Source organism: Arthrobacter sp. Sr33 (assembly GCF_054511195.1).
In genome coordinates this window covers 1-184,677 of record NZ_JBTNDD010000009.1, presented here as the reverse complement: position 1 = coordinate 184,677, position 184,677 = coordinate 1, and the positions used below count along the sequence as shown (strand labels likewise).

163 protein-coding genes, 2 tRNA genes, 1 rRNA gene and 1 riboswitch are annotated in these 184,677 nt (G+C 64.0%); of the genes, 45 read left to right on the top strand and 121 right to left on the bottom strand.

Annotation, left to right across the window (positions count from 1 at the left end; genetic code table 11):
- Nucleotides 1–162 precede the first annotated feature (162 nt).
- Together ACX80T_RS13220 and ACX80T_RS13215 are read right to left on the bottom strand one after the other, a co-directional pair.
- Nucleotides 163–552 (bottom strand): SHOCT domain-containing protein, encoded by a 390-nt coding sequence (locus ACX80T_RS13220; RefSeq protein ID WP_024477429.1) that lies wholly within the window; start codon nucleotides 550–552, stop codon nucleotides 163–165.
- A 63-nt stretch (nucleotides 553–615) separates the two neighbouring features.
- Entirely contained in the window at nucleotides 616–1,005 is a 390-nt protein-coding gene (locus ACX80T_RS13215; RefSeq protein ID WP_024477430.1) for a membrane protein, read from the bottom strand.
- 210 nt (nucleotides 1,006–1,215) lie between these two features.
- Between ACX80T_RS13215 and ACX80T_RS13210 the strand changes: the two genes are divergently transcribed.
- Entirely contained in the window at nucleotides 1,216–2,256 is a 1,041-nt protein-coding gene (locus ACX80T_RS13210) for a GGDEF domain-containing protein (RefSeq protein ID WP_084442934.1), read from the top strand.
- A gap of 134 nt (nucleotides 2,257–2,390) precedes the next feature.
- Entirely contained in the window at nucleotides 2,391–3,413 is a 1,023-nt protein-coding gene (locus ACX80T_RS13205; protein WP_024477432.1) for a DUF808 domain-containing protein, read from the top strand.
- A 45-nt stretch (nucleotides 3,414–3,458) separates the two neighbouring features.
- Here ACX80T_RS13205 and ACX80T_RS13200 read toward each other — a convergent pair whose 3' ends face one another.
- From ACX80T_RS13200 to ACX80T_RS13120, 17 genes are all read right to left on the bottom strand, one after another.
- Complete coding sequence (locus ACX80T_RS13200) at nucleotides 3,459–3,701, bottom strand: hypothetical protein (RefSeq protein ID WP_133185422.1); 243 nt, start codon at nucleotides 3,699–3,701, stop codon at nucleotides 3,459–3,461.
- A gap of 190 nt (nucleotides 3,702–3,891) precedes the next feature.
- Nucleotides 3,892–3,967 (bottom strand) — tRNA-Ala (locus ACX80T_RS13195).
- 108 nt (nucleotides 3,968–4,075) lie between these two features.
- Nucleotides 4,076–4,756: a histidine phosphatase family protein gene (locus ACX80T_RS13190; protein ID WP_024477433.1), complete on the bottom strand. Its 681-nt coding sequence runs from the start codon at nucleotides 4,754–4,756 to the stop codon at nucleotides 4,076–4,078.
- The gene (gene rsfS, locus ACX80T_RS13185) at nucleotides 4,753–5,154 is read right to left on the bottom strand and encodes a ribosome silencing factor (protein ID WP_019482649.1); all 402 of its coding nucleotides are present in this window, start codon (nucleotides 5,152–5,154) and stop codon (nucleotides 4,753–4,755) included. The genes ACX80T_RS13190 and rsfS overlap by 4 nt, the downstream gene beginning before the upstream one ends.
- Nucleotides 5,155–5,185: 31 nt before the next feature.
- On the bottom strand, nucleotides 5,186–6,292 hold the full coding sequence (locus ACX80T_RS13180) for a hypothetical protein (protein ID WP_116778116.1): 1,107 nt from the start codon (nucleotides 6,290–6,292) through the stop codon (nucleotides 5,186–5,188).
- Nucleotides 6,293–6,299: 7 nt separating this feature from the next.
- Nucleotides 6,300–6,920 carry a nicotinate-nucleotide adenylyltransferase gene (nadD, locus tag ACX80T_RS13175; protein WP_019482651.1) on the bottom strand — a complete coding sequence of 207 codons (621 nt, stop codon included), beginning with the start codon at nucleotides 6,918–6,920 and terminating at the stop codon, nucleotides 6,300–6,302.
- Between the two features lie 88 nt (nucleotides 6,921–7,008).
- The gene (locus tag ACX80T_RS13170) at nucleotides 7,009–7,257 is read right to left on the bottom strand and encodes a hypothetical protein (protein WP_019482652.1); all 249 of its coding nucleotides are present in this window, start codon (nucleotides 7,255–7,257) and stop codon (nucleotides 7,009–7,011) included.
- Nucleotides 7,258–7,350: 93 nt separating this feature from the next.
- The gene (locus ACX80T_RS13165) at nucleotides 7,351–8,634 is read right to left on the bottom strand and encodes a glutamate-5-semialdehyde dehydrogenase (RefSeq protein ID WP_019482653.1); all 1,284 of its coding nucleotides are present in this window, start codon (nucleotides 8,632–8,634) and stop codon (nucleotides 7,351–7,353) included.
- A gap of 9 nt (nucleotides 8,635–8,643) precedes the next feature.
- Nucleotides 8,644–9,783, bottom strand: coding sequence for a glutamate 5-kinase (gene proB / locus ACX80T_RS13160; protein ID WP_024477332.1), 1,140 nt, complete (start codon nucleotides 9,781–9,783; stop codon nucleotides 8,644–8,646).
- A gap of 1 nt (nucleotide 9,784) precedes the next feature.
- A complete protein-coding gene (obgE, locus tag ACX80T_RS13155; protein WP_024477331.1) occupies nucleotides 9,785–11,440 on the bottom strand; it encodes a GTPase ObgE in 1,656 nt (551 codons plus the stop codon).
- A gap of 116 nt (nucleotides 11,441–11,556) precedes the next feature.
- Complete coding sequence (gene rpmA, locus ACX80T_RS13150; protein ID WP_081743419.1) at nucleotides 11,557–11,817, bottom strand: 50S ribosomal protein L27; 261 nt, start codon at nucleotides 11,815–11,817, stop codon at nucleotides 11,557–11,559.
- 35 nt (nucleotides 11,818–11,852) lie between these two features.
- A complete protein-coding gene (gene rplU, locus ACX80T_RS13145; RefSeq protein WP_019482657.1) occupies nucleotides 11,853–12,161 on the bottom strand; it encodes a 50S ribosomal protein L21 in 309 nt (102 codons plus the stop codon).
- 217 nt (nucleotides 12,162–12,378) lie between these two features.
- Nucleotides 12,379–15,525 (bottom strand): Rne/Rng family ribonuclease, encoded by a 3,147-nt coding sequence (locus ACX80T_RS13140; protein WP_116778117.1) that lies wholly within the window; start codon nucleotides 15,523–15,525, stop codon nucleotides 12,379–12,381.
- A 393-nt stretch (nucleotides 15,526–15,918) separates the two neighbouring features.
- Nucleotides 15,919–17,892 carry a 1-deoxy-D-xylulose-5-phosphate synthase gene (dxs, locus tag ACX80T_RS13135; protein WP_024477327.1) on the bottom strand — a complete coding sequence of 658 codons (1,974 nt, stop codon included), beginning with the start codon at nucleotides 17,890–17,892 and terminating at the stop codon, nucleotides 15,919–15,921.
- Between the two features lie 56 nt (nucleotides 17,893–17,948).
- Nucleotides 17,949–20,759: an aconitate hydratase AcnA gene (acnA, locus tag ACX80T_RS13130; RefSeq protein WP_116778118.1), complete on the bottom strand. Its 2,811-nt coding sequence runs from the start codon at nucleotides 20,757–20,759 to the stop codon at nucleotides 17,949–17,951.
- A 56-nt stretch (nucleotides 20,760–20,815) separates the two neighbouring features.
- Nucleotides 20,816–22,129, bottom strand: a complete 1,314-nt coding sequence (locus ACX80T_RS13125; RefSeq protein ID WP_024477334.1) for a class I SAM-dependent RNA methyltransferase — start codon at nucleotides 22,127–22,129, stop codon at nucleotides 20,816–20,818.
- On the bottom strand, nucleotides 22,126–24,102 hold the full coding sequence (locus ACX80T_RS13120) for an APC family permease (RefSeq protein ID WP_019483772.1): 1,977 nt from the start codon (nucleotides 24,100–24,102) through the stop codon (nucleotides 22,126–22,128). The genes ACX80T_RS13125 and ACX80T_RS13120 overlap by 4 nt, the downstream gene beginning before the upstream one ends.
- A 127-nt stretch (nucleotides 24,103–24,229) precedes the next feature.
- On the opposite strand from ACX80T_RS13120, the gene ACX80T_RS13115 reads away from it, so the two are divergent.
- Together ACX80T_RS13115 and ACX80T_RS13110 are read left to right on the top strand one after the other, a co-directional pair.
- The gene (locus ACX80T_RS13115; protein WP_024477335.1) at nucleotides 24,230–24,904 is read left to right on the top strand and encodes a potassium channel family protein; all 675 of its coding nucleotides are present in this window, start codon (nucleotides 24,230–24,232) and stop codon (nucleotides 24,902–24,904) included.
- Nucleotides 24,901–25,617: a potassium channel family protein gene (locus ACX80T_RS13110; protein WP_019483774.1), complete on the top strand. Its 717-nt coding sequence runs from the start codon at nucleotides 24,901–24,903 to the stop codon at nucleotides 25,615–25,617. Before ACX80T_RS13115 ends, ACX80T_RS13110 begins: the two co-directional genes overlap by 4 nt.
- On the opposite strand, the gene ACX80T_RS13105 is transcribed toward ACX80T_RS13110, so the two are convergent.
- From ACX80T_RS13105 to dut, 4 genes are all read right to left on the bottom strand, one after another.
- Nucleotides 25,614–26,354 carry a DUF3159 domain-containing protein gene (locus tag ACX80T_RS13105; protein ID WP_019483775.1) on the bottom strand — a complete coding sequence of 247 codons (741 nt, stop codon included), beginning with the start codon at nucleotides 26,352–26,354 and terminating at the stop codon, nucleotides 25,614–25,616. The genes ACX80T_RS13110 and ACX80T_RS13105 overlap by 4 nt on opposite strands.
- A complete protein-coding gene (locus tag ACX80T_RS13100; RefSeq protein WP_024477337.1) occupies nucleotides 26,351–26,731 on the bottom strand; it encodes a single stranded DNA-binding domain-containing protein in 381 nt (126 codons plus the stop codon). The genes ACX80T_RS13105 and ACX80T_RS13100 overlap by 4 nt, the downstream gene beginning before the upstream one ends.
- A complete protein-coding gene (locus ACX80T_RS13095; protein WP_116778119.1) occupies nucleotides 26,724–27,608 on the bottom strand; it encodes a DUF3710 domain-containing protein in 885 nt (294 codons plus the stop codon). Before ACX80T_RS13095 ends, ACX80T_RS13100 begins: the two co-directional genes overlap by 8 nt.
- A gap of 68 nt (nucleotides 27,609–27,676) precedes the next feature.
- Nucleotides 27,677–28,171 carry a dUTP diphosphatase gene (gene dut / locus ACX80T_RS13090; RefSeq protein ID WP_024477339.1) on the bottom strand — a complete coding sequence of 165 codons (495 nt, stop codon included), beginning with the start codon at nucleotides 28,169–28,171 and terminating at the stop codon, nucleotides 27,677–27,679.
- A gap of 128 nt (nucleotides 28,172–28,299) precedes the next feature.
- On the opposite strand from dut, the gene ACX80T_RS13085 reads away from it, so the two are divergent.
- A complete protein-coding gene (locus ACX80T_RS13085; protein WP_019481097.1) occupies nucleotides 28,300–28,764 on the top strand; it encodes a DUF3093 domain-containing protein in 465 nt (154 codons plus the stop codon).
- Between the two features lie 23 nt (nucleotides 28,765–28,787).
- Here ACX80T_RS13085 and ACX80T_RS13080 read toward each other — a convergent pair whose 3' ends face one another.
- Nucleotides 28,788–29,087, bottom strand: a complete 300-nt coding sequence (locus tag ACX80T_RS13080) for a DUF4193 domain-containing protein (RefSeq protein ID WP_459304629.1) — start codon at nucleotides 29,085–29,087, stop codon at nucleotides 28,788–28,790.
- Nucleotides 29,088–29,325: 238 nt separating this feature from the next.
- Here ACX80T_RS13080 and sepH point away from each other — a divergent pair, with 238 nt between their 5' ends.
- On the top strand, nucleotides 29,326–30,618 hold the full coding sequence (sepH, locus tag ACX80T_RS13075; protein WP_459304628.1) for a septation protein SepH: 1,293 nt from the start codon (nucleotides 29,326–29,328) through the stop codon (nucleotides 30,616–30,618).
- A gap of 48 nt (nucleotides 30,619–30,666) precedes the next feature.
- Here the strand turns inward: sepH and ACX80T_RS13070 are convergent, their stop codons facing one another.
- From ACX80T_RS13070 to ACX80T_RS13055, 4 genes are all read right to left on the bottom strand, one after another.
- Nucleotides 30,667–31,380 carry a thymidine kinase gene (locus ACX80T_RS13070; protein ID WP_459304627.1) on the bottom strand — a complete coding sequence of 238 codons (714 nt, stop codon included), beginning with the start codon at nucleotides 31,378–31,380 and terminating at the stop codon, nucleotides 30,667–30,669.
- Nucleotides 31,373–32,569, bottom strand: a complete 1,197-nt coding sequence (locus ACX80T_RS13065) for an alkaline phosphatase family protein (RefSeq protein ID WP_459304626.1) — start codon at nucleotides 32,567–32,569, stop codon at nucleotides 31,373–31,375. Before ACX80T_RS13065 ends, ACX80T_RS13070 begins: the two co-directional genes overlap by 8 nt.
- A 6-nt stretch (nucleotides 32,570–32,575) precedes the next feature.
- Complete coding sequence (locus ACX80T_RS13060) at nucleotides 32,576–33,250, bottom strand: DUF5998 family protein (protein WP_019481102.1); 675 nt, start codon at nucleotides 33,248–33,250, stop codon at nucleotides 32,576–32,578.
- Between the two features lie 90 nt (nucleotides 33,251–33,340).
- Entirely contained in the window at nucleotides 33,341–36,061 is a 2,721-nt protein-coding gene (locus ACX80T_RS13055) for a bifunctional acetate--CoA ligase family protein/GNAT family N-acetyltransferase (RefSeq protein WP_459304625.1), read from the bottom strand.
- An 85-nt stretch (nucleotides 36,062–36,146) separates the two neighbouring features.
- Between ACX80T_RS13055 and ACX80T_RS13050 the strand changes: the two genes are divergently transcribed.
- Nucleotides 36,147–38,627 carry a DNA gyrase/topoisomerase IV subunit A gene (locus ACX80T_RS13050; protein WP_459304624.1) on the top strand — a complete coding sequence of 827 codons (2,481 nt, stop codon included), beginning with the start codon at nucleotides 36,147–36,149 and terminating at the stop codon, nucleotides 38,625–38,627.
- 95 nt (nucleotides 38,628–38,722) lie between these two features.
- Here ACX80T_RS13050 and ACX80T_RS13045 read toward each other — a convergent pair whose 3' ends face one another.
- Nucleotides 38,723–39,709, bottom strand: a complete 987-nt coding sequence (locus ACX80T_RS13045) for a GNAT family N-acetyltransferase (protein ID WP_024477344.1) — start codon at nucleotides 39,707–39,709, stop codon at nucleotides 38,723–38,725.
- Nucleotides 39,710–39,842: 133 nt separating this feature from the next.
- Here ACX80T_RS13045 and ACX80T_RS13040 point away from each other — a divergent pair, with 133 nt between their 5' ends.
- Both ACX80T_RS13040 and ACX80T_RS13035 read left to right on the top strand, forming a co-directional pair.
- Nucleotides 39,843–40,208, top strand: a complete 366-nt coding sequence (locus ACX80T_RS13040; protein WP_019483227.1) for a BlaI/MecI/CopY family transcriptional regulator — start codon at nucleotides 39,843–39,845, stop codon at nucleotides 40,206–40,208.
- 4 nt (nucleotides 40,209–40,212) lie between these two features.
- Nucleotides 40,213–41,193 (top strand): M56 family metallopeptidase, encoded by a 981-nt coding sequence (locus ACX80T_RS13035; protein WP_459304622.1) that lies wholly within the window; start codon nucleotides 40,213–40,215, stop codon nucleotides 41,191–41,193.
- Between the two features lie 342 nt (nucleotides 41,194–41,535).
- Here ACX80T_RS13035 and ACX80T_RS13030 read toward each other — a convergent pair whose 3' ends face one another.
- Nucleotides 41,536–42,417 (bottom strand): C40 family peptidase, encoded by an 882-nt coding sequence (locus tag ACX80T_RS13030; RefSeq protein ID WP_459304621.1) that lies wholly within the window; start codon nucleotides 42,415–42,417, stop codon nucleotides 41,536–41,538.
- A gap of 3 nt (nucleotides 42,418–42,420) precedes the next feature.
- A riboswitch (cyclic di-AMP (ydaO/yuaA leader) is annotated at nucleotides 42,421–42,637 on the bottom strand.
- A gap of 302 nt (nucleotides 42,638–42,939) precedes the next feature.
- Here ACX80T_RS13030 and ACX80T_RS13025 point away from each other — a divergent pair.
- Nucleotides 42,940–43,347 (top strand): metal-sensitive transcriptional regulator, encoded by a 408-nt coding sequence (locus tag ACX80T_RS13025; RefSeq protein WP_019483230.1) that lies wholly within the window; start codon nucleotides 42,940–42,942, stop codon nucleotides 43,345–43,347.
- Nucleotides 43,348–43,580: 233 nt separating this feature from the next.
- Here the strand turns inward: ACX80T_RS13025 and ACX80T_RS13020 are convergent, their stop codons facing one another.
- Nucleotides 43,581–43,904, bottom strand: coding sequence for a heavy-metal-associated domain-containing protein (locus ACX80T_RS13020; RefSeq protein ID WP_459304620.1), 324 nt, complete (start codon nucleotides 43,902–43,904; stop codon nucleotides 43,581–43,583).
- A gap of 302 nt (nucleotides 43,905–44,206) precedes the next feature.
- Here ACX80T_RS13020 and ACX80T_RS13015 point away from each other — a divergent pair, with 302 nt between their 5' ends.
- Entirely contained in the window at nucleotides 44,207–44,476 is a 270-nt protein-coding gene (locus tag ACX80T_RS13015) for an SHOCT domain-containing protein (RefSeq protein ID WP_459304619.1), read from the top strand.
- A 10-nt stretch (nucleotides 44,477–44,486) separates the two neighbouring features.
- Nucleotides 44,487–45,950, top strand: a complete 1,464-nt coding sequence (locus ACX80T_RS13010) for a multicopper oxidase family protein (protein ID WP_459304631.1) — start codon at nucleotides 44,487–44,489, stop codon at nucleotides 45,948–45,950.
- A 65-nt stretch (nucleotides 45,951–46,015) separates the two neighbouring features.
- Here the strand turns inward: ACX80T_RS13010 and ACX80T_RS13005 are convergent, their stop codons facing one another.
- Nucleotides 46,016–48,124, bottom strand: coding sequence for a DNA gyrase/topoisomerase IV subunit B (locus ACX80T_RS13005; RefSeq protein WP_019483235.1), 2,109 nt, complete (start codon nucleotides 48,122–48,124; stop codon nucleotides 46,016–46,018).
- 258 nt (nucleotides 48,125–48,382) lie between these two features.
- Between ACX80T_RS13005 and ACX80T_RS13000 the strand changes: the two genes are divergently transcribed.
- The gene (locus tag ACX80T_RS13000; protein ID WP_019483236.1) at nucleotides 48,383–48,607 is read left to right on the top strand and encodes a DUF7455 domain-containing protein; all 225 of its coding nucleotides are present in this window, start codon (nucleotides 48,383–48,385) and stop codon (nucleotides 48,605–48,607) included.
- A 112-nt stretch (nucleotides 48,608–48,719) separates the two neighbouring features.
- On the opposite strand, the gene ACX80T_RS12995 is transcribed toward ACX80T_RS13000, so the two are convergent.
- The 3 genes from ACX80T_RS12995 to ACX80T_RS12985 all read right to left on the bottom strand — a co-directional run bounded on the left by ACX80T_RS12995 (nucleotide 48,720) and on the right by ACX80T_RS12985 (nucleotide 52,618).
- Nucleotides 48,720–49,970, bottom strand: a complete 1,251-nt coding sequence (locus tag ACX80T_RS12995) for an RNA polymerase sigma factor (RefSeq protein WP_019483237.1) — start codon at nucleotides 49,968–49,970, stop codon at nucleotides 48,720–48,722.
- Nucleotides 49,971–50,255: 285 nt separating this feature from the next.
- Entirely contained in the window at nucleotides 50,256–51,503 is a 1,248-nt protein-coding gene (locus ACX80T_RS12990; protein ID WP_459304618.1) for a DUF4192 domain-containing protein, read from the bottom strand.
- Between the two features lie 107 nt (nucleotides 51,504–51,610).
- Nucleotides 51,611–52,618: a proteasome assembly chaperone family protein gene (locus ACX80T_RS12985; protein ID WP_459304617.1), complete on the bottom strand. Its 1,008-nt coding sequence runs from the start codon at nucleotides 52,616–52,618 to the stop codon at nucleotides 51,611–51,613.
- 174 nt (nucleotides 52,619–52,792) lie between these two features.
- Between ACX80T_RS12985 and ACX80T_RS12980 the strand changes: the two genes are divergently transcribed.
- From ACX80T_RS12980 to ACX80T_RS12965, 4 genes are all read left to right on the top strand, one after another.
- A complete protein-coding gene (locus ACX80T_RS12980) occupies nucleotides 52,793–54,331 on the top strand; it encodes a leucyl aminopeptidase (RefSeq protein ID WP_019483240.1) in 1,539 nt (512 codons plus the stop codon).
- A gap of 189 nt (nucleotides 54,332–54,520) precedes the next feature.
- Entirely contained in the window at nucleotides 54,521–55,903 is a 1,383-nt protein-coding gene (gene lpdA, locus ACX80T_RS12975) for a dihydrolipoyl dehydrogenase (RefSeq protein WP_459304616.1), read from the top strand.
- 125 nt (nucleotides 55,904–56,028) lie between these two features.
- A complete protein-coding gene (sucB, locus tag ACX80T_RS12970) occupies nucleotides 56,029–57,837 on the top strand; it encodes a 2-oxoglutarate dehydrogenase, E2 component, dihydrolipoamide succinyltransferase (RefSeq protein WP_459304615.1) in 1,809 nt (602 codons plus the stop codon).
- Nucleotides 57,838–57,884: 47 nt separating this feature from the next.
- Nucleotides 57,885–58,316: an OsmC family peroxiredoxin gene (locus ACX80T_RS12965; RefSeq protein WP_019483243.1), complete on the top strand. Its 432-nt coding sequence runs from the start codon at nucleotides 57,885–57,887 to the stop codon at nucleotides 58,314–58,316.
- A gap of 65 nt (nucleotides 58,317–58,381) precedes the next feature.
- Here ACX80T_RS12965 and ACX80T_RS12960 read toward each other — a convergent pair whose 3' ends face one another.
- Entirely contained in the window at nucleotides 58,382–61,957 is a 3,576-nt protein-coding gene (locus ACX80T_RS12960) for a S41 family peptidase (protein ID WP_459304614.1), read from the bottom strand.
- 118 nt (nucleotides 61,958–62,075) lie between these two features.
- Here ACX80T_RS12960 and ACX80T_RS12955 point away from each other — a divergent pair, with 118 nt between their 5' ends.
- On the top strand, nucleotides 62,076–62,969 hold the full coding sequence (locus tag ACX80T_RS12955; RefSeq protein WP_459304613.1) for a TIGR01777 family oxidoreductase: 894 nt from the start codon (nucleotides 62,076–62,078) through the stop codon (nucleotides 62,967–62,969).
- Between the two features lie 45 nt (nucleotides 62,970–63,014).
- Here ACX80T_RS12955 and ACX80T_RS12950 read toward each other — a convergent pair whose 3' ends face one another.
- Nucleotides 63,015–64,691 carry a serine/threonine-protein kinase gene (locus ACX80T_RS12950; protein ID WP_024477351.1) on the bottom strand — a complete coding sequence of 559 codons (1,677 nt, stop codon included), beginning with the start codon at nucleotides 64,689–64,691 and terminating at the stop codon, nucleotides 63,015–63,017.
- A 107-nt stretch (nucleotides 64,692–64,798) separates the two neighbouring features.
- On the opposite strand from ACX80T_RS12950, the gene lipB reads away from it, so the two are divergent.
- From lipB to ACX80T_RS12935, 3 genes are all read left to right on the top strand, one after another.
- The gene (lipB, locus tag ACX80T_RS12945) at nucleotides 64,799–65,515 is read left to right on the top strand and encodes a lipoyl(octanoyl) transferase LipB (RefSeq protein ID WP_019483247.1); all 717 of its coding nucleotides are present in this window, start codon (nucleotides 64,799–64,801) and stop codon (nucleotides 65,513–65,515) included.
- A 3-nt stretch (nucleotides 65,516–65,518) separates the two neighbouring features.
- Complete coding sequence (lipA, locus tag ACX80T_RS12940; protein ID WP_019483248.1) at nucleotides 65,519–66,523, top strand: lipoyl synthase; 1,005 nt, start codon at nucleotides 65,519–65,521, stop codon at nucleotides 66,521–66,523.
- Nucleotides 66,524–66,612: 89 nt separating this feature from the next.
- The gene (locus ACX80T_RS12935) at nucleotides 66,613–67,365 is read left to right on the top strand and encodes a DUF4191 domain-containing protein (protein WP_019483249.1); all 753 of its coding nucleotides are present in this window, start codon (nucleotides 66,613–66,615) and stop codon (nucleotides 67,363–67,365) included.
- A 79-nt stretch (nucleotides 67,366–67,444) separates the two neighbouring features.
- Here the strand turns inward: ACX80T_RS12935 and map (ACX80T_RS12930) are convergent, their stop codons facing one another.
- On the bottom strand, nucleotides 67,445–68,215 hold the full coding sequence (map, locus tag ACX80T_RS12930; protein WP_024477352.1) for a type I methionyl aminopeptidase: 771 nt from the start codon (nucleotides 68,213–68,215) through the stop codon (nucleotides 67,445–67,447).
- A gap of 83 nt (nucleotides 68,216–68,298) precedes the next feature.
- Nucleotides 68,299–68,736, bottom strand: coding sequence for an RDD family protein (locus tag ACX80T_RS12925; protein WP_019483251.1), 438 nt, complete (start codon nucleotides 68,734–68,736; stop codon nucleotides 68,299–68,301).
- A 263-nt stretch (nucleotides 68,737–68,999) separates the two neighbouring features.
- Here ACX80T_RS12925 and glnA (ACX80T_RS12920) point away from each other — a divergent pair, with 263 nt between their 5' ends.
- Nucleotides 69,000–70,424 (top strand): type I glutamate--ammonia ligase, encoded by a 1,425-nt coding sequence (gene glnA, locus ACX80T_RS12920; protein ID WP_019483252.1) that lies wholly within the window; start codon nucleotides 69,000–69,002, stop codon nucleotides 70,422–70,424.
- 69 nt (nucleotides 70,425–70,493) lie between these two features.
- On the opposite strand, the gene ACX80T_RS12915 is transcribed toward glnA (ACX80T_RS12920), so the two are convergent.
- From ACX80T_RS12915 to glnA (ACX80T_RS12900), 4 genes are all read right to left on the bottom strand, one after another.
- Nucleotides 70,494–70,625 carry a hypothetical protein gene (locus tag ACX80T_RS12915; protein WP_279325259.1) on the bottom strand — a complete coding sequence of 44 codons (132 nt, stop codon included), beginning with the start codon at nucleotides 70,623–70,625 and terminating at the stop codon, nucleotides 70,494–70,496.
- A 131-nt stretch (nucleotides 70,626–70,756) separates the two neighbouring features.
- Nucleotides 70,757–70,957 (bottom strand): AsnC family protein, encoded by a 201-nt coding sequence (locus ACX80T_RS12910; RefSeq protein ID WP_237742172.1) that lies wholly within the window; start codon nucleotides 70,955–70,957, stop codon nucleotides 70,757–70,759.
- Nucleotides 70,958–71,075: 118 nt separating this feature from the next.
- The gene (locus ACX80T_RS12905) at nucleotides 71,076–74,087 is read right to left on the bottom strand and encodes a bifunctional [glutamine synthetase] adenylyltransferase/[glutamine synthetase]-adenylyl-L-tyrosine phosphorylase (protein ID WP_459304612.1); all 3,012 of its coding nucleotides are present in this window, start codon (nucleotides 74,085–74,087) and stop codon (nucleotides 71,076–71,078) included.
- A 13-nt stretch (nucleotides 74,088–74,100) separates the two neighbouring features.
- A complete protein-coding gene (gene glnA / locus ACX80T_RS12900) occupies nucleotides 74,101–75,441 on the bottom strand; it encodes a type I glutamate--ammonia ligase (protein WP_024477355.1) in 1,341 nt (446 codons plus the stop codon).
- A 132-nt stretch (nucleotides 75,442–75,573) separates the two neighbouring features.
- On the opposite strand from glnA (ACX80T_RS12900), the gene panB reads away from it, so the two are divergent.
- The gene (gene panB, locus ACX80T_RS12895) at nucleotides 75,574–76,458 is read left to right on the top strand and encodes a 3-methyl-2-oxobutanoate hydroxymethyltransferase (protein WP_116778124.1); all 885 of its coding nucleotides are present in this window, start codon (nucleotides 75,574–75,576) and stop codon (nucleotides 76,456–76,458) included.
- 3 nt (nucleotides 76,459–76,461) lie between these two features.
- Here panB and ACX80T_RS12890 read toward each other — a convergent pair whose 3' ends face one another.
- A complete protein-coding gene (locus ACX80T_RS12890; protein WP_019481305.1) occupies nucleotides 76,462–76,626 on the bottom strand; it encodes an SPOR domain-containing protein in 165 nt (54 codons plus the stop codon).
- A 60-nt stretch (nucleotides 76,627–76,686) separates the two neighbouring features.
- Here ACX80T_RS12890 and map (ACX80T_RS12885) point away from each other — a divergent pair, with 60 nt between their 5' ends.
- Complete coding sequence (gene map, locus ACX80T_RS12885; RefSeq protein WP_024477357.1) at nucleotides 76,687–77,565, top strand: type I methionyl aminopeptidase; 879 nt, start codon at nucleotides 76,687–76,689, stop codon at nucleotides 77,563–77,565.
- A gap of 60 nt (nucleotides 77,566–77,625) precedes the next feature.
- Complete coding sequence (gene ppgK, locus ACX80T_RS12880) at nucleotides 77,626–78,465, top strand: polyphosphate--glucose phosphotransferase (RefSeq protein ID WP_019481307.1); 840 nt, start codon at nucleotides 77,626–77,628, stop codon at nucleotides 78,463–78,465.
- A 111-nt stretch (nucleotides 78,466–78,576) separates the two neighbouring features.
- On the opposite strand, the gene nrdR is transcribed toward ppgK, so the two are convergent.
- The 4 genes from nrdR to ACX80T_RS12860 all read right to left on the bottom strand — a co-directional run bounded on the left by nrdR (nucleotide 78,577) and on the right by ACX80T_RS12860 (nucleotide 83,206).
- Nucleotides 78,577–79,074, bottom strand: coding sequence for a transcriptional regulator NrdR (gene nrdR, locus ACX80T_RS12875; protein ID WP_019481308.1), 498 nt, complete (start codon nucleotides 79,072–79,074; stop codon nucleotides 78,577–78,579).
- 112 nt (nucleotides 79,075–79,186) lie between these two features.
- Nucleotides 79,187–80,548: a histidinol dehydrogenase gene (gene hisD / locus ACX80T_RS12870; RefSeq protein WP_116778125.1), complete on the bottom strand. Its 1,362-nt coding sequence runs from the start codon at nucleotides 80,546–80,548 to the stop codon at nucleotides 79,187–79,189.
- Nucleotides 80,549–80,638: 90 nt separating this feature from the next.
- Nucleotides 80,639–81,943 carry a cation:proton antiporter gene (locus ACX80T_RS12865; RefSeq protein WP_026040871.1) on the bottom strand — a complete coding sequence of 435 codons (1,305 nt, stop codon included), beginning with the start codon at nucleotides 81,941–81,943 and terminating at the stop codon, nucleotides 80,639–80,641.
- 159 nt (nucleotides 81,944–82,102) lie between these two features.
- A complete protein-coding gene (locus tag ACX80T_RS12860) occupies nucleotides 82,103–83,206 on the bottom strand; it encodes a D-TA family PLP-dependent enzyme (protein WP_459304610.1) in 1,104 nt (367 codons plus the stop codon).
- A 224-nt stretch (nucleotides 83,207–83,430) separates the two neighbouring features.
- Here ACX80T_RS12860 and ACX80T_RS12855 point away from each other — a divergent pair, with 224 nt between their 5' ends.
- Complete coding sequence (locus tag ACX80T_RS12855) at nucleotides 83,431–84,102, top strand: dihydrofolate reductase family protein (protein WP_459304609.1); 672 nt, start codon at nucleotides 83,431–83,433, stop codon at nucleotides 84,100–84,102.
- A gap of 119 nt (nucleotides 84,103–84,221) precedes the next feature.
- Here ACX80T_RS12855 and ACX80T_RS12850 read toward each other — a convergent pair whose 3' ends face one another.
- Nucleotides 84,222–85,385 carry a calcium/sodium antiporter gene (locus tag ACX80T_RS12850; RefSeq protein ID WP_459304608.1) on the bottom strand — a complete coding sequence of 388 codons (1,164 nt, stop codon included), beginning with the start codon at nucleotides 85,383–85,385 and terminating at the stop codon, nucleotides 84,222–84,224.
- A gap of 83 nt (nucleotides 85,386–85,468) precedes the next feature.
- Complete coding sequence (locus tag ACX80T_RS12845) at nucleotides 85,469–86,305, bottom strand: DUF6671 family protein (RefSeq protein WP_459304607.1); 837 nt, start codon at nucleotides 86,303–86,305, stop codon at nucleotides 85,469–85,471.
- Nucleotides 86,306–86,559: 254 nt separating this feature from the next.
- On the opposite strand from ACX80T_RS12845, the gene ACX80T_RS12840 reads away from it, so the two are divergent.
- Nucleotides 86,560–87,507: a sodium-dependent bicarbonate transport family permease gene (locus ACX80T_RS12840; protein ID WP_459304606.1), complete on the top strand. Its 948-nt coding sequence runs from the start codon at nucleotides 86,560–86,562 to the stop codon at nucleotides 87,505–87,507.
- Between the two features lie 5 nt (nucleotides 87,508–87,512).
- Nucleotides 87,513–87,830, top strand: a complete 318-nt coding sequence (locus ACX80T_RS12835; RefSeq protein WP_019481316.1) for a P-II family nitrogen regulator — start codon at nucleotides 87,513–87,515, stop codon at nucleotides 87,828–87,830.
- A gap of 332 nt (nucleotides 87,831–88,162) precedes the next feature.
- Here ACX80T_RS12835 and ACX80T_RS12830 read toward each other — a convergent pair whose 3' ends face one another.
- The 4 genes from ACX80T_RS12830 to ACX80T_RS12815 form a co-directional block, all read right to left on the bottom strand.
- Nucleotides 88,163–88,531 (bottom strand): DUF1622 domain-containing protein, encoded by a 369-nt coding sequence (locus tag ACX80T_RS12830; RefSeq protein ID WP_019481317.1) that lies wholly within the window; start codon nucleotides 88,529–88,531, stop codon nucleotides 88,163–88,165.
- A 103-nt stretch (nucleotides 88,532–88,634) separates the two neighbouring features.
- Nucleotides 88,635–89,984, bottom strand: a complete 1,350-nt coding sequence (locus ACX80T_RS12825) for an APC family permease (protein WP_116778130.1) — start codon at nucleotides 89,982–89,984, stop codon at nucleotides 88,635–88,637.
- 420 nt (nucleotides 89,985–90,404) lie between these two features.
- On the bottom strand, nucleotides 90,405–90,737 hold the full coding sequence (locus tag ACX80T_RS12820) for a hypothetical protein (RefSeq protein ID WP_165802564.1): 333 nt from the start codon (nucleotides 90,735–90,737) through the stop codon (nucleotides 90,405–90,407).
- 390 nt (nucleotides 90,738–91,127) lie between these two features.
- Nucleotides 91,128–91,640 (bottom strand): hypothetical protein, encoded by a 513-nt coding sequence (locus tag ACX80T_RS12815; protein WP_019481325.1) that lies wholly within the window; start codon nucleotides 91,638–91,640, stop codon nucleotides 91,128–91,130.
- A 55-nt stretch (nucleotides 91,641–91,695) separates the two neighbouring features.
- Here ACX80T_RS12815 and ACX80T_RS12810 point away from each other — a divergent pair, with 55 nt between their 5' ends.
- Nucleotides 91,696–92,214 carry a flavin reductase family protein gene (locus tag ACX80T_RS12810; protein WP_024476039.1) on the top strand — a complete coding sequence of 173 codons (519 nt, stop codon included), beginning with the start codon at nucleotides 91,696–91,698 and terminating at the stop codon, nucleotides 92,212–92,214.
- A 12-nt stretch (nucleotides 92,215–92,226) separates the two neighbouring features.
- On the opposite strand, the gene dnaE is transcribed toward ACX80T_RS12810, so the two are convergent.
- The 23 genes from dnaE to dinB form a co-directional block, all read right to left on the bottom strand.
- Nucleotides 92,227–95,796, bottom strand: coding sequence for a DNA polymerase III subunit alpha (gene dnaE / locus ACX80T_RS12805; RefSeq protein ID WP_024476040.1), 3,570 nt, complete (start codon nucleotides 95,794–95,796; stop codon nucleotides 92,227–92,229).
- 66 nt (nucleotides 95,797–95,862) lie between these two features.
- On the bottom strand, nucleotides 95,863–96,798 hold the full coding sequence (locus ACX80T_RS12800; RefSeq protein WP_019481328.1) for an RluA family pseudouridine synthase: 936 nt from the start codon (nucleotides 96,796–96,798) through the stop codon (nucleotides 95,863–95,865).
- The gene (gene lspA / locus ACX80T_RS12795; RefSeq protein WP_019481329.1) at nucleotides 96,795–97,415 is read right to left on the bottom strand and encodes a signal peptidase II; all 621 of its coding nucleotides are present in this window, start codon (nucleotides 97,413–97,415) and stop codon (nucleotides 96,795–96,797) included. Before lspA ends, ACX80T_RS12800 begins: the two co-directional genes overlap by 4 nt.
- Before the next feature lie 181 nt (nucleotides 97,416–97,596).
- Complete coding sequence (locus ACX80T_RS12790) at nucleotides 97,597–98,295, bottom strand: DivIVA domain-containing protein (protein WP_019481330.1); 699 nt, start codon at nucleotides 98,293–98,295, stop codon at nucleotides 97,597–97,599.
- A 142-nt stretch (nucleotides 98,296–98,437) separates the two neighbouring features.
- Nucleotides 98,438–98,734, bottom strand: coding sequence for a YggT family protein (locus ACX80T_RS12785; protein ID WP_116778132.1), 297 nt, complete (start codon nucleotides 98,732–98,734; stop codon nucleotides 98,438–98,440).
- A gap of 60 nt (nucleotides 98,735–98,794) precedes the next feature.
- On the bottom strand, nucleotides 98,795–99,313 hold the full coding sequence (locus tag ACX80T_RS12780; protein ID WP_019481332.1) for a cell division protein SepF: 519 nt from the start codon (nucleotides 99,311–99,313) through the stop codon (nucleotides 98,795–98,797).
- Nucleotides 99,314–99,350: 37 nt separating this feature from the next.
- A complete protein-coding gene (locus ACX80T_RS12775) occupies nucleotides 99,351–100,115 on the bottom strand; it encodes a YggS family pyridoxal phosphate-dependent enzyme (protein WP_024476043.1) in 765 nt (254 codons plus the stop codon).
- On the bottom strand, nucleotides 100,112–100,825 hold the full coding sequence (locus ACX80T_RS12770) for a polyphenol oxidase family protein (protein ID WP_024476044.1): 714 nt from the start codon (nucleotides 100,823–100,825) through the stop codon (nucleotides 100,112–100,114). The genes ACX80T_RS12775 and ACX80T_RS12770 overlap by 4 nt, the downstream gene beginning before the upstream one ends.
- A gap of 11 nt (nucleotides 100,826–100,836) precedes the next feature.
- Nucleotides 100,837–102,033, bottom strand: a complete 1,197-nt coding sequence (gene ftsZ, locus ACX80T_RS12765) for a cell division protein FtsZ (RefSeq protein ID WP_024476045.1) — start codon at nucleotides 102,031–102,033, stop codon at nucleotides 100,837–100,839.
- A 186-nt stretch (nucleotides 102,034–102,219) separates the two neighbouring features.
- A complete protein-coding gene (locus tag ACX80T_RS12760; RefSeq protein WP_024476046.1) occupies nucleotides 102,220–103,137 on the bottom strand; it encodes a cell division protein FtsQ/DivIB in 918 nt (305 codons plus the stop codon).
- The gene (gene murC, locus ACX80T_RS12755; RefSeq protein WP_116778133.1) at nucleotides 103,134–104,555 is read right to left on the bottom strand and encodes a UDP-N-acetylmuramate--L-alanine ligase; all 1,422 of its coding nucleotides are present in this window, start codon (nucleotides 104,553–104,555) and stop codon (nucleotides 103,134–103,136) included. Before murC ends, ACX80T_RS12760 begins: the two co-directional genes overlap by 4 nt.
- On the bottom strand, nucleotides 104,552–105,661 hold the full coding sequence (gene murG / locus ACX80T_RS12750; protein WP_024476049.1) for an undecaprenyldiphospho-muramoylpentapeptide beta-N-acetylglucosaminyltransferase: 1,110 nt from the start codon (nucleotides 105,659–105,661) through the stop codon (nucleotides 104,552–104,554). The genes murC and murG overlap by 4 nt, the downstream gene beginning before the upstream one ends.
- The gene (ftsW, locus tag ACX80T_RS12745; protein WP_019481338.1) at nucleotides 105,658–107,013 is read right to left on the bottom strand and encodes a putative lipid II flippase FtsW; all 1,356 of its coding nucleotides are present in this window, start codon (nucleotides 107,011–107,013) and stop codon (nucleotides 105,658–105,660) included. The genes murG and ftsW overlap by 4 nt, the downstream gene beginning before the upstream one ends.
- Complete coding sequence (gene murD / locus ACX80T_RS12740; protein WP_035747221.1) at nucleotides 107,013–108,578, bottom strand: UDP-N-acetylmuramoyl-L-alanine--D-glutamate ligase; 1,566 nt, start codon at nucleotides 108,576–108,578, stop codon at nucleotides 107,013–107,015. The genes ftsW and murD overlap by 1 nt, the downstream gene beginning before the upstream one ends.
- Nucleotides 108,575–109,678 (bottom strand): phospho-N-acetylmuramoyl-pentapeptide-transferase, encoded by a 1,104-nt coding sequence (gene mraY / locus ACX80T_RS12735; RefSeq protein WP_116778135.1) that lies wholly within the window; start codon nucleotides 109,676–109,678, stop codon nucleotides 108,575–108,577. The genes murD and mraY overlap by 4 nt, the downstream gene beginning before the upstream one ends.
- Entirely contained in the window at nucleotides 109,675–111,201 is a 1,527-nt protein-coding gene (locus tag ACX80T_RS12730; RefSeq protein WP_459304605.1) for a UDP-N-acetylmuramoyl-tripeptide--D-alanyl-D-alanine ligase, read from the bottom strand. The genes mraY and ACX80T_RS12730 overlap by 4 nt, the downstream gene beginning before the upstream one ends.
- 6 nt (nucleotides 111,202–111,207) lie before the next feature.
- The gene (locus tag ACX80T_RS12725) at nucleotides 111,208–112,887 is read right to left on the bottom strand and encodes a UDP-N-acetylmuramoyl-L-alanyl-D-glutamate--2,6-diaminopimelate ligase (RefSeq protein ID WP_116778136.1); all 1,680 of its coding nucleotides are present in this window, start codon (nucleotides 112,885–112,887) and stop codon (nucleotides 111,208–111,210) included.
- A 57-nt stretch (nucleotides 112,888–112,944) separates the two neighbouring features.
- Nucleotides 112,945–114,714, bottom strand: coding sequence for a peptidoglycan D,D-transpeptidase FtsI family protein (locus ACX80T_RS12720; protein WP_019481343.1), 1,770 nt, complete (start codon nucleotides 114,712–114,714; stop codon nucleotides 112,945–112,947).
- 45 nt (nucleotides 114,715–114,759) lie between these two features.
- Nucleotides 114,760–115,395, bottom strand: a complete 636-nt coding sequence (locus tag ACX80T_RS12715; protein ID WP_459304604.1) for a hypothetical protein — start codon at nucleotides 115,393–115,395, stop codon at nucleotides 114,760–114,762.
- The gene (gene rsmH / locus ACX80T_RS12710) at nucleotides 115,392–116,399 is read right to left on the bottom strand and encodes a 16S rRNA (cytosine(1402)-N(4))-methyltransferase RsmH (protein ID WP_019481345.1); all 1,008 of its coding nucleotides are present in this window, start codon (nucleotides 116,397–116,399) and stop codon (nucleotides 115,392–115,394) included. The genes ACX80T_RS12715 and rsmH overlap by 4 nt, the downstream gene beginning before the upstream one ends.
- 198 nt (nucleotides 116,400–116,597) lie before the next feature.
- Nucleotides 116,598–117,029: a division/cell wall cluster transcriptional repressor MraZ gene (gene mraZ, locus ACX80T_RS12705; RefSeq protein WP_019481346.1), complete on the bottom strand. Its 432-nt coding sequence runs from the start codon at nucleotides 117,027–117,029 to the stop codon at nucleotides 116,598–116,600.
- A gap of 344 nt (nucleotides 117,030–117,373) precedes the next feature.
- Nucleotides 117,374–117,751, bottom strand: coding sequence for a DUF3040 domain-containing protein (locus ACX80T_RS12700; RefSeq protein WP_024476054.1), 378 nt, complete (start codon nucleotides 117,749–117,751; stop codon nucleotides 117,374–117,376).
- Nucleotides 117,752–117,976: 225 nt separating this feature from the next.
- Nucleotides 117,977–119,188, bottom strand: a complete 1,212-nt coding sequence (gene dinB, locus ACX80T_RS12695) for a DNA polymerase IV (protein WP_279325264.1) — start codon at nucleotides 119,186–119,188, stop codon at nucleotides 117,977–117,979.
- A 109-nt stretch (nucleotides 119,189–119,297) separates the two neighbouring features.
- Between dinB and ACX80T_RS12690 the strand changes: the two genes are divergently transcribed.
- Entirely contained in the window at nucleotides 119,298–120,422 is a 1,125-nt protein-coding gene (locus tag ACX80T_RS12690) for a polyprenyl synthetase family protein (RefSeq protein ID WP_459304603.1), read from the top strand.
- A gap of 31 nt (nucleotides 120,423–120,453) precedes the next feature.
- On the opposite strand, the gene ACX80T_RS12685 is transcribed toward ACX80T_RS12690, so the two are convergent.
- The gene (locus ACX80T_RS12685; RefSeq protein ID WP_019481350.1) at nucleotides 120,454–120,807 is read right to left on the bottom strand and encodes an Rv2175c family DNA-binding protein; all 354 of its coding nucleotides are present in this window, start codon (nucleotides 120,805–120,807) and stop codon (nucleotides 120,454–120,456) included.
- A 263-nt stretch (nucleotides 120,808–121,070) separates the two neighbouring features.
- Between ACX80T_RS12685 and ACX80T_RS12680 the strand changes: the two genes are divergently transcribed.
- Both ACX80T_RS12680 and ACX80T_RS12675 read left to right on the top strand, forming a co-directional pair.
- On the top strand, nucleotides 121,071–122,456 hold the full coding sequence (locus tag ACX80T_RS12680; protein WP_459304602.1) for a LysM peptidoglycan-binding domain-containing protein: 1,386 nt from the start codon (nucleotides 121,071–121,073) through the stop codon (nucleotides 122,454–122,456).
- Between the two features lie 166 nt (nucleotides 122,457–122,622).
- A complete protein-coding gene (locus ACX80T_RS12675; protein WP_459304601.1) occupies nucleotides 122,623–124,656 on the top strand; it encodes a protein kinase domain-containing protein in 2,034 nt (677 codons plus the stop codon).
- 131 nt (nucleotides 124,657–124,787) lie between these two features.
- On the opposite strand, the gene ACX80T_RS12670 is transcribed toward ACX80T_RS12675, so the two are convergent.
- Nucleotides 124,788–126,107 carry a class II 3-deoxy-7-phosphoheptulonate synthase gene (locus tag ACX80T_RS12670; RefSeq protein WP_116778148.1) on the bottom strand — a complete coding sequence of 440 codons (1,320 nt, stop codon included), beginning with the start codon at nucleotides 126,105–126,107 and terminating at the stop codon, nucleotides 124,788–124,790.
- A 179-nt stretch (nucleotides 126,108–126,286) separates the two neighbouring features.
- On the bottom strand, nucleotides 126,287–127,105 hold the full coding sequence (locus ACX80T_RS12665) for a lysophospholipid acyltransferase family protein (protein ID WP_083850796.1): 819 nt from the start codon (nucleotides 127,103–127,105) through the stop codon (nucleotides 126,287–126,289).
- Nucleotides 127,106–127,237: 132 nt separating this feature from the next.
- On the opposite strand from ACX80T_RS12665, the gene ACX80T_RS12660 reads away from it, so the two are divergent.
- Entirely contained in the window at nucleotides 127,238–128,002 is a 765-nt protein-coding gene (locus ACX80T_RS12660; protein WP_019481357.1) for an alpha/beta hydrolase, read from the top strand.
- Complete coding sequence (locus ACX80T_RS12655) at nucleotides 127,999–128,478, top strand: hypothetical protein (protein WP_019481358.1); 480 nt, start codon at nucleotides 127,999–128,001, stop codon at nucleotides 128,476–128,478. The genes ACX80T_RS12660 and ACX80T_RS12655 overlap by 4 nt, the downstream gene beginning before the upstream one ends.
- Before the next feature lie 36 nt (nucleotides 128,479–128,514).
- On the opposite strand, the gene ACX80T_RS12650 is transcribed toward ACX80T_RS12655, so the two are convergent.
- From ACX80T_RS12650 to ACX80T_RS12625, 6 genes are all read right to left on the bottom strand, one after another.
- Nucleotides 128,515–129,402, bottom strand: a complete 888-nt coding sequence (locus ACX80T_RS12650; RefSeq protein ID WP_050994819.1) for an EamA family transporter — start codon at nucleotides 129,400–129,402, stop codon at nucleotides 128,515–128,517.
- Nucleotides 129,399–130,130, bottom strand: a complete 732-nt coding sequence (locus tag ACX80T_RS12645) for a B3/B4 domain-containing protein (RefSeq protein WP_019481360.1) — start codon at nucleotides 130,128–130,130, stop codon at nucleotides 129,399–129,401. The genes ACX80T_RS12650 and ACX80T_RS12645 overlap by 4 nt, the downstream gene beginning before the upstream one ends.
- Nucleotides 130,123–130,767: a helix-turn-helix domain-containing protein gene (locus ACX80T_RS12640; RefSeq protein ID WP_459304599.1), complete on the bottom strand. Its 645-nt coding sequence runs from the start codon at nucleotides 130,765–130,767 to the stop codon at nucleotides 130,123–130,125. Before ACX80T_RS12640 ends, ACX80T_RS12645 begins: the two co-directional genes overlap by 8 nt.
- A gap of 116 nt (nucleotides 130,768–130,883) precedes the next feature.
- On the bottom strand, nucleotides 130,884–132,554 hold the full coding sequence (locus tag ACX80T_RS12635; RefSeq protein WP_459304598.1) for an HNH endonuclease signature motif containing protein: 1,671 nt from the start codon (nucleotides 132,552–132,554) through the stop codon (nucleotides 130,884–130,886).
- A gap of 265 nt (nucleotides 132,555–132,819) precedes the next feature.
- Complete coding sequence (locus tag ACX80T_RS12630) at nucleotides 132,820–132,969, bottom strand: hypothetical protein (protein ID WP_019481363.1); 150 nt, start codon at nucleotides 132,967–132,969, stop codon at nucleotides 132,820–132,822.
- 120 nt (nucleotides 132,970–133,089) lie between these two features.
- A complete protein-coding gene (locus ACX80T_RS12625) occupies nucleotides 133,090–134,205 on the bottom strand; it encodes an ROK family glucokinase (RefSeq protein WP_019481364.1) in 1,116 nt (371 codons plus the stop codon).
- A gap of 136 nt (nucleotides 134,206–134,341) precedes the next feature.
- On the opposite strand from ACX80T_RS12625, the gene ACX80T_RS12620 reads away from it, so the two are divergent.
- Entirely contained in the window at nucleotides 134,342–136,150 is a 1,809-nt protein-coding gene (locus tag ACX80T_RS12620; protein ID WP_024477546.1) for an AMP-dependent synthetase/ligase, read from the top strand.
- A 24-nt stretch (nucleotides 136,151–136,174) separates the two neighbouring features.
- Here the strand turns inward: ACX80T_RS12620 and ACX80T_RS12615 are convergent, their stop codons facing one another.
- The 3 genes from ACX80T_RS12615 to ACX80T_RS12605 all read right to left on the bottom strand — a co-directional run bounded on the left by ACX80T_RS12615 (nucleotide 136,175) and on the right by ACX80T_RS12605 (nucleotide 142,457).
- Nucleotides 136,175–137,575, bottom strand: a complete 1,401-nt coding sequence (locus ACX80T_RS12615; RefSeq protein ID WP_459304597.1) for a mycothione reductase — start codon at nucleotides 137,573–137,575, stop codon at nucleotides 136,175–136,177.
- Entirely contained in the window at nucleotides 137,572–138,960 is a 1,389-nt protein-coding gene (locus ACX80T_RS12610; RefSeq protein WP_459304596.1) for a MinD/ParA family ATP-binding protein, read from the bottom strand. Before ACX80T_RS12610 ends, ACX80T_RS12615 begins: the two co-directional genes overlap by 4 nt.
- Nucleotides 138,961–139,049: 89 nt before the next feature.
- The gene (locus ACX80T_RS12605; RefSeq protein ID WP_459304595.1) at nucleotides 139,050–142,457 is read right to left on the bottom strand and encodes a pyruvate carboxylase; all 3,408 of its coding nucleotides are present in this window, start codon (nucleotides 142,455–142,457) and stop codon (nucleotides 139,050–139,052) included.
- Between the two features lie 311 nt (nucleotides 142,458–142,768).
- Here ACX80T_RS12605 and ACX80T_RS12600 point away from each other — a divergent pair, with 311 nt between their 5' ends.
- Complete coding sequence (locus tag ACX80T_RS12600) at nucleotides 142,769–143,605, top strand: ParA family protein (protein ID WP_026040882.1); 837 nt, start codon at nucleotides 142,769–142,771, stop codon at nucleotides 143,603–143,605.
- A gap of 85 nt (nucleotides 143,606–143,690) precedes the next feature.
- Here ACX80T_RS12600 and ACX80T_RS12595 read toward each other — a convergent pair whose 3' ends face one another.
- The 5 genes from ACX80T_RS12595 to gcvH all read right to left on the bottom strand — a co-directional run bounded on the left by ACX80T_RS12595 (nucleotide 143,691) and on the right by gcvH (nucleotide 146,744).
- The gene (locus ACX80T_RS12595; protein WP_019481370.1) at nucleotides 143,691–144,284 is read right to left on the bottom strand and encodes a MerR family transcriptional regulator; all 594 of its coding nucleotides are present in this window, start codon (nucleotides 144,282–144,284) and stop codon (nucleotides 143,691–143,693) included.
- Nucleotides 144,285–144,479: 195 nt separating this feature from the next.
- A complete protein-coding gene (locus ACX80T_RS12590; protein WP_459304594.1) occupies nucleotides 144,480–144,989 on the bottom strand; it encodes a bifunctional nuclease family protein in 510 nt (169 codons plus the stop codon).
- Between the two features lie 9 nt (nucleotides 144,990–144,998).
- Entirely contained in the window at nucleotides 144,999–145,748 is a 750-nt protein-coding gene (gene ftsR, locus ACX80T_RS12585) for a transcriptional regulator FtsR (protein WP_019481372.1), read from the bottom strand.
- Nucleotides 145,749–145,758: 10 nt separating this feature from the next.
- The gene (locus tag ACX80T_RS12580) at nucleotides 145,759–146,253 is read right to left on the bottom strand and encodes an FHA domain-containing protein (RefSeq protein WP_024477542.1); all 495 of its coding nucleotides are present in this window, start codon (nucleotides 146,251–146,253) and stop codon (nucleotides 145,759–145,761) included.
- Nucleotides 146,254–146,357: 104 nt separating this feature from the next.
- Nucleotides 146,358–146,744 (bottom strand): glycine cleavage system protein GcvH, encoded by a 387-nt coding sequence (gcvH, locus tag ACX80T_RS12575; protein WP_019481374.1) that lies wholly within the window; start codon nucleotides 146,742–146,744, stop codon nucleotides 146,358–146,360.
- A 136-nt stretch (nucleotides 146,745–146,880) separates the two neighbouring features.
- On the opposite strand from gcvH, the gene ACX80T_RS12570 reads away from it, so the two are divergent.
- A complete protein-coding gene (locus ACX80T_RS12570; RefSeq protein WP_459304593.1) occupies nucleotides 146,881–147,927 on the top strand; it encodes an ATP-dependent DNA ligase in 1,047 nt (348 codons plus the stop codon).
- 18 nt (nucleotides 147,928–147,945) lie between these two features.
- On the opposite strand, the gene ligD is transcribed toward ACX80T_RS12570, so the two are convergent.
- From ligD to ACX80T_RS12550, 4 genes are all read right to left on the bottom strand, one after another.
- Nucleotides 147,946–148,968 carry a non-homologous end-joining DNA ligase gene (ligD, locus tag ACX80T_RS12565; RefSeq protein WP_459304592.1) on the bottom strand — a complete coding sequence of 341 codons (1,023 nt, stop codon included), beginning with the start codon at nucleotides 148,966–148,968 and terminating at the stop codon, nucleotides 147,946–147,948.
- Nucleotides 148,969–149,055: 87 nt separating this feature from the next.
- Nucleotides 149,056–149,586 (bottom strand): DUF4395 domain-containing protein, encoded by a 531-nt coding sequence (locus ACX80T_RS12560; protein WP_459304591.1) that lies wholly within the window; start codon nucleotides 149,584–149,586, stop codon nucleotides 149,056–149,058.
- Entirely contained in the window at nucleotides 149,567–150,010 is a 444-nt protein-coding gene (locus ACX80T_RS12555) for a thioredoxin family protein (RefSeq protein WP_459304590.1), read from the bottom strand. Before ACX80T_RS12555 ends, ACX80T_RS12560 begins: the two co-directional genes overlap by 20 nt.
- Before the next feature lie 122 nt (nucleotides 150,011–150,132).
- Nucleotides 150,133–151,755, bottom strand: a complete 1,623-nt coding sequence (locus ACX80T_RS12550) for a polysaccharide deacetylase family protein (RefSeq protein ID WP_459304588.1) — start codon at nucleotides 151,753–151,755, stop codon at nucleotides 150,133–150,135.
- A 638-nt stretch (nucleotides 151,756–152,393) separates the two neighbouring features.
- Here ACX80T_RS12550 and ACX80T_RS12545 point away from each other — a divergent pair.
- The gene (locus ACX80T_RS12545) at nucleotides 152,394–153,095 is read left to right on the top strand and encodes a type 1 glutamine amidotransferase domain-containing protein (protein ID WP_116779160.1); all 702 of its coding nucleotides are present in this window, start codon (nucleotides 152,394–152,396) and stop codon (nucleotides 153,093–153,095) included.
- Nucleotides 153,096–153,357: 262 nt separating this feature from the next.
- Nucleotides 153,358–153,648 carry a hypothetical protein gene (locus ACX80T_RS12540; protein ID WP_116779159.1) on the top strand — a complete coding sequence of 97 codons (291 nt, stop codon included), beginning with the start codon at nucleotides 153,358–153,360 and terminating at the stop codon, nucleotides 153,646–153,648.
- 79 nt (nucleotides 153,649–153,727) lie between these two features.
- Here ACX80T_RS12540 and ACX80T_RS12535 read toward each other — a convergent pair.
- The 9 genes from ACX80T_RS12535 to ACX80T_RS12495 all read right to left on the bottom strand — a co-directional run bounded on the left by ACX80T_RS12535 (nucleotide 153,728) and on the right by ACX80T_RS12495 (nucleotide 163,141).
- Nucleotides 153,728–153,801: transfer RNA gene (locus ACX80T_RS12535), tRNA-Pro, on the bottom strand.
- Nucleotides 153,802–153,964: 163 nt separating this feature from the next.
- The gene (gene der, locus ACX80T_RS12530; protein ID WP_019481386.1) at nucleotides 153,965–155,509 is read right to left on the bottom strand and encodes a ribosome biogenesis GTPase Der; all 1,545 of its coding nucleotides are present in this window, start codon (nucleotides 155,507–155,509) and stop codon (nucleotides 153,965–153,967) included.
- 18 nt (nucleotides 155,510–155,527) lie between these two features.
- Nucleotides 155,528–156,238 carry a (d)CMP kinase gene (gene cmk, locus ACX80T_RS12525; protein ID WP_024477537.1) on the bottom strand — a complete coding sequence of 237 codons (711 nt, stop codon included), beginning with the start codon at nucleotides 156,236–156,238 and terminating at the stop codon, nucleotides 155,528–155,530.
- Complete coding sequence (locus tag ACX80T_RS12520) at nucleotides 156,220–157,332, bottom strand: prephenate dehydrogenase (protein ID WP_116779158.1); 1,113 nt, start codon at nucleotides 157,330–157,332, stop codon at nucleotides 156,220–156,222. The genes cmk and ACX80T_RS12520 overlap by 19 nt, the downstream gene beginning before the upstream one ends.
- A 3-nt stretch (nucleotides 157,333–157,335) precedes the next feature.
- Nucleotides 157,336–158,766, bottom strand: coding sequence for a pseudouridine synthase (locus ACX80T_RS12515; protein WP_459304587.1), 1,431 nt, complete (start codon nucleotides 158,764–158,766; stop codon nucleotides 157,336–157,338).
- 24 nt (nucleotides 158,767–158,790) lie between these two features.
- Nucleotides 158,791–159,441 carry an SMC-Scp complex subunit ScpB gene (gene scpB, locus ACX80T_RS12510; protein ID WP_116779176.1) on the bottom strand — a complete coding sequence of 217 codons (651 nt, stop codon included), beginning with the start codon at nucleotides 159,439–159,441 and terminating at the stop codon, nucleotides 158,791–158,793.
- Nucleotides 159,438–160,343: a segregation and condensation protein A gene (locus tag ACX80T_RS12505; protein WP_051317655.1), complete on the bottom strand. Its 906-nt coding sequence runs from the start codon at nucleotides 160,341–160,343 to the stop codon at nucleotides 159,438–159,440. Before ACX80T_RS12505 ends, scpB begins: the two co-directional genes overlap by 4 nt.
- 144 nt (nucleotides 160,344–160,487) lie before the next feature.
- A complete protein-coding gene (locus ACX80T_RS12500; protein WP_019483380.1) occupies nucleotides 160,488–161,366 on the bottom strand; it encodes a ParA family protein in 879 nt (292 codons plus the stop codon).
- Nucleotides 161,367–161,707: 341 nt separating this feature from the next.
- Nucleotides 161,708–163,141: a C4-dicarboxylate transporter DctA gene (locus tag ACX80T_RS12495; protein ID WP_019483379.1), complete on the bottom strand. Its 1,434-nt coding sequence runs from the start codon at nucleotides 163,139–163,141 to the stop codon at nucleotides 161,708–161,710.
- A gap of 120 nt (nucleotides 163,142–163,261) precedes the next feature.
- Here ACX80T_RS12495 and ACX80T_RS12490 point away from each other — a divergent pair, with 120 nt between their 5' ends.
- Both ACX80T_RS12490 and ACX80T_RS12485 read left to right on the top strand, forming a co-directional pair.
- Nucleotides 163,262–164,902: a sensor histidine kinase gene (locus tag ACX80T_RS12490; protein WP_024476476.1), complete on the top strand. Its 1,641-nt coding sequence runs from the start codon at nucleotides 163,262–163,264 to the stop codon at nucleotides 164,900–164,902.
- Entirely contained in the window at nucleotides 164,895–165,584 is a 690-nt protein-coding gene (locus tag ACX80T_RS12485; protein WP_024476475.1) for a response regulator, read from the top strand. The genes ACX80T_RS12490 and ACX80T_RS12485 overlap by 8 nt, the downstream gene beginning before the upstream one ends.
- On the opposite strand, the gene ACX80T_RS12480 is transcribed toward ACX80T_RS12485, so the two are convergent.
- Complete coding sequence (locus tag ACX80T_RS12480) at nucleotides 165,577–167,568, bottom strand: AMP-binding protein (RefSeq protein ID WP_024476474.1); 1,992 nt, start codon at nucleotides 167,566–167,568, stop codon at nucleotides 165,577–165,579. The two genes, ACX80T_RS12485 and ACX80T_RS12480, sit on opposite strands and share 8 nt — an antisense overlap.
- A 185-nt stretch (nucleotides 167,569–167,753) precedes the next feature.
- Between ACX80T_RS12480 and ACX80T_RS12475 the strand changes: the two genes are divergently transcribed.
- The 4 genes from ACX80T_RS12475 to ACX80T_RS12460 are packed head-to-tail and all read left to right on the top strand — an operon-like array spanning nucleotide 167,754 to nucleotide 172,064.
- Complete coding sequence (locus ACX80T_RS12475) at nucleotides 167,754–168,437, top strand: GntR family transcriptional regulator (protein ID WP_024476473.1); 684 nt, start codon at nucleotides 167,754–167,756, stop codon at nucleotides 168,435–168,437.
- Nucleotides 168,430–169,965, top strand: coding sequence for an MmgE/PrpD family protein (locus ACX80T_RS12470; RefSeq protein ID WP_116779174.1), 1,536 nt, complete (start codon nucleotides 168,430–168,432; stop codon nucleotides 169,963–169,965). Before ACX80T_RS12475 ends, ACX80T_RS12470 begins: the two co-directional genes overlap by 8 nt.
- On the top strand, nucleotides 169,966–170,919 hold the full coding sequence (gene prpB / locus ACX80T_RS12465; protein WP_024476471.1) for a methylisocitrate lyase: 954 nt from the start codon (nucleotides 169,966–169,968) through the stop codon (nucleotides 170,917–170,919).
- A complete protein-coding gene (locus ACX80T_RS12460; RefSeq protein ID WP_024476470.1) occupies nucleotides 170,916–172,064 on the top strand; it encodes a bifunctional 2-methylcitrate synthase/citrate synthase in 1,149 nt (382 codons plus the stop codon). Before prpB ends, ACX80T_RS12460 begins: the two co-directional genes overlap by 4 nt.
- A gap of 127 nt (nucleotides 172,065–172,191) precedes the next feature.
- Here ACX80T_RS12460 and ACX80T_RS12455 read toward each other — a convergent pair whose 3' ends face one another.
- The 13 genes from ACX80T_RS12455 to rrf all read right to left on the bottom strand — a co-directional run bounded on the left by ACX80T_RS12455 (nucleotide 172,192) and on the right by rrf (nucleotide 184,467).
- On the bottom strand, nucleotides 172,192–172,668 hold the full coding sequence (locus tag ACX80T_RS12455) for an 8-oxo-dGTP diphosphatase (protein ID WP_459304586.1): 477 nt from the start codon (nucleotides 172,666–172,668) through the stop codon (nucleotides 172,192–172,194).
- Between the two features lie 101 nt (nucleotides 172,669–172,769).
- On the bottom strand, nucleotides 172,770–174,023 hold the full coding sequence (locus ACX80T_RS12450; RefSeq protein WP_459304585.1) for a hypothetical protein: 1,254 nt from the start codon (nucleotides 174,021–174,023) through the stop codon (nucleotides 172,770–172,772).
- Between the two features lies 1 nt (nucleotide 174,024).
- On the bottom strand, nucleotides 174,025–174,531 hold the full coding sequence (locus tag ACX80T_RS12445; RefSeq protein WP_024477076.1) for an RNA polymerase sigma factor: 507 nt from the start codon (nucleotides 174,529–174,531) through the stop codon (nucleotides 174,025–174,027).
- A 79-nt stretch (nucleotides 174,532–174,610) separates the two neighbouring features.
- A complete protein-coding gene (gene xerD, locus ACX80T_RS12440) occupies nucleotides 174,611–175,585 on the bottom strand; it encodes a site-specific tyrosine recombinase XerD (RefSeq protein ID WP_024477075.1) in 975 nt (324 codons plus the stop codon).
- A gap of 2 nt (nucleotides 175,586–175,587) precedes the next feature.
- Nucleotides 175,588–176,271, bottom strand: coding sequence for an NUDIX domain-containing protein (locus ACX80T_RS12435; protein ID WP_019483360.1), 684 nt, complete (start codon nucleotides 176,269–176,271; stop codon nucleotides 175,588–175,590).
- 19 nt (nucleotides 176,272–176,290) lie between these two features.
- The gene (locus tag ACX80T_RS12430) at nucleotides 176,291–177,994 is read right to left on the bottom strand and encodes a CTP synthase (RefSeq protein WP_019483359.1); all 1,704 of its coding nucleotides are present in this window, start codon (nucleotides 177,992–177,994) and stop codon (nucleotides 176,291–176,293) included.
- Entirely contained in the window at nucleotides 177,988–179,715 is a 1,728-nt protein-coding gene (gene recN / locus ACX80T_RS12425; protein ID WP_459304584.1) for a DNA repair protein RecN, read from the bottom strand. The genes ACX80T_RS12430 and recN overlap by 7 nt, the downstream gene beginning before the upstream one ends.
- Complete coding sequence (locus tag ACX80T_RS12420; protein ID WP_019483357.1) at nucleotides 179,712–180,638, bottom strand: NAD kinase; 927 nt, start codon at nucleotides 180,636–180,638, stop codon at nucleotides 179,712–179,714. The genes recN and ACX80T_RS12420 overlap by 4 nt, the downstream gene beginning before the upstream one ends.
- Nucleotides 180,635–181,507 carry a TlyA family RNA methyltransferase gene (locus tag ACX80T_RS12415; RefSeq protein WP_024477073.1) on the bottom strand — a complete coding sequence of 291 codons (873 nt, stop codon included), beginning with the start codon at nucleotides 181,505–181,507 and terminating at the stop codon, nucleotides 180,635–180,637. The genes ACX80T_RS12420 and ACX80T_RS12415 overlap by 4 nt, the downstream gene beginning before the upstream one ends.
- Nucleotides 181,494–181,790 (bottom strand): ubiquitin family protein, encoded by a 297-nt coding sequence (locus tag ACX80T_RS12410; RefSeq protein WP_156911324.1) that lies wholly within the window; start codon nucleotides 181,788–181,790, stop codon nucleotides 181,494–181,496. The genes ACX80T_RS12415 and ACX80T_RS12410 overlap by 14 nt, the downstream gene beginning before the upstream one ends.
- Nucleotides 181,790–182,806 carry an HAD-IIA family hydrolase gene (locus ACX80T_RS12405; RefSeq protein ID WP_024477071.1) on the bottom strand — a complete coding sequence of 339 codons (1,017 nt, stop codon included), beginning with the start codon at nucleotides 182,804–182,806 and terminating at the stop codon, nucleotides 181,790–181,792. The genes ACX80T_RS12410 and ACX80T_RS12405 overlap by 1 nt, the downstream gene beginning before the upstream one ends.
- Nucleotides 182,799–184,160 carry a hypothetical protein gene (locus ACX80T_RS12400; protein ID WP_459304583.1) on the bottom strand — a complete coding sequence of 454 codons (1,362 nt, stop codon included), beginning with the start codon at nucleotides 184,158–184,160 and terminating at the stop codon, nucleotides 182,799–182,801. Before ACX80T_RS12400 ends, ACX80T_RS12405 begins: the two co-directional genes overlap by 8 nt.
- A gap of 190 nt (nucleotides 184,161–184,350) precedes the next feature.
- Nucleotides 184,351–184,467: ribosomal RNA gene (rrf, locus tag ACX80T_RS12395) — 5S ribosomal RNA — on the bottom strand.
- Between the last annotated feature and the right edge of the window lie 210 nt (nucleotides 184,468–184,677).

The window sequence follows — 184,677 nt, the reverse complement described above, 5'->3', positions numbered from 1 at the left end:
CTGGCTGGCATCCACCGGCATCAGCACCGGCTGGGCTGGACCCAATGGCACGAAAACCTACCGTGCCCTCACCCCAGTGAACCGTGACGCGATGGCCGCGTTCATGTACCGGTTCTCCGAGGACTACTGAAGTGACTGACCCTGACAGGACCGGTTCCACGACTAGGCGCTCAGCGCCTTCTGCTTGATCAGGGTGTACTCCTCATCGGTGATGGTCCCCGCATCGAGGAGTGCCCTCGCCTTATTGATTTCGTCACTGAGACTGACACCGGACACCGACCGGATATACGCGGACTGGGCGTCATGCCGGGCGACTGCCTGCTGTTCGTTCCGAGCCGTCATGCCGTCGCCGCGGGCGATGAGATACACGAGGATCGACAGGAAAGGCAAGAAAATGAGGCCGACCAGCCAGGCTGCCTTATGCCATCCTTTGAGGGTCTTGTCCCGGAAAAGATCAGCGATGACTGAGAACAGAATTGTGACAAAAGCCAGCACCGCGTAGATCCAGAAAAGGAACCAGAAGATGCTCCAAAAACTGTTCCAGAAATCCATAACTACTCCCTAGAGAAGGTGACGCCCGTTGAGCGTCGCATGTTGACTGGCACCGCGAGTGCGTTACCGGGCTAGCGTCCGCTGTTTGATGAGCTCGTATTCCTCGGCGCTGATGGTTCCCGCATCGAGGAGAGCGTGGGCCTTGGAAATCTCGTCGCTGATGCTGGAACCGGCGGCCGACCGGATGTACTCGGCTTGCGCCTCCCTGCGTTCGGTGACCAGTCGCTGGCCCCGGTCCGCCATCCCGTCTCCCCGTGTGATCAGGTAGACGAGGATCGAAATGAACGGGACAAACACCAGGAAAACAAGCCATACCGCTTTGAGCCAACCGGACAGGGTCTCGTCGCGGAACAGATCTGCCACAACCGAGAACAACAGGGTCAGGAAGGCGATTACGGCATAGATCCAGATCAGTAGCCAAAAGAAGTCCCAGATTGTTGAAAGGATTTCCACTTTTACTCCTTCAGCGACGTGCGCGGGTTTTCAGGACCTGCGGTGGGGTCCCGATGCTTGTACCTCAGCACTGTGCCCCTGCGCAGAGGTAACCACATCACCCGCATTGGATGAACCAACGTTTTCTTCTGCTGTAGGTTGGCCATAAGCGCCCTTGCTGCTCTGAGCGGTTCGCCAGCAGATGGGCTACTGAACAGCAAGGTCTCAGCCATGTACACACCCCCACGCACCAACTCTCCTGCTGCTTTCGCGAGCCTCCTGAACTGGTTGCGCCGAACACGGCCCTTCCCCTACCCGAGGGAGGTGGCTGTCTCCGCCATGGCCCTGTTCTATCTGGTGGGTGGCGTGGCGATGCTCCTCGTCCTGGTTTTCCCCCACCCGAGCACGTTGAATGATCGCCTTCTGATCGGACTGGGAGTGTTCCTCATCGTGATCGGTCTACCCGTCTACAAGCTGCGGCACCGGACTCCGCTGGCGCTTCTGCCGTGGCTGTTGGCTGCTGGCACAGCGGTCATCACCGCGCTGACCGCTACCGGCGGCAGTACTTCGGTGACAGTGTCATTCAGCTTTTTTTACCTCTGGGTGATCATCTTTGCGCTGCTGTTCCTGAATCCGCTGGTGGCCGCCGTGGAGATCGGATTCGCCGCCGTCGCCTACCTCAGCGTCGCAGTGCTCCCCCAGGAGCAATCCACCCACCAGTTGACCGCCTTTGAACCGATCGCACTTTTCACCGTCGTTACCACCACCGGTGGTGTCATCATGTGGCTATCCCAGGCCCGTGAACACAGCGAGATTGACCCGCTGACCCTTGTTATGAACCGTCGAGGCCTGGACCGGATCCTTCAAGCGGCTCTGAGCGGGGACGATCCAACTGGCAAGAGGCTGGTCGCGGGACTGATCGACGTCGATCATTTCAAGAGCGTGAACGATCGTCAGGGTCACGCGGCAGGCGACCGGCTATTGGAGGAACTTGCGGGCGCCTGGCAGAGGGTACTGAGGTCCGGTGACACCCTGGGGAGGATCGGCGGCGACGAGTTTGTCGTTCTATTACCCGGTTGTTCCGCGAGCGAGGCAGACGACATCCTTGAACGTCTCCGGGCAGCAGCGCTTGATCTGCAGGTGACCCGCTCGGTGGGGGCGGCCCTGTCCGAGGATCAGGACAGCGCGTCGCTGCTCCTCGGCCGGGCCGATACCGCGCTGTATCAGGCGAAGAACCTTGGGCGCAACAGGGTTGCGTGGGCTGTCGCCTGAACCAGGAGCCGGGTGAGCGCCACCATCCCTGCCGAATCTCCATCCGGACCATATACTTGAAGCATGCTGATCACTCGCCTCAACCGAGGCCCACGCACCCGGTTCTCCGCTCTCAAACAGTTTGGACTTGAACTGTGAGCGGCGGTCTCGTCGCCCTGCTGGACGATGTCGCAGCCCTCGCCCGCATAGCGGCTGCCTCGGTGGATGATGTTGCTGCTGGCGCCGCCAAGGCTGGCGCCAAAGCGGCAGGCGTGGTGATCGACGACGCCGCCGTCACCCCGCAGTACATGTCCGGGGCGGACCCGTCCCGCGAACTGCCGATGATCAAGCGAATCTTCTGGGGCTCGCTCCGTAACAAGCTGCTGATCATTCTGCCGGCATTGCTGCTCATCAGTGCCTTCATCCCGTGGATCATCCCATTCATCCTCATGCTGGGCGGCACCTATCTGTGCTTTGAGGGTGCCGAGAAGGTCTGGCACAAGCTCCGCGGGCATCACGATGCGGAGAAGGCGCCGGCGGTGGACCGGGGACCCGAGGCGGAGGCTAAAGTCACCAAGGGTGCCATCACCACCGATTTCATCCTGTCCTGCGAGATTATGGTCATCTCGATGAACGAGGTGGCTGACGAGTCGATATGGGCCAGGGCGATTATCCTCGTCGTCGTGGCAATTGCGATCACTGTGATCGTCTACGGAGCCGTTGCTCTGATCGTCAAGATGGACGACATCGGCCTGCATCTGACCACCAAAGACTCCGCTAGCTCCAAGCGATTCGGCGAGGCGCTCGTGAAGGGGATGCCCGCCGTCCTCGCCGCCATCACCTTCATCGGCACAATCGCCATGCTGTGGGTCGGCGGGCACATCATGCTGCAGGGTGTGTATGACCTTGGCTGGCACCTACCGTACGACCTGGTCCATGCCCTTGAGGCCCCGTTCGTCGGGATCGCAGTGGTCGGCGGTTTCCTGGCCTGGCTCGTGAACACCCTATGCTCAACCGTCCTGGGACTCGCCTGGGGTCTAATTGTGATGGCAGTGCTGCACCCACTGCTCAAGGTATTGCCGTTCGGCAAAAAAGAGGGCGGACACGAAGAGGGAGACCTCCGCGCCGCAATCGCCGGACATCGGCCAGCCAAACGCGACTCCGAGCCTGCCTCCTAGCGACGACGACGGCCCTGCCGGCACGAGGGTGCCGGAGGCCTTCATTCAGCGCCCCCGCCGGGGACCAGCTAGCAGCCACCCGACGATGCCCCCGAGCACAGTAAGACCAGGAACGAGATTCCACGACAGGCCCTGCAACTCACGGATTAATCCGGGGCTGGCTTCCAGCACCGGTGTGATCAGCGTGTAGCCGACGTATGCCAAGACAAAACCCAGGCTGGCTCCGCCCAGCGCTCCCCAAAGCCGCCGACGGTATTCACCCCTGCCCGGTGCCGGTGGATCCTTCATGGCTCTCCTAGGGTCGCTTGTGTCTACGAGTATCGCAGGCTGCGCAACCAAACCGTTAGCATCTTCCGCAACAGGCGCTTCCCTGGGCTCATGCGGACTAATCAGACAGCTGACCCGGACTGAACAGATACTTGCGGGCAAAAAAAATCCGCTGGAACAACTGGTGCTTCCAGTTGTTCTAGCGGATCATTGGTGGAGCTAAGGGGATTCGAACCCCTGACCCCCTGCATGCCATGCAGGTGCGCTACCAGCTGCGCCATAGCCCCAATTCCTTGGTGTCACCCCCGCCGAACTGGCCGAAGCAACTTGTTTAGTTTAGTCAACAATCCGCCCCCTGCAAAATCGGCGGCATCCACGCCACTTTCAGCCCGCTATTAGCCTTCCAATGGGGTGGAAGGCATCGAGGACAGGCCCACATTGTGCTCGGTCAACTGCCACCGGCTGATGCCCGTGGGACCCTGATCGAGTTCCTCCAGCATCGACCAGTGGCAGTTCGAAACGCCCGAGAGCGAAGACCACAATTCGGGAGGCAGACCCATTAGCGCGGCGAGACCGGCCCGGATCGAACCCCCGTGGCTCGCAACCACCAGCGTCTGCCCGGCGGTGAGGCTGGAGACGGCGTCGAGCGTACCTGCGGCCATCCGCCGCCCGACGTCGACCCGGCTCTCTCCGCCACCGGCACGCACCGCAGGTTCACCGGATCGCCAAGCCGTCTGGTCGGCAGGAAACCGCGACGCGATCTCGGCAAACGCCAACCCCTGCCACTGACCGGCGAAGGTTTCGCGAACCCGCGGGTCCAGTTCAACTGACAGCCCGGTGAGGGAGGCCAGCTCAGCCGCGGTATCGGCGGCCCGACCCAGGTCTGAGGACACCAGACGCGTGGGCGCCAGATGAGCCAGCTCGGCGGCAGCCTCACGGGCCTGCTGCTTGCCCAACTCGTCGAGCGGAATGTCCTCCTGACCTTGAAACAGGCCCCTTGCATTCCAATCAGTCCGCCCGTGCCGCCAAAAAATGATCCTCCGAGCGCCAGCCGATTCAGTGGCGGCGAACCTCACTCGGCAGCGGAAGCGGCGTCAGCCGAAGCCGGCGGCGTGGTGTCGAGCTGCAGATCGATGACCGGGCAGTCTCCCCACAGGCGCTCGAGTGCGTAGAAGACACGGTCCTCCTCATGCTGGACGTGGATGACGACGTCGAGGTAATCCAGCAGTACCCATCGGCCCTCGCTGCGCCCTTCACGGCGAACAGGCTTCAGCCCCTGCTTGGACAGCTCTTCCTCGATACCATCGACGATCGAGTTGACCTGCCGTTCGCTGGATGCCGAGGCAACCAGAAAGACGTCGGTAATTGCCAGCCGTTCGCTGACATCAATAGCAACAATGTCCTGACCGATTTTCTCCGACGCTGCATGTGCAGCAGCCCGGGCAATCGCGATGGACGTTTCGTTAGCGCTCACTTATCTCCTTGGGTGTGGTCAGCCGTCTTGTTCAATTGAAGACACCTGAAATCATCATGATTCCGGTGACCAGCGCCAAAGCGCCCAGACTGACAATGGAATATTGCAATAGCTGCAGGCGCTTGACGCGCGCCAGCCCCGCCGTCATGGCATCGAGTGGTTCAAGCCCGTGAGCGGTGCGCGCCCCAATGGGAACGACCGCGTCCGAGGCGGGGGCCGTTGGCCCCGCTGCGGAAACCTCACGGGGCACCCCGGGAACCCGGATGAATTCCTTGGGCGACACGATCGAGAGGTTGTGCGCCGTGGTGGGGTCGTTGGCGCTCGGCTTCCGCTGCTCGTTCGCCTGCGCGAGTTGCTGCATCTTCTGGGCGCGGCTGTTGAGTACGGCGGCACGTTCGGCAAGGGCTTTCTGCTGCGCAAGGATTTCCAGGTCGACAGTGAACGGATCATCGTCGCGGGCAGCCACCATCTGCGCAACCTGCTCCTGGGCCTGCTGCACGATGGTTTCCCGCGCGGTCAGCGCCTGCTGAACACTCATCTGGTGAACTGGCACAGCGTTCGGCTTATCCACTGGCTTGGCTGTCTGCCCGGTCGGCTTGGCAGCAGTACCCTCGGGCTGGTCGGCCGGTCCATCCATCCGACGACGACGGTCCCGCCTGCCGCCCTCGCGCACCGGCCCCAGACCGGCCGCCGGGCGGTCCACCTCGGGCGCTGGCTCGGCAGCCGCTGGCGGCAGTGTTTGCGCGCCCGGGGTGGAGGTGCCAAGCTGCTGGACGCGGCGCTGGCGCCGTGACGGCTCGGGCGCAGCCTCAGCCTGGGGGCGCTGCTCCGCCAGGGCGCGATAGGCCCTCAGCGCTTCCCGGTCACGTGCGCGGGTCTGCGAAACCCGCTCACCCGGGTGGGTTGGCGTCGCATCGACGGGAGCGTCAGCGGCGCGACGACTGCGCCGCTCAGAAATGACCGGTTCGGAGTGGGGCAGTTCAGGAGTAGCCCGGTCAGGGGGGCGCTGTCCGGTGGCTTGCGGTTCGGTGGACGACTGCGAACCAGTTTCCAGTTCGGCTGTCTGCCCGTCGGCGTTAGTCCCGCGGGTATGCCGAAGTGACTTCCGGCTCTGTGCGGATTCGTTGCCGTTACTCATTGCTTTCTCACCCAGTAGTAGATCTTATGTCGTCGTGTGAAACGTGTGGTTCAAGTGGTTCAACAGGCCTTGAGGCGTCGCGGTACAGTCCGTGCTTGGCGATGTACTGCACCACGCCGTCCGGCACCAGGTACCAGACTGGATCGCCGGCGGCGACTCGCCGTCGACAATCGGTGGAGGAAATGGCCATCGCGGGCACCTCCAGTAGACTCACATCCCTGCCCTTGCCATCGAGTTCGTGGCCGGGCCGGGTGACACCGACGAAATGGGCCAACGACCACAGTTCATCAGCGTTCTTCCAGGACAGAATCTGCGCCATCGCGTCGGCCCCGGTGATGAAGAACAGCTCCGCCTCCGGCCGTTCGGCCTTCAGATCCCGGAGGGTGTCGATCGTGTAGGTGGGACCGGGGCGGTCGATATCCACCCTGCTCACCGTGAAGCTGGGATTGGAAGCTGTCGCGACCACGGTCATCAGGTACCGGTGCTCGGCGGCGCTGACCTCACGTTCGGCCTTCTGCCACGGCTGCCCGGTCGGTACAAACACCACCTCGTCGAGGTTGAAGACGGCTGCGACTTCACTCGCAGCCACCAGGTGTCCGTGGTGAATAGGGTCGAAGGTTCCGCCCATGACGCCTAGGCGCCACGGACTTCCGTCCGGGTGTGCTCTGTCAGCTGGATTCACTTGGCGCGACTTAGCTACCTTCCCCGCCCCGCTACTAGCGGTGTGAGGCTTCGCCGTGGTCGTGCTTGTTGGGGTGCTGCTTGTGGGGATCGGCGTGCTCTTCAACTGCCTCGTGGCGGTTGCCGAGGCTCGAGAAGGCGAGAGTGACAAACATCAAGGCAACCAGCGCGCCCATGATGATGACGCCGTACAACACCGGGTCCATCGGCAGTTCGACGTGTCCCCCGTGGCCCCCGCCAGTCTCGCTGGCGACGAGTGTGGCGTTGAGAAGCTGAGAAAGCATAAATTCTCCCCTAGAAATCAAAGTAATGGCGTACCGGTCAGCACCAACCGGTGGATAGGTTCCCTACCATGTTACGCGCTTCGCGACGTGGTCCTAGGACCGGACCTGACCATCACCCTGCAGGATCCACTTGGTGGTCGTCAGTTCCCGCAGCCCCATCGGACCACGCGCATGCATTTTCTGGGTGGAGATGCCCACCTCGGCACCCAAACCCAGTTCGGCGCCGTCGGTGAAACGGGTTGACGCATTGACGATCACTGCGGCCGAGTCGATGCCGGCGATGAACCGCTCTGAGTTGCCCAGGTCATTCGTGATGATGGCCTCGGTGTGTCCTGAAGTCCACTGGCGAATGTGTGCCATGGCCTCCTCCATCGAGTCCACTGTCGCGACCGCAAGATCAAGGTCCATGTATTCGCGGGCCCAGTCGTCGTCTGTGGCGAGGTCGGCGGTGACGCCGTCGGGCAGGCTGTCCAGGGTGCGCTGGTCTGCATGTAGCCGCACCCCGGCAGAGGCCAAGGCCTTCAGGACGTCCGTGGTTGCGCCCGCATCGCGGTGTACGAGGAGGGTCTCCACGGTATTGCAGACACTGGGTCGCTGGGTTTTGGCGTTCAACAGGATGTCCACGGCCATCGCGGGGTCGGCACTCCGGTCGACGTAAATGTGGACGTTGCCCTCGCCAGTCTCGATCACCGGCACAGCAGAGTTGGTGACGACCGTCTGGATCAGCTCGCGGCCGCCCCGCGGAATCAGAACATCCACCCGACCGCGTGCCTTCATCAGCACATTGGCGCCTTCGCGTCCGTAGTCATCAACACTTTGCACGGCATCGGCGGGCAGTCCCGAGCTGACCAGTGCGTCACGGATGATGCCGAGCAGCGCTGCGTTGGTGTGTGCCGCGGCGCTTCCGCCGCGCAGGATAACCGCGTTACCACTCTTGAGAGCAAGCCCGGCAATGTCGACGGTCACGTTGGGTCGGGCCTCGTAGATGGCGGCGACGACGCCGAGCGGCACGTGAATCTGGCGCATCCGCACCCCATTGGGGAGGGTCTGGCCCCGCTCCACCGACCCCACGGGGTCTGGGAGACCAGCCAGGTTCTGCAACGCCGTCGCAAGCCCCTCGATCCGCTCCCCGGTGAGGCTGAGCCGGTCCAGGAGCGCCGTGGAGGTGCCGTTGGCCTGTCCCGCTTCAACATCCAACGCGTTGGCTGCAAGGACCGCTGAACTGTTGGCGACGAGGGCAGCACCCACCGCGAGCAGGGCCCTGTCCTTGGTGGCCCTGTTTGCGGCCGCCACCTGACGGGCTGCTTCGCGCGCGCGATCAGCGATCGCGTGCACTGCGGCTGTCACATCTGTCTGCTGTTCGGTCACTGAAGTCATTGCCCCAGTCTAACGAAGGACCACCAGATCGTTGACGTGGACGACCGACCGCTCATACTCCCGCCCGAGTTCCTTGGACAGCTCCCGGGTGGTCCGGCCCAGCATCCTCGGAAGTTCGAACGAGCTGTAGTTGACCAGCCCGTGGGCCACCACCGCACCGCTGGTGTCCGTCATCGCCACCGGATCACCGGCTTCGAAGTCCCCGCCAACTGACACAATTCCCGCCGGTAGCAGCGAACGACGGCGCTCCCCGACGGCTTTCGCCGCACCATCATCGAGGGTGAGTGTGCCCCGAATGTCCGCCAGGTGGGCGAGCCACAACAGCCTGATGGGCTTCCGGCGGCCGTTGGTGCTGAACCAGGTACCGACGTCGTCCCCTGCCAACGCGGCGGCGGCATTCTCGGCCGAGGTGACGAGGGCAGGAATACCCGAGCTCGCCGCAATCGTTGCCGCTTCAACCTTGGTGACCATGCCGCCGGTTCCGACGCCGGCCTTGCCGGTGCGGCCGATTTCGACGCCCTCAAGGTCAACGGGTCCGCGCACCTCGGGAATCCGTTGCGCACCATCTTTCGGCGGACCGTCGTAGAGGGAGTCGACGTCGGACAGCAGCACCAGAGCGTCGGCTTTCACCAGGTGAGCCACCAGGGCGGCCAGCCGGTCATTGTCACCGAACCGGATTTCGTGACTTGCAACGGTGTCGTTCTCGTTCACGATCGGGACGACGCCGAAGTTCAGTAGCCGCTCCATCGCCCGGTGGGCGTTGGCGTAGTGGCCGCGTCGGATCAGATCCTCAGCGGTCAGCAGCACCTGACTGACTGTCACGCCGTGAGCCCCGAACGCCGCGGTGTATCGCGCCATCAGCAGGCCCTGCCCCACACTGGCCGCAGCCTGCTGGGAAGACAACTGGTTGGGGCGGCGGTTCAACCCGAGGGGCGCCAGACCCGCAGCGATGGCACCACTGGAGACCAGGATGACTTCGGTGCCCTCGTTCCTCCGGGCGGCCAGCACGTTGGAGAGCGACACGAGGGCTTCCTCCGACAGGCCGCCGGTGATGGAAGTCAGAGACGACGACCCCACCTTCACGACGATCCGCTTGGCCTTCGCCAGACCGGACCGGGTTTTCAGGGGCCGTTTTATACTCGTCGTCACCTTAGCGTCCGGCTTCTTCGCTATCTGAGGCTGGCGCAGGGTTAATCCCCGGTGCGTCGTCGTCTCCGGCCTTGTCCGGGACAGCCTGGGATGTCTCGATAGTGGTACCCGGGGAGGTTCGGGTCTTGTAGTTGACCGATTCCGTCCAGATCCCGGCTTTACGCTCAGTCTCAAGGTCGAGCCGTGCCGCCGCGCGGGCGTCCTTGCGGTCCTGGTAGTCCTCGCGCTTCTCGTCGCGGGTAGGCCGGACGAACTCCGCGAGACGGATGTCGGTGCCGCGTGGCGACGCCAGTAGCTCGGCCCCGCCCATCATGGTCGGCTCCCAGTCGAAGACGACGCCGTCATCCTCACCGATGACCACCGTGTCGCCGGGCTTGGCGCCGCTCTTGAAGAGCTGCTCTTCCACGCCGAGCTTCGCGAGCCGGTCGGCCAGGTAGCCAACCGCTTCGTCGTTGTTGAAGTCGGTCTGCTTGACCCAACGCTCCGGCTTCTCGCCGAGAATCCGGAACAACGGCAGCAGGTTCTTCTCCTCGTTGCGGATGATGAAGCCGCGCGAGTTGACGGCACGGGGGCGCAGTACTGGGGGCACAATTTTGGGTGGGGTGGCCTTCAGCTCGGCGCGGGCTGCGGACACAATCTCGCCCATCGCGAACCCGAGTTGCCGCAGGCCTTCGTGGCTGGACGCGGACACCTCAAACACGCGGTAGCCGCGGGCCTCCAGCTCGGGCCTGACGAAGGAGGCCATGTCCTTTCCGTCCGGCACATCGACCTTGTTCAGGGCAATCAGTTTGGGGCGCTGGTTCAGGGGCACGACGTCCCCATCCGGGCCGGCGAAGCTCATGTCCACCGCGTATTTCTCCAGCTCGCGCTCGATAATGTCGAGGTCGTTCAGGGGGTTGCGGTCCGATTCCAGGGTGGCGCAGTCGAGGACATGGACCAGGGCGGCGCAACGTTCGACGTGGCGCAGGAAGTTGTGGCCCAGGCCCTTGCCTTCGCTGGCCCCTTCGATGAGACCGGGCACGTCGGCGATGGTGTACCGGACGTCGCCCGATTCGACGACTCCGAGGTTCGGCACCAGCGTGGTGAATGGGTAGTCGGCAATCTTGGGGCGAGCCGCGGACATCGCTGCGACGAGGCTTGACTTGCCAGCGGAGGGGAACCCCACCAAAGCGATATCAGCAATGGATTTCAGCTCCAGCACGATGTCCCGGGCGTCGCCGGGGATGCCGAGCAGGGCGAAGCCTGGCGCCTTGCGCTTCTGGGAGGAGAGCGAGGAGTTCCCGAGCCCACCCTGGCCACCGGAGGCAGCGATGAACTCGGCGCCTTCGCCGACCAGGTCGGCGAGTACTTCGCCATCCTTGGTCTTGATGACTGTGCCGTCTGGCATCGGCAGGATCAGGGTTTCGCCCTGCTTACCGCCACGCCAGTCGCCCATGCCGTTGCCGCCGTTGGTGGCGTGCCGGTGTGGTGCGTGGTGGTAGTCCAGAAGGGTGGTGGTCTGTGAGTCGACGCGGAGAATCACGCTGCCGCCGTCGCCACCGTTACCGCCGTCGGGGCCACCCAATGGCTTGAACTTTTCCCGCTTGACGGAAACGCAGCCGTGACCGCCGGTACCGCCCGACACATGCAGAACCACTCGGTCAACGAAGCTTGCCACGTTGAACTCCTTAGTAAATTGTGAATTGATGCCGAGTCTATCCCGGCTTAAAAAGAAAGTGGGGCGAGCCGGATCGGCTCACCCCACCTCACTGCCTTATGCTTAGTGCGCAGGTACTACTCTGCGACTGCGCCGACGATGTTGACAACGCGGCGTCCACGACGGCTGCCGAACTCAACCGAGCCAGCCTCCAGCGCGAACAGCGTGTCGTCTCCGCCGCGGCCAACGCCAGCGCCGGGGTGGAAGTGGGTGCCACGCTGGCGGACGATGATTTCGCCGGCCTTGACAACCTGTCCACCGAACCGCTTGACGCCAAGGTACTGGGCGTTTGAATCGCGACCGTTGCGAGTGGAACTCGCACCCTTCTTATGTGCCATCTGCTTTGCCTACCTTTTGATAAAGAACGAAGAGGTTACTTGATGCCTGTGATCTTGACGCGGGTCAGCTCTGAACGGTGACCCTGGCGCTTCTTGTAGCCGGTCTTGTTCTTGAACTTCTGGATGACAATCTTCGGTCCACGAAGATTCTCAATGATCTCGGCAGTCACGGCGACCTTTGCCAGGTCGTCTGCTGCTGAGGTTACCTTGTCGCCGTCGACCAGAAGGAGGGCGGGCAGCTGAAAGCTGCTGCCGGCCTTACCGGTGACGCGGTCAAGGGTTACGAGGTCTCCCACGGAAACCTTTTCTTGGCGGCCGCCTGCGCGGACAATCGCGTACACCACTTGGGAACTCACTTCTCTCGACAACTATGCTTGGAAAACTACTGTGTGCGTACTTACACCGGCAAACCGAACTACTTTGGTCCTACCGCTGACGCTGTGCATCGACGCCCCGGATAACCGGTTAGAAGGCGAACGCACCGAAGATCAAGATTACGCCAGTTTGGCGGTTTCCTGCAAATCCCCCGGTGTGTGGGCGCGTCGCGTGCCCGGCTTGCGGCTACAACTCGGACGCTGGAACCCCTACACCGAGGATCATCGGCTCATCCTTGGCAGGCGTCGCCGTTGCGTCCCGGCGAGGTGCCGCCGGGACGCTGGCGACGAACTGCGCCGCCGGCTGCCCCGCTGACTCCTCCTGGCCCGGTTGCTGCCGCTCGATAGCCGACGTCGCAGCGGTCCCCTGGGGGCTGCTGGCAGCCCTCCGGCGGTTGCGCCGTGGACTTTGGGGAGCCGGCTCGGGGCTGACGGCCGGTTCCGCAGCGGACCCGGCAACTGGATCGCTTCCGGAGTCGGCTGACGCGGGCTTGCGGTCGAAGGCCTGGGTGAGGCTATCGAGCGTGAGCCGGCGGGCTTCCTGCACTTCGGCGTCGCTGGCCTCGGCGCGGGGCAGGCTCACCGTCTCACCGTTGATGGTCAGTACCACCTCGGCGGCATCGTTGGTCGCTGGATGACCCTCGGCCTCGTGTGCTGCGTGGGTGGCTGCGGCGATACTGGCGAGGGCCACCCGGGCCGCTTCAGCCCGGGCCTGACGCTCGGCGTCGTCCTGCGGCGCCTCGGGTGTCTGCTGGTCCTCGTCGGCGGGCGAGTTGGACCGGCTCCGGTTACGCTTGCGTTCGCTGCGGGACACCTTCTCCTGCCGCAGGTGCTGCTGGTGGTTCTCGGGGGCGACGGCGTGCCGCTTGTGCTCCACCGGCTCGTCATGGGTGACGACCCCGCGCCCGGCACAGTGCTCACAGTTCTCGCCGAAGACTTCCAGCAGTCCGGTGCCCATCCGCTTCCGCGTCATCTGGACCAGCCCCAGGGAGGTGACCTCCGCAACCTGATGCTTGGTGCGGTCGCGGCCCAGGCATTCCACCATCCGACGCAACACCAGGTCACGGTTGGCTTCCAGGACCATGTCGATGAAGTCGATGACGATGATGCCGCCGATATCGCGGAGACGCAGTTGACGGACAACTTCCTCTGCGGCCTCCAGGTTGTTCTTGGTGACTGTTTCTTCCAGGTTGCCACCGCTGCCGGTGAACTTGCCGGTGTTGACGTCCACCACGGTCATGGCTTCGGTGCGGTCGATCACCAGTGACCCGCCAGAGGGCAGGTAGACCTTCCGGTCGAGTGCCTTGTGGATCTGTTCATCGATCCGGCTCGCGAGGAAAATGTCCTCGTTGCCGGTCCACTTCTCGAGGCGTCCCACCAGGTCGGGGGCCACATACATCACGTAGGCCTCAATGGTGTCCCAGGCTTCCTCGCCGGACACGATCAGTTTGGAGAAGTCCTCGTTGAAGACATCCCGGACCACCTTGATGGTCAAATCCGGCTCGCCATACAGCAGTTCGGGGGCGAGCGACTTGGTGGAGCCCGACTTTGCCTCGATCGTTTCCCACTGTGACCGCAGCCGGTTGATGTCGTGGGTCAGCTCTTCCTCGCTGGCCCCCTCCGCGGCCGTGCGCACAATGACACCGGCGTTCTCGGGGAGGCGGTCCTTCAGGATGCGCTTGAGCCGGTTGCGTTCCACATCGGGGAGCTTGCGGGAAATTCCGGTCATTGAACCGCCCGGCACGTACACCAGGTAGCGGCCGGGGAGGGAAATCTGGCTGGTCAGGCGTGCGCCCTTGTGGCCGACCGGGTCCTTGGTGACCTGCACCAGGACGGTGTCACCGGACTTCAACGCCAGTTCGATACGGCGCGGCTGCCCGTCGAGACGTGACGCGTCCCAGTTGACTTCACCCGCATACAGGACGGCGTTGCGGCCGCGGCCAATGTCAACGAATGCTGCTTCCATGCTGGGCAGCACGTTCTGGACCTTGCCCAGGTACACGTTGCCGATCAGGGAATCCTGCTGGGTTTTGGACACGAAATGCTCGGCGAGCAATCCGTCCTCCAGCACAGCAATCTGGATCCTGTCATCGCGCTGGCGGACGATCATCTGACGGTCCACCGACTCTCGGCGGGCGAGGAATTCGGCTTCGGTGATGACCTGGCGGCGGCGGCCCGTGTCGCGGGATTCACGACGACGCTGCTTCTTGGCCTCGAGCCGGGTGGAACCCTTGACGCTGGTGACCTTGTTGGATGGGGCCGTTTCCTGGGCCTGCCGCGGCGCGCGCACCCGGGTCACGGTGTTGGGCGGATCGTCATCCTGGCCACCGGTCAGTTCGAGATCCTGGTCTCCACGACGGCGCCTGCGACGGCGGCGGGAGGTCACGCCGTCTTCGGCGTCCCCGTCCGGGCCGGCGTCGAGGTTTGAGCCGTTCTCGTCCGTGGTGGCATCCTGGTCGCCGCGGCCCTTGCCACGGCTGCGGCGGTTCCGACGACGCCGGCGCCCACCGGATTCGCTATCGCCGTCCTCGTCTTCATCCGCGTCAGCAGCGGCGGGAACCTCAGCCTTCCTTGCCGCAGCTACTGCAACACTCAGGTCTGGTGCATGGAACAGCGACGCGGGGATGCTGAAAGGATCGGACGCCGTTGACACGGAGATGGGTTCCTGGACGGGGGTGGTCTCCTCGGCCTGCGCGGCGGGAGTTTCCTGCTGAACCGGCGGGGTCCGGCCGGCATCACCCTCCTGCTCGGCAGGCGCAGTCGCTGCTGCCTCTTCGGCCGCGGGAGCTTTCTGCTGCGCGGCAGTCGAACGGCGCCGGGTGGTCTTTTTCACCGGCGTCAGCACGGCGTCGGCTGGTGGTACAGCAGCGGCATCAACCGTCTCGACGGCGGCGGCCTTCTCTGGCGCGGTGGCCGCGGGCTCGACGGCGGTTGGCGCCCCGCTGGGGCTACCTGCCTTGCGGGTGGTCCGGCGCCGGGCGGGTGCCTTCGCTGGCTCCGCTGCAGCAGCTTCTGCGTCAGATCCGGAATCGGCCCCGGTGGGGGGCGTGGTGGGCGCATCGGGGAGCACGATATCGCTGGTGGCGGCCTTACGGCTCCGAGTGGCACGACGCTTCGGCGCAGCGGCCGGTTCGGCCGGTTCTGCCGGTTCTGCGGTAGCCGAGGCGGCGTCGTCGGCTACTGGATCCGCTTTTTTGCGTCGGGTCCTCGTGGCCTTCTTCACTGGAACATCGGGGTGCTCCTGCGCAGCATCCTGGACCTGGCCGGTCGAATCCTGGCCGGTGGGATTCTGCTCTGTGGGATTCTGCTCTGTCGGGTTCTGCTGAGTATCCATATGGTGTTTTGCTCCAGCCCCTGCGGCGTCGGCCACATTCCGACGCCCCCGGGGGCAGTATGTCGGTTGTTCGCGGACCTTGGCGCCTCGCGTCTACCGGAAGTCGTCTAAGTGAGCTTCGAGGTCGCACCATCCGTGGGGTGCGGCATCACTCGAAGACCAGTGGCGCTTTTCCTTATCCGCTGCTTTCCCAACGGTTGGCCTGCACAGCGGATTCTCGGCATCCCATCCGTACGGATGTTTTCACGATGCGCTCAGAAGCGTCGCCGGCGAAGCCGGAAGCCTGTCACTGGACCGGCCGGGGAATGTGGTTCCCCTGCCAGCCACGTTCATTGTCTCACAGACTATTTCAGGCGCCCGGCTTTTGGTATCCGACTTTCTGGGCTGACTCGATCAGAGCTTGGGCAGCTGCCCGGTGACTGGTGCGTCCTGTCCCTGGAGGGGACGGGCGACCGGCACCCTGGTACCCAGTACCTGCTCGACGACATCCTGGGCCACCTTGCGCGCGGTCAGCCCAACCCGTTCCAGCACTTCGCTGCGTGTACCGTGGTCGAGGAACTCGACGGGCAACCCCACCTCGTTCAACGCAGTATCCACACCGACGGCGCGCATTTCCTGCCGGATCCGTGACCCAACCCCGCCAGCCCGCACGCCATCCTCAATCACAATGACGATCCGGTGTTCGGCGGCCATCCTGATCACTGATTGGCGCACCGGGAGCACCCAGCGTGGATCAATCACGGTCGAGCTGATCCCCTGGGCACCCAACCGGTTGGACACGTCGAGGGCCAGTTCGCTCATCGCGCCGACGCTGACAATCAGGACATCGTTGTTGTTGGACCCCGCTGGGCGGCGGGACAGCACCTCGACGCCGTCGTCGAGCCGTTCAATCGCGTGCACCTCGGCGCCCACAGCGCCCTTCGAGTAGCGCACCACGCTCGGCGCGTCACCAATAGCGACGGCCTCCCTGAGTTCCTCACGCAGCCTGGTGGCATCCCGTGGAGCGGCCAGGTGCAATCCGGGGATGATCTGCAGCATCGCCATATCCCACATCCCGTGATGGCTGGCGCCGTCGGGGCCGGTGACGCCCGAGCGGTCCAAAACTACTGTCACCCCGGCTTTGTGCAGGGCAACATCCATGAGCAATTGATCGAATCCGCGCCCCAGGAACGTCGCGTACAGCGCCACGACCGGATGCAACCCACCAAAAGCCATGCCCGCGGCGCTGGTGAGGGCGTGCTGCTCGGCGATCCCGACGTCGAACACGCGTTCGGGGTACTTCTCAGCGAACTTGTGGAGCCCAACGGGAATGAGCATGGCGCCGGTGATACCGACAATGTCCGTGCGCTCGTCGGCCAGGGCCGCGATTTCGTCGGCGAACACACTGGTCCAGGACTGTGGTCCAGCTGCCCCGACGGGCTGGCCGGTCTCTGGGTCAATGACGCCTACCGCATGGAACTGGTCAGCTTCGTGGGCCCGGGCCGGCGCGTAGCCATACCCTTTTTCGGTGATCGCGTGCACGATCACCGGACCCTCGTAGTTGCGTGCCTGATGGAGCGCATGCTCGACGGCTGACATATCGTGGCCGTCGATGGGCCCGATGTATTTCATTCCGAGGTCTTCAAACAACCCCTGGGGCGCCCACCAGTCCTTGATGCCCTTCTTGGTGGCGTGCAGGCTCTTGTAGGTGAACCGGCCGAGCGGCCCGCCGTTCTGGAGGCGACGCTTGGACCAGTCGAGAGTGCCCTCATAGACGCGGTGGGTACGGACCGTGTCCAGGGTGGGACGCAGGGACGCCAGATAGTCGGCCACTCCCCCGATGGTCGGTGCGTAGGACCTGCCGTTGTCGTTGACGACGATCACTACGCGGCGCCGCTTGTCGGCGGCGATGTTGTTGATGGCTTCCCAAGCCATACCGCCGGTCAGGGCGCCGTCACCGACCATGACCACCGTGTAGCGGTCGCCCTCGCCAGCGAGGACCCGGGCGCGGGAAATTCCGTCAGCCCAGGACAGGGAGGATGAGGCGTGGGAGCTTTCGACGACGTCGTGCTCGGATTCGGCCCGCGAGGGGTATCCGGAGAGTCCGCCCTGTTGGCGCAGCGTGCTGAAATCCTGGCGCCCGGTGAGCAGTTTATGCACATAGGACTGGTGACCGGTGTCGAAGATCATCGAGTCACGCGGGGAATCAAAGACCCGGTGCATGCCAAGGGTCAATTCAACGACCCCCAGGTTAGGGCCGAGGTGCCCTCCCGTCCGGGAGACGTTCGTGATGAGGAAGTCACGAATTTCACCTGCCAGTCGCTCCAACTGGTCGCTGGTGAGCCGGCTGAGATCCTGAGGGTGGCGGATGGTTTCCAAGAGTCCCATCGGTGCCTCCTTGTATTTGTCATTCCCGCTGGACCTACGCCTGCGGGTCATTAACTCTAACGCGGGTTGGCTGTGAGCTGTCGCAACACATAGTGAAGGATTCCACCGTTGCGGTAGTAGTCGGCTTCCCCCGGAGTGTCGATACGCAGCACCGCGTCGAACGTGATCGTGTCGCCATCCTCCTCCGGCACGGCACTGACTCGGACCGTTTCCGGGGTCCTGCCCTCGTTGAGCGCCGTCACCCCTGCGACGGCGAAGGTCTCGGTGCCGGTAAGGCCCAGGGTTGCTGCACTCTGCCCCGCCGGGAATTGCAGCGGGAGCACCCCCATGCCGATCAGGTTGGACCGGTGGATCCGCTCGAAGCTCTCGGCAATTACCGCACGGACGCCCAACAGTGCGGTGCCTTTCGCCGCCCAGTCACGGGATGAGCCGGAACCGTATTCTTTTCCGGCCAGAACCACCAGGGGGATATTGGCTGCCTGATAGTTCACGGCTGCGTCGTAGATGTAGGTCTGGGGGCCGCCGGTCTGGGTGAAGTCCCGCGTGAATCCCCCCTGGACCCCCTGCAACAGGGTGTTGCGCAGCCTGATGTTGGCGAAGGTGCCGCGAATCATCACCTCGTGGTTGCCTCGGCGGGACCCATAGGAATTGAAGTCCTTCCGGTTCACCCCGTGTTCGAGCAGGTAGCGTCCGGCGGGGCTATCCGCCCTGAAGGATCCGGCCGGGCTGATGTGGTCGGTGGTCACCGAATCACCGAGCGCGGCGAGCACTCGTGCGCCCGTAACGTCGGCGACCGGGTCCGGCGTCGCCTGCATCCCCTCGAAGTACGGGGGCTTCCGGACGTAGGTGGAGTCTGCATTCCAGGCGAAAGTGCTTCCGTGGGGGGTGTCGAGTGCTTTCCACCGGTGGTCGCCGTCGAACACTCCCTCGTAGCCTCTGTCGAACATTTCCCGGTCGATTGAGGAGTCAATGGTTTGCTGGATTTCCGCCGGGGCGGGCCAGATGTCCCGCAGGAAGATGTTGGTGCCCTCCCGGTCCTGTCCCAGGGGGTCGGACTCGAAGTCGAAGTCCATGGTGCCGGCGAGGGCGTAGGCAATCACCAGCGGCGGTGAAGCGAGGTAATTCATCACCACGTCAGGATTGATCCGGCCCTCAAAGTTGCGGTTCCCCGAGAGCACCGCTGTTACCGCCAGGCCATTGGCCTGAATCGCCGCAGCAATCTCTTCGTCAAGGGGACCCGAGTTTCCAATGCACGTGGCACAGCCGTATCCCACCACGTAGAATCCCAGCTTTTCGAGGTAGGGGGTCAACCCTGATTTGTCGTAGTAGTCGGTGACCACTCTGGAGCCGGGAGCAAGCGAGGTCTTCACCCAGGGTTTCGCGGTGAGTCCGCGGTCCACCGCGTTGCGTGCCAGCAGCGCAGCGGCCAGCATCACGGATGGGTTGGACGTGTTGGTGCAGGAGGTGATCGACGCTATAGTGACGGCGCCGTGGTCCAGCTCGAACGCCCGGCCATCCGGCATGGTGACCTGGACTGCGTTTGATGGCCGGCCCATTACGCGTGAGCGCCCTGCATGCCTCACCGTGGAGGTCATCGCGGGGACGTCCGAGGCGGGGAAGGATTCCTCGAGCGCCTCGTCGAGCGCTGCGTCGTCCACCGAGTTGACGTAATGGTGGATGTCCTTCCGGAACTGGTCTTTGGCGCGCGTCAGGTCGATCCGGTCCTGGGGGCGCTTCGGGCCGGCGAGTGAGGGCACCACGGTTGAGAGGTCGAGTTCCAGGTATTCGGAGAACCGGGTGACCCGCGATGGGTCGTGCCAGAGGCCCTGTTCCCTGGCGTAGGCCTCAACCAGTGCCAGGTTCTCCTCCGAGCGGCCGGTCAGCCGCAGGTAGTCCATGGTGACCTCGTCGATCGGGAACATGGCAGCGGTGGAGCCGAACTCCGGGCTCATGTTGCCGATGGTGGCGCGGTTGGCCAGGGGCACAGCGCTGACACCTTCGCCGTAGAACTCAACGAACTTGCCAACGACGCCGTGCTGACGCAGCTTCTCGGTGATGGTGAGCACGACGTCGGTCGCGGTGGCACCGGCGGGGATCTCACCGGTGAGCTTGAAGCCCACCACCCGGGGGATCAGCATGGAGACGGGCTGGCCCAGCATGGCAGCCTCGGCTTCGATGCCGCCGACCCCCCAGCCGAGCACGCCGAGCCCGTTGACCATGGTGGTGTGCGAGTCGGTGCCGACGCAGGTATCGGGGTAGGCCTGCAGGGCGGTGGTGCCGTCGGTGGTGACCTCACGGGTCATCACCGTGCGGGCCAGGTACTCGAGGTTGACCTGGTGGACAATGCCCATGCCGGGCGGGACCACCAGGAAGTCGTCGAACGCGGTCTGACCCCAGCGCAGGAACTGGTACCGCTCGCCATTGCGCTGGTACTCGATGTCCATGTTGCGCTCGAGTGCGTTGGCGTTCCCGAAAACGTCGATCTGCACCGAGTGGTCAATGACCAGTTCGGCCGGCGCCAGCGGGTTGACCCGCTTGGGGTCTCCACCGAGTTCGACAACTGCCTCGCGCATGGTCGCGAGATCCACGATGCAGGGCACACCGGTGAAGTCCTGCATGATCACGCGGGCCGGGGTGAACTGGATCTCGGTGTGCGGCTGGTCGTCGGCGTCCCAGTTGGCCAGGGCACGCACCTGCCCGGCGGTGATGTTCACTCCGTCCTCGGTGCGGAGCAGGTTCTCCAGGAGCACCTTGAGACTGAACGGAAGACTGTCGGCGCCTGCTACCGCGCTCAGTCGGTAGATCTCGTACTGGGCGCCAGCAACATCAAGCGTTCCCTTGGCACCAAAGCTGTCCATGCTGCTCATTGCTGGGCTCCTCTCGCCTGCACCCGGGAACATCATCCTAGTCCGTTTGCGGTCCGCTATCCCTGGCTGGGGCGGAGTACCGCGAAGGACTCCATGTGGTGGGTGTGGGGGTACAGATCAAACACCCGGAGGGTGTCCAGTTCCCAGCCTGCCTGCTGAAAGTAGCCGACGTCGCGCGCAAACGACGCCGGGTCGCAGGAAACGTACCCGACAGCGCGGGGGCCCGCCGCAATTACCTCGGTGATGGCCGCCTGCCCTGCACCGGCGCGGGGCGGATCGAGGACCACTACGTCAAGCGAGGGTTTGCGGTCACGGAGTACCCGGTCAACCTTGCCCTGCACAATGTCCACCTGACCCCGGCCATGGAGATTCCGTTTAGCGTCGCGGGACGCGCCCGGGGATCCCTCGACGGCGAGGACGCTGCCGGTTTCCCCGACCGCGTCGGCGATGGGGGCCGTGAAAAGCCCTGCCCCGGAGTAAAGGTCGGCGGCGCGTTCCCCTGGCTGGATGGCCAGCCCGCCGAGGACGGCGTCCATCAACAGTCCGGGCGCGCCCCGGTGAATCTGCCAGAAACCGTCCCCGGTGATCCGGTAGGTCTGGGATCCGACAGTTTCAGCCAGCCAGGTCTTGCCTTTCACCCGCTCGACGGTGCCCTTTTCCGGGTCCCAGAGGGCCACCGATGGTCCGTCGATCTGGTGGACGACGGCGGCGGTCTGTTTCCGCCGGGCGCCGGCGGCCGGCACCAGGAGCACCAGTGGCGGGTCTCCGGCGGAGCCCACAGCGACCTCGACCCGCTGGATTCCGCTGAAGTTGACGGTCCACAGCTGTAGTTCGTTGATGGCATCGATGGCCAGCGGCATCTCGGCGACGGGGATCAGTTCATTGGAACGGTGGGCGTGCATGGCCAGATGCCCGTCCGGTGCGACCGCGAAGCTGGCCCTGGTGCGCCACCGCAGGCCGTCAGGGGATTCGCCGGGGACCGGCTCCACCTCAATTTCCCGGTCCACTCCGGCGAGGCGGTGAAGCTGCTCGCTGAAAACCGTTGCCTTCAACTTTCGTTGGGCGGCGAGAGCGATATGCCCGAACTCGGCGCCGCCCACCGGGGAAGCTCCGCGCTGGGCTGACAACAGGGCGTCAGCGAGCGGCCACGGGTGGTTGACCCGATCCGGGGAGGCCTGGACCACCTCGACCACGTCCGCACGCCAGAAGCTGGCGCCGTCGTCGTGCTCGGTTAACCGGGCACGCACCGTCTCCCCCGGCAGGGCGTGCCGAACGAAAATGACCCTGCCCTCATGTCGGGCGACGCAGTGGCCGCCATGGGCTACCGGGCCGATAGTGAGTTCTAGGGTGCCTGCCGGGTCATCTGTCACTGAAGATCCTGAAACTTTCGTGCGGCGTCAGAAGACGCGAGCTGCCAAGGGACACTTGCCACCATAACCCCCGGCTCGAAGTGCAGCCGGGTTTTGATTCGGAGTGCTGTCTGGTTGTGGACCAGCCGCTCCCACCAGCGTCCCACCACGTACTCCGGGATGTAGACCACGATCAGGTCTCTCGGCGAGTCGCTGCGGATGCTTCGGATGTACTCCATGATGGGCGTGATCGTGTCACGGTAGGGCGACGCCAGGACGGTGATCGGCACGGGAATCTCGTATCGTTCCCAGTCCTGCAGCGTCCGTTCGGTTTCCTCCGGGTCAACGTCGACCACGATGGCATCCAGCTTGGACGGACGGGACGCGCGGGCGAAGGCCAGGGCCCGCAGCACTGGTTTACGAACGAGGGACACCAGAATTACCGCGTGCACCCGTGAAGGCAACGCCCGGGAAAAGGTGTTGTCGTCGAGCGCCAGTTCGCGGGCCACCTGGTCGTAGTGCCGTTTGATGCCGTGCATGACGGCGAACAGCACCACCATCGCCAGCACCGCCACCCACGCCCCGTACTCGAACTTGGTCACCAGCACCACCACCAGCACGGCTGCGGTCAGCACGAAGCCGACGGTATTGATGGCCCGCGACTTTTTCATCCGCCAGCGGCGTTTTTTGTCGGCGGTGCTCCGCAGCTCACGGGTCCAGTGCTTGATCAGTGCGGCCTGACTCGCGGTGAAGGAGACAAACACGCCGACAATGTAGAGCTGAACCAACTGGGTCACATCGGCACTGAACACCAGGATCAGCAGGATCGCTCCGGCGCCCAGCGCGAGGATGCCGTTGCTGAAGGTCAGCCTGTCGCCGCGGGTCCTGAGCTGGCGTGGCAGGTACCCGTCCTTGGCCAGGATCGAGGCCAGCACCGGAAAGCCGTTAAAAGCGGCGTGTCCTGCCAGCACGAGGATCAGGGCAGTGGCGCCGACGACCAGAACGAACGGCACAGCTGCTTCACTGAAAATGGTGCGGGCGAGCTGGCTCACCACCGGGTTCTGAATGTAATCCTCTGGCACCGGATTGCCGTCCAGCAGCAACTGTTCCTGCGGGTTCTGCACCACATGGACCTTCACCGCGTTCGCGAGGTAAATGACGCCCGCAGTCATCGCCCCTGCCGCCACCCCCAGCATCAACAGGGTGGAGGCGGCATTGCGGCTGCGCGGGGATTGGAAGCTTGGCACGTTGGCGCTGGGCACTTCCACCCCGGTCAGCGCGGCCGCGCCAGCGGAGAAGGCCCGCAGGATCAGGAGCGCCCCAGCCAGACCCACGAGACCGGCGTCGAGGGCTGGGTCGGGGATGATTTCGAACCGGGCGCTGGGGGCCTCGCCCAAAGTCCCGTTGAGCCGTTGGATGATACCGACGGCGCACATGCCCAGAATCGCAGCAAGGAAAACGTAGGTCGGGATGGCCAGGGCCAGCGCGTTACGCGTGACGCCGCGCAGGTTCAACAAGACCAGGACGACGACGCCTGCCACCGCCATGACCGTCTGTCCCCCGGCCAACCCGGGAGCCAGGGCTATGACATAGTGGGCGGCGGCCGACACCGATACGGCGACCGTCAGGACGTAGTCCACCATCAGCGCCGAAGCTACGGTGAGGCCAGCAGAGTTGCCCAGGTTGCGGCGGGCAATCCCATAGTCGCCGCCGCCCGTGGGATAGGCGTGGACGGCCTGCCGATAGGAAGCGATCACCACCAGCAACACCACGAGCACCGCAAGACCCACCCATGGGGAAACCGACACGGCGGCCAGCCCCGCCAGGGCAAGGGTCAACAGAATCTCATCGGGTGCGTATGCCACCGAGGAGAGGGCATTGGCGGAGAACACCGGCATCGCGATCCGCTTGGGCAGGGTCTGATGCCGTAGCCGGTCGTTGCGGAACGGCTTGCCCACCACGACCCGCTTGGCGGCTTCAAAGAAAGTCAGCACAGCCCACAGACTAGCGCGTTTCCGCCCGCGCAACTCCATTAGGCTGGGTGCAGCGGACGCAGTGCCCCATCAGGGGGGCGGCGCCGACAAGCAGGCTGGCAATCGGTTGGAACGGCAGGTAGTACGGGTGGCGCATTTTGTAATCATGGGGTGTGGCCGAGTAGGCGTCAGCCTCGCTCACACGTTGGATGAGTCGGGACACACCGTCGCAATCATCGACCAGGATGACCGCGCGTTCCGGAGGCTCAGGGGCTCCTTTGGCGGCCGCAAGGTTACCGGGGTTGGTTTTGACCGGGAGACTCTGAAGAACGCCGACATCGAGAACGCCTACGCCTTCGCCGCCGTGTCCAGCGGTGACAACTCCAATATCCTCGCCACCCGGGTGGCACGCGAGACATTCCATGTGCCCCACGTGGTGGCTCGAATCTATGATCCAGGACGCGCGGAAATCTACCAGCGGCTGGGAATCCCCACGGTGGCGGCCGTACGCTGGAGCGCCGATCAGGTGCTCCGCCGAATCCTGCCGGAACAAAGCATCAACGGTGACTTCAGGGAAACCTCGGGCCGCCTGATCCTGGGCGAGCTCTCGTTGCACGATGGCTGGCTAGGCCGATCCCTCGCCGATATCGAAGCGGCCTCGGGGATCCGAGTCGCCTACCTCACCCGTTTTGGGGAGGGCATGCTGCCCACCTCGGAGACCAGCTACCAGGAAGGTGACATTGTGCATGCAATGATGCAGACCGCCGCTACCGACGAAATAGGGCGCATTCTCGCCAAGAAACCAGTGGAGGAGTCCGAGTGAGGGTTGTCATCGCGGGCGCGGGAAGCGTGGGATCTTCGATCGCCAAGGAGCTGCTCTCCAACAACCACGAGATCTTGTTGATTGACGAGAAACCCGAGGTGATTGGCCGCAGCGGGCTCAAGGGCGCCAAATGGCTGATCGGCGATGCCTGCGAGTTGACCACCCTGAAGGATGCCCGACTGGATGAAGCCGACGTGGTGGTTTCTGCCACTGGCGACGACAAGGTGAACCTGGTGGTGTCGTTGCTCGCGAAAAGCGAGTTCGGGGTGGGCCGGACCGTGGGCCGGGTCAATAACCCGAAAAACGACTGGATGTTCGACGACTCCTGGGGCGTAGACGTCGCGGTCAATACTCCCCGCCTGATGACTGCGCTGGTTGAGGAAGCAGTCGAAATCGGCGACCTGGTCCGGCTACTGACCCTGCAGAGCGGTGTCACCTCGATCGTCGAGTTTACTGTCCCCCAGGAATCCCCGATCGTGGGTCGGACGCTGGGCTCGCTGATCCTGCCCGAGGACTGCACGGTGGTGGCAATTTTGCGCGACGATGCGTCGATTACACCGAGCCCGGACGACGTCGTCGAACCCGGAGATGAGCTGTTCCTGATTGCCGCGATCGCCGCGGAGGATGCGCTCCGGAGTGTCCTGTTGGCGGTTCCTGGGGAATCCGGGGATCCCGACGACGGCGGGCAGATCGACGCCCCCGGCCTGCCTTAGCTGCGTTCGCGGGGTTCGCTGGACTCCTGCGGTTGGGCCGTCGGGCGGGATACGAGCCAGGCGAGCCATAACCCCAGTGCGTAGAGCGGAAGCCCCATGATCAGCCGGGTAGTTCCGAGCGCCACGAAATTCTCCGCGAAGTAGAGGGGCATCTGCACGGCGAGCCGGAGGCCGAGGACGGTCACGATAATCCAGGTGGCGATGGTGTAGGCCCTGACCCGTTTGGGGTCTTTCCGCCATTCGACGCCTTCGCCGCGGATGAAGCCGAACAGGAGGCCGGCAATCGGCCAGCGGACCGCTATGGAGATGACCATTGCGATGATGTAGCCACCATTGGTGAAGAAACCGGGAACGAAGAAGTCCTCGGCATTCCCGGTGCGGCCGGCAACGAAGGCGCAGATCGCCACGCCGATCAGACCGGACAGCGCCTGCGTCAGGGGTGTCCGTGAAACCAACCGAATGATCGAGAAGATGGCTGCTACGCCGATGGCCGCGATCAGGGAGACCTGCAGGTCCTGGTTGATCGTGAACATGACGGTGAAGATCAGGCCCGGCAGGATGCTCTCAGCCAGCCCACGGACGCCGCCAATCGACTGCAGCACGTCGATCTGCCCGTCGTCGCTGCGCTGCACCCCGGATCGTGCGGCGTACTGACCGGCCAACTCGGCGGCGGTAGGACCCTGACGCGGGGCCGGGTTATCCCCAGACGGGGTGCTGGGGGGTGGGGTGGTACTCACTGCTGTGCCTCCGGACGGCCGATGATTTCATAGCGTGGGTTGTAGATCGTGGGCATCCCGTCCACCGGGCTGACCATTCCTTCGAAGGCAATCTGGGTTCCGGCTTCAATGCCCGGAACCCGGCGTTGCCCGATCCAGACCAGCCGCACCTGGGCGGACCGACGTCGTGAGGCGTGTACCCGACGCTCGAATCCGGCCGCCCCCGGCGGCGTGTCGTCGGAGACCACCGCAGCGAACTGGGGCGCCGCGCCCCGCGGAAGAATGGTGATCCGGGAAATGAAACCTCGTGCCCGGGCACGCCCCCGGCTGGGAAGCCCCGCCACCGTGGCCGAATGCGGGGTCCCGCCGATCCCATCGAAGCCCGGGCGGTCAGCCAATGTGAGTGATCTCGGGTCCGCGCTTCAGCGGATCGGTGAGATCGGGCTTCGGCGCCGCAGCGGCAGCCGGTGATGCGGTGGCAGTCTCCTTGGGAAGACGAAGCTGCAGCAACTCACGTGGCGGCAACGGGTGATCTCCCCGGACCACTACAACGTTGCGGAAAAGTTCTTCCATCGGTGCGGCAGCCTCGCGGTTGATCGCCGCCGGTCCACCAATCACTCCGCGCAGGAACCATCGGGGGCCGTCCACTCCAATGAACCGGGCAACCCGGTACCCAGGCTGGCCATCGGGGGTTTGAGCCGGAAGTTTGGCCACCAACTCGGTGCCGAAGGAACCGACCCGGTCCTGGACCGTTCCGCCCTGCGCGCCGACCGAGACGCCGATCTGGGACCGAATCTCGTCCCAGAGGCCGTCGGTGCGTGGTGCGGCGAACACCTGCAACTGCAGGTTGGAACCGTTGAGGTCCAGGGTGACAGCGATTACCCGTTTGGTCTTCTCTTCCACCTCGAGCCGAAGCTGGAGACCCTCGGCTGCGCCGATACGCAGCGCTCCCAGGTCAATATATCCGGCGTCGGAGTCCTTCTCCGACACGTCAAACGGGCCGTTGCTCCGCGAGACGACTACGCCGGCAGCCGGCTCCGCGTCGGCTGCCGCAGGCGTCCCGACAGGCTCAGTGTCCGTCGGCTCGGCCGTGTCCGTGGTGGCTGCGGGGCCCGTTGGCTCGGCGTCCGTCGGCTCGGCCGTGTCCGTGGTGGCTGCGGGGCCCGTTGGCTCAGCGGCCTCGGCAGTTTCGGTTAACTCGACCGGCGCGTCAGCGGGTGTCGTGTCTTCAGCCGGGAGATTCTGTTGCTTCTTCTTCAGGCGCCCAAAAACCATGATTGGGTTCCTTTCCTTGGGTGTGTGGATCCTCCGGGAGGGGGTTCCTGGTCTGGATATCCTTGAGGTTATGCGTGAGTCGGAGCGGCAGCAGCATCAACGCTGTAGCCTCCGGTGGAGCCGAAGCCCCCGCTGCCGCGCACTGATCCGGGGAGTTCTTCAACCACGGTAAATTCGGCGTGCTCGACCTGCTGGATGAGGAGTTGGGCAATCCGGTCCCCTCGTTGAAACGCCAGCGATTCGGTTTTGTCAGTGTTCAGCAGGGTGACAGCAATCTCGCCCCGGTAACCAGCGTCAATGGTGCCAGGTGCGTTCACCACCGTCACCCCGTGCTTCGTGGCCAGACCCGACCGGGGATGGACCAGCCCAACGTACCCGTCCGGTAGCGCGATGGCCAGACCGGTAGGTACCAGCAAACGCTCACCCGGCGCCAACCGGAAGTCGATGCGGCTCCGTAGATCAGCGCCGGCGTCACCCGGCTGCGCATATTCGGGTGGGGCCATCCCGGCGTCGAGCAGTTTGATTTGCACGGGAAGTCTCCGCTGTGGGTCCAGCACGTTCATACTCCAGCTGCCTTGAAAGTGATCGGGGTTAGGCCTTCACTCTAGCGCGAAAACCTGAACGATCACCGGCTACCGGCAGGCCAACGGGCGAGAATGAACTACCCAGGAAAATCTGGGAAGGTAGGGGTATGTCAACACCCGCGCCAGGATCATCAGTCAGCACTGTCCTCTACGAGGAGCGGCTGTGGCCCGCCCTCTGGATCTGGCTGGTCGCGGCGGGAGCGGCAGGTGCATCAGTGGTCACGTTTGCTCCGATCAATCTCACCACCGGGTTTATTGCTGCGACTGTGGTTGCAGTGGTCCTCGGCACCCTGTTGGTCCTGTCAACCCCCCGGATTGTGGTGACCACAACACATTTGACGGTGGGGCGGGCCACGATCGAGCGCCGCTTCCTGGGCGGCGCTGCCGCCTACACCGGTGAAGACGCCACCGCGCAGCGAGGGCCGCAGCTCAATGGGATTGCCTACCTGTGTATTCGCGGCTGGATCTCACCGGTTGTCCGGGTGGAGATCACCGACCCGGATGACCCCACTCCCTACTGGCTGACGTCCACCCGGCGACCGGACCGCCTGGTGGCAGCCCTCGCCGGCTGAGGCTTCCTCCCTCGCCGGGCCGATCAGCCTTCGCAGTCGCTGCAGTAGGCAAGCCCGTCTACGTGTTTGGCGATCTGGGAACGGTGCCGGACAAGGAAGCATGACGCACAGGTGAATTCGTCGGCCTGCGCGGGAAGAATCAGCACCTGGATCTCTTCGCTGGAAAGGTCAGCTCCCGGGAGTTCGAAGGAATCCGCTGCCTCGATCTCGTCTTCGTCAACCACAGGTGACTGGTGGCCAGCGCGGTGGGCCTTCAACTCTTCAATCGAGGCGTCCCCGGCGTCTTCGGGGGTGGTACGCGGCGTGTCGTAATCGGTCGCCATAATTGGGGGTTCACTCTCCGGTGTGCTGTGAGATTGGTTAGTCGGGACTGTCCAACGTCGAGTCCAACGCTGACAGCCGGTATTTTGTGCCCGTACGCCAAAGATTGTCGCTGAACAACCCTCTCTGATCCCAATCGGCGTCGAAACTTCCGCGCCACACCACGGGTGTAGTAGGCATGTCGGCCTTCAGGTGGCAGAGTTTCAGGGTAAGGAAGCATTGTCGGCTCGGAGGATTTTCATGCAGGAACTACGGCTGGTGGGTGTTCACGAGGACGGCGGATACCTGCACTTGAACGGTGAGGACGGCTCCAACTTCAGCCTGCCGATCAACGAAGCGCTGCGCATGGCGGTCACCCGCCCAATGGAACAGCACAAGATCAGCACTCCACCTCCCCCCGCAGGCAAACCAATTGTTCCGCTCTCACCCCGCGATATCCAGTCCCGCATCCGCAGCGGTGCCACTGCCCAGGATATCGTCGACGAGTCCGGCCAGGACCTTGCGCAGGTGCTCCGATATGAAGGGCCAGTGCGAGCCGAACGCGACTATATGGCCATTCTGGCCCAGCGGGTGGAGGTTTCCTCTGCCGTGCCTTCGAACGACGGCTACCGGTCAGCCTTCGGGGAAAGCCCCGCCCAACTCGGCGACATGGTCGCATACCGGTTGCAGGCGTATGGGGTCGATGCCAACGCTGTTGAGTGGGATGCCTGGCGACGCCAGGATGGACTCTGGAACGTGGTGGCACGTTTTGATCTGGCACCAGACACCCGGGTCACCGTCGGGGAGGAACCTCCCGCTCAGTGGACGTTCAACCCCAGCCGGAAAACCGTCCTGAACACCAACCGGTGGGCCCAGTTGCTCAGCGAACTGGAACCGCTCGACGGCCCCCTGCCCACACGGCGGCTCAGCGCCGTTGCTGATCATGTTTTCGACTTTGAAGCGCAGAAAACCCCTGAGGCTGCACCCGAAGAGGAAGAAGCCTCAGACAACCTGCTCGACGTTCTCCGGTCCCGCCGTGGCCAGCGTCTCGGCGTGGACGAGGACGGCGATGACGCCCTGGCTCATCTGCTGGCCAAGGGGGCGATCCCGGCAGCCCATCCCCGCCCCACGGAGGACGATGGGACGGAAACCCCCGCCTCAACTGATGACGACGACGTCGAGCCACGCAAGTTCGCGGGCCTGAGCCTGGCCCCGTCAGTTGCCGACGACGTCGAGTCCGGCATTGAGGGCAAAGCGACCTACAGCGACGGCACACCAAGACTCTTCGAATCGGTCAGCACCGAAACCCGGGAAATCAGCATTTTTGCCCGCCCCAATCGGCCAGCACAGCCCGGGCCGGAAGCCACCGAACCACGCGAGGATCGCGGTCCCGCTCCCGAGAACGCCTCAGCATCCGATCGATCAGCATCCGATCGATCGGCGGCAGACCGATCGGCGAAACCGGTTGAGGAAGCATCGGATCGCAAGATCCGGCCGAAGCGTTCGAGCGTCCCCAGCTGGGACGAAATCGTCTTCGGCACCAAAAGCGACTAGTCGCAGTGAACGAGTAGGTCGCCGGGATTTCCTGGTTGGCGCTTGCTCCTAGGCGAATGGCAGCAACATCTCGTTGCTTTTCATCGCCGTAGCGGTCCTCAGGGTGACCCTCCGCGTGTGATGGCGCCGGCAGAGTGTTTCATAGCCTGTCACTGGTGCGTGTGGGGACTCGGCAACCGAGCCGCCGGTGAGCGGTAGTTCCGGCTGGAGCGGATCCCGCGGCTCCGAGGCCAGCTCAACGTCGCCGACCACCATCTGGTCGCCCTCAACTACCATGACGCCGTCGACGGTCCTCGCGTTATGGGTTGCCCGGCGACCGCACCAGCAAAGTGCCTCCACCTGAAGGACCTGGATTCGGTCGGCGAGTTCGATGAGCCGCTGCGAACCGGGAAAGAGCCTGGTGCGGAAATCGGAGGTGATACCGAACGCGAACACGTCGACGTCCATCTCGTCGACGATACGGGCCAGCTGATCGATCTGCTCGCCCAGATAAAACTGGGCCTCGTCGCAGATGAGGTAATCCACCCGTTCAGCTGACGTCCGGCGCCTGACAATTTCGGCCCAGAAGTCGGTGGTGTCGGTGACTTCCACCGCTGCGGTCTGTAACCCGAGCCGGCTGGAAATCATTGCCTCCCCCGCCCGGTCATGGGAGCTGAAGAGCAGACCGGCCCGGCCGCGGGCGCGGTGGTTGTGGTCCATCTGCAGCGCCAGGGTGGACTTCCCGCAGTCCATGGTGCCGGAGAAAAAGATCAGCTCAGCCACGGGTGCCCTTCCCTCCCGGGCGGTTCAGGGTCAGGAGTGGGACTTCCCGCTCGGCCCGGGTGAGCGAGCCATGCTGGCCGACCACTTCCATGGCCGACGCGGAGGTCCGACGGCGATCGTATAACGCGATGGGCTCCCGCGCCGCGATCATGAGGTCTCCGATGCGGGGCAGCACTCGCTGATCGACCTCGCCAAACAGGCCCGCGTCAACGGCCTGGTCGCGGGTGAAGATCCATGCGAGCCGGCCGTAGGCGTCCCGCCACGCCGCCAGGAGTCGTTCCTGCCCTCGGGGGGACAGGCCCGGTTCAAAGTACAAGTGGAGCATCCGCGGCTCGCCAGCGGTGTGGGCCACCCCGTCGATGAGTTGCGGTTGGGTGGAGAAATCGTGGCGGTGGTCGACGTCGACGTCGACCATCCCGTGATCGGCGGTGAGCAGCAACAGCGTATCGGACGGTACGCGTGCCGCGAGGGTCCTGATCGCTGAGTCAACATCCTCCAACTGGTTACCCCATTCGGCCGAGCCGCAGCCGTAGCGGTGGCCGGCCTTATCCATCTCGTTGAGATACAGGTAGACCAGCGCCCGGTCGGAGGCAGCGAGTTGCTCATGGGCGCCGCGCACCCGGGCCTGGAGTGTTCCCGCCGCCACATAACTGCCGCCCCGCAACGCCGCCCTGGTCATTGCAGAGTCGGCGAATTTGGGGAGGGACACGCTGACCACCGGGAGCTGCCCGGCCGCCTGCTCAAAGACTGAGGGATACGGTTGCCACTGCAGCGGATCGACTCCCGGGTCCCACCCGCCCAACATGTTGACGACTTTCCCCTGCTCCGGGTCCAGCACGTCGTAGCCAACCAGCCCGTGCTTGCCCGGCGGCAAGCCGGTGCCCAGGCTCCCGAGGGATGCGGCTGTTGTTGAGGGGAAAGCCGAGTTGAGGGTTCGTGCGCCGTCCAGATGGCGGCGCAGGAACGGCGCGTGACCGCCGCGTTTCTTCAGCAATGAGGAGCCGAGCCCGTCGACCACCACCACACACACTCGTGAGGCCGTGGGCAAGCCCAGAGCGTTGAGGAAGGGGCCGGACGCTGAGTCCAGTCCCAGGGCCGCCGCCGCGCTGGTGAAGACCTCGGCGACGGTGCTGCGCCCATAGGGCGGCGCCGCCGGAAGAGGCTCCCGGTGTTCGGTCAGAGATTCCACCAGCGGCTAGCCCTGGTGGTGGGTTCGGCTGAAGCGGGCGCCGAGGCCGGGCTGCCTGCGCGGCGTCGGGCTGACGGTGCTGCCGGCACCCGGCATCACCGGGTTGGCTGTGTTGACCTTCCGCAGGGCCCTGGCGAATGATTTCGCGTTCTGGACCGCCTGCATACCGTCGGCCTCAGCGCTGACGCGCAGCACGATGTCTTCCTGGGAAATGGTGCCGGTGTACCCGTGGTCGGCGTCGCACTGGGGGTCGCTGCACCCGGCCGGACCCATGTCCAGGCGCTGCCCGCCGGACCAGGCAATGGCGAGGGTCAGCTCCCGAGCCTGGTCGGAAGGCTTGTAGTCCTGAGGCTGGGCGTAGAGGTAGCTGAGGACCACTGAGCGGATCTGGCTGACCGGGACGGACTCGGTGGAGACCTGGGCCATCATCTGCTGCCCGTCCTCGTCCAGCTGCTGGTCGTCGACGTGGGTGATCACCAGCATGTCCTCGGTGAGAACCAGCACGGTGATATGACGGTGAACCTCGTTGCGTTCGAAGTGGGTTTCGAGGTGCACCACATGGGAGAGCGGTTCCCGACCATCAAGGGCGTCGTGCACCGTGTCTGCCACCAGGCGCGGATAAAATCCTGCCCGTTCCAGGGAGGCGTCGAGGCTGCGGCGTTCAGCGGAAAGCGATGTCATACCTCCAGTTTCCCCCACCCGGGCACCCGCCACCTAACCCGGCGACCGGTAGGGCGCGCCGTTCACCCAGGACGGCGGCCGGCGGCGTCGTTAGTCCCGCATGGCCCGTCGTGCACTGTCGGTGCGACGCTGCGGGTTGCCGACCATAATGTCGGTGCTGAGGATGACCAGTCCAGTGGCCGAGACCAGCACCGGGTTGAACTCAAGCAAAGCGATCTCCGGGTGGTGGTCCTTGAGGACAGCCACCCGGCTGATCAGGTTTTCGATCGCGGCGATGTCGGTCGCCGGCAGGCCCTGGTAGCCAAACAGTTTGCGGGATGCGCGCGGGCCGCGGACCAGATCGGAAACGTCGACGGCGGATAGCGGCGGGATGCTGTGCGCCCAGTCATCGAGAAGGTCGACGGCGTCGCCTGCCAGTCCGAAGGAGAGCACCGGGCCCAGCAGGGGATCTTCAATTGCGCGGAGCGTACAGGCCTGTCCGGAGGGCGCCATGGACTGCACCTCCATTCCGCTGACTCCGAAGGGTGCTAGGACCTTCTCCATCTGCGAAATGTTCTGGCGGAGGGATTCTGCGTCCTCGATGTTCAACCGGACGCCCCCAAGGTCGAGGCGGTGCCGTAGATGTTCGTCGACGGTTTTGATGACCACCGGCCACCCGAGCCGGTCAGCGGCTTCGACAGCCTCATCGGCTGTCGCGAAGCGGACGGCGGGTAGCAGGGAGATGCCGTAGTGGCCGAGCAGGGTGGCCGACTCGGCGCCGTCCAGCCGGGTCAGGCCATCGCCGTCGACCCGGAGCAGCGCCTGCTGCAGCACCGCAGACGCGGCATCGGAGTCGATGTCAGCCGGTTCGTGGAAGCCGCCGCTGTCCCGGGAGCGCCATCGGGCGTAGGTTACCACTGCGCTGAGGGCGGCGACGGCGGCCCCCGGTCCCGCGTAGCAGGGCACCCCACGCTGGCTTGGCACCGCGGCGTCCCCGTCGGCTGACGCCAGCGGGTCTCGGGGTGAAGCCAATAGCCCATCTGATTGCACAGCCGGGTCCAGGATGCCCGCAAAGGAGGCGACAAGAGGCTTGTTGGCTGTCTCGGCGCAGTCCCGCAGGCAGTCGGCAATGGCCTCGACTGTCAGCCCGGGCGCCGGGAGCAGGGCGACAACGGCCGAGTGCACTTCGTCGTCGGACAGCGCGTCGAGAATTGCCGCGCGCAGGACTGGCAGCGCAATGGACTGCCCGGTGTCCAGATCAATGTCCGTCACCAGCCGCCGCACGTCGAGGGACTGGGCAGCGGCGGCATCGGCGACCACCTTGCCGAGAGCCAGCGAATTGCTGAAAACGGCGAGCGCTGGACCGGCCGGGAGGGGCTGGCTGACGAGAATCTGGGCAATGTCCACCAACTGGGCGGTCGTTTCCACCCGGATGACCCCCGATTGCCTCAGCATTGCGTCGAGCGCCCCCGAGGGGGCCTGGGTGGTGCGGACGGCGTGGCCGGGCGGTAGTTGCAGGCCCATCACATCGGACTTCGCGACGATGACTGGTTTGGTCTTCGCCAGCCGGCGGGCAATCCGGGAAAACTTGCGTGGGTTGCCCACCGACTCCAGGTAGAGCCCCACGGCGCGGGTGGACGGGTCATCCTCCCAGTACTGCATTGCGTCATTGCCCGAGATATCGGCCCGGTTGCCGGCAGACACGAAGGAGCTCAGGCCCAGTCCGCGGCGTCCTGCCGCCGCATACAACAGCACTCCGATCGCCGCTGACTGGCTGAACAAACCCAGTGCACCGGCGGCCGGCAGCGCGGGGGCCATCGAGGCATTGAGCCTGACCTCCGGGTGCGTGTTGACCAGGCCCAGAGATGCCGGGCCGACCACCCGCATGCCGTAGGCCCTCGCACGATGCACCAGGGCCCGCTGCCGGGCCAGCCCTTCGGCGCCGTCGTCGGCGAACCCGGCGGTCGCCACGAGGAGGCCCTTCACCCCGGCCACGCCGCACTGATCCACGACCGACGCCACCTGGTCATAGGGGACAGCGATCACGGCTAGTTCGACCGGCCCCGGGACTTCGCCGATGGAGGCGAACGAAATCATGCCCGCCAGTTCGAAAGCCTCGGGATTCACCGCATACACGTCACCGGTGTAGCCGCCATCGATGATGTGTTCCAGGAAGGAATACCCGACGGTCCCCCACTCGCGGCTGGCACCGATTACAGCGACCGACGACGGCGAGAGCAGTCCGGCGACGCTGCGTGCCTCGGCGCGGTGTTCCCGGGACTCCATCACGGCGCGTGACTTCTCGGTGGGGTCGATGTTGAACTCCAGCATCACCACGCCGTCGTCGAAGCGCCGTTGCACCTCGTAGCCGGCCTCAGCGAAGACGGTGATCATCTTGCGGTTTTCCGGCAGGACCTCTGCCGAGAACCGGCTGATGCCGTTCTCCCGGGCAGCCGCGGCGAGGTGTTCGAGCAGGATCGACCCCAACCCCCTGCCCTGGTGGGCATCAGAGACGTTGAAGGCGACCTCGGCTTCGGTGGGGTCATCGAGCCGGTCGTACCGCCCAATACCCAGAATGTCCGTACCGCGGGTGACGACGAACGCCACGCGGTCCCGGTGGTCCACCTCAGTGAATCGTTTGAGCTCTTTGTTGCTCAGCGAGGACTTGTAGGTGAAGAACCTCAGGTAGATCGAGTTCTCGGACTGTTGCATGTGGAAGTGCTGCATTGCTGGCGCATCATCGGGCGAAATCGGCCGCAAATGTGCAGTGGCGCCGTCCCGCAACACGACGTCGGCCTCCCAATATTCCGGGTAATGTCCGTCAGCCGCCATAGACTCACCCTAGTGGGCGTTCGGCGTTCACGTCATTACCCTTGGCAGCACCTACCCTTTTTCACAACCCGAGGACCATCCGATCATGGCCAGGCGCCAAAGCACAGCAGCCCCGGTGGATTACACCGAGAACATCATCGACATTGACGTCACTTCCGAAATGGAAGGCTCTTTCCTTGAGTATGCGTACTCGGTGATTTACTCCAGGGCCCTACCCGATGCCAGGGACGGGCTGAAACCCGTGCAGCGGCGCATCCTGTACATGATGACCGATATGGGGCTGCGCCCGGACCGTGGCCATGTGAAGTCCGCCCGGGTCGTGGGCGAAGTGATGGGTAAGCTCCACCCGCACGGCGACGCCGCGATTTACGACGCAATGGTCCGCATGGCACAGGACTTTTCGCTGCGCCTGCCCCTGATCGATGGGCACGGCAACTTCGGGTCACTCGATGACGGCCCAGCCGCCCCCCGCTACACCGAGGCCCGCCTCGCCGCGGCGGCCCTCACCATGACCGACCACCTCGACGAAGACGTGGTGGACTTCGTCCCGAACTACGACAACCAGCTCATGCAGCCGGAGGTGCTCCCCGCCGCCTTCCCCAACCTGCTGGTCAATGGGGCGACCGGCATCGCCGTCGGTATGGCGACGAACATGGCCCCCCACAACCTGGGCGAGGTAATCGCGGCAGCCCGGCACCTGATCGCCAACCCTGACGCCGGGCTCGATGACCTGATGCGTTTCATCCCCGGACCGGACCTTCCCAGTGGCGGTAAAATCGTGGGGCTTGAGGGTGTGCGGGACGCCTATGCGACCGGCCGTGGGTCCTTCAAAACCAGGGCCACCGTGGGAATCGAGCAGCTTTCCGCCCGGCGCACCGGCCTCGTGGTGACTGAGCTGCCCTACACGGTGGGCCCCGAAAAGATCATCGAGAAGATCAAAGACGCCGTCACATCGAAGAAGCTCCAGGGCATCTCCGACATTGTGGACCTGACCGACCGGCGTCACGGGCTGCGCCTGGTGATCGAGCTGAAGAACGGCTTCAACCCCAACGCCGTGCTGGCCCAGCTGTACCGGTACACGCCGATGGAGGATTCGTTCGGCATCAACAATGTGACCCTCGTTGACGGTCAGCCCCGGACACTCGGCCTGGTGGAGTTGCTGCAGGTCTACATCAAGCACCGACTGTCGGTGGTCCGCCGCCGCACCGCCTACCGGCTGGGACGCAAGAAGGACAGGCTTCACCTGGTCGAGGGTCTGCTGATCGCGATCGTCGATATTGACGAGGTCATCCAGATCATTCGCTCTTCGGATGAGTCGGCCCAGGCCCGGGAACGGCTGATGTCGATCTATGATCTGACCGAGCTGCAGGCGAACTACATTCTTGAGCTTCGGCTGCGTCAGCTGACCAAGTATTCACGCATCGAGTTGGAGAAGGAGCAGGACGAACTGCGCCGGGAGATTGCCCTGCTGGAGGAACTGCTCGGCTCGGAAGAGAAGCTGCGTGCCCTCCTGTCGGAGGAACTTGCAGAGGTGGCGGCGAAGTTCGCCACCCCCCGTCGCACGGTGTTGCTGGAGTCCGAGTCCAGTGCACCGCTGAAGGGCACGGTGATGCCCGCGGCTATATCGCCCGGCGGGAAAACGACGCCGTTACCCCTGGAAATTGCTGACGATCCCTGCTGGGTGATCCTGTCGACGTCGGGACAGCTGGCACGCACCGCCGACCAGGAACCGTTCGGTGAGGGCGGGCAACGGGTCAAGCACGACGTGTTCAGTTCGGTGATTCGTTCAACGGCGAGGGCGGAGGTTGGAGCGGTCACCTCGGCCGGGCGAATGCTGCGCCTTCAGGTGATGGATATGTCTGCTCTCGCACCAACCGCCGGGATTCCCAATCTGGCGGGCGGCGTACCGGCGCAGGAGTTCATGACCCTGCTGCCCGGGGAATCCCTGGTGGGGTTGGCACCGCTCGACGCGGTAATCGCCCTGGGCAGTGCGCAGGGCGTGGTGAAACGGGTTGCCCCCGAGTATCCATTGAACCGCGACGAATGGGAGATCATTTCCCTCAAGCCCAAAGACAAGGTGGTGGGCCTGGCCGCGGCCAGTGACCAGGACCTGCTGGTCTTCATCACGGCCCAGGCGCAGCTGCTGCGTTTCCCCGCATCGACCGTCCGTCCGCAGGGCCGCACCGCCGGTGGTATGGCAGGCATCAAACTGGGATCCGGTGACTCGGTCATCCACTTCGGCGCTGTGGGTGCCGAGGATTCGGCCGCCGTCGTCGTGACGATTGCCGCCGCGAGCGGAGCGCTGCCGGGCACCTCGGCTGGATCGGTCAAGGTGACCGATTTCGCGGAGTATCCGACCAAGGGTAGGGCTACAGCGGGGGTCCGGGCCCACCGGTTCCTCAAGGATGAGGACATCCTGCTGCTCGCCTGGGCCGGACACGGTCCGGCAAAAGCCGCGTCAGCTTCCGGTGTGTCCAGGGCCCTCCCCACCGAACACGGGCGCCGTGACGGTTCTGGTGTCACCCTGAGCCAGTCAGTCGACTCGATCGGACCCAGCCTCGTCTAGGGTTAGCCCCGGTCTAGGGTTGGCCCCGGCTATGGTTGGCCCCGGTCTAGGGTTGGCCCCGGCTATGGTTGGCCGGGGCCAATCGCGTCCATGGTTTAGATGCGCAGTTCGTACACCCTGACCCGGTGGGTGGCTTCGTAACCCAGACGTTCGTACAGGCCGAGGGCACCCGACGGGTTCTCGGTATCGACGCCCAGGCCAGCGTGCTCGATGCCGTCAGCTTTGAAGCGGCGCATCGCCTCGACCAGCAGGGCCGGGGCGAGCCGCAGGCCCCGCCATTTCCGCCGCACTCCCAGCAGGTCGGTGTAGCCCTCGGTGTGGCCCAGCAGTTCCCCGGACGCGGGATCGTAACTGGCCAGCTGGTAGGCAGCCACTTCGCCGGACGCCTCGTCCACCACCGCGAGGCTCCATTCGGGTTTAAACTCGGGGTGCGTCACGGTGAACCGCCAGGACTCCTCGTCACGTGGTTCACTCCCCCAGTGGTCCTGGAACGCCTCGTTGTGGGCGAGCCGCACCGCCTCGGACAGATCGTCCGAGAACGTGACAATCTGCAGTCCGGCTGCAATATCGACTTCGGGGATCTCCGTCTGCAGCGGACGGGTCATCTCCGTGAAATACCTGACGACGGCGTTGCCGGTAGCTTCCATCAGCGCGAGCTGGGATGGCACCCGTTCCTCCGCGTAGGTACGCAGCACTCCTGCCCCGGCGCCGTCGTCGTCCAACCGGCGACGCGCGCGCCCCGCCTGCCAGGAGTAGAGTGCGGTACCGATCCCCTGCCGGCGCCTGGCGGGGTCAACCCCACCCATACTGTAAACCACAGTGGACCCGGGATTCCGCTGGATTACCCCCACGGCGCGGGGCACACCCGCATCGTCGAGACCCAGGATGGTGTCCTTTGCCGGGTCGGTTTTCGATGAGCCCAGTATCTGCTCCAGGTCGGCCCGCTCCTCCACCCAGTCCGGCTGGTCTTCCTTGGCCATCCGGTGCAGCAGCTCATGCCAACTACCCAGATCATTAGGCGTGATGGCACGCCAATGCAGCGGCGTGCCGGAGGGAAAGAAGTCCGATTCTGGCTTTGTCATGGCAAAAGCCTAAATCACCGGGACGGTCAACCATCGGCTGAGCAACCGACATCTTGTTCTACCGCATGTAGAACCTTGGCGAAAAAGAGAGTAGATTTGAAGTACTCATCCACAATTTTAGCGAAGGACTTGCATGGCCACCCTCGGAGAACTCGAACGCACAGTGATGGATTTGCTGTGGGGCACCCCCGGGGCACTGACCGCGAACGCACTGCGCGACATGCTGGCGTTGGCGACGAAGGAAGCCGTGGGCAAGGAGCTCGCCGTCACGACAGTCCTGACTGTCCTCTCACGGCTGGAGAAGAAGGGGCTCGTGGAACGGGAGCGGGAAACCCGCCCGCACCGCTACCGTGCGATCACCAGCCGGGAGGAACACACCGCCGAGTTGATGCACGAAGTCCTCGTCACCGCCCCAGACCGGGAAGCAGTCCTGGCACGGTTCATCGGAAGCGTTTCCGACAGCGAGGCACAGGCTCTGCGCAAACTGCTCGGCAGCTGAACGGATGTTTTGGGCCGCCCATTTTTTGGCCGGGCTCGCCGTCGTCCTCGCCTGGCCTGCGCCGGTAGCCCTGTCTCGGGCAAAGTGGCCCACCCGTTCACCGTTTACGGCGATGATTCTGTGGCAGGCGATCGCCCTCGCGGGCGGACTGTCAATGATTGGCGCGATGCTGGTCTGGGGTCTCGACCCGCTCGGCGACAACCTGGTGGAAGCCCTTGGCCGCTTCGGCGACATGGCGTTTGCCAACCAGCCGGTCGACACGCTCGGCCTGGTCCACGTCTTCGCCCTGAGCGCCGCTGGGCTGCTCAGCGCCCACCTGATCTTTACCCTGCTGCTGACTTACGCCAAGATTCGTGGGCAGCGTAAGCGACACCGGGACATGCTGAACCTGCTCAGCTCCCCGGCAGCAAACCGGCCGGCAACGCTGGTGATCAACCATCCCACCCCTGTGGCCTATTGCCTTCCGGGTGGTGCCAGATCAGTGACCGTGCTCTCCGACGGGCTCCTCGACCTGCTGACCCCCGCCGAACTCGACGCCGTACTGGTGCACGAGCGGGCGCACCTCCACCAGCGACATCACCTACTCCTGTGGGCGTTTGCGGCCTGGCGCGCGGCCCTCCCGTGGCTGCCCACGTCACAACTGGCGCAGCGGGCTGTCAACGAGTTGATCGAGATGCTCGCCGACGACGAGGCTCTGAAGCAGGTTCGGGAGCCAGTCCTGGCCCGGGCGATCGCTATCGTCGCCTCCGGGTCGCTGCCCGACCAGCAGGGCGGTTTCGCCCACGGTGACTCGTTTGCGGTGACGGCGCTTGCTCCCGGCGCGACCCCTGACCAGGATGCTGGTGCCACCCTTAACCGGATTCACCGGCTACTCACTCCGCAGCCGCCCTTGTCGCTGCCCCAGCGGGCGGCCGCCCTCGGCGCCTCGGGACTGCTACTGGGGGCGCCGACGCTACTGCTGATTGCCCCCTGGGTGCTGGGTTAGCGCTGCCTGGCGCTGGTTTTATGAGCAATGCTCCCACTGATCGGGCACGGTCACTGGGATTGGCTAGATACTCTCAGTGACCGTCGGTGATCGTTGGGACACTTAGTCGCGGCATCCGGCGCGGCTGGTACAGGAACTGTGGAAATAATCCGCGCCCCAAAGTGGGGGGGTAGCTCGGCGAGCTAATGAGTTGGCTCGTGGCAGGTGCCATGACGAGTAGTCATGGGAGCGGATCGTGTGGCACTATCTGCTTTCCGGAGATACGAAAGTGGCAGGTGCCCTCCGTCCAGGACACCCGCCACTTTCAGTTCAGTTCACAAAGAAACTCCGTGAGTCAGGGTATTAGCCGTTGACTCGTACGAAGTATGAACCGCCGAGGTCGGATAGTGGGTGCTCGATGGTGAGGTTTGATCCGTTCATGCCGCTGCTGATGACCTTGCCGTTGCCGACGTAGATGGCAATGTGGCCGGGGCGGACGACGAGATCGCCGGGCGCGGGGCTGGAGACCCGGGTTCCGTACTGGTCGAACTGCAGGGGTCCAAGGTCGCCGACGTTCAGGCCGATGGAGCGCAGAGCGCGTTCGACGAGGATGGTGCAGTCCTGGATGGAACCGAGCTGCCCATAGGCCGAGGCGACCAGTGCTGCGCCAACTCCGCTGGCCGGAGCTGCCTTGGCTGCGGGTGCGATCGGGGTGATGGCACCGGAGGCCAGTGTCATCATTGCTGGTGCCGCATCGGCAGCGGGTGCGGCTGGTGCTGCAACTACTGCCGGTGCGGCGGGTGCTGGTGCAGGTGTTGAGTAGAACGCCTGGCTTGCAGTTGCTGCTGGAACGGCGGCTGCGCTGACGGCTGCGCCGCCGGTGAGCTGGATCTGCTGACCTGGGTAGATGATTGAAGCGTAGGACAGGCCGTTTTGCGCCAACAGGGTGTCGAGGTTAATACCGTGCAATGCGGCGATCGCTCCCAGCGTGTCTCCGGATGCGACAGTGTGGACTCCTGTTGCGGGTGCTGAGACTGCCGGAGCGGTGGTGGCTGCGCCCTGGGTGTAGGTTCCTGCGTGGGCGGTCGCTCCGACGGAGAAGACGAGGCTGCCGGTCGCGACGGCGATGATGGCTGGCTTGCCCAGTGCTACGGCCTTGGTCCTGGCCGACTGGGTCAGACCCTCGAGGGCGATGGAGTGGGTGGTGGCGGCGCGGTGGCGTGCCGAAATGGACTGACGTGACATGATTGTTTGCCTCTCCCATGCCTGCGGGGTGAGCTGTCGGGTTCGGATGGGAGTCACCCGGCCGTCCTCTACCTATGGGCTACGCCTGCCATCGCGAACGATGCTGCAGGTCTAGCACTGGATAGTCAGATCGACTTAACCCCGAGGGTCACCGCGTGCGGTGGCCCGGTGGAAACGTGGTTCCCCCGTCCCTGCCATCTGGATTGTGCGAACGGGTCCCGGTGCAGCGGCAGGGCTCGGCATTCTGCGCGGGAATGTGATCTCGGCGGGGTGCCGGGATCACTCGAATGAGAATACCCCACCGTGGTATCGAAGTCACGTTAGGGTAACGGGATTTTCAAGGATCACCGCACCCGCGGGCCGCCGACCCTCCAGGGAACCTATTTCATCTATCGAGCGTTCACGGCGGGGTGGATCGTCGATGATACTTATAAAGGCCGCGCAGAGCGCATGGTCGAGGACGTACCAACGGCCTCATCTGGGTCCGACCAGAACAGGTCGGAGCATTGAAAGGATAGCGCCGTGAACGCCGGAGCCGGACCTCGGAACAGTACCGATGACACCCCTGGGGCAGCTGCCACGGAAGTCCCCGCGCCGGAGTCCACCGTCGCGGATCAGCCGGTTACCGCCGGTGCGGTGCACGGTTATTCCCCGGACAAGGCGGCCTATTTGCGGCGTCTGAAGCGCATTGAAGGACAGGTCCGTGGGATAGCACGGATGGTCGACGAAGATCAGTACTGCATCGACATTCTCACCCAGGTCGCGGCGGTCAACAGTGCCATGCACGCCGTGAGTTTGGGCCTGCTGCAAAACCACTTGCAACACTGCGTCGTCACCGCAGCCCAAGAAGCCAAAACCACTGGGTCCTCCGAAGCCGTCGACGCGAAGGTCAAGGAAGCAACACAGGCAATCAGCAGACTACTGCGCTGAGCCTTCCGTCGGCGCATATGCGCTCCCAGGCTTCATCAGGTTGGCGTGAGTGGCTTCAATTGGTTAGCCCGGCCGGATGAGCTTCGGGAACGGCCACGAAGACGGTTTCAATTCCCGCGTCGGTGACTTTATCTGCCGCATCGGGCAGAAGCACACCCGAGGGTGTTCATCCGTACCCAGAATCGGTGAGATCCACCTCGCGCCCGGGAAATCCGGCCGGACCAGGGAAAAAGTCAGGCGCTCAAAAGCTGGTACCCGGCCTGCTCGACCGCCGAGCGTACTGCTGCTGAGGGAACCGCCTCGTTACTGTAAACGGTGACCGTGGAGGTCCCGCCGGACACGAGATCAATCTGGGCGTCGGTGACGTCATCAATCCCGCCGACTGCAGAGCTAACCCGGGACGCGCACGACCCACAGGTCAGGCCAGCGACACCGAAACTGGCGCTGATGCTGCCAGCCTGGGGAACCGTTTTGGCTTTGCTGTCCTGGGGGGCGCAGCAGGCACATCCGGAAGATGATGTGTCGGTCAGGGTCAGTTCGGAAGAAGTGCCGCACATGAGGGTCTCCAAAAAGTGAGGAATGGTTGTTCGAGAATCAGCGGGTGTAGCCATCCGGGTCATTCACGTTGGCTACAGCTGCTTGAGGGACCTTCTGGGAGTAAGCGGCCCCCTTAGGGCCGGACTTCCCACTTGGGTACTCATAAGGTATACCCCCTAGGGGTATATGTCAAGGGTTGATCCGGGTACCCGGATCCCGCAGCGACTGAAGTCACCCTGGGACCGATTGGGACCTAAGACTCTACTTTTGGGCCGACGCTAGGCGGAGACTGGAAATCATCTCGAGGTGAAAGGTATCCGGCATGATGTGGGGTTATGGGCAGGGATCAGCGTGGATGTGGCTTTGGGGCGTCCTCCTGATCATCGGGATTGTGCTGTTGGTACTGCTCGCAGTCAGGGTCCTTGGCAACGGAGGCCGTGTCGGATACGCGTCACGGGATGCCTCAGGGGTGGGCGGCCCGCCCCACGGCCGGAGCACCGCCCACCAGATCCTGGACGAGCGCTTCGCGAAGGGAGAACTCACCGCCGAAGAGTACCGCGAACAGCTCGAAGTTCTCGGTGAGGGCCCGTAGCAAACCCCCCATCAGCCGCCGCCAAGCGCTGCTACTGGGGGGACTCGGCATCGCGGGGACGGCGACTGGAGGTGCAGGCCTGATCTGGACTCTAACAACGCGGGAGCCACCCGTCACGGGAAGCGAACTAATCCAACCTCCAGTGTTACGAAGCAACAACGGTCAGCTACAGGTACGGCTGGAAGCCGCACCGGGACAAATATTGCTGGCCGGCCGACAGGCCGCAGCCCTCGGTTACAACGGGGGTATCCCCGGCCCGACACTCCGCGTACAAGCTGGCGATGTCCTCAAGATCAGACTCGTCAACAACCTGGACCAGCCCACCAACCTGCACGTTCACGGGCTTCACGTCTCTCCCGAAGACAATGGGGACAATGTCTTCATCTCAGTCGACCCCGGCAACACCTTCAACTACGAATACAAACTCCCAGAGGATCATCCACCTGGCGTGTACTGGTACCACCCACACCACCACGGCATGGTCGCCGATCAGATCTTCGCCGGGCTCTTTGGAGCAATCATCGTTGAGGATGTGGAACCCATCGAGGTGAGTACGGAACGGGTACTGGTCATTTCGGACACCACCCTGGACAGACTGGGAAACATCGTCGCAGTCCCGGCGATGGAACGGATGATGGGCCGGGAAGGTGAACTGGTCCTGGTCAACGGGCAAAGCAACCCGCAATTAAGTGCCCGCCCCAGGCAACGGGAACGGTGGCGCATCATCAACACGTGCGTGTCCCGTTACCTCCGCCTACAGGTCGACGAGGGGCAACTGCAGCTTCTCGGCATGGACTCCGGGCGCCTGCCAACACCCGAGAGCGTGGATCGACTTCTCCTGCTGCCCGGAAACCGGGCCGATCTTCTCATCTCCATCCCGGCCGGTGATTCCGTGCTCCGAGCGTTCTACCAGCGCCGGGGAAGGGCACCGGGAATGACGGGACGCGAATCCGGAGCACGCAACAACCCGGCCGGCCGCCCCGACGGCTTCGCGCTGGCCACCCTCCACGTGTCCGGCGAACCGGTCGCATCCCTGACAGCCCCGACCACGCAGAAGGGACTGGGAGACCTGAGGTTAGCCCCTATCGCGGCACGCCGGGAAATCGTCATGGCCGGCGGGGGCATGGGCGGGGGCATGGGCATGGGCATGATGCGTTTCACCATTAACGGCAACGAATTTAACCGGGACAGAACAGACACAACGGTAGCGGCCGGGAATGTGGAGGAATGGACGCTGACCAACACGGGCCCCATGGACCACCCGTTCCACCTGCACGTCTGGCCGATGCAAACTATTGAAGAAAACGGTCAGGTAGCGAACACAACGATATGGCGGGACGTGGTGAACGTGCCCGCCAACGGAAGTGTAAAAGTTCGGGTGGCTTTCAACGATTTCCGCGGACGCTCCGTCTACCACTGCCACATCCTGGATCACGAAGACCTCGGCATGATGGGGACCATCGAAGTCCGCTGACAAATCCGTAGCAAGACTTATCCGACTGACCTTGTGCCCTTGGCGGGACTTGACCCCACGAGGGGTCAGGCGTCAATCCGCTCCCGGTCCAGGGAGGCGGCGCCAGCCACGATGAAATCCTTGCGCGGGGCGACGTCGCTGCCCATCAACAGATCGAACACCCGCTCAGCCGATTCGGCTTCCTGGATCCGCACCCGCCGAAGAGTCCGGTGCCTCGGGTCCATGGTGGTTTCCGCCAGCTGCTCGGCGTCCATCTCACCGAGCCCCTTGTACCGCTGGATGGGTTCCTTGTAACGCTTGCCCTGCTTTTCCAACTCTGCCAGCAGCCGGGAGAGTTCCTGCTCGGAGTAGGTGTAGATGGTGTCATTCGTTTTTGACCCGTGGTTGACCACCTCGACCCGGTGCAACGGCGGGACCGCCGCATACACCCGGCCGGCGTCTACGAGCGGCCGCATGTACCGGAAGAAAAGGGTGAGGAGCAGCGTGCGGATGTGGGCGCCGTCAACGTCGGCGTCGGTCATCAGGATCACTTTCCCATACCGCGCTGCGTCCAGCTGGAAGCTGCGGCCCGACCCGGCGCCCACCACCTGGATCAGCGCCCCACACTCGGCGTTGGCGAGCATGTCCCCCACCGATGCCTTCTGTACGTTCAGGATCTTGCCCCGGATGGGTAGCAACGCCTGATAGTCGGAGGAGCGGGCGAGCTTGGCGGTGCCCAGCGCACTGTCACCCTCGACGATGAACAGTTCGGACCGTTCGACGTCGTCAATCCGACAGTCGGCCAGCTTCGATGGCATTGAGGACGTTTCCAGGGCGTTTTTTCGCCGCTGGGTTTCCTTGTGTACCCGCGCCGAGATCCGGGATTTCATCTCGGCAACAACTTTTTCCAGCAGGAGCGCGCTCTGGGCCTTGTCGCCCCGGGCCGTGGAGTTGAGCTTGGCCAGAATCTCCTTTTCGACCACTTTCGCGACGATTGCCCGCACCGCGGAAGTGCCCAGGATTTCCTTGGTCTGGCCCTCAAATTGGGGCTCTGCCAGACGCACGGTCAGGACCGCTGTCAGTCCGGCGAAGACGTCATCCTTCTCGATCTTGTCGTTGCCGGCCTTGAGCTTTCGAGAGTTGGCCTCGATCACTTTGCGGAAGGACTTCAGGAGGGACTGTTCGAAACCGCTCTGGTGGGTGCCGCCCTTGGGAGTGGCAATGATGTTCACGAAGCTCTTCACCGTGGTGTCGTAGCCGATCCCCCAGCGCAACGCGATGTCCACCTCGCAATCGCGTTCCACCTCGGCGATCTCGCTATGCCCGTTCTCGCCCAGCACCGGCACCGACTCCTTGAACCGGCCTGAGCCGTGCAGGCGCCACACATCGGTCACCGCGCTGTCCGCTGCGAGGAAGGTGGTGAACTCCGAGATTCCGCCGTCGTGCTGGAAGACTTCCTCCAACGCTCCCGCCTCGGCTGCGGTGCCAGGGAGGCGCCGCTCGTCACGGAGGGTGATCCTCAGCCCTGGGACCAGGAAGGAGGTTTGGCGGGCCCGTGCCTGGAGTTCCTCGTAGGAGAATTTTGCGTCCGGGGTGAAGATTTGCCGGTCAGCCCAGTACCGGATCCGGGTACCTGTCACACCCCGTTTGGTGGTGCCGACCACCTCGAGCCGGGAGCTTTCGAGGAACGGTTCGAACTTGGCGGTCGGTGACGGTGACTTCGCGTCCAAGAAACGGCCAGGTTCGCCACGCCTGAACGACATCTGGTAGGTCTTGCTGCCGCGGTCAACCTGGACATCCAGTCGGGCTGACAGGGCGTTGACCACGCTGGCGCCGACACCGTGGAGGCCGCCGGAGGCCGTGTACGAACCGCCACCGAATTTTCCGCCGGCATGCAGTTTTGTGAAGACCACCTCGACGCCGCTCAGACCGGTCTTGGGTTCCGCGTCCACCGGAATGCCCCGCCCGTCGTCGTGAATCTCGACCGAACCGTCCGGGTGGAGTATCACCTTGATGCTTTGGCCGTGTCCGGCGAGTGCCTCATCCACCGAGTTGTCGATGATCTCCCAGAGACAGTGCATCAATCCGCGGGAATCAGTTGACCCGATATACATGCCGGGCCGTTTACGGACGGCTTCAAGGCCTTCCAGGACGGATAGGTGCCGGGCGTTGTATTCGGTGCTTGGTGGCGCCACGTTGGGTGAGACTCCTTGGCAGGGGGTACAGGTGAGAGGCGACACCGGTCTTCGGGCGCCGCGCCGGGGGCCTCCGGACGCATGGCTTAAGCATATTCCCCCACCCGGGTTGTTCGGCTTAGGCGGGCCGCAGATCAAGCGGCAAAGGTGTGACGACGTCGGTCTATGCTACGCGCTCAGCGAAAGACCACCCAGCCTGCAATAGAACGGCAACGAATAGTGGTTATATGAACTACAGGAACCACTAAGGAGGCAATCATGACAACAGCAGTAGCAACCCGCGAGATGTCCGCGCTGGACCGCTGTGACCGCTGCGGAGCCCAAGCCTATGTGCGCGCAGTTCTTCAGTCCTCCGGTGGTGAGCTGCTTTTCTGTGGCCACCACGCACGTTCCGTCGAGTCGAATCTGCGTCCGCTGACGTCCGAGTGGCAGGATGAGACCAACCGTCTGAATGCAGCACCCGGACCGGTAAGCGAAGACTAAGAGCACCACCGACGGGCCGGCAATCCGGACCCGTTAAATCGAAAGTACCCCCACACTGATGTGTGGGGGTACTTTTTGCTATGGGGCTGGTTTCCCAACCCCATAGCGAGTCCTAGTCCAGGTAGTCGCGCAGCACCTGGGACCGCGATGGGTGGCGCAGCTTCGACATGGTCTTCGATTCGATCTGGCGGATCCGCTCACGCGTCACCCCGTAGACCTTCCCGATTTCGTCTAACGTCTTCGGCTGACCATCAGTCAGGCCGAAGCGCATCGCCACGACCCCTGCTTCGCGTTCCGACAGGGTGTCAAGAACCGAGTGCAACTGTTCCTGCAACAGGGTGAAGCTGACCGCATCCGCGGGCACCACTGCCTCGGAGTCCTCAATGAGGTCACCGAATTCAGAATCACCGTCTTCGCCCAGCGGCGTGTGCAACGAAATGGGTTCGCGGCCATACTTCTGGACCTCGACAACCTTCTCGGGAGTCATATCCAGTTCAAGGGCCAGCTCTTCAGGTGTCGGTTCGCGGCCGAGATCCTGGAGCATCTGGCGCTGCACACGGGCCAGCTTGTTGATGACCTCGACCATGTGAACCGGAATACGAATGGTCCGCGCCTGGTCGGCCATGGCGCGGGTGATCGCCTGACGGATCCACCAGGTGGCGTAGGTGGAGAACTTGAAGCCCTTGGTGTAGTCGAATTTCTCGACGGCACGGATCAGACCGAGGTTGCCCTCCTGGATGAGGTCGAGGAACAGCATGCCGCGGCCGGTGTAACGCTTGGCCAGGGAGACAACCAGACGAAGGTTGGCTTCCAGCAGGTGGTTTTTCGCCCGCTTGCCGTCATGGATGACCCATTCGAGTTCGCGGCGTAGTTTCGGATCGAGCGGCTTGGCCGCATCCTTATCGGCCGCCAGCTTCTCCTCGGCGAAGAGGCCAGCCTCGATGCGCAAAGCAAGATCAACTTCCTGCTCCGCATTCAGGAGGGCCACCTTGCCGATCTGCTTCAGGTAGTCCTTGACGGGGTCAGCGGTGGCACCCGCTGAGATGACCTGCTGGGCAGGGGCGTCGTCGTCGTCGGCGTCTGAATAGACGAAGCCAGATCCGGCCTTGGTCTCAGCCTCGGCTGCGGCCCGTTCGGTGGTTTCGGCAGGCTCGACCGGGTTACCGGCGGCGTCAAGCTCGGGGCTATCGTCTTCGACCTCGGCGGCCGCGGCGTTCTGGGCGGCAGCGGCTTTGGCTGCCCGCGCTGATAGCGGCTTGGCAGCAGCGGTCTTCGGTGCCGCCTTCTTGGGGGCGGCCCGGCGTTTGGTGGTCGTTGCTCCGGGTTCTGTTACATCCGGTGCAGTTGTCTTCTTGGCCGACACAGAGAACCTTTCATACGGCGTCTGTGATGTTACCAAGGGGGCAACACCACTATGACCCTGTCAAGTCCGTGAATGAATTCAAGCGGCTAAACGGGGCGTTCCTCATTGAAGTGGAACCGTCCCGCCCTCTGCCCTATTCCCAACCATCCTGCGAAGAATGGCCGATCTGACAGAGTAAAACACTACTTGATACACGAACCCGACCGGGTCTCGGTTCCTATTGTCGCACGATTCATGGGCTTCGATAAATCAGCGACCCACCCAAATCGGGTCCTTCGCAACCGGTTACGCAGCGTGTGGCGCACCATTGCGCCACGCCAGATCTCTGTCGCGTGACCATTCGGCGAGCATGCCGCGAGCCACCACCTCCTCGAGAAGTTCAGCAAGTGAATACCCCGGTATTTCCGCCATGGCTTCGCCCAGATAGACATGCGCCCGGTACCCCCGACCCCTGGCCCACTCGATCCAGCCCAGCATGGTGAGCAGGGCGGCGCGTGGTTCGCCCACCGCAACAGCTGACAGCCGACTGAACAGGGTGTGGGCAGCATCAACCTGCCCCCACTGCAGTTGCCCTCTGTATTGCCCGATCAGAACATCGCAGAAGTCCCGCGCGTGAGCCTGTGCGGACTCCATTGGCTCGACGGGCAGCGGCTGGTCCGGGTCGAGGCCGAGCAGCGTCCGCGCCGATGCCGGCAGGTGGGCGGGGCCGGTGCCGGTAGGGCGCACGGTGTTGCCTTCCAGACCGTTCGCTGCGGCCTCCCAGCCCAGCGCTGCAAGGACCAGAACGGCGTCACGGATGGGACGGGAAACCAGTGAGGCGAGGAGATGGGCGGCTACCCCGACCTCGGTGATCGGCACCGTGGATGCGGTGCGGGCCAGCAGGCAGTCCCATAGCCGGAGGGTGGCGGCGGCCTGGTTTGGAGTTGTCCAACGATGCCCAAGTGTCGCCTGCTCGTCTCGACAGAGCTTTGCCAGGTCCGCTGGATCAGTCCACGCCGCGGGAAGGTCCGATTCAACTGCGGCGCCCAGAGAGTCAGCAAAGCTGCTGCCGCGGAAAGTCAGCTCAGCGTTCAACGGGCTCGTCAGGACGCTCTCGATCGAATGCCCCGACGGTGGACAGCAACTCGGGTCAGCGCAGAAGTAGTCCCGCCACATGGTGTCGGTGACCAACCAACCGTCGCGCAATTGCAGCCCCACGCCGTCGAGGCATCGGGTGAGGCTTCGCACCAGGTCCCTGCGGGGTGGCGCTCCGGTGCGGGTCAACGGTTCCCTGGTATAGACGGCCAGCAGTGAACCGTCAGCGGTGGTATCCGAGGCGAGGATTGAACAGATACCTGCGGCGTAGCCGTCCGGATCCAGATTATTCGCCGGAAGGTCCACGCGCAGCGTTGCCCCGACCCGCTTCCCACACATGGTCAGGAGCACGAGGCTTTCTTCCGGCTGAAAACCCAAGGTGTGGAGGATGTAGCTGAGAATGTCAGCAGCAGACGTGACCTTGAAGGGCTGCTCCGGCGGTGGGGATGTTGAAGTCATGGCATGAGCATGGCTGTTGTCACCCCGCTACGGGTCCGGTCTCACCGCCATGTGAATAACTGCACCTGATTCGGCGCTGTCGAGGACTAGTCGGTGCCGATGCGGGCTCACCGTGACGGGTTGTCGTCACCCTCGGTGTCGCCGCCGGCGGGGTCAGCGAGGTCCTCGGCTTTGCGGTCCTCTTCGAGTAGCTGCTCCGACTCGTCTGCGGCCTGTGGACTCGCCAGGTATGCCTCGACCGCCGCACCAATCTCGTCAGCGTCAGCGAGCTCGCTATTGTCCTTCACCAGCAGCGACCGGCGCTCGGCGCTTCCGGCGCGCTCGTCGAAGCGCTTCTCCAGCGTGCTGACTACTCCACTGACCTCGGCAGACCCGTCAACCTGACGGGCGATCTGCCGTTCAACATCCCGGCCTGCCTCACGCAACCGGTCGGTGGGAAGCACCAGGGACGCCGAAGCACCCAGGTATTCCAGGGCCGTGACAGCTGCAGGAGGGTACTCGGCCTCGGCAAGGTAGTGGGGGACGTGTACGACGTAACCCACGACGTCGTGTCCCGACTCGATCAGACGCAACTCCAGCAGATGCCCCACCGATGCCTGTAGCTCTGCTGTGGGACGCCACGTGTTCATCCCCTCGATCAGGTCCGGACGGTTGCCGTGCACGGTCACTCCGAGGGGACGGGTATGCGGTACCGGCATGGGAATCGAATTGATCCAGGACACCAGGGGAACCTCGAACCGGTCCACAAGACCGGTGACCGCACTAATAAACCGCTCCCACTGCAGATCCGGCTCAAATCCGGCGAGCAGCAGGAACGGAACGCCCATCCCGTCATAGACCCGGTGGAGTTCAAGCCGGGGAGGGTGATAGTCCGCGAGGTGATCCTCGGCGAAGGTGATGCGAGGCCGCCTGCTGCGGTAATCGATCAACTGGTCGGCGTCGAAGACCGCCACCAGCTCGTGATCCAGGGTGGTGAGCATTTCCTCGATGACCTGGGACACCACGTGGCCCGCGTCGACAAATCCGGTGAATCCAGCAAGAAGAGGAAGTCCTCGCAGCTGCTGCCCGTCGATCAGGTCAGCGTTTGCGTTGAACAGAGTCTCTGGATTAAGCATTTCCCCTCCTAACAAGGTTCTCGGCTTTCAGTACCCGTTACAACGTCAGGGGGACGTACATTCATTCCGCCCGACACCAGGTTCCTTTACAGACTACGATCGATGGAGGAAAGGCGCGGTATGACGCGCTCACCTACCTATCTGTCCAGCACATGGAAGTGAGGAACACACCCAGTGAATATCGCCAGCGAACTCAAGCTGACAGCTGTCACCAAGGACTCCAAGAAGACCGCCGGTGACGCCCTGGTAATCGGCGTCGGCCAACAGTCCGGCGGACCAGTCCTGCTCGACTCCCCGCTCTCGGCGAAGGACGCGGCTGCCCTTGCCGACTCCCTCCCAATGCTCGGCATCACCGGCGGCGCTGACGAGGTTCGCAGGCTGCCCGGCCTGGAGGGCAGCGCTGCGGAGATTCTGGTGCTGACCGGCGTCGGCCGTCTCCCAGCTGACGGAGCGATCACCCCCGAGGCACTGCGCCGTGCCGCTGGCGCTGCAATCCGTCAGCTCATCGGACTTGATTCGGTGACCATCGCGCTGCCCGCACCGACAGTCGCCGACGCCGCAGCAGTGGCCGAGGGCGCAGCAATGGGTGCCTACTCCTACACTGAACACCGCTCCGCCCAGGCAGCAAAGAACGGATCGCCCGCCAAGGAACCGGTCAGCAGCGTCACCATCGTGACTCCCGCCGCGCAGGACAAGTCCTTGAAGGCCGCCCTCAACCGTGCAGCCATCCTGGGCCGCGGCGTCAACATCACCCGCTCGCTGGTCAACCAGCCACCCAGCCACCTGTACCCGGAAACTTTCGCGCAGGCCGCCAAGGATCTGACCAAGGGTCTGCCGATCAAGGTCACGGTGCTGGATGAGAAGCGCCTGGAAAAAGAAGGCTATGGCGGAATTCTCGGCGTCGGGAAGGGCTCGTCCCGCCAGCCCCGGCTGGTCAAGATTGAGTACTCCCCCAGCTCGGCCAGCAAAAGCCTTGCCTTTGTTGGCAAGGGCATCACCTTCGACTCGGGCGGACTGTCCCTGAAGCCTGCTGCTGGCATGCAGACCATGAAGCTCGACATGGCGGGCGCCGCCGTCGTGCTGAGCGCTGTCCTCGCCATTGCCGAGTTGGGCCTGCCCATCAAGGTGACCGGCTGGCTGTGCCTCGCCGAGAACATGCCATCGGGAAGCGCGCAGCGCCCCTCAGATGTGATGACCACCTACGGTGGCCGCACCGTCGAGGTCCTCAACACCGATGCCGAAGGCCGGCTGGTAATGGCCGACGCGCTGGCCGCTGCCAGCGAAGAGGCACCGGATGCCCTCATCGATATTGCCACCCTCACCGGCGCCCAGATGATCGCTTTGGGGCGCCGCGTCTCGGGTGTCATGGGCGACGATGACGTGGTTGATGCAGTCAAGGGTGCGGCGGACCGGTCCGGCGAGCTGTTCTGGCCGATGCCCCTGCCTGAGGAGCTCCGCCCGAGCCTCGACTCCCAGGTGGCTGACATTGCCAACATTGGCGAGAAATTCGGCGGCATGATGACCGCGGCGGTCTTCCTGCGCGAGTTTGTCGGCGAAGTCAACGGTCGGAAGATCCCCTGGGCGCACCTGGACATTGCCGGGCCTGCTTTCAACGAAGGCGCCGCACACGGCTACACGCCTAAGGAAGCCACCGGAGTCGGTGTCCGCACCCTGCTGGCATACGCCGAAGACATGGCCACCACCGCCAAGTAAGCCTGCTGGGCAGTCTCATCCCCGCAACAGGGGTGAGACTGCCCACATCAGGGCGGAGATCGCCCTTCATCAAGTAGATGCCGGCCGGATCTGGGGATAGGGTAAGTCCTGATCACACCAAGTATTCCGCCAAAATCATCAACCGACGGGCGCACTAGCCCGTCACAGATTACGCGAGGGAGCGTCCAAGTGGCCGATACGGCAGCTGCGCAAGAATTCGACATCCTGATTCTGGGCGGAGGCAGCGGTGGCTATGCCGCCGCACTCCGAGCCGTCCAGCTGGGATTCACCGTGGGACTCATCGAGAAGGGCAAACTCGGTGGCACCTGCCTACACAACGGGTGCATCCCTACCAAGGCCCTGCTGCACTCGGCCGAGGTCGCCGACACGGCGCGCTCCTCCGAGAAATACGGTATCAAGGCGACATTCGAGTCGATCGACATGCCTGCGGTCAACGCCTACAAGGACGGCATCATTGCCGGTAAGTACAAGGGCCTGCAGGGATTGATCAAATCCAAGGGCATCACGGTCATCGAGGGCGCAGGCAAGCTCACCGCCACCAACACGGTTGAAGTGGATGGCACTTCCTACACCGGCAAGAACATCATCCTGGCTACCGGTTCCTACTCCCGCACCCTCCCGGGCCTCGAAATTGGCGGGAAGGTCATCAATTCTGATCATGCCCTGAAAATGGAAACGCTCCCCAAGAAGGCCATCGTGCTCGGCGGCGGCGTCATCGGTTGCGAATTCGCTTCCGTGTGGAAGTCCTTCGGCGTCGACGTCACCATCATCGAGGGCCTCCCGTCACTGGTTGCCAATGAGGACGCCACCATCGTCAAGGCGTTCGAGCGGGCCTTCAAGAAGCGCGGCATCAACTTCAACACCGGAACCTTCTTCGAAAAGGTCGAGCAGAACGACGACGGCGTCGTCGTCACGCTGGCCGACGGGAAGACCTTCGAAGCAGACCTGATGCTGGTCGCCGTCGGCCGTGGTCCCGTCACTGAAGGACTCGGCTACGAAGAGGCCGGCGTCACCATTGATCGTGGCTTCGTGATCACCGATGAGCGTCTGCACACCGGCGTCGACAACATCTACGCCGTTGGCGACATCGTTCCCGGCCTTCAACTCGCGCACCGCGGGTTCCAGCAGGGCATTTTCGTCGCCGAGGAGATCGCCGGCCTGAAACCGGTCATCGTCGAAGACGTCACCATCCCCAAGGTCACCTACAGCGAACCCGAAATCGCGTCGGTGGGTCTCACCGAGAAGGCCGCCAAAGAAAAGCTCGGCGAGGACAAGGTCCTCACCCAGGAATACAACCTTGCCGGCAACGGCAAGACCTCCATCCTGGGGTCGGCTGGCCTGGTGAAACTCGTCAGCGAGAAGGACGGGCCAGTCATCGGGGTGCACATGATCGGCACCCGGATGGGCGAACAGATCGGTGAAGCACAGCTCATCGTGAACTGGGAAGCCTACCCAGAGGACGTGGCGCAGCTGATCCACGCCCACCCCACCCAGAACGAAGCGCTGGGCGAAGCACACCTCGCCCTTGCAGGTAAGGCGCTGCACGGATAACCGTGCACTAAGCTCGCAACTAAGCGTTCCACCAGCATTACTCGCAACCTTGGCGCTGCGGTGCCGGCCCCCTCCACGGGGCCAGCACCGCAGGGCAAAAACTATTCAGGAGAAACGGGGACACTATGTCTGAATCCGTCAACTTACCCGCCCTCGGCGAAAGCGTTACCGAAGGCACCGTTACACGCTGGCTCAAGGCGGTCGGCGACCGCGTGGAGGTTGACGAACCCCTACTCGAGGTGTCCACCGACAAGGTCGACACTGAGATCCCGTCGCCAATTGCCGGGGTCATCGAGGAAATCCTTGTAGCCGAGGACGAGACCGCTGAAGTCGGAGCGCCGCTGGTGCGCATCGGCGACGGGTCGGGCGGCTCGGACGACTCCGCTGCGTCGGGGGACGCGGCCGAGGAGCCTGCCGCAGAGGCCGAAGAGCCCGCAGCTGAAGAACCAGCCGCCGAGCCCGAGCCCGAGGAGAAAGCCCCCGAGCCCGCCGCTGCGGAGTCCTCCGCTGACTCCGCTGACGACTCGTCAGGCGGCGAGAGCACCGAGGTGACCCTTCCCGCCCTCGGCGAAAGCGTCACCGAAGGAACCGTCACCCGGTGGCTCAAGGAAGTTGGCGACGACGTCGAGGTGGACGAGCCCCTGCTTGAGGTCTCCACCGACAAGGTCGATACCGAAATTCCGTCGCCAGTCGCAGGGAAGCTGAAGGAAATCCGGGTTGGTGAGGACGAGACCGTCGAGGTTGGCGCAGTGCTCGCCGTCATCGGCTCCGGCGGATCTGCTCCGGCCAAGGCAGAAGCTGGCGCTGAGCCGGTCGCTGCTGCGTCGTCGGAAGAGCGTGAAGAGCCAGTAGCAGAGCCTGCCAAGACGGAGGACGCCCCGAAGGAAGAGGCCAAGCCGAAGGAAGAGGCCAAGCCGGCTGCGCCCAAGGCGGCCGAAGAGAAGCCCGCAGAGAAGAAGCCCGCGGCGGACAAATCCTCCGAGGACAAGTCGGGCGGGTCCGACGCCGCGTACGTCACTCCCCTGGTGCGTAAGCTCGCGAACCAGCAGAACGTCGATCTGCAGTCCGTCAAGGGCACTGGAGTGGGCGGTCGGATCCGCAAGCAGGACGTGCTGGAAGCCGCTGAGGCAGCCAAGAAAGCACCCGAGCCAGCTGCAGCTCCGGCTGCACCAGCAGCTCCAGCACCGGCAGCGCCGTCGGCTGAGGCCTCGAAGCTGCGTGGCACCGTCGAGAAGGCGCCACGCATCCGCCAGACCATTGCCCGGCGGATGCGTGAATCGCTTGAGGTGTCCGCCCAGCTGACCCAGGTCATCGAAGTGGATATGAGCAGGGTGGCGCGACTGCGTACCTCAGCGAAGGACAGTTTCCAGGCCCAGAACGGCGCGAAGCTGACCTTCCTCCCGTTCATCTCCAAGGCCGTCACCGAGGCGCTCAAGCAGCACCCAAAGCTGAACGCATCCTTCGATGAAGAAGCCAAGGAAATCACGTACCACGACGCCGAGCACCTGGCGATCGCCGTGGACACGGAAAAGGGTCTGCTGGTTCCCGTCATCAACGATGCCGGTAACCTCAACCTGGCTGGCCTGGCGAAGAAGATTGCCGACGTCGGCTCCCGGACCAAGAGCGGGAAGATCGGTCCGGATGAGCTGTCGGGCGGTACCTTCACGATCACGAACATCGGGTCGGTCGGCGCACTGTTCGACACCCCGATCATCAACCAGCCTCAGGTGGGAATCCTGGGCACCGGTGCGATCGTCAAGCGTCCCGTGGTGGTGACCGCCGACGGCGAGGACACCATCGCCATCCGGTCCATGATGTACCTCAGCTTGACCTACGACCACCGCCTGGTCGATGGTGCCGACGCTGGCCGCTTCCTGCAGTCATTGAAGGCACGCCTTGAAGCCGGCGCATTCGAATCGGATCTCGGCCTGTAACACGCACCATCCCCGAGGTCAGTAATCAACCATGAAGGAGAACAGTTATGGCTACAGTACGTAACGCCCACACCGTCTGGAGCGGCAACCTGCAGGCCGGAAGCGGCCAGGTCAGCCTCGACAGTTCGGGACTTGGCACCTACGACGTCACCTGGAAAGCCCGTTCGGAGGAAGCAGGCGGCAAGACCAGCCCTGAAGAGCTGATTGCTGCCGCCCACTCCTCATGCTTCTCCATGGCGTTCAGCCTGGCGCTCAGCGAGGAAGGCAAGACGGCCGACCGGATTGAGACCAAAGCCGAGGTTGATTTTGTGCCCGGTGAAGGAATCACCGCCATCCGGCTGATCCTGAACGCTGCGATCCCGGACATTGAGGACGCTGATTTCCAGCGGATCGCCGAGTCCGCCAAGACCGGCTGCCCTGTGTCCCAGGCCTTGGCCGGGGTCAAGAGCATCACTGTTGAGGCAACCCTGCAGTCCTAGTTCCACGCAAAAGAGGCGGCCAACCGGATATCCGGTTGACCGCCTCTTTTGTTTTCCCCGGAGGGTTAGCTCTTCGTCGGCCGTGGCGGTAACGGGCCCGGGTTGAGCTGGGGGTGGTTGGTCCGCACTGGCGGTACATCGGTGGGTAGCTCGGAGATCATCTCCCGCAGGATTGCGACACCCTGCTCCAGCTGAGGATCCTCCCCAGCCGCATAGGCGTGCGGCGGGAACGGGACCTCGATATCGGGGTCCACTCCGTAGTTCTCCACACCCCACCCGACGCCGCCGGTCATCCAGAATGCGTATCGCGGCTGTGTGACGGCGGTGCCGTCGGCCAGCGCGAACCGGCCATCGATTCCGACGACGCCACCCCAGGTGCGCGTGCCGATGACGGGCCCGATGCCCCTGAGTTTGGCTACCTGGGTGATGATGTCGCCGTCGGATCCCGCGAACTCATCCGTGAGGATGACCACGGGTCCGCGCGGGGCATGCGCGGGATAGGTACCTGGTTGCTTACCACGGGGGAAGGACCAGGCGGTGACCTTCCTGCCAATGAGTTCGGCCACGAGTTGCGAGGTGTGGCCGCCACGGTTGCGTCGCACGTCGACCACCAGGCCGTCGCGTGCGGTTTCACGGTCAAGATCGCGGTGCAATTGCGCCCAGCCGCGCGCCACCATGTCCGGGATGTGAAGGTAGCCGAAGCTGCCGCCCGAGGCCTGGTGGACGATTGCCCGGTTGGCGTTGACCCAATTCTGGTAGCGCAGGCGTTCCTCACTGCGAAGCGGAACTACTGCAACGCGCCGGACTGATGCGGCGTGGGTTTCATCCCCTGCGTTCTCCTCCGTGTCCTCCCCTGCGTCTTGTCTTGAGGGCCGGAGAACTGTGAGTTCGACCGTTCGGCCGGCGGCACCGGTAAGGAGCACGGCCGGGCCGTGGGCCAACGGTACTGGGACGCCGTCCACCGCTGCGATGATATCTCCCTCGGCGACTGCCACCCCTGGCGCAGTCAGAGGGGAGACCGCCTGCGGATCGGAGGACTCCCCGGCGAAGATGCGTTGCACCACCCAGCCGTGGGCTGATGGGGCCAACTCGGCGCCGAGGAAACCCTGTGCGCCGGTTCCCGGCTCCCCGAACAGCAGCGGAGTGACATAGGCGTGGGATGTCCCCAGCTCCCCGTGAACCTCCCACAGGACGTCCACCAGGTCGTCGTGCGACCCGAGCCGCTCCACCAGGGGACGATACCGGTCCCGGATGGCTGGCCAGTCCACGCCGCCCATATCTTCGGCCCAGAAGAAGTCACGCTGCAACCGCCAGGTCTCGTCGAATGCCTGACGCCACACGCTGACCGGGTCGAGGAGCACCCGGATCCGGCCCAGGTCCACCTCGACGTGGTCGGGTGAGTCCTTCTCCACCTTGCCCTTGGTTGGGACAGCAGTCACCTTCCCGGCGTGGATGAGCACAACCCTGCCGCCGTCGGCGCTAACTTCGAAACTGTCGACCTCGGCTGCCAGTGTCTCCGCGTCGCGTTTCGCGAGGTCGAAGCGCTCCAACCGTTTCGCCGGATCTTTGGCCGTGGTGGTGGCCCGACCGTCACCGGTCACACCGAAGCGCTCGGTTGCCGTCCACAGCAACGCGCCATCCACCGCGCGAAGCCCCTCGTAGCCGCCCTGGGGTACGGGTACCGCAACGATCCGCTCTGCCAGTCGATCAGGATCGACGACGACGCACAGGTCCGGTTCGCCGTCGTCGTCCCTGCCGCCCGCGGACCGCTGGGGTGCGGCGGGCCCCGAGGCTTCTGTCGAATGCACCGACGGCCCAAACGGTGACGGCGTGTCAGCGGCGAGGGCCACCAGGAAGGGTTTCGTGGACACCGGGAAGCTCAGGTCAAAACGGTGGGTGTCATACACCGGGTCAAAGCTGCGGTCTGAAAGGAAGGCCAGGTACCGGCAGTCGCGGGTAAACACGGGTGAGTGATCCCGGAACCGGCCATCGGTCACATTGAGGATCTCGGCACCGGGCTCCGCCCGGGCCAGCCGGACCCGGGTCCTGGCACCTTCACCCGTTACCGGTTCCGCCCAGGTGAGCCACTGCGAGTCAGGGGAAAACGCCAGGTCATCGACCGCGCCGTGGGTGGTTGAGCCCAGGGTGAAGAGTTCGCCGGTGGAGATCTGGAGGAGCAGGATTTGTCCCATCTCGCCGGCCACAGCCACGCGGGTTCCGTCGGGACTGGTGACCAGGTTGCTGGCCCGGAACGGTCCATCGAATGCCCACCGCGACAGGCCTGCCGCTGCTGCTATGTCCTGTGCGGTGACAATGTCCGAGTCGGGCGCGCCCCCTTCGGACTGGGTTTCATCACCGGGCTGGGGCTTCGCCCCGGGCTGGTGCCCGGAACCCGAGGGGACGTCAGCGCCGGGGCGGCCTGCGCCGTCGGACGTTCTGACCGCGGGAACGGGGGCCGGCAGATCCGGCTCCTGCGCTGCGTGTGTTGAGGGACCGGCGGCGGCCGATGAGGTGGATTCTGACGCAGGACTGTCGGTGCCGGCGGAAAGGCCCGCGTCAAAGACGTTGCGGATATACAGCGCTTCTTCACCATCGTGGTCGGCGATGTAGGCCACACGGTCGACGCCGAGGGGCCGCCCCAGCCGCGCGCGAACACCCGCGGTGGCCTCCACCACGCGTGACGGTCCATCCCGGTGCGTCAGCCAGTGCAGGGTGCCGTGGCTCTCGACGACGCTGGCAGACCCCGTCGCTACCGGGGTGGCTGCCGCGAGGTGTCTGACCACGTTCAGCGGCTGGGGGCGCCGTCCGGTGGTGGCTGAGCCGAGTGAGATATCAAGTTTGACCGGTTCAGCATCGAGCGACTGCAGCAGCCAGATCGATCCCGCGGACTCAAACACAATCCGGGTGCCATCGGAGGTGGCATGCCGTACGTAGAACTCCTCGTGGTCGGTGTGGCGTTGCAGGTCCTCACCCTGGGGTGTCACGGAGTACAGGTTGCCGTAGCCTTCGTGGTCAGACAGGAAAGCCAGCCGGTTATTGATCCACATCGGATCGGCCAGGTTGCCGTCGAGCTCGGGGAGGAACCGGGCGAAGTCCCCCGACCCGTCCGCATCCATCCAGAGTTTGCCGGCTGTTCCGCCGCGGTATCGCTTCCACCAGGCGGGCTCGCGGGTCAGAACGCTGGAAATGACGAGGGGACGCTCGTCGCCGACAGCCGGGCCGGGCACTATCGCATCGAGTGGTCCGTAGGGGAACGCGGTTTGGGCGGAGCCGTCCAGCGGGACCCGGTAGCCCCAGGCGTGGCGCGGGTCCTCGTGTCGGAACGCGCTGGTGGCGATGACCTCCCCGTCAGCCGTGAAGCCTCGAACCTTCGTGCTCTGGTGGCCCCAATAGGTCAGTCTGCGGAAGTTTCCGCCCTCGGTGTCGGCGGCGACAACCTCGGGTGCACCCGCCTGGGTGACGGTCCAGGCGATGGTTGCTCCGTCGGGAGAGAATCGGGGCCCGCGGGCAGGCAGCTGCATTGCTGAGATCCGCCAGGCGCGTCCCCCCGACAATGGTGCGACCCACACATCGTTTTCTGCTACGAAAGTGAGCAGGTCACCGTGGACATGTGGAAAGCGCAAATAGTGTGAGGAACCCATCCGACGATCATAGCCACGAACCTTGTTGGCAGTGGCGTCGAGGGGCCGCGGGGAAGCCCGTCCTCACGGCCGGAGCCTGTGGTTCCCATTGGGACCGTCGGGGTGGTGGGATAGGGGTATGAGAATTCTGATTTCCGGTGCATCCGGAACCATTGGCAAGGCCTTCATCAAACAGCTGGAACCGGGAAAACATCAGGTGAAACGGCTCGTCCGCCGGGCCCCGTCGGGGCCTGACGAAGTCCAGTGGGATCCTGTGGCCGGAGGCCTCGATCCGGCGATCATGGATGCCACCGATGCAGTGGTCAACCTATCGGGCGCGGGCATCGCCGGGGCGCCGTGGACGAGGAGTTACAAGGAAACGCTGTACTCCTCCCGGCTGACCGCGACCCGCACCCTGGTCGAGAGCATGCGTCGGGCAGATTCACCGCCGACAGTATTCCTCAGCCAGTCGGCGTCTGGCTACTACGGCAACCGGGGGTCCGAGGTTTTGCCGGAGAGCGCAGCCTCGGGTGATTTGCTGCTCTCTGACATCTGTCGGCGGTGGGAAGCTGAGGCACTCCGGGCGCCCTCGTCGGTACGTACTGTCCTCATGCGAACCGGTGTGGTGATGTCCACCAGCGGCGGCGCGCTGCCCAAGTTGTTGGTCCCGCTGCGATTTTTTGTGGGCGGGCCGTTGGGATCGGGAAACCAGTGGTGGCCGTGGGTGACCCTTGATGATCAGGTTCGAGCGATGGCGTTCCTCCTTGAGGCTGAGGCCAGCGGACCGGTCAACATCTCCTCGCCTTCCCCCGCGACGCTGACCGACCTGACCGAGGCTCTCGGTGCTGCGTTGAACCGGCCCACCCGCTTCAGGGTTCCTGAGTGGGTCCTGACCGCGGTCCTTGGCCAGCTGGCCAAGGAGTTGTTACTGCCAAGCGCACGGCTTGACCCCACAGTGCTCAAGAATGCGGGATTCGAATTCCGGCACAGTTCATTGGACGACCTGGCCCGATGGGTTCGCGAGTCCCGATAACCGAGCCGGAACAACACCAACAAACAACGGGCGGCGCCCCGGGTTCTAGGGCTCGTGGACGGCGGAAATCCGCCAGTGATCGGGTCCTCGCTGAAGAACGAAGACCAGTTGCTGGGTCACTGGCGAGGTCTCGGTCCGGTGCACATCTCCACTGGGGGTGACCTCGTCGAAGCCAGAGGTGGTGGCCGTGGCGGCGACCGCAACAACCTGGCCGCCAGGACCGGCACTGTCAGTCGCCACGGCGGCGCCCGATGACAGTTCGACCGGTGTGAGGTCTGTCAGTTCAATCGTGAGCCCGGACAGGGTGTGTCCGCGGTCCCTCAGTTCCAGCACTGCTTCCTCGTCGGCGGCCATGGCTGGCGATGAGGGCACATTGACCAGCTTCAGGAGTTCGGCGTCGGCAGTCTCAAAGGCTTGTTCCCTGAGCCGGGACAGGAGAGGCAGGACCGTCAGGGGATCGGCGTCGGCGAGTGTAGTGGACGCAACGGCCGCGGTGGGGGCCGCCGCGGTGGAGCGGGTTGTCTCCTGCGATGGTGGGATCTCTGCCGTGGCGGCTGTCTCACCCTGGGCAGGCGGAGTGCTGGAAGGGCCGCTGCCATCCAGCGCGCCCGGGGCCTCTCCCCCGATTCCCAGCAGCGTGCCTGCGAACAGTGCACCGCAGACGGAGAGCACAATCATGCTCAGGGCGGTAACCGCCAGTCCGACTAGCCGGCCCGGACGGCGGGTCCGATGGGTTGCTGGCCGGCGATCGGAGGGCTGATGTTCGCCCGACTGGTGATCGCCAGGCCGACGTTTTGCGGGCCGGTGTTTGCCTGCCGACCGGCGCCGTCCCGTTGGCGGGTTGGCTGAACCAGTAGTGGACCTGCGCGTCCTGAGATGCGGCAACACATCCGGGTGGACGGCTGCCACCAGATCAAGCGGCTCGGCCTGCGCCGTGCGCTGCACGGCCCGGGCAAATTCGCTGGCGGTGGGTCTCTCCCCCGGTTCTCCTTCCAGGCCCCAGTTGATGAGGTCCATGAGGTCCTCGGGCGCTTCCGGCACCAGCAGGGAAAGCGGCGGCCGTTGGATCGCCGGCCCCGGAACCCGCCCAGTCAGGGCGAACCAGCCGACAGCGGCAAGCGCATAGATGTCAGCCTCGGTATTCAGCCCGTCAGGGTCCTGAGGCGTCTCCTGGAAGCCTGGTGTGCCGCCCGCACGATGTCTGGCTTCCCCCAGCAGCCGACCGACCCCGAAGTCAGCCAACAGCGGTTTGCCCACTTCCGTAAACAGGATGTTGCCGGGCGCTACGTCCCCATGGACGGCTCCCAGGCCGTGCAGGAACGCCAGCACCTGCGCCAGCGGGGTCAGCACCGTGACAACCTCCCCCGGAGGAAGAGGGCCTCTCACGGAGACGAGGTTCAGCAACGACCCTCCGGCGGCGTATTCCATCCGGAGGCCCATCCCCTGGTCAGTGTGGATCACTTCATGGAGGGTCACCAAATGCTCATGCGGGAACCGGGCAAGGAACCGCTCCTCGCCACTCACAGCATCGGATCGCAGGGGATCAGCGCAGGCCGGGCCAAGAACCTTCAACGCGAAGAACTCTCCGGAGTCGTTCCGAATCAGCCAGACGTTCGCGCTGCCGCCGCGACCCAGCAGACGCTCACACTGGTAACCCGTAAGCAGCGGCGGGGTGGAAATCGGTTCCTCCCCGCCACCCCTGCCGGTGCGGCTGCTGTCCATGCACCAGTTGTAGCGGATCCCGGAAAACCTCGCAGAAGTTATCCACAGCAGCCCCGTGGCATGCATCAATGTCAGCGATGTCCCCGCGCAGGTCTACCCTTAACCCCATGACACTTCAATATTCGCGTGTTGGACTGGATCCGGAATTCGTTGACTATGAGGCTGGCTGGGATTTGCAGCGGAAGCTCCACGCCGGTGTGGTGGCAGGAACAGCACCGAGCACAGTCCTCTTGCTGGAACACAGTGCTGTGTATACGGCAGGGCGGCGCACCGAGGACCAGGAGCGACCGTTTGATGGGACGCCGGTGGTACCGGTCGATCGAGGCGGGAAACTCACCTGGCATGGCCCCGGCCAACTGGTGGGCTATCCCATCCTGGCTTTGCCGGAACCCACCAGGGTGACCGGCTACGTGGCCATTCTTGAAGACGTGATCATCGCGGTCCTGAAAGATTTCGGGATCAACGGGATCCGCATCGACGGCAGGTCAGGAGTGTGGGTCGCCGCCGATGACACCCGTCCGGACCGCAAGATTGCCGCCATCGGGATTCGCATTAACCGCCGGGTCACCATGCATGGGTTCGCGGTGAACTGCAGCAACGACCTCGCACCCTTCGCCCAGATTGTGCCGTGCGGAATTTCCGACGCTGGCGTGACCACAATCTCCGCTGAAACCGGCTACAGGGTGACCCCAGCGGACATCGTTTCGCGGATTGAAGACGAACTGCGCAAGAATGAACTATTACTGGTTGCCGAGGCGGCAGAAGATTTCCGCCCGTCAAGCACAGCCAACCCAGCCGGTCTGATCCGGCCGGAAGGAGCATGACCCGTGAGTCTGGCCCCCGAAGGACGCCGCCTTCTCCGCATTGAGGCGAGAAACGCCGAGACCCCGGTGGAGCGTAAACCCGACTGGATCAAAGCGAAGGTGAACATCGGCCCCGAGTTTGTGGCGATGAAGAACCTGGTGAAGAAGGAAGGCCTCCACACCGTGTGCGAGGAGGCGGGCTGTCCCAACATCTTCGAATGCTGGGAAGACCGCGAAGCCACCTTCCTGATCGGCGGTTCGGAGTGTACCCGTCGCTGTGACTTCTGCCAGATCGATACCGGCAAGCCGCAACCGCTGGACCGGAGCGAGCCGTTCAAGGTGGCCCAGTCCGTTCAGTCAATGAATCTGCGCTACGCCACCGTGACCGGCGTCGCCCGCGATGATCTTGAGGACGAGGGTGTCTGGCTTTACGCCGAGACTATTCGCCAGATCCACAGCATGAACCCCGGCACCGGCGTCGAGATCCTCATTCCAGATTTCTCGGGCAAACCTGAGCACATTCAGGCGATCTGCGATGCTGCACCCGAGGTGTTCGCGCACAACGTCGAGACGGTCCCCCGGATCTTCAAGCGCATCAGGCCCGCGTTCCGCTACGAGCGGTCATTGGACGTCATCACCCAGGGCAGGGACCTGGGCATGGTCACCAAATCCAACCTGATCCTTGGCATGGGCGAAACCCGGCAGGAAATTTCTGGAGCCATGCAGGACCTGCACGACGCCGGCTGCGACCTGATCACGATCAACCAGTACCTGCGGCCCAGCGAACGCCACCTCCCCGTGGACCGCTGGGTGAAGCCCCAGGAATTTGTCGAACTCCGTGAGGAGGCCGAAGAGATCGGTTTCCTTGGCGTCATGAGCGGACCGTTAGTCCGGTCCTCCTACCGTGCCGGCCGACTCTGGGCGCGCGCCATGCGCAAGAAGGGCCTGGAACTGCCCGCAGCGCTGGCGCACATAGAGGATTCCGGATCGACGTTGCAGGAGGCGTCAAGCCTCGCGCCCACGGGCTAGCCCGACAGCGAGCCGCCACCCAAGGCATTGGGCCGGGGTGGTTTCGACGCGTCCAATCAGCGACCTGGATCACGTAGAATTGAAGCATTATGGCCAACAGCACTGAATCAGACGGATCATCCACCCCTAAGCGACGCCTCTTTTCCCGGAAGCCGAAGCCCGAAAAGGGACCGAAGAAGACCGGGCGGATGAAGCAAATCTCCGAGGTCTTCAAGATGACCCGGCGGAATGATCCCAACGTGGTGTGGATCATGCTGCTGGCGTTCCTGTCGATCGTCGCCGTCGGTCTGGTCATCGGTTTCCTGATCCAAAACTGGATCACCATGCTGATCATCGCCATCCCGCTGGGCTTCCTCGCCGCAGTGTTCATCTTGTCCCGTCGTGCCGAGCGTGCCGCGTTCTCGCAGATCGAAGGACAGCCCGGGGCTGCCGGCGCCGCACTCAGTGTGCTTCGGCGAGGCTGGATCCTGCAGGATCAGCCCGTCGCGATGAACCCGCGGTCGCAGGATGCGGTCTTCCGCGCTATCGGCCGGCCTGGCATCGTGCTGGTTACCGAAGGTCCGACGGCTCGGGTCAAACCGCTCGCTGATGCTGAGAAGCGCAAGATGGCGCGGATCGTCCCCAACGTGAAGGTTCACGTCATCGAAGCCGGTCGCGGCGAGGGCCAGGTGCCCTTGGCCCAGGTCGCCAAGAAGGCGCAGAAACTCAAGAAGAATCTGACCAAGCAGGAAGTTCAGGCGGTCAACAAGCGGCTGACCGCCCTGGGCACCAAGCTGCCGATCCCCAAGGGCGTTGATCCGTTCAAGGCTCGTCCGGACCGCAAGGCCATGCGGGGGCGCTAGGTCCGCACGAACGCAGGATTGGTTTGAGGGTCGACCTCGCTATCGGAGAGTGTTTCTCACCGAAGCGAGGTCGGCCCTTTTAGTTGGGTAGCGTAAGGATTTCGGCGCCGTCGTCAGTGATGGCGATGGTGTGTTCGCTGTGGGCCGTCCGGCAGCCGGTGGCGCTCCGCAGCGTCCATCCATCAGGGTCGGTGACGAGGGTCGCAGTGTCCACCATGACCCACGGCTCCAACGCGAGCAGCAGCCCGGGCCGGAGCACATAGCCACGTCCTGGCCGACCCATATTGGGTACATGTGGATCCTGGTGCATCGTCGAACCGATGCCGTGTCCACCAAATTCGGTGTTGATCGGATACCCCGCATCGGTAAGGACCCGACCTATTGCGTAGGAAATGTCGCCAATCTTCACACCGGGACCCGCTGCGGCTATGCCTGCCTTCAGGGCACGTTCGGTGGCCCTGATCATCTCCACGCTCTCCGTGGGCTGAGCCTCGCCGACGATGAAGCTGATCGCCGAATCAGCGGCAATGCCGTTCTTTGATACGGCGAGGTCGAGGGTCAGCAGGTCCCCGTCCGCGAGAGCGTAATCGTGGGGCAATCCGTGAAGCACAGCGTCGTTGACCGCGGTGCAGATGTAGTGACCAAACGGCCCGCGTCCGAACGACGGCGCGTAGTCCACATAGCAGGATTCGGCACCGGCGTCGGCAATCATCGTCTTCGCCCAGTTGTCGATGTCCAACAGGTTGGTGCCGACTCTCGCCCGGCTCTTCATCGTCTGCAGGATGTTGGCGACCAACGCTCCGGCGTCTTTCGCCCGGCTCAGTTCGGCCTTGTTCAGGATCTCGATCATTCGGTGTCCTTCGTTTGAAGTCAGTGTTTATCCGGGTCAGCCTAGGAAGCCGCGCTGTCCCCTGATGCGGTGAGGAGTTCTGGTCAGATCCTGACCAGAACTGTTTGGACTGCACGGTCGTGGACTCCGCGCTGGTCGCGGTCCACGATGACGGCCGGGATCACCAGGCAGATCAGGAGGGTCCGGACCAGCGCCTTGCCGTACCCGGCCGGGCGTCCCGTGAGCGTCTGAACCTGCATGCCCATGATTCGATGCCCGATGCTGTAGCCAAAGAACCCTACGAGCAGGACCTGGGTGAGGGCGAAAATTCCCAGGGTGGCAAAACTGTTGTAGTCGAAGAAACCGTAGGAGATCAGCGACGCCAGCGCCCAGTCAATGAGCAGTGCGCCGACCCTGCGGCCGGGACGGGCGATTGATGCGGGACCGGTTTTGGGACGCCCCATCCCCTTGCCCGGCCAGTCGGTGGAACTGTCGGAGGGGGTTCCGCCGAGCCATGAGCCGATGTCGTTTCTGTCTACCACCCCTTAATCTTAACGCGTTCACACCGCGGGGCTGCGCGTCGCCGTCGTCGTCATCCAGACGCCTCATCGGACCCGCAGCGCCAAATCAGGCTAGGCTGAAAGAGCCTTTAGTCCAGACCAGCCATTAAGTAACGTGCCGGAAACAATTGCGACACCAGTGGGAAACTGCCAACTCGTACAGTTGTAATCATTGCGGCGGCGGCGCTCAATGCCACTGATCTGCGCCCGGTCGTTATCCCCCACATGCGTTAGGAGCATAAACGATGTTCAAGAATGCGGACGAAGTCCTCAAGTTCATCGCTGACGAAGACGTGAAGTTTGTCGACGTCCGATTCACCGACCTTCCCGGAGTGCAGCAGCACTTCAACGTTCCTGCGAAGACAGTCGATGCAGACTTCTTTGTGAACGGGCAGCTGTTTGACGGGTCATCGATCCGCGGCTTCCAGGGAATCGCCGAGTCGGACATGCAGCTGATACCGGACCCCACGACTGCGTTCATTGATCCCTTCCGGATGGAGAAGACGCTCGCGCTGAGCTTCTCGATTGTGAACCCTCGGACCGGCGATCCTTACCACCGTGACCCTCGCGGCGTGGCAGAACGCGCTGAGGCTTATCTGAGCTCAACCGGCATTGCGGACACCGCGTTCTTCGCCCCGGAAGCCGAGTTCTACATCTTTGACAACGTGCAGTACGAGTCCCTGCCCCAGGGCAGCTTCTACAAGGTTGACTCGATTGAGGCTCCCTGGAACAGCGGCCGCGAGGAAGAGGGCGGGAACCTTGGCAACAAGACCCCGTTCAAGGGCGGCTACTTCCCTGTCTCTCCTGTCGACAAGCAGGCTGACCTCCGCGACGCGATCTGCGTCGAACTGGACAACGCCGGCCTCGAGGTTGAGCGGTCCCACCACGAGGTAGGTGGCGCGGGCCAGGCTGAGATCAACTACAAGTTCACCACCATGACGCATGCTGCTGATGACCTGCAGAAGTTCAAGTACATCGTCAAGAACGTTTCCGATGCGTGGGGCAAATCGGCAACGTTCATGCCGAAGCCTGTCTTCGGTGACAACGGTTCGGGCATGCACTGCCACCAGTCGCTGTGGAGCGCCGGCGAGCCATTGTTCTACGACGAGCGCGGCTACGCGGGACTCTCCGACATGGCCCGCTGGTACATTGGCGGCCTGCTGAAGCACGCCTCGGCGGTACTGGCATTCACCAACCCGACGGTGAACTCCTACCGTCGCCTGGTCAAGGGCTTCGAAGCACCGGTGAACATGGTGTACTCGCAGGGCAACCGCTCGGCTGGTATCCGAATCCCGATCACGGGCTCCAACCCGAAGGCAAAGCGCATCGAGTTCCGTGCGCCGGACCCCTCGTCCAACCCGTACCTGGCCTTCGCAGCCCAGCTGATGGCTGGCCTTGACGGCATCAAGAACCGGATCGAGCCTGCTGATCCGATCGACAAGGACCTGTACGAGCTCCCCGCTGAGGAAGCCAAGGACATCCAGAAGGCTCCGGGTTCACTGGAGGAAGCTCTGCTCGCCCTTGAGGCCGACAACGAGTTCCTGCAGGCCGGCGGCGTCTTCACCCAGGACCTCATCGACACCTGGATCGAGTACAAGCGCGAATTCGAGATCATCCCGCTGTCACTGCGCCCGAACCCTTACGAGTTCGAGCTCTACTACGGCGTCTAGTCTCTAGATGGCAGAAGACCCGCACGGATCACCGTGCGGGTCTTCTTTTTGCGCTAAAGCTGCGGCGATTCAGTAGGACGCTTCATCGAGAGATGTGAGCACCATGACGGCGTCCCGCACCGCTGTGCTGACCTTCGTGGCAGCTTCGATACCGATTGCTCCGACCGCGGCGAGCAGTGATCGAACACCAGATTGCGTCATTGCACTGTGGTCCATCATCACGAGCATCCTTCCTGAAGGTTCTTTCCTGATACCAAAAGGTACCGGCTGATGCTGATGGAACTGCGCAAGCTGCCGCCGTGAATCCTGGACCGTGTCGTGGGTACGAAGGTCTAGCGCTTCCCGTACCTCTTGTGCACGGCCTGACGGGTGACCCCGAGTGCCTGGGCGATAGCCTCCCAGGACAGCCCCGCCTGACGTGCCTGCCGGACGGCCACTGTCTCGGCCCGGCCAACTTCCTGACGCAGTTCGCTGACGGCTTGCAACCGGTTGACCGGTCCGCCGTCGTCGAGCGATCCGACGAGCGTTTTCATGCGTTCCACCTCCATGATGTCAACCATAGTTGACAACTGGCTTGAATTTCTAGTGAACTCCGTCGGCTGGATGGGTAACTCCCGTCGGCAGGACCCGGAACCGGACCAGAAAAGTGCCTCAGTAGCCGTAGAAGGACCGCTCGAAGATGGCCCGGCTGCGACGGGTGAGCCGCAGGTAGTCCTCTTCCAGTAACGCACCCATCCCGGGGCCGTAACCACACCAGCGGGCCACCGCCTCCAGGTCACGGCGCGACGACGGCAACAGGTCTGATGCCTTGCCGCTCCAGATCACGTTCGCGGCCCGCACCCGGCTCGAGAGGCACCAGCTTTGACGCAGCGTGAGCACGTCGGAAGCGGACAGTAGCTCGGCAGCCTCGATCGCGTCCATTGCCGCAAGGGTCGAGGTGGTCTTCAGGGCATCATTCGCGTGAGCGTGCTGAAGTTGCAGCAGCTGCACCAGCCACTCGACGTCGCTCAGCCCTCCCCTACCGAGCTTCAGGTGCCGCGACGGGTCGGCTCCCCGCGGCAGCCGCTCCGATTCCATCCGGGCCTTGATCCGGCGAATCTCCCGCACCCCCTGGCCCGAGATGGTCTCCGGGTAGCGGATGGGGTCGATCAGTCCGGTGAATGCTGCGGCGAGGTCATCGCTTCCTGCGATGGGCAGGGCACGCAGCAGGGCCTGCGACTCCCAGACCAGCGACCACCGCCGGTAATACTCGCGGAAGGACTCGAGCGACCGCACCATCGGACCCTGTTTCCCCTCGGGGCGCAGGTCGGCGTCGATTTCCAGGACCCGCTCCGCCTGGATTGCCGGAGAGCAGGGCTGCTGCAGCAGCGCCGACAGTTGGCTGACGATCCGCTCCGCCTGCCCCTGAGCCGCCGCCTCGCTCGCCCCCTGACGGGCACGGTGCACGTACATCACGTCGGCGTCCGACCCGTAGGTGATCTCACGGCCACCCTGCCGCCCCATTGCCACGACGACGACGTCGGTCAGCGGCTCCTCGTTCGCTAAGACAGCACCCTCTGCGACATGCAGCGCGCCGAGGATCGCTGCCCGGTCAGTCGCGGACAAGGCGGCCCCTACCGCGGCCTGATCCAGCAGCCCTGAGCTGTCGGCGATGGCGATGCGAAGCAGTTCCCGGCGGCGGATCAACCGGATCAGCCGCATCGCTTCGCGGGGTTCGGGGTGCCGGGACATTTTTGACTGGATTTCTGTCCACTGGGCTTCAAACCCGACCGGGATCAGGTCCTTGTCGTTGCCGAGCCACTTGGTGGATTCCGGTGACACTTCCAGCAGGTCGGCGATGAACCGGCTACTGGAGAGGATGTGGCATAGCCGTTCAGCAGCCGCCTTGGAATCACGGAGCATGCCAAGGTACCAGTGGGTCTGGCCGAGGCCCTCGCTGAGCCGCCGGAAGGCCAGCAGGCCCGCGTCGGGGTCCACCCCATCGGCCAGCCAGCCGAGGAGGACCGGCAGCAGGTTGCGTTGCAGCGCCGACCGCCGGCTCAGACCCGAGGTGAGTGCCTCGATGTGACGCATCGCGACTTTGGGGTCCAGGTAGCCCAGGGCGGCGAGCCGCGCCCGGGCTGCCTCGGGGGTCAGCTTGACCTCGTCGATGCTGAGATTCGCGGCAGTGTTCAGCAGCGGACGGTAAAAGATGTTCTCGTGCAGGCCCCGCACGAGGCGCTTGGTCTGCTGCCACTGTTCAATCAGGGCTGCCGCGGCCGGGCGGGTGGTGCTTTGGGCGCCCTGGGATGACATGGCGAGGGCCCGTCGCGACGCGTCGTCCTCGGGCATCAGGTGCGTGCGGCGCATATTGACGAGCTGGATCCGGTGCTCGAGCACCCGCAGGTAGCGGTACGACTCGTCGAACGCCCTGGCGTCGGTCCTACCGATATAGCCTGCGGCGCTGAGCGCGGCGATGGCCGAGGTCGTGTCACGGATCCGGATCGACTCGTCGGCCTTGCCATGCACCAGCTGGAGCAGCTGGACGGTGAATTCGACGTCCCGGAGGCCGCCGGGGCCGAGCTTGAGCTGACGCTCCGCCTCATGGGACGGGATGTTGTCGGTGACCCGGCGGCGCATGGCCTGCACCGAGTCGACGAAGCCTTCACGCTCCGAGGAGTTCCAGACCAGCGGCGCGACTGACTCCTCGTAGCGACGCCCCAGATCGGCGTCGCCAGCGATGGTCCGGGCCTTCAGCAGTGCCTGGAACTCCCAACTCTGGGCCCACCGGGCGTAGTAGGACAGGTGGGAATCGAGGGTCCTCACCAGTGGGCCTTCGCGCCCCTCGGGCCGCAGGTTGGCGTCCACCTCCCACAGCCCGGGCTCAATCCCGCTTGACGTAATAGCCCGGGAAATTCCGGAGGCCAGCGACGTCCCAATCCGGACGGCAAGCTCCTCGGCGAGGTCTGGTGCCTCAATCACGTAGATGACGTCGACGTCGGAAATGTAGTTCAGCTCTCCCGCACCACACTTGCCCATCCCCATTACCGCGAGGCGCACCGATGCTATGTCAGCGGCCGAGAAGCTGTCAGCCAGTTCCGCCCGTGCAACAGCCAGCGCTGCCTCAACCGCGGCGGCTGCCAGATCGGCCAGCTCCTTGCCGACGGTCGGCAGATAGTCCACCGGCGACGCCGAGCACAGGTCCCTGACCGCCAGTTCCACCAGGTGACGGCGGTAGCGTGCCCGCAGCAGCGCGTACGATTCCTTGCCACCCCCGGCCGCGACGGGGGTGCCCGACGACGGATCGGCGCCGACCGACTCGAGCAGCGAAGACCGCAACAGTTCCGCTGACACCCCGCCGGGATTCCGGCTAGGGCTGACCTTGACGGTGTCCAGGTGCTCGGGTCGCCGCATCAGGAATTCGGCAAGGGCCTCCGAGGCGCCGAGCAACCTGAACAGCGGTTCGCTGCCCACACCGCCGTCGGCCACCACGGCCGCAAGATCAGGTTGTACCGCCAGGAGCCGGACCAGGGATTGCAGCGCCAGATCGGGGTTGGCTGAGCGCGCCAACCCGCCGAACAGCGCTGCCTCCGGAATGTCCCGCAATTCGGGCGCGTCCAGAAAGCGGGAGCTTTTTTCGAGGTCGGTGAAACCCCGGCTGATGAGTTGGCGGTTGAGGCTCATGGCGGGCGCCAGTTTAGAGGATCCCGAGGTTACGGCGCAGCTCGTATGGCGTGACCTGGATGCGGTAATCATGCCATTCGGCCCGCTTGTTCCGCAGGAAGTTCTCGTAGACCTGCTCGCCCAGGATTCCCGCCACGAGTTCCGAGTCCTCCATGACCCGGATGGCGTCATGCAGGCTCGCTGGCAACGGGTCGTGGCCCATGGCGCGCCGTTCGGTGGCGGTCAGACTCCAGACGTCGTCCTCGGCACCCGGTGGCAGCTCGTAACCTTCCTCGATACCCTTCAGACCCGCACCGAGCAGCACCGAGTAGGCGAGGTACGGATTGCTGGCCGAATCGATGCCGCGATATTCGATGCGGGCTGACTGGCCCTTGTTGGGCTTGTACAGGGGAACGCGGACCAGGGCTGACCGGTTGTTGTGGCCCCAGGAGAGGTAGCTTGGGGCCTCTCCCCCGCCCCAGAGGCGCTTGTAGGAGTTCACGAACTGGTTGGTGACGGCAGTGAATTCCGGTGCATGCTTGAGGATGCCGGCAATGAACTGGCGTGCTGTCTTGGACAGCTGAAACTCGGCGCCCGCTTCGTAGAACGCGTTGGCGTCGCCCTCGAACAGGGAGAAGTGGGTGTGCATCCCGGAGCCGGGGTGGTCGGAGAACGGCTTCGGCATGAAGGTGGCATAGCTGTCCTGGGTCAGCGCCACCTCCTTGATGATGGTTCTGAAGGTCATGATGTTGTCGGCGGTCTGCAGCGCGTCGGCGTAGCGCAGATCGATTTCGTTCTGGCCGGGACCGGCCTCGTGGTGACTGAACTCCACCGAGATGCCCACCGATTCGAGCATCGCGACGGCGGTGCGCCGGAAGTCCTGCGCCACGCCACCGGGAACATGGTCGAAGTAGCCGGCCTGGTCCACGGGCACAGGCTGTCCATCGGGTCCCAGCTCATCGGATTTGAGCAGGTAGAACTCAATCTCGGGGTGGGTGTAGCAGGTGAAACCCATGTCGGCGGCTTTCGCGAGCGTCCTTTTCAGGACGCCGCGCGGATCGGCGGTGGACGGCATGCCATCGGGGGTGAGAATGTCGCAAAACATCCGCGATGTGGGTTCTTTCTCTCCACGCCACGGCAGGATCTGGAAGGTCGAAGGATCAGGCTGTGCCAGCATGTCGGACTCGAAGACGCGGGCCAGCCCTTCAATGGACGAACCGTCGAACCCCAGGCCCTCCTCGAATGCGCCCTCCACCTCGGCCGGAGCCAATGCCACCGACTTCAGGGAACCCACAACGTCGGTGAACCACAGCCGCACAAACCGCACATCGCGTTCCTCGATGGTACGCAGTACAAATTCCTGCTGCCGGTCCATAGCTACCCTCTTTCATGCTGTCGGTGTGTGTCCCGGGTGTCATCATGAGTGTCGGTCCACCAGTTCACTCTACTGATACTCACGCATTGTTAAGCCCGCGTGCCACCCGGGCTTCTGAAGTAGGCTCGACATATGACTTCAGCAGAGATTCCAGCGCCCTACGGCACGGGTGCCCGCGATGCCGACGCCGGGGCCGCACCGGCCGCGTCGCAGCCGCGGACTCCGGCCCGGATCCGCACTCATCACCTGCAGCAGGCGAAAAATGATGGACGCCGCTTCGCCATGCTCACTGCCTATGACCAGTACGCCGCGGAGATCTTCGACGACGCCGGCATCGAGGTGCTGCTCGTCGGCGACTCTGCCGCCAACAACGTGTTGGGCTACACCACCACCCTGCCGATCACCGTCGATGAGATGATCATCTTCTCGCGTGCCGTCATCAACGGTGCCTCCCGGGCGTTGGTGGTCTGTGACCTGCCCTTCGGCAGCTACGAAATCTCCCCCGCGCAGGCCATCGAATCGTCGGTCCGCCTGATGAAAGAGGGAGGGGTTCATGCCGTCAAGATGGAGGGCGGCCGCCACTACGCCGACACCGTCCGTGCCCTGACGACCGCCGGTATCCCCGTCATGGCCCATATCGGGTTCACCCCTCAGAGCGAGCATGCCTTGGGCGGGTACCGGGTCCAGGGCCGTGGGGACGCTGCACAGGAACTGATTGACGACGCCGTCGCCCTCGCCGAAGCCGGAGCGTTCTGTGTGCTCATGGAGATGGTGCCCGCCGAGGTGGCTGCCGCCGTCGACCGCGCCGTTCGCGTACCGACCATTGGGATTGGCGCAGGCAACTCGACCACCGGCCAGGTCCTGGTATGGCAGGACATGGCCGGGGTTCGTACGGGCCGCCAACCCAAGTTCGTCAAACAGTTTGCCGACGTCCGCTCAGTGCTCGCAGCGGCTGCGACGACGTACGGCGAGGAGGTCCGGAACGGGACGTTCCCCGGGCCGGAGCACAGCTTCTAGGAGCTACTGCTCGTCCTCGGCATCCCACGCCTGGTTTCGCTGGGCTACTTTTTCCAGGGCACGCTCGGCCTCCGCACGTGTGGGGTAGGGCCCAATCAGTTTCCGCCAATCTGACTGCGCGTCCTCCTCGATCTCGTGGGTTTGCACGTTGTACCAGAACTCGGCCATGAGGGTCCTCCTTGATGGTGACTTTCGGCGGGACGCCGTGGCGCCTATAAGATCAAGAGTATGCCTCAGCAATCCGTCAGTGCACCCGTTGGAACACTCGAACCAGGAACCGTCAGTCCCCAACTACCGGTCCCGGTGAGTATTCCGCGCCCCGAGTATGTTGGGCGCAGCGGACCTGCCCCCTTCACCGGGTCCGAGGTCAAGACTCCCGAAACCATCGAAAAGATCCGCCGTGCGAGCCGGCTGGCCGCACAGGCCATCGTCGAGGTTGGCCGCCACATCGAGCCCGGGGTGACCACCGACCAGCTGGATCGGGTAGGCCACCAGTTTCTCGTGGACCACGGCGCCTACCCCTCGACCCTGGGCTACCGCGGATTCCCGAAATCGCTTTGCTCCTCCCTCAATGAAGTGATCTGTCACGGCATCCCCGACACCACCGTGCTGCGCGACGGCGACATCCTGAACATTGACATCACCGCCTACCTTGACGGCGTCCACGGCGACACCAACTACACGTTCCTGGTGGGCGACGTCGACGACGAATCCCGCCTCCTGGTCGAGCGCACCAAGGAATCGCTGAACCGTGCCATCAGGGCGGTGGCTCCAGGCCGGGAAATCAATGTCATTGGCCGGACCATCGAGTCCTATGCCCGCCGGTTCGGCTATGGAGTGGTGCGCGACTTCACCGGCCACGGCGTCGGCGAAGCCTTCCACACCGGGCTGATCATTCCCCACTACGATGCCGCCCCGGCCTATAACCGGATTATCGAACCGGGCATGACCTTCACCATTGAACCCATGCTCACCCTCGGAACCATCGAGTGGGACATGTGGCCGGACGAGTGGACGGTCCTGACCAAGGACCGCCAGCGCACCGCCCAGTTTGAGCACACCCTTTTGGTGACCGACAGCGGCGCCGAGATCCTTACCGTCCCCTAACCACCGGGTTCCCGCGGCGCTCCGCCGCGCCGGCGACCCCCCACCTACACCTGGAGAACCATGGGCAAGAGCAGCGAGAAGAAGCACGGCAAGTCCCTGCCGAACACAGTGATCGGCATCGATATCGGCGGCACCGGCATCAAGGGTGGCATCGTCGATCTGGTCGAAGGTGAGATCGTTGGGGAGCGCTTCCGCGTGCCCACCCCGCAGCCCTCCACTCCTGAGGCCGTCGCCGAAGTCGTGGCGCAGATTGTCGCTGAGTTGTCGACCCGGCCCAGCGCACCCGGCCCAGAGGTGCCGGTCGGTGTCACCTTCCCGGCCATCATCCAGCACGGTATCGCCCGTTCCGCAGCCAACGTGGACCAGAGCTGGGTCGACACCGACGTCGACGGCCTCTTCAGCAAAGTGCTGGACCGCGATGTGCACGTCATCAACGACGCCGACGCAGCCGGTCTCGCCGAGGTGCGGTACGGGGCTGGCAAGGGGGTGGACGGCACTGTTCTGGTCATTACCCTGGGGACCGGGATCGGTTCGGCGTTCATCTTTGACGGGAAGCTGGTACCTAACGCCGAGCTCGGGCACCTGGAGATTGACGGGTACGACGCCGAAACCCGGGCCTCAGCAGTCGCCCGCGAACGTGACGGCATTGACTGGGACGAGTACTCGGTCCGCCTGCAACGGTACTTTTCGCATGTCGAGTTCCTCTTCTCACCGGAGCTGTTTATTGTCGGTGGCGGCATTTCCAAGCGCAGCAAGGAGTACCTGCCCGGACTGAACCTGCGCACCCGCATCATCCCGGCCCAGCTGAGGAACCAGGCGGGCATCGTGGGCGCCGCACTGCAGGCAGCACTGCACTTCAAGCGCCTGGCGAAACTGGCCGCAGCAGTCCCCGACGCGTAACCATCGCGGCGTCGTTGTCGGGCGAACGTCGACGACGCCACGATGGTCTGTGAGTGGTTGGTGCCGGTGGTGGCGTCGGCTTCCCCTCCGCAGCCACCACCGGAGCTTGTGTTACTGCGCGGTCAACGGCCTTTGGGTGCCCGTCGGCGCAGTTGGCGCTTCGCCCGCTTCGCGGCGCAGTTTCGCGATAGCCGTCTCGAAGTCCTCGAGGGAATCGAATCCCCGGTACACGCTGGCGAACCGGAGGTAGGCGACCTGATCCAGCTTCTGCAGCGGACCCAGGATTGCCAGACCCACCTCGTGGGCATCGATTTCCGCGGCCCCACTGGCCCGGATCGATTCTTCGACTTCCTGCGCGAGCAGCGCGAGGTCGTCTTCGGTCACCGGACGTCCCTGACAGGCTTTCCGTGCACCGTTGATCACCTTGCTGCGGCTGAAGGGCTCCCCGACGCCCGAGCGTTTGATCACGCTGAGGCTTGTCGTCTCAACGGTGGTGAATCGCCGTCCGCACTCCGGACATTGACGACGCCGGCGGATTGCCGAACCATCGTCGGCCAGGCGACTGTCGACCACCCGTGAATCGGCGTTACGGCAGAAGGGACAAAACATGCCGCGCCTTTCGATCAGTGGGGACAGGCAGCCGGGCTACCGTGTGGAACACCACCATTCTAGAACTAGATATGGGAAAACTACAACAGTGTCATTACTACATGTAGTGGTTTCAGTGGAACCGGGCGGTGACGGCATCACCGTGGGCTGGTAGGTCCTCCGCGGTGGCCAGGCTGGTGATGTGCTGGCTCACTTCCTCGAGAGCCGACCGGTTGTAGTTGATCAGCTGCACCGCCTTCAGGAAGGTAGTGACGTTCAGGCCTGAAGCGAAGGATGCGGTCCCGCCGGTGGGCAGGACGTGGTTCGACCCGGCGCAGTAGTCGCCCAGGCTCACCGGGCTGTAGTCCCCCACAAACACGGCACCGGCGTTACGAATCCGGCTGGCCACCAGTGCGGCGTCGGCGGTCTGAATCTCCAGGTGCTCTGCCGCATACGCGTCGCAGACAGCGATGCCGTGCTCGACGTCGTCCACCAGGATGGTGCCCGACTGCTGACCTGCGAGAGCCTCGCGCACCCGGTCGGCGTGTTTTGTGGTCGCAATCTGCGCCGACAGGTGGCCCCGGACACGAGCGGCAAGGTCTTCGGAGTCGGTGATCAGAACCGACGCAGCGTTGGGGTCGTGTTCGGCCTGGCTGATCAGGTCTGCAGCAATCAGCCGCGGATCCGCGGTGTTGTCAGCCAGTATGGCGATCTCAGTGGTGCCAGCCTCGGAATCAATCCCGACGGTCCCCTTGAGCAGCCGCTTGGCGGTCGCGACATAAATGTTGCCCGGACCCGTCACCACGTCCACCCGGTCGATAGCGTCGTCGCCCTCGCCGCCGTCCACCCCATAGGCAAATGCTGCGATGGCCTGCGCGCCGCCGATGGCGTACACCTCGGTAATGCCCAACATCTCGGCCGCCGCGAGAATGACCGGGTGCGGGAGCCCTCCGAATTCCTTCTGTGGCGGGGAGGCGAGAGCAATCGATTCGACTCCGGCCGCCTGTGCCGGCACCACATTCATCACTACAGAGGACGGGTAGACAGCCAATCCGCCCGGAACATAGAGGCCCACGCGGCGGACCGCTATCCACTTGTGCGTCACGACGGCGCCCGGGGAGATTTCCACCTCGACGTCGTCGGGAACCTGCGCGGCGGCGAAGCGGCGGGCACGATCGATCGACTCGGCCAGGGCCAGCCGTACATCCGGAGCGAGTTCGGCCAGGGCCTTGGTCAGGGCCTCCCGCGGAACCCGCGGAGAGGCCTGCTCGACCCCGTCGAACCTCAGCGCTAGCTCGGTCAGCGCGACCAGGCCGCGTTCCCGCACATCGGCGAGGATCGCTGCGACCGGGGCCTCAACGCCGGAGCCTCCCATTTCCGGTCGTGGCATCACTGCGCTGAGAGCCACGCCGGTAAGGGCACTGCCTCGCAGATCGATGGTCCGGAAGTCAGCGAAAGAGTCGGCGGAGGGCTGTTGGGCGAGCGAAATATTCACGCTCCAAGTCTAGCGGGCAGCTCAGGACAACCCCGCTGATGCCCGGGCGTCGACCAACATTTCATGAAGGTCGCACCCGGTGGTCCGTCGTCAGATGGCGGTCCTTGGAGCGGTGCCCTCCGTGCCGGATTCCCGAAGCGCCTTGCGTTCCCGCGCCTTGTCCAGGGCATTGATCATGGGTGCGGCGGTGACGCCGTGAAGGAGGATCGACATGACGATGACCAAGCCGACAATGCGCCATAGAGTCTCATCCTCGCTAGCGAACTCGCCCTTGGAGAGGGCGTAGCTGAGGTAGTAGATGGAACCGATACCGCGGACGCCGAAGAAGGAAATGACGGCGCGTTCCCAGGGCCCGGTGCTGCCTCGTGCGAGGCTGATCCACGCCGCGATGGGCCGCACCAGCAGGAGGAAGGCGAGCGCAACAAGGATTTCACTGAGGGTGACTCCTGCCAGCAGTCCCCTTGCCACGGCGCCGCCCAGTAGGACGAGCACCACCACTGTGAGTAGCCGTTCGAGCTGCTCGATGTAGCTGTGCAGCACTCCGTGGAACCCGTGCGTCTGTTCGCCTGAGCGGATAGTCACGGCGCAGACGAAGACGGCAATGAACCCGTATCCTTCGACCATTTCGGTGACCCCGTAGGTGAGGAAGGTGGCTGCGAGAGCAACAAAGCCCTCGGAGTGACTGGCCAGCCGGGCGCTCTCGATTCGGGACTGGAAGAAGATCCTGCTCAGCAGCTTGCCCATTCCGAAGCCCAGTAGGCATCCAATGGCTATCCGCCAGACCACATCCAGGGCGACAAACTCGGGGAACCACGCCGAAGGCGAACTACCCACCAGGCTGATGGCGATGGCGAGATAAACGAACGGGAAGGCAAGGCCGTCGTTGAGCCCGGCCTCGGAGGTAAGCCCGAATCGCACCTCATCCTCGCCTTCGAGTTCTTCCTCCGTTTCGGAGGGCGCTCCGACCTGCACTTCCGATGCCAGCACCGGATCCGTGGGCGCCAGGGCCGCCGCGACGAGGATCGCTCCAGCCAGCCCGAGGCCGAGCACCCACATTCCGAGCAGCGTGAAAACGATCAAACACAGCGGCATCGCGATCCCGAGCAACCGCCAGGTGGTGGCCCAACGCTTTAGTCCCACCTTTCGGTCCAGGGCTAGCCCCGCGCCCATGAGGGACACGATCACGCAAATCTCACTCAGGTGAATTGTCACATCGCTGTACGCAATCGGGTCCGGGTCCGGCAGCCCTTCGGCGAAATAGAACACCACGAAGCCGGCGGCAAGGAACATCATTGGCATCGAGACCGGGGCCCGCAGCAGCAAACGTGGCAGCAACGCGGCTGCGAAGACAGCAATCCCGGCGGCAGCGAATATCACACTCGGTGTTTCAAACACCGGTACCTCTTTCGTTATGCGGACTAGTGCACCCTGTGTGAACCACGCAAGAGTAGGTTACGCCGAATTGGCACTGCACGTGACGAGCGCCTAGCTTCTGCCTTTCCCGCGATGCTGGGCCGCACCCTGGGGGTGCCAGCCCCCAGAGTGCGAGAGGGGCTAGTTGTTTTTACCGCGGGCGGCAACCCGCCAGCGGTCGACGACGACGCCGCTGCTCAGTACCGTCACCTCGTCCACGAGGTTCATGGTTAGGCACACATGGTTGGGAATCACCCGCAACCGCTCGCCCAGTGCTGGCAGTTGTGCACCGTCGGGCCAGCTGACCGTGGCATGGTGCTCGGACAGTGCGCTAATACGGGCTTCGGGATGGTCCGCGAGCCGCCCGAACCCGGTGGCCCAGGCTGGGCGGTCACTGCCGATCACCTTGCTGCCAGCATCCAGGATGACTCTGCGTGGCGCGTGAGCGTCACCTTCATGGCGGCTGACAACAGTTGACGCGATAGTCAAAGCAATATCGTCCAGGGTGCACCGCCCCAGCTCCAGCTGTTGAGCGTCTCCGAAGACATACACTCCGGGTCGGACTTCGGTTGCCGCTGATGTGCGTGTGAGGGTAGCCGTCGGGGTCGACCCGCCGCTAATCCGGGAGACCTCGAACCCTGCGGCCCCAACCAGCCGGGCTGCTTCCGCGAGCGCTTCCTGTTCCTGATCGGCTGCGCTTACTGGCATACCCGGCGCATAGCTATGCCCAGGGAAGGTGAAGACCCCCGACACCCTTAGCCCGGCCTCGGCCGCCGAACGAGCGACCTCAACCGCTGCCGATGGGCTCACCCCGCTGCGATGGTGACCGCTGTCTATCTCCACCAGGATTTCGATCCTGTCCGCGGCACCCGAAAGCGCCTTGCCCATCGCGCGAGTGGCTTCGACTGAATCCGTCCCGACGGCGACCCGTGCTGTGGCGCTGAGTTGAATCAGTCGGCGGGCATGATGGGGAGTGACCCAGAGCGGATAGGCGATGAAGAGGTCCGTCGCACCATGGTCCACAAAGATTTCAGCTTCCCCGATGGTCGCTACCGTCAGACCCACCGCACCCGCGGCCAGCTGTAGTGCGGCGATCTGCGGGATCTTGTGGGTCTTCACATGCGGTCGAAGACCCATCCCCTTGCCTTGCACCACCGTGGCCATCCGATCGATGTTGCGCTGGAGGGTGTCCAGGTCAATCATGACCTCTGGGGTCTCAATACCTTCCGGCACAGGATTAATCATTCCTCCATAGTCCCCTGCCCTCCCCCACATGCGTGGGTGGGCTCGAGGCATTCTCGTCAGGACCCGGCTGATGGTTGTCCTCGACACCACCACTGTCACGATCGCGGCCGGACTCCTTGCGGGTTTATCGCGGGTTGCGCTACGGTCGGCGCAGCCTCGTCAGAACGGCCGCGTTGGCTGTCCTGAGTGTCGCCGTCGACCCCTGGCTGGAAGGTAGAAGCCCAATGTCGCTTGTTCGTGTTCACAATTTTTCTGTCTCGATCGATGGATTCGGCACGGGCGAGGGGCAACAACTGGACGCGCCTTTCGGGCATGCCGGGACGCGCTTGCTTGAATGGGCCCTCCCGACACGCACTTTCCAGCGCTTGGGTTTCCACGGCGAGGAACGGGGCTCCAACGGTGTCGACGAAGTCTTCGCCAGCCAATGGGCCTCCGGCATCGGAGTCGAAATCATGGGCCGGAACAAGTTCGGGCCTCAGCGCGGCCCGTGGGCCGACGAACAGTGGAAGGGTTGGTGGGGAGACAATCCGCCCTTCCACACCCCTGTAGTCGTCCTGACTCACCACTTACGTCCGACACTGGCCATGGACGGCGGCACCACATTCCACTTTGTGGACGCCGAGCCTGCCGAAGCGCTCGAACAGGCTCGCACCCTCGCCGGCGATCTCGATGTGCGAATCGGCGGTGGCGCCGCCACCGTCCGGCAGTTCCTTGAAGCCGATCTGGTCGACCAAATGCACCTGGTTCTTGTCCCGATCTTCCTTGGCCGGGGGGAACGGCTGTGGGACTCCCTCGAAGGGCTCGAGGAACGCTTCCACATTGAGGCAGCGCCCTCCCCCAGCGGTGTCATCCATCTGACCTTCGACCGACGTCCGGGACCCCCAAGTGAGCGGTGACCATGGTCATCACCTGTTAGCGCGCCAATGACCCTGCGGCGGGCCCACATAGTTCCCGGTCAGAGCCATACTTCGCAGTGTTTCCCTGTCCTCGGGTGGGCAATGGATCCGCGCGGTAATTAGGGCACGGAGTTGGGGTTTCCGGCTTGGTTTAGCTTTCGCCCCTTGTGGAGCCCAACTTCGAACGAGGTAAAGGAGATGAGGGTTACCGCGATCAACGGAAGTACGAACCAGGCCATGGCAGCGGTGAATCCGCCGAGCGCGTCGTGTGCTGTAGCGGCCAGCACAACGTAACCGGTGTAGGCGAGGTATAGCCCCACGAACAGAATGCCTTCCCAGCGTGCTACGGCAAATCCGGTGAATGCGATGGGCAGCAAGGCTACTGAAGCCGCCAGCATTACCGGCATATCGAACGCGACCGCGGCAGTGGCCACGGTAATGCCTTCAAGAGAGATCAGTGCCGGAAGACCGAGGACCACCCCGATGTTGAATATGTTGCTGCCCACCACGTTACCGACGGCCAGGTCCCGTTCACCTCGCCACACCGCGATGATCGATGTTGCCAGTTCTGGCAGTGACGTTCCGACTGCCACTACGGTCAACCCGACCACGAGACTGCTCACGCCCAACGAGGAGGCGATGCTCACTGCACCGTCAACCAGCAACGAAGCACCAGCGACCAGTAGGGCTACCCCCAGCAGTACGAGCAGGAGCGATCTTACGAAGGAGTCGGCGCGCACCACCGTTTCCTTCTCCTCCGCTTGTTCTTTGGTCGAGTCAGCGGTGGTTGGGGTGTTATGCAAGTTCGGTGTGGTGTGAAGGCTTTTGACCTCCCGTCGACTGACGAGAATGGTCATCACAGTGTGCACCACAACGACACTGAACAGGAGCAGCCCATCCAGGGCGCTGATACTCCCATCCAGTGATAAGAGCAGCAGACCGGCAGATAGGCCAACCATTAGGGGCAGATCGAAGCGCACCAATCGTTGCTTCACGGCAATGGGCAGAATTAAGGCGGATATTCCCAGAATGAGCAGGACGTTGACGATGTTACTGCCGACCACGTTCCCCACTGCGAGGCCCGGTTCATCGCGGATCACGGCACCGATGGTCACGGCCAACTCCGGTGCTGAGGTTGCCGCCGATACGACAGTGAGCCCGACCACCAGCGCAGAAATTCCCGCACGTCGGGCCAGCGATGACGCTCCCCGAACCAGAAATTCTCCCCCCAGAACAAGCAACATCAGGCCGACCACGATCCGTCCGACGTCAAGAGCATCCATGGGTAAAAGTGTACGGGGCTACCTACGGCTAGCTGCCGGAAGGGTTCAAAAGGGCCAGGACATTGCTTCGAGGTTGATTCAGGTCAAGGGTTGCAGTACTCGCAGAAGCGCGGGTCGGCTCGGGGTGGGTCAGTCAGCTCGCGAGTGCAGCGGTACTCACAGTTGATGCACCCATAGATGACGGCGCGGGTTTCGCTTGTGGGTTCACCGCAGCTGGAGCACTTCAGCCCTGAAATTCGCTCCACTTTCCAGAATCCTGGGCTGGCGCACTCCGGGCATCTGGAGCGAATCCGCTGCGAAAGATCTTCCGCAGCGAGGCGGATAGTTTCCATACGAGTGGGATTGGCGCAAGCACGCATATCTGTCTCCAGAAAGACCTGCCCTTCCCCCGATTGGGCCTGAGCGGCCGAAAAGGCCAGCTCCAGCTCGGTCCAGTTGGATAGTCCCTTACGGAAGGCGGGGTCCTGCTCGCCGTCCGGTCGAACAACTAAGTGATGGTCAGGAAACTTGGATCTACAGGCAAACCCGCGGGCCTCCGCCCAGTCCGCGGTCAGCAGATGAGAGAAATTCGTCTTACCTTGGGCCATGGCGACAATCTCCAGCTCACGGCCTGTGTCGATCCATAGGATGAGTTCAATATTCCAGGGAAACATTCCAAGGTAGGGATCTGTTGCAAATGAGCCCTCGCTGGCGATACCAATTGGCAGTCCCGACAATTTCATGCCCATCTGCGCCTTCCTGCGTGCAGCCTCCAGCTGTGTGCCGGCGCGCGGAATGTCACGGGTGAAAGTACCGAGCAGATCAGTATCGTAGCCTGCAACATGTTCAACCCGGCAACCAAGCGCATCGTCTAGCACCGGGCCGATGACCCGCTCCTTGCCATGCTGGGTAAGTAGAGCTATCCGTTCACCCGGATACATGGGGAGCGGCATTGGTGTGCCGACATGGATAGCGGGCATTTGCAACCTCTCCGTGGACGACCCCAGACAGGAAGGATAGGTGCCCTTCTTGGCTGGGTCTTCCGTGACTTAATACATGAAGTATAGTTCAGGAATAGAATTCCGGAGACGATGAGGAGCCGTCATGGTGTCTTCGGTGTTCATCCCACACGCCAGCGCACAGACAGCGAATTTTCACCAATGCCGACGTTTGTGCAGCAGTAAGAAAGGCCCACGTGATCGATCCCATCATCCTTTTCTTCCTGCTCGGCGCAGTGGCGGGACTCCTGCGTTCGGAGTTGCGCCTACCGGCAGCAGTTTACGATTTCATCAGCATTGTGTTGCTGCTATCCATCGGCCTCAAAGGCGGTATAGAGCTCGCCAGACAGCCCTTCGTCACTCTGCTGCCGCAGATGCTCGCCGTTGTTGCGCTGGGGTTCCTTCTCTCGCTGGTTGCCTTCCCCACACTCCGCTATCTGGGTCGCTTCAACCGAGCAGATTCCGCTTCCATCGCAGCCCACTATGGCTCAGTGAGTGTGGGCACTTATGCGGTGGCCGTCGCTTACCTGGGTAGCCGCGAGATTGCATTCGAAGAGCACATGCCGTTGCTCCTGGTGTTGATGGAAGTGCCAGCCATCATTATGGGAATCATTCTGGCCCGAGGCCTCTCCCGCGAAACCAGGTGGAAATCAATTGGCCATGAGGTTTTCCTTGGGAAAAGCGTGGTGTTGCTCCTGGGTGGGCTTCTCATCGGATGGCTGGCGGGCCCGGATGGGCTCTCTTCGATTGAGCCGTTCTTTTTTGACCTTTTCAAGGGATTCTTGGCCCTTTTCCTGCTTGAGATGGGGCTCATCACGGCGACGCAGATCGGCAGCCTACGCAAGCACGGAATTTTTCTCGTCGCCTTTGGAATAGTCATGCCACTCTTTTCCGGCCTGGTCGGGACCGGGCTCGGCTGGGCTTTGGGCCTCTCCATCGGTGGAACCATGGTTCTTGCCACGCTAGCGGCAAGTGCGTCGTACATCGCGGCGCCAGCAGCCATGCGCATTTCAGTTCCCGAAGCCAACCCAACCCTTTCGCTGGCCGCCTCGCTGGGGATAACGTTCCCGTTCAACGTACTGATCGGAATTCCGATCTACTACACGATGGCCGCGTGGGCACATACTGCTCTCGCTGGAGGATGAGACTGATGCAAAACCGAACAACTAAGCTGCTAACAATCATCACCGAATCGGTGCTTGAAACCACACTCGCGCGCGAGCTCGACCGACTGAATGCTCGCGGCTACACCATCACCGATGCGCGAGGGAAAGGCCACCACGGCGTGCGTAACGCCGGCTGGGAACCGAGCAGCAACATCCGCATCGAGGTGGCATGCGATGAAGCGACGGCCGGGGCGATCGCCGGGTTTCTCGAAAAAAACTATTCCGACAACTACGCAATGATCTTGTTCACGAGCGACATCGAAGTCCTGCGTTTGAACAGACCGCCCAGCACCGCCACGTGAGAAACTCCGGCCGTTAACGGCAAGCAGCAGGACAGCCGGCCGAAACGCCGCGATCCGCCAGCTATGACACAGGCATAGTCTTCTGCCCCACCATGATCGCGGCACCAACCAGGAGCTTGACCTAGCCCAGCCAAGCCCGAGAACGCCCCACAAGGGCACAGCTAACCGAACCGTCCCGTGAATCAAGCCGCCTGCTTGTTGGCGATGAGGAATATTCGGACAACCGATCCACTGTCCTGCGCCCTGCACGCTGACGGAGGTCGGGAGGACACTGCATGGGCATCGTCGCGATCCTTTTTACAGAAAATAGCGGCATCGAACCCGGGCTTCATTTATGCAGTTGGTTCCTTTGCTGGTGACTTTTGCCAAGGCCACCTGCCGGTAATCTCGAGTTCAAGCGAGAAGCTGAGGAATGTTCGGATCAGGACGATCAGACCCAGCACGCCGACTGATTCAAAAGTGGGGGTTACTGCAACGGTCCGAATGATGTCCGCTGCTACCAGCAGCTCAAGGCCGAGAAGAATGGATCTTCCCAGTCTTCGGCGGTAAGTCTCGTAGGTCTTGTGGCCTTCGTTTTTTCGCCGTCGCAGCAGGGCGCCAGCGGCAATCAGGCTCGCAGCGATGATACCGATCACTATCGCGGCGACACCGGCCGCGTCGACCGCTTTACCAATCCCTTCCATCACTTCCTTGAATTCCACTCTGCTGCACCTGCCTTTTATGTCGGAGAACCGAGCTGAGGTTCATCGTGAGGACACTCTGAGCCGTTCTGAAGTTAGTTGCAACGACCGCTGGTGACGCGTGTCAGTCGGACTCGTGCCGGGTGGACGTTCCTTCCGTGGGCGCGGCGTCGTCGTTCCGTCGGCGTACCACGAGCCATTGGGTCACAACGATGATCAGGGCGACGACGGCGGTGATTATCAGGGTGAATGGGTCTGATTGCGCTTTGAGAAGGATGAAGGGTATCAGGACGGCGACGTCGAGGACGATCGCCACCCAGGGGATCCAGGTTTTGGCTTCGACGTCGTCCTTCAGGTGCCGGATGATGCCCCAGTGGATGGCGATGTCCATGACCAGGTAGAGGATCGCGCCGAGGGAGGCGATCTGGGAGAGGTCGAAGAAGGCGGCCATGAGGATGGCTAGTCCGGCGGTGATGTATAGCGACTGGTGTCCCTCTTTGCCGGGCAGGCCGGGGGCCTGGCCCATGTCACGGAGCATGTCGTAGAGTTTCGAAACTGAGAACAGGCTGGCGACTAGTCCCGAAAGGGTAGCGACCACCGCGATCGCCACGGTCAGGCCCACCCCCCATGACCCGAACGCCGGCTCCGCTGCTTCCGCGAGAGCATAGTCGCGGGCCTCCACGATCTGAGGGACGGTGAGGCTCCCGGTGACCGCGACGGTAATCATCAGATAGAGCACGGTGCACAGGCTGATGGCGATCATGATGGACCGTCCAATATTGCGTTTGGGATCACGCAGGTCCCCGCCCTGGTTGGTGATCGTGGTGAATCCCTTATACGCCAGAATGCACAGTGCGACCGCGCCCAGAAATCCCAGGAGCCCTGCATCCGGTGGTGTGCGGTCCGTGGTGGTGAACAGGTCCCCCAGGGAGGAGAGACCGGCGGTGAGGATCCCGGCAACGGCTAGGACCGCGATGCCAACAATCTTGATCGCTGCGGTGACCGTAGCGGAGCGTTCCACCAACGTATTGCCCACCAGATTCACCAACGCTGCACCCGTAATGGCTATTACAGCCAGGACCGGTACCCAGAGGGTAGAGTCCTGCAGTCCGAAGGGACGCAGCAGATAGGTTCCAAAGGTGCGCCCAAGAAGGCTTTCGGCCAGGATCATCGACACGTACATGAATAACGAGAACGAGCCGGCAACCACCCCGGGGCCGTAGGCGGCCTTGAGCAGCATGGCGATGCCGCCGGAAGATGGATTCTTTGCGGAGTAGCGGATGTAGGAGTAGGAGCTGAACCCCACGACCACGGCGCCGGCGAAGAACGCCCACGGTACCCAGCCGCCGGCCAGTTCGGCCACCTGGCCAACGAGCGCGAAGATACCCGCCCCAATCATGACCCCGGTCCCCAGGGCCACGGAACCGGTCAACGACAGTTTCTGCTCATTCTTCGATGATGATTCGGCTTCCATGCGGTCATCCTTTCGCCTCATGCCTGCACCTAGTTTCTTTACGACTGTTCAGTTGGGCTTGCGTGTGGCGGGGAGGGCATAACCCAAAGGATCCCGTTGAGTCCCCAGCCGAGGATAGTGACGAAGAATAACACCCGTGACGAATCTGGTCGGCACCTATTCGATAGGTGGCATAAAGAGTCGGGGGTTCTCTCCCAGATCGAGGCTGTACTACTTTGTCGAAGAGATTTTAGTCGGTAGCAAGGGATGCGGCGCTGGCAGCTTCCAGGTATGCCTGCTCTTCCCAGTCCTCGAATGCATCATCGTCGAGGTCTACTTGTAGTTCTTGTTCCACGGTCGCTGGATAGAATTCTTCGTGCACCTCACCAATCACCCCTACCGGCATTCCTGGGGCAAGTTCAGGAAGGTCCTCCTGGTGTATTACCAGCAACGGCTTGATAATGACTGCATCGATGTCGACGACATCGATGCAGGTGGAACCGTGTTGCTTACAAGGGTAAACATGTTGGGGGAAATCACCTCTCCGACGATGGCGGCAATGGTAACTTCCTCGCCAACATAGAACTCCAGGTCGTCGAAAAACGCGGTGTCGTAAACCCCCGTGTAATCGGCGTAGGGCTGAGCTGGCTCGGACACTTCCTCTAGTACTTCATCGGTTTCCGCCGTCTCCTCATTGACGAGGCTCGGCAGGTCATCGTCGGGACCTGCGCACCCGTTTAGCACGAACAATGTGACGGGGAGGATAGCTACCACAGCCGCTCTGCGCAGCGTTTGCCTACTTCGGCTGTCCATCATGGCTCCTGTTCTCGAGTTGAGAGGTTTCCATCCACTCTGTCTGTAGAGCTCACATCGGTCAAGGAACGCTGTCCGCTAGACGTCCGTGCGGAGTCGAAGCGTGCGGAATCGAAGGGCGTCACAGCCCGGCTCCTTACTCTTTGCAAGATCACACTTCGGCGGGGCCGGGGATAAGAAGGGTTACGGTCCGATAACTGGGGTAGAAATGCGATACAAAGCTTGCTTACGGTCGAAGGGACGCAGCCAGTACAGTCCCATCACATGCGAGGACCGGCCGCGGCACGGGCCCCGCTGAAGAAGGAATTGGGCCTGGGCACCAATGAGGAGGAACGACTCACACGGCGCGCTTTAGACGCGGCGTTTACCCCACGCTAGTTCGATCAGCGTCGAGACGAAGACCACCAGAGCCGCGGCCCCGGGCCAAATCGCCGCTACGCCCGGGGATAGCAAGACAAAGTCTGGATCTGCGCCGAACATCATGCCCAGCCACTGTCCGATAAGCACCGCTAGCACCGATCCGAGGATCGATCCGCCCACCGCCGACCCAATCCGCTGCCATGCCCCGGGGAGATCCATCCGTTGAACGAGAAGCCAGCCCACCACGATGCCAACCACCAGCTGAAGACCACCGAGCGTCAGATCGGTCACCAGGGCCGCTTCCTCGGGGGCTGGGTCGCCGTACAGACCCCCACCCGGCGCGGCGAACCACCACGCCATACCCATTAGCAACCCCAGACCGACCATCGTGGATGCCCACCAAAGAAGCGAGGTGGGTGGGACGGCGGTGTCTTCGGTGGCAACCGAGTACACCGGCGGCGGATAGCTTCCGGCCTGCTCGGCGTCGGGACTGGAGGATCGCATGACTTATACATTAACAAAGTTATGCGGCACCAAGGCCTCCCTTAGGGTGGGGTGCGTGAATGATCTACGCCCAGCCGACCCAACAGTCCATGACTCAACAGCAGCTTTCCGGGACGCGTTCCGCCGCCATCCGGCCGGGGTAGCGATCATCACTGCTGTCTATGAGGGCCAGCCGTTCGGATTCACCGCAACATCCGTTTCGTCGCTTTCCGCGGACCCGCCCAGGTTTAGCTTCAACATGGCCCGCACCTCCTCGTCCTGGCCCGCCGTCGCGAACACCAACTACATCGGCGTCCACATGCTCGGGCTGGGTAACCGCGAGCTGGCCGACCGGTTCGCCCGGAGCCGCGACCGTTTCAGCGGAGATCACTGGAAGCCCGGACCGCACGGTGTGCCGCTGTTGGAGGGTGTGGCAGCACACCTGATCGGCCGCATCAGCATGAGGCTGTCCTTCGAAAACAACGCGGTCGTGGTCGCCGAGGTGGAGGCCGGCGAGGTCGGCCCGCCGGGCGTTCCCCTGCTCTATCACGGCGGCGTTTACGGGCAACCCACAGCGCTGGATTACGAGATCTAGCGCGTCAGACCCCTACACGTCCAGGCAGGCCGGCCCCAGTAACACTTTCAGGTCGCCGAAGAGCGATGACGTCGGGTTGACTCTCAGTTCAACGCCGAGCCTCATTACTTCGACCTTCCGGTTGCTGTTCAACCGGATCTGGACCTCGCTGGTACCAGGGTGGGTCCTGAGGACGTCCCGCAGCGCCACGACTGCCGTCTCGGTCGCCTTGTGGTGCGCCATGGAGATCACCACCGGCCCGGAATGGCCTTCACTAAGGTCCGGAACGCTGAGCTCCTGCGCGTTCAGGGTGACCGCACCGTCGTCGCGCCGCTGCAAACGTCCGCGGACGACGACGATGAGGTCCTCGGCGAGGACCCCCGCGATTGGGCCGTAAACCTGGCCGAAGAACATCACTTCCATCGACCCGGCGAGGTCTTCGATTTCGGCGCGGGCGTAGGCGTTGCCGCTGTTCTTGGCGATCCGCCGCTGCAACGAGGTGATCATGCCGGCGATGGTGACCATCGCGCCGTCGGCCGGGCCTTCGTCGCTGATGATCGAGGTGATCGAGGAGTCGGCGTGCTGGCTCAGGATCCCGTCGAGTCCCTGCAGCGGGTGATCGGAAACGTAAAGTCCCAGCATGTCCCGTTCGAAGGAAAGCTTGTCCTTCTTCTCCCACTCCGGCAGATCCGGCACCTCAACGGAGAGCCCACCCACCGATCCGGGTTCGTCGAAGGCACTGAAAAGGTCAAACTGGTTGGCGGCCTCGTTGCGTTTGAGGACGATCACCGAATCGACGGCTTCCTCGTGGATCATGGCCAGGGCGCGCCGCGGATGCTTGAGCGAATCGAACGACCCGGCCTTGATCAGCGATTCGATAGTCCGCTTGTTGCAGACCACAGCCGGCACCTTCTGCAGGAAGTCGCTGAAGGAGGTGAAAGCGCCCTTCTCGGTGCGGGCTCCCACCATCGCGCCCACCACGTTGGCGCCGACGTTACGGATGGCCCCCATCCCGAAGCGGATGTCAGTGCCGACCGGGGTGAAGTTGACGCTGGATTCGTTGACGTCCGGCGGGAGCACCGTGATACCCATGCGGCGGCACTCGTTGAGGTAGATCGCGAGCTTGTCCTTGTCATCGCCGACGCTCGTGAGCAGGGCGGCCATATACTCGGCCGGGTGGTGGGCCTTGAGGTAGGCCGTCCAGTAAGACACCAGCCCATAGGCCGCAGAGTGCGCTTTGTTGAACGCGTAGTCGGAGAAGGGCAGCAGGATGTCCCACAGCGTTTTGATCGCCGCTTCGGAGTATCCGTTGTCCTTCATGCCGTTGGCGAAGCCCTCGTACTGCTTATCCAGTTCGGATTTTTTCTTCTTGCCCATCGCCCGGCGCAGGATGTCCGCGCGGCCCAGCGAATAGCCAGCGACCTTCTGGGCAATCGCCATCACCTGCTCCTGATACACGATCAGGCCGTAGGTGGTTCCCAGGATTTCGGCGAGTGGTTCTTCCAGTTCGGCGTGGATGGGGGTGACTTCCTGGGCGCCGGTCTTGCGCAGGGCGTAATTGGTGTGCGAGTTCGCACCCATCGGTCCTGGTCGGTACAGCGCGATGACAGCCGAGATATCTTCGAAGTTGTCGGGGCGCATCAATTTCAGGAGGGCACGCATCGGGCCACCGTCGAGCTGGAACACACCCAGGGTGTCGCCGCGGGCCAGCAGCTCGTAGGAGCCCTGGTCCTCGAGGTCCAGCTCCTCGAGCACCAGGTCGATGTCCTTGTTGAGCTTGATGTTCTCCACCGCGTCGGTGATGATCGTCAGGTTCCTCAGCCCGAGGAAGTCCATTTTGATCAGCCCGAGGTTTTCGCAGGTCGGGTAATCAAACTGGGTGATAATCTGACCATCCTGGTCACGACGCATCAACGGGATGATGTCGATCAACGGGTCCGAGGACATGATGACGCCCGCCGCATGGACGCCCCACTGGCGCTTCAGGCCTTCGAGGCCAAGCGCTGTCTCGAAAACTTTCGCGGAGTCGGCGTCGGACTTCAGCAGTTCACGCAGTTCCTCGGCCTCGGAGTACCGCTTGGAGTTCTTGTCATGCACATCGGTCAGGGCCAGGCCCTTTCCCATGACGTCTGGCGGCATTGCCTTGGTGAGCCGCTCCCCCATCGAGAACGGGTACCCCATCACCCGGGAGGAATCCTTCATGGCCTGCTTGGCCTTGATGGTGCCGTAAGTGACGATCATGGCGACTCGCTCGTCGCCGTACTTCTCGGTGACGTACCGGATCACCTCGGAACGGCGCCGATCATCGAAGTCGACGTCGAAGTCGGGCATGGAGACGCGCTCCGGGTTGAGGAACCGTTCGAAGATCAGGCCGTGCTGCAGCGGATCGAGGTCTGTGATGCGCATAGCGTAGGCGACCATTGACCCGGCACCGGAGCCTCGGCCGGGGCCCACCCGGATGCCGTTGTCCTTGGCCCAGTTGATGAAGTCGGCGACCACCAGGAAGTAGCTGGGGAACCCCATCTGGGTGATGACGCCGGTCTCATACTCGGCCTGCTTGCGGACCGCGTCGGGGATGCCCGTGGGGTACCGGTACTGCAACCCCGTCTCGACCTCCTTCACGAACCAGGACTGCTCGCTTTCACCCTCGGGGACGGGGAAGCCAGGCATGTAGTTTGCTTTGGTATTGAACTCGACGTCGCACCGCTCGGCGATGAGCAGGGTGTTGTCGCAAGCATCCGGGTGATCCCGGAAAATGGAGCGCATTTCGGCGGGCGACTTCAGGTAAAACTCGTCGGCGTCGAACTTGAACCGTTTCGGGTCGGCCATGGTGGAACCGGACTGCACGCACAGGAGCGCCGCGTGGGCTTTCGCGTCCTCGGCGTGGGTGTAATGCAGGTCGTTGGTGGCCACCAACGGCAACCCCAACTCCTTGGCAAGTTTGATCAGGTCCGACTGGACAGCGCGTTCAATATCGAGCCCATGGTCCATCAACTCGCAGAAGAAGTTGTCGACGCCGAAAATGTCGCGGAAATCAGAGGCCGCCTTGACTGCCTCGCGGTAGAGACCGAGGCGGAGTTTTGTCTGCACCTCCCCGGAGGGACAACCGGTGGTGGCGATGAGGCCCTTGCCGTAGGTCTGGAGCAGGTCGCGGTCCATCCGGGGCTTGTAGAGGTAGCCTTCCAGCGATGCCAGGGAAGACATCCGGAACAGGTTGTGCATCCCCTCGGTGGTTTCAGCCCACATGGTCATGTGCGTGTAGGCGCCGGCACCCGAGACGTCATCGCGGCCACCACCACCCCACTTCACGCGGGTCTTGTCAGCCCGGGCGGTGCCCGGCGTCAGATACGCCTCGACGCCGATAATGGGTTTCACCCCGGCGGCCCGCGCCTTGTCCCAAAAGTCGAACGCCCCAAACACAAACCCGTGGTCGGTGGTGGCCAGCGCATTCATGCCCAGTTCCTCGGTGTGGCTGAACAGGTCAGTCAGCCGGGCGGCGCCGTCGAGCATTGAGTACTCGGTGTGATTATGCAGATGAACGAAGGAGTCTTCGCGGGTTGGCTTGGCCGGGGAAGCTTGGGGAGATGCTGATGAAACCACCATCCCATTCTAGGTCAGTCGGCCGGCGCCCCCGGCTGACATGCCGGTCCGCGAACGAGGCGTCACGGCCTAGACGTTCCCGGCCGCCAGGGCGTCGAGGGCATACTGCAGATCATTGGGGTAGGGGCTGGTCGCGCTGACGGTGTCGCCTGAGACCGGATGTTCGAAGGTAAGTTTCTGGGCGTGGAGCCATTGGCGGGTGAGCCCCAGGTTGGCGGCAAGCCGAGGGTCAGCGCCGTATGTGAGATCCCCCACGCAGGGGTGCCGAAGCGCCGAAAAATGGACCCTGATCTGGTGGGTCCGGCCGGTCTCGAGGTTGACCTCGAGAAGGCTAGCCTTCCCAAACGCTTCGAGCACCTTGTAATGAGTCCTGGAGGGCCTTCCGTCTTCCAGCACAGCGAACCGCCAGTCGTGGGCCGGGTGTCTACCAATCGGGGCGTCAATGGTACCAACCAGGGGGTCCGGGAGACCCTGGACCAGCGCATGATAGACCTTCTCCACGGTGCGTTCCTTGAACGCCCGCTTCAGGACCGTGTAGGCGTGCTCGGTTTTGGCGACCACCATCGCTCCGGAGGTTCCCACATCCAGGCGGTGGACAATGCCGGCGCGTTCGGTGGCACCCGACGTCGAGATCCGGTACCCGGCGGCGGCGAGGGCGCCGACGACCGTCGGGCCCACCCACCCCGGCGACGGGTGCGCGGCGACCCCGACCGGCTTGTCGATGACCACCAGATCGTCATCGTCGTAGAGAATCCCCATCCCGTCAACAGTTTCGACGACCACGGCCAGCGGGTCGACGCTTGCCGGAACCCTGATTCTTAGGACGGCACCGGCAGCGGGCCGGTCGGATTTACCAACGGGTTTGCCGTCGCTCGTCACGAACCCTGCCACACACCAGGCGGCGGCAGCGGAGCGGGACACCCCGGCGACGGCGGCGAGCACGGCGTCCGCGCGGGCGCCTCCTAGCTCGGTGGGAACGCGTTCGTCCCGTTCGACGGCGTTCACTTGGCGTCCGCCGAGCCGTCAACCACAGGTTCGTCGTTGCTGCGCTTGCCGTCCATGCCGATCCCGCGCAAGGTGAGCAGACAGATCAGGCTGACGCCCGTGACCACGGCTGAATCGGCGATGTTGAAGATGGCGAAGTTGGGCAGGGCGATGAAGTCGACCACATGGCCCTGCCCAAACGATGGTTCGCGCAGCAGACGGTCGGTCAGGTTGCCGAGCGCGCCTCCGAGGACCAGCCCCAGGGCTGTTGCCCACCACCAGGACGCCACCTTTCGGATCTGGGAGATGATCGCAATTGATACGACGGCCATGATGATGGTGAAAACCCAGGTGTAGTCGGTGCCAATCGAAAAAGCGGCACCGGGATTGCGGATGAAGTGCCAGTTCAGCAGAGGCGGAAGGACCGGGGTGATCTGTCCCTCGGTCATGGTGGAGACGACCCAGATTTTGGTCAACTGGTCAGCTACGTAGATGACGGCGAAGCACGCGACGAAGAGCAGCGCGTAGCGCGCACCCGTACGCCCGCGATGGCTGGCCGCCGTAGGGGTCTCACGGGCGGCGGGGGAGGTTTCATCGGACCCGGTTGGGTTGCCGTGCTCTGGTGTCTGGTCTGTCATAGCGCTTTCAGGTTTGGCGCTGCCGCTGACTGCGCCGGGGTGGGGTGGACTGCCGCATAAAGGTTGACATCCAGCCTACGGCAGAGGCCGACCGCCGGGAATTCCCGGGGGCCGGCCTCTTGAGTTGCCTTTAGCTGGACTGCACCGGTCATCTGGTGCAGCGGTAATACAGGTGAAGCGCCTAGGAGCCGGTGGCTTCGGAAGCTACCGATCCGCGGGAATCCAGATCGCGCAGCTGGCCTTCAATGTAGGCCTTCAGACGTGAACGGTAGTCGCGTTCGAAGCTGCGGAGCTGCTCAACCTTGCCTTCGAGCACAGACTTCTGCTGCTCGAGGGCGCCCAGGGTCTTACGGGTCTTCTCCTCGGCCTCGTTGACCATGCTGCTGGCTTCGATCTGCGCCTCGGCGATGATCTTGTCGCGCTGTTCGACACCGGCGTTGACGTATTCGTCGTGAAGCTTCTGAGCCATCGCCAGCACACCGGCAGCCGATTCAGCTGAACTGGTGCCCGAAGCGGCTGGTGCTGCCGCGGCGGGTGCTGCAGCAGCAGCCGGACGCTCTTCGGACTTCTTCTCTTCACCCTTGGGCTCTTCAACCTTTGGCTGTTCCTTCGCCTTGGGCTCGTCCTTCGCCTTGGGCTCGTCCTTGACCTCTTCGGTATGCGAGCTCGCCGACACGGGGGCGGGAACCACAGCGTTCTGGGACGTTGAGGAGGAGGCGTCCGCGAGCTTGCGCCGCAGTTCGTCATTCTCCTGGTTCAGGCGACGGAGTTCGACAACGATCTCATCGAGGAAATCGTCTACCTCGTCCTGGTCGTAGCCTTCACGAAACTTAGTGGGCTGAAACCTTTTGTTGACAACATCTTCTGGCGTCAGGGCCATCTGGTCACCTCATAGTGGTTATAAGACATGCCTGCCTATGAAGCAGACCTGACTACGGTACCGAATTGCGGACATAAAACTCGAGAATTCACACCAATTATGTGATTCAGCGTATATCTTTTGAGACTCGAAAACTAACCGGCTAGACCGACGTGGCCAAGCCGGCGGCGACGAACATGAGAATGGTTACTCCCAGGAACACCACCAAGAATGCCAGATCCAGTGACACTCCACCCAGCCGCAACGGCGGGATCAGTCGGCGAAGCGCCTTGATCGGCGGGTCGGTCACAGTGTAGACGCCCGAAGCCAACACCAGGGCCAGTCTCTTGGGGCGCCAGCCACGCGCAAACATCTGCACGGCATCGTAGACGATCCGAATAATCAGGGCTATCTGTACGACCATCAGTACCAGATAGATCAGAACAAAAACCAAACTCACGCGGCAGTCACAGTCCTAAAAGCGATACTTTGAGAGGAACTCGTGAACCAGTTAACCACGCTAGCTTTGATTGAAGAAACTAGCCTGCGCCTCGCTGGCCTTCTGGTCTTCTCCGAGTACCTCGATGTAGGAGGGCGACAGGAGGAAGACCTTGTTGGTAACCCGTTCGATGCTGCCGTGCAGACCAAAGACCAGACCAGCCGAGAAGTCCACCAGGCGTTTTGCATCCGATTCACCCATGTCGGTGACATTCATGATCACTGGGATGCCGTCGCGGAAGCTTTCACCGATCAGTTTCGCATCGTTGTAGGACCGTGGGTGCACGGTGGTGATCTGACGGAGAGCTGCCGAATCCTCGCGTGAGGACTGTGCGCGCTTGATCGGGGTCACCGGGGCACGGTACTCGTCCACCGGAGCGAGCCTGGCCGCCTGCGGGGCGTCAGCATGCCGGTCGTCACGGTCGTAGTCCACTAGGTGATCCTCGTTCCTGCTTTGTAAGTTCTTCTGCTCGGACTCGTAGTGCTCATCACCGTCGGCGAGCCCAAGATAGATCATTGTCTTGCGCAGTGCGCCAGCCATGGTAGCTCCTGTCGTGTCATTGGGTATAGTCCAGACGCTACCTCAAGGGTGGGCGTTCACCGAGGACCTGCGAACCTATTCTGAGGTGTGTCGCGCCGGCTGCGACCGCGGCTTCGAGATCCCCGCTCATACCAGCCGAGATGCCGGTGGCTGCGGGGAATTCGCCACGGAGCGTGGCTGAGATCTCGGCCAGCTCTCCGAACGCAGCAACGGGGTCTCTGCCCAGCGGCGCAACAGCCATCACACCAGCCAGCGAGAGACCGTCGGTCGCTTGGACGAGCCGCCCCAGGGCGACGACGTCGGTTGGGGCGGCGCCCCCTCGTTGATGCCCACTGATCGTCGCAGCGCGGCTGTCCCCGGTCGACAGATCGACCTGGATAAAGCAGGCGAGGGTCTTGGCGGCGCTGGTGCTGTCAGTGTCCTGGCCCGGTTCGGTTCGCCGGTTAGCCAACGCTTTGCCGAGCGCGGCGACGAGCGGTGCCCGGTCCACCGAATGGACTGCGTGTGCGTAGCGCACCACCGACCGCGCCTTGTTACTTTGCAGCTGGCCGATGAAATGCCAGCGCACTCCCAGGTCCGCGAGCTCCTGGGCCTTGGCTGCGGCCTCCTGGTCCCGGCTTTCTCCCATCTCGGTCACGCCCAGGGCGGCCAGGATCCGCAGGTCGCCCGCCGGGAAATATTTGGTGACAACGATGAGCCGCGGTTTATCGGTACGCCCCGATGCCAGCACCGCTTGATCGATTCGTTGGTGCACCGCCGAGAGCCGTTCGCTGAGCTCGTCGGCGCGCTGGGGGTCGGTCACTGGGTCCACACCAGCCCGGCGATCCGGCCAGCTGCGGGACTGCGACGGTGCGAATACAGTGCCCCGTTCTCAAGGGTGCAGAGTGTCGAGGAATCCTCGCTGACCTGTTGCACAGCCACACCGAGTGTCTCAAGCTGCGCCCGTACGGCTTGAGGCAGATCAAGGCCGGGGGTCGCCCACCGGGTGGTGGCTGTCGCGGCGGGAACCACGGCAGCTACCTCGCGGCGCATCTCCTCGGGGACCTCATAGCAGTCGCCGCAAATAGCGGGGCCAATCCAGGCCACCAGGTTCCGGGCATTCCGGCTGCGCAGCAGCTCGACCGTGTTGGCGATGACGCCGTCGAGGGTACCCTGGCGGCCGGCGTGCACAACAGCCGTGGCTCCCTCTGCACCGCCCCCGGCGGAGAGAACCACCGGAACACAATCGGCGACCATTACCGCCAGCGGGGTTGCCCCGCTGACGCTGACCAACGCATCAGCGCTGATCAGCTCACCCGCCGCTGCGTCCTCGACTATCTCGGCGGTGGCCGAGTGAGTCTGGTGCATGAACCGGAGGGAACCCTCGTCGATACCCATGGCGGCTTCGAGCTCCCGCCGACGCCGAAGGACCGAGGCGGGCTTATCCCCCACATGAAGTGCGAGATTGCCCGCCTGACTATTCGTGAAGGCTACCCAACGGCCGGGGCCGATTTCCTGGCGCCAGAAGAACACGGCGTCGGTGGTTACTTCAGGAAGTCAGGCACATCGAGTTCGTCTGACCGGCTCGAGGAGAAGTCAGGCTCCACCACGGCGGGCAGGTCGACGTCGAACCCTGAGTCGGCTGGGACGTTGTTGCCTGACTGCTGCGACCGCTGCGACCAGGCGCCGAGGCCTGCCGACGCGGGAACCGCTGCGGCCGCCGCCGGGGCGCTCGCTCCGACGGACGGCGCTGAGACCGGCTTGGACAGCTGTGCGCTGGGCTGTGACGTCGCGTCGACCTGGTCAAAGCCAGCTGCAATCACGGTGACCCGAGCCTCGTCGCCGAGGGCATCGTCGATCACGGCACCGAAGATGATGTTCGCTTCGGGGTGCGCTACTTCCTGGACCAGGCGGGCCGCCTCGTTGATTTCGAAGAGCCCCAGATCGGAGCCACCCTGGATGGAGAGCAGAACACCGTGAGCTCCGTCGATCGATGCTTCAAGCAGCGGCGAGGCAATGGCCAGCTCGGCCGCCTTGACGGCCCGATCTTCGCCGCGTGCCGAGCCGATGCCCATCAGCGCCGAACCGGCGCCCTGCATCACTGACTTCACGTCGGCGAAGTCGAGGTTGATCAGGCCAGGCGTGGTAATCAGGTCGGTGATGCCCTGAACACCTGAGAGCAGCACCTGGTCGGCTGAGCGGAAGGCATCGAGCATCGACACGTTCCGGTCGCTGATGGAGAGCAGACGATCGTTGGGGATGACGATCAGGGTGTCAACCTCGTCGCGGAGCGTATCGATCCCGGTTTCGGCCTGATTCGACCGGCGCCGACCTTCAAAGGTGAAGGGACGGGTGACCACGCCAATGGTCAGGGCGCCCAGGGACCTCGCGATACGAGCCACGACCGGTGCACCACCGGTTCCCGTACCGCCGCCTTCGCCTGCGGTAACAAACACCATGTCGGCGCCGCGCAGGACTTCCTCGATTTCTTCTGCATGATCTTCGGCCGCGCGGCGTCCCACCTCTGGGTCGGCGCCGGCGCCGAGGCCGCGGGTCAGTTCCCGTCCGACGTCGAGCTTCACGTCGGCGTCGCTCATCAGCAGGGCCTGTGCGTCGGTGTTGATGGCGATGAATTCAACGCCACGCAATCCCACCTCGATCATTCGGTTGACGGCGTTTACGCCACCGCCGCCGATGCCTACTACCTTGATGACGGCCAAGTAATTCTGCGGTGCTGCCACGGTCCTGTGTCCCTTGTTCGAATGCGCTGTGTGGGGCCTGATCCGGCTGGATCTGTTCCCAGCCTTCACCTTGACAACATTAACTCTCAACTTGAAAGTCAATGTTATGTCAAGTAACTTCTATTCAAGACGCTATGGGCAGGTGCACTCATCTGCAATGACCGAGCCCGCGTGTCGGATAATTCTTTAGCGAGTGACCGGACTCAACGGCGTGCTTACGTCAAAGACCTCGGCCGGCGGATCGGTCTGCGGGCCTGATAGCAGCGCCTCCAGCACCAGCGCCTTGGCCTGGTTCTCGTCCGAGCTACCCCAGAAGATGGTCTGGTCATTGGCGAGGGACAGTTCGACCGAATCCACGGAGTCCGCCGATGCGTGATTGAGCTGATTCAGGATACTCTCCGGCAAGGCGTCGAGCACCTCGGCGATCGAGGAAAACACTTCGCTGTTTACCGCATCGGTGCCGCCATCGATGAGGGGCAGCTGAACGGCATTGCGGTCGGCAACCGAGGCAAGTTGGCGCCCCTCCGCATCGATGAGGATAAAACGCTCGCTGCTCTGCAGGATCGCCACCGGTATCCGTTCCTCAATGGTGATCGCCAGGCCCGACGGCGGTACGGCGGCCACCGTGACGCTTTCAATCGGTGCGAACCCTTCGAGGAGCTGCTCGACATCCTCGTCGGCGATCTGTGGCAGGGGTGTTCCCAGCAACGGGTCGAGGGCGGCCGTGGCCTCCTCGGTGGTCACGAGCGTATTGCCGCTCACCTCGACGGACCGTAGCGCCAGGGCGGGCGAAAAAATGAGATAGGCAAGCAACCCCGCCATCAGTAGCACCACACCGGTGAGGCCCAGGATGAGATTCCGACGTCGACGCTTCCTGGGCGGCTCAGGGAAGGCAACCACCGAATTGGCGGTGTCATCATCGTCAGGTTCCTCCGGTAGCCACGGGTCCCCGGGGATCTTGAGCATCGAGACCTTACTGCTGGTGACCCGTGGCACCCGGACAGGCGCCGGCGCGCCGGACCCCGTCCCTGACCCCGCAGCCAGCTCGGAACCCGCGCCGGCCTCGGCCCCTGCACCGGGGGGTTTCGGCTTGCGACGGCTCATGAGTCGCGGGCGCTGTTGTCGGGCAGGGTGAGCAGGCCGACGAGGTCGGCACCGTACTGGGTGACGTCACCCGCCCCCACGGTCAGGATGATGTCCCCAGGGGCCGCACGGTCAACGACTGCCCTGACGGCTGCTGCGGGATCCGGGGCGTACCCGCCGGGCACGGTGAGTTGGTCGGTGATCAGTCGGCTGGTCACGCCGGGCATCGGGTCCTCCCGGGCCGCATATATATCCAGTACGGTGGCCGAGTCCGCCAGGTTGAGCGCCTGGGCGAACTCCACCGCGAATTCCCGGGTGCGGGAGAACAGGTGCGGCTGGAAGAGGACGTGCACGTGGTGGCCGGCAGCGACGGCGCGTGCCGCCGTCAGGGCCGCCGTCACTTCGGTGGGGTGATGAGCGTAGTCGTCGAAAACCCTCACTCCCCTGCCAGCCCCCTTCGCCTCGAACCGGCGGGCGGCGCCCGAGAAGGTGGCGAGGCCGGCTGCCGCTGCGGCGGGGTCGACGCCCAGTTCGAGGGCGACGGAGAATGCTGCTGCCGCGTTCCGCACGTTGTGTTCACCGGGCACGTTCAGCTGGAGTTCCTGCTCGCTGTCCAGTCCGTCCACTGAGAACGACAGCATGCTTGTGGAGGCACTACCCACGGCCTGGGTCGCACCAATCCGCACGTCAGCCGTCGGCGAGTATCCGTAGGTCCTGATCCTGCGGGTGTCGCCGACCCGTCCGGCGAGGGCTGCCGCACCGGCGTCGTCGACGCAGGTCACCAACACGCCGTCGTCGGCGGGCAGCAGGGCGGCGAACTGGTCGAATACCTCGTACACCGCTGCGGCCGTCCCGTAGTGGTCCAGGTGGTCTGCCTCCACATTGGTCACCACAGCGATCTGCGGCGAGTAGTTGAGGAATGAGCCATCCGATTCATCGGCTTCTGCAACAAAGACGCCGCCATCACCCCAGGCCGCGTTGACCCCAAGCGCTGCGACCTCACCGCCGATGGCGAAAGATGGGTCGAACCCGGCGGACTGCAGCATCACCGTGATCATCGCGGTGGTGGTGGTTTTGCCATGGGTACCAGCGACCGCCACCACTTCCCTGCCGGACATCGCGGCGGCCAGGGCCTGGGACCGGTGCAGGATCCGCAGGCCCTGTTGTTGGGCGGCCACCAGTTCGGGGTTGGTCGCCCTGATGGCGGTGGAGATCACGACCGTGTCGACGCCTGCAACATTCTCGGCCCGCTGGCCGACGGCGGTACGCGCCCCGAGGGCAGCGAGGGCCTGCAGGCCCCGCGAGTCCGCGGCGTCGGATCCGGACACCTGAACGCCCTGGCCCAGCAACACTCGGGCCACTGCCGACATGCCGGCGCCGCCAAGGCCAATGAAATGGACCCGCCCGAGATCGGCGGGGGTCAGGGTGGTTCCGGTCATGACTGTGCCCCGCGTCCGGCGGCGACGACGAGTCGGGCCATCTGAGTATCGGCGTCACGCACTCCGAGCCGGGCGCTGGCTGCGGCCATCGCGTCGAGGGCGGCCTGGTTTTTCAGCAACGGAAACACGTGTCCGGTCAACCAGTCTGCCGTCAGCGCAGCGTCGTCGACCAGCAGCGCGCCCCCCGCGGTGATCAGGTCCGCCGCGTTCCGGCGCTGCTCTCCGTTGCCGTGCGGCAGCGGGACGAACACTGCGGGCAGCCCGACGGCGCTCACCTCGCACACGGTGGCGGCCCCCGCACGAGCCAGCAGCAGGTCTGCGGCCGCGTAGACAGTTTCCATATCGTCGACGTACTCAATCTGGCGGTAGCCTTCGGCCTGGAGCGGTCGCCCATCGGCGCCCGTCACACCTTTGCCGCCTCCGGTAATGTGCAGCAACTGGATTCCCTCGGCCGCGAGCAGGGGCACCACGGCGGCGACGGCCCGGTTGATGCTGACAGCCCCTGACGACCCACCGGTCACGATCAGTGCGGGCTGGGTGGTGTTCAGCCCAAGGGCAGCGCGGGCGGCAGCCCGGGAGGTGGCACGGTGGAGGGTGGAAATACTGCGTCGCATCGGCATGCCGACCACCTGAGCTTTGGGGAGGCCGGTGCCCTTGAAGGCGACCGCCACAGTGGTGGCAATCCGCGCTCCGAGCCGGTTGGCCAGCCCTGGCTGGGCGTTCGCCTCATGGATCACTACCGGGATTTTCCGGCGCCACGCAGCCAGGTACAGGGGTGTGGAGACGTAACCGCCGACGCCGACGACGACGTCGGCCTCCGCGCGGTCGAGTACGCCCAGCGCCTGCCGGACGGCGCGGATCAGCCGGGTGGGGAGCTTCACCAGGTCGATCGACGGGCGGCGAGGCATCGGGACCCGGTCAATCGTCTCGAGCTGGTACCCCGCAGCCGGAACCAGTCGTGTCTCCATTCCCGCGGCAGTCCCCACAACTACCTGCCGGGTGTCAGGATCGTGTTCAGCCAGGGCATGGGCAATGGCCAGCAGTGGACTGATGTGACCGGCGGTACCGCCGCCGGCCAGGACCACCGAGAGGGGGTTTGTGCTCATCGGGCTGCTGGTTCGCTTTCTGTGGAACGGGGATCTGTAGTGGTCCCGGCTACTGCGCCGGAATCTGGTGCTGGGGGCATTTTGCGGGCGAAGGCCAGCAGGACTCCGACCGCCCCAAGGGTGAAGGTCAGCGCCGACCCACCGTAGGAGATGAAGGGTAGCGGAACACCGATGACGGGCAGGACGCCGGTGACCATCCCAATGTTCACGAACGCCTGGCCGATCAGCCACACCAGAATGGAGCCGAGCAGGATTCGCACGAAGGGGTCGGTGTAGCGTCGGGCAACCCTGATGGTTGCGACGGCGAGGATCCCGAACAGGATGACCACCACCAGGGTGCCCACCAACCCAAACTCTTCACCAATGATCGCGAAGATGAAGTCGTTGTGGGCTTCGGGAATCCAGTTCCACTTTTGCCGGCTCTGCCCAATACCGACTCCCCACCAGCCGCCGGACGCCAGCGCGAAGAGCCCGTTGTCGGCCTGCAGACACAGGTCCTGACCGTCATCGCAGCTGAGCCGCAGCCAGGCTGTGATCCTGTCGCTGCGGTTGCCACTCACCAGCACCATGACGATTGCGCCGGCGATACCAGCGATCCCTGCGATGGTGAACATTTTCATTGGCGCCCCGGCGAAGAAGAGCGCCGCCGCGAGAATCATCATCATGATGATCACGGTGCCCAGGTCACCACCGAGTAGGACCAGCCCGATCGGGAGCCCACCCAGGGGCAGGGCTGGGATCATCGCGTGTTTCCAGTTGCGGATCAGCCGCCCCTTGCGGGCCAGAACACTGGCCAGCCAAATGGCGAGGGCAAGTTTCGCCGGTTCGGAGGGCTGCATGGTGAAGCCGCCGATTTGAATCCAGTTCTGGTTGCCGTTGATGTTCACGCCAATGGCAAGTACGAGGACCAGAAGAACTACCGCGATGCCGAGCACCGGCCACGCCATCATGCGGTAGGCGCGCGCACCGAACCGTGACAGGAGCAGCATCAGGACCAGCCCACCGGCGGCCCACGTGGCCTGCCTGAGGAACAGGTCGAACTCGCTGCTGCCCTCGGCGATCGCTTCCACCGAAGATGCTGAAAGCACCATCATCAGACCGATCGCCGTCAGTGCGAGGGCCGACCCGAGGATCATGTAGTAGCTGGCGCCGCTGGCCTGCTTGTCGCTGCCTTCGAGGTACGTCCAGAACTGTCCGAAGCGGGCGCGGAGACCCTTCTTCGCCGGGGCGTTGCCCTCAGCGGAGGGGGTGGAAGGTGTGGGGGTGTTGGGTGAGGCGGGTACAGAGGGCGTTCGGGAATGCTGACGCATCACCGGCTTCCGACGGACTGGCCGGGTGGGCGTGGTGACCATTAGAACTCCTTTGCGGTCTTCGCCTGCCCTTCCACGATCACTTGGACGGCCTCGATAAAGGCCTTGCCCCGGTGAGCATAGGAGGAAAACTGATCCATGGATGCTGCCGCCGGGGCCATCAACACGGTGTCGCCGTCGCCAGCTAACCGCGCAGATTCCCTTACCGCCGATTCCATCACCCGCTCGCCCAGGGGCGCGAGGGTGGAATCGTCGGCCAACGTCACATCTTCAGTCTCTCCCGGGGCCACTTCGATCAGTGGAACATCCGGAGCGTGTCGGCGCAATGAACCGATCAGGTCCGAGCTGTCGGTGCCGATCAGCACCACCGCCTTGAGTCGCTGCGCGTGCGTCTGCACCAGCTGGTCGTAGTTGACGCCTTTGGAGAGCCCCCCGGCGATCCAGATCACCGAGTGGAAGGCCGAAAGGGACGCTGCTGCCGCATGCGGATTGGTCGCTTTGGAGTCGTTGATCCACAGGATTCCGTCCCGCGAGGAGACGAGCTGGATCCGGTGCTCGGTGGGCTGGTAGTTCCGGATCCCGGCGCGGATCGCTGCCGGCTCGACGCCCGCTGCCCGAACCATTGCGGCGGCCGCGAGGGCGTTCGCCACCAGGTGGCGGGGCACCAGCTCCCCCAGGTCCTTGATCGCAGCCAGCTCAACAGCGGAATCCTTGCGCTGTTCGATGAAGGCGCGGTCCACCAGGAGGTCATCGACCACTCCCAGCATGCTGACTGCCGGCGTTGAGGTGGTGAAACCGATGGCTCGGCAGCCCTCGATGACGTCGGCTTCCTCGACCATCCGTTCGGTGGCGGGCTGTTCGGCGTTGTAGACGCAAGCCACTTTGGTATTGGCGTAAATCTTTGCTTTGTCGGCGGTGTACTGATCGAACCCACCGTGCCAATCGACGTGGTCCTCCGCAACGTTCAGGCACACACTCGCCAGCGGCGAGATGGACCCGGTCCAGTGCAGCTGGAAACTGGACAGTTCGACGGCGATGAAATCGTAGCCTTGCGGGTCACGGATCGCGTCGAGAATGGGGGTACCGATGTTGCCCGCGGCGACGGCGCGGAGGCCTGCGGCCAGCAGCATCGACTCCACCAGAGAGACGGTGGTGGTTTTGCCGTTGGTGCCGGTGATGGTCAGCCACTCGGCGGTGGGGCGGCCTTCGCGGATCCTGACCCGCCAGGCCAGTTCGACGTCGCCCCAGACCGGGATTCCTGCGTCTTTTGCGGCCCTGAGGAGCGGCTGCTGCGGGGTCCAGCCCGGTGAGGTGACCACCAGATCGGGCTGGCTGCCATCGATGAGCGGAATTCTCGTTGCGTGTTCGGCGCCGAGGAGGACGTCCACGGCACCGACGATCGACAGCGTGTCCGCCTTGGCGCGGTTCTCGGCCGAATCGGATCCGTCGACTACCACCACGCGGGCACCCAGTTCAATGAGCGTATCGGCGACGGAGAACCCGGACAGGCCGATGCCGGTGACTACTACCCGCAGCCCTTTCCAGTCGGCATCCCAGGTGGTCAGGGAATCGAGGTCACGGGCACCCGCGGGGATGGTTCCGGTCATATCAGCACCACCCATTCGGCGTAGAAGATTCCGAGTGCGGTGGCCACGAATAGCCCGGCAAGAATCCAGAACCGGACGACAACTGTGACTTCCTGCCAACCCTTGAGTTCGAAGTGGTGCTGGAGCGGAGCCATTTTGAACACCCGTTTGCCGCCGGAGAGTTTGAAGTAGCCGACCTGGATGATCACCGACAGCGTGATCATGACGAACAGCCCGGCGAGGATGACGAGCAGCAACTGGGTGCGGGACAGGATCGCGAACCCGGCGATGGCGCCGCCGATGGCGAGCGAGCCGGTGTCACCCATGAAGATCTTTGCAGGCGAGGTGTTCCACCAGAGGAACCCGACCAGCGCACCGCACATGGTGCCGGCGATGAGGGCCAGATCGAGAGGGTCCCGGACGGTGTAACAGACGCTCCTGGCGACCTCGTCGAGTGCGCAACTCTGGTTGGACTGCCAAATGCCCATCAGCATGTAGGCGCCGAACACCAGGACGGATGCCCCGGCCGCAAGGCCGTCGAGACCGTCGGCGAGGTTCACGCCGTTGCTGGCTGCGGTGATGATGAGGTTGGACCAGATGACGAAGAGGACGGCGCCAACGATGGTGCCGGCGAAGGCCAGGTCGATCGACGTGTCGCGGATGAATGAAATGGCCGTTGAGGCCGGCGTCCTGCCGTTTTCGTTCGGGAAGCCAAGCGCAAGGACGGCGAAGATGATGCCGACGAGGGTCTGTCCCGCGATTTTCGCCGGGGCGCTGAGGCCCAGACTCCGCTGTTTGGAGATCTTGATGTAGTCGTCGAAGAATCCGACGATTCCCATGCCGACCATCAGGAGTAGCAGCAACAGACCCGAGACGGACGGCCCGGTGGAGACTCCGGCCCAGATCATCAGCAGGTGGGTGACGAAGTAGGCAATCAGGACGGAACCGACGATGACGGCGCCGCCCATGGTGGGCGTCCCGCGCTTGGTGTGGTGGGCTGTGGGGCCGTCATCGCGAATGAATTGACCGTAGCCACGGTTCACGAGCAGGCGGATAAACAGTGGGGTACCCACGAGGGCCAGCACCAGCCCCATGGCTGAGCCGATCAGTAGCGCAATCACAGCTGCGGCCCCCCTTGGAGGTCAGTTGGGCCGGGCTCTGATGGTTCAGGCGTGGCAGTGGATGGTGCAACAGTCGAGGACAATGCTATCCGATCACCTAAAAATCGAAGCCCCGCCCCGTTGGAGGATTTGAACAGCACCAGGTCTCCAGGTTCCAGAACCGAGGCGAGAATTTCCTCGGCCGCCGCGACGTCATCGGCGAACAGGACCTCATCCCCCCAGGACCCCTCGAGGACTGCACCGTTATAGAGAGCACGGGCCCCCATCCCGATCACGAGCAGCTTGGTGATGTTGAGCCGAACCACGACCCGGCCGACGGCGTCGTGCTCGGTGATCGATTCGTCGCCGAGTTCGAGCATTTCGCCGAGCACGGCCCAGGTGCGGCGACCCCGCCCTAGTTCGGCCAGGGTACGAAGCGCGGCTCGCATTGAGTCAGGATTGGCGTTGTACGCGTCGTTGATGACCGTCACGCCGTCGGCGCGTTCGGTGCGTTCCATCCGCCAGCGACTCTGTGCTTCCGACCGCGACAGGGCGTCGGCGATGGCTGCGCCCGGGATGCCGAGCGTCCCGGCAATTGATGCGGCGGCGAGGAGGTTGGTGATTTGGTGCGTCCCGATCAGCCGTGAGGTGACCTGATGCTCGGTGGACCCGTCGGGACCGGGCAGGCCCAGCGTGAATGATGGGTGCCCACCGGGGGTGGTTGTGACACCGGTGGCCCGAACAACTGGTCCGCCGCCGGGGAGATGCGAGTTGTCGGAAGTGAAGTAGAGCTTGGACGCGGCGGTCACGGTCTCCATGGCCAAAACCCGGGCGTCGTCGGCGTTGATGATTGCCGTTCCGCTTCCCGGCAGCGAACGAAGCAGCTCCGACTTGGCCTTGGCGATGTTGTCCACTCCACCGAACTCTCCGGCGTGGGCGCTGCCAACTCCCAGGACCACACCGACATCGGGCGCGACCATGTCCGCAAGGTAGGTAATCTGCCCGATCTTAGTGGCACCCATTTCGATGATCAGATACCTGGTGTCGTAATCGGCGCTGAAGACGGTCAGCGGAACGCCCACCTCGCCGTTGTAGGACCCGATCGGGGCAACAGTGGGGGCATGCTCCCTGAGGATGCCTGCCAGCAGGTCCTTGGTGGTGGTCTTACCGGCCGAGCCGGTGATGCCGATCACCGTCAGCGGCGAATGGGCGCGCAATCTTTCCACCACGGCGGCAGCGAGCCGGCCCATGGCCAGCACCACATCGTCGACGACGACGGCGGGGTACTCTCCAGCACCAGCGGCGTCCTCATTCGCCACCGGGTGTTCCAGCAGTGCCAGCACAGCCCCATTACGGAAGGCCTGCGGCACGAACTGGTGACCGTCAGCGTTTGCACCGGGCTTGGCGACGAACAGGCCACCGGCCTGTACCTCGCGGGAATCCACGGTGACGGAGCTAACGGTCTGGGTCTGCCGTGCTGCGGCAGCGGGGGTCAACTGACCCTTGGTAATTGCCGCGATTTCGGCTGCGCTTAGTTCAATCATGACGGTCTAGGATTCTATCCTGTGGCTGGGGTGGACAGAGAATCCGTAGCGTGTCAACGCCCGGGCCAGTTCCACCCGGTCATCGAGCGGCAGGTTGACTCCCTTGACTTCCTGCCAGACCTCGTGGCCGCGCCCAGCAATCAGGACCGTATCAGCAGCGGTGGCCATTGCCACTGCGCGGTCGATCGCCTCGGCACGGGGATAAATTTCGAGTACCTCGCACGGGCGTTCGGCAGCGTCACGGGCCCTCAGCGCCCCCTCCAGGACACCCTGCCTGATCACGGCCTCGTCTTCATCGTGGGGGTCGTCGTCGGTGACAATCACCACGTCGGCCAGCTGCGCGGCGGTGGCCCCCATGAGTGGACGTTTGGTCTGGTCCCGCTGTCCGGTGGCGCCGAACACCACAATCAGCTTCGCCTCCGGGGCGGGAGGCCTGACCGATTCCAGGGTGCGGGCCAGAGCATCAGGGTTGTGGGCGAAATCGACTATTGCTGCCGGGTGGTCGCCGATGAGCTGCATGCGTCCTGGTACTGCTGCCGAGAACGGATCGGCGCTGTCCGCGGCGCGCTGCACGTCGTCTGCGGCCACCCCTGAGGTGAGCACCATTACCGTCGCCAGTGCGGCGTTCGAGATATTGAAGGTACCCGGCAGGCCCGAGTGCAGCGTGAGTTCTTCCCCCGCTGGTCCGTGCAGCGAGAATCGGTGGCCGAGCCCGTGTTTGACCACATTACGAACCTGCCAGTCGGCGGTGCCGGGTGGTGTCCCGCCGTAATTCGTGTGGCCGTCGTTCGTCTGGCCGTCGTTCGTCTGGGCGTCGTCGTCCTGGGTGACGCTCGTGCTGAGGGTGACGACGTCGGCCCCGGCCACCTCGGCCATTTTCAGGCCCCACGGGTCGTCGATAATGATGACCGCGCGGCTCGTCCGTTCCCGCCCGAAGAGCTCAGCCTTGACCGCAAAGTACTCCTCCATGGTGCCGTGCAGGTCGAGGTGGTCCTGGGTCAGGTTGGTGAACCCGGCCACGTCGAAGTGGACGCTGTCCACCCGACGGTACTCAATCGCGTGGGAAGACACCTCCATGGCGGCGGTTTCGATCCCCCGTTCACGCATCAACCCGAGGATGCCATGTACCTGCGGCGATTCGGGGGTGGTGAGAGCGCTGGCGATTGGTTGGCCGCCGGCATGGATCTCAATGGTTCCCATCAACCCGGTGGTCCGACCCAGCCCCGCCAGCAACGCATTGATGAAGTAGGTGGTGGTGGTTTTGCCGTTGGTGCCGGTGACGCCGAACAGGGCGGGCCGGCTCGTTTCGGCCGGCTGACTGTTGAAGATGGTCGCCGACAGTGGACCCACGAGTTCCCTGAGGCGGGCAGCTCTGAACAGGGGAACGGTGCCGACCAGTTCGGCTGCGGCTGCGGCGGCTTCCACCCCTGCCTCGTCGGTCAGGACGGCGACGGCGCCAGAGCGCAGAGCGGCGGCGGTGAACGACGCACCGTGTCTGCCTGAACCGGGTAGGGCTATGTACAGATCCCCGGCCCTGATCATTCTGGAATCAATCGCCACCCCGGTCACACGGACGTGGGCGGCGGCGTCGTCGTGCCCGGGAACCGGTTCGACAGTCGGCAACCCGGCTGGAAGGTCGCTGAATGCCTGTGCCAGCGGGACCGGAGCCACTACTGCTGGACGCATCCCGGCATCGGGTTGCGCGGCGGAATCTTCAATTGTTGGCACGTGTGTTGCTCCGGGTCAGTACTCGATGGGGTAGGTCTCGGGCTTGCCGGTGGATGGTGCGACGTTCCTGGCGTTGAGCACCTGTTCCATTACCTTTTGGAATGACTCCCCCGGTATCAGATAATACAGATCGCCCTGCGGCCGCTGCAGCGTCACCACCACGACGTACTCCGGGTCATCCATTGGCGCCATGCCAGCGTAGGTGAGGGTGTACCCGTCGTAGCCGCCGGTAGCGCTTGGCGCTTCGGCCGTGCCCGTCTTGGATCCCACGCGGTATTCGTCCAGCGCACCCGAAGCACCTGAGCCATCAACGGTAACGGTTTCGAGCATCTTCTGTAGCTGGCCTGAGGTTTCAGTGGAGACCACTTCGACGCCCTCGTCCTGGGGCACCTTGTGCTCGGTTCCGTCGGGGTCAATGTAGGCATCGATCAACCGTGGTTTCAGCCGGACGCCGTCGTTGGCGATTGTCTGGTAGACCATCGCGGTGTGCAGCGCAGTCTGCGCGAGGCCCTGCCCGAACAGCACCGTGTACTGCTGGCGGTCGTCCCACTCTTCCGGCTGGGCGAGGATACCGCTGGTCTCACCGTTCAAACCGACATCGAGGGGCTGCCCGATCCCAAACTTGGTGAGCCAGTCGTAGCGCTGTTGCTTGCTGAGCTGCTCACCAATCATCACCGTTCCGGTGTTCATGGATTTGGCGAAGATTCCGGCGGCGGTGCGCTGCTCCTCGCCATGCTCGAAAGCATCTTTGAACGTCTGGTTGTCCACGGTGTAGGTGTTTGGCAACAGGAATTCGCTGGTGGGTTCAATGATTCCCTCCTCCAGCCCTGCTGCCATGGTGATCAGCTTGGTGGTGGAGCCGGGCTCGAAGGATGAGGTGACCGAGAGGGGTTTACGAAATTCGGGTTCAGTGGCTCCCGGGTTATTCGGGTCCATGGTGGTGGACTCGGCCATCGCGACAATGCCGCCGGTATCCGCTTCGACGACCACGATGTTGCCCCACTGGGCGTCGTACTCCTCCACCTGGGAGGCGATGGTCTGCTGGGCAAACCACTGGAGATCCTGGTCGATGGTCAGCTTGACTGACTGTCCGTCCTTGGCCGGCACATCCTCGTTGGTGGCGTAGGGAATCCGGATGCCGTCACCGCCGATCTCAAAGGTGCGGCTACCTGCTTCGCCGGTGAGCCGGTCGTCCTGGGTGAGCTCGAGGCCCTCATTCTGCTCGCCAACGAACCCGACGATTGATCCGGCGACCGGCCCGGAGGGGTAGGTGCGAAGGCTGACCGGGTCGGCGTAGACACCAGGCATCCGCACGGCCAATGCGGCGTTCTTGACCTCAGGGGTGACTTCCTGGGCGACATACCCGAACTTTTTGTCCCCGATGATTGCCGCCTCGAGGGTGGCCGCATCCTGGCCGAGGATCGTCGAGAGCTCGGCAAAACCCTCATCCATGGTGAGCTCCTCGCGGTCCCCCTCATCGTTGATCCGGGCGAAGGTGTCGCCTTCGGCGAGGGTCTGATCCACCACGATGTCGAAGCGCTCCACGCTGCGGGCCAGGTAATTTCCCTTGCTGTCGAGAATATCGCCGCGCATTGGCTGCACCGGGAACGATTCGAGCCGCTTATTCAGTCCGGCCTGCGCCATGCCGCCGAGGTCGAGCGCCTGCACCTGAAATAACCGGACCCCCAGCACCAGCAGGAGGATCAGGACGAAGGCCAGACCTACGCGTAGCCTTTTCGCGCCGAGAGCCACCCGGAATTTGTCGTGCTCAGTTGCTGTAGCCACTTCAATATCCTTCGGTGTCTTTCGGGTGATCGTCGATCGTGTGCGTTACCCGCCGGTGCCTTGCTGTGGTGCTGGAATTGATCCGCCGTTAAGCTCGATTGCCTGCGGCTGCTCGGCGGGGGGTGCGGGCTCTGCCTCGGCCGCCGGTGTTGCAGCGGCTGGTGCGTCGGCTGCAGACGCTGCAGCTTCCTCCCTTGGAGGGGCCTCGACAGCAACCGCGACGCCAGCCGTGGACACCTCGGGGGCGGCGATGAGCGCCAATGGCTCGCCGCCCTCCTTCGCAGCCTCGGGACTACCTGCAATTTTCATCGAATCTACATCAATGGAGCCGAATCCAGGGGAGGCGACCATGCCGAGTTCCCGGGCTTCCGCAGCGAGGTTCTGTGGCGCATTGAGGTCTTCCATTTGTTGGGTGAGCGCCTGGTTCTCCTGATTCAGGGCGATCTGCTGGTTACGCAGTTCCACAAGTTCATATTGGCTACTGGAGACCGAGATATTGAGCATCAGAACCGTCACCAGAGCGCCGACCAGGGCGATCATGCTGAACACCGCGAAGGGGATCCGACGCCGGGCCGGTCCGGCTGGCACCAGCGAGAGCGGCGTCCGGACCTGCTGGGAGGATCCGCTTCCCGTTTCGGGGGTAGCCAGCGGCGCGTAGGATTCAGCGAGTTGCTGGCTCATGATGCATTCCTGTCTTTGGTGCTTCGAGTGTTCTTGATTCGTTCTACTGCGCGCAGCTTTGCCGATGCCGCCCGCGGGTTTTCTTCAATTTCCTGCTCGGTCGGGGCTTCGGTGCCCTTGGTCAGCGACTTGAGGTAGGGCTTGTGCTCCTCGAGTTCCACCGGAAATCCGACTGGGGCTGAGGAGCGGGTACCGGCGGTGAAGGCAGCCTTGACGATCTTGTCCTCGAGCGAGTGGTAGGACATGGCCACCGCCCGCCCGCCGAGAATCAGTGAGTCGACGGCGGCGGGAATTGCCCGTTCGAGCACGGTCAGCTCCTCGTTGACTTCGATCCGGAGCGCCTGGAAGGTCCGTTTGGCCGGGTGTCCCCCGGTCCGTGCCGCCCCTGCGGGGACCACGGCGCGGATGACGTCGACCAGTTGGCCTGTCGAGGTGAAGGGGGTGTCACGGCGGGCGGCGACAATGGCCGATGAGATCCGGCCAGCGAACTTCTCCTCACCCCAGGCACGAATAATGCGGAGCAGGTCCGTCTCGGAGTACACGTTGACGACGTCTGCTGCGGTCTGCCCAACGCTGGTATCCATCCGCATGTCCAGTGGCGCGTCATAGGAGTAGGCGAATCCCCGGTCACGTTCGTCCAGTTGGAGGGAGGACACTCCCAGGTCGAAGAGCACACCGTCAACAGCGTCGATGCCCAGATCCTCGAGGACCTCGGGAAGCTCGTCATACACCGCGTGGACCAGATCGGTTCGCCCCGAGAAGGTTGCGAGCCGTTCGCCGGCCAGGGCAAGTGCCTGCAGATCGCGGTCAATCCCGACCAGGTGTGCCTGCGGAAACCGTGCCAGCAGGGATTCGGAGTGCCCGCCCATGCCCAGCGTGGCATCGACGACCACCGGCGTACGGCCGGCAGCTACCGCGGCGAGGAGGGCTGGTTCGAGGAGCGAGATGCAGCGTTCACGCAGTACCGGTACGTGCCGTTCACCGGTAGGGCGATCGTCGCTCATCCATTCGCTCCTTCCTCAGTGTTGCCTGCTTGGTTGTCTGTACAACACGTTTCTTGAGCCAGATCCCCATCCGACCAGGCGCGGTGCCCGCCTGGCTCCGGGGAAGGTGAGCCAGGTGGAACGTACGCCGGGCGGCTGGAGATCTCGTCCAAGAAGCCGTCCTGCATTTCGTGCGGTACTGCGTGGTGATGTGCGGTACTAGAAGAGACCCGGGAGAGCGTCCTCGTCGGTTTCGGAGAACGTGTTCTCCTGCTCCGCCAGATAGTTGTTCCAGGCCGTGGCGTCCCAGATCTCAGCACGGCTGCCCGCGCCAATCACTGCAAGTTCCCGGTCCAGTCCCGCATAGGTCCGAAGCGCCTGAGGAATGGTGATTCGTCCCTGCTTGTCGGGGACCTCATCTGAGGCCCCTGACAAAAACACCCTGCTGTAATCACGGGATTGCCGTGACGACAGCGGTGCTGTCCGCATCTGTTCGTGAAGCTGTTCAAACTCGCGCTGACTAAAAACGTAGATGCACCGTTCTTGCCCCCGGGTCAGCACCAATCCGTTGGATAGTTCCTCCCGGAACTTCGCTGGAAGGATCAACCTGCCCTTTTCATCGAGACGTGGCAGATGGGTTCCGAGGAACATCTGCCACCGCCCATCCAATCCGGAAAGCACCTCGCGGCACCACTACGCTCTTATAACCACCACTTTACTCCACATCCCTCCCCCGTCAATCCATTTAGGGGTTCCGACGCGATGAATTTCCTGGCAGTTCCCTGTATCGGCGGGACTGGAGCGCGGTGGTGGGAAGTGGAGGGATTTGAGCCGCCACAGCACACCCGGTCCTGACGATCCGGCCTCAGGGCGAGAAAAACGCCCGTTAAACGCCGATAGACCCGACTATGCGGGTCTATCGGCCAAGCAAATGATTGGGATTTACGCCAAGTGGATGAAAGTGGAGGGCGCTGGCGGCCGACCGATTGGCAACGTTAGGGCTGTTCGCGCTTGCGCTCGTCCCACTTCTCTTCGAGGGTGCTCAGAAAGCCTCCACTACGATTGACGGGCGCCGTTTTAATTCCCTGAGGCATTGGCGCTGATTCGGAGCCCTTGCCCCGGCTGGTGGCGTAATACACTCCAGCTCCCATGACCAGGAATCCTGCGACGCCCACCAGAATAATCTGGTTCGCTACGCCCAGCAGCAGAATCAAAATGCCTGCGACCGTCATCAACGCGCCGATGACGATCCTGCGCGTTGAAATCGTCCGCTGGGGGCTCGACGCCATCGAGCTGGCAAACTTTGGGTCGTCGGCGTGAAGCTGCTGCTCCAGCTGATCAAGCAGCCTCTGTTCGTGTTCCGAGAGTGCCATCACTGCCTCCATACTGATAATTAATCCTGGTCCCTCACCTCAACTAACGAGTACCTGATCAATCCAGTTCCCTACGACGGCATCGTCGCTGAGAGTGTTCCAAATTGACCGGCGTAGCTTGTTGATGTTGGCCTGTGCTCTAAGGATAGAGCGCAATGCCCACAAGGGAAAGTCGCAGCCCTGTCGGGTGGAAATCAGGGCTGCCAGCGTCCTTCAGGGAGGCGTTCAGGGAGCCGTATCGGTCGGTTTTCGAAACAGCTGGGCTGGCTGGATAGCCGACTTACCAAACTTCCGATTGACCTCATCGAGAGCCGACTCGGCGAGCCGCCAGTTCTCGTCCCGTCGGTCGATGGTGAGCTGATGCCCCAGTCCCGACGATGGCTCCAGCTGGTCCGCCCGCACTCCCACCAGCCGGACGCTCATGGGACGCTCCCCCAGTGCTGCCAGCAGCGATATCGCTGCCGCATAGATGGCATTCGCGCTGTCAGTAGGTTCGCTTAGCCTTTTGGTCCGCGTCAGCGTCGAGAAATCCGCGTAGCGCAGTTTGATTGCGACTCCGCCGCACTGAAGATGGGCTGATCGAAGCCTCGCCGCCGTCCGATGAGACAACCGAAGCATTTCGGTATGCAAGGTGGGATCGTCGCTGACGTCGGCAGCAAATGTCTCTTCGGCACCGATGGTCTTCTCCTGGCGGGTCACCGTCACGGTGCGCGGATCCCGACCCCAGGCGAGATCATGGACGTGCTGCCCGGAAACACCTAACAGCTTGCGCAGGGAAGATAGTGGGGTGTGCGCGAGGTCCTCCACGGAGCGGATCCCCAGCCGCGCCAGTACTTCCTGCGTTTTGGCGCCAACACCCCAGAGCGCTGACACGGGAAGGGTGTGCAGGTACGCCACAGTCTCCTCCCCCGGGATAACCAGCAGACCGTTGGGCTTCGAACGGGTCGAAGCAATCTTGGCAACAAATTTGGTGGTCGCAGCCCCCACACTCGCCGTAATTCCAAGCTCCCGGCGAATCGTTGTTCGAATCAGCTCACCAATTTCGCGCGGCCCACCGAGCCGACGCATCGACCCCGCAATGTCCAGGAAGGCTTCGTCGACGCTGAGCTGTTCCACCAAGGGAGTGATGGTTCCAAAGATCGACATCACACCATGTGAGACTGCCGAATACTTCTCATGATGGGGTTCAAGCACCACCCCCTGCGGACATAACCGCATGGCGGCCGACATCGGCATAGCCGAGCGGACTCCGAACCGCCGCGCCTCATAAGATGCTGACAGGACCACCGACCGGCCGCTGGGCGAACCGACAATCACCGGTGTGCCCACGAGGTCCGGACGATCCAGTAATTCGACAGCCACATAGAAGGCGTCCATGTCCACATGAAGGATGGTGCACTCTGCATCTGGGAGGTTAGTCCTGGGCCCGGCTGTCACAGTCCAATCGTAGCCAGTCAGTAGGATGGAATAACCCACAGACCAACCGGCCGGCGGAATGCCCGGCGCACCCCCACGCGGAAACCTATCCGCACACTGAGGAGAGCCAATGACCGACCGGACCCCCTTCGTCGAGGACGCCTCAGTCGCTCAGCTAATCGCTGACGAGCAGTCCACGTACCGCGCCGAGGTGACGAGAGGCCTTGGCCTCTTCCTCACGCGCCAACAGGCAATCCTCGGGGATATTGCCGATGATGCGCTGGAGCTGACTGCTGCTATTGGCCGACTGACTTCGGGTGGCAAGAGGCTACGCGCTTCACTCTGCTATTGGGGATTTCGAGGGGCCGGAGGATCCTCGGATGCACGCGAACCGGTTTTGGCCGGCGTCGCGCTTGAACTCTTCCAGGCGGCCGCGCTAATTCACGACGATGTAATTGACCGCTCCGATACCCGACGCGGCTCCCCCAGCGTGCACCGGCAGTTCGGAGCGCTCCACGAGCGAAACCGCTGGCATTTAAGTTCGGACCGGTTTGGAGTATCTGCAGCTGTGCTGACCGGCGATATGTGCCTCTCCTTCAGCGAGGAACAGTTCTCGGATATCGGCCCTGGTGCGGCGTCGGGCACTGCGGCCCGGTCAATCTTCAACCGGATGCGCACCGAGGTGATGGCTGGCCAGTACCTGGACCTACTGGAAGAAGCGGTGGGGCCGGACCGGACGCCGGACGACGCCGCAGCGCGGGCACTGCGGATTGTCAGGTACAAATCTGCCAAGTATTCGATCGAGCACCCGCTTGGCCTTGGCGGCGCCCTGGGTGGTGCCGGCGCAGCACAGTTGGCTGGCTACTCGGCCTTCTCACTTCCGCTGGGAGAAGCGTTCCAGCTTCGGGACGACGTCCTGGGAGTGTTCGGCGACCCAGCTGTCACGGGGAAACCCGCTGGGGACGATCTGAGGGAGGGGAAACGGACCCTACTCATCGCCAAGGCGCTTCAGAACGGGAGTCCGCGGGACCAGGAACTGATCAACAGCACCCTGGGCCAGGCGGATCTCGACGACGATGGGGTGTCACGACTGCGCGACGTCATTGCCTCTTCGGGAGCGCTGGTCGCGGTCGAGTCGCTGATTGCCGAACATTCAGAATCGGCAGCCCAGGCGCTAAAACGCCTGGAACTGGATGCGGTGTGCCGCTCGGCCCTTGCCGGGTTGGCAACCGCTGCGGTGAGCCGGTCAGCTTAGGCGGTAAACCCGGGCGATGACGCGTCCTGGCTTACCAGGCAGCGGCCTGGGCCCGCCTGCGAATTTCGGTTTTGCGGCCTTCGCGCAGCGCGTCGATAGGTCGTCCGGGCAGTGACTCGTCGGGGGTGAACAACCACCTGACAATATCCTCGTCGCTGAACCCGGAATCAGCGAGGACGATGATCGTCCCCTTGAGACTGTCAACTACTGCACCCTCGAAGATGAACTCCGCGGGGACGCTCCTGACGTTTCGTTCGGTGCTGCGGAGCGCGATTAGCGATTTCTCATCGAGCAGGCCGTGGACCTTGGTGATGGGCACATCCAACTCAAGTGCCACCTCCGGAAGGTTCAGCCAGGCGGGCACGAGTTCTTCGAGTTCATTCACCCCCTAAGGGTGCCAGATGTGAGGGCATCCCTCCACTTCTTGATCCGACACGCCGGCGATCAAGTAACGGGTTTGAACGGAACTATTGTGCTAGGTGACATTTAGTGTAGATTCTCATGAGTCACACCAGTAACACTAACAACATCAGACTCTCGCGCACCATCAGATGTTTTTGAAAGAGGTCCCCGACGGGCATGCCCGTCGGGTCTCCATTCGGCCATCGGCGCGGCCCGTACCGTTGACCATAGATGAGGATTTTGACCATGACTGCCCAGCGCTCATCATCGCCGCTGTTTAAAACCCGGGCCCAGGCCCCAGGTACCCGCATTCCCAACCGTTTCAATGTGGCGGTATCCACTGCCGCCATCCCTGCTGTACTGCTCTCCGCCGTCGCACTCGCGCAGCCAGCCGCTGCCGCACCCGTGACTGTGAGCTCACAGCAGGTTCCCCGCCTCGCCCCTGCCGTGACCGCTCCTGCGGGCCTCACCATCCCGGCGAGCACTATTGCGACCCGCATCCCGACCTTCCTGGCTCCGGCCCAGAGCGCCCCGAAGACCTACACCGTGCAGGCCGGCGATACCATCAGCGGGATCGCACTGAAGCTCGGCCTGGAAACCGGTGCCGTCCTCAAAGCCAATGGTCTGGGTGCAAGCTCGATCATCTACCCGGGTCAGAAGGTCAAGCTCACTGGCGCATCCTCCAGCACGCCCGCTGCCAAGCCGGCAAACGACACGAAGCCGTCCTCTGGCTCTTCCTACACGGTGAAGGCCGGTGACACGCTGAGTGCCATCGCTGCCAACCACGGTGTCAGCCTGGGCACCGTGCTGGAAGCCAATTCCCTGTCGATGTCATCAATCATTCACCCGGGCCAGAAGATCAAGCTGGGCGGTTCCGCTGAGGTTTCGGTTGCATCAACCGAAATCGCGCCAGCAGCGCCGCAGCCCGCCAAGCCTGCCGCCACCGGCGGCAAGTACACGATCAAAGGTGGTGACACCCTGGGCGCCATCGCTGCCAAGCACAACGTCAGTCTTCGCGATCTGCTCTCAGCCAATGCCCTCAGCGCCACCACCATAATCCACCCCGGCGCCAAGCTGACCATCCCAGGCAAATCGGCGCCGACGGCGGAAGCAGCACCGGCTGCCGAGACCGATACGCCAGCAGATCTGGTCCCGTCCACCTTCCTGCACTACACCTACCCGCAGCACGTGGTATCCGAAGCAAACCGCAACAAGCACCTGCTCAACTCCCTGCCGGTCCCCGGCAACGAAGCCATGAAGACCATCGTTGCTGACACTGCACGTTCCATGGGCGTCGACCCGAGCCTCGCCCTGGCCGTGTCCTTCCAGGAGTCGGGCTTCAACCAGCGTGCGGTTTCGCCTGCCAACGCCATTGGTGCCATGCAGGTCATCCCGATGTCCGGTGAATGGGCCTCCGACCTTGTGGGACGCAAACTGAACCTGCTGGACCCCTACGACAACGCGACCGCCGGCGTAGCGATCCTGAAGTCGCTGATTCGCACCAGCGCCAGCCTTGAGGAAGCCATCGCTTCCTACTACCAGGGCCAGTACTCGGTGACTACCCACGGGATGTTCAGCGACACGAAGAACTATGTTGCCGCCATCAATGCCCACCAGGCGAACTTCCGGTAGCAACGCCATCGGACGGCCGTGAATCGGGGTGGAATCGGGTGTCGGTTCCACCCCGTTCCATGTGTGCACTTAGGATCGAAGGGTGCAGGGACGGCAGAATGACCCACTGGTTGGCTCAGTAGTAGACGGGCGATATCTCGTTTTGTCGCGCCTTGCCAGAGGCGGCATGTCGACCGTCTACCGGGCCACCGACCAGCGGCTCGATCGCGATGTGGCCCTCAAAATCCTCTATCCCCATCTCGCTGAAGACTCGAGTTTCCTCGATCGCTTTGAACGCGAGGCAAAGTCCGCCGCACGCCTGTCCCACCCGCACGTGGTCGGTGTCCTGGACCAGGGCGTCGAAGATTCCCCTGACCGCTCGCTGGCCTACCTGGTGATGGAATATGTGCCGGGGAAAACCCTCAGGGACCTGCTGCGGGAAAAGGGCAGGCTCACCCCACGGCTGGCTCTGGCCATGATGGACCCTGTGGTGGAAGGGCTTGGCGCCGCACACGACGTCGGGTTGGTCCACCGGGACGTCAAACCGGAAAATGTTCTTCTAGCGAGCAACGGCCGGATCAAAATCGCTGACTTTGGCCTGGCGCGGGCCGTTTCCACCACCACCAACACCGGCACCCTGATCGGGACGGTGGCCTATCTGTCCCCTGAATTGGTCACCGGCGGGGGCGCTGACGCCCGGAGCGACATTTATTCTGCGGGTATTGTCCTCTTTGAGCTGCTGACGGGGAAGCAACCATATACCGGGGATGTCCCGATCCGGGTAGCGCTCCAACATGCCAACTCGACCGTCCCGGCGCCGTCGAGCTTAGTCCCGGGTCTCGCGTCGGACATTGACGAGCTGGTGCAGTGGTGCACGGCTGTGGACCCTGAGGACCGACCGATCGACGGGAACGCCCTGCTGGGTGAACTACGACATATCCGGACCACCCTCACTGACGAGGAACTGGATTTCGAATTGCCCGTGGGCTCTGATCACGCCGCAGCAGCAGACCAGACCGGTGCCACCCCGCCGGTGCCGGGTGGTACTGAAGTCATCGGGACAGTGGCGGGCGCTTCGGCCACGGAAGTCATTCACTCTCCGCGCGGACCCCGCGCCACCGAGGTGATCCGCGCCGACCAGTCCCTGACCTCGGTCATCCCCCACGACGTTCAGCACACCAGAGCCATCCGGATCCCGGAGACCCACGCTGAATCACTTCCCGAGTCGGATCAGAGAACCGACAAACAGGCCCGACGGGAGTTCAAGGTCTACCAAAAGCAGCAGGCCAAGGCCGCCCTGCGGCCCGAGAAAGCGCTGCGCCCCGGCAACCGTGGACGCCGCAACGCTATCTGGGTGGTACTGCTTCTGCTCCTCGCTGGGCTCGCCGCGGGCCTGGGCTGGTTTTTCGGGGTGGGGCCCGGTGCACTGGCAACAGTGCCCGACGTCGTCAACCGTTCGGTGGACCAGGCCGAGTTGTTGCTGGCACAAAACGGCTTCGACGCCCCACGTTCGGAAGAAGAGTTTCACGACGAAGTGGCATCGGGGTTGGTGATCCGCAGCGAACCGGCGGCGCAAACGGAGATCCGCCGTTACCAGTCAGTCGAGCTGTTCGTGTCGAAAGGCCCCGAGCTGTTCGAGGTGCCGAATGTTGTTGACCGGGGTGAGGCTGCCGCCGCAGAACAACTGGCCGGCAGCGAGCTGGCAGTCGGTGAGATTACTCGGGAGTTCAACGCCGACGTCGAGGACGGACTGGTCATTAGCCAGGAGCCCGCCGCCGGTCATCAGACTCCGCGTGGCACCGCCGTGAACCTTGTCGTGTCCCAGGGCCCTGAACCTATTGAGGTTCCGGTGGTGACCGGGCAGCCGCGCGCCGACGCCGTTGCCGCCATCGAGGCCGCCGGCCTGGTGGCAGCGGTGGCCCCCGACGGCGAGAACAATCGAGACATACCCGAGGGCGCCGTCGTCGGGCAGAGCCCTTCCGGGGGGCAGCTGACCCGTGGGGAGACGGTGACCCTCACCCTGTCCCTGGGGCCCCGCCTGGTTGAGGTGCCCAACGTGTTCTCCCAGCGGGAAGAGGCAGCCGTGGCCGAACTTGAAGCGGCCGGATTCGTTGTCGTAGTGGACTACACGTTCGGCGGTTCGGTTCTCGGTCTGGTCGCAGGGCAGGATCTGACCGGCGAGCAGCCGGAGGGCTCCACCGTCACGATCACCGTCACGTAGCAAGGATCCACCAGGGTTTAGACACAACAGAGGCGAAGCGTTTCCGCTTCGCCTCTGTTGTGTCTAAACCTGCGGTGTTTGAACCTTCGGTGTTCGAACCTGCGGTGTTTGAACCTGTGGGCCCGGCTTGCCTAGCGCTTGGAGAGTGCTCCTGCGACCAGGAAAGCCATCTCCAGGGACTGCATGTGGTTCAGGCGTGGATCGCAGACCGACTCGTAGCGTTCCAGGAATGCTTCCTGATCCACGGGGTCGGCGCCGCCCAGGCACTCGGCGACGTCGTCGCCAGTCATCTCGACGTGGAGGCCGCCCGGGAAGGTGCCCAGCGAATTGTGCACCTCGAAGAAACCGCGAACCTCGTCCATGACGTCGTCGAAGTTACGGGTCTTGTAGCCGTTCGGCGACGTCACCGTGTTGCCATGCATCGGATCGGATACCCAGAGGACCTGCGCACCGGAGTCGGTGACTTTCTCGACCAGCCGGGGCAGCTTCTCACGAATGTTGCCGGCACCCATGCGCGTAATGAAGGTCAGGCGACCTGGCTCGCGATTGGGATCCAGTTTATCGATCAGTGCCAGGGCATCGTCGGGTGAGGTGTTCGGACCGAGCTTCACGCCGATCGGGTTCCGAACCCGCGACAGGAAGTCGATGTGGGCGCTGTCGATGTCACGGGTACGCTCCCCGATCCACAGGAAGTGGGCCGAGGTGTCGTACGGGAGCCCGGTGCGTGAGTCGGTCCGCGTCAGCGCCCGCTCGTAGTCGAGCAGGAGCGCTTCATGGCTTGCGAAGAACTCGACCCTCTTCAGTGCCTCGAAGTCGGTGCCGCAGGCATCCATGAACCGGACCGCGCGGTCGATTTCACCGGCCAGCGACTCGTAGCGAGAATGGGCTGGGTTGGCGGTGAAACCCTTGTTCCAGTGGTGGACCAGGCGTAGATCCGCAAAACCGCCCTGGGTGAAGGCACGGATCAGGTTAAGTGTGGAAGCGGACGTGTGGTACGCCTTGACCATGCGGGAAGCATCATGCCCACGCGACTCAGGGGTGAACTCGTAGCCGTTGACCATGTCGCCGCGGTACGCCGGAAGCGTCACGCCTTCGCGGGTCTCATCGTTGGATGAACGTGGCTTGGCGAACTGCCCAGCCATCCGGCCCATCTTGATCACCGGCAGTGATGCACCGTAAGTCAGGACCACTGCCATCTGCAGAATGGTGCGCACACGGGCGCTGATCCGATCTGCGGTTGCGCCCTCGAAGGTTTCGGCGCAGTCACCGCCCTGCAGCAAGAATGCCTTGCCCTGGGCAGCGGCGGCCAGGCGGTCACGCAGCACGTCGACCTCGCCGGCGAAGACCAGTGGAGGAAGGGTGGAAAGTTCTTTGACGGAGGCCGAATACACGCTGGGGTCCTGCCAGGTGGGCTGCTGCGAAATGGGCAGCTGGCGCCAATTGTCAAGCATCGCGCTTGCCTGCGGGCTGCTCTGCCCTGCTGGGGGAACGGTGGTTTCGGTGGGTGCGAAGATATCAGTCACCGGTTAAGCCTAATGGGTCTACATCCCCGCCGCTGCCGGGACCGTCACGCAGCGGAGCAGCACGTCACATTGTGCCGGGCGCCACGCTTCCTGGCCCAGCAGCCGGACTATCGTTTCCGGCTCAGCCAGACCGGCAATTTGATACTGGTGAGCCTGCTGCGCAAAGACTTCTGGTTGGTGTCCTGCTCCGCGGCTGTCGGGGCGGCGGAGGCGGATTTGCCGTGCGCCTTCTTTTCGGAGCTCTTCGCGGCCGCAAGCTTTTCCTTCACACTGCTCGCGTACACGTCCACATACTCCTGGCCGGAGAGTCGCATCAGTTCGTACATGATCTCGTCGGTCACGGACCGCTGAACAAAACGATCCTCGGCGAGACCTTCGTACCGGGAAAAATCGAGAGGTTCGCCGACGATGATGCCGATCCTGCGAATGTTGGGGATACGCCGGCCAATGGGTTGTACCTTGTCCGTGCCGATCATCGCTACCGGTATCACCGGCACCCCGGTGGCGAGCACCAGTTTGGCCACGCCGGTCTTTCCTCGATACAGCCGGCCGTCGGGACTGCGCGTTCCTTCGGGATAGATACCCAGGATCCCGCCATTGTTCAGCACCGCTTCACCCGCGCTCAGCGAACTCGACGACGCAGCACCGCCTGAGCGGTCCATCGGCAGCTGGTTCGAGAGTCTGAAGAACATCGCGGTGAGCTTTCCCTTGATGCCCTTACCCGTGAAGTACTCGGACTTGGCCAGGAAGATCACCGGCCGGGGCACTGCGATCGGAAGGAAAATCGAGTCTGAGAAGGAGAGGTGGTTACTGACCAGCACCGCCGGACCATCCAGTGGGACGTTGTCCATTCCCTTCACCCAGGGCCGGAAGAGGAGACCCAGAATCGGACCTACGATGATCCGCTTCATGAACCAATAAAACACGCTGACAGCCTTCCTCGACCCGAGCGGGATCACGGCGGATTACCCCACAGTCGATCGCGCTTTTCCTTGAGAGACTACTCTAAGGAACGGATTCGCTGGTAAGGCATTGGTGGCAGGTGGCACGATGGGGCTATGACATCCAGCGCGGGTCCCGTCGCCTTCTCTTCCGACGGTTTCGGGGAGGCGTCGCGCATCGGCATCCTCCTGAGTCACGGTTTCACCGGTTCTCCGGTTAGCCTGCTCGATTGGGCCCAATATCTAGCCGATCAGGGGTACGCAGTGCGGCTCCCTCTGCTCGACGGCCATGGCACCACCTGGCAGGAACTTGCCCGCACCCCGTGGCAGCGCTGGTACGCCAGCTATGAGACGAGTTACCGGGAGTTGGCACAGTCAACCGAGAAGATCGTGGTCGCCGGCCTGTCAATGGGCGGGACCCTTGCACTGCGGTTGGCGGCCCTGCAGCCGGTGGCCGGCGTCGTCGTCGTCAATCCTGGTCTCACCATCGCCGATCCGCGCGCACGTTACGCCGGGGTGCTGAAGTTTGTGATGCGATCGGTGCCAGCCATCGCCAACAACATCAAGAAGGAAGGGCTCGACGAGGGCGCGTACGCGCGGACCCCCGTTGCTGCTGTCGCACAGCTCGGCCGACTATTCAGGGAGACGGTCAACCTGCTCCCGTCAGTGACCGCGCCCACGCTGGTTTTTCGCTCATCGGTGGACCCGATCGTGCCGGAAAGCAGCCTGGAGGTGCTGCAACAGCGGATTGGTAGCAAAGCTCTCGAGATTGTCCGTTTGGAGAACAGCTACCATGTTGCGACCATGGACCATGACGCGCAGTTGATTTTTGAACGGTCAGCGCAATTTATCCAGCACGTGACGGCAGGTAGCACCGCATGACATCCCGAGGTCAGGAACCCAACGAGTCCACTGACGATGCCGTGTGGCAGGATCTGGTGGCCCGGTTGGAGCAGACGCCCACCGCGCCGGAGGCTGCAGCCAGTTCGGCACCGGAACAGAACGTTGATGCGGGATTGTCCGATCAGGACCGGGTGCGGGCTCTGTTTGAGAATCAGCCCCGCCGCTCCCCCAGTGGTCCGCGGGACTATACCCCCGAGGAGCCCGACGACGACGAAGACGAGGGTTATCATCCGCCGGAGCCGCCGGCGCTGGGTACCGGGGAGCCGCTGCTGGTCCTCGCCTGGTTCGGCGCAGTGGGTGGACCGATCGCTTTGCTTTTACTCGCCATGTTCTGGCGCGCCGCCCCGCTCACGATGATGCTGGGGGTGCTGGCCATCTTCCTGGTGTCGGTGGCGTTCCTGATCCTGAGGCTCCCCAAAACCCGCGATCACGGAGACAACGGCGCCGAAGTATAGGTAGCTGCCGCGTTCCGTAGGACCGAGCCGGAGTGGTCAGCCGGTGATGTGCACCGGGGTGGCCGAGTCGATCCTGGCTGGTTGAAGGCGGCTCCCGCCTCGTTGGGCGGCCGCACCGGCCAGTACCACCAATGCTATGCCCGCCAGCTGCGGGACTCCCACGTGTTGGTGAAGAATAATCAGTCCCAGCAGCACTCCGAACGCAGGTTCCAGTGCCATCAGCGTTCCGAAGGCTGTAGGGGTCATCCGGCGTAGTGCGAGCATCTCCAGTGCGAAGGGCAGCACCGGGAGCAGCACGGCCAGGCCCAGCGCGGCGGCGAGGATGCCTGGCGTGATGTGGCCAATGGCTTGAGGGACCCCGACGACGGCCGCGGCAACCGCCGCGATTGGCACCGTCAGGGAGAGCGAGGCGATTCCGTTGAAACGGTCGCCGATGCGTTGAGTGAGAAGGATGTAGACGGCCCACCCCACGGCCGCCATCGCTGCGAAGCCGACTCCCGTCACATTGAAAGTCCCCTGCCAGGGTTCGGTCATGAGAATCACACCGATCAGGGCGAGACCCGGCCAGAGCAGCGCCCTCTTGCGGTGGCTTCGCACAGCTGCCACGGTCAATGGCCCGAGAAACTCGATTGCGACGGCGGTGCCGAGGTGGATGTGCTCCAGCGCCGCGAGGAACCCGATGGTCATCAGACCCGTAGCCAGACCCAGACCGATAATGGTGGGCACGTCCTGGCGGCGGATCGAGCGAAGTGGTGGACGGACCAGAGCGATCAGGATGATTGCTCCCATGCTCAAGCGCAGCCATGCGGTTCCGCCCGGGCCGACAGCGCCAATCAGGTCCACCGACAGAGCAGAACCTAGCTGGACTGAGAACATCGCCGTTATCGCAAGCCCCCAAGGCGGGACGGGTGACGTTCTGGTCATGATTTGATCGGTTCGGGACGGATCAGCCGGCTGGCGGTCTGCACGTCGGGGCCGAGTTGGCTGAGGTGGGAGGCGAGCGCATCCGCTGCGAGTTGCAGAGCGTGGTCAGTCATCGGCTCAAGAGCATCCAGGATGAAAAGCGCGGTTTCGGTATTGTTTTTGAGCTGTGTCCGCCGCCCTTGCCGCCAGTTCCAGCGCCGGCACGTCACTCCTATGTCATCCCTCCAGACCACTTCGCCAGGTTCCGGAAACTCGACCGTTTCCTCGCCCCCGGTCGCGGTGTCGAACGGTTCGGTTCCCCTGGCGAGGGTCAGGCGGGGTGGGCCAGCGTAACCGGTGAGATCCTCGCCACCCAAGGGGACCTGGTGGAGGACTGAGATGGCGTTGTAGATGTCGGTGAGTCGGTTGACGCGTGGGAGCCCGGTGGCTGACCTCCGCAGGAGGGCCTCCAGACTGTTGCGCGTTCGTTGCGGCTTGGCCCCGAAACCGCGATAGGCGTCCCGCCACGCAGCGACGTGTGCAAGTTGCTCAACCGGAGTAGTTTTGAGGAGCTCACGGGCGAAACCTTCAGCGTGGCTGAGGAGGTCCTCGCTTGTCTGGTCGCTGGGCCCTGGCACCAGACCATCGGCGGCGATCAGCACAGCACGATAGTCAGGACGAAGCAAGAACACTTCCGGGTCAACGCGGCTGGATTCCACAACCTGGTGCAAGCTGCTCAGATCATTCATTGGTTGTTGCCTCTCGGTGGCTTAGCCCTACACCGGGCTCGAAAACTGCCATGGTGAACGTGGCCGGTTCCATGGTTACGTTCGCGTACGAGTGGGCAACGTCCCCGGGAAACGACACGGCGTCCCCGGTTTCGAGCACTATTGTCTGCTCCCCCACCTGCACTGTGATCGAACCTTGCCGCACCTGGAGAAACTCTTTGGTTCCCTTGGAGTGTGGCTCGCTCTCGTGGCGGTCCCCTGGCACGAATGTCCAGTCCCAAAGTTCGACGACGTCGGGTGACTCAGAGCCTGCAACCAGCGTCCCCCTGCCACCGGATTCGGAAGTCCAAAGGGCGGCACCTTCACCGCTGCGTGTAACTGTCACAGGCTTCGCCGATGGAGACTCAACCAGCGAAGGCAGCCCGATGCCGAGAGCGTCGCTCAACCTCAACAGTGTTCCCACACTCGGGTTGGTGGCACCCTGCTCCACATTGATCAGCATGCGACGACTCACGCCAGCAGCGTCTGCCAGCTGATCAAGAGTCAGGGATCGGGAGTGGCGCTCATGTTTGATGCGGCTGCCAATTGCTGCCGCAAGCGCAGTGGGGTTACTTGCCATAAGTGCAGCATAGTGCACTGTCAGTGCAGTATGCATCATCAGTGCAGTATGCATTGTCGAGTGCGACTGCTGTCTGGATGGGCGCTGCCTGTGGTCCGCCGCTGTCTACGCCGCCGGGAGTGCTCTAAGCAGCCAAGATAATCGGGGGCGCACTCTCAGAAGGGCGGGGGGATCTCGGCTGGTGGTGCTGGTGGTGCTGGGGGTGGGTCTGGTCGGGTGAGGTAGGTTTCGCCGAGTGGTGAGATCGCGATGATGGTCCCGGGGTCGGGTTGTTGGTAGTGCCAGTAGCCGTCGGTTTTGAACATGTGGTGGCGTTTACACAGGGCCGCCAAGTTCCCGTAGCTGGTTTTGCCGCCTTGGGACCAGGGGGTGGTGTGGTCGAGTTCGCAGAACACCGCCAACCGGTTACATCCCGGATGCCGACACGTCCCGTCCCTAACCCGGACCGCATCCTTCAGGTCCTGCGGGACCCGGTACGTGGTTGCATCAGCGCCGAGCCTGGCCCCGGTGAAGGGGTGGGTGAGGATCCTGGTGAACGATGGTGCGTGCCCGGCGAGCTTCCGTGCCGTCTCGGGATCAATCGGCCCATAGCCTTCTAGCTCACCCGGTGTGTCCCCACCGAGGAGAGTCATCACCGGGACGGTGACGAACACCTTCGCCTGCACACCCCAATACGTGCTGGCCTCCCCCGACTGACTGGGGCTGTTGCTCTCTCGCCGCTGACTGGATCCGCTGTCCGTCCCGGATCCGCTGTCCGTCCGGGATCCGGGGTCCGCTGTTCCCGGCCAGCTCCGGTCAGCACCCGGGCCGGCCCCAGCGGCAGTACCAGGTTCGGTCCCAGCGGCAGCAGCAGGGCCAGCAGGGCCAGCTGGCCCTGCTGGGTCGGGTGCTTCACTCATGTGTCCGGTGGGTCCGGCGCTGGTGAGGACGTCAACGAGGACGTCGGCGCGTAACTGGGTGAGGGTCCTGGATTCGTCGGGGCCTTGCAGGTTACGGGCTGCGGTGTCGACGCGGTGGAAGATCCCGGCGGCTTGTTCGGTGGGCAGGAAGGCTTGGAGCCAGGCCATCCCGTCCTGCGCCGGGTCCAGATACACGCGACGGTCCTGGAGAGCCTTCCGGTGCCGCAGGGTGATCGATTCGGGGTGGAAGATGTCACGTAACCGTTGGGCCTGGCGGTAAAACTTCGCCACCGTGGTCTTGCAGGCCAGACCGATGAGCTGGGCCTCGAATGCGGCCATCACGGCGGGAACGGTATCCGGGATACCAATCGCTTCCCCGACCACCGCCCACGCGTGACGGCGCGATAACCTGCCATCCTCCAACGCGGTCAGGGTGGCCCGGTAATCGCGGACCAGCAGCTCACTATGGTCAAGCAGGGAACCAGCGGTGCGCTCCGGCAGGCGCAGGGCCGCACCGATCTCCGACGCAGCCAGGGCGTGAGTGTGGTCCTGGTCTTCGGCCCACGGGTGTTCCTCGGCCATCAGGTCATGAAGGTGGGTGAGGGCTTTGGCTTCCTGCGCGTCGACCCAGGACCGCAACGCTGAGAGCGTCTTGAGCAGGTTCACGGTCTGCCCCGCGTTCAACGTCACCATCGCCGCGACCGATACCTGGCCAGACAACGGCACCGGAGCCCCCGGCCCGGTCGGAGCGGTCCAGGTCGCTTCCCCGCCCAGCGGACCGCCCGGACCGTACCCACCCGCATTCCCCGAAGCAGTGTTCGCGGACCCGCTCTCGAAGACGGAATCGCGGCCAGAACCGGGGCCAGAACCGGGGCCGGTTTCGGGGGAAAATCCCGATCCGGGAGCAGAAGCGTCGCTGCCTTTCATACCTCTATTCCATCATCGCCCACTGACAAAATAGGGGCCGATTCAGGGTCACCCGAAAAACTTTTTCAACTATTTTCGGGCCCACAGAACCATCACCGGACCGCCCCCTGGGCACCCGCTGCACCGAGAGATGCAGCGCATCAAGGTGCACGAGTCCGCTGGAGTCCACCGGTTGCAGCAGTGTACTCAGCGAAGCAGGGCCCGATAAAGCCGAACTTGGGGACACCGCGACTTGGCTGGCGGCCAGGGCTTTCTTCTTTAGGTCCTAGTGCCGTTCCCAAAGGACACTTCCCATCGTGATCACCATGGCTAGACCGGTAGCCCAAAGGTACTCAGACCCCTGCAGCGTCCGGATGATCGAGATGATCAGGAGTATTCCGGCAAGTACAAAGAGTGCCCATCGTCCGGTGCTCATTGCGGTTCCACTCAAAAGAGTCGATGCGTCTTGCAGTGTCAGCCGGTCATAGTTGCGCAACGCAACCAATAGCCTGCCGCTTATCGCTCAGGAGGACAGGAACGCCTAAGAAGCCCCGTTCTAGTTCCGGCCAGCGCGCCCGCGGCTCAACCGCGGACTCAACCTGGAGAGATCCGCCGCCCCCACCAACCCGGCAGAAGGCCCCAACGCTGCAGCTTCCACCCGCGCAGCCGGGCGGAACCCTCGACCCGTCAGGTTGCGGCCAAAAGCTCGCCGGGCCGGTTCCAGCAGCACATCTCCGGCAGCACCCAGTCCGCCGCCCACCACAAAGGTTCCCGGGTCCAGCGCAGCAGCCAGGTTGGCGAGCCCAAGCCCGAGCCACTGCCCGACGTCGTCGACCAGTTCCCGGCTCGCCGGGTCTCCTTCCAGCGCCAGCTTGGTGACGACGGCCCCGGTGATGAGCTGCGGGTCGCCGTCGACCTCCCTCAACAATGCCTGGGCTACCGGGGAGTTGGCGGTCGCAAGCTCCCGCGCCTCCCGCCCCAACGCGTTGCCTGAGGCGTACTGCTCCCAGCATCCCCGGTTTCCGCATTCACAGCGGTGACCCTGCGGCACGATGATCTGGTGGCCAAACTCCCCAGCCACCCCGAAACGTCCCCGCTCCAGGGCGCCGTCCATGATCATGGCTCCGCCGATGCCGGTGCCCAGGGTGATGCAGACCAACCGGCTCTCCCCCTGGCCTGCACCGAACCGCCATTCGGCCCACGCGGCGGCGTCGGCGTCGTTGACCACGGTCACCCTCCGCCGAAGGATCCGCTCCAGATTGTGGCGTAGGGGCTCATTGCGCCACGCCAGATGGGGGCTGAAGAGCACGGTCCCGTTGGTCAGGTCCATCCAGCCAGCGGCGCCGATCCCCACCGACCGGATCCGGTGGCCGACCGACAGCTCGGCTACCAGCTCGGCGATGATCGCTTCGACGTGCCTCGGATCGTGTCCGGGCGTATCCCTGCGGGATTCGGCGAGGATGTTGCCGTGGATGTCGACGACGCCGGCTGCCACCTTGGTCCCACCAATATCGATCCCGATCGCAAGCCCACGGCGCAGGAACGTGGGCGAATCTGGGTAGCCAGCGGTGAAGCCAACAGGCCGCCGTAGGGCACCCAGACCCCCGCCACCGGGGGCGCGGAGCTGACCCCGCAGCCGGGGCACTGCCGGGGCGTCCGTCTGCCTGATCATTGGTTGTCCTCCGCTGGATTGCCATCGGCGTTGCCCTACCGTTACCGATTCGTACATTACTGGAGAGTATTAACGTCGGTTGAACCTATAGGCTAATGAAATCCAGCAAGTTTTGGAGATATCAAAGGAGATAGTCGTGCGCGAATACAGCGTCCCCGTAATGGTGGACACGCCCCGTGACAGTAATATCACGGAGCTGGTTGTCAAACAGGCTGCAAAGCCGTCCAACCCAGCGTTGTTCTCCAAAAAGGACAACGCCGGAGAGTGGCAGAACATCCAGGCGACTGAATTCCTCGCTGACGTCCAGCTCCTCGCAAAAGGCCTGATGGCCAGCGGCGTCCAGGCCGGCGACCGCGTGGCGATCATGGCTCGCACCCGGTACGAGTGGTCGCTGGTGGACTTCGCGATCTGGTTTGCCGGAGCCATCTCAGTACCCGTCTACGAAACCTCATCACCCTCACAGGTGGGCTGGATCCTTGAGGATTCGGGCGCGGTCGCTGCCTTCGTCGAATCGGCCCGCCATGAGAACGTGGTGCGCCAGGCGGCAGCCGCAGCGAACATCCCCGGTGTTCAGCACGTGTGGCAGCTGGACAACAACGGCCTGGATCCCCTGCGCGGCGCCGGTACCGACATCGATGATCAAGCGCTGGAAGACCGCCGTCGGACCGCGGGGCTCGACGACGTCGCCACCATCATTTACACGTCGGGCACCACAGGCAAGCCCAAGGGGTGCGAACTGACGCACGGGAACTTCGTCGAGCTGTCGGTGAACGCCGGGGCAGCCCTCCCCGAGGTAGCCCACGAGGGTGCCCAGACCATCATGTTCCTCCCCCTGGCCCACGTATTCGCCCGGTTCATCTCCGTGTTGTGTGTGTCTGTCGGCGCTACCGTGGCCCACACCCCCGATGTCAAGAACCTGCTCCCGGATCTGCAGAGCTACAAGCCGTCCTTCATCCTCGCCGTCCCCCGCGTGTTCGAGAAGGTCTACAACAACTCGATGCTCAAAGCCGAGGACGGCGGCAAGGGCAAGATCTTCCACGCCGGCGCCAAGGTGGCCATCGAATGGTCCAAAGCCGACCAGGCCGGCAAGGTACCGCTGGCGCTCAAGGTGAAACACGCGGTCTTTGACCGGATCCTCTTCAGCAAGATCCGCGAAGCCATGGGCGGCCGCGTGGAGCATGCCGTCTCCGGCGGCGCACCACTGGGCGACCGGCTGGGCCACTTCTTCCACGGCATTGGCCTGATGGTCCTCGAGGGGTACGGCCTCACCGAGACCACGGCACCAATCACCGTGAGCACACCGAAGAAGATCAAGATCGGCATGGTCGGGGCGCCGCTTCCCGGCAACGCAGTGAAGATTGCCGACGACGGCGAAATCCTCGCCAAGGGCGTCTGCGTGATGCGCGGCTACTACAAGCGCGATGACCTTACCGAAGAAGCCTTCGCCGACGGCTGGTTCCGCACGGGCGATATCGGCGAGCTGGATGGCGACGGGTTCCTGAAAATCACCGGTCGCAAGAAGGAAATCATCGTCACCGCGAGTGGCAAGAACGTCATCCCCGCACAGCTGGAAGACACCATCAGATCCAACGCCCTGGTATCGCAGTGCGTTGTCGTCGGCGATCACCGGGCCTTCATCTCGGCCCTGATCACCCTTGACGAAGAGGCTCTGCCGGGCTGGCTTGAGCGCCACCAGCTACCCAAGAACACCACCGTGGCTCAGGCCGCCGAACACCCACTGGTTACCGCCGAAGTGCAGCAACTGGTGGATCAGGCCAACGCGAACGTCTCACAAGCCGAATCAATCAAGGCGTTCAGAATTGTGGCCACCGACTTCACCGAGACCAGCGGGCACCTGACTCCATCCCTGAAGATCAAGCGGGCCCAGGTCCTGAAGGATTACTCCTCGGTGGTCGAGGGCATCTACTCGGCCCCTCGCGCCTAGCGCAGCCAGAAATCGGTAGCTGATTTACCCGGTCTTCAGGGACAGTAGAGCGTTCTCGACTACTTCCGTGAGGGCCGGGTGAATCCAGTACTGTCCGCTGGCCATGGTTTGGGCATCGAGTCCGAAGGACATCGCCTGGATGACCGGCTGGATGATCATCGACGCCTCGTGGCCCATAATGTGGGCGCCGAGAATCATGCCGGTGCGCTGGTTGGCGATCAGCTTCACAAACCCGGTGGTGTCCTCCATCGCCCAGCCGAACGCAGTCGACCCGTATTGCTGGACGGCAACAGTAATCTCAAAGCCTTCAGCCTCGGCCTTCGCCAGTGCTTCAGCTTCGGTCAGGCCGACAACCGCTACCTGAGGGTGCGTGAACACCGCCGCCGGGACAAACCGGTGGTCACTGGTGCGCAGACTGCCAGGATGGATCAGGTTGTGCGAGACGACCCGCGCCTCATGGTTGGCGACGTGTTTGAGCTGGAACCGGTTGCTGACGTCACCCAGGGCCCATAGCCCGTCGATAGGCGAACCGTCGCGGAGGACCCGCTGGTGTCCGTCCACGACCAGGCGACCCTCAGTATCGAGATCGAGCCCGACGTCGGCGGCTCCCAACCGGTCGGTGTTCGGCACCCTGCCGATGGCCACCAGCACGACGTCGACGTCCAGTTCCTGACCTTCGGGTCCGTCGATTACCGCGTGCACGGATCCGTCGTCGTTGGCGGTCAGTGAGGCGACGGTGTGATTGAGGACGACGTCCCACCGGCGAAGCGCCTCCGCGGTGAACGCTTCCGAGACGGAGTCATCGAGGGTACGTAACAGGCTGCCGGAGCGGTTAACCATGGTGACAGCTGAGCCAAACGCGCCGAAGATGTGAGCGAATTCGGCGGCAATGTAGCCTCCACCGATGATGAGGATCCGCGCCGGCAACTCATCCAACCGCATGATGGTGTCCGAGGTATGCACCTGCGGAAGGGTGATTCCCGGAATGTCCGGTAGCACCGCCCGTGATCCCGCTGCGATGACGACCTGGTCCGCGTGGATCTTCTCGCCCGTCGCGGTGACGAAGGACTTCTCCCCCGTGAACCGCACGTATTCCTGGTACAGGGTGACGTTGTCCAGCTCGTCTGCCCGGTATCGTCTGCCGTCCCGGGAAATCGCGTCGATCCGGGAGAAAATGCGGTCCCTGATGGTCCTCCACCTGACGTCGCGGAGCTCAAGGTCGACGCCGAGTGACTGCGCCTCTTGTGCCCCGGTGGCCAGTTCGGCTGGGAAGACAAACATTTTCGTCGGTATACAGCCGACGTTCAGGCAGGTTCCACCGAACACGCCCCCGTCGATCAACGCCACTTTTCGGTCATCCCAGTCGGGGGTGATCAGGCTGTTGCCGGAACCGGAACCGACAATCGCCAGGTCGTAGTGAGTCACTGCAGTTCGTCGACGACCAGCGCCGCAAGTTCGACGACAGCATCCCGCGTTGCCGGTTTCAGCCGGGCCAGGTCCACCTGTGAACCTTCCGCCAGATGACGGTCGTAGGGAATGCGGACAACGGTGCTGACTCGGGACCGGAAGTGCTCTTCGATTTCGGTCACGTTCACCTGGGTTCCGTTCCCGGAAGACAGGTTGATCACGACGATGGCACTAGCCACCAGGTCGTGGCGTCCGTGTGCCTCGAGCCAGGACAGGGTTTCGGAAGCCAGCCGGGCCTCGTCCACACTTCCACCGGAAACCAGCACGACGGCGTCGGCCTTCTCGAGGGTTCCCTTCATCACCGAGTGCACCATGCCGGTGCCAGAATCGGTCAGCACAATCGAGTAGTAGCGGCTCAGGATATCGGTGACCGCGCGGTAGTCGGCGTCGTCGAATGCCTGGGCGATTGCCGGGTCCGTATCGGAGGCCAGCACATGCAGCCGGGACCCTTCGCGAGCCACATAGCTGGAGAGCTGGGCGAAGGAATCCACCATGAACCGGTTCTGCACCAGCTGGCGGGCTGTGAAGTCGGCCTTGCCGGGCGAACGGTCGGAGAGCGTCCCCCGGTCCGGGTTGGCGTCCATCGCAATGATGCGGTCTTCGCGGACCTGGGCCAGCGTCATGCCAAGCAGCGTGGTGACAGTGGTCTTTCCCACCCCGCCTTTCCGCGACAGCACAGGAACATAGCGGGTGCGCTCCCCCAACCGCACTGAAATCCGGTGCTCCAGTGCGCGGCGGATCCGGACGGCGTCAGAATCGCCGAGGTTCAGATAGCCAAAGCTCAGCGTATGGAGGAGCTTGCGCCAGCCGTCAACAGGGGGACGCTTCGTTACCTCAAGGAGCCGCTCAGACGTCAGTGAGGCGGCGGTTTCAGGACCGGTTTCCTTCTGCCGGCGGGCGCTGCGCGCTTCAGTGGTCTCAGCGGCTGGCCGCTCGACCGGGGGCGTGGCAGTAGCCGAGGGGAACCAGCCCGCAAGATCCGCCGCCGGCTCAGGCGCCCCAGAAACTGTGGGCGTCGCGGAAACTGAAGGCGTCGCGGAAGTTTCCCGGGCCTTAGCCGCAGGCGCGGCCAGCACCGACGGCACCGCGGATGGCAGTGCCGGGGCGTCGGCTTTTCCGAGGGGCAGCGCCGAGGTGTAGTCGACCGGAAGGCCGGTCAACGCTCCATGATCGGTCGCCAACTCGTGGTCAACCGATCCTCGACCCTCGGGATCGCGACCCACGGAGAGGGAAGCATCCGCGTTGTCCTCGGCGTGAGGAGAATCAGTCTCCGGCAGGTCGGACTGAGTGTCGTCGGATGGGTCAATGTCCGGGCCGGTACCGGACGGATCTTGCGGGGCCATAGTTCCTCACAGGTTCGAAGATGGCGCGCCAAATGCGCCGTGGTCTCCAGCCAAACACTAGCGCACCAGACCCCGCACGGCCGTACCGGCTAGGCGGTCTCGATCACCATCAGCAGATCCCCGCCCTGCACCTGGGAGACGGCGTCGACGGCGATCCGCTTGACCGTGCCTGCCACCGGTGAGGTGATTCCGGCTTCCATCTTCATCGCTTCGATCGTGGCGATCGTCGCGCCCTGCTCGATGGTGTCCCCCTCGGCAACCGTGACGGTGACAGCACCGGCGAAAGGCGCAGCGATCTGGCCCGGCACCGACTTGTCCGCCTTCTCCGCCGCCTTGACATCACTGTGGATGCTGCGGTCACGCACGACGACGGGCCGCATCTGCCCGTTCAGCGTGCACATCACCGTGCGCATCCCCTTCTCATCAGGCTCCGACACCGCGCTGAGGGTGGCGATCAGCCGGACACCCTTTTCGAGCGGGATGACGTGCTCGCTGCCCTGCTGCAAGCCATACAGGTAGTCGCGGGTGTCCAGGACCGAGACGTCGCCGTAGGTTTCCCGGGTGGCCAGGAAATCCTTGGTGGGGCCGGCGAACAGCAACCGGTTGAGGGTGGCGCGTCGGACTTTCGAATCCCCGGTCAGCGCGGCCAGGTCTTCGGCACTGATCTCCGCGTCGCGGACCTTGATTTCGCGGCCCTGCAGGGCCTTGGTACGGAAGGGCTCTGGCCACCCGCCGGGAGGATCCCCGAGTTCCCCGCTGAGGAAACCGATCACCGAATCGGGGATGTCGTAGTTTTGCGGATTCTCCTCGAAGTCGGCGGGATCCACGTTGGTCCCCACCAACTGCAACGCGAGATCCCCCACCACCTTCGACGACGGGGTGACCTTCACGAGCCTCCCAAGTATCCGGTCCGCCGCCGTGTACATGTCCTCGATAGCTTCAAACCGTTCCCCGAGGCCCAGGGCGATGGCCTGCTGGCGAAGGTTGGACAGCTGGCCGCCCGGAATCTCATGCCGGTACACCCGACCTGTAGGTCCTGGCAGCCCCGACTCGAACGGGGCATACACGCGGCGGACTGCCTCCCAGTAGGGTTCCAGCGAGCAGATATCCGCCAACGAAATCCCGGTATCCCGTTCAGTATTGGCCAGGGCCGCGACCAGTGCCGACGCCGAGGGCTGGCTCGTGGTCCCCGCGAGGGAGGCGCTGGCGACGTCGACGGCGTCCACTCCCGCGTCCACGGCGGCGAGCAGCGTGGCCAGCTGGCCGCCGGCGGTGTCGTGGGTGTGGAGATGAACGGGCAGGTCAAAACGCTCACGCAGGGCAGTGACGAGCTGGGCGGCTGCCGCTGGCCGCAGCAGGCCGGCCATGTCCTTGATCGCCAGGATCTGGGCGCCCGCGTCGACGATCCGCTGCGCCAGCTCGAGGTAGTACTCCAGGGTGTAGAGCTTCTCCTCGGGGTCGAGCATGTTGGAGGTGTAGCAAAGGCCAACCTCGGCCACCGCGGTACCGGTTGCACGGACCGCGCGGATGGCTGGTTCCATCTGGGAGACGTCATTGAGTGCGTCGAAGATCCTGAAGATGTCGATGCCGGTCTCGGCTGCCTCCTTCACGAAGGCCTCGGTGACCTCCTCGGGGTACGGGGTGTAACCGACCGTGTTCCGGCCTCGCAGCAGCATCTGCAGGCAGATGTTTGGCAGTTCCTTGCGCAGGGCTGCGAGACGCTCCCACGGTTCCTCACCGAGGAACCGGAGTGCGACGTCGTACGTGGCACCGCCCCACGCCTCAACGGACAGCAACTGGGGTGTCCGGCGGGAGACGGCGTCGCCGGCGGCCACCAGGTCACGGGTGCGGACCCGGGTGGCGAGCAGCGACTGGTGCGCGTCGCGGAAAGTGGTGTCGGTGACGGCGACGGCTTTCTGGGCGCGGAGCTCGGCAGCGAACTTCTCGGGACCGAGTTCCTGCAGCCGCTGACGCGACCCCGGCCCTGGGGGCGCCTCGCCCTCACCAGCAACGGGCAGCTTGTCGGCGGGGTCGATTTCCACGAGCCGCTCACCGTGGGGCTTGTTGACTGTCACATCTGCCAGCCAGGTCAGCAGCTTGGTCCCGCGGTCTGCGGAGACCCGGGCGGTGAGCAGTTCGGGGCGTTCGTCGATGAAGTTGGTCGCGACGTCGCCGGCGATGAAGTCGGGATCGTCAAGGACGGCCTGCAGGAAGGAGATGTTGGTCGACACCCCTCGGACCCGGAATTCGGCCAGGGCGCGTCGGGCCCTGGTCACGGCCGACTTGTGATCGCGACCACGGCAGGTCAGTTTCACCAGCATCGAATCGAAGTGCGGACTGATTTCAGCGCCCGCGTAGACGGTGCCGCCGTCGAGCCGCACCCCGGCGCCGCCAGCGGACCGGTAGGCGGTGATCTGTCCGACGTCGGGCCGGAACCCGTTGGCGGGGTCCTCGGTGGTGATGCGGCTCTGCAGGGCAGCACCCCGCACCTGGACGCTGTCCTGGCTCAGGCCAAGGTCCGCGAGGGACTCACCCGCGGCGATGCGCAGCTGCGCCTGCACCAGGTCGACGTCAGTGATCTCCTCGGTGACCGTGTGCTCCACCTGGATGCGAGGGTTCATCTCGATGAAGACATGCTGACCCGCCCGCTCCCCCACCGTGTCGACGAGGAACTCGACGGTGCCCGCGTTGACATAACCCAGGGCGGTGGCGAAAGCGACCGCGTCCCGGTGCAGGGCCTGCCGGATGCCCTCATCAAGGTTCGGAGCTGGAGCAATCTCGATGACTTTCTGGTGCCGGCGCTGAATGGAGCAGTCCCGCTCGAACAGGTGCATCACATTGCCCTGCGCGTCCGCGAGGATCTGCACCTCAATGTGGCGGGGACGGAGCACCGCCTGTTCCAGGAACATGGTCGGATCACCGAACGCGGAGTCGGCTTCCCGCATGGCAGCCTCGAGGGCCTCGGGCAGCGCCTCCCGCTTGTCGACGCGGCGCATTCCGCGACCGCCACCGCCGGCAACCGCCTTGGCGAAGATGGGAAACCCGATCTCGTCAGCCGCGGCGATCAGCTCGTCCAGGTCGGCGCTCGGCTGGGATGACTTCAGGACCGGGATGCCAGCCTTGCGGGCGGCCTCCAGCGCGTGGACCTTGTTACCCGCCAGCTCCAGCACATCGGCTGGCGGTCCGACGAAAGTGATGCCGGCCTTTTCGGCGGCCCGGGCGAGTCCCGGGTTTTCCGACAGGAAACCGTAGCCCGGGTAGATGGCGTCACACCCGGATTCCTTGGCGACGCGCACAATTTCGTCTACGTCCAGGTAGGCGCGGACCGGGTGACCCTCTTCACCAATGAGGTAAGCCTCGTCTGCCTTCTGCCGGTGGATCGAGTTGCGGTCCTCGTACGGGAACACAGCAACCGTCTTTGCCCCCACCTCAAAGCCAGCCCTGAAGGCGCGGATGGCAATCTCGCCACGGTTTGCTACCAGAATCTTCGAAAACATTGCTCTCCTGCGTCCGTGCATCTCACCAATGGATACGTGCGTCCGTGTCCTGCATCACGGCAATCCTCACCCTACCGCGCTGTGACGTCGACCTCTTAACCTTTCTCAACATCTGACCGGCGTCCCGGGCACCGCTGACTTCGGAACCCCTACCGCTCACCTATGATGGAACGGTAGGTCGACCGCCATTGATGCGGAACTGACCAAACCCAGACGAAATAGGGGCCGCCGGCTCAAACTGCGGCCCAGGATTCCCGCTGGCGCGACGTCCGGCAGCCGCGCACACGAGATGTTAGGTATTGGTTTAACAAGTGCAAGTAGTGAGCATCAGCAGCCTCAAGGGCGGTGTCGGCAAGACGTCCGTGACTCTCGGATTGGCCTCGGCAGCGCTTGCCGCTGGAATCCCGACCCTGGTCGTTGATTTGGACCCGCATGCTGACGCCACCACCGGTCTGGGTGTGAGATCCGCTGATCAACTCGATATCGGCCGTCTGCTGAAGATTGCGCGTCGCGGCGACCTCGGAGCCAACGTGGTGCCCAGCGGTTGGGTGGCTTCGGCCATCCAACAGAACCCGCCGTTGTCGGGGAAGGCACCTGTTCTCGACGTCGCAGTGGGCTCCGCCTACTCGGGTATTTACGACCGACCAGATCTGGGACGGCGGGATCTGCGACGGCTCACCACCCTGCTGTCGCGTCTGGAGGGTTATGGGCTGGTCCTCATCGATTGCCCGCCATCCCTCAACGGGCTGACCCGGATGGCGTGGACCGCCAGCAACCGGGTGCTGCTGGTCGCCGAGCCGAGCCTGTTCTCGGTGGCAGGCACAGAGCGGACCATGCGGGCTATCGAGCTGTTCAAACGAGAATTTGCGCCGAATCTGTCCACCGCCGGGATTGTCGCCAACCGGGTACGTCCCGGTTCGAACGAGCACGCGTTCCGCCTCGCGGAAATGCGCCAAATGTTTGGTGATCTCCTATTGAGTCCCACCATTACTGAGCAGGCGAACTGGCAGCAGATCCAGGGTGCCGCCCACTCGGTGCACCATTGGCCGGGCGAATCGGCGCGCAATGCCGCCGGCTACTTTGATGAGTTGCTGAAAAACCTGGTGGATTCCGGCCGGCTGAGAAGCCGGGTGGCCCGACGCGCCTGAGGGAACGAGGTGACTCGCTTAGCTCAGGGGGCTCTCGCTTGCTCGAGGGGGGCCTCGCCTAATCCATAGGTGGGTTAGCTAGGCCCTAGCTGATCTTGCGGGTGGCCCGGCGCTTGCTGAGTTCATCGTCGGGGAAGTCCTGATCGGCTGCGTGTTCGCTGGGGAGGGCCGCGAGGCTGCCTTCCACCTCACGCCAGACCTTGCCGACAGCAATGCCAAATACGCCCTGGCCACCCTGGACCAAATCGATGACTTCCTCGGCCGAGGTGCACTCGTAGACGCTGGCGCCGTCGCTCATCAGGGTGATCTGGGCTAGATCCTCGACGCCGCGTTCGCGGAGGTGCTCAATTGCGGCGCGGATCTGCTGGAGGGAGACGCCTGTGTCGAGCAGTCGTTTGACGACCTTCAATACCAAGATGTCCCGGAAACCGTACAGTCGCTGGGTGCCCGAACCGGAGGCGCCTCGGACTGCTGGTTCCACGAGGCCGGTCCGGGCCCAGTAGTCGAGCTGGCGGTACGTGATGCCGGCCGCTTTGCAGGCAGTGGGGCCGCGATAGCCAGCGTCTTCATCAAGGACGGGGAGATCTTCGGTGAACAGCAGGCCCTGCGCACTGGCCGGGATCCCGGATCCGGACGCAACCGCGTTGGAACCCGTACCGGCGTCGCCTTTGGGACTCACGTGCTGCCTCCTCGTTCTGATAACCGTGGGAATACTTGGACGGTAGGCACTAGGCACGCACCGGATTCTCAGGGTTTGCTCTCAAGTCTGCCCTGAGTTAATGGGTAGTGCAATGAAACCGTATGCTTCGACGTTAGATCGCCGGGCACTCCAGGTCAAAGATGCAGGGCATAAAGAGTTTGGCGTGTCGGAACCTTAACGTTCGAAATCCTCGGGTTCCACGTCGGCGAGGAACTCGCGGAACTGGCGCAACTCCCGTTCGGCGTTGACTGGGGGCGCAGCGGGCGTATCGTCGTCGTCGTCGTCAGCTGCCTCGGTGATCTCCACGCCCGCCTCGTCCAGGACGGAGACGGCGCAGTAGATGGGGCAAGGGATGCGGAGGGCGACCGCGATGGCGTCGGATGCGCGCGAGCTCACCGCCGTGCCGTCGTCGAACACCAGCTCTGCGTGAAAAACGGTATCTTCGACGGAGATCAGCCGGACCTGGCTGATCTCGCGGCCGAGGGCGTTGACCACGCTGACGAGGAGGTCGTGGGTCATGGGCCGGGGCGGGACAATGCCTTGCTGAACGAAGGCGATTGCGCTGGCTTCCGGGGCGCCAATCCAGATCGGGATGTGGCGTTCCCCCTTGGTTTCCTTCAGCAGCACCAGGGGCTGGTTGGAGGGCAGTTCGATTCGGACTCCGACGACTTCTACTTCAAGCATTGCGGCCCCCTAGCTATCCATGCGGGAAATGTGGCCCTGTACCAACGCTGTGTGCAGGTTCAGGCACAGCTCGCTGATTTCGCGGGCCATTTCGGCGGCGCGTGCCTTGGAGGCCACGTCCCGACGGGAAGCGACGGGTGTCACAACCCGCTCAACGAGGCCCAGTTCGCGGTCAGCTGCGGCGCGGAAAGGGCGGAGGTGCCGGGGTTCGATCCCGTGGCCCTCCAGCAATACGCATGCCCGGGTGACGCGGAGGGCATGTTCATCGAAGCGGCCGTCAACCGGGGCGATCAGGCCAAAGCCCACCAGATCGAGCACCAGGGCGTGCCTGGCGCCGGCCTCGGCCGTCAGAGTTTCGAGGGTCAGGGAGCGGGTGTGGGAGTGCAGGTCGCGGGACATCTGGTCCGAGACCATCCGCGGGGACAGGGTCATACCGCCGGGCAGCGATTCCGGCTTCTCACCGCGGTCGATCGCGTCCACGTAGTCCTTGATGACCTTCAGCGGCAGGTACTGGTCCCGCTGCAGTGCCAGCACAAAGCGGAGGCGCTCCACATCATGCGGCGCGTACTTCCGGTATCCGGCCCGGGTGCGCTGAGGGGAGATCAGCCCTTTTTCCTCCAGGAACCGGATTTTGGACGCAGTGATCTGCGGGAAGTCCCCGGACAGTTCGGTGAGGACCTCGCCGATGTTGAGCACATTGCCGTGGACTCGTTCTGGTGCGAGTCCTACGGTGCGCCGAGCTGGCTGGGGTGAGGGCATGCAGCGGGACCTATTCCTGTCCGAGAGGCTGAACTGGTGACTGCTGTGGCGCTGCTGTCCGGGCACTGTAGAAGGTCAGGCGGAACTTGCCAATCTGGATTTCGTTGCCGTTGCGCAACGCAACCTTGTCCACCCGGTCGTTGCTGACGTAGGTGCCGTTGAGGCTACGGGTATCCAGCACGGTGAATCCGGTGTCGGTCCGCTCAAACTGGGCGTGCTTACGGGACACCGTAACGTCGTCGAGGAAGATATCAGCGTTGGGGTGGCGTCCGACCGTTGTCACGTCCTGGTCCAGGAGGAAGCGGGCGCCGGAATTGGGGCCGGTATGAGCCACGAGCAAGGCAGAGGTGCTGGGCAGCGCGGCGACCGCCGCCTGCTCTTCCGGGGACAGCTTTGGGTCCACTGCGGTGGGGGCTAGCGCCGGGATCCCAATTGTGGTGGTCTCCGGCGACGGCGCCTGATTTTCTCTTCCGCCATACGTGGCCGCGTTCTCGTTGCCAACCATGGTGTTCCTCCCCAAAATATGTGGCCAACCAGTCGAACGACCGGTTGGCCACCGTGTCCTTGCAACGGTGATCTTGCCTAGTTGTGCCGGACGAGCCGGTACCCCTAGCCTACCTGCTGTGAGTAATCCGATGAACTCAGAAGCTCATCCACGACGGATGGATCGGCGACCTTGATTTCAAGGAGCCACCCCTCACCGTAGGGATCGGAGTTGATGAGCGCGGGATTGTCCTCAAGGGCCTCATTTCGGGCCACCACCTCACCGGTCACAGGCGCGTAGATGTCGCTGACGCTCTTGGTGGATTCCACCTCACCGACGACGTCGGCCGCGGTCACCGGCGAGCCGGCCTCCGGCATCTGGACGTAGACGACGTCGCCCAGCGCGTCCTGCGCGAAGTCCGTGATGCCGACGCGAACCACACCGTCGGTACTTGGCGGGGTCACCCATTCGTGCTCAGCCGTGTAGTGAAGGTTATCTGGAACGTTGCTCATGGGCAGCCTTTCGTCGTACTCCGGTGTGACTGGGCGCGACGTCCGCTGGATGCCACTGATCGAGTATAGGCATAGTGATTGGACGATGGGCAGGGGTGGACTACCCTCAGCTCGCCGAGTGAGGAAAGATCAGTTCATGACCGATCTCCCCTTCCCCGTTCAGCCCATGCTCGCCAAAGCCGTCAGCGATGTGCCCGATCCGGACAGTGTGGCTGGCGGCCTGCTGTACGAACCGAAATGGGACGGATTCCGAGCCATCATCCACCGCGATGGCGACACCCTGGAGATCGGCAGCCGCGGGTCGAAGCTGCTCACCCGGTATTTTCCGGAATTGGTTGAGGCGCTGAAGGTGTCCCTTCCGGAGCGCTGCGTGGTCGACGGCGAGATTGTGGTCCGCACCGGCTCCCCCGGCAATGAGCGGCTGGACTGGGAGGCGCTGTCGCAGCGCATCCACCCCGCCGACAGCCGGGTCAGGCTACTGGCCGAGGAAACACCCGCCTCGTTCGTCGCTTTCGATCTGCTGGCTGCTGGGTCGAAGGATCTGATGAGCTCACCCTTCGCTGAGCGTCGGGCCGCCCTGGAAGGCATTGCTGGTGCGTTCGCTGCCCCTGTCCATGTGTCTCAAACGACCGACGACGTAGAGCTCGCCCGCCGCTGGCTGGTCGAGTTTGAGGGAGCTGGGCTCGACGGCGTCGTCGCCAAGCCGCTGGACGCCGGATATGAGCCTGGCAAGCGCCGCATGCTCAAGATCAAGCATCACCGCTCCGCCGACGTCGTCGTCCTCGGTTACCGGGTGCACACCAGCGGCGCCGGTGTCGGGTCCCTGCTGCTGGGGCTGTACGACGACGGCGAGCTGCGCAATGTGGGCGGCGCGTCGGCGTTCACCAACAAACGCCGGCTGGAGCTGGTCGATGAGCTGGCGTCCGACGTCGTGCGCGATGCTTCAGGTGAGCCTGTCCGTGGGGAAACCGATCGAAGCCGGTTCGCTTCCGGCAAGGATGTGTCCTTTGTGCGGCTGCACCCGCGGCGGGTGATGGAGGTGCGCTATGACCAGATGGAGGGCTCACGCTTCCGTCATACCGCCCAATTTTCCCGGTGGCGGCCGGACCGCGACCCCGAGTCCTGCACCTTCGACCAGTTGGAGGTCCCGGTGGCGTATGACCTGAATGAGGTCCTCGCCTAGAGAATAAAACCCGAGAACCTACTTGTCCTTCTTCGCTCTGCTGGGCTGGACGCGGGAGGGCTCCCCCGGCATCTTCGGGTAGTCCGGCGGGAAGGGTAGCTCGCCGAGACCGGAGTCAAGGTCGCGCTGCCACCAGTCAAGCAGTTTGTCGATGGTGCCGGGCTTTTCGTGGAAGCTGGCCCACGGATCGCCGACGGTTTTCAGCCGTTCGGGCACCGTGAGCACGGTGAAGTTCTTTGGGTCGGCGCTCTCCAGCTCCTCCCACCCAATCGGGCAGGAGACCGGTGCGTGGGCCAGGGCCCGCGGACTGTAGGCACCGGCGATGGTGCGATCCCGGTTGGCTTGATTGAAGTCGACAAACACCTTCTCCCCACGTTCCTCTTTCCACCACGCGGTGGTGACGGCGTCGGGCATGCGGCGTTCCAGTTCGCGGGCTGCCGCGATCACCGCATGGCGGACGTCGAGAAACTCCCGGACCGGCTCGATCGGGGCAAAGACGTGGAGCCCCCGGTTGCCGGAGGTTTTGATGAAGGCGTTGAGTCCGGCCTCCTCGAGCACCTTGCGCAGTTCGATTGCGGCGGGGACGGCGTCGTCGAAATCGGTTCCCGGCTGGGGATCCAGGTCGATGCGCAACTGGTCAGGGTTGTCGGAGTTCTCGGCCCGTGACGGCCAGGGGTGGAAGACGATGGTGTTCATTTGGGCTGCCCAGACGGCGGCGGCAGGTTCATCGATGACGAGTTGCGGGTGGGATCGGGCGCTCGGGTAGATCACGGGCACCGATCGGATGTAGTCGGGTGCACCCTTGGGCGGGTTCTTGGAGAAGAACTGTTCGCCGTCGATCCCGTCCTTGAACCGCTGCAGGGCGAGGGGGCGGTCACCGTTGGCAGCGACGAAGGCCTCCCCCACCTCGACCAGGTATTTGGCGAGGTCGAGCTTGGTGATACCGAGATCGGGCCAGAGCACCCGGCTGGGACTGGAGATCCGCACGTCGCGGGTGCAGTGGGGTCCGTCAACGGACAGGACTGTTGCGTCAGATGCCATGGCTCCAACATACTCCGGGGTACCGGCCTTGTCCGCTGAAGGTGTCAGGACCGGTCGTGAGACAGTGATTCGTTTGAGCTGCCTCGCTCAGGCGCCGGCGAGTCCGCCTCGTGGCCGGATGAGCCCGGCCTGCGCCAGGACCAGGTACAACTGGCAGCCGAGGCACAGTCCGAACGCTGCGTTCAGGAACGCGGCGACGAACGCGGCACCTCCGGCGATTGGAAGCGCCCACGGGACGGCTGCGAGGTGCAGCAGCAGTCCCACCGTCACCACTATGAAGCCGACCACCTGAGCAAAACGTGGTAGTCGAGGGTCTTCACGATCGACCGGCGGTGTGAGCCGGGGGCTGAGAACCTTGCGGAACAGCACGCCCCAGAGAGCGGTCCGTGGGGACGTGAAGCCCCAGGCGAACAGGATGGCGGTGATCGCAAGCATCATAAACCCGGGGTCGGACACCTTTTCCGCGAGACTCAGGCGCGGAGTCGCGTCCGCCGTCAGGAGGGCGAAGAAGGTGCCGACCAGCAGCAGGCAGGCCGTCAACGCGGCCGCAAACCGTGGGCCACGAGGGTCAATACCGGGGAGAGGTGTGGTCGAGGGGTTATGAGGCAAGGCGGTCATCGCCGGGTCCTTCCAGGGTGTCAATTTCGGCACGGATGGACGCCACTGATACCGCGCCCGCGTAGCGTGCAGCGACATCGCCGTTCGGATTGACGACGAGCACGGTAGGGGTTTGCATCACCTTCAGCCGCGAGGCGAGATGTGGCCGGTGGGTGAGGTCGACGTCGGTGTACACGACGCCGTCGTAATCCCTGACCGTGTTGGTGAGGGCCCGCCGCACCCCTGGGCAGCGGGAGCAGTAAGCGGTGCTGAACTGGACCACTGTCGCGCGTTCGCCCAGGACCGCGAGGTCCACGTCCGCCGGGGCGATCTCCCCCACCTGCACGGAGCGCTTGACGCCAGACCGGTGACGCATGGCCAGTCCGATGCCGAGGGCACCGAGGACCAGCACAACGACGATAGCGGCGGCCACGAAAGGGTTCACTCTTCTAAGATACGACCGCATACCCCGGACTGAACCTGGCGGCGTCACAGTTCGTCGTATGCACACCGCCGAGGGAGGCTACAAGCCGGCCGGGTGACGCGGACCGGTGATGCGGCACTCCATCAGTCCAGCAGAGCCTCCACCGTGACGAAGCCGTAGCCCCTGGCGCGCAACCCTTCGATGATGCAGGGCAGGGCGGCGGCGTCGAGGGTGGTGCCGTCGTTCGGGTTGGAACCCACGTGCATCAGAACGATCTGGCCGGGACGGGCCGTGTTCAGGACCCGCTGGCACACAATCGAGGCGGTGATGCCGCCGGATGTCCCTCGCCAGCCCAGCGTGTCCACCGTCCAACGGAACGGAACGTAACCGAAACCGTTGACGACGTCGATGTCGAGCTGAGTCCGATCGCCGTAGGGGAACCGGAAGTAGGGCATGGTCGTCTTGCCGGTGAGCGGCCAGATGGCGGCCTCCGCTCGCGCCAGTTCGAGCCGGATGGCCTCGTTGGTGAGCTGCGAGAAATACGGGTGGGTGTTGGAGTGGTTCCCGACGGGGTATCCGTCAGCTGCCATGGCGCGCACGCTCGCAGGATATGCACGCGCGAACTGGCCGGTCACGAAGAAGGACGCCGTCGCGTCATACCGGTCGAGAGTGTTGAGGATGGAGGTCACCCCCGCATTGGAGGCACCGCCGTCAAAGGTAAGGGCCACGACGGGGCGCGTCGTGGGGAAGGACTCCCAGTCGGTGTCATCCCACCTGGTGGGGACGGATGGCCATGGCACGAATGCGGCGTTGGGGCCCCTGTACTTTGCGGGATAGGCATACAGGGCGCCGTCCGTCCGCACCGCCCAGATCGTCTGGGCGCGAGGATCGAGCTGAGTGGCGAAGATCTTCGGGAAGGCGGACCACCCCGTTCCGATCTGTGTCATGGGGAACGATGTGCCGCTTGACGTGGCGGCATAGAGGCGCAATCTGGCCTCGCTGTCCACTACGAGCAGATCAGAGCGGCCGTTCTTGTCCCAGTCGCCCGCTCCCACGACCTGGCGCATGGGGAGCCAGCCTCCACCCAGTCTGATACGGGGAAGGAAGCTACCGGTGCCGTTGGTCGGGTAGACGTGCATGATGCCGGCCATATCGGTGGCCGCAACAGCGGGATACCCGTTGACGGACTGCTGCACCGGCGTCCACGTCCGCATGGTCAGCCAACCATGGCCGATCTGGCGCGCAGCGAGGAATCCACCCGAACCGTTGCCCGGATACAGCATCAACCGCCCGTCCTTGAAGCGTGCGATCAGGTCGAGGGCACCGTCACGATTCCAGTCCACGCCACCCTGGACGCTCTCGGCGACCAGCCAGCCGTTCCCGATCTGGCGGGGGGACGCGAAACGCTCCCGAGCGTTGGCCGCGTAATAGAGGAGTCGGCCGTCGGACGCGATCAGCATCAGATCGCTGAAGCCGTTGCCATCCCAGTCGCCGACCGAGATCGTGCGTGAGGCCGTCCATCCCCTCCCGATCTGGTAGGGCGCCGAAAAACTGTTGGAGGGGTTGGACGGCAGAGTCTGCGCTGGCAGTGCGGCAGGTGACTCCTCGACGGTCATCCCTGGAGCGGTGTAGGCCGGCGCTGCGACCGCGGTCCCCGTGGGAATCACACCGGTCAGTACGAGCCCTGACACGAGGCCACCCACGATGACGCTCCGCTTCGCAGCCGCCGCGCCCGCACGCCATCTCGCGATGATGCTCCCGCTCATGATTTTGCCCTTACCTCTCGAGTCGCAAGTTGAGGGACTTTCCTGCTCATCTGCTATCTAACTCCGTTGGGCCCAATTGGATTAGGGTCTTTAGTCCGTGGTCTGCTCACCTCAGCGGTAGCGCCGCGCTACTTCCTCCCAACGTCTTCTCCGCCGCATCTGACGGGGTTCGGTCGAAGACAACGACGCGTCGAACTGGACCCAAGTACGTTGCTCAATAGACACGTTGCTCCATCACCTGGGTCCGGGGCCGGTCACCGTTCGAGTGGTTGAGCGGTGACGGCGGATAACGGGGAATACCCACGTTGCGGGGCTGGTTGTGCGGGGTATGAGACTTCTTCACACGCAGCCCGTACCTGAACTTGGCCTAGCCGCGTGGAGCCGCCTGACCACGCCCGCCTAGTAATCCTGCAGGTCTTCGCAGGCAAACCTTATGCCACCCACTGATTGTGGACGTTGCAAAGCCGGTCCCAGCACCTGCTACGGATAAACCGCACAGGGCTCCCGAGAACGCCCCCACAGACTAGACCGCCCTCACCGCATGACCCCTCAAAAGAACCCGTACGGGGGTCCAAGCACAGGTTCCTTTTACAGGTCCGTGCGTGGGCCTACCTGCTATCACAAAGGAGAAAAACACCATGGCAAAGATTCTGATGGTCGTTTCGGCCGCTGATTCCCTGACGATGAAGGACGGTAGTCAGCACCCTACCGGGGTGTGGGCCGAGGAACTGGTGGTTTCCCACCGGACCCTCCTCGGCGCCGGACACACGGTCCACATCGCCTCCCCTGGCGGGGTGAAGCCGACGTTCGACCAGGTCAGCCTCGCCCCGGAAATGGCCGGAGGGCAGGAGAAAGTCGATGAGTTCCGGGAGTACATCACCTCCATCGACGATGAACTATCCGCAACGCTGGTCCTCGCCGAAGTGGACGCCGCGATTTACGACGCTGTGGTCCTGCCAGGCGGGCACGGCCCGATGGCTGACCTGTTTCAGAACGAGGACCTTGGCCGCATCCTGATCGCCGCCAACGACAGCGGGCGAATCATCGCTCCGTTCTGCCACGGTCCTGCCGGATTGCTCAGTGCAGTGGACGGAAACGGAAGGTTCGCCTTCGAGGGCCGGCGGATGACCGTGTTCACCAACAAGGAGGAGTTATCCGGGGGAACCGGGGAGAACACTCCGTGGTTCGTGGAGACCGCACTGCAGGAGCAGGGCGCCGTAGTGGAGCTGGGCCCTGACTGGTCATCCTTCGTGGTGCGCGACGGCAACCTGATTAGCGGCCAGAACCCCCAATCCAGCCACGACGTCGCCCTCGCCGTCATCAACGCCCTAGCCGAATAAGCCAATCACCGCAGGCGGCGGATAGGGCGCCGTCTGCGGTAAACACCCTCTAAGAGCAGTAGATGTCCGATTTCGCCGCCAAAAAACTGCTCCGGCAAGGCCGCGGCCGGAGCAGCATCGAAGACGCCGAAGGACTGCGCCGAATCCCCCGCACCGCCTCCTAACCCCTCGGGCGCCGACACATCAGCCGCAACGCCAGACCTTCGGTGGTGCCTCAACCCGGGAGACCCGCCTGTCATTGGCCGGGGCTATCCTCGTGCCCATGGGGCATAAGTTTCACGGCGACAGCTGGGGCCTGGCTCCCGGTGCCCGCAACTGGCGGCGGCCCCTGCAGGTGAATGCACCTGACCCGGCGGACGTGCATACCACCAAGGCAACGATCCCGCTGTGGACCGACCTTACCTACGCTGACGGCGACACAGCCACGGTCAAGGCCTTCGCCCTCGGGTGGACCGACGCAGCCGTCCGCATCCAATGGGTTGAGAAGAGCCTCGCCCGGTACGTCTGGGTGGATGCCAGTAAGGTGCGTCGGCGGGTTCTGGAACGAAAATAGTCCCGGCGCAGATAACCCACGGGCAAAGAAAAACCCGCCGATCCGGGCTGCAAAGCCTAGATCGGCGGGTTTTTCGCTGTCGGGATGACAGGATTTGAACCTGCGACCCCTTGACCCCCAGTCAAGTGCGCTACCAAGCTGCGCCACATCCCGATTGGCCGGCCAATGAAGGCCGAACCACCTGAAGAATCCTATCGCATGCCAGGCCTCCGGACGAACCAGACGAGCCGTAAACAGGTTTCTCAGGTAAAAACGGCCACCGGGCCAAGGATTGCCGCTAGGAAGCGGCAATCCTGACCCTGAGGGTCGTTCCTTGCTACTTCTTCTTGCCGCGCTTCTCGCGGACCCGCATGGCGACCTCGATGGGCGTTCCCTCGAAGCCGAAGGTCTCCCGCAAGCGACGCTGGATGAACCGGCGGTAGCCCGGATCCAGGAACCCGGTGGTGAAGAGGACGAACTTCGGCGGACGCGAGGAGGCCTGCGTGCCGAAGAGGATCCGGGGTTGCTTTCCACCGCGGACCGGGTGCGGGTGGGCAGCAACCAGCTCGCCGAGGAACGCGTTGAGGCGTCCGGTCGGGATCCGGGTGTCCCACGATTCGAGGGCCTGGTCCAGGGCCGGGGTGAGCCGGTCCTTGTGCCAGCCGGTCAGCGCCGAGATGTTCACGCGGGGCGCCCAGTCGACATGGGCCAGGTCCTGCTCGATCTCGCGCTCCAGGTACTTGCGGCGCTCGTCGTCCATCAGGTCCCACTTGTTGAACGCCAGCACCAGGGCACGGCCGGACTCCATGGCGAGGTTGAGGATTCGGATGTCCTGTTCGCTGAGCACCTCGTCCACGGCCAGCAGCACCACTGCCACCTCGGCCTTTTCCAGGGCCGACTGGGTCCGCAGCGACGCATAGAAGTCGGCGCCCTGTGCCATGTGCACACGGCGGCGGATGCCTGCGGTGTCCACGAACCGCCAGACACGGCCGTCGAGCTCAATCATTTCGTCGACCGGGTCGCGGGTGGTTCCGGCCAGCGGATCCACCACTACCCGGTCGCTGCCTGCGAGCTTGTTCAGCAGCGAGGACTTGCCGACGTTGGGGCGGCCGATCAAGGCAACCCGACGAGGACCGCCGGAGCGTTCCAGTCCGCCGTGCGCCGAGAACTTCGGCAGCACCTCGAGCGCCTGGTCCAGCATGTCGCCGGTCCCGCGGCCGTGCAGGGCCGAAACGGGCCAGGGCTGGCCGAAGCCGAGACCCCACAGGGTGGCGGCGTCGGCTTCATTCTGGATGTCGTCGACCTTGTTGGCGACGAGAATGACCGGCTTCTTCTTCTTGCGGAGCATCTGCACAATGGCTTCGTCGGTGGCGGTGGCGCCAACGGTGGCGTCGACGACCAGCAGGACAGCGTCGGCCATGTCGACGGCGATCTCGGCCTGGTCGGCGACCCGGGCGTGGATGCCACGGGCGTCGTGCTCCCAGCCGCCGGTGTCCACGAGGGTGAACCCGCGACCGTTCCAGGTCGCTGAGTACATGACCCGGTCACGGGTGACGCCGGGGGTGTCTTCGACTACCGCTTCGCGGCGGCCGAGGATGCGGTTGACCAGGGTGGACTTGCCGACGTTGGGACGTCCAACGATCGCAAGTACCGGGTCGAGCTGCAGGGGCGCGTCGGGGTCATAGTCCTCGGGCTCCAACGCCAGCAGGGCAGCGTCTTCCTCGTCGAGGTCATAGTCGTCGAGTCCGGCCCGGAGGGACCGCGCGCGGATCTCGGCTTCGTCGTCGTCGATTCCGGCCAGGCGCTCCGCAATCGAGTCCTCGCCGGTCGGCTCAAACTCTTCTGCCCCTTCAATGTCAGGGCGGGCCTGGTTGTCAGTCATGAGTGCATTCCTTCGTTATCAGTGTGCAACGGTTCGAACGACGTCGAGCACAGCCGTGATGGTCTGCTCGAAATCGAGTTCCGATGAATCTACGGTAACCACGCCATCTGCGGCCTGGTGAAAATTGACGACTTTCGAGTCTTTGGTGTCCCTGCCGATGACCTGTTCCTGCAGCTGCGCGTCGGTCTGGGTGCCACCGAGCTGGTCGCCACGGCGGCGCAGGCGGGCGGCCTCGCTGGCGGTCAGCAGGATCCGCACCTCAGCGTCGGGGGCGACCACGGTGGTGATGTCCCGGCCCTCGGCCACGATGCGGTGCCCCGAGTCGGCGATGATCTGCCGCTGACGGCGGATCAGTTCGCTGCGGGCGCCCAGGGTGGTGGCCACCGCCGAAACGGCCTCGGAGACGCGCGGTTCGCGGATCGCGGCGGTGACATCCTGACCACCGACCGTCACTGACTCGGCGTCGGGACGGGTGCTGATATCCAGCTCGATCGTGCGGGCGGCGTGTTCGACGGCGGCGCCGTCACCCAGGTCCACCCCTTCCGCGAGGCAATGCCAGGTGACTGCCCGGTACATGGCACCGGTGTCCAGGTAGGCGGCATGGAGTTGACGTGCAGCCTCACGGCTCACGCTGGACTTACCGGACCCGGAGGGCCCGTCGATGGCGACGACAAGGGACTTGCCGATGCGGAATAAGGAATGGGGGGTGTTCACTGGACCACTTTCCATCCGTTGGCGGTAAGGAATTCAAGGAGATCGTGCCGTTTGCCGGGCACCACCGAAATTTCGGCCATACCCACCTGACGCCCGGGCGAGTGTTCCAGCCTCAGGTCCTCAAGGTTAATGCCGGCGTCGCCAATCTCGGTGAGGAGCCGCGCAATCTGCCCCGGCACGTCATCGACGAGCACCGTCATGCGGGCGAACGCTTCGGGCGGGGTGCCATGCTTGCCGGGGATGCGGGCCTGGCCCACGTTGCCCTCGGAAATCAGCTGGGCCATGTCGAGGCGCGAGCCTGCCCCCGTGGGATTCTCAAGGGTGCCGATCAAACGGTTCAGGTCCTCGCGCACCCCATACAGGATCTCCACCAGACGGTCCGCGTTCGCGGAGAGGATCTGCACCCAGAGCCGTGGGTCGCTGGCGGCAATCCGGGTCACATCGCGCAACCCGTTGCCGGCCAGGGCCAGCGCGTGGGGTGGTGAATCCTGCAGCCTGCTGGCCACCAGCGAGGAAAGGACCTGCGGTAGGTGGGAGATCAGCGCGACCGACTGGTCGTGATCCTCGGCGCTCATGCGCGCGACGACGGCGCCCAGATCGATGGCCAACGCTTCGGCGGTGCGGATGGCCACGGCGGTGCTGTGCTCTGAAGCGCAGACCACCCACGGCATGCTGGTGAACAGTTCGGCGCTGGCGGCAACCGGCCCGGATTTCTCCCGGCCAGCCATCGGGTGGGTCCCCACGTAGCGGCCTAGCGCCGTGTCGTCGACGACGGTGGTCAGGTGGTCAAGCACCGAGGCTTTGACGCTGGCAATGTCGACGATGACGGCGTTTGGGTACTCGGTGAGCGCCTTGGCACTCAAGTCAGCCGTGACGTCCGGTGGCGCTGCGATGACGACCAGTTCCGGTTCGAACGTCTCGACCGGGTTCAGGGCCCGGCCCGCGCCAATATCCTCGGCCACAGCTTGGGTGGACGGAGAGATATCGGTGAGGACGACGTCGATCCCACGTGCCTTCAGCCCCAGCCCAATGCTGGCGCCCAAAAGCCCCGTGCCCACTATGAGCACGGGACCAGACAGGTGGGTGCCGCCGTTGTTAACGCCAGGCATGGTTTAGAGTCCCACCGCTGCCAACAGGTGTCCGACTTCCTGGTTGCCCAGGACACGAATGCTGCCCTGGCGCTGGTCGTTGACCCGGATGGGGCCAACCTGGGTGCGGACCAGCCGCTCGACCGGGTGGCCGACAGCTTCGAAGAGGCGACGGACCACACGGTTGCGGCCCGAGTGAAGGACAACCTCCACCAGGATGTGTCCCGGGGTGGAATCGACGAGCCTGAACGAGTCGACGCTGGCGATGCCGTCTTCAAGTTCGATGCCCTCTCGCATCTGCGCGCCGATGCCGTGGGCCATGGGGCCGCGGACCTGCACCAGGTAGGTCTTGGGGACCTCGTAGGACGGGTGGGTGAGGCGGTTGGTGAGTTCGCCGTCGTTCGTCAGGAGCAGCAGGCCCTCGGTGGCGACGTCGAGACGACCCACGTGGAAGAGCCGCTCGTTTTCGTTCTTGTTCTTCAGGTAGTCACTGATGCAGGGACGGCCCTCGGGGTCCTCCATGGTGCAGATGACGCCCTTGGGCTTGTTGAAGACGTAATAGACCAGGTGGTCGTTGAGCTGCAGACGAATGCCGTCAACGTGGATGGCGACCTGGGTGGGATCGACCCGGACACCGAGGTCGGTGACGATGGTGCCGTCGACCTCGACGCGGCCGTCCTCGATCATTTCCTCGCAGACCCGGCGTGACGCCACTCCTGCCGAGGCCATGATCTTCTGCAGGCGCACACCGTCGGGGTTGTGGACGTCGAGGCGATCGACGGGCAGTGCCTTGGGGCCCTGTGCCTTGGGCCGACGGACCGGTCCGAGGCTCTGACCGAAGCGTTCCCTGCCGAAGGCCTTGGGACCGGTTGGCTTCTGTCGGTTGCCGCCCTGCTTGGCGCCGGCCTGCTTGGGGGTGCGGTTGGCGAAGGGACGGCCCTCGCCTGAACCCTCCGACGAACCGCGGTAACCGCCGGTCGCGGGGCGACCGCCAGTGGGGCGACCGCCAGTGGGACGACCGCCAGCGCGGGGTGCACCGTCGCGGGAGTATCCGCCGTCGCGGGGTGCACCATCGCGGGGTGCACCGTCGCGGCCTGGCTTGGCTCGCGCGGCGCTGCCACGGGCTGGTCCCTGACGCTTGGCTCCGTCGCGGGCCGGGCCCCGACGTTCACCGTCGCGGTCCGGACCTGGGCGGCCCGAGCCTGCACGGTCCGGACCCGCACCGCGGCTGGCACCGTCACGTGAGGAACCCTGGCGGGCGTCGCCGTCGCGCCCTGCCCCTGCAGCCGAGCCGCGACCGAAAGCGTCGCGTGCCGACCGGCCACGCGCTGACCCCGATCCGGTGCGGGGTGCACCGCCGCGTGCTGACCCGCCGCGGGGTGCACCCTCGCGGGGGCCATCCTCGTCGCGTTTGGGGTTGTTGCGTCCGGAGCCGGAACGTGGCGCCTGTGTCATTGAATGTCCTTTTAGCTAGCGTATTTAGTACGTGGTGTCATCAAAGTCACCGAGATTTTCCAACCCGGGTAGATGTGGTGAAAGCTGAGGTAGGTCAGCAACGCTGCCAATACCCAATCTTTCCAGAAAGTACGGAGTTGTTCCGTACAGGATGGCGCCTGTCTCAGGATCGGTTGCCGCTTCGACGATGAGACCGCGTAGCGCCAGGGTGCGTACCACCGAATCCACGTTCACTCCGCGGATTCCTGAAACTCTTGCCCGAGACACCGGTTGCCGGTAGGCGATGACGGCGAGGGTTTCCAAAGCTGCCTGTGACAGGCGGGCGCTTTGTCCTTCGAGCACGAACTTCGCCACTACCGGCGCAAACGTGCTGCGCGAGAAAATCCGCCATCCTCCGGCGACGCTGCGTAGCTCAAAGCCACGCGGCTGTGAAACCGCCGGATCGGTGGTGTGCCCTTCCGGGCCCTGACCAGTATAGCCGTCATACTCCTGCTGGAGTTCCACCAGCAACTCTCTGACTTCGAGGACGGGAACCATGAGCGCGGTGGCCAGCTGCATTTCGGTGACGGGCTCGTCGACCACCATGAGCACTGCTTCCAGCGCGGCTTTGACCCCACCCGGTTCGCCCGAGGGGTCAAAGAAGGTTTCGTCAGCGTCAGGTTCCTGGGCTTTCACGGTGATCCTTCAGCGGTTAGCGGTGCCACGGCTGCCGGGGCTGGAGGTGGCGGTGCCGGATGGTCGTATTCCTCACTGATTGAGGCCGGGGACCAGTCTTTCGCCCCTGCAGACCAGCGAACGGTTAGGTTTCCGAGCGGAGCTCCCTGGTCAAAGGAAATCACAGCGTCACGGAACATTTCCAGTAGGGCAAGGAACCGGACCACGACGGTCAGCATGTCCTCGGCATCCTGGGTGAGTTGCCTGAACGATAAGGGGTGTCCTTCGCGGAGCCGAACCCCCAGCAGCTCCGCCTGTTCGCGAACGCTTACCGCTGACCCGTGGAGGTGCTCAATGCCCACCCTTGTGGGTGCTGCTTCGCGAGGTTCAAGTGCCTTGGCTGCCAGCGCAGCGAACTGCTCCGGGGTGGTCCGCCAGGTGAGCTCGGGCATCATCGCAGCGAATTGTGGTTCCAGGCTGACCTCCCGCGGCAACCGTTTGCCTTCTTCGGCCAGCCGCTCCCCCAGTTGCCGGGCGATTTCCTTGAAGGCCTTGTACTGCAGGAGCCGGGCAAACAGCAGATCCCGGGCTTCGAGCAGGGCCACATCCTCGTCGTCTTCGACTTCACCGGCGGGCAGCAGCCGTGCAGCCTTGAGGTCCAACAGGGTTGCGGCGATCACGAGGAACTCGCTGGCTTCGTCGAGCGAGAAGTCCGCGTCGGTGCCTTGGAAAGCCCTGATGTAGCCGATGAACTCATCGGTGACCGTTGCGAGAGCTATTTCGGTGATGTCCAACTCATGTTTGGAGATAAGCCCCAACAGCAGGTCAAACGGTCCGCTGAAGTTCTCGAGCCGTACGGTGAACCCGGCGGTTTCCGGCGCAGTCGCGCCGGCCTGGCTCCCCTCAATCTGGCTCCCCTCAATCTGGCTCCCCTCGGCCAGGCCCCCCTCCGAGGCGCCCCCGCCGTCACCGTTAGGGACAACGCCGTCGGGAACGACGACGTCGGGCTCGGCGTCACGCACGAGCGTCGGCGCACTGCATGGAGAAGGGCGCGGCGCGCTGCATGGTTAGGGGGCGCCGCCGCGCGCGATCAGTTCCTTGGCGAGTCGGCGGTAGGAATCTGCTCCCGAGTGGTTGGCCGCGTACGAAGTGATCGGTTCCGCGGCGACCGTCGCGTCGGCGAACTTGATGGTGCGCTTGATGACGGTCTCGAACACCTTGTCGCCGAAGGCCTCGACCAGGCGTGCAATAACTTCGCGGCTGTGCAGTGTCCGGGCGTCGTACATGGTGGCCAGGACGCCGTCGACCTGTAGTCGCGGGTTCAACCGGTCCTGGACCTTCTCGATCGTTTCGACCAGCAACGCAACAGCCCGCAACGCGAAGAACTCGCAGATCAGTGGAATGATCACGCCGTGCGCTGCGGTGAGCGCGTTGACCGTCAACAGGCCGAGCGATGGCTGGCAGTCGATCAGGATGACGTCGTAATCATCCGAGACCTTACGGAGGGCACGGTCCAGTACCTGTTCGCGGGCCACCTCGTTCACCAACTGCACTTCGGCCGCTGACAGGTCGATGTTGGCGGGCAACAGGTCAACATTCTCGAACGCTGTGGTCTGGATGGCGTCCTGGATCTTAACTTTGCGGTCCATCAGCACGTTGTAGACGGTGACGTCCAGTTCATGCGGGTTGGTGCCGAGGCCTGCGGACAGCGCACCCTGGGGATCGAAATCCACCAGGAGCACGCGACGGCCTGCCTCGGCGAGCGCCGCACCCAGGTTGATGGTGGAGGTGGTCTTGCCGACGCCACCCTTTTGGTTCACCATGGCTATCACGCGGGCCGGTCCGTGGGAGGACAGGACCGGTGGTTCGGGGAACACCGTAACCGGGCGACCTGTGGGCCCAATCTCGGCGTCCTTCAGAGTTGTGGAACCCTGTTCACTACTCACGTATGTATCCACGCTTCCGTTAATCGGTGTGCTGAAAGTATTGCTTGCTTACCTGCCCACAACGTTACAACCGGGGCTGCATTCCGACCGGTAAATCCGTCGGCACCGCCCGCGAGCCTTTAGTTTCAACTTGAGGTTCAAGCTTCATCGGAGCCTGGTCCTGGAACCGGTTTTACACTAGCCCACCGGCCGACGTCGACCACTTGAATCCGCCATTCCAGTCATCGGGGCCGGTCAGTGGGACAGTTCGCTGCGCACCACCCGCTGCGTCCGACGAACAGCAGAATAGGCCCCTCCCCAATCGGGAAGAGGCCTATTCAGGTTCTACAGGGACTGTGAGCCTAACGGGCAGCGACAACCCGACGGTCGTCGTCGCGATCACGAAGGTTGTCGACTGCCTTATCGGTGGTGACAGCTGAGCCGTCTTCGACGTCGTCGCCCAGGTGGTTGGACGTCATCGTCGCTTCGTCGAACGGCAGGCTACCGGACAGGACCTCGTCAACACGGACCCGGTCGATCTCATTGGTCCACTTACCGATCAGCACGGTGGCGACGGCGTTTCCGGTGAAGTTGGTCAGCGCGCGGGCCTCGGACATGAACCGGTCGATGCCGACGATCAGGCCAACGCCGTCCACCAGGTCCGGACGGTGCGACTGCAGGCCACCGGCGAGCGTGGCCAAGCCTGCACCCGTCACACCCGCTGCACCCTTGGAGGCGATGATCATGAAGATCAGCAGCGAGATCTGCTCGCCGAGAGCCAGCGGGGTACCGAGAGCGGACGCAACAAACAATGACGCCATAGTCAGGTAAATCGCTGTGCCGTCAAGGTTGAAGGAGTAGCCGGTGGGAACGGTGACGCCCACAACTGGCTTGGAGACGCCCAGGTGTTCCATTTTGGCGATCAGGCGTGGCAGTGCTGCCTCGGAGGACGAGGTGGAGAAGATCAGCAGGTATTCACGGCCGAGGTACTTCATCAGCTTGAAGATACTGACGCCGGTGACGAGCTTCAGCAAGCCGCCCAGGATCACCACAATGAAGAGGATGCAGGTCACGTAGAACGCAGCCATCAGTGTGAACATGCTGACGATCGCCTGGACGCCGGTTTCACCGACGACGGCGGCAATTGCGCCGAACGCGCCGATCGGGGCCAGCCACATCACCATGATGAGGATGCGGAAGACGAGTGCCTGGATGTGACCGATACCGCGGAGGATTGGCTTGCCAGCGGACCCCATCCCCTGCAGGGCGAAACCGACCAAAAGCGCAACGAAGAGGGTCTGTAGGATGCTGGTTCCGGTCAGGGAAGCGAGCAGCGTGACCGGGATGATGCCCAGCAGGAAGTCGGTGGTGCCGGTCGCCTCTGCGGGGTCACCGGCGTCGTAAGTGGCGCCGGAAAGGTCAAGGCCTTCACCGGGCTGGACGATGTTGCCGACAACCAGGCCGATGGCCAAGGCGAAGGTGGACATCAGCATGAAGTAGCCAAGAGCCAGGCCACCGACCTTGCCGACCGTCGCGGCTTTGGCGATGGACCCGATACCCAGCACAATGGTGCAGAAGATAATTGGAGCGATCATCATCTTGATCAGGCCGATAAAGCCAGCACCGATGGGCTTGAGGCTTTTCGCGAATTCCGGAGCCATCAGGCCGAGAATGGCGCCGAGGATCACCGCCGCAATCACTGCAATGTAGAGGAAATGGGTCTTGTCTACCCGCTTCTTGGGTTTCCCCTGTGCCGGCACGGGTGGCTGGCCTGCGGTGGATTTTGATGGCGCCATAGCCATACTCCTTCGGTGAATGATTCAAAGCTGTCTGTTCCATGCTCGGGCGTACAGTGATCTGAATCACCATTGCGTTCATACTGTTCGCAGCATCAATTGAAGGGAGCCGTTGAAACGGTGAGGAAATGGAGCCTGGCGCGGCAGTTCTTCGCCGGACAACTGGTGTTTGTGTTGGCCCTGACCGCTGCAATCTCCTGGGTGCTGTATCTGGATGCGGAGCAGAACACCTACGAGACCTCGGCTGACCGCATGTTGGCGATCGCCACCACTTTCGCCGACGACCCTTTTGTCAGCGCCTCGCTCGAACTGGCCGACCCCAGTGCGGCACTTCAGCCGTATGCGATCGAGGTGATGGACGATCTCGGCGTCGATTTCATCACCATCATGGCCCCCGACCGCACCCGGTTCACCCACCGCAATCCCGAGGAGATCGGCAGCCGCTACATCGGCTCTGTGGAGCAGGCCCTCGCTGGCCGCTCGCACACCGAGACGTTCTCGGGCACCCTGGGTCCCTCGGTGCGGGCCATTATGCCGGTGACCGACGGCGACGGCGAGGTGGTCGCCATGGTGGCGGCCGGTGTCACCGTGGACACGGTCACGATTGCCCGGAACGCTCAGCTGCCGCTCCTCTTTCTGATCGCCGCTGGCGCTGTAACGGCTGGCGCTGCAGTGTCCTTCCTGCTCAGTCGCCACCTACGTCGGGCGACCCTGGGACTGGGGACGGACCAGCTCTCCCACATGTTCGTGTTTTACGACTCGGTGCTGCACTCCGTCCGCGAGGGTCTGGTCCTCACCAACCCCCGCGGTGAACTGGTGCTCTACAACGACCAGGCGGCCCACCTCCTCGGGCTGCCGCCCGCCAGGGCCGGGCAACCGACGGCTGCCGCCGGGCTGGACCTCCCGCCGTCGCTCGTCGAACTGCTGACCACCGGGCGGCAGGCGATCGATGAATTTCACGTCACCACCGACCGGATCCTCGTCGTCAACCAGGAAGCGGCGGTACCCGGCGGGGGCACGCGGGCCTCCGGGGCCAAACCCCTGGGCACCGTCACCACGCTGCGGGACCACACGGAGATCGAATCGCTGACCGGTGAGCTGCAGACCATGCGTACCCTCACCGACGCCCTTCGTGCCCAAACCCACGAACACGCCAACCGTTTGCATACCATCGTGTCGCTGATCGAACTGGACCGCCGTGCAGAGGCCCTGGACTTTGCCACCCGGGACCTGACCCACTCGCAGCAGCTCACCGACGACGTCCTCGGCGCCATTGACGAGCCGTTCATCACTGCGCTCCTGGTGGGCAAGTCGGCCCAGGCCAACGAGCGAGGGATCGAGCTGGCGATCGCCGTCGACGGCTCCATCGAAACCTCGCACCTGGATCCGAGCGCACTGGTGACCATCATTGGGAACCTGCTGGACAACGCATTCGACGCCGCTGCCGACTCCCTCGGACGCAAGGTGAGTCTCACCCTCGAACGCCGGGGCGACAACCTGGAGCTCGCGGTGCGCGATAGTGGGAGCGGACTGACGGCCGCTGGCACTGACGCCTTCACCCTGGGGTTCAGCACCAAAGAAACCGAGGTGGCAGGCGGCCCGGGGCGCGGACTGGGGCTGGCACTGGTGCGGCAGGCGGTGCAGCGGCTCGGCGGGGCCATTTCGGTGGCGAACGACGATGGCGCCCGTTTCACAGTCCTGCTGCCCCTCGACCCGACCACTACCTCACCGACTCCACTCCCTGGAGGTACCCATGTCTGAGGACATCAGGGTCCTGGTGATTGAAGACGACACCATCACCGCCGAAGCCCACGCCGAATACGTCAGGCGGCTGGAGGGATTCAGCCTGGTGGGGGTGGCCCACAACGGGTCAGAGGCGATGGGATTCCTGGGCCCCGGTGCCGAACGGGTGGACCTGGTGCTGCTGGACATGAACCTGCCCGACACTCACGGCCTGGACATTATTCGAAGGATCCGCGGAGCTGGCCTGCCCACTGACGTCGTTGCCATCACCGCCGTCCGTGAACTGCACATTGTCAGGTCGGCCATCTCCTCCGGGATCGTCCAGTACCTCATCAAACCGTTCACCTATTCAGCGTTCAGCGACAAGCTGACCAACTACCGTTCATTCCGTGACAAGCTGGTAGCGCAGGCGTCCTCCACCACCCAGTCAGAGGTGGACAACGCGCTGGCCGCGCTCCGCCCGCCCGCACAGGGGAGCCTGCCGAAGGGTCTGTCCCACGAGACGCTCAAGGGTGTGATCCTGATGCTCAAGCGGGGTGGGACCGCTGTCTCGGCGGTGGAGGTCGCGGCAGATCTGGCGCTGTCCCGGGTCACCGCCCGCCGCTACCTGGAGTATCTGGCCGACCAGGAGTCCGCCCGCCGCGTCCCGCGGTACGGCACCCGAGGGCGGCCCGAGTTCGAATACTCCTGGATCAGCTAGATCCCGCACCCCTGGGTTGCAGCACCGGCTTCATGGCATCCAGCACACTTTGATCCTCGATGGTGGAGGGCACTACGTAATCCTCGCCGGCAGCGATCTGACGCATGGTCTTGCGGAGGATTTTCCCGGACCTCGTCTTCGGCAGGCCATCCACCACCACAGCCTGCTTGAAGTCGGCTACTGGGCCGATCTGGTTCCTGACCAGGTCCACCAGTTCCTGTTGAAGCGTCTCCGCGCTGATGTTGGTCCCGGCTTTGAGCACCACATAGCCGCTGGCACGCTGCCCTTTCAATGCGTCGGCCAACCCGATGACGGCGCATTCGGCAACAGCTGGATGCTGAGCCAGCACCTGCTCGATAGCCCCGGTGGAAAGCCGGTGCCCCGCCACGTTGATGATGTCGTCGGTGCGGCCCATGACGAAGACATAGCCGTCGTCGTCGAGGTAGCCGGAGTCGCCCGTAACGTAGTAGCCGTCGAAAGCGCTGAGATATGAGCTGATGAACCGTTCGTCGCTCCCCCACAGGGTGGGCAGCGTCCCGGGAGGCAGCGGCAGTTTCAACGCAATGTTGCCCTCGGTCTCGGCGGGCACCTCCTGGCCGTCGCCGTCGAGAATCCTCAGGTCATACCCGGGCTGCGGCAAGGTCGGCGAGCCTGGCTTGATGGGAAGTTCCTCGATTCCCCGCGGGTTCGCACAGATGGGCCAGCCCGTCTCGGTTTGCCACCAGTTGTCGATCACTGGCACACCGAGAGTCGTTCCGGCCCAGTGGTAGGTGTCGATGTCGAGCCGCTCGCCGGCGCAGAACAGCAACCGCAGGCTCGAGGTGTCGTAGTGCTGCAGCAGCGCCGCCTCCGGATCAACCTTCCGCACCGCACGCAACGCCGTCGGCGCGGTGAACATGACGTTGATCCGGTGCTCGTCGATCAGCCGCCAGAACGCGCCAGCATCGGGCGTGCCGACCGGTTTCCCCTCGTACAGGACCGTGGTCGCCCCCACGAGCAGCGGCGCGTAGACGATGAATGAATGACCCACCACCCAGCCCACATCCGATGCCGTCAACATCACATCACCCGGGCCGACACCGAATATGTTCGTGATCGACCAGGCCAGGGCGACGGCGTGGCCGCCGTTGTCCCTCACCACGCCCTTGGGGGACCCGGTGGTTCCCGACGTGTACAGGATGTAGAGCGGGTCAGTCGCGAGGACGGGGACCGGGTCGGCTGGGTCGGCGGTGGCCTGCGCGGTATCCCAGTCCAGCCAGACCGTCTCCGATCCCCGGGTGCCCGACGACGGAGGCTCCGATCCCCGAGTCTTCGACGTCGAACCGTCCGACGTCGAACCGTCCGACGTCGAACCGTACTCGGACGCTTGGTGGAGGAACCCATCACGGGATTTCACGATCACCGTGGCCACCCGGTGGTCGCTGAGGTCGAGAGCCTGGTGCACTGACGGGAGGTACTCGATGGGCCCGCGGGGCTCCAGACCACCAGACGCCGTCACGACGACGGTGGGCCGGGCATCCTGGATCCGTGAGGCGAGTTCCTTCGCGGCAAAACCACCGAAGACCACCGAGTGGATCGCCCCGAGGCGTGCGGTGGCAAGCATCGCGATCACCGCTTCCGGCACCATGGGCAGGTAGATAACCACCCGGTCCCCCTTGGCCACTCCCTGCGAGCGCAGCACCCCGGCAAAGCGTGCCACCTCATCGCGCAATTCGGTGTAGGTGTATTCCCGCGCCAGGCCAAGCATCGCCGAATCGTAGATCAGGGCCGTGGCGTCGCCCCGCCCGGCCTCGATGTGCCGGTCCAGGGCGTTGTAGGAGGTGTTCAGCCCTCCGTCGGGAAACCACCGGTGAAGTGGCGCGTGTGTGCTGTCTACTGCGGTGGTCGGTGGCCGCGTCCAGGTCACCGCCTGAGCCGCTTCCAGCCAGAACTCGTCGGGTGCCTCAAGGCTTTGGCGATACAGCGTGCGATAGTCCTGGCTCATTGAGCTCTCCTCCACGTCAGTGTGTTGTGGTGTCATCCTACTGAGCAAGCCCGCGCCGTGTATACAGAGAATGCGGAATTGTCCATTTTTTCGGCTGATATCTTGCGGTACTGGTCCTCCTTGTATACATTGGCAGTACTAGTGAACACCGTCACCGGTACAGGCCAGCGTCGGCAGGAGGATCAATGCGAGCCAGCGACAGGGCCTACGCCGCATTAAAGTCCGACATTGTCGAATGGCGTCTGATCCCCGGGACAGTACTCGCCGAAGTTGAGCAGTCGGCCCGGCTCGGAGTCTCACGAACCCCCCTGCGGGAAGCACTCGCCCGGCTCAGCGCGGAAGGCTTGACCGCCGCCCAGACCGGACGCGGCGTCGTCGTCACCGATATTTCCCTGGCGAAAATGACCCAGCTGTTCGACGTGCGCCTGGCTCTGGATTGCAAGGCCGCAGAGCTGGCCGCGGTGCACCGGGACCCCCACGTCTTCACCGCTCTGGCGCAGCGCTTCGAGGCCGCGTCCAGCCTCATCGCCGGTGCCGACCCCGACCGGCGCGATTACTATGCCCTGGTCTCGGAACTGGACGTCGCCGTCGACGACGCCGCGGACAACCAATTCCTCCGCCAGGCGCAGGGCCAACTCCGCGCGCAACTTGTGCGTATCAGGCGCCTCGCCAAAGACAACAGCGAACGGCTGCTCGCCTCAGCTGCCGAGCATGCGCAGATCGCCCGGTCAATCGCCGGTGGCAACACCGATCTGGCGATAGCCGCCACCAAGATCCACCTGCACAACAGTCTTGCCCACCTACTGGCGTCGAAACTTAGCTTCGACGCCGGATTCGCCCCATCCCGAAAGGCTCACCTCAATGGTTGAACATCATCTGGTCCGCACCCACCGCAGCGACGAAAACCTCCCCCGCGAGGAGCAGCTCGCCTACCGGCTGGCGTTGGTCGCTGCCGATCCGGTGGAGGTCGACGCCGACGTCGCCGACATGGTGATCAACCGCATCATCGATAACGCCTCGGTGGCCGTCGCCTCGTTCACGCGCGCCCCAGTGGTCGCCGCCCGCGCCCAGGCCACCAGCCACCCGGCGTCGTCGAACGGTGCCGGCGCCACCATCTTCGGCATCCAGGAGAAGACGTCCCCCGAGTGGGCTGCCTGGGCCAACGGCGTCGCCGTTCGGGAACTGGATTACCACGACACGTTCCTGGCCGCCGACTACTCCCACCCTGGCGACAACATTCCGCCAATCCTCGCCGTTGCCCAGCACACCGGGCGATCAGGGCGGGACCTGCTGCGCGCGATCACCACCGGCTACGAGATTCAGGTGGACCTGGTGAAGGCCATCTGCCTCCACAAGCACAAGATTGACCACGTGGCGCACCTCGGCCCGTCGGCGGTTGCTGGGATCGGCACGTTGTTGGAGCTCGACGTCGAAACCATTTTCCAGTCCATCGGCCAGGCCCTGCACACCACCACTGCCACCCGTCAATCCCGGAAGGGCGAGATTTCCACCTGGAAGGCCCATGCTCCGGCCTTCGCCGGGAAGATGGCGGTGGAGTCAGCGGACCGGGCGATGCGCGGCCAGACCTCCCCCACCCCGATCTACGAGGGCGAAGACGGGTTCATTGCGTGGCTGCTGGATGGCCCGGACGGCAGGTACGAGGTTCCGCTACCGGCGGCCGGCGAAGCCAAGCGGGCCATTCTTGACACCTACACCAAGGAGCACTCGGCCGAGTACCAGGCGCAGGCCCTGATCGACCTCGCCCGCAAGCTCCATGCGGCCCACCCGGAGGCCGCCGATCCCGAGCAGGTGCAGTCGATCGTCATCCACACCTCGCACCACACCCACAACGTGATCGGGTCCGGTGCAAACGACCCGCAGAAGTACGATCCCACCGCGTCACGCGAGACCCTCGACCATTCGATCCCCTACATCTTCACGGTCGCATTGCAGGACGGCTCCTGGCACCACGTCGATTCCTACACCCCGGAGCGGGCTGGCAGGGCCGACACCGTGGCACTTTGGCAGAAGGTCACTACGCTGGAGGACCCGGAGTGGACCCGGCGTTACCATTCGCTCGACATCAGCGAGAAGGCCTTCGGCGGCCGGGTGGAGATCACCCTGACCGACGGCACGGTCCTCACCGACGAGCTGGCCGTCGCCGACGCGCACCCCCTCGGCGCCCGGCCATTCGCCCGGGAGCAGTACATCAACAAGCTACGCACCCTGGCCGCGGGCCAGGACGGCCACCGGATTGTCGACGAGGCAGAGATCGACCGGTTCCTCGCCGTCGTCGAGCGGTTGCCGGAGCTCGCGGCAGGCGAACTGGACCAGCTCAACCTCGTCGCCGCTGCCGGCATCATTGACCCCGACACCGCCCCGAAGGGACTGTTCTAAATGTTGTACTCAGCCATCACCCCCGAGCAGAAGCGCATCGCGTTCCGGGAGGGTCTCGCCTCGGGCCGGATCCAGCAGTTCCCCGGTGCATTCAATCCCCTGTCGGCACGGCTGATTGAGGACAAGGGGTTCGACGGCGTCTATATCTCCGGCGCGGTCCTCGCCAACGATCTCGGCCTACCGGATATTGGCCTGACGACGCTCACCGAGGTCGCCACCCGCGCCGGGCAGATCGCCCGAATGACCGACCTGCCATCAATTGTCGACGCCGACACCGGCTTCGGTGAGCCAATGAACGTGGCGCGGAGCATCCAGGAACTTGAAAACGCCGGCCTGGCCGGTTGCCACATTGAGGACCAGTTCAACCCCAAACGGTGTGGGCATCTGGATGGCAAGAACGTGGTGGATCTGGACACGGCCACCAAACGCATCCGGGCGGCCGCCGACGCCCGCCGTGACCCGAACTTCCTGATCATGGCGCGGACCGACATCCGCGGCACCGATAGCCTTCAGGCAGCCAAGGACCGTGCCAAAGCGCTGGTGGACGCCGGTGCCGACGCGATCTTCCCCGAGGCGATGCGGGACCTGACCGAATTCCAGGCCATCCGCGACGCCGTCGACGTCCCCATCCTCGCCAATATGACCGAGTTCGGGAAGAGCGAGTTGTTCACACTGGACCAGCTCGCCTCGGCGGGAGTCAACATGGTGATCTATCCCGTCACCCTGCTGCGTAGTGCAATGGGCGCCGCGGAGCGTACGCTGGAAATCATCAAGGCCGACGGCACCCAGCAGGGGGCCGTCGGTGCCATGCAGACCAGGGCGCGTCTGTACGAGCTCGTGGACTACGAGGCGTACAACCGTTTTGACACCTCGGTTTTCAATTTTCAGGTGCCCGGTTCACCGGAGCACACGACGCAGCAGGCCCCTTCCGCCGTTGAACAGGAGTCCCCATGACAGAAACGACAGAAACGCAGATCTACAAAGGCCTGGCCGGAGTCACCGTCGACACCACGGCTATCTCGATGGTCAATTCCGACACCAACTCGTTGCTCTACCGCGGGTATCCGGTGCAGGAGCTGGCCGCAAGGTGCAGCTTCGAGGAGGTTGCCTACCTGATGTGGCATGGCGAGCTTCCGTCGAAGGACCAGCTGGCCGAATTCACTGCGTTCGAGCGTAGCCACCGTGCGCTGGCCGACAATGTGAAGGCAGCGATTGATCTGCTGTCCACCTCGTGCCACCCGATGGACGTCGCCCGCACCGCCGTGTCGGTGCTCGGCGCCAACCACCCCAAGGCATCGGATTCCTCCCCCGAGGCCAACCTCGAGAAGGCGATGGAACTCTTCGCAGCGTTCCCCGCCGTCGTCGCCTACGACCAGCGCCGTCGTCGTGGTCAGGAGATCGTCGCCCCGCGGGACGATTTTGACTATTCGGCGAACTTCCTCTGGATGACCTTCGGTGAGGAAGCTGCCCCGGAGGTCGTCGAGGCGTTCAACGTGTCGATGGTGCTATACGCCGAGCACTCCTTCAACGCCTCAACCTTCACCGCCCGGGTCATCACGTCCACCCTGGCTGACCTTCATTCGGCGGTGACCGGGGCCATCGGTGCACTGAAGGGCCCCCTGCACGGTGGCGCGAACGAAGCAGTGATGCACACGTTCGAGGAGATCGGCATCCGCACCGACGAGTCCCGGGAAGAGGCAGCCGCCCGCGCCAAGGCCTGGATGGAGGATGCTCTCGCCCAGAAGAAGAAGGTGATGGGCTTCGGCCACCGGGTTTACAAGAACGGCGACTCACGGGTGCCCACCATGAAGGGTGCCCTGGATCGGATGATCGAGCACTTCGGCCGGCCGGAGCTGCTCGGCCTGTACAGCGGGCTGGAATCCGCGATGGAGGAGGCGAAGAGCATCAAGCCCAACCTCGACTATCCGGCCGGCCCCACGTACCACCTGATGGGCTTCGATACCGAGATGTTCACGCCGCTGTTCATCGCCGCCCGGATCACCGGTTGGACCGCCCACATCATGGAGCAGACCGCCGCCAACTCCCTGATCCGCCCGCTCAGCGCCTATAACGGTCCGGAGCAGCGTCAGGTCCCCTAGCCTCCCTCCCTTGTATTGGATCGAGTCAACAGAAATGGCGGGTTTTCCTTGGAGAACCCGTCATTTCCGTTGACTCGACCCTTATGGGTTGGCCCGACCAGTTCTGGGTTGACTCGATCCGTACTGTCTAGGCGAAGATTGCGCTGCGGACCGTCTTGTTGTCCGGGTTGAGGGAGACGAGCACGTCCAGTTGTTCGCCGGCGATCACCGACCCCAGCCAGTGCCGTGCGTCGTCCCACATGCCATCCCACGGCAGGTCATCGACGGGATACCAGGCGGGGTCCACCTCGGCGGTGGGCTGCGGAGTTCCGGTCCACTCGACGGCGGTGAAGATCGCTGCGTCCATGTCGGCGGCCGGCTGGGCTGGGAACCGCCAACGGATCCGCCCCAGCTGGGTCAGTTGGGCCACGCCGACGACAACGCCGGATTCCTCCGCAACTTCCCGTACCGCTGCCTGGGGCGCGGTTTCGCCGGGTTCGACTCCCCCGCCGAGGGTAACAATCCGCCCGGCGCCGAACCCCGTCTTCTTGAGCCCGAGCAGTACTTCGCTACCCGATTCCGTGTCACGGAACAGGAAGCACAAAACGACGGGGCGGGGGCTCATGAGGCCCAAGTGTAGCCGCCTCAACCGCCACCGAACCGTGAGGTCTGGCGACTCAGGGCGGACCTGAGTCGCCAGACCGAACTCCCCGGTCTAAGGGGTGACTAGTCGGTGATGATTATCGAATCGGCGATAGCCGCCAGGGCGTCGAACTCCGCCGACCCGGCATACTCTTCAGCTTCCGCCAGGGATGCGAACTCCCGACCCACCTCGTACGGTGTGAGCTGGAAGTTGTTTGTCAGGGACAGCAAGCCGACCTCGGCATTCGAGATGACGTTATAGAGCATGCAGGCCTCACCCGAGGTGGGGTCGGTGGACAACACCAGCGCCGTGGTGCCGACGAGTCGATCGCCGGTGAATACCCGGAGCACAAACCTGGCGCCTACCGGCCCGCTCGGGGTATCGATCGACACCGGAACCGACCGCACTTCCCGCCACGGCACCGGGGGCTCCGAGCATGCCCCGCCAATTCCCGACTCCCGTGACCGCATAAGCGTGGAAACAACGTTCCCCGTGGTGTCGACAAGGTTGTACCCATCAGCCACGTCAACAATCCCCCAGCCCAGCGGAATCCTGTAGGACAGGCCCAGCTCCGGTGCGTCAAGGCCCCGCACCAGTTCATCAGCGGTGGGACCGGCTCCGACCAGCTCTTCCCGCAGTTCCACCGGGATGCCCGCTTCGATGAATCGCTGGTCCATCAGTTCCTGGGGTGTCCTGTTGGGGTCCTCCATGAGGAACTCCCACCGGAGAATCGCGCCGTAGGTATCGAGGTCAATGACCCATTGGCCGTTGACGCGCTGGGCGATGTAGAACCAGGCGTTGCCCCCGTCCTTGCCCTCGACCGCGTACCCTTCCTCGGTCAGCTCCATCGACATCCACTCGTCGGTACACCCGATCACCGGGTAGTACTGGGGATTCGTGGTCCACGGGGTGTAGGAGGCGAAGTCGCTGCCCTGTTCCATCAGCCGGTCAACATCTTGTGGCTGGCACCCGACGTCGGCGGGAGGCCCGGTGGGCACGGCCGTCGGCTCAGGGGCGGGATCGGCGGTGCCCTCGCCCACCGTCGTCGGCTTCGGGGCGGGCTCCGGATCAGTGGTGCCCGCCGGCAACGGACCCAGGACACCCATGGAGCTGCCCACCACGATCGCGCCGGCCACAGCCGCTGCCGCAGCGGCACCGGCAAGCACGAGGACGACGGTTCGCCGCCGCGCCAGCGGCACCACCACTGGGCGGTCGTCGCTGAACACCCCGGCGTCTTCGTCCGCTTCCGAAGCCGGCTGGGAATCGGCAGCTCCATTCGCCCGGCCCTCAGCACGGACCGGGTCCAGTCCCCGGATCAGGTTTTCGATGCGGTCCATTTCAGGCAACTCCCTCGGCCATCATTGCGGTGGGCAGCTGGGCGGCGAACGCTTTGCGTGCCCGGTGCAGGCGAACTTTCGCGGCGGATGGGCTGCAGGCCAGTACCTGGGCGATATCCGCCAAGCTCAGGTCATCCCAGTAGGCGAGCAGCAGGATTTCCCGTTCCCTGTCCCGCAGCCCGAGGAGTGCCTCGGCCACCGTGTGCTGCTGGGCGCTTTGCGCGGTCCTCGATTGCAGCACCGCCGTGGAACGAATCCGTTGCATCAGCTGCTCGGAGCGCTCACGCCGTCGGTACTCGTTGCCAATCAGGTGGTGGGCGACGGCCAGCAGCCACGCGATGGTCAGATCTGCAGGGTCCGGGTTGCGTTGCCAGGCGACGCGGAAGACGTCGTTGGTCAGCTCATCAGCGGCTTCACGGCTGTTGACCCTGCGGTGAATGTAGTTGAAAACGCGCGGGCGATGCTCTCTGTGGATTGCGGCAAAAAAACCTTCGTCATGCTGCAACATTGGCCCCCCTGAAGTGAGTAACCTGTTCATGCACAGTTAGTTTCCAGCTGGCTCGCTGAGGTTACATCGACTCCGCGGATCAGAGAGCGCGTGGATGCGCAGCAGCATATACCTCGCGGAGGGTATCCGCAGTAACCAGGGTGTACACCTGGGTGGTGGTGACCGAGGCGTGGCCGAGCAGCTCCTGCACCACCCGCACATCAGCGCCGCCTTCCAGCAAGTGGGTCGCGAAGGAGTGCCGCAGGGTGTGCGGCGACACCTCGCGGGTCACACCGGCTTTCTCGGCCGCCGACTTCAGGATGGTCCACGCACTCTGCCGGCTCAGTCGCCCACCGCGCAGGTTCAGGAACAGTGCCGGGTTACCCCGACCGTTGGCGGACAGGGCTGGCCGGGCCCGGACCAGGTAGGAGTCAATGGCCTTCGCCGCGTACGACCCCAACGGCACCATCCGCTCCTTGGACCCCTTGCCGAACAAGCGGACGACGGCGGGGCCTTCCAGAGCCGCATCCACCGACACGTCGTCGACGTCGAGCCCGACCGCCTCACTGATCCGGGAGCCGGTGGAGTACAGGAATTCCAGCAGCGCCCGGTCCCGCTGTCCACCCGGGGTGTCCGTGTTCACGGCCTCGAGGATGCGGGTCACCTCATCGACCGAGATGGCTTTCGGGAGCCGCTTACCGGCGATGGGAGGGTGAATGTCGTGGGCGGGATCGGCGGTACAGATGCCCTCGAGGGCCCAGAACCGGTGCAGGCCACGGACCGCGACCACGGTGCGCGCGGCGGACCGCGGACTCAACGGGGCGAGGCCATCAGAACCGGTGGACAGGGCCTGCGCGAACGCCGAGATGTCATGCCGGGTGATCCGCTGCACGTCGGTGACTGAACGGGCCGCCAGAAACCGGTGATACCTCAACAGGTCACGCCGGTACGCGGCAAGGGTGTTGACCGACAGGCCACGTTCCACTGCCATGTGCTGAAGGTATTCGCTCATGAGCCGTCCGGGGCCGGTTTCCCGCAGCTCGTCCACTGCGGTCCTCGTTGCAGGAACCGCCATCGTCAGCCCTTCAGGACCGATCCGTTGGGCCAGGTGTGGTGCTGGCTGGAGTGTTCAGGCCAGGGCTCGTCGGCGGGTCGCAGTTGTTCGTAGCCGGAGTTCCGTGCCACTGACGCGGCGAGAATCGCTGCGATTGCCGAAGGGCTGTGGATTCTACCGGCCAGGACGGCGGCGACTGCCTCGTCCAGGTCAACCCACGCCAGCTCAATTTCGGCTTCCTCGTGGGTGCGTTCGTGGCGCGCATCAGGGTGGATCTCCGCGACGCCCCGCGCCAGATAGATACGCAACGCTTCACTGGAGGACCCGGGTGACAGGAACAGGTCGGTCAGGACGTTCCACCGCTCAGCAGTGAGGTCCGCCTCCTCGGCGAGCTCCCGCGCTGCAGCCGCCACAAAGTCCTCATCAGGAACATCGAGCAGGCCCGCCGGGATTTCCCAGAGCGTCATCCGCACCGGGTGGCGGTACTGGTTGATCAACAGCACCTGCCCGGCGTCGTTCAGGGCCAATACCGCCACAGCACCGGGATGCTCGATATAGTCACGCACCAGCGGTTCGCCGTGGCCGTCATCGGTTAGGGAGAACGTGTCGCTGACGACGTTCCAGATCCTGCCCTCGTAGACCACCGTGGAGTCCAGCAAACGCCGGGGGCTCTGCTGGTCACCCAGCGGCTGCGCCGATTCGTCCATGTCCGCCCCCTGGCTCATGTTAGGCCTTGACCCCGCGGCGGAGCAGTGCAGCCTTTACCAGTCCGGCGAACAGCGGGTGCGGCCGGGTGGGGCGTGAGCTCAGCTCGGGGTGCGCCTGGGTGGCCACATAGTACGGGTGGACGCTCTTTGGCAGTTCAACAAACTCGACCAGCTTGCCGTCGGGGGACGTTCCGGAGAACACCATGCCGGCGGCCGAGATCTGCTCACGGAAGTCATTGTTGACCTCGTAGCGGTGGCGGTGGCGTTCGCTCACAGTGGTTTTCCCGTAGGTGCGGGCCACCACTGAACCTTCGTCGAGCTTCGCCTCCCACAGGCCCAGGCGCATGGTGCCGCCCATGTCGCCGTCGCCGTCGACAATGTGCAACTGCTCGGCCATGGTCGCGATGACCGGGAACTCGGTGTCGGGATCAAACTCACTCGAGGATGCGCCTTCAAGGCCCACCACGTTGCGGGCGTATTCGATGACCATGCACTGCAACCCGAGGCAGAGTCCCAGCGTGGGGACCGAGTTTTCTCGGGCGTACTTGAGGGCACCGAGTTTGCCTTCGAGGCCGCGGATACCGAAGCCGCCCGGCACGCAGATGGCGTCGGCTCCGTCGAGGGCCTGCGCCGCTCCTTCGGGGGTGTCGCAGTCGTCCGAGGGCACCCAGCGGATGATCACCTTGGACTTGTTGGCGAAACCGCCAGCGCGCAGCGCCTCAGTCACCGACAGGTAGGCGTCCGGCAGGTCGATGTACTTGCCCACCAGGGCAATTTCGACGGTGTGTTTGGGGTGGTGGACGGCGTCGAGAAGTTTGTTCCACTTGGTCCAGTTGACGTCCTTGAACTTCAGGTCAAGGGCCTGCACAATGTACGCGTCGAGGCCCTGTGCGTGCAGGGTCTTCGGAATGTCGTAGATGCTCGCGGCGTCGGCGGCATTGACGACGGCGTCGACGTCGACGTCGCACATGCGACCGATCTTTTCCCGCATGGCGTCCGGAATTTCGCGGTCCGAGCGGATCACGATGGCATCCGGCTGGATGCCGATGGATCGGAGCATCGCCACCGAGTGCTGGGTTGGCTTCGTTTTCAGTTCCTGGGAGGGGCCGATGTAGGGCACCAGGGAGACGTGCAGGAAGAACACGTTGTTGCGGCCAATGTCCTGGCGTACCTGGCGGGCAGCCTCAAGGAACGGCTGCGACTCAATGTCGCCGACGGTGCCACCGATCTCGGTGATGATGACGTCGGGCGCCTTCTTGGCTTCGACGGGTTCGGAAGGCAACCGCATCCGGCGCTTGATCTCGTCGGTGATGTGCGGGATGACCTGGACGGTGTCGCCGAGGTATTCGCCGCGGCGTTCCTTGGCGATGACCGTCGAGTAGATCTGGCCGGTCGTGACGTTCGCCGAGCCGTCAAGGCTTTCATCGAGGAAACGCTCGTAGTGGCCGATGTCGAGGTCCGTTTCAGCGCCGTCGTCGGTCACGAAGACCTCGCCGTGCTGGAACGGGTTCATGGTGCCCGGGTCCACGTTGAGATACGGGTCGAGCTTCTGCATCGTGACTGATAAGCCACGCGCACGGAGAAGATGACCGAGGCTTGAAGCGGTGAGTCCCTTCCCGAGGGAGGAGGCTACGCCACCCGTCACGAAGACGTGCTTGGTAGTCTTGGCGGACTTCTGGAACCGGGAATTTGTTGATTGCACCACGGAGTTCGAGCCTAGCACTTCGAGGCGGTCCGCGCTGCGTCTGCGAGCAGTTCCTCGGCGTGTGCCTGGGCCGACGCCGACTCCTCCTGCCCGGCAAGCATGCGTGCCAGCTCCCGCACCCGCTCCGCTTCGGGCAGGACTTCGACGTCGCTGGCCGTGACACCGTCGCCGGCGGCGGTCGCCGACACGTTCTTGGTCACCCTGATGTGTTGGGACGCGAACGCCGCCACCTGGGGCAGATGGGTGACCACAATCACCTGGACGTGTTCGGCGAGCATGGCGAGTCGTCGCCCGATTTCCACCGCCGCTTTGCCGCCCACTCCCGCGTCCACCTCGTCGAACACGAAGGTCGGTACGGGGTCGACGGCGGCCAGCACCACTTCGATTGCGAGCATCACCCGGGAGAGTTCACCGCCCGACGCGCCCTTCCCCAGCGGCCGCGCGGCCGAGCCGGGGTGTGGCTGTAGCAGGAACGCGATCGAGTCGGCGCCGAACAGGGTGCGCTCCCCTGCCGTCACGTCGATGACCAGGCTGGCCGCCGCCATGGCGAGTGCCGACAGTTCGTCGGTGACCCGCTCTGCGAGCGTGGCGGCGGCGACGGTGCGCAGGGCGGTGAGTTCCTCGGCCTGCGCACCCACCGTCTGCTCAAGGGCGGCAATCTCCTTCCCCAGCGCCTCGATCCGGGTGGAGTCGTCGCCTAGCTCACCGAGCCGGAGCTGCCCGGCCGCAGCCCAGTCAAGCACCTCGTCGATGCTGGGCGCGTACTTGCGGATGAGGACGGCCAGTTCGGCCCGTCGCGATTCGACTTCGGCCAGCCGGCCGGGTCCGTCGCTGTCGAGGGAGGCGCTATAGCCCGACAGTTCGGTTGAAATATCGGTGAGGATGTAGCCCACTTCGGCGAGTCGCCCAGCCAGCGCGGCCAGGGCTGGGTCATGGTCCCCCGCCGATTCCAGTTGGCGTTTGGCGGCATCCACGAGCACTGTGGCGTCCTGGTCGTCGGCGAATTCACCCGAGACGAGCGCCTGGTGGGCTTTGAACGCCGCGGTCCGAAGCTCCTCGACGTGGCCCAGACGGATGGACTCCGCCTTCAGGTTGTCATCCTCACCCGGCTGCGGTGCGACGGCGTCAATTTCCTCGAGCGCGGCCTGCAGTGATTCGGCCTCCCTGACCCGCTCCCGCGAGTCGGTCAGGAGTTGCTCCAGCTCGGCGGCCGCCTCCTGCAGGCGACGGTAACTCACCTGATAGCGTCCCAGCACCTCAGCCAGTGGGGCCCCCGCGAATTTGTCCAGCGCTTCCCGCTGGGCCGCAGTGGTTTTCAGGCGTAGCTGATCGGACTGGCCGTGGACTACCACCAGCGCCGATCCCAGCTCAGCGAGCACCCCCGCCGGGGCTGACCTGCCGCCGACGTACGCGCGACTCCGTCCATCACCATTGACAGTGCGTGCGACGATCAGCTCAGCCGAGCCCTCCGACTCGTCCAATTCCCCGCCCGCTTCCGCGGCACGCAGTGCGGCGGTGCTGTGCGGGGCGATCCGGAGGACCGCCTCGGCCGAAGCGGCTTTCGCTCCGAGACGTACGGCACCGGCGTCGGCCCGCGCGCCGAGCAGCAGCCCCAGAGCGGTGATCACCATCGTCTTGCCGGCACCGGTTTCACCGGTCACTACGGTGAAACCGCCGCCCAGGTGCAGTGTGGCATCGGTGATGACGCCAAGGTCGCGGATGCGGATTTCTTCGATCACTGGCCGGTACCTCCTGCATGACTGGTCGGGCCACGCCAGCCCTGGGTGGGGAGCGAGAACTTCTTCACGAGTCGCTCGGAGAAGGGGGTGAGTTGGGTGCGAGCCAACCGGACCGGGGTAGCTGCACGGCGGACTTCCACCCGGGCGCCGGGCGGCAGGTCGACGGTGCGCCGCCCGTCGCACCACAGGACGCCCGCCGCGTCGGTGCGGGTGAGGATCTCCACGGCGAGGACCGACGTCGGCGCGATCACCAGTGGTTTGGTGAAGAGGGCGTGGGCACTGATCGGCGCCATCAGCAGGGCTTCCACCTCGGGCCAGACCACGGGTCCGCCGGAGGAGAAGGCGTAGGCGGTCGACCCCGTGGGTGTTGCCATCACCACACCGTCACACCCGAACGAGCTGAGGGGTCGCCCATCAACCTCCATCACCACCTCGATCATCCGTTCGCGGCTGGCCTTCTCGACGGCCGCCTCGTTCAGCGCCCAGGTCTGGGCTGCGAGGACGTCACCGCGCCACACCTGGACGTCGATGGTCATCCGCTCTTCGACGGTGTAATCACGGTCCACCACCCGGCGCACCGTCTCGGTGAGGTCGGCCCGTTCACTTTCGGCGAGGAACCCGACGTGCCCGAGGTTGACGCCGAGAAGGGGGACCTCGGAGCCGCGGACCAGTTCTGCGGCGCGGAGAATGGTCCCATCGCCGCCCAGGACCATCCCCAGCTCAACCTCGTCGAGTCCGACGTCGACGCCTAGGGTTTCGGTGGGCGCGGTGAGCACCCCGTACTCGTCCTGGATGTCCTTCAGTTCCTCATCCCGCATGACGGGGACCAACCCTGACTGGTGCAGCTGCGTGCAGGCTTCCTGGGCAGCCGCCATCGCGTCGTGCCGCCCGGTGTGGGCAAGGACCAGTATCCGTCGTGTCATTGAAGCTCCGTCGTATCCCGTGCGCCGTCTGGCGTGCCGGTAACTAGCCGGGCATCAGTAAAAGCAGTGCTGGAGTCCAGCACCTGCCGGGTCATGCGATCAAGCTCCCCTTCGATCCTAGGCACCAACGGGCCGGTCGGCACTGTTATCCACACAAAGAACTCAACATTTCCGTCCTGACCCGGTAGTTGACTGCGAATCAGCCCCGACACGGTCAGTCCGTGGGCCAGGGCCCTCCCGATCACCTGTCCGACGGCGCGGCGCCGTTCCGGTTCGGTTGCCACCACCCCGCTGGAGTTCAGTTTTCCCTTGCCCACTTCGAACTGGGGTTTGATGAGCAGCACCATGTCACCGCCGGGTTTGGTGGCCCGGGCGAGTGGGAGCAGCACCAGGGTGAGGGAAATGAAGGACAGGTCCGCGACCGTCAGATCGACCTGGCCTCCGATGGCGTCGGGCTCCAGTTGACGCACGTTTAGCCCCTCGACGACGTCGACCCGTGGGTCCCGGCGCAGGTCCGCAACGAGCTGGCCGTGCCCGACGTCGACGGCTGCCACACGGGAGGCGCCAGCGCGCAGGAGCACCTCGGTGAAGCCGCCCGTGGAGGCGCCAGCGTCGAGGCACCGTTTCCCCTCCACAGCGACCCCGGTGAAAGACCGCAGCGCCCCGTCAAGTTTCACCCCGGCACGGCTCACGAAGTCGGGGGCACCGCCGTCGTCGACTGCCAGCTCCTCAAAATCCTGGACCTTACTGGCGGCCTTGGCCTGGATGACGCCGGCGCGGCGCACCCGGCCGGCGGCGATGAGCTGGGCGGCGTGCGACCTGGACCGTGCCAGCCCTCGGGCCACCAGAGCCTGGTCAAGGCGCGTCATGGGCTTTGGGCGGATCGGCGTTGAGCTCGGCAAGCAGGCCGTCATGGAGCCCCGTGTACAGGCGGTTGTGGTCGTCAATGGGGAGGCCCGGGATGTCGGCCAGATGAGCGGTCAGCCCATCCACGCTGGTGTCCCCGCTGGTCTCCGCCCTGCGGGGAAAGTCCGGGCCCTCGCCAACCGTTGCGGCATGGTCTATTTCAGCGTCGTCTATTGCGGCGTCATCTATTGCAGCGTGATCCACGCTGTCTTCAGGTGACGGCACACTCGGGGCAGCGCCAGTCATCAGCGACCTGCGGAATCGGCGAGAACCGGGCTGCCCGCGGACTGCAGGGCGGGCAGTGCGGCGGTCGCAGGGTCAGGATTAGCGCTCCACCAGGCGCTGCAGGCGGCACGCCAGGTGTCGAGGTTCGCCAGGTCCCCGGTCAGGTGGACCGTTCCGTCGTCGACCATCGCCGACGACGCCCCGCACCGGTACACGCCGTCGCTGTGGCTGATTTCCGGGTACGGCTCGTAGAGGCCCTCAAGGTCGGCCAGGAGGTACTTGGGACGCTGACCGGCGACAGCCGCCAGCGCCGTCCGCACCGTGTCGACGCCGGTGAGCACCAGGGCAGTGTCCATCCGGGCACGGTTTCCGCCCAGAATGTCGGTATCGAGCCGGTCTCCAACCACCAGTGGGCGAGAGACACCGAGGTGCTTGGCGGCAGTGGTGAACAACGCCGCTTCGGGTTTGCCGGCGACCGCGGGGGTGCTACCGGTGGCGGCGGTGACCGCCGCGACCAGCGACCCGTTGCCGGGGGCGATTCCGCGGAGCTGCGGAATGGACAGGTCCGTGTTGGTTGCTACCCACACCGCACCACCCGCCACCGCGTAGGCAGCCTCAGCCAGATCCTTCCACCCCAGGTTGGGGTCGAAGCCCTGAATGACTGCATCAGGAGTTGGCTCAGCGGAGGTGACTGGGACCAAACCCTGCGCCTTGACCTGGTCGACCAGGGTCTGGCTGCCGGTGACCAGGACGGTCGACCCGGCGGGCACCAGTGTGGCCAGGAGCTCAGCCCCGGCAAACGCCGACCCGAACACCTGGGCCGCCGTCGCCGGAGCACCCAGCTCGCGCAGGTGTGCTGCAACCTGTTCGGCTGACCGGGACGCGTTGTTGGTGATGTAGGCGAGGGCGACTTCGATGTCCGCCAAACGTTCCAGGGACTCCACCGCACCAGGAATGGCGTTGGGTCCCGCGTAGACGACACCATCCAGATCGGCTAAGAGTGCATCGTAGGACGAGATCAGGGAAGCCTCAGTCATGGTGCCTTTCGGTGTCCTGCCCGCCTTCGGGGCTGGTGCGAATTGGAGCGGGCCGGTTGAGTGAACGCCAGGTGGCAGGTGCGCGGCGCACCTCCTCCTCCGGGACGTCGTCGGGGGCGCCCGGCGTTTCCACGGACTGCTGGGCGGCTGCCGCTTCCGCCGCTTCCTGACCGGCCGACTTCGCTTCGAGACGCGGTTCGTCCTCCGACTCAGTGACGGCGTCCGACCCAGTGACGGTGTCCGGCTCACTGTCGGCTGCGGGGGCGTCGCCTGTTCCCGGCCGGCGTTCAGTCAGCGAGGTGGTCCCGGGACTGCCGGTGGGAGCCGAAGCAACCCGCCGACGGGCGGCCGAGGCATCGGGGACCTCCTCATCGTCACCGCCGAGATCAACGATGTCCGGCTCGGCGAACTCGCCCAACCCCAGAGCGCTGTCGGCGATCCCGGCCTGACGGCGCCACTGCTCTGCTTCGGCGGTACGGCCAACCGCCGCCAAGGCCTCAGCGTAGGCGCGAAACAGCCGTGGGCTGTAGCTGAACGCACGGTTGCGGTCGAGCTGGCTGATTTCCAGTGCGGCGACCGCGGCATCGTGCTGCAACAGGTCTGAGCGAGCCCCGGAGACCACCATGGCCAGTTCCACCTTGCCCGCAGAACTCAGCCCTTCGGCCTCCTCTGATTGAGCAAGATCAAGGGCGCGGTCGGGGCGGCCCAGCCCACGTTCACAGTCGGCCATGACCGGAAGGTGGTCGTTCGAACCGCTGATCCGGCGATAGGTGCGGAACTCACGGAGCGCCTCACCGTAGTGTCCGGCAGCGTAGGCGGTCAGGCCCACTGCTTCACGCACGACGGCGAGCCTGCCACCGCGGCGGCTGGCCGCCAGGGCGTGCTGGAATGCCAGTTCGGGCTCATCCTCAAGCAGACGGCCCGCCATTACGAGGTGGCGGGCCACCCACTCGGCGCTCTTTTCTTCAAGGTTGCGGATCTGCGCCCGGGTCACCCGATCCAGTTCAGCGCCAGTGACATCCTCATCGATATTTGGGGACCGTTCGCGGTCTGGACGGTTGGCGCTGCGAAGGTCCCGGGCGTTGAAGGAACGCTTCCCACTCTCGGCGCGCTCGGAGCCGCCACGGTTTTCGTCACGTGGACCGCTTCCCCTGCCCTGGCTGGCACCGCGGCCGGCTGATGACCCGCCGGTGTTCGGACGTGCTCCCCGATACCCACCCGCCCTATCATCGCGGGAGGCCGAGCCCCGGGGGGCGTCGCTCTGCTTGCCAACCGACCGGCCGCCCTGGGTACCTGATCGATCGGGCCGTCGGTCTGCCCGGTCCGCTCCGTGATTGCGGTCTTGGTCGGCCATGGCTACGCGGTTCCTCTCATTACAAACGGAGCCGGCACTGGTGCGGTTTCCGTTCGGTTTCTCTATGAATCTGTGTGGGTGGCATGCTTCGCCGCCCTACCCATTGTAGGGCCTGCATCAGGGGTGTTTGGGGTGTGGTGGGTTAAGTGCGAAAGGCCCCACCGGTGGTGGGGCCTTTCGTCTAATGGTTGTCCGGCGGTGTCCTACTCTCCCACACTCTCTCGGGTGCAGTACCATCGGCGCTGTGGGTCTTAGCTTCCGGGTTCGGAATGGGACCGGGCGTTTCCCCCACGCTGTGACCGCCGTAACCCTTTTACCCGTTCCCCTGCACTGGCTGTGTGAGCCGTGTGGGGTGGGAAGTTTTTTTGGTTACAACTTGAACAGTATATACCTGTATTGTGTTGTTTTTTTTGGTTCCTGTTGTTGGTTGGGAACCGCATAGTGGACGAAAGCAGCATATCTTTACACCATCCTTGGTGTGAACGTCTTTTGATGCCGTTCACGGGTGGTGTGTGTG

Excerpts from the sequence above, each read along its gene's own strand:
- ACX80T_RS13220 (WP_024477429.1), bottom strand. The coding sequence starts at position 552 with ATGGATTTCTGGAACAGTTTTTGGAGCATCTTCTGGTTCCTTTTCTGG.
- ACX80T_RS13210 (WP_084442934.1), top strand. The coding sequence starts at position 1,216 with ATGTACACACCCCCACGCACCAACTCTCCTGCTGCTTTCGCGAGCCTC.
- ACX80T_RS13200 (WP_133185422.1), bottom strand. The coding sequence starts at position 3,701 with ATGAAGGATCCACCGGCACCGGGCAGGGGTGAATACCGTCGGCGGCTT.
- ACX80T_RS13180 (WP_116778116.1), bottom strand. The coding sequence starts at position 6,292 with ATGAGTAACGGCAACGAATCCGCACAGAGCCGGAAGTCACTTCGGCAT.
- nadD (WP_019482651.1), bottom strand. The coding sequence starts at position 6,920 with ATGGGCGGAACCTTCGACCCTATTCACCACGGACACCTGGTGGCTGCG.
- ACX80T_RS13170 (WP_019482652.1), bottom strand. The coding sequence starts at position 7,257 with ATGCTTTCTCAGCTTCTCAACGCCACACTCGTCGCCAGCGAGACTGGC.
- ACX80T_RS13165 (WP_019482653.1), bottom strand. The coding sequence starts at position 8,634 with ATGACTTCAGTGACCGAACAGCAGACAGATGTGACAGCCGCAGTGCAC.
- rpmA (WP_081743419.1), bottom strand. The coding sequence starts at position 11,817 with ATGGCACATAAGAAGGGTGCGAGTTCCACTCGCAACGGTCGCGATTCA.
- ACX80T_RS13140 (WP_116778117.1), bottom strand. The coding sequence starts at position 15,525 with ATGGATACTCAGCAGAACCCGACAGAGCAGAATCCCACAGAGCAGAAT.
- dxs (WP_024477327.1), bottom strand. The coding sequence starts at position 17,892 with ATGGGACTCTTGGAAACCATCCGCCACCCTCAGGATCTCAGCCGGCTC.
- acnA (WP_116778118.1), bottom strand. The coding sequence starts at position 20,759 with ATGAGCAGCATGGACAGCTTTGGTGCCAAGGGAACGCTTGATGTTGCT.
- ACX80T_RS13095 (WP_116778119.1), bottom strand. The coding sequence starts at position 27,608 with ATGGTTTTTGGGCGCCTGAAGAAGAAGCAACAGAATCTCCCGGCTGAA.
- dut (WP_024477339.1), bottom strand. The coding sequence starts at position 28,171 with ATGAACGTGCTGGACCCACAGCGGAGACTTCCCGTGCAAATCAAACTG.
- ACX80T_RS13085 (WP_019481097.1), top strand. The coding sequence starts at position 28,300 with ATGTCAACACCCGCGCCAGGATCATCAGTCAGCACTGTCCTCTACGAG.
- ACX80T_RS13080 (WP_459304629.1), bottom strand. The coding sequence starts at position 29,087 with ATGGCGACCGATTACGACACGCCGCGTACCACCCCCGAAGACGCCGGG.
- sepH (WP_459304628.1), top strand. The coding sequence starts at position 29,326 with ATGCAGGAACTACGGCTGGTGGGTGTTCACGAGGACGGCGGATACCTG.
- ACX80T_RS13060 (WP_019481102.1), bottom strand. The coding sequence starts at position 33,250 with ATGACATCGCTTTCCGCTGAACGCCGCAGCCTCGACGCCTCCCTGGAA.
- ACX80T_RS13055 (WP_459304625.1), bottom strand. The coding sequence starts at position 36,061 with ATGGCGGCTGACGGACATTACCCGGAATATTGGGAGGCCGACGTCGTG.
- ACX80T_RS13050 (WP_459304624.1), top strand. The coding sequence starts at position 36,147 with ATGGCCAGGCGCCAAAGCACAGCAGCCCCGGTGGATTACACCGAGAAC.
- ACX80T_RS13045 (WP_024477344.1), bottom strand. The coding sequence starts at position 39,709 with ATGACAAAGCCAGAATCGGACTTCTTTCCCTCCGGCACGCCGCTGCAT.
- ACX80T_RS13040 (WP_019483227.1), top strand. The coding sequence starts at position 39,843 with ATGGCCACCCTCGGAGAACTCGAACGCACAGTGATGGATTTGCTGTGG.
- ACX80T_RS13035 (WP_459304622.1), top strand. The coding sequence starts at position 40,213 with ATGTTTTGGGCCGCCCATTTTTTGGCCGGGCTCGCCGTCGTCCTCGCC.
- ACX80T_RS13030 (WP_459304621.1), bottom strand. The coding sequence starts at position 42,417 with ATGTCACGTCAGTCCATTTCGGCACGCCACCGCGCCGCCACCACCCAC.
- ACX80T_RS13020 (WP_459304620.1), bottom strand. The coding sequence starts at position 43,904 with ATGTGCGGCACTTCTTCCGAACTGACCCTGACCGACACATCATCTTCC.
- ACX80T_RS13015 (WP_459304619.1), top strand. The coding sequence starts at position 44,207 with ATGATGTGGGGTTATGGGCAGGGATCAGCGTGGATGTGGCTTTGGGGC.
- ACX80T_RS13000 (WP_019483236.1), top strand. The coding sequence starts at position 48,383 with ATGACAACAGCAGTAGCAACCCGCGAGATGTCCGCGCTGGACCGCTGT.
- ACX80T_RS12990 (WP_459304618.1), bottom strand. The coding sequence starts at position 51,503 with ATGACTTCAACATCCCCACCGCCGGAGCAGCCCTTCAAGGTCACGTCT.
- ACX80T_RS12985 (WP_459304617.1), bottom strand. The coding sequence starts at position 52,618 with ATGCTTAATCCAGAGACTCTGTTCAACGCAAACGCTGACCTGATCGAC.
- sucB (WP_459304615.1), top strand. The coding sequence starts at position 56,029 with ATGTCTGAATCCGTCAACTTACCCGCCCTCGGCGAAAGCGTTACCGAA.
- ACX80T_RS12965 (WP_019483243.1), top strand. The coding sequence starts at position 57,885 with ATGGCTACAGTACGTAACGCCCACACCGTCTGGAGCGGCAACCTGCAG.
- ACX80T_RS12960 (WP_459304614.1), bottom strand. The coding sequence starts at position 61,957 with ATGGGTTCCTCACACTATTTGCGCTTTCCACATGTCCACGGTGACCTG.
- ACX80T_RS12955 (WP_459304613.1), top strand. The coding sequence starts at position 62,076 with ATGAGAATTCTGATTTCCGGTGCATCCGGAACCATTGGCAAGGCCTTC.
- ACX80T_RS12950 (WP_024477351.1), bottom strand. The coding sequence starts at position 64,691 with ATGGACAGCAGCCGCACCGGCAGGGGTGGCGGGGAGGAACCGATTTCC.
- lipB (WP_019483247.1), top strand. The coding sequence starts at position 64,799 with ATGACACTTCAATATTCGCGTGTTGGACTGGATCCGGAATTCGTTGAC.
- ACX80T_RS12935 (WP_019483249.1), top strand. The coding sequence starts at position 66,613 with ATGGCCAACAGCACTGAATCAGACGGATCATCCACCCCTAAGCGACGC.
- map (WP_024477352.1), bottom strand. The coding sequence starts at position 68,215 with ATGATCGAGATCCTGAACAAGGCCGAACTGAGCCGGGCGAAAGACGCC.
- glnA (WP_019483252.1), top strand. The coding sequence starts at position 69,000 with ATGTTCAAGAATGCGGACGAAGTCCTCAAGTTCATCGCTGACGAAGAC.
- ACX80T_RS12915 (WP_279325259.1), bottom strand. The coding sequence starts at position 70,625 with ATGACGCAATCTGGTGTTCGATCACTGCTCGCCGCGGTCGGAGCAATC.
- ACX80T_RS12910 (WP_237742172.1), bottom strand. The coding sequence starts at position 70,957 with ATGAAAACGCTCGTCGGATCGCTCGACGACGGCGGACCGGTCAACCGG.
- ACX80T_RS12905 (WP_459304612.1), bottom strand. The coding sequence starts at position 74,087 with ATGAGCCTCAACCGCCAACTCATCAGCCGGGGTTTCACCGACCTCGAA.
- glnA (WP_024477355.1), bottom strand. The coding sequence starts at position 75,441 with ATGGACCGGCAGCAGGAATTTGTACTGCGTACCATCGAGGAACGCGAT.
- panB (WP_116778124.1), top strand. The coding sequence starts at position 75,574 with ATGACTTCAGCAGAGATTCCAGCGCCCTACGGCACGGGTGCCCGCGAT.
- ACX80T_RS12890 (WP_019481305.1), bottom strand. The coding sequence starts at position 76,626 with ATGGCCGAGTTCTGGTACAACGTGCAAACCCACGAGATCGAGGAGGAC.
- map (WP_024477357.1), top strand. The coding sequence starts at position 76,687 with ATGCCTCAGCAATCCGTCAGTGCACCCGTTGGAACACTCGAACCAGGA.
- ppgK (WP_019481307.1), top strand. The coding sequence starts at position 77,626 with ATGGGCAAGAGCAGCGAGAAGAAGCACGGCAAGTCCCTGCCGAACACA.
- nrdR (WP_019481308.1), bottom strand. The coding sequence starts at position 79,074 with ATGTTTTGTCCCTTCTGCCGTAACGCCGATTCACGGGTGGTCGACAGT.
- ACX80T_RS12860 (WP_459304610.1), bottom strand. The coding sequence starts at position 83,206 with ATGATTAATCCTGTGCCGGAAGGTATTGAGACCCCAGAGGTCATGATT.
- ACX80T_RS12855 (WP_459304609.1), top strand. The coding sequence starts at position 83,431 with ATGTCGCTTGTTCGTGTTCACAATTTTTCTGTCTCGATCGATGGATTC.
- ACX80T_RS12850 (WP_459304608.1), bottom strand. The coding sequence starts at position 85,385 with ATGGATGCTCTTGACGTCGGACGGATCGTGGTCGGCCTGATGTTGCTT.
- ACX80T_RS12845 (WP_459304607.1), bottom strand. The coding sequence starts at position 86,305 with ATGTATCCGGGTGAACGGATAGCTCTACTTACCCAGCATGGCAAGGAG.
- ACX80T_RS12835 (WP_019481316.1), top strand. The coding sequence starts at position 87,513 with ATGCAAAACCGAACAACTAAGCTGCTAACAATCATCACCGAATCGGTG.
- ACX80T_RS12825 (WP_116778130.1), bottom strand. The coding sequence starts at position 89,984 with ATGGAAGCCGAATCATCATCGAAGAATGAGCAGAAACTGTCGTTGACC.
- ACX80T_RS12815 (WP_019481325.1), bottom strand. The coding sequence starts at position 91,640 with ATGCGATCCTCCAGTCCCGACGCCGAGCAGGCCGGAAGCTATCCGCCG.
- dnaE (WP_024476040.1), bottom strand. The coding sequence starts at position 95,796 with ATGGTGGTTTCATCAGCATCTCCCCAAGCTTCCCCGGCCAAGCCAACC.
- lspA (WP_019481329.1), bottom strand. The coding sequence starts at position 97,415 with ATGACAGACCAGACACCAGAGCACGGCAACCCAACCGGGTCCGATGAA.
- ACX80T_RS12790 (WP_019481330.1), bottom strand. The coding sequence starts at position 98,295 with ATGGCCCTGACGCCAGAAGATGTTGTCAACAAAAGGTTTCAGCCCACT.
- ACX80T_RS12780 (WP_019481332.1), bottom strand. The coding sequence starts at position 99,313 with ATGGCTGGCGCACTGCGCAAGACAATGATCTATCTTGGGCTCGCCGAC.
- ACX80T_RS12760 (WP_024476046.1), bottom strand. The coding sequence starts at position 103,137 with ATGAGCCGTCGCAAGCCGAAACCCCCCGGTGCAGGGGCCGAGGCCGGC.
- murC (WP_116778133.1), bottom strand. The coding sequence starts at position 104,555 with ATGACCGGAACCACCCTGACCCCCGCCGATCTCGGGCGGGTCCATTTC.
- murG (WP_024476049.1), bottom strand. The coding sequence starts at position 105,661 with ATGAGCACAAACCCCCTCTCGGTGGTCCTGGCCGGCGGCGGTACCGCC.
- ftsW (WP_019481338.1), bottom strand. The coding sequence starts at position 107,013 with ATGGTCACCACGCCCACCCGGCCAGTCCGTCGGAAGCCGGTGATGCGT.
- murD (WP_035747221.1), bottom strand. The coding sequence starts at position 108,578 with ATGACCGGAACCATCCCCGCGGGTGCCCGTGACCTCGATTCCCTGACC.
- ACX80T_RS12730 (WP_459304605.1), bottom strand. The coding sequence starts at position 111,201 with ATGATTGAACTAAGCGCAGCCGAAATCGCGGCAATTACCAAGGGTCAG.
- ACX80T_RS12725 (WP_116778136.1), bottom strand. The coding sequence starts at position 112,887 with ATGCGTCCAGCAGTAGTGGCTCCGGTCCCGCTGGCACAGGCATTCAGC.
- ACX80T_RS12715 (WP_459304604.1), bottom strand. The coding sequence starts at position 115,395 with ATGAGCCAGCAACTCGCTGAATCCTACGCGCCGCTGGCTACCCCCGAA.
- rsmH (WP_019481345.1), bottom strand. The coding sequence starts at position 116,399 with ATGAGCGACGATCGCCCTACCGGTGAACGGCACGTACCGGTACTGCGT.
- mraZ (WP_019481346.1), bottom strand. The coding sequence starts at position 117,029 with ATGTTCCTCGGAACCCATCTGCCACGTCTCGATGAAAAGGGCAGGTTG.
- ACX80T_RS12700 (WP_024476054.1), bottom strand. The coding sequence starts at position 117,751 with ATGGCACTCTCGGAACACGAACAGAGGCTGCTTGATCAGCTGGAGCAG.
- ACX80T_RS12690 (WP_459304603.1), top strand. The coding sequence starts at position 119,298 with ATGACCGACCGGACCCCCTTCGTCGAGGACGCCTCAGTCGCTCAGCTA.
- ACX80T_RS12680 (WP_459304602.1), top strand. The coding sequence starts at position 121,071 with ATGACTGCCCAGCGCTCATCATCGCCGCTGTTTAAAACCCGGGCCCAG.
- ACX80T_RS12675 (WP_459304601.1), top strand. The coding sequence starts at position 122,623 with ATGTCGACCGTCTACCGGGCCACCGACCAGCGGCTCGATCGCGATGTG.
- ACX80T_RS12670 (WP_116778148.1), bottom strand. The coding sequence starts at position 126,107 with ATGCTTGACAATTGGCGCCAGCTGCCCATTTCGCAGCAGCCCACCTGG.
- ACX80T_RS12660 (WP_019481357.1), top strand. The coding sequence starts at position 127,238 with ATGACATCCAGCGCGGGTCCCGTCGCCTTCTCTTCCGACGGTTTCGGG.
- ACX80T_RS12655 (WP_019481358.1), top strand. The coding sequence starts at position 127,999 with ATGACATCCCGAGGTCAGGAACCCAACGAGTCCACTGACGATGCCGTG.
- ACX80T_RS12650 (WP_050994819.1), bottom strand. The coding sequence starts at position 129,402 with ATGACCAGAACGTCACCCGTCCCGCCTTGGGGGCTTGCGATAACGGCG.
- ACX80T_RS12645 (WP_019481360.1), bottom strand. The coding sequence starts at position 130,130 with ATGAATGATCTGAGCAGCTTGCACCAGGTTGTGGAATCCAGCCGCGTT.
- ACX80T_RS12640 (WP_459304599.1), bottom strand. The coding sequence starts at position 130,767 with ATGATGCATACTGCACTGACAGTGCACTATGCTGCACTTATGGCAAGT.
- ACX80T_RS12635 (WP_459304598.1), bottom strand. The coding sequence starts at position 132,554 with ATGAAAGGCAGCGACGCTTCTGCTCCCGGATCGGGATTTTCCCCCGAA.
- ACX80T_RS12630 (WP_019481363.1), bottom strand. The coding sequence starts at position 132,969 with ATGAGCACCGGACGATGGGCACTCTTTGTACTTGCCGGAATACTCCTG.
- ACX80T_RS12625 (WP_019481364.1), bottom strand. The coding sequence starts at position 134,205 with ATGATCAGGCAGACGGACGCCCCGGCAGTGCCCCGGCTGCGGGGTCAG.
- ACX80T_RS12610 (WP_459304596.1), bottom strand. The coding sequence starts at position 138,960 with ATGGCCCCGCAAGATCCGTCCGGTACCGGCCCGGACATTGACCCATCC.
- ACX80T_RS12605 (WP_459304595.1), bottom strand. The coding sequence starts at position 142,457 with ATGTTTTCGAAGATTCTGGTAGCAAACCGTGGCGAGATTGCCATCCGC.
- ACX80T_RS12590 (WP_459304594.1), bottom strand. The coding sequence starts at position 144,989 with ATGCTTGAAGTAGAAGTCGTCGGAGTCCGAATCGAACTGCCCTCCAAC.
- ftsR (WP_019481372.1), bottom strand. The coding sequence starts at position 145,748 with ATGCCCTCACCCCAGCCAGCTCGGCGCACCGTAGGACTCGCACCAGAA.
- ACX80T_RS12580 (WP_024477542.1), bottom strand. The coding sequence starts at position 146,253 with ATGGTTGGCAACGAGAACGCGGCCACGTATGGCGGAAGAGAAAATCAG.
- gcvH (WP_019481374.1), bottom strand. The coding sequence starts at position 146,744 with ATGAGCAACGTTCCAGATAACCTTCACTACACGGCTGAGCACGAATGG.
- ACX80T_RS12570 (WP_459304593.1), top strand. The coding sequence starts at position 146,881 with ATGACCGATCTCCCCTTCCCCGTTCAGCCCATGCTCGCCAAAGCCGTC.
- ligD (WP_459304592.1), bottom strand. The coding sequence starts at position 148,968 with ATGGCATCTGACGCAACAGTCCTGTCCGTTGACGGACCCCACTGCACC.
- ACX80T_RS12560 (WP_459304591.1), bottom strand. The coding sequence starts at position 149,586 with ATGACCGCCTTGCCTCATAACCCCTCGACCACACCTCTCCCCGGTATT.
- ACX80T_RS12550 (WP_459304588.1), bottom strand. The coding sequence starts at position 151,755 with ATGAGCGGGAGCATCATCGCGAGATGGCGTGCGGGCGCGGCGGCTGCG.
- ACX80T_RS12545 (WP_116779160.1), top strand. The coding sequence starts at position 152,394 with ATGGCAAAGATTCTGATGGTCGTTTCGGCCGCTGATTCCCTGACGATG.
- ACX80T_RS12540 (WP_116779159.1), top strand. The coding sequence starts at position 153,358 with ATGGGGCATAAGTTTCACGGCGACAGCTGGGGCCTGGCTCCCGGTGCC.
- der (WP_019481386.1), bottom strand. The coding sequence starts at position 155,509 with ATGACTGACAACCAGGCCCGCCCTGACATTGAAGGGGCAGAAGAGTTT.
- cmk (WP_024477537.1), bottom strand. The coding sequence starts at position 156,238 with ATGGAAAGTGGTCCAGTGAACACCCCCCATTCCTTATTCCGCATCGGC.
- ACX80T_RS12520 (WP_116779158.1), bottom strand. The coding sequence starts at position 157,332 with ATGCCTGGCGTTAACAACGGCGGCACCCACCTGTCTGGTCCCGTGCTC.
- ACX80T_RS12515 (WP_459304587.1), bottom strand. The coding sequence starts at position 158,766 with ATGACACAGGCGCCACGTTCCGGCTCCGGACGCAACAACCCCAAACGC.
- ACX80T_RS12495 (WP_019483379.1), bottom strand. The coding sequence starts at position 163,141 with ATGGCGCCATCAAAATCCACCGCAGGCCAGCCACCCGTGCCGGCACAG.
- ACX80T_RS12485 (WP_024476475.1), top strand. The coding sequence starts at position 164,895 with ATGTCTGAGGACATCAGGGTCCTGGTGATTGAAGACGACACCATCACC.
- ACX80T_RS12480 (WP_024476474.1), bottom strand. The coding sequence starts at position 167,568 with ATGAGCCAGGACTATCGCACGCTGTATCGCCAAAGCCTTGAGGCACCC.
- ACX80T_RS12475 (WP_024476473.1), top strand. The coding sequence starts at position 167,754 with ATGCGAGCCAGCGACAGGGCCTACGCCGCATTAAAGTCCGACATTGTC.
- ACX80T_RS12470 (WP_116779174.1), top strand. The coding sequence starts at position 168,430 with ATGGTTGAACATCATCTGGTCCGCACCCACCGCAGCGACGAAAACCTC.
- prpB (WP_024476471.1), top strand. The coding sequence starts at position 169,966 with ATGTTGTACTCAGCCATCACCCCCGAGCAGAAGCGCATCGCGTTCCGG.
- ACX80T_RS12460 (WP_024476470.1), top strand. The coding sequence starts at position 170,916 with ATGACAGAAACGACAGAAACGCAGATCTACAAAGGCCTGGCCGGAGTC.
- ACX80T_RS12455 (WP_459304586.1), bottom strand. The coding sequence starts at position 172,668 with ATGAGCCCCCGCCCCGTCGTTTTGTGCTTCCTGTTCCGTGACACGGAA.
- ACX80T_RS12450 (WP_459304585.1), bottom strand. The coding sequence starts at position 174,023 with ATGGACCGCATCGAAAACCTGATCCGGGGACTGGACCCGGTCCGTGCT.
- ACX80T_RS12445 (WP_024477076.1), bottom strand. The coding sequence starts at position 174,531 with ATGTTGCAGCATGACGAAGGTTTTTTTGCCGCAATCCACAGAGAGCAT.
- xerD (WP_024477075.1), bottom strand. The coding sequence starts at position 175,585 with ATGGCGGTTCCTGCAACGAGGACCGCAGTGGACGAGCTGCGGGAAACC.
- ACX80T_RS12435 (WP_019483360.1), bottom strand. The coding sequence starts at position 176,271 with ATGGACGAATCGGCGCAGCCGCTGGGTGACCAGCAGAGCCCCCGGCGT.
- ACX80T_RS12420 (WP_019483357.1), bottom strand. The coding sequence starts at position 180,638 with ATGACACGACGGATACTGGTCCTTGCCCACACCGGGCGGCACGACGCG.
- ACX80T_RS12415 (WP_024477073.1), bottom strand. The coding sequence starts at position 181,507 with ATGACGCGCCTTGACCAGGCTCTGGTGGCCCGAGGGCTGGCACGGTCC.
- ACX80T_RS12410 (WP_156911324.1), bottom strand. The coding sequence starts at position 181,790 with ATGACTGGCGCTGCCCCGAGTGTGCCGTCACCTGAAGACAGCGTGGAT.
- ACX80T_RS12405 (WP_024477071.1), bottom strand. The coding sequence starts at position 182,806 with ATGACTGAGGCTTCCCTGATCTCGTCCTACGATGCACTCTTAGCCGAT.
- ACX80T_RS12400 (WP_459304583.1), bottom strand. The coding sequence starts at position 184,160 with ATGGCCGACCAAGACCGCAATCACGGAGCGGACCGGGCAGACCGACGG.